Here is a 226136-nt window from a genome sequence, read left to right as displayed (position 1 = left end):
ACGTGCAGGTCGAATACGCGAAGCACACGCCGGACGACATCGTGATGCGCGTGACGATCGAGAATCGCAGCGACGTGCGGGCCGCGCTCGACGTGCTGCCGCAAATCTGGGCGCGCAATACCTGGTCGTGGAAGCCGACGCCGATCAAGCCCTCGCTGAAGGTGGAAACGGTGCAGGGCGAAGGCACCTACGTGCTCGCCGAACAGGGCGCGCACGAACCGATGGTCGTCACCGCGTGGTCGCCGGACGCGAGCGCGATGGAATGGCTCTTCTGCGAGAACGAGACCAACGTCAGGCGTCTCTTCCACATGGAAGGCACGGGACCGTTCAAGGACGGCTTCAACGATTACATCCTGCAAGGCGACGAAGACGCGATTCGCCGCGACAAGGGCACGCGCGCGGCCGCGCACGCGCATCTCGAACTGGAGCCGCTCGGCAAGGCGGTCGTGTATCTGCGCTGGCGGCCCGAGTCCGCGCCGGACGCCGTGCCGCTCGACGTCGATGGTCTCTTCGCGCGACGCATCGCGGAAGCCGACGAGTTTTACGGCGCGCTGCAGCACGATATCGCCGATGCCGATCAGCGGCTCGTGCAACGCCAGGCACTCGCCGGCATGCTGTGGTCGAAGCAGTACTATCAGTTCGATGTGACGCGCTGGCTCGACGGCGATCCGCTTCAGCCGAAGCCGCCGAAGCAGCGGCGCACCGGACGCGATTCGGACTGGCGGCATCTGTGCAACGCGGACATCGTGTCGATGCCGGACAAGTGGGAATATCCGTGGTACGCGTCGTGGGACCTCGCGTTTCATGCGGCGGCGTTCGCGCTCATCGATCCGGAGTTCGCGAAACGTCAGTTGCTATTGCTCGTGAAGGACCGCTATCAGCATCCGAACGGTCAATTGCCCGCGTACGAATGGGCTTTCGGCGATGCCAATCCGCCCGTGCACGCGTGGGCGACGTGGCGCGTCTACGAGATCGACCGCGCGATCACCGGCAAGGGCGATCGCGATTTTCTGGAACTCGTGTTCCACAAGCTGCTGCTCAACTTCTCATGGTGGGTGAATCGCAAGGATGCCGACGGCAAGAACATTTTCCAGGGCGGCTTTCTCGGCCTGGACAACGTGGGCATCTTCGATCGCTCGTCGCCGCTGCCGACGGGCGGCCACATCGATCAGGCCGACGGCACCGCATGGATGGCCGCGTACGCGCTCGATCTGATGCGTATCGCGCTCGAGCTCGCATACGCGAACAAGGTGTTCGTCGATATCGCCGTGAAGTTCTTCGAGCACTTCCTGTATATCGCGGAAGCGGTGAGCTGCGAGGACGATTGCGACACCGGTCTCTGGGACAGCGAGGACGAGTTCTTCTACGACAAGCTGCGCCTGCCCGACGGAACCAATGTGCCGATGCGCGTGCGGTCCATCGTCGGGCTGATTCCGCTTTTCGCCGTGCATGTGCTGGAGCCGAAGGTGTATCGCTCGCTGCCGGAATTGCGCGAACGGCTGCACTGGTTTCTCGAACATCGAACGGATCTTTCGAGGCTCGTGTCGCGCTGGAACGTGGCGGGTCAGGGCAACAGCGTGCTGCTGTCGCTGTTGCGCGGGCATCGCATGAAGGCGCTGCTCAGGCGCATGCTCGACGAAACCGAATTCCTTTCCGATCACGGCGTGCGCGCGCTGTCACGCGTGCATCTCGATAACCCGTTCGTCTTCTATCACAACAGCGAAAGCTTCGGCATCCAGTATCTTCCGGCGGAATCCGACTCGCGCGTGTTCGGCGGCAATTCGAACTGGCGCGGTCCGGTGTGGATGCCGGTCAACTATCTGCTGATCGAATCGATCCACGAGTTTCATCGCTATTACGGCGACGATTTTCGCGTCGAATATCCGACGGGCTCGGGACAGAAGTTTTCGCTCGCGCAAATCGCCGACGAACTCGCGCGCCGCGTGACCACGCTCTTTCTGCTCGACAAGAACGGCGAGCGTCCGGTGATGGCTGCCTATCCGCTGCTACAGGCCGATCCGCGTTCGCGCGATCTCGTGCTCTTTCACGAGTATTTTCATGGCGACAACGGGCGCGGCGTGGGCGCGTCGCATCAGACGGGCTGGAGCGGGCTCGTCGCGCTGTTGCTGCATCCGCATGCGACGGGGCCGTCCGGCGTCGTGCCGCTCGCCGGCGAAGCCGATGCCGATGTTCAGGAGTTCGCAGGAGCGAAATGAGGCGTGAATCGCGGTGGCATCGCGTTTTGCGGGGTTCGGCGAAAGTCAAGCGCCACAGGTCGAAAGCGTTGTTAGGAATTGTCTGGTATTACTGATCGCTCCAACTGCGTAAGTTTGTGGAAACACAAATTGATAACAGTCTGGAGGACAAAATGGCGCAGTCCATTAGCGCATATTCTCTCAGCGGCTACCAAATGGGCTTGGGCGCTGGCGGCCGCGCTCATATCGAACACGAACATTGCCCCCCGTTCGCCATCGTCATGCTGGTGTTCGCGGCCGCAATGCTCGGCGGCGTCTGGTTCAGCGGCGAATTCAACAGCTTCGCCGCCGGGTTGATCGCGTGGGCCGGCATCCTCGCCATGCTGGGCGCATGCGCCGATCGCTGGTTCAGCGGCGCCGCCGCGCTCGAACGCCGTATCCGTCAGCGCGAGAGAGCGCGATGCCGCGTGCTTGGCGGCATCGCGTCGCGCAGCGGTTTCAGGCAGCAATGGCCTGACTGGACGACGTCAGCAGCACGGGAATGGACTTCGACGTCGGCGTACCGGCGCCATCCGCAACCGATGACAGCGGCACGAGCGGGTTGGTCTCCGGATAATACGCACCGAGACAGCCACGCGGAATGTCGTATTCGACGAGCTTGAAACCGTCTACGCGACGCTCGATGCCGTCGTCCCACACGCTCGTGATATCCACCAGTTCGCCCGGCTCGAACCCGAGCATGTCGATGTCCTCGCGGTTCGCGAACAGCACGCGCCGCTGTCCGTACACGCCGCGGTAGCGATCGTCGAGACCGTAGATCGTCGTGTTGTACTGATCGTGCGAACGCGTCGTCATCAGCGTCATGAGACGGTCGCCGTACAGCGCACGGGCGCGGTGGATCGGCGTATCGACCGCGATCCTGTGCACGATGAACTGCGCCTTGCCGCTCGGCGTCTTCCAGACGCGATCGCGCGAGGCCACGCCGAGATGAAAACCGCCCGGCTGCTTCAGGCGTTCGTTGTAGCGCTCGAAACCGTCGAGCACTTTTTCGATGCCATCGCGGATCAGCGCGTAGTCGCCCTCATGTGCGCGCCAGTCGACCTTGGCCGAGCCGAGCGTCGCGTGCGCCATGCGTGCGACGATCGCGACTTCGGAAAGCAGATTCGCCGAGGCCGGCTTGTTCATGCCGTAAGAAATGTGCACCATGCTCATCGAATCCTCGACGGACACGCCTTGCGGCACGCCGTTCTGAACATCGATCTCGGTGCGGCCGAGCGTCGGCAGAATGAGCGCGTCGCGGCCGTGTACGAGATGGCTGCGGTTGAGCTTCGTCGTGATGTGCACCGTGAGATCGCACGAGCGCATCGCTTCCCAGGTGCGCGGCGTGTCGGGCGTCGCGATCGAAAAGTTTCCGCCCAGGCCGATAAACACCTTCACCTTGCCTTCGAGCATCGCGTGAATCGTTTCGACGACGTCGTAGCCATGCTCGCGCGGCGGCTCGAAATCGTAGGCCGCGCCGAGCCGGTCGAGAAACGCCTGCGTCGGTTTTTCCTCGATGCCGACCGTGCGGTCGCCCTGCACGTTCGAATGGCCGCGCACCGGACATAAGCCCGCGCCGCGCCGTCCGATATTCCCGCGCATCATCATCAGGTTCGAAAGCAGTTGAATCGTCGGCACGGAGTTCTTGTGCTGCGTGAGGCCCATGCCCCACGTCGAGATGACGGCGCGGCCTTTCGCGTAGATGTCGGCGAGATTCAGCAGATCGTCCATCTCCACGCCCGATTCCGCGATGATCGCGTCCCAGCTTTCGGCGCGCAGGTCGTCGGCGAAGGCGTCGAAGCCGACCGTGTGCTCCGCGATGAAATCGACGTCGAGCACGCGCTCGCCACCGTTCGCGCGCGCGGCGTCGTCGAGTTCGATCACGCGCTTCGCCACGCCTTTGATCAGCGCGAAGTCGCCGCCGACTTTCGGGCGGATGAACACCGAACTGATCTTCACGCCCTTCGGCGAGAGCATGTCGAGCGTGTGCTGCGGGCTCGCGAAACGTTCGAGGCCGCGCTCCTTCAGCGGATTGATCGACACGATGGTCGCGCCGCGTTTCACGCACTCGCGCAACTCGCCGAGCATGCGCGGATGGTTCGTCGCCGGATTCTGGCCGAAGAGCAGCAGCGTGTCGGCGTGTTCGAAGTCGTCGAGCGTGACGGTGCCCTTGCCGATGCCGACGGTATGCGGCAAGCCGCGGCTCGTCGCTTCGTGGCACATGTTCGAGCAATCGGGGAAATTGTTCGTGCCGTACATCCGCACAAACAATTGATACAGAAAAGCGGCTTCGTTGCTCGCACGGCCGGACGTGTAGAACGCGGCGCGATCGGGATCGTCGAGTTTCTTCAGATGCGAGGCGATGAGTTCGAACGCATCGTCCCAATCGATCGGCACATAGCGGTCGCGCTTTGCGTCGTAGACGAGCGGATCGGTCAGCCGGCCGTGCTGCTCCAGTTCGTAATCGCTCTGCGTCATCAGCGACGAAACCGTGTGCTCCTCGAAGAACGCGGGCGTCACGCGCTTGCTCGTCGCTTCGGCGGCGACGGCCTTGACGCCGTTCTCGCAGAATTCGAAGGTCGAGCCGTGCTCGCGGTCGGGCCACGCGCAGCCGGGGCAATCGAAGCCGTCCGGCTGATTCTGCTTGAAGAGCGTCTTGTAGTTGCCACCCGCCACCTTCTCCTTGACGAGATTGATGGCGACCTGCTTCAGCGCGCCCCAGCCGGCGGCGGGATGCGTATAGGGTTCGATGCGTTCTTCGGGCTTCTTGAACATGGCTTGTCGGATGATGCTTTTTGGCTTGCGATGTCGGAAGCGTACTGTGTTCCGAATCGCGCGCGGCGCACAGAAAATGCGAAATAGAAGGAGTACAGTTGCGTCGATTTGCCCTAGACTTGACGCATTGCCGCTTCAGAACGAAATCCAGTTGAAACTCTACGAAAAGCTCGCCGATGAAATCGAGGAAGCCGTGCGGCGCGGCGTGTTCACGCCCGGCGAGAAGATCGCGTCGGTGCGGCAGGCGAGCCAGCAGCACGGCGTGAGCATCAAGACGGTGCTGCATGCGTACGCGATCCTGGAAAGCCGCGGGATTCTGGAGACGCGTCCGCAGTCCGGCTATTTCGTGCGCGCAAAACCGCAGGCGGGCGCGGCGCACAGTCAGCCGACGCGCGTGATCGCGACGGCATCGGAAGTCGATGTGAGCCGGCTCGTGCTTTCGACGTTGCGCAGCATCCGCGCTCACGACGCCGTGCCGTTCGGCTCGCCGTATCCCGATCCCGAGCCGTTTCCGTGGCGGCGCATCAACCAGTACGCGAACGCGATCGCGCGGCGGCAGGCGAGTTGGAATCTCATCGACGATCTGCCGCCCGGCAATCCCGAGCTGATTCGCCAGATCGCGCGGCGTTATGCCGAAAACGGCGTGCCGGTCGATCCGGAGGAGATCGTCATCATGGTCGGTGCGACTGAGGCGATCAACCTGAGCCTGCAGGCCGTCGCGCAGCCCGGCGACACGGTGGCCGTCGAATCGCCGACTTACTACGCGATGCTGCACGCGATCGAGCGTCTCGGGATGCGCGCGATCGAAGTGCCGACGCATCCGGCGGAAGGCATCGACATCGACGCTCTGGCGCGGATCATCGGACGAAGAAAGATCGCCGCGTGCATGGTGATGCCGAACTTCCAGAATCCGCTCGGCTTCCAGATGCCGGACGAGCGCAAGCGCCGGCTCGTCGAATTGCTGTCCGCGCACGATATTCCGGTCATCGAAAACGATGTCTATCACGAGCTTTATTACGGCGATGCGCGCCCGTCGACGCTCAAGAACTTCGATACAAAAGGGCTCGTGCTGCATTGCGCGTCGTTTTCGAAGAGTCTGACGGCGTCGTACCGGATCGGCTGGGCGATGCCGGGACGGTATCGGGCGCAAGTCGAGAAGCTCAAGTTTCTGAACACGTTGACGACGCCATCGGTGCCGCAGGTCGCGATCGCGGATTATCTGCGGCAGGACGGCTACGACCGGCATCTGCGGCGCGTGCGCAAGCTGTATCGGCAGCAGTCGCGCATCATGAGCGCGATGGTCGAGCGCTTCTTTCCGGCGGGCACGCGCACATCGGCGCCGCAGGGCGGCTATGTGCTATGGGTGGAATTGCCGGAGCGCGTCGATTCGATGCGGCTCTATCGCGCCGCGCTCGACAGCGGCATCACGGTCGGACCGGGCTACATGTTCTCCACGCGCAACGCCTTTAGCCATTTCATCCGGCTGAACTACAGTTATCCGTGGACCGCGCAGAGCGAGGCCGCGTTGCGGCGGCTCGGCGAACTCGCGGGCAGGGAGATCACTATGGGGATTCGCGCATGAACGATGACATCGATCCGGCGCTCGTCGCCGTGCTGACACAGCTTTGGCGCGCACACACGGAAACCCCGGAACGCGCGTGGTCGCTCGCGAAATTGGCGAAGCAGTCCGGTTTGCCGATGAGCGCGTTGCGTCGGCAATTGACCGGGCTCGAGGAAGCGGGATTTGTCGAGGTGCGGATGAACGAGGATGGGACGGGCAGCGCGGGGTTGAGCGAGCAAGGCGTGACTTTGTGTCAGTCGATTTTCAGCGCAGGCGAATAAATGGGCTATGGTGATATACCATATGTATATCGTATAGCGAGGTATCCATGGGAAGGATCTTGATCGATTTGCCCGACGAACAGATAGACGAACTCGCCGCGATCGGCGAAGAGCAGCAGCGCCCGCGAGCCGCGGTCATTCGGGACGCGATCAGCGCGTACGTCGCGAGCAACAAGCGCCGTTCTGCCGTCGATGTGTTCGGCTTATGGCAAGAGCGAAAGATCGATGGATTGCAGTATCAGCGGGAGCTGCGCGAAGAATGGTAAGAGCGCTTTTCGACACGAACATCCTGATCGATTACCTGTTGGGAATCGATGCGGCACGCAAGGAGATCGAGCGTTACGAAGAGCGGTCGATCAGCATCATCACGCTCATGGAAGTTCTAGAGGGCGCCAAACCCGACAGTGAAGCGTCGCTGCGCGCCTGGCTGTCCACCTTCGATCTCGTGCCGCTCGATTCGGCCGTCGCGAACCTCGCAATCGGAATTCGCAGGAAATCGCGCATCAAGTTGCCGGATGCGATCGTGTGGGCGTCGGCGCAATCGGTGAATGCGCTGCTCGTTTCGCGCAACTCGAAGGACTTCCCGCCCGACGATCCGGGCGTGCGGATGCCCTATCAACTGTAGCCGCGTCGGTCGCCAGCACCCTTGGACATCCACATCACCCTGCACGGCCGCCGCGACCTGACCGGCCAGATCTACGGCCAGCTACGCGCGGGCATCATCGAAGGGCGGCTCGCCGCGAACGCGCGCCTGCCGTCCACCCGCGATCTCGCCGCGCAGCTCGGCGTCTCGCGCAAGACCACGCTCGATGTCTTCGAGCGGCTGATCGCGGAAGGCTTCTTGCGCACGCGCGCCGGCGACGGCACGTTTGTCGCTGAAGGGCTCACGCGCCTGCCGACCGCGCGCACCGAACCCGTATCGGCCCGCGCCCGCGCCACCGGCATCTGGCGCAAGATGCCCGAGCGCATGGCGATGCCGATGCCGCCCGCCGACGAAACGCTCGACTGCGATTTCAAGGGCGGCGTAACCGACAAATCGCTCTTTCCCTACGACGCCTGGCGACGCTGCCTGAATCAGGCACTGCGCACGCAGGCGCGCGCGGGCGGCGGCGTCGCGGGTTATCGCGATCCGGGCGGCGAGCAGGCGTTGCGGCTCGGCATCGCGCGTTATCTCGCGTTCAGCCGCGCGGTCGTCTGCAACTGGCAGGACGTGATCGTCACGCAGGGCGCGCAACAGGCGCTCGATCTGCTCGCGCGCGTGACGATCCAGCCGGGCGATGTCGTCGCGGTCGAAGAGCCGGGTTATCCGCCGGCGCGGGCGCTTTTCGCGGCGCTCGGCGCGCGCATCGCGCATGTGCCGGTCGATGGCGAGGGCATCGTCGTGAGAAAGCTGCCGCGCAACACGCGGCTCGTCTACGTCACGCCGTCGCATCAGTTTCCGCTCGGCATGCCGATGAGCCTCGAGCGGCGCGTCGAGTTGCTCGAATGGGCGGGCAAGCGCGGCGCGGTGATCGTCGAGGACGACTACGACGGCGAATTCCGCTTCGAAGGGCGGCCGGTGGAATCGCTGAAGAGTCTCGATCGCGCGGGACTCGTCGCGTATGTCGGCACGTTTTCGAAGACGCTCTTTCCCGATCTGCGGCTCGGCTACGTCGTGCCGCCCGCGACACTCTCCGAACCGCTCTGGAACGCAAAGCAGATTTGCGACTGGCACAGCTGCATGCTGACGCAAACCGCGCTCGGCGCGTTCATGCTCGATGGCGAATACGCGAAGCATCTGCGCCGCATGCACAAGGCGTACGCGGAACGCCGCGCGCTGTTGATCGAACGTCTGCAAGGCGAGCTCGCGCCTTGGTTCGAGCCGCTGCCCGCGACGGCGGGCATCCATCTCGTCGCGCGGCTCGCCGGTTCGGTGCGGGAAGACGAGGTCGTCGCGGCGGCGCGCGCCGTATCGGTCGGGCTGTACGGCATACGCGCGTTCTACGCGGGCGAGCCGGCGCAGCAAGGCGTGCTGCTCGGCTACGGCGGGACGCACGTCACGGCGATCGAGCGCGGCGCGACGCGCCTCGCCGCGCTCATGCCGACGCTCGTCCGCTAGCTTCGCGGCGTCACTGATCGCACAACAACAGCAGCTTTTCCTGCGCGGAACACGCCGCTTTTTTCGGCTTTTGCGCGGCCGCGTCGGCGTCGCGCGTCGCGACCTTGCGCGTCGGATTCTGCGCTTGCTCGGCGGCCGCCGTGCGCTGCGCGATGCACGCGCGCAAGTGCTTTTCCATCGGCGGATAGTATTTCCAGCCCTTCGTGAGCGGCGGCAGTTCGAGATGCACCTGCTTCCACTTCGGATGGCCGTTCGCCTGCAGCGTGTCGAAGTTCGAGCACAGCGAATCGGCGAATTTCGACAGCGCGCCGACCGTGCCGCGCAAACCGTAATCGTAGGTCACGAGAAACGCCTTCACGGTGAGCGTCGGCGTGTCTTCCTGAATCCAGTTCGGATAACTCGTCGTGCGGATCGTCGCCGGGAAATAGGTCTGCTTCGCGCGCGCGGTTTCCTGCGCGTTCGGATCGAGGCGCAGCAGCCTGATCTGCTTGAGCAGCTCCGGATTCATGTCCTGAAAGAGCTTCGCCGGCTGCCCCGCGACGATCACCGCCACGTCGATCTTCCCGACGATCAGCCGCGCGAGCGAATCCTCGTTGTTGAGATGCTGCTCGTTGGCTTCGGCGATCGGTTCGCCGAACATCAGCCGATACAGCGTCTCCGCCGATTGCGCCGTGCCGCTGCCGATCGGCCCGACGCTGATGTTCTTGCCCTTGATCTCGTGGATGTACTTCATCGGCGAGTCCGCGCGCGTGACGAAGTAAATCTCTTCGTCGTAGAGCGGCATGATGAGCCGCAGCGGCTTGATGATCTTGCCCGCGTCCGCATTGCCCGAGGTCGCCATGTCCATGTACGCCTGATACACGTCCGACTGCACCAGCGCGAACTTCACGCCGGGCTCGTAGCGCATGCGCTGCACGTTCTCCGCCGACCCTTTCGACGGCAGCACTTCCAGTTCGATGCCGGCCGGCTCGGCGACGTACTTCGACAAGTCCTGTCCGATCTGGATATACGTGCCGCGTTCCTGGCCCGTCGTGATCTTGTAGGGAATCGGATCGGCGGCGAAGCTCGATCCCGCGCCGATCATCCCGGCGATGGCGAGAAGCGTCAGCGCGCCCCGTGCGGCGTTGCGCATGTATTTCGTGGTGAACATGATTGACCCTTAGTCGGAGTTGGACGGGTGCTTTTTGAAACTCGCACGATGCGGGAATCGTCCGCGTCGCGCGCAATCTGCTCATGCGCGGGCACTCGCATGCGGCCCGGCGCGAAGATGCGCGGCGCGTGCTTGCGGTGCGTCGGTGTTGTCTCTGCGTGTTCTTGTAGTTGCGTCGTTCTTGCGTCGTTCTTGTGCGTTTTTTTGCGTTTTTTTGCCGTTTTCAGCGCGACGGCGGCTTCGAGGCCGAATCGCCGCCGCTCCAGCCGTATTGCTTGATGGCGCGTTCGAGTTCCTCGGACTTGTCGGAGTCGACATGCGAGCCGGCCGGCACCGTGGCGAACTGCGGCGACGCGCCGGTCGTGGCCGCGGCCTGCGTGCTGCGCGTCGCGACGTTCGTCTGCACGACGGGCTGGGCGACGGCTTGTGCGACGGCCGCGGGCGGACGGGGCACGGCTGCTTGCATCGTCGCCGTCGATGGCGGGAGCGCGCTGCTCTGATTCCCCGATTGCGGTGGATGCGGCACGGCGGTGCGCGTCGGGGGCGCGGACGGCTGCGGCGGATCTTCGCCCAGGTAATACGCGCCGCGCGGATTGGCCGGACGAGCGGCTTGCTGCGGCGGCTCGTCGCCGATGTAATAGGGCGCGCGCGGGTTCGCGGCACGCGAATTCGCGGCGGAAGGCTGGGCGCTTTCTTCGCCGAGATAATAGGGCGCGCGCGCCGCTTGCGTGACGGGCGGCGGAGCGGCCTTCGCAGCGGCCGGTTGCGACGGCGCGGGCACGGCGGCTTGTGTCGTGGCCGGTTGTGGCGTCGCCAGGGGCGTCGGCAGGGGCGTCGGTTGGGGCGTCGGTTGCGTGGCCGCTTGCGGCGCGGGCGTGGGCATCGTCATCGTCGTGGCGACGGTCGGCGCGGGCGGCGGATTGATCGTCGTCGCGGTGATCGCGGCGGTCGCCGCCTGGCCACGCGCGATTTTCTCCGCGCGCGATTCGTAGGCAGCGTCGTCGTCGGCCCAGCGCGCGGCGGTGCTGCGTTGCACCGTGCGCCTGTCCGGCGTGGGCTTCTGAGCAAACCCGTTCGTCTTCGCGGCCTGCGCGGCCGCCGCTGCAACGTTTGCCTGCGCGGGAAGTTGAGCGGGCGCGGCAGCCGCCGTGTTCGCGGCATCCGCGGCGGGCGCCGTGCCCGGCACGCGTTTGGCGAGCGCGGCCACTGCCGTCGGCGCGAGCCAGCCCGCGTGCGAAATCACGCGTTCGAGCATGGCTTGCGATTCGATGTTGCTGCCGTCGAGGGCGAGCGCCTCGCCCGCGTTCTGCTGCACGCACGCCCACGCGGACGTGCGCTCGCAGGCGCGCGCGAGTTGCAGCGCGGCGTCGCGCTGCGCTTCGCGCTTGACGAGCTCGTCCTTCAGCGATTCGTAGTCGGCGCGCGCCTGTTGCTGCGGCGGAAGCATTTTGAGCCGCGCGCGGGCCGTGGCGAGATCGTGCTGATCCAGCGCGACGCGCACATCCTGCAGCGCATTGCCGGACGGAGCGGCGGCCAACGGGCGCCGGTCCGCCGCGGCCGGTGCGGCAGGCGTGCCGGGCGCGTCGGTTGCGCCGCGCATCAGCGAACCGACCTTGGAGTCGATCACGCCCGAAACGCTGTGATCCGCGGATGGCGTGCTCGAACCGCCGTCCGAATCGCCAAGCTGGTAATAGAACGTCGCGCCGAGCAGCAACACGAGACCGCATGCACCGGCGATGACTGTCTTCTTCGTGTTCCACCGCTCGGAACCGGGCAGGGCGTCGGGATCGTTGCTGGAATCGGCGAAGGCGTTGCGTGCGGATTCCTCGGCGCGGCGCGCGCGATATTCCGCCGCCTTTTGCGCGATGCGCTCACTCGCGCGCTCCGTCCAGCGCGAGCGCATGCCCGGCTCGACGCGCCCGGCGCCATCCGAGTCGAGGGAAGCGGAAGAACCGGATGCGGACGCACCCGCCGATGCGAGCGGCGCCGATGCCTCTTCGAAAACGTTCTTGCGCGATTTGCCCGAGGCGGCCTCGCGCGTCTGGCCGAATGCGGCGCTTCGGTCTGCGCCGCAATTGGGGCAACTGTCGGCGTTCTTGCGCACCGTGCTGCCGCACCGCTGGCAGACGACGGAGAACATGGATGCGGGAAACGTCAGTCGCGTGGTCATGCTAAAGCCCTCGAAGGACGTGTGCGTGAGGTTGCCAAAATCGCGTGGCCGCCAATGCGCGCCGAGCCGTCGCGCCTGTACGCGGGAACGGCGTCCCGCGGCAGCAATCCTTCGTATTCTTTGTCCGCGCGGCGCGCGCGCCAGCGGGAAACGACTATCCGACTATGGTTCAACCACTATCGGACGTCAATTGCCTTTCGCCCCTACTCCGGGCGGTGCTCTCGCTCACGATATTTCTGACATTTTGGGATCGCGGCGGCGGTTTTGAATCGCCAATCCTTAGCCGAAAAAAGACAACGGGGCGCGATCGCCGGATAACCCACTGATGTGAAAGCGATTCGAGCGCGTGATGAAACGTTGTAGCGAGCCCACGCCGAGTATGTCAATGCGGATCGCCCGAAGCGGCGGACGTTGCCGGGAAATTGGTAAGGCTTCCGAATCATCGTTCGAAAGGTTTGCCTTTCGTGCTCCGGCGTTGCGCAGAAGCGAAAAAGCCGCGGCGCGAATGACGCGCCGCGGCTTTCATCAGACCGACCCGAAGCGTTATTCCGCCAGTTGCAGCTTGCCGTCGATGCGGCGGTTCAGGCCGAGCGGATTCGCCGTCTTCAGCGCGTCGGGCAGAAGCGCGTCAGGCAGATCCTGATAGCTGACCGGGCGCAGGAAACGGTTGATCGCGAGACTGCCGACCGAAGTCGAGCGGCCATCCGCCGTCGACGGGAACGGGCCGCCGTGCACCATCGCGTGGCCGACTTCCACGCCTGTGCCGAAGCCGTTCACCAGCAGGCGGCCGGTGCGGCGCTCGAGCGCGGGCAGGACGCGCTTCGCATCGGCGTAATCGGCCTCGTCGATATGCAGCGCCGAGGTCAACTGGCCTTCCAGCGATTCGATCAGATCGATCATCGCGTCGAGGCTCGGGCAACGCACGACCAGCGACGATGCACCGAAGATTTCCTCTTGCAGATCGTGATTCTTGCGGAACGCTTCGGCGGTGGTGACGAACAGCGCCGACTGGCCCTGATTGTCGCCCTTCGCTTCGAGGCCGCGCGCGGCGGTGGTCACGTCGGCGTTATCGGCGGTCTTCGCGACCGAGTTCGCGTACGTCTTGCAGATGCCCGGCGTGAGCATCGTCTGCGCGGCGGTTTCCTTGAGCGCAGCGGAAGCCGCTTCGATGAACTTGTCGAGATCCGGGCCGTCGACGGCCAGAATCAGGCCCGGATTCGTGCAGAACTGGCCCGCGCCGAGCACGAGCGACGAGACGAACGCCTTGCCGATGGCTTCGCCGCGATTCTTGAGCGCGTTCGGGAACAGCAGTACCGGGTTGATGCTGCTCATTTCCGCGTAGACGGGGATGGGTTCCTTGCGCGCCGCCGCGATCTTCATCAGCGCGACGCCGCCGCCGCGCGAGCCGGTGAAGCCCGCCGCCTTGATGCGGTTGTCGGCGACGAGGCCCTGACCGATGTCGCGGCCGCTGTCGAAGAGGAGCGAGAACGTGCCTTCGGGCATGCCGCAGTCCTTCACGGCCTTCTGCACCGCGCGGCCGACGAGCTCCGCCGTGCCGGGATGCGCCGAGTGCGCCTTGACGATGACCGGGCAACCGGCGGCGAGCGCCGACGCCGTGTCGCCGCCGGCGACGGAGAACGCGAGCGGGAAGTTGCTCGCGCCGAACACGGCGACCGGGCCGACGCCGATATGACGCAGACGCAGATCGACGCGCGGCAGCGGCTTGCGCTCGGGTTGCGCCGGATCGATCCGCACGCCGAGAAAATCGCCATTGCGGACGACATCGGCGAACATGCGCAACTGGCCGACCGTGCGGCCGCGCTCGCCTTCGAGACGCGCGCGCTGCAGGCCGCTTTCGATCATGCAGCGCTCGATCAGGTCGTCGCCGATATCGAGGATGTTCTGCGCGATCGTTTCCAGGAACTTCGCGCGCGCTTCGGGCGCGGTTTCGCGGTAGACGTCGAACGCGGCCCAGGCGAGGGCGCACGCGCGGTCGAGGTCCGCGAGCGTCGCGCCGCCGAAAGCCGGTTCGATGGCCGCGCCGGTCGACGCGTTGACGGCCTTGATCGAGCCGTTCGAGCCGAAGACCGATTCCTGACCGATGAGCAGGTTGCCAGTGAGTTGCATGATGTCTCGTCCTTGCTTGGAGTGATTCGCGGCAGCCGCATGTACCGGTTGTACGATGACTGCACCTTGCCCGACTATACGGCTTCGCGCGTGCGCCTGTATAGTGAAACCTTTCCATCGCTTGATCGCTTTTTGGAATCACCCCGCGCTTTCCCGCACGCCGAAAGATGAAGAACACGCTCGATGTATTGATGTCGCGGCTGCGCATGAAGCAGCTTCAACTGCTGATCGCGCTCGACGACCACAAATCGCTGCACAAGGCGTCGAGCGCCATGGCGATGACGCAATCCGCCGCGAGCAAGGCGCTCGCCGAACTCGAATCCATGCTGGAAGCGCCGCTATTCGAGCGTGCGAAGAGCGGGCTGATCCCGAATCCGTTCGGCCGCTGCGTGGTGCGCTACGCACGCGTGCTGGCCGCCGATCTCAACGCGCTCTGCCAGGAAGTCGCGCAGATTCGCGCGGGCACGGGCGGGCGGCTGACCGTCGGCACGATCATGGGCGCGGTGCCGGGCGTGGTCGCGCCGATCGTCAACGAGATGCACGCGAAGCATCCGGATCTGGCGATCGAAATCGTCGAGGATACGAGCGCGCGCATGCTGCCGATGCTCGACGACGGCCGCGTCGATCTCGTCATCGGGCGCTCGAGCGTGTCGGATCAGCCGTCGAAGTATCAGTATCAGCCGCTGGCGGACGAGCCGCTTTGCATCGTCGTCGGTCAGGGTCACGAGCGCACGGGCGAGCCGGAAGTCGGTTTCGCCGATCTCGCGCGCTATCGCTGGGTCACGTATCCGAGCTATATGCCGATGAGCGCATTGCTGGAACGCGAACTCGATCTCGCCGGCCTGCCGATGCCCGCCAATCCGATTTCCACCGCCTCGCCGCTGATGACCGTGACGCTGCTGCAAGAGAGCGCGGAACTCGTGTCGATTCTGCCGGCGAGCGTCGCGAAAGTGTTCGAGCGCCACGGCATGCTGCGCATTCTGCCCGTTCGCATGAAGTCGAAATCGCAGACCTACGGCATCGTCACGCGCAGGGGCGGCGAGCTTTCGCCGGCGGCGCGGCAGTTCGTGCAGATGTTGCGCGAGCAGCGCCGGCCCAACTGACACTCAGCGCGTCGCGACGATGAACAGGCGCGGGAAGGGCAGGAGCACGCTGCCGTCGTCGAAAACGGTATATGCGGTTTCTAGGCCGGCGCGATAGCGGTCGAGGAACGCGGCCGCTTCCTTTTCGTCGAGCTTCGCGAGGAACGGCCGCAGCGCCGAGCCCTTGAACCATTCGATGATGGCATCGACGCCGCCGTCCAGCGGATGATGGTACGTCGTGCGCCACACGTCGACGCGCGCGCACAGCGGCTTGAGCAACGCGTAATACCAGTCCGCCCGGAAGCGCGCGGTGCGCTCCACGCCCTTCAGCTTGTCGCGCCAAGGGCCATCGGCGGCGGCTTCGCGCATCAGGCGGTGCGCGGGTTCGTCGAGATTGTCGGGCATCTGCACGGCGAGCTGCCCGCCCTTCGCGAGCTTGCCGGCGAGCGACGGAAACAGCGTCTCGTGATCGGGCACCCACTGCAGCGCCGCGTTCGCGAGAATCAGATCGAACGGTCCTTCTGCCTGCCACGCGGAAATGTCGGCGAGCGCGAATTCGACTTGGGGCAGGCGCTTTTTCGCCGCGTCGATCATGTCGCCCGAATTGTCGACGCCGATCACGCGCGCGTTCGGCGCATGCGCGATGAGCGTTTCGGTTGAATTGCCGGGGCCGCAGCCGAGATCGACCGCCGTGCGCGCGGCTCGCGCATGAGTCGCGTTCAGCAGATCGCGGACGGGGCGCGTGCGCTCTTCCTCGAACAGCGAATATTGGCGCGCTTGCCATTCGGGCGATGATGTCGTCATTGAAGGCTCCAGTCGATGTTCGTCGTGATATCACACGCGATTCTAGATGCGCGGGCCGCGCCGATCCAAAGCCGCGCGACGGCCTTTGAATGGAACGCTGAATCCGATGTGCACGCGAGTCATTGAAAAAACTCGGATATGTCCCTTTCGCGCGGGCATCGCGCCTATACTGGCGAAGCATTCGCGGGCGGTTCCAGGCAATATCGGAACTTGCTTTCGCATGCATATCACGAACATCATTCGCGCCGCCCTCCGGCGCCTTAAGCACTCGGGGACTCGCAGATGAGCGACACGTCAGTCGGCGGCTTGAAGGGTCTCGTGGACGCGCTGCGCGCGCAGCAAGACGCGCTCACCGAACGCTGGATGAAGCTCGTGTTCGGCGATCAGGAAGTCGAACATTCGGATCAGCTCACGTATCGGCAGCTTGCGGATCATCTGCCGAGCATCTTCGATGAAATCTGCATCGTGCTGGAATCGCGCAATCTGCGCGACCAGGAAGGCGCGATTGAGCGCGACGCGCGCCAACACGGGCAATGGCGCTGGCAGCAAGGCTACCGTATCGATGAACTCGTGCGCGAACTCGATCTTTTTCGTCAGGTGTTGCTGCTCGCGATCGGCGAATACGCGGGCGCCCATGACGATCTTTCGCGCGCCGACGAAGAGCACGCGCGCCTCATGACCGATGAAGTCGTGAGCTTCGTCACGCTGGCGTCGATTCGCGAGGCGATCGGCGAGCGCGATCGCAAGATCGACGAATACACCGGCATGCTGGAGCGCGCCAACTACGAGCTCACGCTGCGGCAAAAGCTCATCGGCGATTTGTACGAGACGCGCATGCAGGTCACGCGGCGCGTCGCGCACGATCTGCGCAATTTCCTCAACGTGTTCTCGACGGCGCTGCAACTGGCCTCGCGCTCGGCCGCGAAGCGCGAGACGGCGCTCGGACTGGCGAACCGGCAAGTCGCCGACATGGCGTCGCTCGTCGACGAGATGGTCGAATATTCGAAAGTGCTGGGCGACGATTCGGTGCTGACGGTCGAGCCGTTCGATCTCGTCGGTCTCTTCGACGAGCTGATGCAGGCCTGCCGCGTCGCGACCGAATCGAAGGGATTGAAGCTGATCGGCCATCTCGATCCGGCGCTCGGTGAGGTGACGTCGAACCGGCTGAAGGTGAAGCAGGTCGCGCTGAATCTGCTGTCGAATGCGATCAAGTACACGTCGTCGGGCGAGATCGCACTGTCGATCGCCGCCGCGCCCGATCAGCGCTGGAAATTGCGCGTCGCCGATACGGGCGTCGGCATCAGCGTGGCGGATCAGGAGCGCGTGTTCGAGGAATTCGAGCGCGCCGCCGATGACGACATTCCCGGCGCCGGGCTCGGCCTTGCGATCGTCAAGGAGTTGTCGCGCACGCTGGAAGGGGAACTGCGCTTCCAGTCGTCGAAAGGGCGCGGAAGCGTGTTCGAAGTGACGTTCCCGATGGTGCTGGAACCGAAGGCTTCCGACGCTCAATAAACGAAAAAAGGCGGACGGGTCGCCCCGTCCGCCTTCCGGTCACCACGACGCCTGAACGATGCTCAGGCCGCCGCTTCTTCTTCGACCACTGCTTCGTCTTCCACCGACGCGCGGATCAGATGGTCGAACGCCGAGAGCGCCGCCTTCGCGCCTTCGCCGACCGCGATCACGATCTGCTTGTACGGCACCGTCGTCACGTCGCCCGCGGCGAACACGCCCGGCAGCGAGGTCGCGCCCTTCGCATCGACGACGATCTCGCCGTGCTTCGACAACTCGACTACGCCCTTCAGCCATTCGGTGTTCGGCACGAGGCCGATCTGCACGAACACGCCTTCCAGCTCGACGTGATGGCTCGCGCCCGTCGCGCGGTCCGTGTACGTGATGCCGTTGACCTTCTTGCCGTCGCCGGTGACTTCGGTCGTCTGCGCCTCGGTGACGATCGTCACGTTCGGCAGGCTGCGCAGCTTCTTCTGCAGGACCGCGTCGGCGCGCAGCTCATTGCCGAATTCGATCAGCGTCACCGCCGACACGATGCCCGCGAGGTCGATCGCCGCTTCCACGCCCGAATTGCCGCCGCCGATCACGGCGACGCGCTTGCCCTTGAAGAGCGGGCCGTCGCAGTGCGGGCAGTACGCCACGCCGCGTCCGCGATACTCGCGCTCGCCCGGCACGTTGATTTCACGCCAGCGCGCGCCGGTCGACAGAATCACGGTCTTCGCCTTCAGCACCGCGCCGCTCGCGAGATGGATTTCATTGATGCGGCCCGGCACCAGCTTCTCGGCGCGTTGCACGTCCATGATATCGACTTCGTAGCTCTTGACGTGCTGCTCCAGCGCCGTGGCGAACTTCGGCCCTTCGGTTTCCTTGACGGAGACGAAGTTTTCGATGGCCATCGTATCGAGCACCTGACCGCCGAAGCGCTCGGCGACGACGCCCGTAGCGATGCCCTTGCGCGCCGAATAGATCGCCGCCGCCGCGCCGGCAGGACCGCCGCCGACGATCAGCGTGTCGAACACCGGCTTGTTCTCGAGTTCCTTCGCCGCGCGCGCCGATGCGCCCGTGTCCAGCTTCGCGAGGATTTCCTTCACGCCCATGCGGCCCGAGCCGAAGCTCTCGCCGTTGACGAACATCATCGGCACGGACATGACCTGGCGTTCCTCGACTTCCTGCTGGAACAGCGCGCCGTCGATCGCGACATGCTTGATGCGCGGGTTGATGATCGCCATCACGTTCAGCGCCTGCACGACTTCCGGGCAGTTCTGGCACGACAGCGAGAAATACGTCTCGAACGCGAAGTCGCCGTCGAGATTCTTGATCTGCTCGATGATGGCGTCGTCGAGCTTGATCGGATGGCCGCCGGCTTGCAACAGCGCGAGCACGAGCGACGTGAATTCGTGGCCCATCGGGATGCCGGCGAAGTGGATGCCCGCAGCCTTGCCCGCCTCGCCGATGGTGAAGGACGGACGACGCACGCTGGCGTCCTCTTTCTCGACGACGCTGATCCGCGCAGACAGCGTAGCGATCTCGTCGAGCAGGCTTTTCAGCTCACGCGACTTGTCGCTGTCGTCGAGGAAGGCGACGAGTTCGATCGGCCGGGTGACTTTTTCCAGATACGCTTTTAATTGATTCTTGAGATTGGCGTCGAGCATGGCGATGTCCGTTCCTTGACTTGGGATATTGCAGACGTGTTCCGCCGCGGCGCTGCGAAATTCGCAGCGCCGGACGAACACGTTTTTTGGGGTGAACCTGCCGCAGAACCGCGGCAAGTTCGATACAGCGCTCGTGAAGTACGAGACTTAGATCTTGCCGATCAGGTCGAGCGACGGGGTCAGCGTTTCAGCGCCCGGCGTCCACTTGGCGGGGCACACTTGACCCGGATTCTTCGCGATGTACTGAGCAGCCTGAACCTTGCGGAGCAGTTCGCCAGCGTCGCGGCCGATGCCGTTGTCGTGCACTTCGCACAGCTTGATCTCGCCTTCCGGGTTGATCACGAACGTGCCGCGCAGCGCCAGGCCTTCTTCTTCGATCAGAACGTCGAAGTTGCGCGAGATCGCGAGCGTCGGGTCGGCGATCATCGGATAGTTGATCTTCTGGATCGTGTCCGACGTGTCGTGCCATGCCTTGTGCGTGAAGTGCGTGTCGGTCGAAACCGAGTAGATTTCCACGCCGAGCTTCTTGAATTCTTCGTAGCGGTCAGCCAGGTCGCCCAGTTCGGTCGGGCAGACGAACGTGAAATCGGCCGGATAGAACACAAACACCGACCACTTGCCCTTCAGGCTTTCATCGGTGACGGTCACGAACTCGCCATTGTGATAGGCGGTTGCTTTAAACGGCTTGACTTGACTGTTGATGATGGGCATTACCAGTTTCCTTTTGGAGTGGTGTTGAAGAAGTAAGTGAACTATACAGGAAAGCTATCGTACTTGCGAAGTGGATTGATTTTATTGTCGGGATAGCGCCGGGCTATCGACGCGATATTTTGGCGTTTTCCCGCACAAGGCATTCTGATTGCATGCGCCTTCGCAGGTTCCTTAAACAGACTTGGTCGCTTTCACTTTCATTTCAAGGAGGCAGTATGAAAATAAGAATCATCGGAGCGGGCAATATCGGTTCGGTGCTGGCACTGCGCTTCACCGAGAAAGGGCATGACGTGCGTATCGCGAACTCGCGCGGCCCGGCGTCGCTCGCGGATATCGAGCGCGAGACCGGCGCGAAGGCCGTCGAAGCGCGGGACGCGGTGAAGGACGCCGAAGTCGTCGTCGTCACGATTCCCGAAGCCAAGGTGCCGAACCTGCCGAAGGATTTGTTTGCGGGCGTGCCGGCGAGCGTCGTCGTGATCGACACCGGTAACTACTATCCGCAGCAGCGCGACGGGCGGATCGAAGGCATCGAAAAGGGCACGCCCGAGAGCCGCTGGGTCGAGCAGCAGATCGGTCGGCCGGTCGTGAAAGCGTTCAACAATATCTATGCGGATCACCTGAAGAACCGCGGCAAGCCGCCGGGAACGCCGGGCCGCATCGCGCTGCCGGTCGCGGGCGATGACGCGAAGGCAAAGGCCGTCGTGATGAAGCTCGTCGATGAGATCGGCTTCGATCCGGTCGATGCCGGCCAGATCGACGATTCCTGGCGTCAGCAGCCCGCGACGCCCGTCTACACCGCCGACCTCGACGCCGCCGGCCTGCGCGCGGCGCTTCAGAAGGCCGATCCGGTGCGCAAGCCCGAATGGCGCGCGACGGACAAGAGTCCCGGCACCTTCGACCAACCCGCGTAGAAGCGAAAGACCGTACGGTAAAGCGCGGGAACGCGCGCGCGCCGTGAGACAATCTGCAAACTTTCCCGATGGGCTTTAACATGACGAACCGGGCTGGCGCAAAAATGCAGCCGCCGTCCGGCGTCGTGGACTCGCAGATTGACTATGAAAACCGCTTCTCCTACGCAGGACGTGCAGAACCCGCAACACCGCTTCGGCGAGTGCGACGAGTGCGCGGACGTCGAACTCGTGGCGACCGCCACCATTCCGACCCGCTACGGCACTTTCGCTTCGTACGTCTATCGCGTGAAGCACACGGATGTGGAGCACATCGCGTTCGTGATGGGCGACGTGAGCAGCGGCGAACCCGTGCTGACGCGCCTGCACTCCGAATGCGTGACCGGCGATGTCTTCGGCTCGTACCGCTGTGACTGCGGCGAGCAGCTCGATCTGGCATTGCGCTATATCGCCGCGGAGGCTCGCGGGATTCTGCTGTATCTGCGCGGCCATGAAGGGCGCGGCATCGGCCTCGCGAACAAGATCCGTGCATACGCGCTGCAGGAACAGGGGCTCGATACCGTCGATGCGAACCTGCATCTCGGCCTGCCCGACGACGCCCGCGAATACGATTCCGCCGCCGCGATCCTGCGTTCCATGAACGTGAAGTCGGTGCGATTGATGAGCAACAATCCGTCGAAGTTCGACACGCTGCTCAGGCACGATATTCCCGTCTGCGAACGCGTCGCGCTCGCCATCCCGATGCGCGAGGAAAACGAGCGCTACATCAAGACGAAGCAGGCGCGCTTCGGGCATTACTTCGACGAGAACGAGTAAGCCCGACAGTGCGCGCGCTCACTGCGCGTCGTGAAAAATTACCCCGAGCATATGCCTGCGTCCCGAGCGCAGGCGGCTCACGCCGTGCTTCATGTTCACCCGATACGGCCCGCGCGTGCCCTGCACCGGCCGATGATGCACCGCGAAGAACACCGCATCGCCTTGCAAAAGCGGTACGACTTCCGCACGCGACTGCATGCGCGGACGCTGCTCAGTCATCACGAATTCGCCGCCGGTGAAATCGTGGCCGGGCGCGGAAAGCAGGATCGCCATCTGAATCGGAAAGACGTGCTCGCCGTAGAGATCCTGATGCAGACAGTTGAAATCGCCGGGCACGTAACGTAGCAAGAGCGGCGTCGGCCGTGTCTGCCCCGCGCGATGACAGCGCTCGATGAACGCCGCATGCTCGCGCGGATAGCGCGTCTCGATGCCCATCACCTCGTTCCAGCGATTCGCGACCGGCGCGAGATGCGGATACACCGCGCGCCGCACGCGTTCGAGCGCGCCCGGCAACGGATACGCGAAGTATTTGTATTCGCCGCGCCCGAAGCCGTGGCGCTCCATCACGACGCGGCTGCGAAAAATGCCGTCGCGATCGTAAAGCGCCGCGAGCGCCTCGCATTCGTCGCGCGAAAAAAGCGCCGACGCCGTCGCGCAGCCGAAGCTATCGAGTTGCGCTTCGAGATCGGCCCAGTCGAGCGCGTCGATGCGATCGCCGATATCGTCTGCCGTCGCGCGTTCGAGCACCTTCATGTCGTTCCTCCGGATGTGCGTGAATTCGAATGAAGTGTGCGCCCGCGACGCGACGCACGCACTCCGGCTCTTGCTGTGCAATTCAGTGCGCGGCCGCAGTCTCCGCGATGCGTTCGTGCAGCGCGGCCTTGCGCGCGGCCATCTTCGCGCCGATCGCGACGAGATCCATCTGCGTCTTGCGCACGGCCGGGAAGAGTACGGTTTCCTCTTCCTCGATGTGATGCACCGCGTTTTCCTTCAGCACCTTGAACGTCGCGTCAAAACCGTCTTCGCCGGCGCGCAGGTTCGCGAATCGTTCGATCAGCGTCTTCACCAGAAAATGCTCGACGTAGGCTTCGTCCACGTCGATGCGCCGGTCCGCTTCGAGCGCGTTCTGCGCGCCCGGATACAACAATTCTTCCTCGACGATCGTATGGATCGTCAACAGTTCGCACGCGCGCTGTACGAGCGAGTTCTTGCGCTCGAAATCGTCGTGGTCCGCGCGTTCGAAGGCATCGAACAATTGTTCGATGGCGCGGTGATCGGCTTCGAGCATGTCGAGCGCATCGATGGGTCGCGGGGTTTGAGCGGTGGACATGGGGTTCTCCAATAGTGGGCTCTGTCGGCCCGGTAGCGACATCTGCGTGTCCCCAAGGTGCCGTAAAAAAGCAAGACGAATGCCCGCTATGGATCAGTTAACGGCGGCGGTGCGCGCGTCTAGATAGTGGTATTTCTCGATTCGCTCAAGTCGCGTTGGCGCAGCACTTTCACCTGCCACCACGCGGGCAGCAGCCGCCGCACTTCGGCGCGCGCGAAGCGGTCGTCGATCAGATAAAGCACGCCGCGATCGAGCGGTCCGCGAATCACGCGTCCCGCCGCCTGCACCACTTTCTGCAAGCCGGGAAAAAGATACGTGTACGCATAGCCCTCGCCGAACGCCTCGTGCATGCGCGCTTTCATTTGCTGATTGACGGGATTGAGTTGCGGCAGCCCGAGCGTCGCGACGAACGCACCGATGAGACGCGTGCCCGGCAGATCGATCGCCTCGCCGAACGCGCCGCCCAGCACCGCGAATCCGATACCGCGTCCATCGGCGACGAAGCGCGCGAGAAACTCGCGTTGCGCCGCCTCGCTCATCGCGCGGGACTGCTGCCAGCAGGGAATCGACGGATGACGCGCCGCCAGCGCCGCCGCCACTTGCGTCAGATAGTCGAAGCTGCTGAAGAAGCTCAGATAGTTGCCCTCGGCGCGGAAGTATTGCGCGGCGATGAGATCGGCGATGCGATCCACCGAGCGCTCGCGATCCCGATAGCGCGTCGAAAGATCGGCGATCGCGCGCACGTCGAGCTGATCGGCAGAGAAGGGCGATTCGACGTCGATCCGCACGCTCGATGCCGGCAAGCCGAGCGTATCGGCGTAAAAGTGCGCGGGCGTGAGCGTCGCCGAAAAGAGCGCGACGCTGTGCGCGCGCGCCAATCGCGGCGCGAGATGCGGCGCGGGAATCACGTTGCGCAGGCAGAGCGTGGCATTGCGCTTCTTCGCGTTTGCGCTCGCGTTTGCGTTCGCGCCGGAAAGCGTGATGTCGAAGATCGAATGCGACCCGAAACGCTCCGCGATGCGCGTGAAATGCACGGCATCGAAATAGAAGCGCAGCGTGTCGGGCGTGAAGGCGTCGGGCTGTTCGCCGAGCGTTTCTGTCATCAGCGAAACGGCTTGCCCGAGCGCGGTCAAAAAGCGCGCGGGCGGCTCCGTATGCGCCGCGTACTCGATGCCCGACGCTTGCTGCTCGCTCGCCGTCTCGCTCCAGCTTCGCGCGACGCGCCCGAGCGCCTTCTTGAGCACGCCCGGCGCGCCGCGGCGCATCGCGTTGAAGGCGGACTGATCGAGTGTCGCGGAATACATGCCGCGCGCGCGTTCGACGAGGTTGTGCGCTTCGTCGACGAGCACCGCCACGCGCCAGCGATTCGCCTCCGCGAGCGCGAAGAGCATCGCGCTCGTGTCGAAGTAGTAGTTGTAGTCGCCGACGATCACATCGCTCCAGCGCGACAATTCCTGGCTCAGATAGTACGGACAGATGTCATGCCGGCGCGCGACCTCGGCGACCGACGCCCGATCGAGCTGCGTGCATTGGAGCGCGGCGGCGCGCGCATCGGCAAGGCGATCGTAGAAGCCGCGCGCGAGCGGACACGATTCGCCGTGACACGCGCGATCGGGATATTCGCAAGCCTTGTCACGCGCGACGAGTTCGACGACGCGCAACGGCTTCGCGGCGAGCGTCGTGAGCGCGTCGAGCGCGAGTTGCCGTCCCGCGCTTTTCGCGGTGAGAAAGTAGATCTTGTCGAGCTGCTGGCCGGGCCACGCCTTCAGGAGCGGAAAGAGCGTGCCGACCGTTTTGCCGATGCCCGTCGGCGCTTGCGCGGCGAGACAGCGCTTCGACACCGCCGAGCGATACACCGCTTCCGCGAGCGCGCGCTGGCCGGGGCGGAAATCGGCGTGAGGGAACGCGAGCGTCTTCAGCGCTTCGTCGCGTGCCGCCCCGTGCGCCAGTTCCTGCCGCGCCCACGCGATGAAGCGTTCGCACTGCGCCTCGAAATGCACGGCGAGCGCTGCGGCCGTTTGCGTCTCGACGAGCACGCTTTCGGTTTCATCGACGATATCGAAATAGACGAGCGCGATGTCGATGGCTTCCAGCCCGAGCTTTCGGCACATCAGATGTCCGTAGACGCGCGCCTGCGCCCAATGCAGATGCCGATGATTCTCCGGCATCGATTCGAGCTTGCCGCGATGCGTCTTGATTTCCTCGAGCCGGTTGAGCGCGGGATCGTAGCCATCGGCGCGGCCGCGCACGAGTAGCGGGCCGTAGGTTTCCGAAAGCGAAATTTCCTTTTGATATCCGTCCGGCCGACGGTTCGTCACCGAGACATGGCCGGCGACGCCTTCCTGCGCGCTCGGCGTCGGCGTAAAGCGTAGATCGAGATCGCCCTGTTTCGCCGTGAACTCGCACAGCGCGCGCACGGCGACGGTGTAGGCGGGCTCGGATACTGTATGCATGTACAGGAGTCTAGCACGCGCCTTTCACGAAGCCGCGCGCAGCAGTTCTCCGAGCGTTTTCATCGCGTTGTCGATTTGCGGCGACCATGGATGACCGAAATTGACGCGCACATGATTCCCGAAATCGTGACGCGCGGAGAAGATCGGCCCCGGCGTCACGTTGATGCCGTGTTCGAGTCCCCGCCGATGCAACTGCATCGCGTCGACGTGATCGGCCAGTTGCAGCCACAGGAAATAGCCGCCGTCCGGCCGCCGATATGCGACGTCGGACGGCAGCCAGCGCGCGATGGCGTGCTCCATCGCATCGCGTTGCACGAGAAGCGCGCCGCGCAGCTTGCGTAAATGCTTGTCGAAGCCGCCGTGCTGCAAATAATCGGCGATGCCCGCCTGAATCGGGACGCTGGTGGAAATGCTCGTCATCAGCTTGAGACGCCGGATCGCATCGGCGAAACGGCCCGCCGCGACCCAGCCGAGCCGATACCCCGGCGCAAGCGTCTTCGACAGCGATGCGCAATGCATCACGAGCCCGTTCGTATCGAAAGCTTTCGCGGGCGGCGGACGATCCTGCGCGAAATGCAGTTCGCCGTAGACATCGTCTTCGATCAGCGGAACCTCGTGCTTCGCGAGCAATGCGACGAGCGCGCGCTTTTTCTCGACGGAAAGCGTCGCGCCGGTCGGATTCTGAAAGTTCGTCATGAACCAGCACGCGCGCACCGGATGCTTGTCGAGCGCTTCGGCGAGCACGTCGAGATCGAGACCGTCTTGCGGATCGACCGGAATCTCCACCGCGCGCAAGCCGAGATGCTCGATAGCCTGCAACGCGGCATAGAAGCACGGCGATTCGATCGCGACGACATCGCCCGGCTGCGTGACGGCCATGAGGCAAAGCGTGAGCGCTTCCATCGCGCCGTTCGTGACGATGAGTTCGTCCATCGGCTGCGCGATGCCCATGCCGATATAACGCAGCGCGATCTGTCCGCGCAACGCCTCGTTGCCCGGCGGCATGTCGACGACGGTGCTCCACGGATCGAGCATCCGCGCCGCGTGCGCGAGCGACTTCGCAAGACGCTGCAACGGAAAGAGCGCCGGCGATGGAAACGCGGAGCCGAGCGGCACGACGTCCGGGCGCTTCACGGCGTCGAGCACGGAGAACACGAGGCTGCTTACGTCGATTGGCGCGGGTTCTTTCAGCGTCGCGCTCTCTTTCGGCGCGAGTGCGGCGCCCGGCGCGACGTAATAGCCGGAACGTTCGCGCGCGCGAATCAAGCCCCATTCTTCGAGCAGGTAGTACGCGCGAAAGACCGTCGACTGGCCGACGCCGTATTGCGTCGTCAAATGCCGCACCGAAGGCAGCCGTGCACCGACAGGCAGGCGGCCCGCGCGTATCTCGGCGGCCATCGTGTCGGCAAGGGCTTGGTAGCGCTTCATCGCGGGTATCGGTGAAAGGGCGCGAAATTGTCTCACGCTTTATCGACGGAATATCGACGCCCCGCCGCGCGTTTAATGAATAAGCGGCTTAATCGCCGTGCCCGCTTTTCAATCTTTCGGAGGTGGTTCCATGAAGCTCGCCAGAATCGCAACAGTCATGCTCGCGCTGCTCGCCGGCCTGCTCGCAGGATGTCAGACCGATGGCAGCTCGGGCGCGTCGGGCACGACATCGAACAGCGGCAGCAGCGGCGGATATTGATGCCGTATTTGCCCGCGGCGCTCGCGGCGTTCAAGTCGGCGCTCGGCAACGATGCGGTGCTCGCGGACGATATCGCTTCGTATCTCGATCCGTTCGCGCCCGGCGATGCATCCGCACACGCGCCATCTGCTGTCGTGTTGCCGAAGGACGTCGAAGGCGTGCGTGCGGCATTGGCGGTCGCGAATCGATATCGCGTGCCGCTCTGGACCGTATCGACGGGGCGCAACTTCGCTTACGGCGGCGCCGCGCCGCGTATGCCTGGTTGCGTCGTGCTCGATTTGCGGCGGATGAATCGCATCGTCGAGATCGATGAAACGCTGGGTTATGCGCTCGTCGAACCGGGCGTGACGTATTACGACCTGTATCGCGCGCTCGGCACGCCGCGGCGCTTCTGGCTCGATCCGCCCGCGGCCGGATGGGGCAGCGTGATCGGCAACACGCTCGAACGCGGTTACGGCACGACGCCATACGGCGACCATGCGGCGAATCAGTGCGGCATGGAAGTCGTGCTCGCGAACGGCGATGTCGTACGCACCGGCATGGGCGCGATGTCGTCGAGCCGCGACTGGCAGGTATTCAAGAGCGGCTTCGGGCCTTCGTACGACGGCATGTTCATGCAATCGAACTTCGGCGTTGTCACGAAGCTCGGCGTCTGGCTCATGCCCGCGCCCGAGGGCTACATGATCTGCCGCTACGCATTCGCGCGCGAGGACGATCTCGAACGCGTCGTCGATACGCTGCGCCCGCTGAAGATGGACGGCACCATCCAGAGCAACGCGGTCATCGAAAGCGCGGTGCGCTGGGCGGCAGGCGTGTCGACGCGCAAGCAATGGTTCGACGGCGACGGCGCGATGCCCGACGACGCCATCGACGCCATGGCACGCAAGATCGGCATCGGGCGCTGGAACCTGCGCTTCTGCCTGTATGGGCCGAGAGCGCTCGTCGAGGCGCGGCGCGATATCGTGCATGCGCGCTTCAGGCCGATCGCGGGCGCGACGCTCTTCGAGATGCCGTATCGCGATGCATCGGTCGAGCCGGAAGGCGGCGGCGATCGCGCGCAAGTCGGCATTCCGGGACTCGAAGCGTTCAATCTGCTCAACTGGCGCGGCGGCTCGGGCGCGCACATCGATTTCTCGCCGATCTGTCCGCCCATCGGACGCGATGCCGTGAAGCAGGTCCGCATGGTGCGCGAGCGCGCCGCGCAATTCGGCTTCGATTATTACGGCGGATTCACGGCCGGCGAGCGCGCGATGCATCACATCTTCGCGGCGATTTTCGATCGCGACGATCCGAAACAATCGCGCGATGCCGGCGCGCTCGTCGAAACGCTGATCCGCGATGCGGGCGCGGCGGGCTACGGGCAATATCGCACGCATCTGTCGTACATGGACCTCGCCGCCGCGCAATACGATTTCAACGATCACGCGCTGATGCGGTTTTCGAAGACGATCAAGGCGTCGCTCGATCCGAACGGGATTCTGTCGCCCGGCAAGCAGGGGATCTGGCGATGACGACACGGCGCGCGTTTCTTATCGCGATGGGCGTCGTGCCGTGGATGCCGTTCGGCGGCGCGACGCGGCCATCGGCGCGCACGTGGGTCGTCGACGGGGACTTGCCGCAAGGCGGCATCATCGTGCGGCGCGCGCGTCTGACGGGCGCGCAGATCGCATCTCTGTCGGGCGATGCGGGCTGGCTGTGGATCGAACGCCTGTCGTCGTCGCATGCGATCGGCGGCATCACGCGCTACGCCGATGCGTTCGTGTTGTCTCAACTCGGCGCAGGCGTCGGCATGCGCGCGACGCATCATCGAACGTTCGGTGACGGCGCCGTGCTCTGGACGCTCGAACGTTGCTGAACGCGGTTCGCTAAAATGACACGCATCTCAATATTGCCGCGCACGGACGAAACGATGAACGCCACGGACACACGCACGATCGCCGACTGGCACGCGCATGTCTATTTCGATGCCGCGAGCCGCGACGCCGCGTGGCAGCTTCGGCTCGTGATCGAGCAGCGGTTTGCGACCGAATTGCAGGATGGCGCGCTGCGTCTGGGCCGCTTTCACGAGCGCCCGGTCGGACCGCATCCGATGTGGTCGTTCCAGTTGGGATTCGGCGATGCGCTGCTCGCGCCGATGCTCGCGTGGCTCACGCTGAATCACGGCGCGCTCGATGTCTTCATGCATCCGAATACGGGCGACGCGCTCGTCGATCATCGCGACTCGGCGGTGTGGATCGGCCGGTCGCACGAACTCTCGCTGAAGAGTCTGGGCGGTTGAGACGTAAAAAAGGCGGACCGCGTCCGCCTTTTGCTGGATCGCCGGCGAGTTACTTCTTCGCGCTTGCCGTCTTCGACGACACCACGCGCACGGCCGTCTGGCCAGCCACCGAGGCGTCGTTTTGCGCGGCCTCCACCACTTGCTGCGCGGCCTTCTTCGCCGCTTCGTAAGCGGAATTCGCCGATTCCGTCGCGGCATCGATCGCCGTGCGCCACGCCGTCACGACGGCTTCGCTGCCGACCGGCGCATTGCTCGCGAGACTCTCGACGAACGCCTGCACATTGCGCTGAGACTTCGCGATCTGGTCCTGCGCGGCTTCGAGATAGCCGCCGCGCACGCCCGACGCGATCTCATAGACGCCGAGCCAATAGGCCTGAACGCGCTGGGCGCTGTCTTGCAGGTGCTGGTTCTGAAGCGCGAAGAACGCCTGCGGATCGCGCACGGAGAGCGTTCTGGCGATGAGCGCCTGATGCTCGTCGAGCGCCTTCCTGACCGTACGCACGTTCAGATCGATCAGCTTTTCGAAGCCTTCGACGGCTTGTGCGGCGACACCGAACGTGGTGTCGACCCCCGCCTTTTGTGACGCGATTACATTTTCGGGCGCAAGACTGCTCATGCTCGACTCCATATGGAAATTGCCAATTGATTGCCGATGTATTTGTGCAATGCAGCGAACGACTTATTTTAAGGCAAGCGTGTGGTGTGTCAATTACGTTTTCCCGGCTTGACTTTAAACCACTCAGCCGTTTATTCAAAAATAACAGTGAGCGCAAAGTAAATAAGCGGAGCGATTAAGGACTCATCACACATCACACGAATGCAGGTAGAAAAGAAATAATCCCGACCAGTCGGCCTGCGAACGTGCGTTCATTAAACGCTTGCTGCAGGCGTCCAGGCGCGGCCTGTCGTAAACCCCTAAGACAAAAGTTCCCGAATGCGTTGTTTCCCCACTTGACGCATTGATGCGTTAATTGGAAGAATCTCGCACTGCAACATGCGCGACGGGCTTTCGGTAGGACGGACGATTTTCCGGTATTTCTGTCACTGCCGCGTCATCGTGAATCAGTAGGATTCACCTCGCGCTAATGAGCCGGCGCTGAACGGCATAAAGATATAAATCGAGAGACTTGAAGAAAATGGGGCGACATTCCCAAACCCTTGGCCACCTTGAACGCAGTCACGAAGACAACGCCTTGCGGCGCGCCATGGCCGCACGACTCGACCGGGCCTTGCAGAAGGCAAACATCAGTTCCGCAAAAGCCGCTGGCTGGCTCGACGTGAGCGAGCACGACGTGCAATTCTGGCGGCGCGGCATCACGGTTCCGCCGTTCGCGGCATTCAATCGCATCGCGAAGGCGCTGGACATCGATCCGCATTGGCTCTGCACGGGCCAGGCCGAGCGCGCGCACGCCGCCAACTGAGCGTTTCGTTATCGTCAGACATCCGCCGATACGGCCGGCGCCGCCTTGCGTCCATGCAGGAGCACGGTGCCGATGCCGCTCGCCGCGATCACGCACATGCCGATCGCCATCCAGAAGTCGGGCACTTGTCCGAAGAGCAACCAGCTGAAAAGGGCGGCGAACGCGAGCTGGCCGTAGCCGAGCGGCGTCAGCACGGAGAGCGGCGCGCGCTTTAGCGCCTGAAGCATGAGTCCGTGGCCGGTGGTCGCCATCGTCGCCATGAAGACGACGAGCAGCCAGCTTTCGAATCGTACCTGCGCGAGCGCGGGCAGCATTTCGGCTTGATCCATCCACACGAGCACGCACAGCATGAGCGTCGCGACGAGCGCCGTGAGGAAGTTGGTCGTGATCGCGTCGTCGACGCGCGAAAGATGGCTCGACACCACCTGGAAACACGCGAACGTCGTCGCCGCGCCGATCGGATAGATCACCGTCCAGCTAAACGAGCTGCCGCCCGGCCGCACGACCAGGAGCATGCCGACGAAACCGATCGCGACCAGCGCCCACTTGCTGCGCGGCACGTCGTCTTTCAGCACGAGCGCGGCGAGCAGTGTGGAGATGAGTGGCGCGAGCATCGCGAGGGACGTGCTGACGGGCAACGGAAGATGCCGCAGCCCTGCGAACGTGCACGCGGAATTGGTCAGCAGCAGCACCGCGCGCACGATCTGCAACTTGACGCTGCCCGTGCGAAAGAGGCCGTACGCGCGGCGGCGTATCTGCCACGCGCCCATGACGATCATCTGGAAAAGATAGCGAACCCAGAGCAAAGCCAGCAGAGGGACGGCGGTGCCGATCAGCTTGACGGTGGAATCGCTTGCCGCGAAGGTCGCGGTCGTCAGGATCATGATGGCGATACCGGCTGCCGTGTTATCGGTATCAATGCGGTATTGCGCCTTGCCCTCTAAGGTTGCCATCGAACTCTCGTGGTAGTGAAGGAACGGTTTTTAGGCCGTTGCTTCAATTCTCCCGGCATCGCAGGACGCTGGCAAGGCAACAGTAAAGTTCTTTTCCGCCGTGTTGCGCACAGGGCACGACGCGGGAAATGTACTAGACGGTTCGAACAATCGCATGCTGCGCTCATGCCGATTGCTGGCGGTCGTGCTTTTCGCTCCTAGTTTTTTGTGCCTTGAATTAAGACGCGGATTAGCGCTTTCCTATCTTCGACGCTCTACTATTCGTTGCACGCCAAACGAGAGAACGAATAGCAGCCATGCAAAAGAAGCGCATCATCCTTGCGGCCGCCATGATGTCGATGAGCCTTATCGCATTCATGTCGATGAGTAACAGTTACAGCGCCGCCGATACGTTCCCGATCGCTCGTGCGGCCCCGGAGCAGGTACAGGTGTTTCAGCAGTGAAGCAGTAGAAGCAGTAGAAGCAAGGCACTATCCGCAGCAGCAGTAAAACGTGACGTGAAAGTGAGAAAAGAGCCGGACGTGTGCGCAAGCATCCGTCCGGCTTTTTCATGCGCGTCCGAAACGCATGCAACGCGCATGCGCCGGCGCACATTATTTCGATGGAACGCCTTGCGCCTGAGCATTTGCCGCCTACACTTAAAGTAGTTTCTCAACTGCTTCGAAGGAGGCAACAATGAGAACGAGAACACGCGAAGTCGTTCGCCTGCTCGCGACGTTCCGCCACTCGGCGCGCTGTCGGACGTTGCGTGCGGCGGCGGCGGCGCAGGAAGCGCGCGATCTCGCCAACGAGCCTTCGCCCGACGACCCATCGGAAGGCGATGAGCGCGCCGAGTCCGAAGCGCCGTCCGTCTTTCGCAAACCTCGTCCGGGCATGCACTGAAAACGCTGCGCTCAGACGCCCGCCGGATTCCTGAACGGGGAGAAGCGCCAGTGGCCGCTCGCGTCCTTGACCGCGATCGCGCCGTGCTCGTGCAGCATTTCGCCGATCGCGCTCGGCTTGATGTCATCGTTGATGCGGATGACGAGCAGCGTGCGCTGTGGCGTGGCGTCGTCGGCGGCATGAGACGCGGGCGGGCGCGGCGAGACCGGCTCGTGCGGCACGAACCGATTGCGCGCGCAGATCACGCCTTGATGCTCGCCATGAGCGACGTACTCCGCATCGTCCTCGTCGTGCGCGGGCGGCAGCAGAGCATCGATATCGCTCTCGCCACGTCCGGCCCGATAAAGATGCGCGTCGTCGCGTCGCAAACCCGCGAGCTGCAATGCGCGAAGCGCGTCGTGTCCGTCCCGATAGGATCCGAACACACCAACTATGACCTGATTCATCGTCGCCCCCTCTGTCAGTCCGAATGAGTCGCGGACCGGCAATGTCTTCATGCGCGGTCTTTCGCAGTCATGATCCGCGCTCTTTCGATTCGTCAGATGAAGTGCAGCAACACGCGTTCCCGAATGAAGGTTTTGAAAGGAGCGCCGAGGATGACCATTCGTCCGCAGGTTGCGACCCCAACGCCGATCACCTAAAGTAACTGAGCTTCTTTCCCGGATCCGCGCGTCACGCGACGCGCTCTTCGCGAGGTTCGAATGATTGCGAAAGCCTGTGCTTGGGTGCTCGTGCTGATGGCAGGCTCCGCAGCGGCGGCGCCTTGCTATAACGATGGCGATGTCGTCACGCTCGAAGGCACGGCGACGCGCCAGGCCGCACGCGAAGGCGATGCGTCCCCCAAGCCCGCGTGGGTGCTATCGCTGTCGCGTCCGGTGTGCGTGATGAGCGCGAGCACAGGACAAGGCGGTCGCCAGCAGACGAATGTGTCGGCGGTCCAGATCATCGATGCGACGCCCACGGAGAACGCACGCATTCAACTGACGGGCAAGCTCGTCACGGGCAATGTCAGCGCTTACTACGCAGTGCCCACGGCAATCTGGGTGCTGAAGCAGCGGGTGCTGTCGGGACAATAGCGGGGACATAGCGCCGCGCGGCCCGCACGGGCGATGCTTCGAAACCGGCGAGAAGTACGAACGATCAGGCGGCTTTCGCGTGCGCCTGATAGCGCCAGTATTCAGCGACGACGATATGCAACGGCTGATTCTCCAGCTTGCGTTCCTCGCCGAATCGCAGGATGGCGTCGAGTTGTGCGCCAGTGCAACGGAACGCTTCGCGGCGCATCGCCGTCTGGTTTTTCTTGTGCGTGGTCATGGCAATCCTTTTTCTAGGACCTTCCCCGACAGGGCAGGCTCGTTCGAACGGGGCGGCCCGTGCGCGCGAACACTGTCTGCTGCTTCCACATTAGGCCGGAGCCGCGCACGCGCGACCGGTCGTTAGCGCACATAGCCGTCGAGACATTGCAAACAGCGCAAAGCGCGGGCCAGGGTGCGGAATCGCTTCGTTTCCTTGCGCCGCTGGAATAAAGCCTTCGGTTGCGACGTTTAGCATTCATGGAACCGCGCTCCATGACAGACGCGGAACGAGGAGGAGCCTGTGAGCGTCGATCAGCTCGCGCAGGAGGAACTCGCGCACATCGGCCGGATGATCGCGGAGCTTGAGCGCGTGGCGGCGAAAGCACGCGGGGAGCCGATGCGGCATGCCGTCATGCAGCAGGCGTACTGGCAACGGCGTATCGATGCGTTGATCGATGCGTCGGCGAACGCGCCGTTGCGCCGCGACGCCGACGCGCTGCGCGAGCGTCTGGCCGATGTTTTCGCCGATGCGCGCGCACGAAACACGGGGTACGCGGGACAAGCGGCGCGAGAGACCGGCAGCAGGAAGTGAAGCGAAGCGTTGGGAGGCGGCGCGTGTGCATCGAGGCACGCGCCGCCGCCGCGTCAGCCCGTCTGCTCGACGGGCGTCACGTCGATATCGAGCTTCTGCGTGCCGCGCAGCACCGCGATCTTCACCGGCCTGTCGATGCGCGATGCGTCCAGCGTGCGCTGCAAACTGTCGACGCTATCGATGGCGACGTCATCCACCGCGACGATCCGATCGCCTGTGCGCAGGCCGCCGAGCGCGGCCGGACTGCCTTTGACGATCTCCATCACATGCACGCCGCTTGCCGACGGAAGCGCGAAAAAGCGCTGCACGCGCCGCGAGATCGGCGTCGTCGTACCCGCCACGCCGATATACGCGCGCCGCACGCGCCCGTACGCGAAGATCTGCATGATGACCCACTTCGCCGTATCGATCGCGGTCGCGAAAGAGATGGCCTGCGCGCCGGCGATGATCGCGGTGTTCACGCCGATCACCTGGCCTGCCGAATTGATGAGCGGCCCGCCCGAGTTGCCGGGATTGAGCGCGGCATCGGTCTGGATGACGTCATAGATCATGCGGCCCGAAGTCGAGCGCAGCGTTCGGCCGAGCGCGGAGACGACGCCCGTCGTGACGGTCTGCGCGAGCCCGAGCGGATTGCCTACCGCGATCGCGATCTGTCCTACGCGAAGGCGGCCCGAGTCGCCCAGTTCGACATGCGCCAGCGGCTCCGGCGAGCCGATGCGCAGCACCGCGAGATCGCTTGCGGGATCGTCGCCGACGAGATCGGCGTCGAAGCGCGTGCCATCGGCGAGCGTGACGACGATATGCGTCGCGCCGTGCACGACGTGACTATTGGTCAGCAGATAGCCGTCGGGCGTGAAGATGAATCCCGAGCCCGTGCCGCCGACACTGCGTCGCGCGCCGCGCGCGTCGGCCAGTTGACGTTCGACGGAAATGAACACGACTGCTTGCTGCACGCGCTCCAGCGCGCCGATGACGGTGCGCGAATAGGCGTCGAGCAGGGCCCCATCGTCGATAGCGTCGATGGGGTCGAGCGGGGTGGAGGGCGCGGCGTCCTGCGCCCCGCGCGCAAGATCGTCGATGAATTGAGGCCGGCTTCCCATGTTCCTTGAACTCCCGATGTCTGGATGCGGACATGCGGGTCGCCGGAGCCGATTTCAAGAGATAGTTGCGTTTGCAAGTAGTTTCATCGGACCCAGCGTTTCGACGACCTCGCGCTGTGCGTCGTCGCGAACGAAGAGCGAGCCGGCGAATCCGAGCGCATTCACCGCGACGCCCTCGACATGCGATACGCTGCGCGGCACCGCGAGCATCCATCGACGCGTGACGAGCAGGTTGTAAGGCGCGCTTTGATGTTCGACGCCCATAACATCGAGCGGTTGCACGCCGATCGCGTTCAGCAGTTGCAGATAGGTTGCGTGCACGTTGGCGATGCTGTCATCGTCGAGCCATGCGGCTGCGTGCGCGAACGCGAGTTGCGGCACGCGAAAGATGCCGCTCGTGCGCGCCGCTTCGATGGCCGCTTCGATCGGCAATGCCTGACCATCGAGCGGCAGCGGCACCATCTGCAGATGCTTGTGCGGCTGGCTCGATCCGGCGATGCTGCCGCCGTTATAGAAGCCGAGTGCATCGAAACGATCGAGGCAGGCAAAGAGCGCGGCGAAGTCGTCCTCGCTGATGAGCGTCTCTTGCGGCTCGAAGTCCGTCGTCACGATCAGCAGATGATGCGCGAGCACGTTGAACTTGTTGAGCAACAGAAAATGCCGCTCGCCGATATCGCCGACACGCAGCGCTTCCTCGCATGGCGAGAATGGATCGCGCCATGCGCTCGCGGCATCGGCGGCGGACTTTGCCGCGAGTTTCGATGCCTGCTCCTTGCGCGCGATATTAGCGGCCTGTCGTACGAGAAAGCGCACGCCGCCATCTTCGATCACGCTTTGCGCGGTATCGAACGAACGCAGTGCGCCGCATGCGAGTGCGCGTTCGGTTTGCATGATTACGTCCTGCCACGAAGGGGTGTTCATGTGCGTCATGCTGCTCCTTTTCCGAATGCGAATCGTTCGAACGAATCCGGAGATACTCGCATAAGCGTGCGCTGCCTGCATGGTGATACCCAAGCACGGTGACCTGCTTCGTGCGTGTTGAAAAGCGTTCCTGTGCGCGTCGTCTATATTGGATTCATGACGCTCCGATATGGAGGTGCGAGATGAGGCGCATCTATTTTCTGCTGCCGAGTGTGGCGAGCGCGAAGGGGATCATCGACGAATTGCTGCTGAAGCGAATCGAATGGCGGCATATCCATGTGCTTGCGCGGCCTCATGAACCGCTGGAGGATTTGCCTCAAGCGACACTCGTTCAACGCACCGATCTCTTGCCTGCGCTTGCTCGCGGAACGGCTGCAGGAGGCGTGACGGGCGCGCTCGCCGGACTTGTTGCGATGGCATTTCCGCCTGCGGGTTTGACGATTGCCGGCGGCGCGGTCGTTTGCATGACGCTGGCGAGCATGGGCTTCGGCGCATGGGCCGCGACGATGATCGGCGTGGGCATTCCCAATACGCGCTTGCGGCGGTTCGAGCAGGCGATCGACGATGGCGAATTGCTGATGATGGTCGATGTGCCGAAGGATCGTGTCGAGGAGATCGAGGCGCTGGTGAAGAGTCATCATCCGGAGGCCGATGTCGAAGGGGCCGATCCTACGATTCCGGCTTTTCCTTGATTTTTTCGCTTTCGCCGGATCCCGTTTTCTTAGTGGTCTATTAGCACAGGGGCAGTGCTAATAGACCGACACGAATACGGGATCCAGCGACACCTCCCGAACAAACGAACAAAAACCCAAAGCCAAAAACCGCAACCATATTGATGCGATAAGATCACATCCCTGGAACCGCTCAACCCCAGCCAGAACGCACAAAGAAACGAGCGTTCACAAACCCAGGAAGAAAAACCGATGCGCCGTGTGGTCTTCAATCAAAAGGGTGGCGTAGGCAAGTCCACCATCGTCTGCAATCTCGCCGCGATCAGCGCTTCCCGGGGCCTGCGCACACTCGTCATCGACCTCGATCCGCAGGGCAATGCAAGCCAGTACCTGCTAGGCGAACAAGCCCGCGATGCACAGCCGAATCTCGCAAGCTTCTTCGAATCCGCATTGAGCTATAGCTTTCGCGAACCGGCGTTCGAGTCCTTCATTCATGCAACGCCATTCGAGAATCTCGACATCGTGCCGTCGCATCCGAATCTCGAAGCGCTGCAAAGCAAGCTCGAATCGCGCTACAAGATCTATAAGCTGCGTGACGCATTGAAGGGACTGCAACACTACGACGCCGTCTATATCGACACGCCGCCCGCGCTCAACTTCTTCACGCGCTCCGCATTGATCGCCGTGGAGCGCTGTCTGATTCCATTCGATTGCGACGACTTCTCGCGCCGCGCGCTCTATTCGGTGCTCGATAACGTGCAGGAGATCCGCCACGATCACAATCCGGATCTGAGCGTCGAAGGCATCGTCATCAATCAGTTCCAGCCGCGCGCAAGCCTGCCCCAGCAACTCGTCGAGGAACTACGCGGCGAAGATTTGCCTGTGCTCAATTCGCATCTGTCGCTCTCCGTGAAAATCCGCGAGAGCCATCAGCACGCGCGGCCGATGATCTATCTCGAACCGCGTCACAAGCTCGCGCAGGAATACGTCGCGCTGCACGAGGAACTGAACGGCTGACGCGCCGCACTACACGAGAGCGCGGGTAAGTCGGGAATAAATCGGCATCACGCACGTTCTTGCAGAAGACAGGCGCAATCCGTCGCGCCTTCTTTTTCGCCAGAACATGAATATGACCACCGTTCCATCGCAGGCTTCGCACGGGTCTCTCACGGCGACTTCGTCCGGGGCGCCTCCATCGACAGAAAGTCTTTCCGGCATGGTCGCGTTCGTGCGCGCCGCCGAGTCGGGCAGCTTCGTCGCGGCAGGGCGCGCGCTCGGATTGTCGGCTTCGGCAGTAGGCAAGAGCGTGATGCGGCTCGAAGCGAAGCTCGGCGTGCAACTGCTCAATCGCACGACGCGCAGGATCGGCCTCACGCACGAAGGCGCACGTTTCTTCGCGCGCTGCAAACGCATGCTCGCCGATCTCGAAGAAGCAGAGAACGAGCTGTTCCATTCGACGTCGTCGCCGCGCGGACGCCTGCGCATCAGCGCGCCGTCGCTCGGCACGCGGCTATTGATGCCGCTCGTGCCGGACTTCAGGCGGCGCTATCCGGACATCGAACTGGATATCGAATTCAGCGATCGCGTAGTCGATGTCACGCAGGAAGGGTATGACGCGGTGATCCGCACAGGGCGTCTCGCCGATTCGCAATTGCTCGCGCGCCCGCTCACGCAATACGGTCCGGTCGTGATTGGCTCGCCCGCATACTTCGCGGGTCATGGCGAGCCCGCGACGCCCGGCGATCTCGATGGCCATGCGTGCATCCGCTTCCGTTCTCCGGCGAGCGGCCGTCCCGAGCCCTGGCGTTTCGCGCGTGACGATCACACGTTCGCAATCGATCCGCACGCGACGCTCACGTTCAACGACATGGAAGCCGTGCTCGCAGGCTGCATCTCCGGATTGGGGCTCGCGTGCGTGCCGGATTTCGTCGCGAAGAGCGCGATGGACGGCGGCATGCTGCGCGCGGTGCTCGGCGCACACATGCGTCCGGAAGGCGTGTTTCAGATTCTATGGCCGCCGAGCCGTCACGAAGCGCCGCGCTTGCGCGCGTTCATCGATCACGTCGCGCAACGTCTGGGCGGCCTGCCGTCGCACGAAGTGCGGTTTCGCGCGGCTTGAAGTTCAGCTTTTCTTCGTGGTCTTCGCGACGAACGGCGCCGGTGCGTGCGCGACCTTCTCGCTGCCGCACTTCGGGCATTTGAGTTGCACCGTTGCATGCTCGACGATGTGCTCCGCGTGCTCGAAGGTCTCGCCGCAATCCTGACAACGGTATTGATAAGTCGGCATGGCATCCTCCCGCGCGCGACCGGTGATCCGGCGCAAGGCACGCCGGTTCCACTCATTCTAGTTCAGCATTCGCGCGTGAAAATCAGTTGACGACGCGGCGCACGAGCGGCGTTTCCGGCGTCGGATAGCCGGCTTGCCTGAACGTTTCGATGATCGCGCGATTGGTGTCGAAATAGACCTGCCAATAGTCGTTTGTATTGGTGTAAGGCCGCACGCACAGAAGCGGTCCTTCCGGCGTGAACGACAGCACTTCGACATCGGGCGGCGGCGTGGTCGCCACGTTCGGTATCTTCGCGACGGCTTCCTTCAGACGCGCGATGGCATCGAGCGGATCGACGCCATTCGCGATCTTCGCGCTCAGTTCGACGCGCCGATGCGGCAGCAAGCTGAAATTCCAGATCGTGTCGGAGAAGATCTTGTTGTTGCCGATGATGGCCGCGACGTTGTCGGGCGTCGTGATGGTCGTGCCGAAAAGACCAAGCTCAGTGACGGTGCCGGTCACGCCGCCCGCGGTCACGAAATCGCCCACTTTGAAGGGCCGCAACACCTGCATGAACACGCCTGCCGCGAAGTGCGCGAGCAGCCCGCCCCATGCCGTGCCGATAGCGAGACCGAGACCCGCGAGCAACGCCGCGAAAGACGTCGTCTGCACGCCAAAAATCTGCAGAATCGCGAGTACGAGCAGCAGATTGAGAATGACGCCGACGATGGAGCCGAGATAATGCGCGAGCGTCGGATCGACGCGGCCGTTGCGCGAAAGAAGCTTGCGCATCGTGCTCGTGACGAGACCGATCAGCCAGCGCCCGATGATCCACAGCGCGATCGCGCCGATCACCATGATCGCGAAATCGACGCCGCGCGTCATGATGAATACACGTACGGTTTCGATGTTCATGTCTTTCTCGCGTGCGTGGTAATTCGTCAGAGAACACGTCAAGCCGGGAAAACATGCCGCACAGGCCACACGAGTTATAGGCGATGCACCGCGTCATCGCAAGAATTACAGGAATGTTTAGTGCTGTCGGAAGGATCGACCGCTCGTTGCACTATCCATCAGGTCCATTCTGCCTCGTCGGCATTCTGATCGGGCAGGGTCAATCCCGACGCGGGCAACGGCAGCGCGGTTTTATAGCGCACCTGTTTGAGCGCAAAGCTCGAACGAATGTTGGAAACGCCTGGCATCTTCGTGAGCCGTTCCAGGATGAAGCGCTCCAGCGCGGCGACGTCGGGCAATACGACGCGCAACAGGTAATCGGCATCGCCCGTCATCAGATAACACTCCATCACTTCGGGCCGCTCGCTGATCGCTTGCTCGAAACGCGCAAGCGCATCCTTGATCTGCTTTTCCAGACTGACCTGAATGAAGACGTTGATGGAAAGCCCGAGCGCTTCCGGATTCAGCAAGGTGACGTGCTGCTTGAAAAGGCCCGCCTTCTCCAGCGCGCGCACGCGGTTGAAGCAGGGCGTCGGCGAAAGATTGACGGCGCGGGCGAGTTCCGAATTGGTGATGCGCGCGTTTTGCTGTAGCTCATTCAATATGCCGATGTCGATGCGGTCGAGGCGCTGCTTCGAGTGTGCTGTCATAGTCGAAAGATTCCGGTTTTTGGCGTTTCCGAAGAATAAACACACTACAGCAAAGCGAGAAGGCAGCCAAATGAGACGCACATTCTGCGCATCAAAGGATATGCTTGAGCGTATTCTCTAGCCAACGCGGAGTCGCGCCATGACGGACTTGTCGAGCGGTACCACCCAGCTTCTTTCCATTGCCAAGGGACGCGAGGACATCGATCCCGGCGAGACCGCCGAATGGCTGGAGGCGCTCGATGCGGTCGTCGAACACGTAGGCAAGGATCGCGCGCAGTATCTTTTCGACCGGCTCGCGGAGCACGCGCTGTCGGTGGGCGTCGAATCGGCGCGGGCGCGCGCGACGCCTTATGCGAATACGATTCCCGTGGCGCAGCAACAGCCTTATCCCGGCAATCTCGACATCGAGGAAAAGCTCGCCGCGGTGTTGCGCTGGAATGCACTCGCGATGGTCGTGCGCGCGAATCGGGCTTATGGCGAACTCGGCGGCCATATCGCAAGTTATGCATCGGCGGCGGATCTTTTCGAGGTCGGCTTCAATCACTTCTTTGAAGCCGCGAATGAAACGCATGGCGGCGATATCGTCTACTTTCAGCCGCATTCGTCGCCGGGCGTCTATGCGCGCGCGTTTCTCGAAGGCTTTCTCGGCGAAGAACATCTGAAGCATTATCGGCGCGAGATCGCGGGACCGGGCTTGTGCTCTTATCCGCATCCCTGGCTGATGCCGGATTTCTGGCAGTTCCCCACTGGGTCGATGGGCATCGGTCCTATCAATTCCATTTATCAAGCGCGCTTCATGCGCTATTTGCAGAACCGCAATCTCAAGAACACGGAAGGCCGCAAGGTCTGGGGCTTCTTCGGCGATGGCGAAATGGACGAGCCGGAATCGATCGGCGCGCTGTCGCTCGCAGCGCGCGAGCAACTCGATAACCTCGTGTTCGTCATCAACTGCAATCTGCAGCGGCTCGATGGCCCTGTGCGCAGCAACGGGCGCATCGTCGATGAACTCGAAGCGCAATTCACCGGCGCGGGCTGGAACGTCATCAAGGTCTTGTGGGGCTCGGACTGGGACGCGCTGTTCGCGCGCGATCGCTCCAATGCATTGCTGCGCGCATTTGCGCATACCGTCGACGGCCAATTCCAGACTTTCTCGGCGAATGACGGCCGCTATAACCGCGAGCGCTTCTTCGGGCAGAATCCGGAACTCGCGGCGCTCGTCGCGCATATGTCGGATGAAGATATCGACCGTTTGCGCCGTGGCGGTCACGACGTGCGCAAGCTCCACGCCGCTTATGCGAAGGCGCTTTCGCACAAGGGCCAGCCGACGGTGATTCTCGCGAAGACGATGAAGGGCTTCGGCATGGGCGCGGTGGGGCAGGGCCGCATGACGACGCATCAACAGAAAAAGCTCGATCTCGACGATCTCAAGCAGTTCCGCGATCGTTTCCGCCTGCCGCTCTCCGATAACGATGTCGAGCAGCTCAAGTTCTACAAGCCCGCGGATGACGCGCCCGAAATGCGCTATCTGCACGAGCGTCGTGCGGCGTTGGGCGGTTATCTGCCGCGACGTCGCGCGAAGGCTTCGCTTGGCATCACGCCGCCCGCGCTCGCTACGTGGGGCCAGTTCGCGCTCGACGCATCAGCGAAGGAAATGTCCACGACGATGGCTTTCGTCCGCATGCTCGGCAGCTTGCTGAAGGACAAGACGCTCGGACCGCGCGTCGTCCCTGTGGTCGCGGACGAGGCGCGCACGTTCGGCATGGCGAATCTCTTCAGGCAAGTGGGCATCTATTCGCCGCTCGGCCAGTTATACGAGCCGGAAGACATGGGCTCGATGCTCTATTACCGCGAGGACACGCGCGGGCAGATTCTCGAAGAAGGCATTTCGGAGGCGGGCGCGGTGTCGTCGTGGATCGCGGCGGCGACTTCATACAGCGTGCACGATCTGCCGATGCTGCCGTTCTACATCTATTACTCGATGTTCGGTTTTCAGCGCATCGGCGATCTGATTTTCGCGGCCGCGGATCAGCGTTCGCGCGGCTTTCTCATCGGCGCGACGGCGGGCCGCACGACGCTCGGCGGCGAAGGCTTGCAGCATCAGGACGGCACGAGCCATCTCTCTGCATCGACGGTTCCGAACTGCCGCGCTTACGATCCCGCGTTCGCGTACGAAGTCGCGGCTATCGTCGATGAAGGCATGCAGGAGATGATGGAACGCCAGAACGACGTGTTCTATTACATCACGGTGACGAATGAAAACTACGCGCAGCCTTCCGCGCCCGGCAGTGCGCTGAATGCGTCCACGCGCGAAGGCATTTTGCGCGGCATCTATCGCATCGGCGGCGATGCCAATGCGCAAGTGCAATTGCTCGGCTCGGGCGCGATCCTCAACGAAGCGATCGCCGCGCGCATGATGCTCAAAGACGACTGGAACATCGACGCCGCCGTGTGGAGCGTGACGAGCTTCACGGAGCTTCATCGCGATGGCGCGTCATGCGAGCGCGCGGCGCGCCTCTCCGACGACGATGCGAGCGTGCCCTTCGTCACGCGCGCGCTCGAATCATCGCGCGGGCCGGTGATCGCGGCGACGGACTATGTGCGCGCGGTGCCCGAACTGATTCGCGCGTATGTGCCGCGCCGTTACGTCACGCTCGGCACCGATGGCTTCGGCCGCAGCGATACGCGTCAATCGTTGCGTGAGTTCTTCGAAGTGGATCGCGTATCGATCGTCATCGCCGCGCTGAAATCGCTCGTGGACGAAGGCGTCATCGAGAAGCAGTCGTTGAAGGCCGCGCGTGAAAAATACGGCAAGACGCAGGAATCGCACGACGCGCCCTGGCTGCGCTAAACATCCTTGCGGGCCGCATCGAGCAACTCGCGCACTTCGTCGTCGCTCGTCTGATCGAAGTCGATGTAGAACTGCCCGACGCCGAAGTATCGATGCGGCCGCATTACGCAGACGAATTCATCGACGATATCTTCCACGCGCGCTTCCGAATCGAGCGGCGCAACGGGCAGCGCCGCGACGATCTTCGACGGGCGCGCATGACGCAAGGACATCGCCGCGGCCTTCATCGTTGCGCCGGTCGCCATGCCGTCATCGACGACGATCGCCACGCGTCCGTTCATATCGAGCGGCGGCATGTCGCCGCGATACAGCGCCTCGCGCCGCTCGAGCTCGGCGCGCTCCATCGCGATCACGCGATCGAGTTCGTCTTTCCCGACGCCTGCATATTCCACGATGCGCTCGTCGAGAAAGAACGCATCGCCGGATGCGATCGCGCCCATCGCGAGTTCCGGCTGCACCGGCACGCCGAGCTTGCGCACGACGAGCACATCGAGCCGTGCGCGCAATGCACGTGCGACTTCGTATGCCACGGGCACGCCGCCGCGCGGCAATGCGAGCACGGTGACGTCGTCACGGTCCGCATACGCGCCGAGATGCTGCGCGAGCTCGCGGCCCGCTTCCCTACGGTTCTCGAACACTGAGTTCATGTCGCTCGTCCTTTCAGTCCCGATGTCTTGCGATGAAACGCGTCGCGCCTTCGAGACCTTCATCGAACACCGCGCGATATCCGCTCGCGCCTTCGCGCTGCAAGGCGCGGCCCAGGTCGGCATCGAATGCGTTGTCGTGCGCGGAGCATAAGTCGGCGCGCAACGCGGCCTGCGGCAGCGCGGCCAGTTCGCATGCGAGCGCTTCGGCGACATTGCGCGCTTCGCCCGCCGGCGCAATGCGATTCGCAAGGCCGATAGCGAGCGCTTCGTCAGCATCGACGGCGCGGCCAGTGAGGATCAGATCGAGCGCGCGCGACATGCCGATGAGACGCGGCAGCCGTGTCGTGCCGCCATCGATGAGCGGCACGCCGACGCGTCTGCAGAACACGCCTAGCACCGCGTGTTCCTCGACGACGCGCAGGTCGCACCACGCGGCAAGCTCGAGTCCGCCTGCGACCGCATGACCGGCGATGGCGGCGATCACGGGTTTGTGCAGCGTGAGCCGCGTCGGTCCCATCGGGCCGGGGCCGCTGCCGTCGGCATGGATCTTGTTGCGGCGCGCGTCATCGTTGAGTGCGGACAGATCAGCGCCCGCGCAGAACGTGCCGCCCGCGCCCCATAGCACGGCGACGGATAACGCATCGTCGGCATCGAAGCGCTCGAACGCCTCTCGCAATGCGTCGGCCATGGAACGATCGACGGCATTGCGACGCGCGGGCCGATCGAGCACGACCGTGACGACACGCGGATCGCGCTCATGCGATTCCATGCGTACGTGCTCGCCAAATCGTTCGATGCGTGAGGTCATGGCCACTCCGTTTTGCACGCGACCAGTCTTCAGAATACTCGCCGCGCAACGCGAACGTGCATCGCATCGCATGCTTGCGATAAGCCTACGGCGTCCCTTCGCATCGAAATATTTGGCTCTTGCGCGGTGCATTCAATGCCATGCAACGGGGCACTGCACCAAGATCGGGCGCACCGAAAAAGTTAGCGTCACGGCCCGTTGCACCATGCCAATCCGCGCTGCGCAAAGCGTCTGCACCGTTTGGATGCCGTCTGCGCCAACTTGGCCCGGAACTTGCAAAACGTGCGCCTCTTCCAGACCAATCGCTCGAATCATGCAGGCACTCCAATCCGGAACCGACACTCTTTTTCTGCTGTTAGGCGCCGCGATGGTGCTTGCGATGCACGCAGGTTTCGCCTTTCTCGAACTCGGCACCGTGCGCCGCGAGAATCAAGTGAATGCGCTCGTGAAGATCCTCGTGGACTTCGCCGTGTCGACGCTTGCGTACTTCTTCATCGGCTACAACATCGCGTACGGCGTGCAGTTCATGCACAGCGCCGATATCCTCGCGCAGCACAACGGCTATGCGCTCGTGCGCTTCTTCTTTCTGCTGACCTTCGCCGCGGCGATTCCGGCGATCGTGTCGGGCGGCATTGCGGAGCGCTCCAAGTTCAATCCGCAACTGTTCGCGACCTGCGTGATCGTCGGCTTCATTTATCCCTTACTGGAAGGCGTCGCGTGGAACGAGCGTTTCGGCATTCAGGCGTGGCTCACGCACACGTTCGGCGCGCCGTTTCATGATTTCGCCGGCTCGGTCGTCGTGCATGCGTTCGGCGGCTGGGTCGCGTTGCCCGCCGTGCTGCTGCTCGGGCCGCGTCACGGGCGTTATCACAAGGACGGGCGCATCGCCGCGCATCCGCCGTCGAGCATTCCGTTTCTCGCGCTCGGCGCGTGGGTGCTTGCGGTCGGCTGGTTCGGCTTCAATGTGATGAGCGCGCAGACCGTCGACAAGATCAGCGGCCTCGTCGCCGTCAACTCGCTGATGGCGATGGTCGGCGGCACGCTCGCCGCATGGTTCGCGGGCCGCAACGATCCGGGCTTCACGTATAACGGGCCGCTCGCGGGTCTCGTCGCGGTATGCGCGGGCTCGGACCTCATGCATCCGCTCGGCGCGCTGATCGTCGGCGCGGTCGCGGGCGTGCTTTTCGTACAGATGTTCACCTGCGTGCAGAACCGCTGGCGCATCGACGACGTGCTCGGCGTGTGGCCGCTGCACGGCATGTGCGGCGCGTGGGGTGGCATCGCGGCGGGCGTGTTCGGGCAGAAGGCGTTCGGCGGCATCGGCGGCGTGTCGATCGGGTCGCAGCTCATCGGCACGGCGGGCGCCGTCGTGCTCGCGCTCGCGGGCGGTGCGCTCGTGTATGGCGCCATCAAGATGACAGTGGGCCTGCGGCTCGATCGCGAAGAAGAGTTCAATGGCGCCGATCTCGCGATTCATCGCATATCCGCGACGCCCGATCGCGAAATGGCCGGCTGAAGCCGACGCTCGCGCCGGGTCCACAAGCCCTGCGACGAGTGGCCAGGCATGCGCCTGGCTAAATCAGAAGAAAGGCCGCCGGCGACCGATGCACTCGCCGCGTTTAAAGAGAATGCCGGCGTTTTCTTCATTCTTCATACCGCTCCGACTCCTCGCCGGTTACGATATGCCGGTCGACTTCCTCGGAGACGCAACGCTTGGACTCCACAGAGACCGCGACATTCGATCTGCCGCTGCCTGCCCGCCATTTCGCATCGATGCGCAAGGTGCTGCTGCTCGTATTGGGCGCATCCATCGTCATTCCGGTCGCGTGCCTTTGCATCTACGGCTACTACGATCATCAGCGCCGCTTCGCCGATGCGCGGGAACTCACGGAACGCCTCACGCGCGTCGCCGACGAGCACGCGCTGAAAGTGATCGACCTCAATCAGCAACTGGAGACGCGCATCGTCGATCTGCTCGGCGATAGCGACGACGCGCTCATCAAGAGCCGCGAAGCGGAGCTGCATCGCACGCTCGACGACATGAGCGGCACGCTCGCGCAAATCGCGGCGATCTCCGTGTTCGGCGAGAAAGGCGCGCTGCTCGCCAACAGCCGCTGGTATCCCGCGCCCGCGATATCGATCGAGGATCGCGACGATTTCCAGTCCGCGCGTGCGGTGGCGCCCGTCACGTACTTTTCGTTGCCCTTGCGCGGCAAGGTGGCGCGCTCGGATGTCTTCACGACGACGATGGGACGCATCGGCCGAAACGGGAAGTTTCTGGGCGTCGTGTCGATTGCGTTGAAGCGCGACTACCTCACCGATTTTTATCGCGAACTCGCGGCGGGCGACAAGGCGGTCGTCATCGGGCTTTATCGGCGCGACGGCAATATCCTCGCGCGCTTTCCGGCCGCCATGGAGAGCAGGCAACCCGCGACCAATACACCCTTTACCGCCGCGTTTCGCAACAACGAGCTTTACGGCAGCATGCGTCTTCGTTCGACCGTCGATCACGTCGATCGCTTGCTCGCGTTCAGACGCGTGGGCGACTATCCGCTCTATGTGTCGACGGGCTATGCGGCCTCCGCTGTTCTCGCTCGCTGGCGCAATCACCTTGCGCTCGTCGCGACGATGGCGCTCGTGCCGTGCATCGCGGTGTGGCTGCTGATCCTGTTCTCGATCCGCCGGCTCAATGCGGAGCAGGCCGCATGGGAACGCTGGCAGGCCGAAGTCGCGACGCGCCTTTCCGTCGAGGCGTCGAGCCGGCAATTGCGGCGCATGGGCGCGCTCGGCAATCTCGTCGCGAACGTCGCGCACGACTTCAACAATCTGCTGATGGTCGTCGGCTCGAACATGGAGCTTGCCCGACACAAGCGCTTCAACGACGTCGAAAGCGAAGTGCTCGCGGTGGAACGTGCCACGGCCGGGGCCGAATCGCTCGCGCGGCGGCTGATGAGCGTCGCGCGCAAGCAGCCGCTGAAACGCGAGCTCGTCGATCCCGCCGACTGGCTGCGAAGCGTGCTCGATCTCGTGAAGAAATCGGTGCATCCGTCCGTCGCGGTGACGCTGGAGTTATCGCCCGATCTGTGGCGCGTCATGGCCGATCGGGTCGAACTGGAGATCGCGCTCGTGAACGTCGCGGTGAATGCGAGCGATGCGATGCCGCACGGCGGGCGCGTGCTGATCCGTTGCCAGAACGCGCGCGTGCGCGGCGCGGAAACGGATATTCCCGATGGCGAATACGTGCTCGTCTCGATCACCGACAACGGCGAAGGCATGACCGAGCAAGTGCAGCGCCGCGCGTTCGAGCCGCTCTTCACGACGAAGCAGCGCGGCGCGGGCACGGGCCTCGGCCTCACGCAGGTGCTCGCCGCGTGCGAGCAGGCGGGCGGCACGGCGCGCATCACGAGCGTGGCGGGATCGGGCACGACCGTGCGCCTCTATCTGCCGCGCCATCATGGTCCGGCACCGAAGGAATCGAAGGCCTATGTGCCGCCCGATGTCGAGACGCCGCCGATCGTGCCCGTATCCGATGAAGAAGACGAGCCGTTGCGCGGCACGTCGGTGCTGCTCGTGGAAGACAACGCGGATGTCGCGGCGGGCGTGACGGCGGTGCTCGAAGTGCTCGGCTGCGCGGTGCATCACGAAGAAAGCGCCGATGCCGCGTTCGCGCTATTGGGCGAAGGTTATGGATTCGATCTCGTGTTGTCGGATGTGCAGATGCCGGGCCGCATGAACGGCATCGATCTGGCCGAGCAGATCATGTCGCGTTTGCCATCGCAGAAGCTCGTGCTGATGACGGGTTATGCCGATGAACTCGAACGCGCGAAGCATCTCGGCGTGCCCATTCTCGCGAAGCCATTCGACATGGACGATCTGCTCGATCTCATCGCGCCGGGCGTGCCGCATTGATCGCGACAGGCGCGTGCCGTGATGCCGCTACTTGCGCACGGCACGCGCGCCGACGAGCGGATTGAACGCCGCGCGCTTCGGCTCGGCTTCTTCTTCCGTGCTCTTCTTCGCGGCGCGCGCCTTCGCGCGCGGCGGCGATGGGTCGCCGCCCAGTTGAGTCAGGAGATCTTCGTCGTCCTCGGCTTGCGCTTCGTCCTCTTGCGTCTCGCGCGCGCCGCCCGCGAGATGCTCGACCACGGAGATGAAGTCCTTGCGTGCGTTCTTCAACGCACGTCCCGGCATCATCACGAGCACGACGGCTTCGTGCACCGTATGGCCATCGACGGTTTGCAGCGTGCCATCTTCGTTCCAGTCGATGCTGCTATTCGCGTAAGCCGCGACGACGTGATGCAGCACCGCAGGCGACATCACGCCCGCATCGTAAAGCCCGACGATCTGCTTTTCCGCGAGCGCGAAGAGACCCGGCGCGCCGCGTGCCGACTTTCGCGCGGCCATTTATTTCGCGGCGGGCGCGACCCGCCACACCGTATTGCCGATATCGTCGGCGACGAGCAATGCGCCTTTGCCATCGATCGCCACGCCGACAGGACGGCCGAGCGCATGACCATCCGACGACAGAAAGCCCGTCAGAATATCTTCGGGCGGTCCTGAAGGCTTGCCATTGTCGAAGGGCACGAAGATCACCTTGTAGCCACTTCTCGGCTTGCGATTCCACGAACCATGTTGACCGATGAACGCGCCATTTCGATAGCGTTGCGCAAATGCGGTGCCGTCATAAAACGCGAGACCGAGCGAAGCGGTGTGCGCGCCGATCGCATAGTCCGGCGCGATCGCCGATTGCACGAGATCCGCGCGTTGCGGCTTCACGCGATCATCGACATGCTGACCGTAATAGCTGTATGGCCAGCCATAGAAAGCGCCGTCTTTCACGGAGGTCAGATAGTCCGGCACGAGGTCGTTGCCGAGTTCGTCGCGCTCGTTGACCACGGTCCAGAGCGCGCCGCTCTGCGGCTGCCACGCCATGCCGTTCGGATTGCGCAAGCCCGTCGCGAAGAGGCGCGACTGCTTCGATTCGATATCGACTTCCATGATCGCCGCGCGGCCGTTCTCCGCGTCGATGCCGTTCTCCGCCACATTGCTGTTCGAGCCGACCGTCACGTAGAGCTTCCTTCCGTCGCGGCTCGCGATGATGTTCTTCGTCCAGTGATGGTTGATATCGCCGGCAGGCAAGTCGATGAACTTCTCGCCCGGCGTCGTGATTTGCGTCGTGCCGTTTTCGTACTTGAAGCGCAGGATCGCGTCGGTATCCGCGACGTAGAGATCGTCGCCGACGAGCGCCATGCCGAACGGCGAATGCAGCTTGTCGATGAACACGCTGCGCGTTTCAGCGATTCCGTCGCCATCGGCATCGCGCAGCAGCATGATGCGGTCCGGGCTTGGAACGGCCGCGCCCGCGCGCTTCATCACCTTCTTCATGACGAAGCCTTTGATGCCTGCGTTTTCGTCGTGCTTCGCGGGCGCATTGCTTTCGGCGACGAGCACGTCGCCATTGGGCAGCGTCGCAAGCCAGCGCGGATGTTCGAGCCCCGTGCCGAACGCGGTCACATCGAAACCCTCGGGCGCGATGGGTTTTTGTCCCTGCGCCCAAGGTTTGGCAGGCGCGATGTTCACCGTCGGCATCATCGCTCTGCGCGGTGCGGGCAGCGTCGGGTTCGGGCCAAAGTCGTTCGCGTAATCGTCGGCGATGGCCGCGCCGCTCGCGAGCAACAACGCGAGCGCGACCGTGCCTGCCAGATGGCTCGGATGCGTTTTCAAACGTGACTCCTGAAACGTCGATTCAACCGCCGCCGATGCCTTGCGTCACCTTGCCCGTTCCGCCGCACGTCTTGCAGTCGGCGCCTTCGAGCTTGCCCGAGCCGTTGCAGTCCGGACAGATGTCTTCGCCGGTACCGGGCGCGCCGGGCTCGGCTTCATCGCCGGGATTGAGAGGAGGTTCTTGCACCATTGCTGTCTCCTTTGAGCGGGTCGCATCGTTTCTTAGCGGAAGCAAGAGACGTTCCTCGTGACGTTGCGAAGCGCCCGCATCATGCGGACGTCCGTTCTGGTACGCGCGATGCTCGCACTATCGTGCGGCGCAAGCCGAGGCTTTTAACCTACGCGATGACTTAGCCAGGAGGGCTTCATGAGCGGAAATCAAAAGCAAACGGGCAATCAGCCATCGACGCCCAAGCAGCACGGCCAGCAAGACCGGTCGCCGGGGCAACCGCAACAGGATCAGCAGAGCGGTCAGCAGCAGCAGAATCAGCCGTTGCCACAGCATCAGGGCGGTCAGCGGCAACCCTGATCTTCATGGAGAAGCGGTAGCCACGCAACGCGCGCGGCCTCGTTCCGACGAGGCCGCGCGGACGTTTCAGGGCTTGCGTCCGAACGCTTCGCGCAAGCGTTTTTTCGCGCGTTCCAGCGTGCTCTTGCGCGACTTCGGCAGATTGCGGCCCGCGCGATTGATGTAGAAGTTCAGCATCGACATTGCCGATTGAAACGGCGAGCCCTTGCGGCGGGTGCTGCGCGTCGACGAGCGCTTGAGCGAATCGGCGATCTCCTGCGCGTTGCCGGTCTTGAAGATGTCGCGCTGAATATCCATTGCATCGCTCGTTTCCATCACATGATGCGACCAGCGATGCGTCGTGCGCTCCGGCTTCTTGCGGACGCTCGCAAGCGAATGCCGCTGGCGCGTGCTGGGCCGCTTGCCGCTATTCTTCTTTTTCGCTGCTGTCTTTGCGCTCGTTGTCATAGTCATTCCCTCAACGCTATTTCCGATGACGCGCGACGAGCCGATGTGCATCGCGCAACGCTTCGACGATTGCCTTGTATGCACGCTCGCGTGTCTCCGGATCGGGCGCGCGCAACGCGAACGAAGGATGATAGGTCGCGACGATCGCATGTCCCTCGTGTTCGAGCGCGTGCCCCATCGAGGCCTGCAGGGTCGCCTTCGAATCGCGCAACACGGACTTGAGCGCAGTCGAGCCGAGCGCGACGATCACTTGCGGCGCAACATCGCCTGTCTCGCGATCGAGCCAGTAATGGCAGGCATCGATCTCGCGCTGCGCAGGCGTCTTGTGCAGACGCCGCTTGCCGCGCGGTTCCCACTTGAAGTGCTTGACCGCGTTCGTTACATACACCTCCTTGCGCGCGACGCCGGCTTCTTCGAGCGCGCGATCGAGCATCGCGCCGGCAGGCCCGACGAACGGCTTGCCCTGCAAGTCTTCCTGATCGCCCGGCTGCTCGCCGACGATCATGATCGGCGCATGACGCGGACCGTTGCCCGGCACCGCTTGCGTCGCGTGTTCCCAGAGCGCGCAACGCCGGCATTCGTCGAGCGATGCGGGCGTCTGTTGCGGGTCGATATCGGCGCGTTTCGTGGCCATGTTCGCGCGCTCAGGCGTTGGCGATGCGACGTGCGTCTTCGAGCGTGAGCGGCTCGCGCATCGCTTCGGCGAGACGGCACACGGCGGCGTCGTGTTCGCACGCGACCACCGCGCCCACGCGTCCATCCTTCATCAGATACGCGATGAAATGCTGCGCTTCGAGATCGCCGTCTATTTCGACGCTGTCGGGCTCGCTGACATGTCCAAGATAGTCGAAGGTCTTCTCGTAGTGATAGGTCCAGAAGTAAGGAACGCCGACATACGTGCGTGCGCTGCCCGCCATGTTGTACGCGGCGACGCGCGCATGTTGCTGCGCGACACGCCAATGCTCGATGCGCACGCGCTGGTCCGAGCGCGGCAACGGAAAGCGCGCGATATCGCCGGCGGCATAGAGCGCGGGCGCGGCGAGCATGGACGTGTCCACATCGATGCCGCCATCGTCCGCGAGCTCGACGTCCGCAAGAAACGACGTGGCGGGATCGACGCCCGTGCCCGCGAGCACGACATCGGCTGCGATCTTCTCGCCGGAATCGAGGATCACTTCGCTCACCGCGTTGCCGCCCCTCAATGTGCTTACGCGTGCATTCATATGAAACGTCACGCCGTTCTTCTCGTGCAGCTTTCTGAACATCTCGCCGATGCGCTCGCCGAACTGCTTCGCGAACGGCACCTTGCCCGGCGCGACGATGGTCACGTCGACGTTTCGCTTCCTCAGACATGAAGCCGCCTCGAGCCCGATGAAACTCGCCCCGACGATCACCGCGCGCTTGTGCTGTTCGAGCGATGCGAGGATCGCACGCGCATCGTCGCGAGTGCGCAGCAGATGTACATGCGCGAGGTTTGCGCCGGGCGTCGTAAGCGGCTTCGGCACGCCGCCGGTGCAGACGAGCGCGGCGTCGTAATCGATCTTGTGCCCGTTTGCGAGTTCGACGCGCCGGTTCTTCGCGTCGAGATGAACGGCAGGCGATTCGTTGCGTTCGATGTCGTGCTTCGCGAAGAAATCGTCGTCGAGCAGGGGCGGAACGTCGTCGGGTGGCATGTCGCCCGCGAGCGTGAACTTGCTGAGCGAGGTGCGATCGTACGGCTCGCGCGCGTCGCCGCCGACCAACACGATGCGTCCGCCGAAACCGGCTTCGCGCAACGCCGAGCAAGCGGCCGCGCCCGCCGCGCCCGCGCCCACGATGAGCATGGTCCGGCTATCGTTGGTCTGTTTCTGCGATACGTCGCCGCTCTCCATGGGTTGCGCGGACACATACACATCGCCGTCCTTGAGCATCGCTTCATAGCGCGTCAACGCCTTCGAAGGCGGCGGCTCGACGAGACTGCCGTCGCCGACATCGAACGTGCCTTTGTGCCACGGACACACGATGCGTCCGTTGCAAATCGCGCCTTCGTCGAGCGGTCCGCCCGCATGCGGGCATTTGGCGGTGTACGCGCGCACATTCTCTCCGTCGCGCACGAGGAGGATCGGAATGTCCTTCGCGTCCTTGTCTTCGCTCTTGACGCACACGCGCGTGCCGCGCCCGGCGGACAGATCCGCGAAACGCGCGACTTTATGCAGGGTGGGGGGCATCGCACTCTCCGGTGGTCATCGAATGAGCGTGAAGCAATAAACGGTCCTCGACGCTCATGCGACGCCATGGCGCACGGCATTCGACGCCACGCATCAGGCGCGACAAGTTGTCCGGGAAAGAACGTTGACGGCTCTCAACCACGATTCCGGCCGCGTTCGTTAGCATCGCTAGCCAACTAATTCGAAAGCTAGAGCCAGTCGATGTCAAACATGTTGAAGAAGTCGTTGTTAGCGGTCGCGGGGGTCGTCATTGCAGGATATCTGGGCATGTCGGGTTATGCGTATCTGCACGACACGGCGTATGCGAGCAAGGCCGCAGAAGGACCGGTGTCGTCGGCGCAAGCGGGTTCCATTCGCAACGTGCTGAACCGCAACGCATGCTATTACTGCCATTCGACGAAGGCCGAATTGCCGTCGTATTCGACATGGCCTGGCATCGCGCAGTTATCGAAGCATGACGTCGAGAAAGGGCTGCGTCATTTCCGTATCGACGCGCTGTACAACGCTCTCGAAGACGGCACGCCCGCGCCTGAAGCCGATATCGCCAAGCTCGAAACAGTCGTGAAAGACGGCACGATGCCGCCCGCTGCGTTCCGCGCCGTGCACTGGAGCACGGGCCTGACGCAGGATGATCGCGACATGCTGCTCGAATGGATCGCCGATGTCCGCAAAGCGAACTATGCGACGCACGGCGTAAGCGACGAATTCGCGAACGAGCCGGTGCAGCCATTGCCGGCATCGCTGCCCGTCGATGCGCGCAAGGTCGCGCTCGGCATGCGCCTGTTCCACGATCCGCGCCTGTCGTCTGACAATTCGATCTCGTGTGCGAGCTGTCATGGCCTCGGAACCGGTGGCGTCGACAACCGCAAGCTATCGCTCGGCGTGGGCGGTCAACTCGGCGGCGTGAACGCGCCGACCGTATTCAACGCGGCGCTGAATCACGCGCAGTTCTGGGACGGACGTGCCGCGACGCTGCAGGATCAGGCGGGCGGGCCGCCGCTGAATCCGGTCGAGATGGCTTCGGTTTCGTGGGATCAGATCATCGGGAAGCTGAACAAGGATGCGGAGTTCACGCGCGCCTTCACGAGTGTGTATGAACGCGGCTGGTCGGGCGACGACATCACGGACGCCATCGCCGAATTCGAAAAGACCTTGCTGACGCCGAGCCGTTTCGACGCTTATCTTCGCGGCGACAAGACCGCACTCAACGAGCAGGAATTGCGCGGCTATCAGCTATTCAAGGCGAACCGTTGCGCGACCTGTCACGTCGGCGCGAATCTCGGCGGCCAGTCGTATGAACGGATGGGACTTGCCGGCGATTACTTCGCGGCGCGCGGCGTTGCATTGACGGATGCGGACAAAGGCCGAGCGAACGTGACACGCGATCCGGGCGATCTGCATCGCTTCAAGGTGCCGGGACTGCGCAACGTCGCGCTGACCGCGCCGTATTTCCACGACGGCAACGTGAACGACCTGCATCAGGCCGTTCGCGACATGGCGAAGTACGAAGTGGGAACGAAGCTATCGGAAGCGGATGTCGAGTCGATCGTCGCGTTCCTCAAGGCACTCACGGGACCCTATACGCCGCTGGCGGCGAGCACGCAGTAAGCCGCACCCGCGCCGCGCGCAGCAACGAATCAAAGCGCCTCGGTCACCGCACGCAGGAACTGCCGCGTGCGCTCATGCTGCGGTGCGCTGAAGAACTGCTGCGGCGGCGCCTGTTCGATGATCTTGCCTTGCGAGAAGAAACACACGCGATCGGCGAACTCTTTCGCGAAGCCCATCTGGTGCGTGACCATCAGCATCGTCAGGTTGTGTTCTTCGCCGAGACGGCGAATCACGTTGAGCACTTCGCCGCATAGTTCGGGATCGAGCGCGGATGTCACTTCGTCGAACAGCATGATCTTCGGCCGCATGGCGAGCGCTCGCGCAATCGCGACGCGCTGCTGCTGTCCCCCCGACAATTGCGACGGGTAATGCTCGCACTTCTCCGCGAGGCCGACGAGCGACAGCAGTTCGCGCGCGCGCTCGGTCGCTTCCTTCTTCGACAATCCGAGCACGCTCATTGGCGCTTCGATCGTATTCGCGAGCGCGGTCATGTGTGGAAAGAGATTGAAGCTCTGAAACACCATGCCGATCTTGCTGCGAACCTGACGAACATGCCGCGGCGATGCGGGCACGAGCTTGCCGCCGCGCATTTCGTGCGTGAGCGGCTGCCCGTCCACTTCGATGACGCCATCGGTCAGCGGATCGAGCGTCATCAGTACGCGCAATAGCGTGGACTTGCCCGAGCCGCTCGGCCCGATGATCGCCACCTTCTCGTTCGGCGCGACATCGAGATCGAGGCCGTCGAGCACGGTCAGCGCGCCGTAGCGTTTGGTGACGTTGCGAAAGCGCACCATCGGCGTGTTCGCGCTGGCGTCGGCTGCGCCGCCGAGCGCGGGGTCGAAATCCCGTTTCATCTGCTGCTCCTGGTATTGAGTCGCGGTCATGGCAGCCTCACGCGCCGTTCGATATGACGCACGCCCGAAGCGAACGTCACGCTGATGATGAGAAAGAAGATTCCGGTCATCGTGATGGGTTCGAGATAGCGAAAGGTCTCGGAGCCGATGTTCTTCGCCTGCTGCATCAGTTCGACGACGGTGATCGCGGAGAGCACCGGCGTGTCCTTGAACATCGCAACAAGGTAGTTGCCGAGCGCGGGAATCACCGGGCGGATCGCTTGCGGCAGAATCACGCCGGTATAGGTGCGCCACGGCCGGAGCGACAGCGCGCACGATGCTTCCCATTGTCCGCGTGCAACGCCGTTGAGTCCCGCGCGATACACCTCGGACACATAGCATGCGTAATGGACCGCGATGCCGAGCGTGCCCGCCGTCAACGCCGACATCGTGAAGCCGTAAAGCGGCGCGACATAGAAGAGCACGTACACCTGAATCAACAGCGGCGTGCTGCGTATGAACTCGATGAAGAACGCAGTCGTCTTCGCGAGCGGCGCGAAATCGCTGCGCCGCATGATGGCGAGAACGAGGCCGAGCACGAGCGCGATGGCGAACCCGACGAGCGTGATGCCGATCGTATAAGTCGCCGCGCGCGCGAGTTCCGGCAGGATATGCAGCGCGTATTTCACATCGAAGAGTTGACCCAGCGACGTCATGATGCGGCCCCCGGTAAGGTGCGGCTCGCGCGACGGATCGCGACATGACTGCTCACGCGCCGCTCGAACACGCGCATCACGGCGACGATCACCTGCGCGAGCACGAAGTAGATGAGCAGCGTGAGCCCGAAGATTTCCGCTGTCTTGAAGGTCGCTTCGTCGAGCTGGCGCGCGCGGAACGTGAGATCCGACAGCGTGATCAGCGAGACGAGCGATGTGCCCTTCAACAGTTCGATCATCAGATTCGTCGCGGGCGGCAGCGCGTTGATCATCGCCTGCGGAAGCACGATGCGACGCAGCCGCGCCGTGGCCGGCATGTTCAGCGCGAGCGCCGCTTCGTACTGTCCGCCCGGCACCGAACGCAGCGCGCCGCGCAGAATCTCGGAGCCATACGCGCCGTAGTGCAACCCGAGCCCGACGATGGCGACCGTGAAGGGCGTCAGTTGCACGTTGAACGGCGGCAGCGGCAGCACGAAGAAGAGCCAGAACAACTGCACGAGTAGCGAAGTGCCGCGAAACACTTCGACATACACGTTGCCGATCCATCGCACGACACGGTATGGCGCGGCGCGCAACGCCGTCGCGACGCCCGCCATGACGATCGCAAGCAGGATGCTGATGAAGGCGATCTGGATCGTGACGAGTGTGCCCTTCATCATCAAGGGCAGAAGCTCACGGAGGTCACTCATGACGGTTCCTCGCTAGTAGATGAAGCTGCGCGTCGCGATGCATCGATGCTCAACCGGCGCACAGTTCCGGCGCTTTCTTCGCTGTCACGTTGGACTTGTCGAAGCCGAAGGGCGCGACCGTCTTCAGATGATCGTCGGTGCCGAGCCACTGATGCAGCTCCTTGTTGACGGCGTCGCGCAGATCGGTGTCTTCGGGTCGGAACGCGAGCGCGCCATAGCCTGTGTGCTTCGGATCGTCGTTGAACTGCTTGATCGCCTCGACCGACGAGCCGCCTTTTTCGGCGAGGCCCTTCATCGTCAATGCGGTGCCGACAGCCGCGTCGGCGCGACGCGCGCGCACGGCCTGCAATTGCGCGGTCGTGTCCGGAACCTGAAGAATCTGGTCGTCCTTGATGCCCGCCGCGCGCGCATAACCGAGTTCCGCCGTACCTGCCATCACAGCAAGCTTCGTGTCCGGCTGCTTCGCGACATCGGCATAGCTGTGCAGGTTCTTCGGATTGCCCTTCATCGTCAGCAGCGTGTCGGGAATCTGATATTGCGGATCGGCGAACGCCACTTGCTTGCAACGCTCGGGCGTGATGTACATGCCCGCTGCAATCACGTCGAAGCGGCCGGCTTTGAGGCCCGGAATCAATGCGCCCCATTCGGTCAGCACCGCATCGACCTTCTTCACGCCGAGCTTGGCGAACACCTTCTTCGCGATCTCGGGCGATTCGCCGGTTACGGTGCCATCGGGCGTCGTGTAGGCGAAGGGCGTTTCGTTCGCATAGCCGATACGCACCTCGCCGGTGCGCTGGATGCGCTGCAAGGTGGTTTCCGCGTTCGCGCTCGTGGCATAGGCGGCAAGACTCGCTGCCGCGACGCACGCCGCCGCCAGCATTCCAGACAGTCGCTTCGTGTTCATATCGTTCCCGTAGTAATGGTTCTTCAAGCGTGGTCGAGTGGGGCGGCGCTGCATGTGAGAGACCGAGGAAAACCCTTACTCCAAGGGGCTTTGGAGTCACTCGCCGCATAGCCACCGACGCAGAATACAAAGCCATATATTTGTTCCGATTGCTCTAGGACAATTATTTTCGCGCGCGCTTTTGGGCCACTATTGCGCATGGAACCAGGCATGCGAGGAACAGCAAGTGAATGAAAGATGGCGCGACGCCGTGCGTACCGTGCAGGGCGTGCAGTCGAAGTACAAGCGGCTCGTCAAGGCGATGGCCGCCGATATAGAAAGCGGCGCGCTAGCATCGGGCGCACGGTTGCCGCCGCAACGCGAAGTCGCCGCCGATCTCGCGATCAGCGTGCAGACCGTCACCAATGCCTACAAGGAACTCGAACGGCAAGGGCTGATTCGATGCGAGGTCGGACGCGGGAGCTTCGTCAGCGCGCGCGTGACCGAAACGATGTCCAATTACATGCTCGACACCGCCGAGCGCTCGGTCGTCGATTTCTCGATCGCGCGCATCGTGCATACGCCCGAGCATGACTCGATGTGGCGCAAGGTCTGCGCGACGCTTTCGACCATCGACGATCAGCCGTGGATACGTGCGTTCCGGCCGATTGCGGGCTTCGACAGTCATCGACAGGCGGGCGTCGAATGGCTCGCTTCGCTCAACATGCCCGCGAAGGTCGAGACGCTGCTCGTCACCAACGGCGTCGCGCATAGCATCTTCCTTGCGCTGGCGAGCATCGTCGGGCCGGGCGATACGGTGCTGTGCGAAAGCCTCACCGATCACGGCGTAATCGGATCGGCGAACGTGTTGGGGTTTACGCTCAAAGGTCTCGAGATCGACGAGCACGGCATTCGCCCTGAGCACTTCGAGGAAGTCTGCGACAGCGAACGCGTGAGCGCGCTCGTCTGCACGCCGACGCTGAACAATCCCACGGTCGCGATGATGCCCGACTCGCGCCGCCGCGCGATTGCGCGCATCGCGGAACGCTATGGCGTCTATGTGATCGAGGACGATGTCTATGGCGCGTTGCCCGCGAAAACGCAGACGCCTATCGCGAGCCTCATTCCGGAACTCGCTTTCTACTGCACGAGCATGACCAAGTCCGTATTGAGCGGCTTGCGCACGGGCTTCATGACGGTGCCGCGGCGTCTTGCGTTGCGTGCGGAAAGCGTGCTGCGCGTCAGTTGCTGGATGGCGACGTCGCCCATCGCGGAAGTCACCGCGCGCTGGATCACGGATGGCACGGCGCAACGTCTCGTGGAGATTCAGCGCGAGCGGCTCGCGGCACGCCAGGGCGTCGTGCGCGAAGTGCTCGGCGAATACGTGCTCGGCAGTCATCCGAACGCGCTTTCGATATGGCTGCGTGTGCCCGACGAATGGGAAGCGGAGCGCATCACGCGTGAATTGCGCAATCGCAATATCGCCGTGACGTCGCCGGATCCGTTTCTCGTGCGCGGCGCGGACCGGCCCAATGCGGTGCGGCTATGCGTGGGCGCGGAAGTCGGCGAAAGCACGTTTCGCAGCGCGGTCGAAACGATGCGCGAAGTCTTCGGTCAGTACCCGCATGTGCATGACTTCAACTAAATGAACTAGGACAATCGAAAACGATTTTTTAGGACATTAGACTGAGTTGCATGGTTAGCTCAAACGCAATTCAGGCGCACATGTCCGCACTCACGCTCGCCGATGTCTACCGCGCCCGCCAGCGCATCGAAGGCCGCGCGCTCGTCACGCCGCTGGTTCATTCGCTGTCGCTCTCGCGCATCGCGGGCGTGCCCGTTCATCTAAAGCTCGAAACGCTGCAACCTACGGGCAGCTTCAAACTGCGCGGCGCGACCAATGCGCTCGCACAGATCGCGGAGCAAGGCTGCAAGCGTGTCGTCACCGCATCGACGGGCAATCATGGCCGCGCGGTTGCACACGCGGCACGCGCGCTCGGCATCGAAGCTGCAGTGTGCATGTCGTCGCTCGTGCCGAAGAACAAGGTCGATGCGGTGGCCGCGCTCGGCGCGCGTGTCGTCATCGTCGGCAAGAGTCAGGACGATGCACAGGTCGAAGCGCAACGTCTCGTGCGCGAAGAAGGCTATGCATTCGTGCCGCCCTTCGACGACGAACGCGTGATCGCGGGGCAAGCCACCATTGGCCTTGAAATTCTCGAAGCGCTGCCCGATGCGGCGAGCATCGTCGTGCCCTTGTCGGGCGGCGGGCTATTCAGCGGCGTCGCGTTCGCGGCGAAAAGCATTCGTGCCGACGTGAAGATGATCGGCGTGTCGATGGAACGCGGCGCTGCGATGCATGCGAGTCTCGCGGCAGGCAAGCCGGTGTTCGTCGATGAACTCGAAACACTCGCCGATTCGCTCGGCGGCGGCATCGGCCTCGATAACAGACATACGTTCGCGATGACGCGCGATCTCATCGACGATGTCGTGCTGCTCGATGAAGTGTCGATCGCGCGCGGCATCGTGCACGCGTATCGCGAAGAGCGGCTCGTTGTAGAAGGGGCGGCGGCGGTCGGCATCGCGGCTTTGCTCGACGGCGCGATTGGAGCCGCGAACGGACCGATCGTCATCGTCGTGAGCGGCAGCAACATCGATATCGCAACGCATCGTCGACTCATCGGAGCGGCCTGAACCCATGTCCAACATCGATACCTCCACCGTGCTGCTCGGGCAGGCGCAATTGCGCAAGCTCGTGCCGCTTGACCTCGACGCGATCGAGCAAGTCGAAGCCGCGTTCAAGTCGCTCGCGACCGAAGCCGTCGCAATGCCGCCGATCCTGCGTCTCGACATTCCCGAGCACGCCGGCGAAGTCGACGTGAAAACCGCTTATTTGCCGCGCTTTCCGAGCTTCGCGATCAAGGTGAGCCCTGGCTTCTTCAACAATCCGTCGCTCGGACTTCCGAGCCTCAATGGCCTGATGCTCGTGCTGTCCGCGCGCACCGGTCTCACGGAAGCCGTGTTGCTCGACAACGGTTATCTCACCGCCGTGCGTACCGCTGCGGCGGGCGCGGTTGCCTCGCGCTGGCTCGCGCGCAAGGATGCGAAGCGCGTCGCGATTATCGGCGCGGGCGAGCAGGCGCGTCTGCAATTGAAGGCGTTGCGGCTCGTGCGCGACATCGGGCATGTGACCGTATGGGCGCGCGATCCGAAGAGCGCGCAGCAGTTCGCGCGTGACTGCGAAGACTTGCCGTGCGATGTCGCCGACAGCGTGAACCAGGCGTTGAAGCACGCCGATATCGCCATCACGACGACGCCGAGCCGCGAGCCACTGATACACGCACGCGATCTGCATCCGGGCTTGCATATCACCGCGATGGGATCGGATGCGGAGCACAAGAATGAAATCGCTCCGGACGTGTTCGCCAAAGCGCGCTATGTGTGCGACCGCCTTCAGCAAGTGCGCGTGCTCGGCGAGCTGCATCATGCGATCGAAGCGGGCGTGACGGATGCTGATGCATCTTTTGCCGAGCTTGGCGAAGTCATCGCGCAACAGGCTCAAGGCCGTATGAGCGATGACGAGATCACCGTCTGCGATCTGACCGGCACCGGCGCGCAAGACACCGCGATCGCGACGCTCGCCATTCAGCGAGCGCGCGCGGCACAGGCAGGAACCATTTTCCACAACGATGTGACCGCTTGATAGAGGGGACGATGTCCGAAATCACGCAACAGAAGAAGCCGGATGAACGAGGGGCGCCCGTGGTACGCCTGCCGTTCGAACGCAGCGAGTACGACGCGCGAATCGCGAAGACACGGCGCGCGATGGAGAAAGCGGGCATCGATCTGATGATCGTGACCGACCCGACCAACATGGCGTGGCTCACCGGTTACGACGGCTGGTCGTTCTACGTGCATCAATGCGTGCTGCTCGCGATGCACGGCGATCCGGTCTGGTACGGCCGTGGCCAGGACGCGAACGGCGCGAAGCGCACGGTGTTCATGTCGCACGACGATATCGTCGGCTACCCGGATCACTATGTGCAGTCGCAGGTGCGCCATCCGATGGATTATCTGTCATCCGAAGTAATTGCCGTGCGTGGCTGGGACACGTTGCGCATCGGCGTGGAGATGGACAACTATTACTTCAGCGCGAAGGCGTATGCGTCGCTGACGCAGCATCTGCCGAACGCGAAGTTCGTCGATGCGACCGCGCTCGTCAACTGGCAGCGCGCAGTGAAGTCGAAGCGCGAGATCGAGTACATGCGCGTCGCGGCGCGCATCGTCGAGAAGATGCATGCGCGCATTCTCGACACGGTCGAGCCGGGCATGAAGAAGAGCGATCTCGTCGCGCAGATTTACGAAGCGGGCATCACGGGCGTCGAAGGTTATGGCGGCGACTATCCCGCGATCGTGCCGCTATTGCCGACGGGTTCCGACGCTGCTGCGCCGCATCTCACATGGGACGACTCGACGTTCACGGCGAATGCGGGCACGTTCTTCGAAATCGCCGGATGCTTCAAGCGCTATCACTGCCCGCTCTCGCGCACGGTGTATCTCGGCCGCCCGCCGCAGCATTTCATCGAAGGCGAGAAGGCGGTCGTCGAAGGCATCGAGGCGGGTCTCGCGATGGCGAAGCCGGGCAACAAGACCGAGGACATCGCCAATGCTTTCTTCGCGGTGTTGCGCAAGTTCGGCATCGAGAAGGATAGCCGTTGCGGATATCCGATCGGCGCGAGCTATCCGCCGGACTGGGGCGAGCGCACGATGAGCCTGCGTCCTGGGGACCAGACCGTCCTCGAACCCGGCATGACGTTCCACTTCATGCCGGGGCTGTGGCTCGACGACTGGGGCCTCGAAATCACGGAGAGCATCCTGATTACGGACACCGGCGTCGAGACCTTCTGCAACACGCCTCGCAAATTGTTCGTGAAGGAGTAGCACGATGCGCGCGTCACCGATCAGCCCGACCGTCGACTTCGATGCAGAGGGCGAACAGCACGGCTTTCTGAAGCTGCCGTATTCGCGCAACGATTCCGCGTGGGGCGCCGTGATGATTCCCGTCACCGTGATCAAGCGCGGCGACGGACCGACCGCGCTGCTCACGGGCGGCAATCACGGCGACGAATACGAAGGGCCGATCGCGCTGGCGAAGCTCGCATCGACGTTGAAGGCAAGCGACGTGAACGGCCGTGTGGTCATCGTGCCGTTCATGAACTATCCGGCGTTTCGCGCGGGTTCGCGCACTTCGCCGATCGACGCGGGCAATCTGAATCGCAGCTTTCCGGGCAAGCCCGACGGCACGGTGACGGAAAAGATCGCGGATTACTTTCAGCGTCATCTGTTGCCGCTCGCCGATTACGTGCTCGATATCCACGCGGGCGGCCGCACGCTCGATTTTCTGCCGTTTGCGGCCATTCATGTATTGAACGACGGGACGCAGCAGTCGCGTTGCGAAGCCGCGATGCGCGCATTCGGGGCGCCGTATTCGATGCGGATGCTCGAACTCGACAGCATCGGTCTGTATGACAGCGCGGCCGAGGAAGCGGGCAAGGTGTTCGTCTCGACGGAACTGGGCGGTGGCGGTTCGTCGACGGCGAAGAGCGTCGCGGTGGCGGAGCGCGGCGTGTACGGCTTTCTCGCGTATGCGGGCATCATCGAGAAGGAGGTGGTTCGCGGCGAAGCGCGCACGACGACGTTGCTCGACATGCCGGATGGTTCCTGCTACACGACGAGCGAGCATACGGGCCTGCTCGAAATGTGCCGCGATCTCGGCGACATGGTGAGAGCGGGCGATGTGCTTGCGCGCGTGTATGACGTTACGCGCACGGGCGCGACGCCGGTTGAATATCGCGCGAAGCGTGACGGACTGCTTGCGGCGCGGCATTTTCCGGGCCTCGTGCAGATGGGCGACACCGTGGCCGTGGTCGCGGATATCGTCGAACGCAACATTGCCGTGAGCGTGTAAGTTGATCAAGCTCGACCGCTACGATCTGGCCATTCTGCGCATTCTTGCGCGGGATGGCCGCATAACGAAATCGCGCCTTGCGGAAGAGGTCAATTTGTCGATCTCGCCCGCGTGGGAGCGTGTGAAGAAACTCGAAGACAGCGGGCTTATCAAGGGCTATCGCGCGGATATCGACTGGACGGCTGCTTTCAAGGGCAGCCGTATTGTCGTTGAGGTGACGCTTTCGCGTCATACCGCGCAAGATATGCGGCGCTTCGAGGAGCGCATCGCGGCGGCTTCCGAGATCGTGCAGTGTTATGCCACCGGCGGCGGCGTGGATTACGTGCTGCACGTCGTGTCGCGGGATATCGATCACTATCAGCGGTTCATCGATTCTTTGCTCGTCGAAGAGTTGGGTATCGAGCGGTACTTCACTTATATCGTTACGAAAGTCGTGAAGAATAGTACGGAAGGGCCGCCGGATTGGGTTGACGATGTGGTTTAGTTATTTTTTGGTTGCCGGATCCCGTATTTGTGTCGGCTCGGGGAAGCCCAAAAAAAACGCACAAAGAAGCACAGAAAAAACAGAAAAAACACCAACCGCCCGAGGGCAATAACAAAAAACTCCATCGCGGCAACGCCCTTAAAGTGGACCCATCGAACCATGCAAATCAAGCACGCTTTGAGCAAGGAGACGAACATGCTGCTGGGCCATCCCGTTCTATTCAAATCCCTCTGTTATGTCGACGGCCGCTGGATTCACAGCGACAGCGCCGCATCGATTGCAGTAACCAATCCCGCCGATCAGAACGTCATCGGCCATGTCCCGATGCTCGATCAGGCGCAAATCGTCGCGACGATCGATGCCGCCGATCGCGCATTCCAGTCATGGCGCTGGATGCCGCAGCAAAAGCGCAGTGCGCTGCTCCTGCGCTGGCACGAACTCATCGTGCGTCATCAATCGGACCTTGCCGGCATTTTGTCGCTCGAGCAAGGCAAGCCGCTCGCGGAATCCAAAGGCGAAATCGCCTATGCGGCGAGCTTCGTTGAATGGTTCGCGAACGAAGCGAAACGCCTGGCGGGCCGCACCATTCCGACGCATATCGATGGCGCGCATCTCGGCACCGTGATGGAACCGGTCGGCGTCGCGGCATTGATCACGCCGTGGAATTTCCCCGTCGCGATGATCACGCGCAAGGCCGCCGCCGCGATTGCCGCGGGCTGCACCGTCGTCGTGAAGCCCGCGCACGAAACGCCGTTCTCCGCTATCGCACTCGCACAACTCGCCGAAGAAGCAGGCTTTCCGCCGGGCGTGTTCAACGTCGTCATCGGCGAGCCACAAATGGCGATGGAAACGCTCGTCAGCGATACGCGCGTGCGCGCCGTGAGCTTCACGGGGTCGACGCGCGTCGGCGGTCTCGTTGCGAAGACGGCAGCGCAGGCGGGCATCAAGAAGCTCGCATTGGAACTGGGCGGCAACGCGCCTTTCATCGTGACGGAAGACGCGGACCTGGAACAGGCCGTGCGCGTTGCAGTGGGTGCGAAGTTTCAAACCTCGGGGCAGGATTGCTGCGCTGCGAACCGCATTCTCGTCGCGCGTCCGCTTTATGAACGGTTCGTCGAACGCTACACGGAAGCAGTGAAAGCGCTGAAAGTAGGGACGGCCTTCGAAGCAAATGTCGATGTCGGTCCGCTCATGCATCAGGCCGCATTCGATGCGACCGTCGCTCGTGTCGAGGATGCAAAGGCGCAAGGCGCGCGCATCACCGTCGGCGGCAAAGCTCATGCGCTCGGTGGCTGGTTTTATGAACCGACCGTCGTCGCCGATGCCAGACCGGGCATGCGTATCTACGACGAAGAGAACTTCGCGCCGATCTCCGCGATCTCGCCGTTCGATACGCTCGACGAAGCCGTCGCGCGCGCCAACGACACCGAATACGGCCTCGCCGCCTACGTCTGTGCGACGCGCATCGACACGATCTTCCAGCTCGTGCGCCGACTCGATTTCGCGATGGTGTCGGTCAACGGCGTGAAGTTCACCGGCGCGCCGATCCCGTTCGGCGGCATGAAGGCATCGGGCCTCGGACGCGAAGGCGGCGCGGAAGGCTTCGAGCCCTTCGTCGAAACGAAATACTTTTGCCTCGGCAATCTCGGCCTGCCGCTCACGAGCGCGGCCTGAAGACCTATCCTCAGAGACACGCAGTACCGCATATCAAGGAGAAGCACATGACCCAGCAGAATCAATCGCTCGAGCAACTGTTCGCCGAAGACCGCGCGCACTTCATGCATCCGTCCACGCATGCACACGATCACGCGAGCGGCGCGCTGCCCGGCAAGATCGTCACGGGCGCGAAGGGCATCCGCATTCAGGATCATCAAGGTAAAAGTTATATCGACGCATTCGCGGGCCTCTATTGCGTGAACATCGGCTATGGCCGCACCGAAGTAGCCGACGCAATCTATGAGCAGGCGAAGAAGCTCGCGTATTACCACACGTATGTCGGTCACTCGACCGATACGATCATCGAGCTGTCGTCGCGCATCATCGACTGGTCGCCCGAGGGCATGAAAAAGGTGTATTACGGCATGTCGGGATCGGATGCGAACGAAACGCAGATCAAGATCGTCTGGTATTACAACAATGTTCTCGGCCGTCCGAACAAGAAGAAGATCATCTCGCGCGAGCGCGGTTATCACGGTTCGGGCATCGTGACGGGCAGTCTCACGGGCCTGCCGAGCTTTCATCAGAACTTCGATCTGCCGATCGACCGCGTAAAGCACACGGTGTGTCCGCACTGGTATCGCAAGGCGCCCGCCGGCATGAGCGAAGCGCAATTCACCGCGTATTGCGTCGATGAACTCGAAAAGCTGATTGCGAAAGAAGGCGCGGATACGATCGCTGCATTCATCGCCGAACCGGTCATGGGCACGGGCGGTATCATCGCGCCGCCGCAAGGTTATTGGGAAGCTATCCAGGATGTTCTGCGGAAGCACGACATTCTTTTGATCTCCGATGAAGTCGTGTGCGGCTTCGGCCGTCTCGGCTCGAAAATGGGCGCGCAGCACTTCGGCATCAAGCCCGATCTCATCACGGTCGCGAAGGGCCTGACGAGCGCCTATGCGCCGCTGTCGGGCGTGATCGTCGGCGAGAAGGTGTGGGACGTGATCGAGAAGGGCTCGCGGGAACATGGTCCGATGGGACACGGCTGGACGTATTCGGGGCATCCCATTTGCGCGGCTGCTGCTATCGCGAACCTCGATATCCTCGAGCGCGAAAACCTGACGCAGAATGCCGCCGATGTCGGCGCGTATTTCCAGCAGCAATTGCACACGGCTTTCGATTCGCATCCGCTCGTCGGCGAAGTGCGCGGGGCGGGCATGCTCGCGGCGCTCGAATTCATGGCCGACAAGGACGCGCGCACGCCGTTCGACGCCGCGCTGAAGGTCGGCCCGAAGGTATCGGCGGCAGCACTCGAACGCGGCGTGATCGCGCGCGCCATGCCGCATGGCGATATCCTCGGCTTCGCGCCGCCGCTCGTCACGACGCGTGAAGAAGCGGACGAAATCGTCGGCATCGTGAAGCAGGCCGTGGATGCGGTGGCGAACGAAGTTATCGGCTCGGCACTCGCTACGCAAGCGATCTGATTCTCTTGAGTAGCGGTATGGGTAGTTGTGTTGGCAGAGGCTCGCGAAACATTGCGGGCCCTTTTTGCGAGTCTGAAGGAACGTGCGTTGCTGAGTAATCTTCGGTGCCCCATCGAAAGGAGATTCACGATGAGCGAGAGCGAAGAGAAACGCCATCAACAACCGCATTCCGCGCCTCACCCGAATGCAGCGGAGATCGAACCGGAGAACCGTCGGCTCGATCAGCATCCGCATCAGACGGCGGAAGTGCCTTATGGATCGGGCAATGAGCCGGAAATTGCAGGAAAGGGCGGGCTTGACGCACAGAACGCAGATCTTCCCGATCCCGCGAACGAACAATCCAGGACGCCGGGCAAAGATTGACGCATCGATTCGACGCGCCCATAAAACAAAACGGCCACTCAGGTGGCCGTTTTGTCATTTCCGATTAGCGCGTCGCGATATACATCGTGATTTCAAAGCCGAAGCGCATATCCGTGAAACTCGGGGTTTCCCACTTCATAGAGCCTCCTTGTGCAATGATTGGCCAGACGGATGCCGGGCCATTGCGCGGTTCTTCTGCTGCAGGCGCCGTGCAAAGCCGCGCATCCCAAATCGACGCACTTTAGATGCTAGCGCGAGAACAGGTATGACACGATTGGAAATTGCACCGGCGTTCATTTAAATTTTTTATAGCGGTCTCGGGCGATTTCCCGAATCGTCAGGTGTCGTGCCGATCTTGTCAGGATCATGGACCGGGTCGGGTTCCGTTGCCTCTCCCGGCCGAGGGATTACCCGGTCAGCTTCAGCAGGGTCGATATTGCTCAGATTATTGCCTCCGGGCGCACGCGGCTTGTCGTGCGTATCGGGAGCTGCGGGTTTTTCGGCCATTACATTTTCCTCGTCAAACACGTGCCTTGCGGAAAGATCGAAAGCGTGGGGCGGCAGGATTGAATGCCGCATTGCGGAATAAGCGAAAGTTATGTCGCTGTTACTCGACGCGCGTGGCTTCGCGCAGCACCGCATCTTCGCTGTCGAAATTGCGATCGGTCATTTTGTTGAGCACGGCCAAGACCTCGCCGTCCGCGCCATTGCTTTTCGCGAGCGTCAGAAGTTTTTCCTTGCCCATCGGATAGTCGGCGCCCTTCAGCACGCGCGCGATTTCTTCCGGGCGCGGCTCATCCGGATGCCGGTGATTCTGCGAATGCGCGGGATGCTGTGCCATTTCCGCCTCCTTTTCGATTCGACGATAACCCTGACGATTCAGCAACGCGCGTACCCGTCACCGGGATCGGTTGATGCTGAATCGTCGATACGTTCCAACCGAAATCGAGGCGAGACATAACATGGCTATTGCAGCAGACCGCATCTCCGACACCGAAGTCAAGGTCGGCGAGATCATCTATAGCTTCGACACCAAGGTAACTGCCGATGGCTTTCAGCAATGCCTCGGCAGCGACTCGGTCGAGACCTGCGCGAAGAACCACGCGCCGGTGTCGACTCGCGCCGTGGCCGATGAGAGCGGTGCGCCGAAGGGCGAGCCGGGCAGCATCATTTCACCGTCGCTGGGCGGCATGCCTTGATGCACGCGGCTACAGTGCCGCGCTTGCCGTCGTCGCGCGCGGAGCGAGCGCGGTGCGTGTGAGCGCGTCGAGCGGCAGCGGCTTGTCGAAGAAATAGCCCTGCGCCTGCGCCGCGCCCATGTCGCGCAACACGGCGAGCGTCGCCGCATCTTCGACGCCTTCCGCGACGAGCGTCAGATCGAGCGATTCCGCCATGCGCACGATCGCGCGCACGATCGCACGGCTGCGCGGGCTTTCGGTCAGTTCGAGAATGAACGACTTGTCGATCTTGAGGCCGGTGAACTGGTATTGATGCACATAACTGAGCGACGAAAATCCCGCGCCGAAATCGTCGAGCACGACAGACATGCCGTTGTCGGCCAGTCGCTGCATGGTGCGCCGCGCGAGATCGGGCTCGGCCACGAGCGCGCCTTCGGTAAGCTCGAGGCACACGCGCGACGGCGAGACGCGATAGCGACGCAATAGCGCCAGAACGTCATCGGCGAATTCGGGGCGCGTCATGCTATAGCTGGAGCAGTTCACATGCACCGGCGGCCAGTGCGCGAAGCGCGCATTCGAGAGAATCGCGGCAACGCGTTCGAGCATGTATAGATCGAGTCTGCCGATGAGCCTCAAGCCTTCGACCGAAGGAAGAAATTCACCCGGCCCGACGATATGGCCATCGGGTTGATGCCAGCGGATCAACGCTTCGAGCGCGACGATCTCACCGCTCTTTACGTCGACGATAGGCTGGAAATAAGGCAGCAGTTCGTCATCGCGCTTGATCGCATTGCGCAATGCGCCCTCACGTTCCACCTGGTCCGACACCTGACGTCGCAGTTCTTGATTGAACACGACGAAGCTGTCGCGTCCCGCATTTTTCACGCGATACATCGCGGTATCGGCGTCGCGCAACAGGTCGGCGGGCTCGGTATGGAACTGGCTGTCCGCGCTCACGATGCCAATGCTGCACGACGAAAACACGACATGCTCTTCGATGTGAAACGGCAGATCGAACGCGGCCAGAATACGCTTGGCGATCGATACCGCATCGCGAACGTGTGCATCCGGGGAGAGCACGGCGAATTCGTCCCCGCCGAGGCGCGCGAGCAGATCCGTCGAACGCAGGCAATCGCGCAAGCGCGCCGCGGCCTGAACCAGCAGCATGTCGCCAAAGTGATGCCCGAGGCTGTCGTTCACGACCTTGAATCGGTCGAGGTCGATGAACATCACCGAGAGTTGGTCGCCGCGCGTCTGATAGTCCTGCCATGCGCAGCGCAGCTTGTGCATCAGATGGCTTCGATTCGGCAAGCCCGTCAATGAATCGTGCGAGTTCTCATAAAGCAGGCGTGCGTTGACATCGTCGAGTTCGCGCGTGCGCGCCTGGACCCGCGCTTCGAGTTCGAGGTTCGCGGCATGCAGCGCTTCGGCATCGCGCCGACGCGAAAGCGCCGTATCGATATGCCGCGACACGAAGGTGAGCAGTTCCTGATCGCGCAGCGAATAGCGCACGAGCGGCGAATAGCTTTGCACGGCGAGCACGCCGCGCACGACATCGCCATCGAAGAGCGGAATGCCGAGCCACGATCGCAGACGCACTTCGCTATGCTCGATCTCGAACGCGCCTTCTTCGGTGAGACGCAGCGCCTCCGCATGATCGATCAGCCGCGCGCGCCGCTCGCGGATCACATATTCGGTGAGGCCGCGTTGTCCGCGTCGCGGCGCGGGGCGCTCCTGCACGATTTCATCGACGTAATACGGGAACGACACTTCGTCCGTTTCCGGTTCGATGAGTGCGATATAAAAATTGCGCGCGTAAAGCAATTCGCCGACGATCCCATGCAGGCTGCGCAAGAACTCCATCATGTCGCCGGGACGGCTCGACAATTCTGCGATCTGGTAGAGCGCAGCTTGCAGATGCTCGGATCGTTCGCGCTCGGCGATGCCGTGACGCAGCGCCGCGTTGAGCTTCGACAGTTCGGACGTGCGGTGCGCGACCTGCTCTTCGAGATCGGCGCGATGCAGGATGCGGTCGAGCGCCATCGCCACATGTCGTGCGACGACCAGAAAGAGCGCGCGGTCCTCGACGGTATAAATGCGCGATACGTCATAGACCTGCATCGCGAGCATGCCGAATACCTCGTCGCTCGCATTCTTGAGCGGCGCACCCATCCAGAACTCGGGGCGGTCGCCGATGCAATAGAAATGGCCCGCGCGCTCCGCCGCGCAAATATCCGCGGCGGTGATGAAAAGTGGCTGCGCGCTCGTGAGCACGCGACCCGTCATCGAAAGACGTTCCGGATTCAGGATGTCGTAGTTTTCGGCCGCGACGACGTCGGTATCGATGACGTCGACATAATACGGATACGTGATCTTGCCCGTCTTGCGATCGTAGAGTGCGAGATAGAAGTTCTCCGCGTCGATGAGCGTGCCGAGCCGTTCATGCACGCCGCGCAGAAAATCGGCGCGCTCGGGCACGGAACTCGCCAGATAGGCGATTTCATAAAGCACGCGCTGCGTGAGTTGCGCGCGTGCGAGGGCATCGGCCTGCACGCGCTCGCCGAGCGTGCGCGCGAGTTCGGCGAGATGCGCGTCGTCGCGATGCGTGACCGGCGCGAGCAGCCAGCCGAGCACGCTCTCGCCGCGTCCGGTCGGCCAGCAGTGCCAGCCGTTATCGATGCACACCTCCGTCAGGCGTTCCTCGGCGATGCCATGCGGCCATTCCTGCGCATCGGGAAGCGCTGCATCGCCGCGCCGCTCGAGATGCAACTGCTCGCCCGCGCGATACCACGCCCATTGCTGCGGGCAGCCCATCGCGGCGGCCTCGCGCAGCAATGCGTCGATCGATGACGCCACGCTCGCGAAAACCTTTTCATCGGTCGCCGCCACGGTTGCAGGCTCGACCGCGGTTGCGCGGGCAACCTGCGCGTCGTACGCGGGAAACACACTCATCGGCGCTCCAGGCCATATTGCCGCCACGTCGGGCGGGTCTCGTTCAGCGACTGCGCTCGCACGCTGCTCCGGGCGCGCGTCACAAGCAAAGGCTCTATATGGGTAACGGCACGGAGCATACAGCCTTGAGCATGCGGTTCAAAAAAAGCCGCTCGTGCCGCAATGCATACGGGCATTCATGCCGGATGCGCGGTTTCGACGCGATCGTGCCCGGTAAATCTCTCGCGATACGCCTGCGGCGACACGCCCAGCGAACGCAGAAAACCGCGCCGCATCGTTTCCTCGGTGCCGAATCCGCAGCGCGCGGCGATGCGCTTTACGGGAAGCGCCGTATCGCCGAGCAGGCGGCGCGCGGCTTCGAGGCGCATGCGTTCGACCGAGCGCGCGGGCGTCATGCCGGTTTGCGCGCGGTAATGGCGCACGAAGCTGCGCTCGCTCATGCCGACACGCGCGGCAAGCACGCCGACCGAAAGATCCGCCGCGAGATTTTCAGCGATCCACGCATGCAGCTCGCCGAAACGTTCGCCCGACTGCTGCAACGACAGCGCCGCGCTGAACTGCGCCTGCCCGCCGGGGCGCTTGAGGAACACGACGAGATGGCGCGCGACGTCGAGCGCGAGCGCGCGGCCGAGATCGTCTTCGACGAGCGCAAGCGACAGGTCGATGCCCGCCGTGACGCCCGCGGATGTCCATACGTCGCCGTCGCGGATGAAGATCGGATCGGGCTCGACGTGGATCGCCGGGAAGCGCGTGGCGAGTTCCCCGCAGCGCGTCCAGTGCGTCACGGCGCGGCGTTCGTCGAGAAGGCCGGCGGCGGCAAGCAGAAACGCGCCCGTGCAAACGGACGCCGTGCGCCGCGCGTGCGCCGAACGCGCGCGCACCCAATCGACCAGTTCGCGGTCGTGCACCGCTTCGTGCACGCCCCAGCCGCCCGCGACGATCAGCGTGTCGCACGCTTCGCTCGCATCGGGCAATGCCTCGCCGACGAGCCCCAGTCCCGCCGACGCGTTCACCGTGCCGCCCCGCGCAACCACGCGCGGCTGATACGGCCGCTGCAAGCCCGCCGCGACCGCCAGGTCGTTGGCGGACGCGAACACCTGCAACGGGCCCGCGACGTCGAGCAACTGCACGTTGGGGAAGGCGAGCACGTCGATGGTTCGCATGGCGTTTTCCACGAAAGACAAGATGGCGTAAAACGTGGGTTATGTGTCGAATTCGCCATAGCGTAGCGGCGTAGCATCGGTTCGTCCACACGAAAAACACGCTCGATCAAGGAGAAAACGATGACGCTACATATCGGCCTGTTGCTGTTTCCTCGCGTGCAGCAACTCGACATGACCGGCCCCTACGACGTGTTCGCGCACATGGCCGACACGAAGGTGCATCTCGTCCGGAAGACGCGCGAGCCCGTCCGGTCGAGCGCCGGCATGATCCTGACGCCCGACGTGACCTACGCGGATTGCCCCGCGCTCGATGTGCTGTGCGTGCCGGGCGGTTCAGGCGTCGGCGATCTGATGGAAGACGAGGAAACGCTCGCCTTCCTCCGCGAACAGGCGGCGGGCGCGCGCTACGTGACCTCGGTTTGCACCGGCTCGCTCGTGCTCGGCGCGGCGGGGCTTTTGCGCGGCAAGCGTGCGACGACGCACTGGGCGTATCACGATCTGCTCCCGGATTTGGGCGCGATTCCGGTGCACGAGCGCGTCGTGCGCGACGGCAACCTGTTCACGGGCGGCGGCATCACGGCGGGCATCGATTTCGCGCTGACGCTCGCGGCCGAACTCGTCGGCGAGCACGAAGCGCAGGCGATTCAATTGCAGATGGAATACGCGCCGGCGCCGCCGTTCGACTCGGGCGATCCGGCGCGCGCGCCCGCCGCGGTCGCGAACGATGTGCGCGAGCGTTGCGCGCCGTCGCTGGCCGCGCGCAGTGCGATCACGGCGCGTGTCGCGGAACGGCTGAAATCGCATGCTTAATTCAAAATGCGCTTTGGTCTCATGCATGCGAAATGCAAAACGCCAAATGACTAGAAGCGCTTTTGCATGAAGTAGCGCGGCTGACCCGCATGAAAATCCGCGAGTTCGCCGAAAAGCTCGTAACCACAGCGCGCGTAGAGGGCGCGCGCTGCGGGGTTGACCGTATCGAGCCACGCGGCGCGGCATCCTCGTTTTTTCGCTTCGCTTTCGGCGGCTTCGAGCGCGCGTGCGCCGAGTCCGGCGCCGCGCGCGTCCTCGCGTATCCACAGCCATTTCACGAAGAGCCAGTCCCACGCCGTGTAGCCTGCGAGCCCGCCCAGAAAGTCGTCATCGCGATAGAGCGACACCGCCAGATCGCGTTGATGGCTCGGCCCGAGTTGCGCGCGATTGAACGCGGCAAGCCCGCCCGCGACGTCGCGCTCGAACGTCGCGTCGATCCAGTCGGTGATGGCGAGCGTGACGCCGGCGTTCATCGACGCGTGAGCGATTACGCTGCCGGGGCAACCGATGCCCCCTTGATACCGTGCCGTGCAAGCGCAGCGGCGACGAAGCCCGAGCGCTTCACATCCTCCACGAAGTCGCGCAGATAAAGCGCGGCTTCGTCGCCGCGGCGCTTCGGCAAGCCCATCGCCTGCTGGATCACCATGAAGCGTCCGTCGAGCAGGCGCAGTCCGGGCGTGCGTGACGCGTCGGCTTCGAGTTGCTGCTTCACGCCCGCGGCGACTTCGAGGCCGTCACGCAGGAAGGCTTCGACGACGGCCTGCGACGACGCCGTGCGTACGATCTGCGCATGCCTGATCTCGCGCGTGAGAAAGAGGTCATACGCGCTGCCCTTGCCGACCATGATGCGATTGCCTTCGCGATCCACATCTTCATTGCGCGTGAGCGGCGATGCCTCGCGCACGAGATAACAGCCTTCGATCAGCACGTACGGCGCGGTGAACGCGATGCCCGCACCGCGCAGCGGATCGATCGCGAAGAAGCCGACGTCCGCGCTTTCGTTCGTGACGGCTTCGACCGATTCGGCGGCCCGGTCGAACGACGTGAAGGCGACAGGCACGCCGAGCCGCGACGCCAGCTCGCGCGCGATGTCCACCGATACGCCGCCCGGCTCGCCGCTGTCGGTGCGATGCGCGAGGATCGGATTGCCGAGATTGATCGACGCGCGCAGCGTGCCGGTCGGCGCGAAAGCGTTGAGCAAGGAAGAAGAAAGAGTCATGGTGTTGGTCGATGAGTTGAAGAGCATGGCGATACGAGCAATCCGATGCAGAATACGCGAACCGCAACCGCTCTGCCAAAGGAACGACATGCAACGCGAACGCATCGACAGCAGCGAAATCATTCGGCGTCTGAAGCTCGAGCCGCATCCCGAAGGCGGCTTCTTTCGCGAGACGTATCGCGCGAGCGGCAACGTCGTGCGCGAGGACGAACGCGAAACGCGTTCGGCGTCCACCGCGATCTACTTTTTGCTTTGCGATGGCGCGCATTCGGCATGGCATCGCATTCGCTCCGATGAAGTCTGGCACTTCTACGCAGGCGATCCGATCGACGTGCATGTGCTCAAAGCGAACGGAACGCTAGTCACGCATCGGCTCGGCAATGCGCTCGATCGTGCCGATGCCGTGTTTCAGACCGTCGTCGAAGCGGGCGACTGGTTCGCGGCGGAATGTCACGATAGAGAAGGCGTATCGCTCGTCGGCTGCACGGTGGCGCCGGGTTTCGAGTTCAGCGAGTTCGAACTGGCCGTGCCGGGCACGCTGGAGGCGCGCTATCCGCAACATCGCGAATTGATAGAGCGCCTGAACCCCGAAGTATGACGGTACGCACGCGAGTGCGGTTATCATCGCGCGCATCGTGGACAACAACACAAGGTCAGGCATGAGCGCAGTGCGCCGCGGGATTCAATCGATCGAAGTAGGCGGAGCGCTTTTGCGCGCGCTCGTGGACCACGGCGGCCCGTTGCTGCTCGGCGATCTCGCGAAGAAAGCCGGCATGCCGTCGGCGAAGGCGCATCCTTATCTCGTGTCTTACGGCAATCTCGGCCTGATTCAGCAGGATCCCGCGACGGGCCGCTATGAACTCGGGCCGTTCGCGCTGCAAATGGGTCTGATCAGTCTGCAGCGCGTCGATCCGGTGCGCCTCGCGATTGCGGAAGTAGCGAACGTGACGCCCCGCATCGAGCATACGGTCGCGCTCGCGACTGCGGGCAGCTATGGACCGACCATCGTTCACATCCAGCAGGCGAGCGTGCCCATCCACGTCACGATGCGTACGGGCACGGTGATGTCGTTGCTGCAGACGGCGACGGGCCGCGCATTCGCGGCTTATCTGCCGCCGATGACCGTCGAAGCGCTCGTCGCCATCGAGCGTGCGGGCGCGTTGCAGGTCGGCGCGCAACGGCGCGACTACACGCGTGCGCAAACCGACGCGATGCTCGCCGAAGTGCGCGAGCACGGCATCGCGCGGGCGATCGACGAGCCCGTCGCGGGCATCAGCGCGATGAGCGCGCCGGTCTTCGATCACACGCGCAATATCGTGCTCGCGATCACGGCGATCGGTCCGAGCGGATCGTTCGACGGCGCGTGGAACGGCGACATCGCGACGGCGCTGCACGCGTGCGCGCAGCGCGTATCGAAGATGCTCGGCTTCGTCGCGGTCTGATCGAAGTCGCGCGATCAAACGGGGCGCCAGTGCCCCGGCATTCACTTTTCATCCTCTGAAGTCCATATGGGCTTTGCTGCGTTTGCACGCCGCATTCCCGTGAACGGGCGTACCTTGAAGAAACCGTAAGCGGATGCAAGCGCTCGTCCGTGGCATTCGGGTAAACCTAAATTCAACACTGTAAAACGGCTTGTACAATGATGAACAACTAACCGAAAGCGAAGCGATTCGCGCCCGAGCCGACCCAGTCCTGTCAGACGAAAGCGACTCGACGATGGAGACGACCGAATGTCCGTGAACTACGCCTCTCTGCGCTTCGACTATGAACGCGCGCCCGATCACGATGCGCCCGCGTCGTCGCCTTATCCCGTTGCGATAGTCGGCGCAGGTCCGGTCGGACTGGCCACGGCCATCGATCTCGCGCAGCAGGGCGTGCGTACCGTGCTGCTCGATAACGACGACACCGTGTCGAGCGGCTCGCGCGCGATCTGCTTCGCCAAGCGCACGCTGGAAATCTTCGATCGTCTGGGCTGCGGCGACAGGATGATCGAGAAGGGCGTGAGCTGGAATGTCGGCAAGGTGTTTCTGCAGGATGAGCTTGTCTACACGTTCAATCTTCTGCCGGAAACCGGCCATTCGCGACCCGCGTTCATCAACCTGCAGCAGTACTACGTCGAAGGCTTTCTCGCCGAACGCGCGATGCAACTGGAGCCATTGCAACTGCGCTGGAAGAGCAACGTGACCGGCGTGACGCAGCACGAGGATCACGTCGAACTGCAAGTCGAAACGCCGGATGGCGCGTATCCGCTCAAGGCGCGCTACGTGGTGGCCGCCGATGGTTCTCGCAGCGCGATGCGCAAGCTTCTCGGTCTGGACAGCCACGGCCGCACGTTCAAGGACCGCTTCCTGATCGCCGACGTGAAGATGAAGGCGCCGTTCCCGACCGAACGCTGGTTCTGGTTCGATCCGCCGTTCCATCGCAATCAGTCGGTGCTGCTGCATCGTCAGCCGGACAATGTATGGCGCATCGATTTTCAGCTCGGCTGGGACGCGGACCCGGTCGCGGAAAAAGAGCCCGAGCGTGTGATTCCGCGCGTGAAGGCGTTGCTTGGCGAAGACGCCGAATTCGAACTCGAATGGGTGAGCGTCTACACGTTCTCCTGTTTGCGTATGGACGACTTCAGGCACGGACGCATCATCTTCGCGGGCGATTCCGCGCATGGCGTGTCGCCGTTCGGTGCGCGCGGCGCGAACAGCGGCGTGCAGGATGCGGACAATCTCGCTTGGAAACTGAAGCTGGTCGTGAACGGCGATGCGCCGCATACGCTGCTCGACACCTACGCATCCGAGCGCGAATACGCCGCCGACGAAAACATCCTCAACTCGACGCGCGCCACCGACTTCATCACGCCGAAGAGCGCCGTTTCGAGGCTCTTTCGCGATGCGACGCTCAATCTCGCGAGGGACTGCGCGTTCGCAAGACGCATTGCGAACAGTGGACGGCTCTCGGTGCCCGCGGTGCTGCGCGACTCGACACTCAATACGCCCGACAAGGAAGGCGACGCCTTCAATTGCGCGATGATTCCCGGCGCGCCGTGCGTCGATGCGCCCGTGCGCGTCGATGACCGCGACGCATGGCTGTTGCCGCAGACGCACGGCAGCGCATTCACGGGCATCTATTTCTGCGGGCTCGGACACGGCCCGGAAGTCTGCGCGCAAAGCCTGGCTGCTTTGTCGAACGGGCGGCTTCCGGTTCATGCGCTCGTCGTCGTGCCTCGAGGCATGATGTGTACCGTGCCCGGCGTGACGGTCGTGGAAGATGTGGAAGGCATGGTCGCGCATCGCTTCGACGCGCGTCCCGGCACGTTCTATCTGCTGCGTCCCGATCAGCACGTATGCGCGCGCTGGCGTGCCTTCGATGCCGCATCGGTGACGGCTGCGGTCAAGCGTGCAACCTGCAACGGATGATGAATCGTATGAAGCTCAATCTCGAACTGAATATCGCCGATCACGATGCGTTCTACGAGCGCCTCATCGACACGCACAACGGCCTCTCCGACGAAGCCAGCCACATGCTCAACGCAAAGCTCGTGTTGCTGCTCGCGAATCACATCGGCGATAACGAAGTGTTGAAAGAAGCGCTCGCGATGGCGCGTCAGGGCCTCGCCGCGAACTAGTCGTTCAGCGCGATGCCCATGCGCTCGCAAATGAACGCGCCGATGCTCGCGATGTCGTTCAGATCGAGCTTCGGCAAGTTTGAATCGAGGGCGGCGGCATCATCGGTTGCGATTGCAACTATCTCTACATCGCTCTTGTAAAGCGGATCGCGGCCCGCCGAGGGCCGCACGACTTCGAGGCGCGGCATTGTTTCGCGCGCGAATCCTTCGACGATCACGAGGTCCGCGTCACTGAGTCGCGCGGCCAGTTCGCTCAGCGGCGGCTCTGCGTCGCCATTCAACTCGCGCACGATCGCATAGCGGTACGGCGATGCGATCAACACTTCTCCCGCGCCCGCGCGACGAAAGCGCGCGCTGTCCTTGCCGGGCGGTTCGAGCTCGATCGAATGATGACTGTGCTTGATGACGTTGACGGTGACGCCGCGTGCGCGCAGCCACGGCAGAAGCGCTTCGATCAACGTGGTCTTGCCTTGGCCCGAGCGGCCCGAGATGCCGAAGAGCGGCGGATGACGCGAGTTCATGCGCGAGTTCATGCGAATGGTCGGCTGATTGTTCTGGTTTCGATCAAGCGAGTTTAACGGCTCGATGGCGAGCGGGGAGAAATCGCGCTATCGTCGGGCATTGCCTTTGCGGCGGAACGCGTCGGCGCATAGCGGGTTTCCGACCCCGACGCCTGCCGCCTCAGTGATTCAAGGAACCGACATGGCCGAAGACAATCCCAGCACCGCTATCGCACCGCAGCAGTTTTCCATCGACGTGATGCTCGAAAAATACGCCAAGGGCGACGAGACTCGCGTCGACGATATTTATCGCCGCGTGGCGCGCGGTGTCGCGCGGGCCGAGCCTGAAGAAACGCGCGCGAAGATCGAAGCGGAGTTCGTCGATAACTTCAAGCGCGGCGCGCTAGGCGCGGGGCGCATCATGAGCGCGGCGGGCGCGGGCATCGATGCGACCCTCATCAACTGTTTCGTGCAGCCGGTCGGCGATGCGATACAGGGCGTCGATAGCAACGGCTTGCCGGGCATCTACGTCGCGCTGTTGCAAGCGGCCGAGACGATGCGTCGCGGCGGCGGCGTCGGCTATAACTTTTCCGCCATACGTCCGCGAGGCGCGCGTGTGCATTCGACCGGATCGGCGGCGTCAGGCCCATGCAGCTACATGGATGTATTCGATGCATCGTGCCGCACGGTCGAAAGCGCCGGCGCGCGGCGCGGTGCGCAAATGGGCATTCTCGACTGCACGCATCCCGATCTGCTCGAATTCATCGCGGCGAAGCACACGAAAGGACGCTGGAACAATTTCAACGTATCGATCGCGGTGACGGACGAGTTCATGCAGGCCGTCGCCGACGACGCGTCGTGGCAGCTCGTGCACAAGGCCGAGCCATCGCCCGCGCAACGCGCAGCCGCGGACATGCATCAGCGCGATGATGGCTTGTGGGTCTATCGCGAAGTGCGGGCGCGCGAAGTGTGGAACACGATCATGCGCTCGACCTACGATGTCGCGGAGCCGGGCGTCGTGTTCATGTCGCGCATGAACGATGACAACAACCTGCGCGCGATCGAGTCGATCCGCGCGACCAATCCATGCGGCGAGCAGCCGCTGCCCGCATACGGTTGCTGCAATCTCGGCCCGCTCAATCTCACGCGCTTCGTGCACGATCCGTTTGCGCAGATCCGTGGCGGCGCGCCGTCGTTCGACTGGGACGGCCTCGCGCGCACGACGCGCACCCAAGTGCGTTTTCTCGACGACGTGCTCGACGTCACGCTCTGGCCGCTCGAAGAACAGGCGCGCGAAGCGGCGGCGAAGCGGCGCATCGGCGTGGGCTTTACGGGCCTCGGCGATACGCTCGTGATGCTCGGTTTGCGCTATGACGCGCAGGAGGGCCGCGATTTCGCTACGCGCGTCGCACGCACGATGCGCGACGAAGCATATCGCGCATCCGTCGAGCTCGCGAAGGAGCGCGGCAAGTTTCCGCTTTTCGATGCGAAGCATTATCTGCAAGAGGGCACGTTCGCCTCGCGCTTGCCGGACGACATCAAGCGTGCGATTCGCGAGCACGGCATTCGCAACAGCCATCTGCTTTCGATCGCGCCGACAGGCACCGTGAGCCTCGCGTTCGCGGACAACGCATCGAATGGCATCGAGCCCGCGTTCTCGTGGACGTATCAGCGCACGAAGCGCATGGCCGACGGTTCGCGTCAGACCTTCGCTGTCGAAGATCACGCATACCGGCTGTATCGCGAGATGGGCGGCGATGTCAATGCGTTGCCCGACTACTTCGTGAGCGCGCTGGACATGTCCGCGCACGATCACATGGAAATGATGGCGGCGGTGCAGCCTTTCGTCGATACGTCGATCTCGAAGACCGTCAATGTGCCCGCCGATTATCCGTTCGACAAGTTTCAGGATCTCTATTTCGAAGCGTGGCGGCGCGGCTTGAAAGGGCTTGCAACGTATCGGCCCAACGAGACGCTGGGCGCGGTGCTGTCCGTCGCGCCTGCCGAAACGCCGAGCGATTCGCCGGACCCCGAGCTCGATCTCGATCCGTTGCGCATCGCGATCGATCATCGGCCCAAAGGAGAGCTGCCTGCGATCATCGAGAAGGTCGAGTATCTGACGCAGGCGGGCAAGAAGTCGCTCTATCTGGCGGTGTCGTTCATCGAAGTGACGGGGCGCATCGGCGGCGAGGACGTGACGATCGAACGGCCCATCGAGTTCTTCATTCCCACCGGGCAGCGCGACGAATCACAGCAATGGATCACGGCGACGATGCGTTCGATCTCGCTGGCCGCGCGCGGCGGCTTCGCGGCGCGCACGCTTCAGGACATGCGTAAAGTGTCGTGGGATCGCGGACAAGTGCGTCTCGGCGATGTCGAAAGGCTCGACGGACATCGCAGTCCGCGCTGGCACGATTCGGAAGTGGCCGCGCTAGCGTATGCGATCCAGCAGATTCTTCATCGACGCGGTTTTCTCGATGCAGAAGGCAACCAGGTACCGTCGCGCGTGCTTGCGCGCAAGGGCGCCGATCGCGCGCCGCATCCGGTAGCTGTAGCCGATGAACGCGATGACATATCCGAAGGTGCCGCGCAAGGCGAAATCGATCCACATAGCCTGCCCCTGATGCACGGCCGTAAATGTGCGACATGCGGCGCCAATGCAGTGATCCGCAAGGACGGCTGCGACTTCTGCACGGCATGCGGCGAAATCGGCGCGTGCGGTTGAGTTGAAAAAAAGGCGCGGGCATTCGTCCGCGCCTTCCTGTCACGCTCAATGCGAGCGTTCAGTGCTGTCCTGCTTCGTATCTTGTGCAACGCCCGGTTCATGCGCGCTGTGCTGCGTGAACGGATGCCACACCGGCGTGAGCGTTGGCAGTTCGTCGAGAAGCGAGAACTGATCGAGCGACGTGTTTTCGAACATGATGACCTCTTGATTCATTTGCCGATCGCGCAATCAACGCGCGATCACGTTGCCTTGCGTCGCCGAGCCATTGGCGTATTCGACGATCCCGCGATTGCGCGCTTCCGCTTGCGCCGCATCGCGTGCGCGTTGATCGCTTTGCGCGGCGATGGCATCGCCCCACATGCTGCGATCCGGATACGTGTTGCGATTCAATGCCGGCAACGAGCCGTTCGAGTACGCGGCCGCGAGTTCGGCACGCACTTGCGCTCGTGTCTTGGGCGTATCGCTCGCATTGGCCTGAGTTTGCGTCTGAACCTGATACGTGCCTGCGTGGCCGATGCCCTGGCCGCTCTCCGCGAAAGCGGTCGTCGTGACGACGGCGGAGATGGCTGCGAGAGAAAACCCCGTGATGAGTTGTTTCATGCTTGCGACTCCTTTCATTCCGATGCAGCGTGCGGGCAAATGCGGATTGCATTCGGCGTTGAGCGTGCTGCGTTGGGATTGAATGTAGCCGCGCGATACCGGCGGATAAATGCCGTATCAGCGAATAGATTTATCGATTTCGGCGAATAATCGCGCAGAGGCTTGATGCGTGGGCGTTTGCAGGGCGCGCTAGGCAAGCTGCTTATGGAAGAACGTAGTCCCGCAGAGCGTGCCGTCGGGCATCAAGGCGTAGTTCGGCACGACGCCGACACGCTGCCATCCGGCGCGTTGGTAGAGACGTTCTGCATCGCCGCCGGTGACGGTATCGAGCACGAGAACGGACTTGCCGGCTGCACGCGCGGCATCGTCGGCGGCGCTCATCAGATGCTGTGCAATGCCACGGCGTCGCGCGCGGCGCGCGACGAGCATCTTCGCGATATCGGCGCGATGCGGCTGATTTTCCGGCTGATCGATGACGACCTGCACCGTGCCGAGCACATGCCCGTCCGCGCTCTCTGCAACGAGCAGGATGCGTTCGTTGCGCACGACGCCATTGGCGACGCGCGTCCAGAATTCGACGGCGGTCGCGCGCGAAATAGGCAACATGAAACTGACCGACGCGCCGCCTTCGACGCAATCGATGAGCACGTCCGCCAGCGCTTCGATATACCGCGTGACTTCATTCGCGCCGAGGCGGCGCACGGTAATCTCATTGTTCATGATTTGTTTTCCGTGGCCGCCTCTCGGCAGATGCTTAGCTATGCAACTATGTCCTCGGTGCCCGCGACTTCCGGCGTGCCATGCCGCACGATGGTCGGCGACGGCGTGCTCGTCGGCAGGCAGCGTTCCTCTGCATCCTTCTGACCTTGCAGCAACGGGCAGCGCTCGAACAACTCCGCGGCCCAGTCGACGAACACGCGCACCTTCGGCGACAGATGCCGGTTATGCGGATACACCGCGGAAATAGGCATCGGCAGCGGATTCCATTGCGGCAGCACTTCGATGAGCTCGCCCGCGCGCAGATGCGGCAGCGCCATGAAGCGCGGCACCTGGATGATGCCGACGCCCTTCAGGCCGCAGCTCAGATACGCTTCGGCGTCGTTCACCGCGATCATGCCGCGCATCTTCACTTCGATGGTTTCATCGTCGACGACGAAATCCATGTCCATGATGCGGCCCGTGCGGCTCGAAAAATAATTCACCGCCGTGTGATTCTGCAAATCGTCGATGGTTTTCGGCGTGCCGTTGCGTTCCAGATATTGGGGCGCGGCCACCGTCACGCCCTGAAACACGCCGATGCGGCGCGCGACGAGACTCGAATCCTGCAGCGTGCCCACGCGAATCACGCAATCGACGCCTTCCTGAATCAGATCGACCGGCTTGTCGCCGAAGCCCATCATCAGTTCGACTTCCGGATAGCGCGTGTGGAAATCGCATAGCTGCGGCATCACGATGAGCCGCCCGATCGCGCCGGGCATGTCCACGCGCAACTTGCCGTGCGGGCCTTTCCCGTTGTTCGAAAACGAGCCTTCCGCTTCTTCGATGTCCGCGAGGATGCGTACGCAGCGCTCGTAATACGCTGCGCCGTCCGGCGTGAGATTGAGCCTGCGCGTCGTGCGCTGAAGCAGCCGCACGTTCAGATGCGCTTCCAGATTCTGGATGATCGTCGTGACCGAGGCGCGCGGCAGATTGAGCGTGTCCGCTGCGCGGGAAAAGCTGTTGGTGTCGACGACGCGAGTGAAGACCTGCATTGCCTGAAGCCGATCCATGTTCTCTCACCTTCTTTACTTAGCGATGCAACTATTTAAGCGCGCGCTAAAGAATGACGGAAGAACAATCGCGAGGGATAACCACGATTGTTCGGTGCGACCGAATTGTGTTGCCGGATTATAGGCATTTATTAAAAAAGGCGCGGCCTCCAGAATTCGCAGCATCGCAACTTATGCGTGAAGGCCTTGCAGCATGGGCCTCGCACCGAGAATAACCATGGCAACACTGTTGGATCTGGAGTCGAGTCCGCGCTTGTGCATCGAAGATGTGCACATCACGGGACACGCGCAGCCGATCACGCTGCGCAGCTATCGTCCCGCATCGGACGGCACGATCCTGCCCATCGTTCTTTACTTCCACGGCGGCGGATTCATTCGTGGCGGACTCGACGACGCGGATATCGCAGCAGCGACGATCGCGCGCGATACACCCGCGTGGGTCGTGTCCGTCGGCTATTCGCTCGCGCCGAAGTTTCCGTTTCCCGCCGCGCCCGAAGACGGCTATCGCGCCGCGCAATGGGCCGTCGCGCATGCGCGTTCGCAGCGCGCGGACCCGCAGCGCATCGGCGTCGTGGGCCATGACGCGGGCGGCAATCTCGCGACCTGCGTCGCGGCCATCGCGCGCGATCGCGGCGATATTCGCATGTCCGCGCAAGCGCTGCTCGCGCCGTTGCTCGACCCGAGCATGACGCGCCTCGCCGACGAACGCAAAGTGCTGTGCCCCGATTTCGAAGCATGCGAATGCGCGCAGTGGTATCGCGCGTATCTGCCGAATCCGTCGCAACGTCTGCATCCGTACGCCGCGCCGCTCGAATCGCGACGTCTCGGCGGATTGCCGCCCGCGATGATCGCGAGCGCCGAGCACGATCTGCTGCATATCGAGGCCGAGAAATACGCGGGCGAATTGATCGCAGCGGGTGTGCCGACCGAAGTCACGCGTCATTGCAAGACCTCGCACCAGGCGCTCGCCGCGCATCCCGAAGCGCTCGCGGATGTCGTCGCGTTCTTCAGGAAGCGCCTCGCACGCGCGAAGTAAGCGCGAAGTAAGCGCGAAAGATAACCGCAAGATTCGGCACGCCAGCCACGCATCACACAACAACAATCTCAACGCTAACCGGAGCCTTCACCATGTCATTCACTCGCAAACGCATCTACGCCGCGCTAGGCGCGGTGCTGATCGTCGCCGGCGCGGGCGGTTATACCGCCTTGCGCGGCCACGGCGATTCGGCGATCAACGAAGCCAAAGCCGCCGCGCACAGCCCGACTGCAACGGAAGTGGACGTCGCAGCGGTCGTGTCGAAGACCATCACCGACTGGCAAAGCTATTCGGGCAGGCTCGAAGCGGTCGATCACGTCGACATTCGTCCGCTCGTTCCCGGCACGATCGTCGCGGTGCATTTCAAGGACGGCCAGCTCGTGAAGAAGGGCGATGCGCTCTTTACGATCGATCCGCGTCCTTACGAAGCCGAAGTGGACCGCGCTCAGGCGCAGCTCGCGGCGGCGCAGGCGCGCAATGGTTATACGTCGACGGATGCGGCGCGCGCCGAACGCCTGCTCGCCGACAACGCGATCGCCAAGCGCGACTACGACGAGAAACAGAACGCTGCGCGCGAGGCCGTCGCCAACCTGAAGGCCGCGCAGGCTGCGCTCGAAGCCGCGAAGATCAATCTCGCGTACACGCATATCGTCGCGCCGGTGTCGGGCCGCGTGTCGCGCGCGGAACTTACTGTGGGCAACATCGTGTCGACGGGGGCGAATGCGCCTTTGCTCACGACGCTTGTTTCCGTATCGCCGATCTACGCATCCTTCGATGTCGATGAACAGACGTATCTGCGCTATCTCGGCCGCGATGCGGGCAGCACGGTGCCGGTGTCGCTCGGTCTCGCGAACGAAGATGGCTATTCGCGCGAAGGCGTCGTCGATTCCGTCGATAACCGGCTCGATACGACGTCCGGCACCATCCGCGTGCGTGCGCGCTTCAACAATCCCGACGGCACGCTCGTGCCCGGGCTCTATGCACGCGTGAAGGTCGGCGGCGGCTCGCCGCATCCGGCCGTGCTCGTGGAAGACGAAGCGATCGGCACCGATCAGGACAAGAAGTACGTGATGGTCGTCGACAAGGACAACCGCGTGCAGTATCGCGAAGTCACGCTGGGTCAGACGCATGAAGGCCTGCGCGTGATCTCGAAGGGTTTGCAGCCGGGCGAGCGCATCGTCGTCAACGGCCTGCAGCGCGTGCGTCCCAACGATGTGATCAAGGCCAACAACGTCGCGATGAATGACGACGACAAAGCGCCCGCCGTGAAGACGGCATCCGCACAGTGATGCGCGTCATCCGCAACAGACAGAACTCGTCATGAACATATCCAAATTTTTCATCGATCGCCCGATCTTTGCGGGCGTGCTATCGGTGGTCGTGCTGCTGGCGGGCGTCATCGCGATGTTCAAGCTGCCGATCTCCGAATATCCGGAAGTCGTGCCGCCTTCGGTCGTCGTGCATGCGCAGTATCCCGGCGCAAACCCGAAGGTGATCGCGGAGACCGTGGCCTCGCCGCTCGAAGAGCAGATCAACGGCGTCGAGGACATGCTCTACATGCAGTCGCAAGCGAACAGCGACGGCAATCTCACGACGACCGTAACGTTCAAGCTCGGCACCGATCCGGACAAGAACACGCAGCTCGTGCAGAACCGCGTGAACCAGGCATTGCCGCGTCTGCCGCAGGACGTGCAGCGTCTCGGCGTGACGACGATCAAATCGTCGCCGACGCTGACGATGGTCGTTCACCTCAATTCGCCCAACGGCCGTTACGACATGACGTATCTGCGCAATTACGCGCTGATCAACGTGAAGGACCGGCTCGAACGCATCGCGGGCGTGGGCGAAGTGCAGCTGTGGGGCTCGGGCGATTACTCGATGCGCGTGTGGCTCGATCCGCAAAAGGTCGCGCAGCGCGGCATGACCGCGACCGATGTCGTCAACGCGATCCGCGAGCAGAACGTGCAGGTCGCGGCGGGCGTGATCGGCGGATCGCCGACGCTGCCGAACGTGCCGCTGCAACTGAACGTGAATGCGCGCGGCCGCTTGCAGAACGAGTCGGAGTTTCGCGACATCGTGCTGAAGACGTCGCCCGATGGCGCGGTCACGCATCTCTCCGATGTCGCGCGCGTCGAGCTGGCTGCATCGGAATATGGTCTGCGTTCGTTGCTCGACAACAAGTCGGCAGTTGCAATCGCAATCAATCAGCAACCGGGCGCGAACTCGCTGCAGATTTCCGACGAAGTCCGCAAGACGATGAAGGAACTGAAGGCGGACATGCCCGCGGGTCTCGAATACGAGATCGTCTATGACCCGACACAGTTCGTGCGCTCCAGTATCGAAGCCGTGATTCACACGCTCGCTGAGGCGATCGCGCTGGTGGTGCTCGTCGTGATCGTGTTCCTGCAAACGTGGCGCGCGTCGATCATCCCGCTGCTCGCGGTGCCGGTGTCGATCGTCGGCACATTCTCGCTGCTGCTTGCATTCGGATTCTCGATCAACGCGTTGTCATTGTTCGGGATGGTGCTTGCGATCGGTATCGTCGTCGACGATGCGATCGTGGTCGTCGAGAACGTCGAGCGCAACATCGAAGCGGGGTTATCGGCGAGAGAAGCGACGTATCAGGCGATGCGCGAAGTGAGCGGGCCGATCATCGCGATTGCATTGACGCTCGTTGCCGTGTTCGTGCCGCTCGCGTTCATGTCGGGTCTCACGGGCCAGTTCTACAAGCAGTTCGCGATGACCATCGCCATCTCGACGGTGATCTCGGCCTTCAACTCGCTGACGCTGTCGCCGGCGCTCGCCGCGCTGCTGCTGAAAGGCCACGACGAGCCGAAGGACTGGCTCACGCGAGGCATGGACCGCGTGTTCGGCGGCTTCTTCCGCGGCTTCAACAAGGTCTTTCATCGCGGTTCGGATGCGTACGGCAAGGGCGTGAAGAGCGTCATCAACCGCAAGGCATTGATGATGGTCGTGTATGCCGTGCTGCTCGGCGGCGCGGTGCTGATGGGCAAGATCGTGCCGGGCGGCTTCGTGCCCGCGCAGGACAAGGAGTACCTCATCAGCTTCGCGCAGTTGCCGAACGGCGCATCGCTCGATCGCACCGAAGGCGTGATCCGTCAGATGTCGGATATCGCGCTGAAGCAGCCGGGCGTGGAAAGCGCGGTGGAGTTTCCGGGCTTGTCGGTGAATGGCTTCACGAACTCGTCGAGCGCGGGCATCGTGTTCGTCACGCTGAAGCCCTTCAAGGAGCGCGTGCATGACAAGGCGCTGTCCGCAGGCGCGATTGCCGGCGCGCTGAATCAGAAGTACGCGGGCATCAAGGGCTCGTTCATCGCCGTGTTCCCGCCGCCGCCGGTGCTCGGTCTCGGCACGCTCGGCGGCTTCAAGATGCAGCTCGAAGATCGCGGCGCGCTCGGCTATGCGGCACTCGCCGATGCGACCCAGGCGTTCATCAAGCGCGCATCGCAAACGCCCGAGCTTGGACCGACGTTCTCGAGCTATCAGATCAACGTGCCGCAGTTGAACGTCGATCTGGATCGCGTGAAGGCGAAGCAGCTGGGCGTCTCGGTGACGGACGTCTTCGACACGATGCAGGTGTATCTCGGCTCGCTCTACGTGAACGACTTCAATCGCTTCGGACGCGTGTATCAGGTGCGCGTGCAGGCGGATGCGCCGTTCCGCGCGAATCCGGAAGACATCGGCTTGCTGAAGACGCGTAACGCGAATGGCGACATGGTGCCCTTGTCGTCGCTCGTGAAGGTGACGCCGACGTATGGTCCGGAGATGGTCGTGCGCTACAACGGCTATACCGCCGCCGATATCAACGGCGGTCCTGCGCCCGGCTATTCATCGGGCCAGGCGCAGGCGGCGGCGGAACGCATCGCGGCCGAAGTGCTGCCGCGCGGGATCAAGTTCGAATGGACCGATCTCACGTATCAGCAGATCCTCGCGGGCAACGCTGCGCTGTGGGTCTTCCCGATCAGCGTGCTGCTCGTGTTCCTCGTGCTCGCCGCGTTGTATGAAAGCCTGACGCTGCCGCTCGCGGTCATTCTGATCGTGCCGATGAGTATTTTGTCCGCGCTGGTCGGCGTATGGCTCACCGATGGCGACAACAACATCTTCACGCAGATCGGTTTGATGGTGCTCGTGGGCTTGTCGGCGAAGAACGCGATTCTGATCGTCGAGTTCGCACGCGAACTGGAGATGCAAGGACGCACGATCGTGCAGGCCGCGATAGAAGCGAGCCGCCTGCGTTTGCGCCCGATTCTGATGACGTCCATCGCGTTCATCATGGGTGTGGTGCCGCTCGTGCTGTCGACGGGCGCGGGTTCGGAAATGCGTCATGCAATGGGCGTGGCGGTGTTCTTCGGCATGTTGGGCGTGACGCTCTTCGGCCTGATGCTGACGCCGGTGTTCTACGTGATCCTGCGCAAGCTCTCGCGCACCGAGCACGTAACGGACAAGCACGGCACGCATCCGCAGATGCGCGGTATTGGTGCTTCGGTCGAAGCGCAGTGAGGTGAATGATGAATAAGCTGCATGTTTTATCGAGTCTGATGGCGTCGTTGTTGCTGGTCGCGGGCTGCTCGCTCGCGCCGACCTACGAGAAGCCCGACGTCAATGCGCCGTCCGCCTACAAGGAAACGCCGCAAAAGACGCTCGATGCATCGGAAGCGGGTACGTGGAAGACCGCGCAGCCGTCCGAAGAGATGATGCGCGGCGAATGGTGGACGATCTTCGACGACGCCACGCTCAACGATCTGGAAAAGCAGGCGCAGGACGCGAACCAGAACCTGAAGGCGGCGGCCGCGCGCGTGAAGGAAGCGCGCGCGATCAACCAGACGGCGCGGGCGGGCTTGTTCCCGACGCTCGATGCGGGCTTCGGCCCGACGCGCGAGAAGTTCTCGCCGGCATCGCAGTTCCTGCCCGCCGATGGCAACGTGCCTGCGCAAACGCTGTGGCGCGCGCAGGCGAGCGTGTCGTATGAAGTCGATCTGTTCGGCCGCGTGTCGAACTCGGTGCAAGCCGCGAACGCGGACACGCAGCAAAGCGAGGCGTTGTTCCGTTCGGTGCAGTTGGCATTGCAGGCTGACGTCGCGCAGAACTACTTCAATCTGCGCGAGCTCGATGCGGAAAGCGATGTCTTCACGCGCACCGTGCAGCTACGCGAGGAAGCGTTGAAGCTCGTGCAACGCCGCTACACCGAAGGCGATATCAGCGAACTCGACGTGGCCCGCGCGAAGTCCGAGCTCGCGACAGCGCGTTCGGATGCGATGACGGTGCAACGTCTGCGCGCGGCATCGGAACATAGTCTCGCGGTATTGCTCGGCAAGTCGCCCGCCGAATTCACGATGGCCGCGAATCCGCTCAAGCCGGTAACGGTGCGCGTGCCGCCCGGTTTGCCTTCGGCGCTGCTCGAACGTCGTCCCGATGTCGCGGCGGCGGAACGCGCGATGGCTGCGGCCAATGCGCGTATCGGCGTGGCGAAGGCGGCGTTCTTCCCGTCGCTCACGTTGACGGGCTCGGGCGGCTTCGAATCCGCGACGCTCGGCGATCTCTTCAAGTGGTCGAGCCGCACATTCCTGCTCGGGCCGTTCGCGGGTACGGCGCTGAATATCCCGATCTTCGATGGCGGCCGTCGCAAGGGCAATCTCGCGAATGCGCGCGCGATATATGAAGAGGATTCGGCGAACTATCGTCAGCAGGTGCTCGTTGCGTTCCGCGAGGTCGAGGACAATCTGTCGGATCTGCGCATCCTCGAAGATCAGACCGCGACGCAGGACGATGCAGTGAAGGCGTCGGTGCGTGCCGCGCAGTTGTCGCGCACGCAGTACACCGAAGGCGCGGTGAATTACCTCGACGTGATCGATGCGGAGCGCACCGTATTGCAGACGCAGCGCGCCTCGGTGCAGTTGCGGGGCACGCAGGCGGTATCGACGGTGAATTTGATCCGCGCACTGGGCGGCGGCTGGGGCGATGCGAAGCCCACGCCGGTGCCCGAGCCGAGTCTCGCGCAGAAGTAGCATGAAGATGGCCCTGCATCGCGCAGGGCCATTTTTTCTCGGGGCGCGCATCGATGACAGCTCGATTGTTCGCCTCCCGGAACATATGTCTTCACCTGCGGGGCGTTTATCCGCACGGCTCGAATCCATAGAATTTCAATCATGGGATAGGGAGCCGATGATGAAAGACTTGATCGCAAAACAACTGTATCAGCCGGCGGTGGTGTTGCCACTGCTACTGTTGACGCGCCTGATGGTCACGCTCGACTTCAATCTCGCGCAAGTAATGTTCGTGATGGTATTGAGAGGTTCGCAGCACGCATATCAGTTCGCGCTGCGTCATGCGGTTTCGCGTCAGCGCAATGGCGCGAGCGTGAAGCATCTGCCCTGCAACAACTGCTGCTGACGCGCGCCGCGCTATCGACCTCAATACACTTCGGGAACGTACATCTCATCCGGCACGGGCTGGCGCAAATAATCGGGGTTGAACACGCGGTCGGGCAGTTCGATCGGCGGATGCTCGACATCGTGATACGGCACCTGACTCAGCAAGTGATGAATGCAGTTCAGGCGCGCACGTTTCTTGTCGACGGCATGCACGACCCACCACGGCGCTTCGGGAATGTGCGTGCGCTGAAGCATCACTTCCTTGGCCGCCGTGTAGGCCTCCCATCGGCGGCGGCTCTCCAGGTCCATCGGGCTCAGTTTCCACTGCTTCAAAGGATCTTCGATACGCGCCTGGAAGCGCACTTCCTGTTCGTCGTCGGTGATCGAGAACCAGTACTTCACGATCTGAATGCCGCTTCGCACGAGCATCTTCTCGAACTCGGGAACCGAGCGGAAGAATTCCTCATACTCTTCGTCCGTGCAGAAGTTCATCACGCGCTCGACGCCCGCGCGGTTATACCAGCTTCGATCGAACAGCACGATCTCGCCCGCCGCCGGCAAATGCGACACGTAGCGCTGGAAATACCATTGCGTGCGCTCGCGATTGTTCGGCGCGGGCAGGGCGGCCACGCGGCACACGCGCGGATTCAGCCGTTGCGTGATGCGCTTGATCGCGCCGCCTTTGCCCGCCGCATCGCGTCCCTCGAACAGCACCACGAGCCGATGCCCCTCGTGCACGACCCAGTCCTGCAGCTTCACGAGTTCGCCTTGCAAGCGAAACAGCTCGCGAAAATAGGTCTTGCGTAACTGACGCTCTTCATCGGAGAAAGTCGATTCGCCGTCCAGGAAGCGATCGTCGATCTCCATCTCGAACTCTTCGTCGTAGCTGTCGATGATGTCGGCGTGGAAACGGCGCTGCTTTTCCGTCGTGTTCATGAGGGGCTCCGTGGCGTTCTTGGGCTGCCGCCGTCGCGATGACGGTCGCGGCGCGGGACGGCCGATTGTGACGACATTCGATGGCAGTCACATGACAGCGGCTGATTCGTTCATTCTAGCGAGCGATTCGCTGCTTTATGACGCGGCGTCGCGCGCCGTTAGAATGTTCCGGCACTTCGATGGCATTTTGAAGTTCGATTTCATCTTCCCCATATCAAGCGAGCGAACGCGATGACCGCAACGATCCATAGTTTCGACGAAGCTCAAACCGCGCGCCTCGTGCCGTATGACCGGCTTGTCGACACCCTCGCCGCGACGATGCTCGATTACGCGGCGGGACGCATCGTGAGTCCAGAGCGCATGGTGGTGCCGATCGAAGGCGGCGTGATGTTGTCGATGCCCGCGAGCGCCGCCGATCTCGCGATGCACAAGCTCGTGAACGTTTGCGCGGGCAACGGCGCGCTCGGCCTGCCGACGATCCACGGTCAGGTGACCGCCTACGATGCCATGACAGGCGTGCCGCAATTCATGCTCGATGGCCCGACGGTGACGGGCCGGCGCACGGCGGCGGTATCGATGCTCGCGATCCGCGCGCTTCACGATGCCGCGCCGCGCGAGGTGCTCGTCATCGGTACGGGCAAGCAGGCTGCGTATCACGTCGAGGCGCTCGCCGCTATTTATCCCGATGCGCGCATCCTCGTGCAAGGCTCCCGTCCCGGGCGGGCGCGCGAGTTCTGTGCGGCGCATGCATCGCTTTCGAAGCAGCTTGCCGCGCTCGACGAGTCCACGATTCCCGATTCGATCGATGTCGTCATCGCCGCGACCACGAGCAAGACGCCGGTCTATACGTTGCCCGCGCGCGCGGGCCGCCTCGTGATCGGCGTGGGCGCATTCACCGCCGATGCCGCCGAGATCGCCGCCGCGACCGTGCATGCAAGCGCGCTTTACGTCGACGACCCTGCGGGCGCGCGTCACGAAGCAGGCGATTTCATTCTCGCGAGCGTCGAATGGAACGATGTGCACGCATTGGCGGTCGCGCTCGCGGCGCCGTCCAAAGCCGTTGATGCATTGCAACCGGTGATGTTCAAATCGGTCGGCTGCGCGGCTTGGGATCTTGCGGCATGTCGCGTCGCGCGTGCGGTTTTGTCGGAGGAAAGCATCGCGGCGCGCTAGGCCGTGCAAGGGAACGCCAGCTTGGAACGGTACTTGCTGTAGGTCTCTTTAATGACAGAGACGCCATAAGCGTCACATGACAAACGGCGCCAAGGTGCGCCACAGCAATCGAGCCAGCGAACTAACCCATGAAAAGTCGATACGACAGCAAGTGGCACCCGTGGATTCCGGCGCGCGACGACGGACGTGAGGGCGCGGGTGGCGCGGCGGACGGGGAACGCCAGACGACTCCGCATGCGAGCGCGGCGCCGCCTGCGGCTTATTTCATCTCGGTTCTTGAGCTTGCGACGGGCGAGAAACTCGGCAATGACGAGCGTCTGCGCGCCGTCGCGATGCTGGAATCGCAATTCGGTGCGGGGCGTCCGCGCACGCTGAAGGAAGCGGTGCGAATCTGCGCGGCGGCGATCGATTCATCGACGCTGCAGCGCATGGCGCGCGGCGCAAAGGCCTAGAAAACACGTCTGAAAAGACAGCTTCGGCGAAGCGCGTTTTTTCACACGTGTGTAAAACGCGCGTGCTCGCTGAAAAGTGCGCGAACGTTCGGTTGCGCCTTGACCGCTCTATTTGACGGTCTGAATGACTTCGAAGCCCTCGAATTCCGGATGACCGAGATAAAGCTGGCGCGTCTCGCCGCCGGCATTGCGATGCGCGGCGCGAAACGCGTCCGAACGCGTCCAGTCTTCGAAGGCTGCCTGATTCGCCCATATCGTATGGCTCGAATACAGAACGTGATCGTCTTTCACCGGCCCTTTGAGCAGATGAAACTCGACGAACCCGGGCACATCCTTCAGATGCGTATCGCGGCTCGTCCACAGACGTTCGAAGTCGGCTTCGGCGCCGGGCACGATCTTGAAGCGGTTCATGGCGATATACATGTCGATGCGGTTCCTTCGAAGTAGTGACTCGATTGAGCGGATAAGAACGATCAGTCGCGCCCGAGTTCGACGATGGTCGTGAAGCCGCCGAAGAACATGCGTTGAGGATCGAACGGCGTCTCGCCGGATTCCATCATCGTTTTGAGGCGCGGGTCTTCCATCACTTTGGCGTTGACGCTATCGCGCTGCTCGCGCGATTCGTAGACGATATACGAGAACGCGACGGTCTCGCCTTCCTTCATCTGCACGCTCTGTGGAAACGATGTGAGCTTGCCGGGCTTCACGTCGTCGGCGATGGTTTCCACGAACTCCAGTGCGCCGTGTTCCAGCCAGATCTTGCCGGCGGCTTCGGCCATGCGGCGATAAGCGTCGACCTTGTCGATCGGTACAGGTACGACGAATCCATCCACGTAGTGCGCCATCTGAGTCTCCTGGTTGAGTCGAACGCGCACCGCGCACGCGATGCGCTGTCTGCTTTGAGCTATTCGTATGCAGCGAAGTTCAGGGCGGTCCACGTATCGGCGGGCGAGGCGCGTTCCAGCACCGTGGACGAGAGCGGCGCGAAGTTCATCCCATAGATCGATGTGAGCGGCATGCGAAGCGCATGCGCGAGCGCCACTTTCACGACGATCGCATGCGTGACGACGATGCAGCGCCCCGCGTCGAGCCGGTCGATCGAAGCGAAGCCCTCGGCGACGCGCGCGGCGAGCATGGCGACGCTTTCGCCGCCGTGCGAACGCGCATCGGGATCCGCGAGCCATGCAGCGACATGTTCCGGTTCGCGCTCGCCCGTTTCGCGTATCGAATGCCCGCGCCAGCGGCCATAGTCGATGTCGTCGAACGCGGGAACGATCTCGAATGCATCCGCGATCCACGCCGCCGTTTCACGCGCGACGCGCGCGGGACTCGCAATCACGCGCGTGTCGGGCAAGGCGTGCAATGACGCGAGCTGCGCGCGCGCATCGCGCTCGGGAGGTTCGTCGCCGGTGGGAAAGTGCCCGGTTTTCATCGCGCGCGTGGCGGCGTGACAGAGAAGAATGAGTTCCAAGGCAGGTGGCGGTCGAATCGGAATCGTTTTACTTTGCAGCGGATCATCATAGAATGGCAAGCTTGCAGTGCGAGGAAGCCGGTGCAAACCCGGCACGGTCGCGCCACTGTGTGCGGTACGTCAACGCGAAAGCGCGGCGCCGCGAGTCAGACCCCGCTGCATGCTCTTCGTCAATCGGGACGCGCTTTTCCCTGGAGAACCACCATGAATGCTTCCAACGCGCCGGTCTTTTCCGCTCCGGTTTCCCCGTCACTCGATGCACCCGTGCCCATTCCGGTGCGTGAAGTGTTGCCGTGGGCCGTCTTCATCGGCCTCATTCTGCTGATCGCAATCTATTTCGTCGGCGCCGAACAGGGCGCGACGTCGATTTTCTCGGGCACGTACGTCCACGAATTCGTGCATGACGGCCGGCATTTGCTCGGCTTTCCGTGCCACTGAGGAAGCATCATGATTCGCACTTTGCTGATACGCGGCATGATCGCGGGACTGGTCGCGGGCCTGATCGGCTTCGGCTTCGCGCGTGGGTTCGGTGAACCGTCGGTGGCACGCGCCATCGCGTTCGAGGAACAGCACGAGCATGAACACGAACATGAGCACGGTCATGCCGATGCGGCTGCCACGCCAGCGCATTCGCACGATCACGGCGACGAAGCGCTCGTGTCTCGCGATACGCAAGCTGGCCTCGGCCTTCTGACCGGCGTCGCCGTGTTCGGCACCGCGCTCGGCGGTCTCTTCTCGCTCGTGTTCGCGTTTGCTTATGGACGGCTCGGCGCGTTGCGCGCGCGCGGCACGTCGGCATTGCTCGCGCTGTTCGGCTTCGTGAGCGTCGCCATCGTGCCGTTCCTCAAGTACCCGCCCAATCCGCCCGCTGTCGGCAATGCCGAGACCATCGGGCCGCGCACGGCGCTTTTCTTCGGCATGGTGGCGATTTCCATCGCGGCTGCCGTCTTCGCCGTGCGCTTGCAGCGGCGCATGGTGGCGCGGCATGGCGGGTGGAACGCGACGCTCATCGCGGCGGCTGCGTATATCGTCGTGATCGTGGCGGCGCAGGTCGCGCTGCCGTCCGTCGATGAAGTGCCCGCGGATTTCTCCGCTTCGCTGCTGTGGAATTTCCGCGTGGCCGCTATCGGCATGCAGGCGCTGTTATGGACGACGCTCGGTCTCGTGTTCGGTGCGCTCGCAGCGCGTGAACTCGAGCGGCCGGCGGTGAGAAGAATGGCTGCGGCGTAAGCGGTTCGGCGTCGCTCATGAAGCCCGCGCTTCGTCAGGAACGCGGGCTTTTCGTTTGCTCTTTCGCCGCACGACGCTTGAGCAATTCATCGAACAGATCGAGCTTCGCGGCATCGTCCATCGATCTGAAGGTCTTGATTTCCTCGCGGCTTCGGAAGCAGCCGAGGCACAGGCCCGTTTCCTGATCGAGCTTGCAGACATCGGTGCATGGCGAGCCGATGGGTTCCTGCGCTTTCGCGCGTTCGATGGTGAAAGCGAGATCGTCTTGCGTCGTTGTCATAGTGATTCGCCGCGAAAGAGCGCAGCGGCCGCGGCCGGATTCGACGGCCAGTAAGCGTGCATGTAAGTGGCCGACACCGAACCATGCCGATAGAGCGCTTCGCCTTCGCTGCCGGTCGTGGCATGAGCGGCCTTGAGCGCCGGCTGCATCGGCGTGTCGAGCGTCGAGTAGTGGAATGTGTGACCGGTCATCGCGCCATGCGTCGTGTCGATGCGCTGCATCGCGAGGCGCGACAGCTTGCGTTGCATCGCCGCGTCGCCGGGAAGGATGCCGAGCATCCCATGCCGCGTGCCTTCGATGTCGGTCAGCGTGTCGAGCAGATACAGCATGCCGCCGCATTCCGCGACCACGGGCTTCGCTCGCTCGACGTGCGCAACGATCGATGCACGCGCGCGTTCGTTCGAAGCGAGCGCCGCGGCATGCAGCTCGGGATAGCCGCCGGGAAGATAGAGCGCGTCGGCATCGTGCGGCGCGGGTTCGTCGGCGAGCGGAGAAAACGTGCTGATGCGCGCGCCCATGGCGATGAGCACATCGACATTCGCCGGATACACGAACGAGAACGCCGCATCGCGAGCGATGGCGATATGCGCACCGTCGAGCAGACGCGGCGGCGCGGGCAGCGTCGCATCGTCGAAATGAACGGGCGGCGGAAGATCGGCGAGCGTCGTTTGCGCGATTGCATCGGCGGCGCGGTCGAGCCGTGCGTCGAGGCCCGCGATTTCATCGGGCTGCGTGAGACCGAGATGACGCTCGGGCAAGGCGATATCGTCCGCATTCGACAGATGGCCGCAATAACGCAAGTCGACGGGGATAGTCTCCGACAACATCTGCGCATGGCGCGCCGATGCAACGCGATTCGCGAGCACGCCATGAAAGGGCACATCTTCGCGATAACGCGCGAGCCCGAACGCAATGGCGCCGAACGTCTGCGCCATGCCGTGCGCGCCGATCACCGCGAGCACCGGTACGTTGAACGTGGCGGCCAGATCGGCGCTGCTCGGCGTGCCGTCGAAGAGACCCATCACGCCTTCGATGAGAATGAGATCGGCCTCGCGCGCGGCCTTGGCGAGCAACGCGCGGCACGCATCGAGCCCGACCATCGACAGATGCAGCGAATAAACGGGCGCGCCGCATGCGTGTTCGAGAATCATCGGATCGAGAAAATCCGGGCCGGTCTTGAACACGCGTACCTTCAGTCCTCGGCGCGTGTGATGACGCGCAAGCGCCGCCGTCACCGTGGTCTTGCCTTGATGCGACGCACTCGCGCCGATGAAGAGAGCGGGGCAGTCGGGCATCGCTCAGAACTCGACGCCGCGTTGCGCTTTCACGCCTTGCTCGCGATACGGATGCTTCACGAGCCGCATTTCCGTGACGAGATCGGCAAGTTCGATCAACGCATCGGGCGCGTGGCGACCGGTCACGACGACATGCAGCATCGCGGGCCGCGCCTTCAGCACGTCGAGCACTTCATCGAGCGGCAGATACTCGTACTTGAGCACGGTGTTGAGTTCGTCGAGCACGACCATCTGATATTCGCCGCTCTCGATCATGCGGCGCGCTTCGTTCCAGCCCTTGCGCGCGGTGGCCATGTCGGCTTCGCGATTCTGCGTGTTCCAGGTGTAGCCATCTCCCATGGTGACGAAATCGCAATGCGCGATTGCGCCGAGGAAATCGCGCTCCGATGTATGCAGCGCGCCCTTGATGAACTGCACGACGCCGAGCTTCATGCCGTGTCCGAGCACGCGCACCGCCATGCCGAACGCGGCCGTTGTCTTGCCCTTGCCGTTGCCGGTATTCACGATCAAAAGGCCTTTCTCGTGATCGGCGGCGGCCTGCTTTTTCTCGTGGCCTTCCTTGCGGCGCTGGGTCATGCGCAGATGCGATTCGGTATCGGTTTTCACGGGAGCTCCAGAGAAAGACGGCCGTATCGTACAACAGGCGGCGGCTTAATTCTGCGCTAACAGACGGCAGGCATCATGCAATCAACGTAATCACCGACTCGAGGAGCAAGCAAATGGACGCGCTCTATCTCTATCTGGAACTCGTCGCGCTTGGCGTTCTCGTCTGGCTTTGCCGCGACAAGTTCAAACCGGTCGTGGCGAAGCCGCTCGCCGAAACGCCGCGTCCGCGCACGACCGCAAGACCGGTATTCATGTTCCGTTCGCGCGGGGCGCATGCATCGCTGCGATCGCGACGGTTACGCCACAATCGATCGTCTTTGGCACGATGAGCGTTCGCGCGTTGCCCGCGAGCAGCGCGCAAGGCTCGCATACGCCATCGACGTTCATATGCGCCATTGCATGATGCGATATCGCCGTGCGCGGCGCTTGCGCGATTTCATCGGCGCCGTAGAAGCGCAATGTCAGACGATGACGCTCGCAGAACGCGAGCAGTCCCGCCTCGTGCCGTTTCGCGTCGATGCTCGCGATGATGGCGATGTCGCCGAACGCAAGCGTGCCCAAAGCGCCGCGCACGGCGTGCTCGATTGCGTCGGCGCTCGCGCCCCGCCTGCAGCCGATCCCCACGGAAAGACGCGTGACAGCGGGCTGATTCATGTGAGCGATGACGGATTCCATGTGCGCCGACCTTACCACCTTTCTTGACGCTCGCGCCCGCCGGGCCTAGACTTTCACGCAGTTTTGGTGCTCGCGCGCGGATTCTCTCGTGCGCAGTTAAACGGGAAGCAGGGCGCGTTCCTTTCGATTCGTCGAACGCACGTCAACCTGCGCTGCCCCCGCAACGGTAAGCGATTCACCGCGCACGGCATTTTCATCGCGTGTACGGGAAGCCGGCTTCGAAGCCACTGCGCGTGAGAAACGCGCGGGAAGGCGAAGCGGCGTCGTCGTCAGCCCGGATACCGGCCAGACTTTGAGCGGGGCTTGCTGTCGCGGGGATGCGGCGCGGCCCATGATCCATAAAAGCGTGCGTTTCCCTTTCATCCAGCCGCGTTGCCAGGCATCGCGCGACATGAAGCGCATGCAACCGAAGCCACGGAGCGACGATGCAAACCCGCAAGATTCCCGTCACGGTCGTGACCGGCTTTCTCGGCAGCGGCAAGACCACACTGATGCGGCATATCCTCTCCAATGCGCAAGGCAAGCGCATCGCGGTGATCGTCAACGAGTTCGGCGAGCTCGGCATCGACGGGGAGATCTTGAAAGGTTGCGGCATCGGTTGCGACGATGAAGCCGGCTCCAAAGACCGCAATCTGTACGAGCTCGCGAACGGTTGTCTCTGCTGCACCGTGCAGGAAGAGTTCTATCCGGTCATGGAACAACTCGTCGAGCGGCGCGAGAGCATCGATCACGTGCTGATCGAAACGTCCGGTCTCGCTTTGCCGAAGCCGCTCGTGCAGGCGTTCAACTGGCCGTCGATCAAGAACGCATTCACCGTCGATGCCGTCGTGACCGTGGTCGATGGACCCGCTGCCGCGAGCGGTCAGTTCGCGGCGAATCCCGTCGCCGTCGATGCGCAACGCAAGGCCGATCCCAATCTCGATCACGAATCGCCGCTGCATGAACTGTTCGAGGACCAGCTTTCGTCTGCCGATCTCGTCATCGTCAACAAGACCGATCTCATGGATGATGAAGCGCTGCGAAAGGTCGAAGCGCTCGTGCGGCCCGAGATTCCGCCCGAAGTGAAGATCGTGCCCGCGCAGATGGGCAGGCTCGATGTGCATACATTGCTCGGTCTCGAATCGGCATCGGAAGAGACGATTCATTTGCGGCACGATCATCACGGTTCGCCCGATGAAGCAGGCCACGCCGATCATCATCATGACGAGTTCGATTCGGTCGTCGTGCATGGCAACGTCGAATCGCGCGAGCAGGCGCTGGCCGCGCTGCATGCGCTCGTCGAGCAGCACACGATCTATCGCGTGAAGGGTTTCGCTGCGTTGCCGGGCGCGGCGATGCGGCTCGTCGTGCAAGGCGTCGGACGACGCTTCGACAGTTACTTCGACCGCCGCTGGGAAGCGGGCGAAGCGAAGACCCAAAGCCGCTTCGTGCTGATCGGCGAAGACCTCGAACGCGCGACGCTGCAACGCGCGTTCGACGCCGCGCTCGCGAGCGCGCCCGTGCAGGCGTAACCGCGATGCATCTGCTCCGCACGACGCCGGGAGGCTTCGTCGACGACGCGCAGGGCGTCATGCGTATCGATCAGACGAGCGCGCCGATCGTCGTGCTCAGCTCCGCCGATACGACGCTCGCGTTGCTCGCGAGCGCGTTTCCGCGTCTCGAGCCGGGCTTTCCCGACGTGCGGCTCGCGAATCAATCGTTTCTGCGTCAGCCCGCATCGGTCGATTTCTATGTCGACGATGTATTGCGTCACGCGAAGGTCGTGATCGTCGATCATCTCGGCGGCGAATCGTACTGGCCGTACGGCATCGAGCGGCTCGTCGCGCTCGCGAAAGAGCGCAAGCAGATGCTCGCGATGTTTTCGGGCGATCTCACCGAGGACCCGAATCTTATCGGCAAGAGCACGGCCGATGCAGCGTTTTGCCGCGAGCTGTCGCGCTATCTGCGCGAAGGCGGCGCGCGCAATGCCGAGGAGTTTCTACGCGCGATCGCGCATCGCGCGTTCGGCTTCGGGCGCGAGCCGCAGCCGCCGAGTCCGCTGCCCGCCGTCGCGATCTATCATCCCGAGCGCGATATCGCGGTCATCGACGACTGGCAGGCGCGCTGGACCGAAGGCGCGGGCGTCGCCGCGATCCTGTTTTACCGCGCGCATTTGCAATCGGGCAATACGGCCGTGTTCGATGCGCTCATCGAAGCGCTCGAAAAGGAAGGCATGAATCCGTTGCCGATCGCGATTTCGTCGCTCAAGGAAAGCGTGAACCGCGAAGTGGTCGAGCGTTTGTGCGCGCAGCATCGCGCATCGCTCGTATTGAACACGACGGCTTTTGCGGCGAGCGTGATCGGCGAGGACGAAGCATTCGAAGTCGCGGGCGATGCGCCCGTGCTGCAAGTCATCCTGAGCGGCGGCAATCGCGATGACTGGCAGAAGGACAATCACGGCCTGAATTCGCGCGACGTCGCCATGCATGTCGCGCTTCCCGAAGTCGATGGCCGCATCATCACGCGCGCCGTGAGTTTCAAGGGGCTCGCATATCACTGCAAGCATACGCAGGTGGATGTCGTGCGCTATCAGGCCGACGCGGAGCGCGTGCGCTTCGTCGCCGAACTGAGCCGGCGGTGGTCCAAGCTGCGTCATACGCCGAACGCGCAGAAGCGCATCGCGCTCGTGCTGGCGAACTACCCGGCGAGCGAAGGGCGCATCGGCAATGGCGTGGGACTCGATACGCCCGCATCCGCGATCAACATTCTGTCGATGCTCGCGCGAGAAGGCTATCGCGTCGGCACCATGCCGGCGAACGGCGATGCGCTCATCGCCGCGTTGACGGAAGGCGTGACCAACGATCCCGTCGTCCGCGATATGCGCCCTGCGTTGCAGAGTCTTTCGCTCGATGACTATCTCGACGCGTATCGCACACTGCCCGCCGATGCGCGCGCCGCGCTCGAAAAAACCTGGGGCGCACCCGAAGACGACCCGACGATCAGACGCGGCCGTTTCATGATCGCGGGCTATCGCTGCGGGGAAGTGTTCATCGGCATTCAGCCTTCGCGTTCGCGGCAGCGCAACGATTACGCGAGCTATCACGATGCCGAACTCGTGCCGCCGCATTCCTATCTCGCGTTCTATTTCTGGCTGCGTCTGCGCTTTCAGGCGGATGCGCTCGTGCATGTCGGCAAGCACGGCAATCTCGAATGGCTGCCGGGAAAGAGCGTCGCGTTGTCGTCATCGTGCTGGCCGGATGCGATTCTCGGACCGATGCCGCATCTCTATCCGTTCATCGTCAACGATCCGGGCGAAGGCAGTCAGGCGAAGCGCCGCGCGCAGGCCGTGATCATCGATCATCTGATGCCGCCGCTCACGCGCGCCGAGAACTATGGGCCATTGCAGGATCTCGAGCGTCAGGTCGACGAATACTACGAAGCGTTGATGGTCGATGTGCGCCGCGCGAAGCTGCTGCGCAAGACGATTCTCGCGAACATCGTCGAGAACCGGCTGCACGAGGAACTCGGGCTGGATGCGCCACGCGATACCGTGGGTGAAGACGCGTTGCTCACGCGCGCCGATGCCTATCTCTGCGAACTGAAGGAAGCGCAGATTCGCGACGGCCTGCATGTATTCGGTGTCTCGCCGCAAGGCGTGCAACGACGCGACACGCTGCTCGCGCTCGGCCGCTTTCCGATCGGCGACGGCCAGGGCGCGAACGCGAGCCTGATCGTCGCGATCGCACGGGATCTGCAATTGCCCGATATCTTCGATCCGCTCGATGCGGATTGGGCCGCGCCGTGGACCGGCCCGCGTCCGCAAGCACTTGCCGATGTGAGTGAAGCGCCGTGGCGTCATCAAGGCGATACGCGCGAGCGCCTCGAATCGTTAGCGATGCAACTATTGTCCGATGCTGACGCAGCCGCGCCCGGACCGCGTGCATCGCTCGTGCTCGAACGTCTGCGTGGCGATGTGCTCGCGCGGCTCGATGCGTGCGGCCCGCAAGAGCTGACGCAACTGAAGCGAGGTCTCGAAGGCCGTTTCGTGCCGCCGGGTCCGAGCGGCTCGCCTTCGCGCGGCAGACCGGACGTGCTGCCCACCGGCCGCAACTTCTATTCCGTCGATACGCGCGCATTGCCGACGCAAGCCGCATGGTCGCTCGGCGTAAAGTCGGCGAACGCATTGGTCGAACGCCATGTGCAGGATCACGGCGATTTTCCGCGGGCAATCGGCTTGTCGGTGTGGGGCACGGCGACGATGCGGACCGGCGGCGACGATATCGCGCAGGCGTTCGCGTTGATCGGCGTGCGGCCCAAGTGGGCGGCGGGCAGTCATCGCGTGACCGACTTCGAGATTCTGCCGATCTCGATCTTCAACCGGCCGCGCATCGACGTGACATTGCGCGTATCGGGCTTCTTCCGCGATGCGTTCGCGAATCTCATTCATCTCTTCGATGCGGCGGTGCAGGCCGTCGCCGAATTGGACGACGAGCCCGCCGATGTCAACCCGATCCGCGCGCGCATCCTTCGTGAGCGCGACGAGCTGATCGCGCGCGGCATCGAGACGAAGGACGCGCGGCGTCGAGCGGGCTGGCGCGTGTTCAGCACGAAGCCGGGCGCATACGGCGCGGGTCTGCAGGAACTGATCGACGCAAAGCAATGGCAGACCGATGCGGATCTTTCCGCCGCGTATCAAAGCGCGGGCGGCTACGCGTATTCGCAATCGGGCGATGGCGTCGAAGCACGCGCGAGCTTCGGCGCGCGGCTATCGACGCTCGATGTCGTCGTGCAGAACCAGGACAATCGCGAACACGATCTGCTCGATTCGAACGACTATCACCAGTTCCAGGGCGGCATGGTCGCGGCCGTGCGCTATCTGTCGGGCGTGCAGCCGCAGACGTATAACGCCGATCACAGCAATCCCGCTGCGCCGCGCGTTCGCACGCTGAACGAAGAGATTGCGCGCGTGGTGCGTTCACGCGTGGTCAATCCGAAGTGGATCGATGGCGTGAAGCGGCACGGTTACAAGGGCGCGTCCGAACTCGCGGCGACCGTCGATTACCTGTTCGGCTACGACGCCACCGCGCGCGTCGTGTCGGATCATCAGTACGCGCTGGTCACCGATGCCTATGTGAACGATGCCGACACGCGCGAGTTCATTGCGCAGCACAATCCGCACGCGTTGCAATCGATCTGCGAGCGTCTGCTCGAAGCGATGCAACGCGGTCTGTGGCAGCAACCCGCTGGCTATCGCGAGCAGGTCGAACGGCATCTGCTCGATGTCGAACAGCACATCGAAGGCCGACATTCTTGAACGAATCCATCACATCTGCCGTGTTTCCTTTTTCGGCGCTCGTCGCACAGGCGCCCTTGCAGCAGGCGCTTTTGCTCGCGGCCGTCGATCCTTCGATCGGCGGCGTGCTCGTGAGCGGGCCGCGCGGCACCGCGAAATCCACCGCGACGCGCGCACTCGCGGAGTTGCTGCCCGAAGGGAAGCTCGTGACCTTGCCGCTCGGCGCGAGCGAGGAACAGTTGATCGGCACGCTCGACATCCAAAGCGCATTGCGCGACGGCGGTGTGAAGTTTTCTCCGGGCCTGCTTGCGAAGGCGCATCGGGGCGTGCTGTATGTCGATGAAGTGAATCTCCTGCCGAATCCGCTCGTCGATCAGTTGCTCGATGTTGCGGCGAGCGGCGTGAACATCGTCGAGCGCGATGGCATTTCGCATCGGCACGACGCGCGCTTCGTGCTGATCGGCACGATGAATCCGGAAGAGGGCGAGTTGCGGCCGCAATTGCTCGATCGTTTCGGTCTTGCCGTGGAGATGAACAATTGCTTCGATGCGCTCGTGCGGCAACGTATCGTCAAGGCGCGTCTTGCATTCGATGCCGATCCTGATGCGTTTCGCGCGCGGCATCGCGACGAGCAGGCTTCGCTGGAATCGCGCATTCACGCGGCGCGCGCGGCATTGTCGTCATTCGATTTCGATGATCCGGTTCATGCGCGCGTGAGCGAGCTTTGCATCGAGGCGCATGTCGACGGCTTGCGTGCGGACATCGTCATGCTGCGCGCGGCGCGTGCGCTGGCTGCGTTGGAGGAAGCAGCGGGCGTGAACGTCACGCACGTCGAACGCGTCGCCGATGCGGTGCTCAAGCATCGGCGAAGAGAAGGGGAAGCGCCTTCACGCGAACCGGCAGGCCGCGAGTCGACGTCGCCCGATGCAGGCTCGAACCAAGCGGATTGGGGCTACATGCCGCCGGAGCCGACGGGAACCGCGAAGGTCAAGCAAGTGAGGCCGCTCGCCGCAAAAAAAGCCTGAACCATCGAAGGCGCGACGCGAATGCCTTCGACACAAGGCATCGTCTTCGATGGAACGAAGCGTTCGCGAAAGGCCGCAGCGCGACGCGCGAGGGCGAAGTCAGCGCGTCGATCGACTGGATGGCGACATTGCGCGCAAAGCGTTCCGCGCGCTTTGCTACGGAGCATTTGCGATACCGGCGCACGCAGGGCGACGGTGCGGTGCTGCATTGTTTTCTGCTCGATTGCTCCGGCTCGATGCTCGCCGGCGAGCGCCTTGCGCGCGCGAAGGGCATGCTCGTCGCGCTGTTCGATCGCGCTTATCGTGAGCGGGCGGAGATTGCGCTGATATGTTTCGGCGGTGCACGCGCGGAAGTGCGTCGTCAGCCGGGCGCGGCGCATTGGTTCAATGAGCGGTGGGTCGCGCCGATCGGCGGCGGTGGCGGCACGCCCCTCGCGCTTGGGCTGGCGAGCGCGGGAACGGTGCTCGAAAGAGCGGCTCGGCGCAGACCAGTGCAACGGCGCTGCTTGTGGGTGCTCACCGACGGGCGAACGAACGAGCAACCGCAAGCACCTCACGCAGCGGATGAGATCGTCGTCGTCGATTTCGAGGAAGGTGCGATTCGGGTCGGGCGCGGCGAGGCGCTCGCGCGCGAGTGGAGCGCGAGATATGTGCTTGCGGATGCGCTGATAAGAATCTCGGATTGTTGAGCAATCGATTCGAATATTGCCGACTGCCACGGTGATTGTCCGAATTTTGCGCGATCAGGCTTGCAGCCGATTCAGCGAGCCATATCGACTTTATAATCGCCTGCATATTTCGGAGTTGTTTGGCTATGAATAATTAGGATAACAAATGTACAGACCAAGCTTTGCGGCCGCGTGGTCGGCATCCATGGAAATCTTCGATCCATCGAATCCGAGGGGAAGGTCGCGACGGTGATTGGTGGGAAGGTAGCCGCCAACATCAACGAGGTGGGTGCGGAAGCGAGGTGGAAGAACACATGCGCGGTTCGCATGAGCCATATCTTGAATCACTCGGGCGCGACCATTCCAGCCATCGATGGGAAGACGGTTTCAGGCGCTGATCGTCGACGCTACTTCTTTCGCGTGGTGGACCTCATCGAATTTCTCAAACAGCGTTGGGGCAAGCCGGAAACGATTGAATATCCGCCCTCGGGAGGCGGCAGGCTCGCAGGCAAAAAAGGTGTGATTCTTTTTGAAACGTCGGGATGGCGAGACGCACAAGGCCATGCCACCTTGTACAACGGTATCGTTTGCTACGACAGTTGTTACTTCAACGAACCTGGGGTTCGAAACAGGACCGACCAGGCGCATTTTTGGAGCCTGTCATGAAGCGATGGACCAGCCTGGTGATTCTCGCGCTGGCGTGCGCTACGGCAAGCGGACAGACCATTCCCCCCAACGAAAACTCGCCGGAAGCGCCATCGCGCACCTACGCCCAGAATTACAAGGACATGGTCTTGGCCATATGCGTCGCCACAGCGTACAAAGGCAGTAACGACGCAGCCGTCGATGCCGGAAGTAGCGCGAGCGCACTGAGAGACTGGACTTATTACGACCTCGATAAAAGTCCCGCGGAAGTGGAGGCGCTAGTGCGCAAGCATCTACGGCGCGATTACTATAATCCGCTTGTCGAGGCCGAAGCGAAGGGAGCGGACATTCGCTTCGATTTTCTCAAGTGCCTCGACCTGTACCACAGCAAGGAATTGGAGCGGCTGGTCAAACGACGGGTAGCGCACCCTGACTGGACGGTACGTTCGCGTTCAAAAGCGGGCAAGCATTGACTCTCGACGCATCCTCAGTCATACCACCGCGGCGTATAAACCCAATCCCCGACGACACGCGTCATCGATGATCCGACGATGACCATCGTCCTCATGTCGACGAGCTCGCTCTTCAGTTCACCGAGCTCAATGACGCGCAAAGCCTCCGCCGGACGTCCGATATCTCTTCCCAGCACGACCGGCGTGTCCGAGTCCCGATATCGCTTCACGACGTCGATCGCACGATCGAACTGCCACGGCCGCGCCTTCGACAGCGGGTTATAGAAGGCCATCACAAGATCCGCTTCGCCTGCATGCGCGATGCGCTTCTCGATCACGCTCCACGGCTTCAAGTTATCCGACAACGACAACACGCAGAAGTCATGGCCGAGCGGCGCACCCGCGCGCGCGGCCGTCGCGAGCGAGGCCGACACGCCCGGCACGATCTGAAGCTTCACCGCATTCCATTCGGGATGCGTGGCGCGTCCTTCGTCGAGTGCTTCGAGCACCGCTGCGGCCATCGCGAACACGCCGGGATCGCCCGATGACACCACGATCACGCGTCGGCCTTCACTCGCGAGTTCGAACGCGTGTCGCGCGCGCTGCAGTTCCTCGCGATTGTCGGTGATGTGCACGCGCTGGTCGTCGCGAAACGGTCCCGCCATACGCACATACGTCTCGTAACCGAGCACGTCTTGTGCGTCGTGAAGCGCGCTTCTTGCGGCGGGCGTCATCAGTTCCGCCTTGCCGGGACCAAGGCCGATCACCGTCAGCGTGCCGCGCGCATGGCCGATCGATCCCGCATCGATCGGCGTATCGCTGACGTGCAGCGCAACGCCTCGCGCATCGTTGCGAGCGAATGGCGGGGCATCGCAGAAGCGCAACGACACATCGAGCGCACGCGCCGCATCTTCGAGCGGACGCGAAGCCATGTAGCGAGCGGGCGCAGTCAACGCCGCGAGCGCAAGCGGTGCGAGACCACGTTCGTTCAAGGCAGCTCGCACGCGTTCGGCGACGTCATCGTCGTGTGAAATATCTTCGATCCACGCAAGCACGCAACGCGGATGAATCACGAGGCTGTTTTCATCGCGCGTGGCAAGCGGCGTGATGCGAACGGCAAGACGCGCATCGTCGTTGCGAGGCAGCGCGGCATCGTCGAGCCAGGGCGCGTGGCCTTCGATGCGCGTCGTCGCGCCCGCCAGCAGGTCGGACACGAAACGCTTGCCTTGCTCGATATCCGCAAGTGCATAACCTTCGGGCGGCGCCAGCAGACATTTCCCGAAGCGCAATTCGCCGCTCGTCGTGATCGCGGGTGCGACTTGCAAGGCGTCGCCGATCTCGCGCGCAAGCACATTCACGCCGCTCATGCCGCCGAGCAGCGGCACGATGGCGCTGCCATCCTGCGCGATGGCGAGCACGGGCGGTTCGTTGCCTTTGTCGGCGAGACAGGATGCAAGCGCGCGAATCACGATGCCCGCGGAACACAGCGCGACGATCGCCGCGCCCGACGCATACAGACCACGCACGTGCGCGCCGAAGTCGTCATACGCGATGTCCGCGCTCACGCGGCTCGCCAGTCCATGCACGCGCGATTGCGGAAAGCGCGCCTGAATGCGACGCGCGGTATCGAGCGCGCCCGCGCCGAGCACGACGATCGCCATCGGCATGGAAGCCTTCATGCACGCCATTTTTTCCCCGGCACGACGAGCAGCGAGAAATACGGCGATGCCATCGGATCGACTTCATCGAGCGGCACGATGCGCTGGTTGGTCATCGTCGCGCGCTCGACATACAACGCGCGATCGTCGAGGCCGAGTTCGCCCAGCACGCGCCGCACTTTCTCGAAGTTGCGGCCGAGCTTCATGATGACGGCCGCATCGGCTGCTTCGAGACGGCGCTTCAGATCGTCTTCAGGCAGCACGCCCGACAGCACCGACAGGCTCTGATTGCGATACACGAGCGGCACGCCGAGCACGGCCACGCCGCCGAGCATCGAGCACACGCCCGGCACGACCTCTGCATCGAAGCGTGCTGCGAGACGATCGTGCAGATACATGTATGAGCCGTAGAAAAACGGATCGCCCTCGCAGATCACGGCGACATCGCGTCCGGATTCGAGATGACCGGATATCGTGAGCGCGGCTTCGTCGTAGAACGCGCTGATGATCGTCTCGTAGCAGAGCGGCGGTTCGAGCGCTTCGGTCGTCACCGGATAGACGAGCGGCAGGCGCATCTGCGTATCGTCGAGATGCGATTCGATGATGCCGAACGCATTACCCTTCTTGCCCTTTGCGACGAAATACGCGACCACCGGCGCGGTCTTCAAAAGCCGCAGCGCCTTCACGGTGATCAGCTCCGGATCGCCCGGGCCGACGCCTAATCCAAAGAGACGTCCGCGCATCATTCGGCCTCCGAAGCAAGTGCGTTCACTGCGGCCGCTGCCATCGCGCTGCCCCCGCGCCGGCCGAGCAGCGCGACGAAGGGCACGCCGCGGCTATCGGCGGCGAGCATCGCTTTCGATTCCGCCGCGCCGATGAAACCGACCGGAAAGCCGAGAATGAGCGCGGGCTTCGGCGCGCCGGCATCGATCATGTCGAGCAGATGGAAGAGCGCGGTCGGCGCGTTGCCTATCGCGACGATCGCGCCTTCGAGTTGCGCACGCCATAGTTCGAGCGCGGCGGCCGAGCGCGTGTTGCGCATCGCGCGGGCGCGCTCGGGAATCGAGGGATCGCTCAAGGTGCAGATCACGCGGTTGTCGGCGGGCAAGCGCGCGCGCGTGATGCCCTCGGCGACCATGCGCGCATCGCACAGGATCGGCGCGCCTGCTGCAAGCGCCTTTCTTCCGATGCTGCCCGCGCCGGGCGAGAAGCGCAGATCGCTCACGATATCCACCATGCCGCACGCATGGATCAGCCGCACGGCGAGCTTCTCCAGATCGGCGGGAATGGCGGCGAGGTCGGCTTCGGCGCGGATCGTCGCAAAGGACTGACGATAAATCTCCGCGCCGTCGCGGATGTAGTCAAGCATCGGCATGGCTCCGGGCGAGCCGTTCGGCCGCCTCTTCGATGGTCAGATTGCGCGCGACGGCTCGTGCGTCGCGATGTAAGTCGTATCGTCCGGGCGCGACTGCGTAGAGCGTGACCGGAACCGGATGCGCCGCCGCGCACGAACGCTCGCAGCCGCTCAGATGCACCTGCGTCCCGTCATCCGAAGGCAGGAGCGCGGCGAGCCGGTGAGCATCGGCTTTGGTATCGGCACGGCTCTTTGCGCAGCGTTCCGAACCCGCGCACGCGATGAGGCGCGCGAGCGGTTTGTGCGCGCCGGTTGCAAGGCCGAGCGCGTGCAGCCCTTGCAGCATGTCATGCGCTGAATGCGCCGCGAGGCCGGGAATCAGCACGCTTTGCCACGGCGTCATCGTCAGGCGGCTTGCGCCGTGTGCGTCGGCGAGATTGGCGAGCGCTTCGAGCGTCGTCGCATCGAGACGGCCCAGCGGCGTTTGCGCACCCGCGTACCACGTCGCGCGATGCGGCTCCTCGTGCGCGCCGAGACGCAGCGATGCATCGGCGGGTGCGCGTGTCCATGTCGCGATATCGGCGTCGAAACGCAAGGCGTCGAGAAAGCGCGCAACGCCGATACGCGCAAGCAGATCGCGCATGCGATGTTCTTCAGGCGTCGCCAGCGCGAGAAAGCTGCGCAACACGTTCAGGACGAACATCACGAGATCGTCGCGCGAGATCGCGCCGAGCGCCGGATCGCGCATCGTTCCGGCGAGGCCGAATGCGAAGCGCGCGCCATCGTCGATGGCGGAAAGCCAAAGATCGTGCGGATGATCGAGCATCGCGAGGCGCTCGCCGGCGTCGAGCTGGAGCGCGAATTTCGGCGACAGCGCATGCAGCGACGCATCGGCCTGCATCGCATCGACGATCCGCGCGGCGAGCGCGCGCGTGCCGTCGTCCGCGAGCGGGCTCAGCATTACGTTGCGGATGTCGTCTGCGCCCGCCGTCGACGGGCCGAGGCCCGCGTCGAGGGCGATGTCGACGAGCGCGGCGTGGGCATCGTCGCGAATGCCGCGCAGTTGCAGATTCGCGCGATTGGTCACTTCGATCACGCCCGAGCCGTACTCGCGAGCCGCGCGCGCGACGGCCCGCGCCGCCCGCGTGCTCAACACGCCGCCCGCGAGACGCAGACGCGCAAGGCCGCCATCGCGCGCGGGCACGATGCGCATCAGGCCCGGGCATGCGGAAGCACGCGGCGTTGCGTTGAGCGATGAGCGGTCGAAAGAATTCAAAAGCGTGACCCGTTGGGCTTCGCGCGTGATGAGCGAACCGGTACACCCCGCCCGGTCGGCGTCGCGCGAATGCGTTGGGTCGGCAGGTCTCTTGGCTGGCAGGTCGACATTCGCGCCGGCCTTCCCGGTAAAAACCAGTGGCAGTGGAGCGCGGACTCGCTGCGTACAATTGCGGGGGCAGCCACAGTTTCGCTGTGTTCCCTTTTAAGCCCTCGGTCTCACGACCCCGGGCGCCGACGGACCTGTATTATGCCCGCTTTTATCGACCCTCCGAGCGCTTCCGGCATGTATCCGGGAACGCGATCGGAATCGCAGCAAGGAGACCGCGCATGTCGAACTGGCTGACCGTGGTGGGCATCGGCGAAGACGGCTGGCACGGACTTTCCCGCGCCGCGCGTCGCGCGCTTCTCGACGCCCAGTCGATCCACGGCGGCGAACGTCATCTCGCGTTGCTGCCGGATCGCATCGCCGCGCGCCGCATGCCGTGGCCGAAACCCTTTTCGCTCGATGCCGTGCTCGCCGACCGCGGCGACGGCAAAACGCGCATCTGCGTGCTCGCGAGCGGCGATCCGATGTGCTTCGGCGTCGGCGCGACGCTCGCGCGCGAAGTCGCCAACGGCGAAATGCGCGTCATTCCCGCGCCGTCGTCGCTGTCGCTCGCGGCGGCGCGCCTGTGCTGGGCGCTCCAAGACGCCGTCTGCGTATCGCTCGTCGGGCGGCCGGCGGCGTCGCTGCTCGCGAATCTGCATCGCGGCGTGCGCCTCATCGTGCTGAGCGCGGACGGCACGACGCCCGCCGCCGTCGCCACGCTTCTGACCGCGCATGGTTTCGGCGCGAGCCGCATGACCGTCTTCGAGCATCTCGGCGGCAGCGACGAACGCCGCATCGACGAGCGTGCCGACGACTGGCGCGAGCCCGTCGTTGCCGCGCTCAATCTCATCGCGATCGAGTGCCGGACGCACGCCGGCCACGCCGGGCCGCCGCTCACGCCCGGTCTCGCCGACGACGCCTACCGCCACGACGGCCAGTTGACGAAGCGCGACGTGCGCGCCGTGACGCTCGCGCGCCTCGCGCCGCAGCCCGGCGAACTGCTGTGGGACGTCGGCGCGGGCTGCGGCTCGATCGGCATCGAATGGATGCGCGCGCATGGCGCGTGTCGGGCGATCGCGATCGAAGCGAACGAGAGCCGTCAGCGTCTCATCGAATACAACCGCGATGCGCTCGGCGTGCCCGCGCTGCAACTCGTCAGAGGCGAAGCGCCCGCCGCGCTCGACGGCCTTCCCGCGCCGGACGCGGTGTTCATCGGCGGTGGATTGACGGTGCCGGGCCTGCTCGATGCGTGCTGGGCGCGTCTGCGTCAGGGGGGGCGGCTCGTCGCCAATGCGGTGACGCTGCAAAGCGAGGCGGCGCTCGTCGAATGGCGCGCGCGCCACGGCGGCGAGCTGACGCGCATCGGCGTCGCGCAGGCGGAACCGCTCGGCAGCTTCGACACGTGGCGTCAGGCGCTGCCGATCACCGTCCTGCACGCGAGCAAACCGTGATGCGTCATGCGTGAAGAGACGCCGGAGAAAGCCGCGCCGCTGCGCAGCGGCTACACGACAGGAAGCTGCGCGACCGCGACGAGTCTCGCGGCCGCGCGCCTCTTGCTGCTCGGTGAGACGAGCGAGCGCGCGGAGATCGTCCTGCCGAAGGGCCAGCGCGTGACGATGATGCTTTCGTTCTGCCGCCGTTTACCCGATGAAAGCGCCGCCGCCGAAGCCGGCGTCATCAAGGATGCGGGCGACGATCCCGACGTCACGCACGGTGCGCTCGTGTTCGCGCGCGTGCGACTGTCGGAGGAACCGGGCGTGCGCTTTCATGCGGGCGCGGGCGTCGGCACGGTGACGCGCGCGGGCCTCGCGCTCGCCGTCGGCGAACCGGCGATCAATCCGATGCCGCGCAAGATGATGACCGAGCATCTCGACGCGCTCGCAAAAAGCGTCGGCTATCGCGGCGGTTTCGACGTGACCATCGGCGTGGAGAACGGCGAAGCGCTCGCGCAGAAGACGATGAATCCGCGCCTCGGCATCGTCGGCGGATTGTCGATACTCGGCACGACCGGCATCGTCAGACCGTTTTCGTGCTCGGCGTACATCGCGTCGATTCATCAGGGCATCGATGTGGCGCGGGCGAACGGGTATCGGCATATCGCCGCGTGCACCGGCAACCAGAGCGAGGACGCGATGCGCGCGCGCTACGGCCTGCCCGACATCGCATTGATCGAAATGGGCGATTTCGTGGGCGCGGTGCTCAAGCATTTGCGCCGCGCGAGCGTCGACAAGCTGAGCCTGTGCGGCGGCTTCGGCAAGCTGTCCAAGCTCGCGGCGGGGCATATGGATCTGCACAGCCGCAGTTCGAGCATCGACTTGCCGCTGCTCGCCGTCTGGGCCGCCGATGCGGGCGCGAACGCCGAACTGCTGGCGTCGATGCGCGCGGCCAACACGAGTCAGGAAGCGCTCAAGCTCGCACGCGCGGAAGGCATCGCGCTCGGCGATATCGTCTGCCGACGCGCGCGCGATGTCGCGCTCGACGTGCTGCCGCCAGGCATCGAAGTCGAGACCTTCGCGATCGACCGGCGGGGCAATATCGTCGGGAGCGCGGCATGACGCGCGTGCTGCTGCTCGGCGGCACCGGCGATGCGCTCGCGATCGCGCGTGCGCTTCCTGCGACGCACGTCTACAGTCTCGCGGGCCTCGGGCGCGTGCCGGGCGATCTGGCGTGCACGGTGCGCGTCGGCGGTTTCGGCGGCATCGACGGGCTCGTGCGATATCTGCGCGACGAGCACATCACGCTCGTCGTCGATGCGACGCATCCCTATGCCGCGCAGATGAGCCGCCACGCGTTCGATGCCTGCGCGCTCGCCGACGTGCCGCTCTGGGCGGTGCGCCGTCCCGTATGGCAGCCGCAGGCGGGCGACGACTGGCGCGAGGCGTCGGACTGGCGCGAGATCGTCGAATGCATCGCGCCGTTTCATCGGCCGCTTTTCACGCTCGGGCGCGAGGCGCTCGCGCATCTGCACGACATTCCCGCGTCGCAGCACTGGACGATTCGCTGTCTCGACGCGCATCCGGGCAACGCGCGCGCGAGCATTGTCGATGCGCGCGGTCCGTTCGATCTCGCCGGCGAGCGCGCCTTGTTCGACGCGGCGCGTATCGATGTCGTCGTCAGCAAGAACAGCGGCGGGCGGGCGACCGAGGCGAAGCTCGCGGTCGCGCGGGAACGCGGTATCGCCGTCGTCATGCTCACGCGGCCCGCGCTTCCCGACGCCGACCGCATTTTCGACGACGCCGCCAGCGCCCGCGACGCGCTTCAACACTGGCTCACCAGACCATGACCGTTTATTTCATCGGCGCCGGACCGGGCGATCCCGAACTCATCACAGTAAAGGGGCAGCGGCTGATCCGCGCATGTCCCGTGATTCTCTACGCCGGCTCGCTCGTGCCGACGCAAGTCCTCGACGGACATCGCGCGCTGAAATGCATCGACACGGCCGAGCTCGATCTCGACGCGATCGTCGCGCTCCTGCAGGAAGCGCACGCGAACGGGCACGACGTGGCGCGCGTGCATTCGGGCGATCCGTCGCTGTACGGCGCGATCGGCGAGCAGATTCGCCGGCTCGACGCGCTCGCGATTCCCTACGAAGTGGTGCCGGGTGTCACGGCGACGGCGGCATCGGCGGCGGCGCTGAAGCGCGAACTGACGCTGCCCGGCATCTCGCAGACCGTGATCTTCACGCGCTACGCGACGAAGACGTCGATGCCCGAAGGCGAGAGCCTCGCCGATCTCGCGCGTCATCGCGCGACGCTCGCGATTCATTTGGGCGTGCGGCATATCGAGCGCATCGTCGCGGAGCTCGTGCCGCATTACGGCGCGGAGTGTCCCGTCGCGGTCGTGTTTCGCGCGAGCTGGCCGGACGAGACGCGCGTCGAAGGGACGCTCGCGAACATCGCGCCGAAAGTGCGCGAGGCGGGCATGGAACGCACGGCGATGATTCTCGTCGGACGCGTGCTGGCCGCCGACGGCTTCGCGGAGTCCACGCTCTACGCGAAGGATCGATGACGCGATGCGCGACCTCGACGCCGTCTTCGATGCGCTCGCGAAATCGGCATTCCGGCGCCGTTTCGCGCTCGGCGTGCGTGAGGGGAAAGTTTTAAGGGAGAAGGGCGTCGACACGGTCGTGGCGCAGGCGCATGAGCTGATCGGCAAGCGGCTTGCGCCGCAAGCGCCGCTGAACGACGGCAAGCAGACACCGTTTCGCGGGCATCCTGTGTTCATCGCGCAGCACGCGACGGCGACGTGCTGCCGCTCGTGTCTCGCGAAATGGCACGGCATCGCGGCGGGAAAAGCGCTCGACGACGCCGAGCGCCAACATGTCGTCGATGCCATCGAACGCTGGCTGCGCGCGCAACCGCTGCCGGCGGCGTCGAACCAGCCCGCGCCCGACAATCCGCAGCGCGAACTGCCTTTCTGACGCGCTCTAACGCGACGGATCGGCGCCCGCGGCTTCGAGACGCGCGCGCCGCACCGCCACGAAAATCAGCAACGCGAAAACCAGCGGTCCTACACCTACGCCGCAGTCCTTGGCCAACTGATTTCCCAACTGCGGATAGATCCACGCGAAAAACAGGATCGCGGGCTCGCCGCGCAGCCATCCGTCGCGCAGCGCGCGCGCGGCGATGAGTGCCAGCGGGATGCCGAGCCACACGCCGTCGTAGTTATAGATGTAGGGGCTGATCATGAACGTCGCGGCGACGAGCGCCGTCGCGCGAACTTCCAGTCCTTTCGCATTGCGCCATACCCACGCGACGGCGCAGATCGCCACGATCGCCTGACACGCCTGCGCGACATAGGCGGGACCGGTCGCGACGTGCGCCATGCGCAGGCTCGCGAAGAGGCTCGCCATCTGAAACCAAGGAAGACTGCCGCTCGCGGTGAAACCGTTGGCATCGTGCAGTCCGTGGAGAAAGACCGGCAGGATGTCGAGGCCGAAGACGGCGACCGAAACCGTGGTGAACAGGATCGTCGTCAGCGCGGCGGCGATGAAGGTCGTCCACATGCCCGCGCACGCCAGCGCGAGCGGAAACAGGATGGCCAGATGCGGCTTGATCGAAAGCAGGCCGATGAAGACGCCCGCGAGCATCGGCCGTTTTGGCATCGAGAGAAATGCGGCGAGCGCGAGACTCGCGGTGAGCGCGGCATTCTGTCCCTGGGCCGCGTTGAGCCAGATGCCGGGAAACGCGACGATCCACATGATCATGTCGGGGATCGGCAGCGCGCGGCGGGCCAGCAGCACGAAGACGACCGACGAAATCGAAGCGAACAGCGCGTAGGCAAGCGGCGCCGACAGCAAGCCGAACGGCTGCACCAGCAGCAGAAAGTTCGGCGGATAGAACCACGGCCCCGGCAGGATGATGTGCGGCCCCAGTTGCTGCGCGACGTGCTTGATCGCGTCCGCCGAATAGGCGTCGAGCGGATGCCCCGCGAGCGCGAGGCGCGCAGCCGACCAGAACGTCAGAAAGTCCCAGCCGGCCGGATGACCTTTCTCCGCGACGGCACTGCGCACGGCGAGAACGAGCCCGTAACACTGGAGCACGACGAGGATCGTCGCGCAATAAGCGCTCACGCGCGAGCCGTTGAGCCAGCGCCGACCGGGCGCGCGTTCGATGGAAGCGGGTTGGGTGCTCATCCGTCCGATATCGGCCGGATGGCGCCGAAACTTTAGCGAACGTCCGCCCGCGCGCGCTACTCGCGAACGCGTCCCTTGGCGCGCCGCGCGAGCATGTTCAGGCCCTCGACCAGCGCCGAGAACGCCATCGCCGCATAGATGTAGCCCTTCGGCACGTGTGTTCCGAAGCCTTCGGCGATCAGCGTCATCCCGATCACGAGCAGGAAGCCGAGCGCGAGCATGACGATCGTCGGATTGCGCTCGATGAAGCGCGACAGCGGACCGGCCGCGAACAGCATCACGGTGACGGCGGCGATCACCGCGACGAACATGATCGGAATGTGCTCGGTCATGCCGACCGCCGTCACGATGCTGTCGATGGAAAACACGAGATCGAGCAGCAGGATCTGGCCGATCGCCGACAGCGGCGTCAGGCTCTTGCCCGACGCGGGGCCGGCGTGTTCGTCGGCGTCGTGCGTGACGTGATGGCGGATTTCCGTCGTCGCCTTCCAGACGAGAAACACGCCGCCCGCGATGAGAATCAGGTCGCGCCAGGAAAAGCCGTGCCCGAACGCTTCGAAGATCGGCGTGGTGAGGCGGACGATCAGCGCGACCGTGCCGAGCAGGCCGAGCCGCATCACGAGCGCGAGCGCGATGCCGATGCGCTGCGTGCGTTCGCGGTGCGCCGCGGGCAGCTTGTTGGTCAGGATCGAAATGAAGATCAGGTTGTCGATGCCGAGCACGACTTCCATGACGACGAGCGTCGCGAGTGCGGCCCAGGCGGCGGGATCGGCGAGAAGGGCAACGAGATAGTCCATGGTTCGGGAGCGTTCGAGATGAGGGCGAGATATTAGCCTGTTCGGCGGGAAAAATGAAATGAACTTGAAAGCTTGCGCCTGATCGAAACCAGCCGGTGACAATCCCCGACGCGAGATGTTGTTCAAACCGACAAATATCGGATTTGAAACGCTTATTTGCATCTGTTCGCGTGATGCACTGCCGCAAATACGGGTAAACTCCAATGCTTTCGCGCCGCGTGTTCGCGGCCGTGTTTAACTGTCGCCGCAAGGACACTGAGCAAGCCGCATGCAGCAAAAATCAAAACGTCTCGTCGAGCTGGACTTCTTCCGGGGACTGGTACTGCTGATCATCGTCGTCGATCATATCGGCGGCAGCATGGTGTCGCGTTTCACGCTGCATGCCTTCGCGCTCAATGACGCCGCCGAAGTCTTCGTGTTCCTCGGCGGCTTCGCCACGGCGACGGCCTACGCGTCGCTCGCGGAGCGCCGCTCGGAAAGCGCGGCGCGCAGGCGCTTCGTGAAACGCGCGTTCGAGCTTTATCGGGCGTTTCTCGTCACGGCGGCGCTGATGCTCGTCGCATCGTTCCTGCTGCGGCCCTTTTTTGGCCACGCGCCGAATCTCGCGCTGCATGATCTGGACACGCTGATGTCGCAGCCGGTTTCCTCGATCGCGGAAATTCTCACATTCGAGCGCCAGCCTTATCTCTCGGCCGTCCTGCCGATGTACGCGCTCTTCGCACTCGCCGTGCCGCTCATGCTGCCGCTCGCGCGCAGCAAGCCTTGGCTGCTGCTCGGTCTAAGCCTCGCGGTGTGGGCGTTCGCGGCGCAGATCGGCGAATTCATGCCGTCCGTCGACGACAATCTGTGGGACTTCAATCCCGCCGCCTGGCAGTTGATGTTCGTGCTCGGCGTGCTGGCGCGCTGCCAGCCGATCTATCAACGCGTGAGCGCGAACCGCTTCGGCTGGATCGTGAGCGCGGGCGCCGTGGCGCTGATCGCCGGCATGGCGTACTACAAGCTGCTCGTGCTGCCGCCGGTGCTGGACAGCGCCTTCAAGCGCGACCTTGCTGGTCCGCGCGTCGTGAATTTCCTCGCCATCGCGTGGATCGCGGCGAATCTGGCGCGCTACGGCGTCGTCAAGGCGGTGGCGACGCGCCTGCCGTGGGTCGGCGCATTGGGACGCGCGGGCATGGTGTCATTCGTGGCGGGAACGGTGATTTCGCTCGTCGTCGATTCGATCCTGTTCACGTTGACCGATGGCCTCATCAACGTGCCTGCCGGACTCGCCGCCGACGCCATCGCGATCGGCGCGCTACTTGCCGTGCCGCATGTGCATCAGCGGATCTCGAACTGGCTCGGCACCCGTCAGCCTGTCCCGGCGACGGCCGCCGCCGCACCCGCGACGGTCGCCGCAGCCGACAATCGGGCGCGCGGCATACGGTGATCTCTTCGAAGCGGGCAGTCGAACTGCCCGCTTTTTTATCGCGCTTTCATTGCAACTAACGGTCTGATTTTGCCGCCGACTCCGATAAGCACCGCCCGCGAAGAACCGAGGCACAGGTCTTGCAAACAGTCACCGAACACAACACAAAAATCGGATCTGCCATGCTCAAGCTCGCCATTCTTTTCGCGATCATTTCTGTCGTCGCCGGATTCTTCGGCTTTACGCGCGTATCGTCGGGTGCGGCGGGCATCGCGAAGATCTGCTTCTTCATCTTCCTGATTCTGTTCGTCATATTCCTCGTCGTCGCGATTTCGGCGGGCTCGCTCGTGCTGTAGCGCGGGAAAGCGCCGGGCGCCGTACCGCGTGGTTCCTCGCATCGACCCGCGTGCGGCGACGGTGTTACATTGCCCCGAGAAGACGTTCACGCGACCGTGAATCGAAAAGGAGGAGGCGATGCAGCATGCCATCGGCGCGGCCTTGCAGTCGGCGCAACGCGACGTCATTCGTCATTCGCACGAGCGCTCGGCCACGTTCGGGCTGTGCGAGACGATGCGCCCGGATTACGCCGTGCTGTCGGGCACGGAGCTCGCCGTCAAGCTCGATGAAAGCCGTGCGCTCTTCGCTCACGCGCTGCCGGTGATGGAAACGCTGTACGCGCAGATCGCCAATACGCACAGCATGATCGCGCTCACCGACGCGAGCGGATTGATCCTGCATTCACTCGGCGACGACGACTTCCTCGCGCGCGCCGAAAAAGTCGCGCTGCGCGCGGGCGCGCTCTGGAGCGAGGAGCATCAGGGCACGAACGCGATCGGCACGACGATCGCCGAGCGCACGGCCGTCACCGTGCACGGCGACCAGCACTACCTGCGCGCCAATCACTTTCTGACGTGTTCCAGCGTGCCGATCCTCGATCCGCACGGCAATCTCTCCGGCGTGCTCGATGTCACCGGCGACCGACGCGGCTATCACCAGCACACGATGGCGCTCGTGAAAATGTCCGCGCAGATGATCGAGAACCGACTGATCGCGAGCGGCTTCAGCGACGGCCTGCGCATCCGTTTCCATAGCCGGCCCGAGTTCATCGGCACGTTGATGGAAGGCATCGCCGTATTCGATCTCGACGGGCGCCTGCTCTGCGCGAACCGCAGCGCGCAGTTTCAGCTCGGTCTCGAACTCGGCGCTTTGCGTTCGCAGACGCTCGATGCGCTGTTCGGCGAGCGCGTCGATGAACTCATCGCGCGCGCGGGCGATGCGCCTTGCCGGCTCGAACTGCCTAGCGGCGTCGCGGTGTTCGCGAGCGTCGATTTTCACGCGCGGAACATGTCGAGCGTCCCGAGCACGACGAGCACGATCCCCACACGCGAGCGCGCCGGTTCGAGCCTCGCCGATCTCTGTACCGGCGATGCGCAGATGAACGACATCGTCGCGCGCGTGCGCAAGGTCATTGGCAAGAACATACCGATTCTGATCGGCGGTGAAACGGGCGCGGGCAAGGAAATGCTCGCGCGCGCGATCCACGACGATTCGCCGCGCCGCGCGGGGCCGTTCGTTGCGGTGAACTGCGCATCGCTGCCGGAGACGCTGATCGAATCGGAGCTTTTCGGCTATGCGCAGGGCGCGTTCACGGGCGCGGCGAAGCGCGGCGCGATCGGCAAGATCGTGCAGGCGAACGGCGGCACGCTCTTTCTCGATGAAATCGGCGACATGCCGCTCGCGATGCAAAGCCGTCTGCTGCGCGTGCTGCAGGAACGCGTCGTCGAGCCGCTCGGCGCCGCGCGCGCGGTGCCGGTCGATTTCATGCTCGTCTGCGCGAGCAATCGCAAGCTGCGCGAGCGCGTCGCGCAGGGCGAATTCCGCGAAGATTTGTATTACCGGATCAACGGTCTTTCGGTGACGCTGCCGCCGCTTGCCGCGCGCTCCGACCTGCGCGCGGTCGTCGACAAGATTCTGCGGCACGAGCGTTTCGCCGGGCGCGTCGTGTACGTCGACGACGACGTGCTCGCGCTCTTCGCGCGTCATCCGTGGCCGGGCAACATACGGCAGTTGAGCAATGTCCTGCGCACGGCGTCCGCGATGCTCGACGATCACGACACGCATATCCGCATCGAACATCTTCCGCACGATTTCGTCGATGAACTCGGCGAACAGCCCAAATTCGATAACGCAACGCCGCCCGCGAACGTCGCGCGTCTTGTCGACATCGAAGCGAGCGCGGTGAGCGCCGCGCTCAAGGCGCACGGCGGCAATGTATCCGCGACGGCGCGCGCGCTCGGCATATCGCGCACGACGCTGTATCGGAAGTTGCGCGTTTAATCGGCTGGCAATTTCGCGTCGGACGCGGGCAACGCGCCGCTGTGATCCTTCAGCCCGACGCCGGTGAGCTTCAGGCGGCGCGCTTCGTTCAGCAGCCACATCAGCTTGAATGCGGCGATTTCGTAGTCGAGTCCTTCGGGCCGCACATTCGATATGCAGTTGCGCTCGGCGTCGTTGCGTCCGGCGCGCGGCGCGTAGGTCACGTAAAGACTGAGGCTGTCGGGCGAACTGAGCCCCGGCCGTTCGCCGATCATTACGACGACGATCTGCGCCCGCAAAAGCTCACCGATGCGATCGCCGAGGGCGACGCGCGCCTGCGTCGCGATCACGACGGGACCGACGTTCCAGCCGTCGAGCCGCGCACGCAATGTCGCGAGCAAGGGCGCGACGTGACGTTGCGCGGCGAAGGCCGACAAGCCATCGGCGGCGACGAAAACGATATCGCTTTCGGATGCGTGCGCTGCAAGCCGTTGCGCGCTTTCATCGTTCAGCACGCGGCCCAGATCCGGCCGACGCAGATAGCGATCGCGATCCGGCGCGGCGCTTTGCGCATCGAGCGTATCGAAGCCGGCGGCGCGAACGGCTTCGCGCAACGCGACGGTATCGAGCGGCTGATGCACCGCGTCGCGCGCCTGCGCATGCGCGAGTTCGAATGCGAGCAAGGGCGCGGTCGGCAGGCTGCTGCCCGCGCGGCCGAGCGCGATGCGCGCGTTGGTGAAGCGCCGCAGCGCGTCCCAGGCATCGGCGTTCGTCATGAGTCGATCCAGTCGAGCAAAGGTTGCGTGGGCGCGGCGAGCAGATTGCCGCGGCCATCGGTGACGCGCATCTTCGCGAGCCACGCTTCGAATTCCGGCGCGCGTTTCAGGTTCAGCGCGCGGCGGATATAGAGCGCGTCATGGAACGACGTGCTTTGATAGTTGAGCATCACGTCGTCCGCGCCCGGCACGCCCATGATGAAGTTGACGTTCGCCACGCCGAGCAGCGTGAGGAGCGTGTCCATGTCGTCCTGATCGGCTTCGGCGTGATTCGTGTAGCAGATGTCGCAGCCCATCGGTACGCCGAGCAGCTTGCCGCAGAAGTGGTCTTCGAGTCCCGCGCGGATGATCTGCCGTCCGTCATAGAGATATTCCGGGCCGATGAAGCCGACCACCGTGTTCGTCAGAAGCGGTTGGAAGCGGCGCGCGACCGCGTACGCGCGCGCTTCGCAGGTCTGCTGATCGACGCCGTGATGCGCGTTCGCCGACAGCGCGCTGCCTTGCCCCGTCTCGAAGTACATGACGTTATCGCCGACGGTCCCGCGTTTGAGCGAGAGCGCCGCGTCGCGCGCTTCCTCCAGCAACGCGAGCGACACGCCGAAGCTCGCGTTCGCGCGCTCCGTGCCCGCGACGGACTGGAACACGAGATCGACGGGCGCGCCTTGCTCGATGGCGGCGAGCGTGTTGGTGACGTGCGTGAGGATGCACGACTGCATCGGCACGTCGTAGCGCTGACGGAAATCGTCCATCATCGCGAGCAGCTTGCCGATGGCGGCGGGCGAATCCGATGCGGGATTCACGCCGATGACGGCATCGCCGCAGCCGTACAACAGGCCGTCGAGCATCGATGCGGCGATGCCCTTCGGATCGTCGGTCGGATGATTCGGCTGCAGGCGCACCGAGAGATGCCCCGGCAGGCCGATCGTCGTGCGAAAGCGCGTGACGACCGGGCGTTTTCTGGCAGCGAGGATCAGATCCTGATTGCGCATCAGCTTGGAAACGGCGGCGGCCATCTCCGGCGTCACGCCCATCGTGATGCGTTCGAGCGCGGCGGTGTCGGTGGTATCGGCGAGCAGCCACTCGCGGAATTCGCCGACCGTCAGGTGCGCGATCGGCGCGAACGCTTCGCGCGAATGCGTATCGACGATGAGGCGCGTGACTTCGTCGTCCTCGTAGGGAATGAGCGGCTCGTCGAGAAACGCGGCGAGCGGCAACTGCGCGAGCGCGATTTTCGCGGCCACGCGTTCTTCCTCGGTGGCGGCCGCGATGCCCGCGAGTTCGTCGCCGGAGCGCCGCGGGCTGGCGCGCGCGAGCAGCGTCTTCAGATCGTCGAAGCGGTAGCGGCGCGCGCCAATCGTCTCGTGAAAGCTCATCGCTTTCCTCTCGGAAGCATCGATTCATGCACTTTAGCCGCTTTCGCGGGCATCGCGCGTCGGTCAAAAAAAGCGCGTCCGGGCCGAAATCCGCCCGCATGCGATAATTTTTCGCTCGATTCAGCCAAAACCCGCCCGCAAGCCCGTGAAAAACCTGCTCGTTCCCATCGATCGCCTGAGCGAGTTCGATGAAATCGTCGACGTCCGCACACCGCTCGAATTCGCCGAGGATCACATTCCCGGCGCGATCAACGCGCCCGTGCTCAGCAACGAAGAGCGCGTGATCGTCGGGACGATGTACAAGCAGGTCTCGCCGTTCGAGGCGACGCGCGTCGGCGCGGCGATGGTCGCGCGCAATATCGCGATGCATCTCGACACGATCTTCGCCGACAAGCCGCGCAACTGGCGTCCGCTCGTCTATTGCTGGCGCGGCGGCAAGCGCTCCGGCTCGATGACGACGTGGCTCAACATGATCGGCTGGCAGGCCCGGCAACTCGACGGCGGCTACAAGAGCTATCGGCGCGACGTGATCGAGCGGCTCGGCACGCTGCCCGGACGTTTTCGCTATGTCGCGCTGATCGGCCATACGGGCAGCGGCAAGACGCGGCTGCTGAAGGCGCTCGACGCGGCGGGCGCGCAGACGCTCGATCTCGAAGGACTCGCCGCGCATCGCGGTTCCTTGCTCGGCGCGCTGCCGGGACGCCCGCAGCCGACGCAAAAAGCGTTCGATTCGGCGCTCCTGAAGACGCTTTCGGGCTTCGATCCGGCGAAACCGGTTTTTGTCGAAGCGGAAGGGCGGCGCATCGGATCGATCACGATGCCCGACGCCATCCTCGACAATCTGCACGCGGCATCGTGCGTGGAAGTCGAGGCGCGGCGCGAGGACCGCATCGCGTTCTTGCTGCAGGATTACGCGCATCTTTTCGACGATCCCGCGTTTTTCAAGGCGCAATTGTCGAAGCTCGTCGCGCTGCATAGCCGGGAGCGCGTCGCGCACTGGCATCGGCTGATCGATGACAACGCACGCGCGGAGCTTTTCGCCGAACTGATCGACCGTCATTACGATCCGGCGTATGGACGCAGCAGCCAGGCGCTCTATACGAAGCTGCCGCATGCGGCGCACGTGCTGTTCCGTCCGAACGACGCGGACAGCGTCGATCAGGCGAAAGCCTTGCTCGCCCGGCTCGCCGAGACGACGCCCGCGCTCTGATTCAACCTCATCACTCGAAAGAAAAAGATATGACCACGTTTTCACAACCTCGCGTCGCACGCGGCTGGCTGGTATTCCTGCTGATCGCCGTCGTGGGCCTGTTCTACGTGAAATGGTTTCCGTACTACAACCGCGCGTTCGTCGCGGCGAGCCAGCATTCGATCGGCAAATCCATTCTGATGGGCACGTCGGCGAGCGCGCCGGAGCCGTCGTGGCAAGCCGCGCTCGACTACGCGATCGCCTACGGCAAAGCCATCTGGCAGGCGATGGTGCTCGGCCTTCTGCTCGGCTCCGCGGTGCAGGCGCTGATTCCGCCGCGCTGGGTCGCGCGGGCGCTGGGCGAGCACAACTTCGGCAGCGTCGTGAACGGCGGGTTGATGTCCTTGCCCGGCATGATGTGCACGTGTTGCGCCGCGCCCGTCGTCGCGGGGCTGCGTGCGCGCGAAGCGGCGCCGGGCGCGGCCGTCGCGTTCTGGCTCGGCAATACCGTGCTCAATCCGGCGGCGCTGGTTTTCATGGGCTTCGTGCTCGGCTGGCAGTGGACCGGTTTGCGGCTCGTGCTCGGCGTATTGATGGTGTTCGGCCTCGGCTACGCGATCAACCGGATGGTGACGCCGGCGCAGGCGGCGTCGTCGCGTCAGGCGCTTGCCAAGCTGATCGAAGAGGACGAGCCGGGCACGGCGTTTTCGCGCTGGATCAAAATTCTCGGACGCATGACGTTGCGGCTCGTGCCCGAATACATCGTGCTCGTGCTGCTGCTTGGCGCGGCGCGCGCCTGGCTCTTTCCGCACATCGGTCCGGATATCGGCAACGGCATGTGGTGGATCGCGGCGTTTGCCGTCGCGGGCACGCTCTTCGTGATTCCGACCGCCGGCGAAGTGCCCATCATTCAGGCGATGCTTTCGCTCGGCATGGCGACGGGACCGGCCGGCGCGCTCTTGATGACCTTGCCGCCCGTCAGCGTGCCGTCGCTCGCGATGCTCGCGCGGTCGTTTCCGCCGCGCGTGCTCGCGTTCGTGGCCGCGTCGGTCGTGGTGTTCGGGATCGTTGGCGGGGTGATTGCGGCGGCGGTGTTCTGAACGCGCGCGGCGCCTCAATGAATCGCCGCGCCCGCCTTGATCAGCAACTTGAACGGCAGCGCGAGCAGCATCGCGCCGCCGACGCCCGCCATCCACAACGCGACGAACCAGAACACCTTGCGCGCGCGCTCAATGGTAGTGATGTTCGCCATGACGCACCTTTCCTCTGAAGATCCAATAGCCTAGCGTCGTGTAAGCGACGATCACAGGCAGAATCACCGCCGCGCCGACGATCGTGAAGAGCTGGCTCGAACGGGGCGCGGCCGCATCCCAGATCGAAACGCCGGGGAAAATCTCGTGCGGCGACACGCTCAGCACCAGACCCGAGTAGCCGAGAAACACGAAGCCGAGCGCGACGGCAAACGGCCGCTTCTCGTGACGCGATGCGATCGAGCGGCGCATCGCCCACGCGCAAACCGCGACCAGCACGGGCACCGGCAACATGCGATAGAACCACGGCGAATCGAACCAGCGCGACGCGATGCCCGCGTCTTGCAACGGCGTCCAGATGCTGACGACCGCGATCGTCGCGAGTTGCAGAACGGTCAGCGGCCACACGACGCGATACATCCGCCGCTGCAGATCGCCTTCCGTTTTCGCGATCAGCCAGCACGCGCCGAGCAGCGCATAAGTGACGACCAGCGCGCCGCCCGTGAAGATCGAGAAGGGCGTGAACCAGCCGAAGGCATCGCCGGAAAAACGGCCGTCGGCGACCGGAATGCCGTCGAGAAACGCGCCGAGCGCCACGCCCTGAAAGAACGTCGCGCCCGCCGATCCACCGATGAACGCCAGATCCCACATATGCTTCGTGCGCTGCGCCTTCGCGCGGATTTCGAACGACACGCCGCGGAAAATCAGGCACACGAGCATCAGCACGAGCGGCAGATACAGCGCGGACAGCACGGTCGAATAAACCATCGGGAACGCGGCGAACAATCCCGCGCCGCCGAGCACGAGCCACGTTTCGTTGCCGTCCCAGACGGGCGCGACGGTGTTCATCATCACGTCGCGATCGTGCTGATCCGGAAAGAACGGGAAGAGAATGCCGATGCCGAGGTCGAAGCCGTCGAGCACGACGTAAAGGAACAGGCCGAACGCGATGATCGCGGCCCAGGCGAGTGTGAGGTCCATGTTCTTAAGCTCCTTCGATGGACTGATTCGGAAGGCTGAGCGGACGCCGCGCGCTGCCGTCCGACGGCTGCGTCGACGCGCCCGGCAACGCGGGGCCGTGACGCAGCAGCTTCAGCAAGTAGTAGATGCCCGTGCCGAAGACGATCGTGTAGACGATCACGAACGCGAGCAGCGACACGCCGACTTGCTGCGCCGTGACCGGCGAGACGGCATCGGCAGTACGCATCACGCCGTACACGACCCAAGGCTGGCGTCCGGCTTCGGTCGTGACCCAGCCCGCGAGCAGCGTGATGAATCCGCTTGGACCCATCGCAAGTGCAAAGCGATGGAACCAGCGCGCCTCGAACAGCTTGCGCCTGCGATGCAGCCACCACGCCGCGAACGACATCACGATCATCAGCACGCCGAGTCCGGCCATCACGCGGAAGCTCCAGAACACGAGCGTCGAGTTCGGACGATCTTCCTTCGGGAATTCCTTCAGGCCGCGAATCTCGCCGTCCCAGCTATGCGTGAGGATCAGGCTGCCGAGATGCGGAATCTGCACGGCGTATTTCGTCGTTTCGGCTTCCATGTCGGGAATGCCGAAGAGATTGAGCGCGGTGCCGCCTTTCTCCGTTTCCCAGATGCCTTCGATCGCCGCGATCTTCGCCGGCTGATGTTCGCGCGTGTTGAGGCCGTGCGCGTCGCCGACGAGCGCCTGAATCGGCGTCAGGGCGAGCAGCAGCCAGAGCGACATCGAAAACATCTTCTTGATGGCCGGATCGCGCCGGCCTTTCAGCAGATGCCACGCGCCGGTCGCGGCCACGACGAGCGCCGCCACGATGAACGCCGCAATCGCCATATGCGCGAGCCGGTACGGAAACGACGGATTGAAGATGATCGCCCACCAGTCGACCGGCACGACATGATCGCCTTCGATGCGAAAGCCCTGCGGCGTCTGCATCCAGCTATTCGAGGCGAGAATCCAGAAGGTGGAGATGAGCGTGCCGATGGCGACCATCAGCGTTGCGCCGAAGTGCGCCTTCGGGCCGACCTTGTTCCAGCCGAACAGCATGATGCCGAGGAAGCCCGCTTCGAGGAAGAACGCGGTCATCACTTCATAGGTGAGCAGCGGCCCGGTGATCGGACCGGCGAAGCTCGAAAAGCCGCCCCAGTTGGTGCCGAATTCGTACGCCATGACGACGCCCGACACGACGCCCATGCCGAACGCGACGGCAAAGACTTTCGACCAGAAGAGACACAGCTCCTTGTAGACCGGCTTGCCGGTTTTGAGCCACGCGCCTTCGAGCACGGCGATGAAACTCGCGAGCCCGATGGAAAGCGCCGGAAAGATGATGTGGAACGAGACGGTGAACGCGAACTGGATTCGGGCCAGATCGAGTGCTTCGGGAGTCGAATGCATGATGACTTGTGCCTTGAAATTCACGCGCGCCCGCAGTCGGGAGCGGTTGTGTCCTGTGCTGATCGAGACGTGCGACGGGCCGGAGCTTAGCTCTGTTTCGAGACGGGTGTTGCGCTGCGTCAGTGAATTGTCATTGCGCGCAAATGCCGCAGTTTCAAGGGTTTAGCACCGCTATCGGATTGATTTCTCGATGATTTCGAGATGGAGATATAGTGCACCGCGGCAAGATCGCGCACGCGTTTTCGCGACAATCGACCGCACTGGAATCGCCGCGCGCAAGAGGCGCCGGTTTTGATCGGTTCAGAAAGAACTTTTACGTTGTCGCGGCACGGGACGTGCGACAGGCGCGGTTACCATAATCGCTTTTGACACGCGCGACGTGCGCGTAGGAAGGAGAAGCATCATGCGCCTCGATGACCAGCAGGAAAGTCAGAATGTAGAGGACCGGCGCGGCGGGGGCGGTTTTCGAATGGGCGGCGGATCGATCGGCATCGGGACGATCGTCGTGGCGCTCGCGGCGTCGTATTTCTTCGGCATCAATCCGATGACGATCATCAACGGCGCGCAAGTTCTGCATGGCAACGCGCCGCAACAGCAGGCCGCACCGTCCAATGCGCAACCGGCCAACGATCCCGGCGCCGTGTTCGTGCGCCGCGTGCTCGGCAACACGGAACAGACGTGGCAGCACATCTTTCGCGCGCAGTTCAATCAGGACTATCCGGCGCCGCGGCTCGTGATGTTTTCCGGCGCCACGCAAACCGCGTGCGGCACCGGGCAGGCAGCCATGGGCCCGTTCTATTGCCCGAACGACCGCAAGGTGTACATCGATCTTTCGTTCTATCGCGAGTTGCGCGACCGCTTCGGCGCGAGTGGCGATTTCGCGCAGGCGTATGTGATCGCGCATGAAGTCGGGCATCACGTTCAGAACGTGCTCGGCATCATGAACAAGGTCGATCAGGCGCGCTCGCAAATGTCGCGCGAGCAGGCGAACGCGCTGTCGGTGCGCGTCGAGTTGCAGGCGGATTGCTTCGCGGGCGTCTGGGCCGCGGTCGCGCAGCGCGAGAACGCGAAGCTGATCGAGCCGGGCGATTTCGAGCAAGGCTTGAACGCGGCGGCCGCGATCGGCGATGACCGTCTGCAACAGCAATCGCAAGGTCGCGTCGTGCCCGAGGCGTTCACGCACGGGACGAGCGCGCAACGCCAGCGTTGGCTGCGGCGCGGCATGTCATCGGGCGATGTCGCCCAGTGCGACACGTTCTCGACGCGTTCGCTCTGATCGACGGGCGCGCGTCGCGGCAACCGGACGCTGTGAATTGGTCTATTCTGAAGCCGTCGCAGCGTCCGTTTCCGGATAGTCCTTACAAACGCTGACATCGCGTTCGTCTCAAATTCATTAGAATCGCTGGTTTTCCGGGTTCGGCCCAGCATTGCCGCTGGCCGCGACTCGCACCGGAACATTCTCGTCCCGTTCATGAAGCGAATTCTGATCGTCAAAGTCACGTCTCTCGGCGATATCGTCGAGACGCTACCCGTCGTTGCCGATCTGCGGCGCGCGTTTCCTTCCGCCAAAATCGACTGGGCCGCGGACGCCGCCTTCGCCGATATCATCCGCTGGAATCCCGGCGTCGATCGCGTGCTGAGCGCGCCCTTGCGCAAGTTCAAGAAGGCGCGCAGCTGGAACGATCTGAAGGAGATCGGCGCGTCGATCGGTGAGTTGCGCGCCGAAAAATACGACGTGATCGTCGATATTCACGGTGTCTACAAGAGCGCGATCATCGCGTTCATCGCGCGCGGACGGCGGCGTTACGGGTATCTGAATCAGGATCTCGGCGAGCGCGGCGCGGCTTTCGCGTACAACGCGCGCTTCGGTCCGCGTCCGCTCACCGATGCCTGGCGCGGCATGCGCGTGAGCGTCGCGGATGCGCTCGGCTATCGTCTGGAAGACCCGCCCGACTTCAACATCCGCCTGCCCGCGCCCACCCGCGAGCTGAACATTCCGCGCGACGCGCGCATCGCGATGCTGTTTCATGCGACGTCGGCGGACGTGAAGAAGTGGCCGCAGTCGCATTGGGGCGAAGTCGGCCGCTGGCTGACCGCGCGCGGTTATTCGATCGCGCTGCCGTGGGGAACGGAGCGCGAGCAGGACGAGGCGCGAGCCATCGCCGCGCTCGTGCCGGGTGCGACCGTGCTGCCGAAGCTGTCGGTCGTGGAATGCGCGCACTGGATTCAGGCGTCTGAACTCGTTGTCGGCGCGGATACCGGGCTCGTGCATCTCGCGCACGCCTTGCAGCGCCGCACCGTGATGTTGTTTGCCGCGACCTCGCGAGAGCATTTCGGCGTGAATGATCCCGGACGGTCGGTGTCGATCGGCGAAGAGGGCGCACCTCCCGACGTGCCGCAAGTGCTGGCTGCCATCGAAAGCGTGACGAATTCGCCGCAAAAACCCGTTCCTCATTCGGCCGAATCGGGCGCTACGGTTCGCTGAACATGAGTCGGAGCGAAACTTTGTGCGCATAAACTCATGCCGACGCCTGGCCCGGTAGAAAATCCATCGCGCGGTAAAAATATCAGTACGCTAACGTAAAACTTGCCATACAGCACTTGACGGCAACCCCGGCAAGCACGACGATTGCGGAAAACACCTAAGAATCGTCCGATAAGATGACCGAAGAAACCGTCGCAGATGCGCGCCAGTCGCTGGCGCGTCTCGAACCGTCCGAGATTCCGCTTGGCACGCCGCTCGAATGGCCGATCGTCGCCGCAGATGGCGCGATGTTGTTCGACGCCGGCGCCGTCGTGCCGGACGGCGCGGCGCTCGAATTCATGTTCCGGCACTTCGAGCCGAATCGTGCGATTCAGGCGGCAGCGCCGAGCGCGCCCGAGGAAGAGTTCGCGAAGGACGGGCCGCTGACGCTGGAGGACATCGGTCTCACGATCGGCGCGCGGGTCGGCTTGCGCGGCACGGGCGGCACGGGTTCTGCCATGTACGCGAGCCGCGTGATCGGCTTTTCGACGCCGCGCCGCAATGGCGAGCGTTCGCTCTTCGTGACGCAGCCTTTGATGGCGGGATTCGATCCGCTCGTTCTGACGCTGGGCGAGCAGGTCGATCTGGTCGCGCTGACGGGGCGGGGCGTGTTCCGCTTCGCCTGCACCGTCGATGCCACCTGCCGCGAGCCGTTCAATTACGCGGTGCTATCGGCGCCGGGCGCGATCCGCCGATTGCGCACGCGCAAGTTCGCGCGGATGCCGACTCGTCTCGCGGCGCATTTCGCGGCCGTCGGGGCGCCGCAGAGCGCCCTGCAACTGGGCCGCGTGAGCGACATCAGTCCGTACGGCATGTCGCTGACCGTCGCGAATCCGGTCGCGCACATGGGCGAGCGTCTGCAACTTTCATTTCAGTTCAGGACCGATGGCGTCGAGGTGAAGATCGAGACCATCGCGATCGTGCGCCATGTCGGCGCGACCGAACCTGCCGATGGCAGCGCGGCGTACGGGCTCGAGTTCGAAACGCTCGAACCGTCGCAGCGGATCGCGCTGAAATCGTTCATGGCCGAGCACAGCTAAGCGGCCTCGACGCGCTTCAGGCGCCCGGAAAGCCGTCGGGAAAGAGCCGCTCGACCGCAGCCTCGAAATGCTGAATCGGCGCGGCGCCGCGCAGCGCGATCGGCGGCGGCGGTTCCTGGCCGGGCGCGGGCTCGCGCGACAGCACAGCGAACGGCACGCCCGTCACGCCGAGCTTCTTCGCGAACTCTTCGTCTTCGATCACGAGATCGGTGTAGGTGCCGTCATCGAGCGCTTCCTCGAGCAGTTCGGGATCGACGCCGCAGGTCGCCGCGATGTCGAGCAGCGCGTCGGTATCGCCGATATCGATGCCTTCCTCGAAATACGCCTTGAAAATCGCCCGATGCACGAGATCGTAACGGCCGGATTCGCGCGCGAACATCGCCGTCTCGAATGCCTTGCGGCTGCGCGGCGCGACCGGCGGCATACGCATCGTCACGCCGCGTTCTTCCGCGAGCGGACGCACCGATTTCTCCCACGATTCGACGATCTGCTCGCTGTTCGGATCGACGAGCGGCGTCGGCTCCGGACGCAATTCGAACGCGTGCCAGCGAATCTCGACCGCATCGCCGTATGCGTTGCGGAACTGGTCGAGCACGGGCGTCTCGAGATAGCAGAACGGACACACGAAGTCCGACCAGACGTCGATATAAAGAACTGACGTGGATGCCATGTGAGCCTCAAAAACGAACGGCGCGTGTTTGCGCCGTTTGACTGAACCGGGCGAACGCCGCGTTTCCGGCGACGTCCGCAAAACCGGTATGTTAGCGCGTGCGCGCCGCCGACGCGCGGTCGCGCGACGCATCAGAATCCGCCGTCGAGCTCGATCTTGCTGCCGTCGAAGAAGCGCGACAGGCGAAACGCGCGGGGATCGACGATCGGTGCGTCGTTCGCGACGATATCCGCCATCAGTCGGCCCGCGCCCGGACCGATGCCGAAACCGTGCCCCGAGAAACCCGTCGCGATGAAAAGCCCCGGTTTGCCATCCACGCGGGAGATGACCGGCACGGCATCTGGCGTCACGTCGATATAGCCCGCCCACGCTTGTTGGATGCGCAATCGATTCAGCGCCGGAAAGAGCTTGCGGAACTCCGTGACCGCCGCTTCGTTGAACGATTCGACCGGCACCGGATCGAGCGTGCGCGCGGTTTCGAAGACGGTCGGCCGGTCGAGCGGCCAGCGGCGCGGGCGTCGAAGTTCCTCGAAGAAGCGCGCGTTGAGTCCGAGCTTGATCGAACCGATCTGGCTCCTGAGCGCGGGCAGGAATTTGACGAGGAGCCGAAAGCTGTCGGGCGTGATGTCGTGATAGCTGTGAAACGCATTCGCGATGGTGTAGCCGCCGTCCAGACGCTTGCGATAGCCCATTTCCTGATTGCACGCGCTGACGTCGGGTCCGCCGTCGAGCGGCGCGGTGCGCATGACCGACGAACGCACCATGAGTTGCGGCACATCTACGCCGAGACTGCCCGCGAAATAGCGCGTCCACGCGCCGCCCGCGATGACCACGCTCGAACAGCGGATGCGTCCGTGTTCCGTGACCACGCCGTGTATCGCGCCGCCGCTCGTTTCGATGCCGCGCACCGCACAGGGCGTGAGCACTTTCACGCCGCGTTCGCGCAGCGCTGCGGCCATGGCGGGCACGGCGCGTTGCGGTTCCGCGCGGCCATCGCTCGGTGTGTAGATGCCGCCCGCGAAGCGTCGCGACGTGCCGGACATCAACGCGCCGGTTTCGTCGGGCGACGTGATACGCGAATCGAGCGCGTCGCGGCCGACGAGCGCGACGGCGCGCGCGAGCCATGCTTCGTGATCGGCGAGGGCTTTGGCATCGTCGGCGGCGTAGAGAATGCCGCATTCGCGAAAGCCGGTGTCGATGCCCAGTTCCGCATCGATGCGCCGCCAGAGCTTGAGGCTTTCGAGGCTCAGTTCGAGTTCGCGCAGGTCGCGATGCGTCGCGCGGCACCATCCCCAGTTGCGGCTCGATTGCTCGCCGGCGATATAGCCCTTTTCGCACACGGCGACCGACAAGCCTTTTTCGGCGAGCGCGCGCGCCGTGCTGATGCCGATGACGCCGCCGCCCACGACGACGACATCGACGTGATCGGGCGGCGTGCGGTCTTCGGTGATGCGTTCGGTAGGTGGACCCATGTGATGTGGTGTTGTGTTAAACGCGAACGGGCGATGATAGTCCAATGCGCAGGCTCCCTGCACCCGCTCGAGCGATCGGCTACGATGCAAGCGCTCGGGCTATCGAAGGGCGCCGTTCGGGCACGGCGCGTGCGAATCGTCGGTTCCAATTCATCTTCTGGAGAACTCTCGTGCAAAAGACAGCATCGGCAAAATGGAGCGGCGGCATCAAGGACGGCAAGGGTTTCATCTCGACGCAGACCGGCGTGCTCAACGAGGCGCCGTACGGCTTCAAGTCGCGCTTCGAGGAAGGTCCGGGCACCAATCCGGAAGAGCTGATCGGCGCGGCGCACGCGGGCTGCTTCACGATGGCGCTCTCGCTGCAACTCGAGCTGGCCGGCATGAAGGCCGAGAGCCTCGAAACCAAGTCGACCGTGACGCTCGATAAAGACGGCGACGGCTTCACGATCACCGCCTGCCAGCTCGATCTCAAGGCGAAGATTCCCGGCGCCGACAAAGCCGCTTTCGACAAGGCTGCGCAGGCCGCGAAAGAGGGCTGTCCGGTGTCGAAGCTGTTTGCGGGCAACGCGAAGATCACGTTGAACGCCGAGCTGGTGTCGTAAGCGGCGTGGCAGTCGAAGCCGAAAACGCGGACGGGCACATCACCCGTCCGCGTTTTTTTCGCGCGTCAGTTCCTCGATGATGAGCCGCGCGGGCGCCGGCAATGCCGCGCCTTTTCTGGTCACGACGCCATACGGCTCCGTGCGCGAACGCACCGCGATGGCAAGCCGCTTCGCGAGTCCGTGTCCGGCGAGAAACGTCGCCATGTCGAGCGGCATCATCGCGACGAGCGTCGGATCGCGCTGCAGCAGCAGGACGGTCGTGATGGTCGATGCCGTTTCGATCGGATGCAAGGGCAGCGGCAGCCCCGCTTCCTTGAACTCGCGCTCGTAGAGGCTGCGGATCGGCATGATGGCCGGATAGACGATCCATCGGCTCGAAGCGAGTTCGCTCAACTCGACGCGCGGTGCATCGACGAGCGCATGGGAGACGCCCGCGACGATCGCGAGCGGTTCGTCGCGCAACTCGACGTAGTGGTAATGATCCGGCTGACGCGCGACGCTCGCACGGCAGATCGCGACGTCGAGCCTGCCTTGATCCAGCAGCGCGAGCAGGCGCGCGCTCGTGTCTTCGACGACTTCGATGGTCAGCGCCGGCTGCCGCTCGCGCAGTCGGGCGAGTGCATCGACGAGCACGCCCGACACCGCGCCGGTGATCGCGCCGATGGCGAGCCGTCCGCCCGTGCCTTGCAGAATGCCCGCCATTTCCTCGCGTAAATGCGCGACGTCCATGTGAATCAGCCGCGCATAGCGGATCACGCAGCGCCCGAGTTCGTTCGGCTGAATGCCTTGCGCCGAACGCGTGAAGAGCGTGGCGCCGAGCGTCGCTTCGATCTCGCGCAGCGCCTTGGTCGCGCCGGGCTGCGTAAGCGCCATTTCGTCGGCGGCGCGATGCAGCGAGCCATGATCGTCGAGCGCGATCAGCAGGCGCAGTTGCTTGAGCCGCAAGCGCGCGGCGATGGAATCGGCATTCGGCAGCATGGTTTCGGCAGGCATAGGGACAACGAGAAGATAACGGAAAGTTATTGCCCCGGCAGCAGCTTTCATTATTCAAGCGATGCAGCGTTCTCTACATTGTGGGTTCCGTTCACCTCGTCAAGGAAATACCGACTCATGAAGCTGCTGCGATACGGCGCTCCCGGCCGCGAAAAACCCGGCCTTCTCGATTCCAGCGGCGCGATCCGCGACTTGTCCGGCGTCGTCGGCGATATCGCGGGCGATGCGCTCCTGCCCGAATCGCTCGCACGTCTCGCGAAGCTCGATCCATCGACGCTGCCCGTCGTGCCTTCGAACGAACGCATCGGGCCGTGTGTCGGACGCATCGGCAAGTTCATCTGCATCGGGCTCAATTACGCCGATCACGCGGCGGAATCGAATCTGCCGGTGCCGTCGGAGCCGGTCGTGTTCAACAAGTGGCTCTCGGCGGTCGTCGGCCCGAACGACGATGTGCGCATTCCACGCGGCTCGAAGAAGACCGATTGGGAAGTGGAACTGGGCGTCGTGATCGGCAAGGGCGGCGCGTATATCGACGAAGCCGATGCGATGAGTCACGTCGCCGGTTACTGCGTCATCAACGATGTCTCCGAGCGCGAATATCAGATCGAGCGCGGCGGCACCTGGGACAAGGGCAAGGGCTGCGATACGTTCGGCCCGATCGGTCCGTGGCTCGTCACCGCCGACGAAGTGCCCGATCCGCACAAGCTCCCGCTCTGGCTCGAAGTCGACGGCAAGCGTTATCAGAACGGCAACACGAGCACGATGATCTTCAAGGTCGGCGAGATCGTCGCGTATCTCTCGCGCTTCATGAGCCTGCAACCGGGCGATGTCATTTCGACGGGCACGCCGCCGGGCGTCGGCATGGGGCAGAAGCCGGACGCCATCTATTTGCGCGCGGGACAGACGATGCGCCTCGGCATCGAAGGTCTGGGCGTTCAGCAACAACGCACGGTGGACGCATGAACCGATACGACTTCACGAATCGCGCGGCTGTCGTGACGGGCGGCGCGCAGGGCATCGGCTACGCGGTGGCGCAGCGTCTATTCGAAGGCGGCGCGCGCGTCTCGTTGTGGGATCGCGATGAAGCCGCGCTGGCCAATGCCCGCGCGCGTCTGAGCGACGTTCAGACCGTGCTCGTCGATCTGACGGATCGCGATGCAGTTGCCAACGCGACGTCGCGCACGCTGGAGCGCTTCGGGCAAATCGACGTGCTCGTGCACAGCGCGGGCATCGCGGGCGCGAACGCGACGGTCGCCGATTACGCGCCGGAAGAATGGTCCCGCGTGATCGACGTCGACCTCAACGCGGCGTTCCATGTGAATCAGGCGATCGTCAGGGCGATGATCGCGCGCGGCTATGGACGCATCGTCAACATCGCGTCGATCGCGGGCAAGGAAGGCAATCCGAACGCGTCGGCGTACAGTGCGGCGAAGGCGGGCGTGATCGCGCTGACGAAGAGTCTCGGCAAGGAAACGGCCGGCCTCGATATCGCGGTGAACGCCGTGACGCCCGCCGCCGCGCGCACGAAAATCTTCGAGCAGATGAAGCAGGAGCACATCGACTACATGCTGTCGAAGATTCCGCGCGGACGCTTCGTCGAAGTGAACGAGATCGCATCGATGGTCGCGTTCCTCGCTTCGTCGGAGAACTCGTTCACGACGGGCGCGGTCTTCGATCTCTCCGGAGGACGCGCGACTTACTGAACACACGCGTCAAGACAAGAAAATCAAGGAGACAAGCCACATGAATACCTTCGCCGCCCCGCGCGAGGCGACGCTCGACGACAGCCGCATCTACAAGAAAGTGTTCTGGCGCTTCGTGCCGCTGTTCGTCGCGTGCTTCGTGTTTTCGTATCTCGATCGCATCAACATCAGCTTTGCGAAGCTGCAGATGCAAAGCGAGCTCGGCTTCTCCGACGCCATGTACGGCTTCGGGGCGAGCGTATTCTTCGTCGGATACTTTTTATTCGAAGTGCCAAGCAATATCGTTTTGCATCGCGTCGGGGCGAAGCGCTGGATCGCGCGCATCATGATTACGTGGGGCATCGCGTCGGCGTGCATGATGTTCGTGCGCAGCGAAACGTGGTTCTACGTGCTGCGCTTTCTGATCGGCGCGCTCGAAGCGGGCTTCGTGCCGGGCGCGCTGTACTTCTTCACGAAGTGGTTTCCGTCGTCGCGGCGCGGGCGCATCAACTCGTTTTTCATGGCGTCGATCGCGCTGTGCGGGATCATCGGCAGCCCGCTGTCGGGCGCGATCATGAAGTTCTGCGATGGCCTGAACGGCATGCCCGGATGGCAATGGCTCTTTCTGCTCGAAGGCATTCCGTCGGTGCTGCTCGGCTTTGTCGTGCTCGCGTTCGTCGATGACGACGTCGATCACGCAAAGTGGCTCGACGCCGGCGAAAAGCGCGCGCTGAAAGCGCAACTCGCGCGCGATCCGAAAGTCGGCGAAGTGCATTCGCTGAAGGCCGCGTTCAGCCAGCCCGTCACGCTCGTGATGGCGCTCATCTATCTGTTCCTCGCGATGGGCATCTACGGGCTCGTCTTTTGGATGCCGCAGCTCGTGAAAACCGCGGGCACGAGCGATCCGTTCATGATCGGCCTGATCTCGATGCTGCCTTACGCGGTCGCGGGCATCGGCATGATCCTGATCGGCAAGCATTCGGACCGGACCGGCGAACGGCGCTGGCACCTCGGCGCATGCGCGCTCGCGGGCACGATCGGTTACGTGCTGTGCGGCTTCTTCCCGACGAACACGGTGATGCTCGTGATCGGCCTCACGATCGCCGCGACGGGCATCATTACGTCGCTCGGGCTGTTCTGGATTCTGCCGACGCGCTTTCTCACCGGTATCGCAGCGGCGAGCGGCATCGCGCTCATCAATTCGGTCGGGCAGTTCGGCGGGATCATCAGTCCGTACATGGTCGGCAAAGTGAAGACGATGACCGGCAGCGCGACGCCCGGCCTCTATGCGATCGCATGCGCGTGCCTGCTGGGCGCGATGCTGATCGTGTGGGGCCTGCCGCGCCGCCTGTATTTCCGCGAGAGCGGCAGCGAGTGAAGCGAACTCGACCGCCGGTCAGTGAGGCGCGTTGACCACCACGTACTGAACGGACGTGCCCGAGTATTGCGGCTGATACCACGTCGAGCCGCATTGCTGATACGTCACGCCGTTGACGCTGATCGCGGAGCAACTGGGCGGCAGTGTATGAACGATGGAGCCGACTATGGCTGCCGTCGCGACCACGGTTGTCGTGACGGCGGCAGCGGTTGCCACCGGATGGTCGTTGTACCAGCCGCCGTTGTTGTAGCAGCAGCCGTGGTTGTCACTGATGTTCTGCGCCGCATTCATCCGGTTATTGCTGATGTTTGTCGCCGCGTTCGTTCGGTTCGAACTGACCTGCTGAACGGTGTCCTGCCGGTTGCCCTCACGCGTCGTGCGGTTGGCTTGCCGTGTCGCGACATTGGTTTCATGCGCGCTCTGCCAGGCGCCGCTATTCACGGACGTTTGAGCGCCGCCGCGGACTTGAAAGGCGCTTGCCGTCGACGCGATTGTTGCCAGTAAGAGCGCCGCGCATGCCGTGCTTGAGAAGTTCTTCAAATTCATGATGATGATCTCTACATTAATCGATTATTGCTTGTCTTTGACCTGCACGATTTTGATTTCGCGCGCGTTCTCAGGGGCCGAGAATGCGAATGCGCCATTTCCGATTTCAGGATTGAGGTTCCAGCGATAAATCGCCGTGTATTGCGGCCGCTCCTTGTCCGACAATGTCACGATATTCAACTTGCACGGCAGCGGTTTATCGCCTTTCTGAACCCAGAGCTGCCAATCGACCGATTTTTCGTGGTATGCATAATGTGAGCACGTCGCGCCGTTTATTGTCTCGTCACCGAGATAGGCGGCGGAAAGCACTCTTTTCATGTCGTCCGGATTCGCTCCCAGCGTGAAAATATCGCTTAACGGCAATTCGATTTCGTACTTGTCGCCGAGATCGCTGATCAGTTCCTTGATGGTGGCCGGCGCCGGCACCGTCGCATAGTATTTGCCCGGCTCAGTGTAAAGCGTGAAGTGCTTTCCGTCGAAATAAGCGTGACGACTGCTGCCAGGCGCACCGCCGGAAATATCCGCCTTGAGATGATCGGGGCGATTTACGGTCAGCTTCGTCGTGTGCGACAACTGGACCAATTGTGCCGTTTTACCGTCCACCATGATTTGATCTGTCGTCGAATCGACATCCAGAACGAACTGCTTCACGGTTTGCATATAAGCGCTCATTTTGGCCAGCGCTTCCATTGCGGCGGGATCTGGTTTATGCGCGGTCGCCGTTTCGTTCGCCGATGCGCTTACCATGCTGCATAACGCGCCTGCAACCGCGGCGCACAGCGCGAGTTTCGCGAAGATAGTCGTCATTGTCTTCTCCTGAATTGATGATTGAAATTCGACGAGATAATCATCAGAGAATACCTTTTTGTTATAGGAACATGATTTAGTCCGCGTAAATTTTCTTTGCCGATTGAAATAAATTATATGATGGAAGTGCGTCAGTTCAACTGAAACACTTATTTTCGGTTTTTGCTTCGTGCCCGGCTGACGCGATTATTACGTTTTTTGACGTCGAACTTATTCCCGCCGTATTTTCGGCGCGTTGAATGAGTATTTCGTTTGGCGGCGCGCTGGACAATCGCTGCCTGCGACGCCGTTTATTTGAATAAACGCAATCTGTTTCGGATCAAAGCACAGATCGCAACGCTCGTTGGCGCTAGCGCGCCGGAGCGCTTTTGCGGGCGGCTTTCTGCGCGTACATCTTGCTGTCGCTTGCCGCGAGCAGATCGATCACCGACGAATGCCGAGCGGCGTCGAACTGTGTCTGCCCGACGCTGAAGCGAATCCGATAACCCGGCGCCGATGCCGCATTGCTCGCCGCGAGCAATTCGCGCAGGCGATCGAGCGCGCGGCGCGTTTCGTTTTCGCGGGCGTCGGTCAGAAGGGCGACGAATTCGTCGCCGCCCAGACGGCCGATGACATCGCTCTCCCGCAGCGATTCGCGCAGCGCGGCGGCGAAGGTCACGAGCGCGCGATCCCCTTCCGCATGACCGAAGGTGTCGTTGATCTGCTTGAAATCGTCGAGATCGAAGAAGAGCAGCGACGCGTCGCGCTCAAGGCGCTTGCAGACGTTCAGCGCATGCTGCGCGAGCGCTTCGAAGCCGCGCCGGTTCGCGATGAGCGTCAGCTCGTCGACGGTCGCGAGCTCGATCGCCGCGATCTCCTGTTCCGCGATATGCGCGAGATCGCGCAACAGGCCGCGTTCGTCGCCGTCCAGCTCGCGCGGGCGCGTGTCGATGAGACAGAGCGTGCCGAGCTTGCTGCCGTTGGGCACCATGAGCGGCTGACCGGCGTAGAAACGGATGCCCGGATGGCCCGAGACGAGCGGGTTGTCGTGAAAGCGGACGTCTGCGCGGGCGTCGGGAATCATGAAGACGTCGTCTTGCAGGATCGCGTGTCCGCAGAAAGAAATGTCGCGCGAGGTTTCCTGCACGCCGAGACCCGCGCACGACTTGAACCACTGACGGTTTTCGTCGATGAGCGAGACGAGCGCGATGGGTACGTCGAAGACGCGGCGCGCGAGACGCGTCAACCGGTCGAAGCGTTCTTCGGCGGGCGTATCGAGGATGCCGAGCGTGCGCAGGGTGGCAAGGCGGGCGGATTCGTTCTCGGGTATCGGTGCGACGAGCATGTGTCTCCGTGCTTAACGTAACCACTGGAGCCGTTATTCTCTGACAATTGCGCAATAAATACATCCGTTCGTGCCGAAGGCGCGCGGTTGCGTTTTCGCTATGATGCCGATGGTCTGCGGCCCTTTGTCACGGCAATCCCTTCGCACGCGCGGCGCTCGCGCAGGTCCGATGCATTCGGCGCGTTTTTGCTGCAACCTCGTGGCTACATCGCAAGAGCCGACGATCCCATTCAACCGATCCGCCCGGAGCGCCGATGAAATTCAAGCTGGACTGGACCCTCGTTTCCCCGATTCTCGCGCTCGTCGTGCTGGCCGCGGCCGCTTTCATACACAGCGGCGCGCTGATCGTGCTCGCGGCCATCGCGCTGGCGTTCGCCGTGTTCGCGGCGGTGCATCACGCGGAAGTGGTCGCGCATCGCGTCGGCGAGCCGTTCGGCACGCTGGTGCTCGCGGTCGCCGTCACGGTGATCGAAGTCGCGCTGATCGTCTCCGTGATGCTTTCCGGGGGTCCGGAAAAAGCCGGTCTGCCGCGCGACACGGTGTTCGCCGCGATCATGATCTGCAGTTGCGGGATCGTCGGGCTGTGTCTGCTGATCGGCGGCTTGCGGCATCACGTGCAGGATTTTCAGCTGCAAGGCGCGAGCGCCGCGCTCGCGATCCTGTGCGCGCTTTCCGTGCTTACACTGGTCTTGCCGAATTTCACGAGCACGGTCGCCGGTCCCGCGCTTTCGACGTCGCAACTGATCTTCGTCGGCGTGATTTCGCTCGTGCTGTACGTGACGTTCGTGTTCGTGCAGACGATCCGCCATCGCGATTATTTCCTGCCGTTCACGCCGCCGGCCGCCGCGGGCGTGCAGGACGAGGACGAGGCGCCGCACGCGCCGCCGCCGAGCAACCGGGAGGCGTGGGTCGCGCTCATCTTTCTGATGCTTTCGCTGGTTTCGGTGGTCGGGCTGGCGAAGCTGCTGTCGCCGGCGGTGGAAGCGGGCGTCGCGGCGGCGGGCGCGCCCGAGGCTGTGGTCGGCGTGGTGATCGCCGCGCTCGTGCTGCTGCCGGAAGGACTCGCCGCCTTGCGCGCGGCGCGCCTGAACCGCCTCCAGACGAGCTTGAATCTCGCGCTCGGTTCGGCGCTCGCGAGCATCGGATTGACTATTCCCACAGTGGCCGTCGTCTCGATCTTCATGGGCCAGCCGATTTCGCTCGGGCTCGCGCCCAAGGAAATCGTCATGCTCGCGCTCACGCTGCTCGTGTCCGTCATTACGCTCGGCACGGGCCGCTCGACCGTGCTCCAAGGCGTCGTGCATCTCGTGATCTTTGCGGCTTTCCTGTTTCTTTCGGTCGTGCCTTGACGCGCGTCGTCCGATCAATCGTGCGATTTTGTTACCATTCACGGTTTTTCGCGCGCGTCCGCGCGCGACGTTTCGCGGTCTCATCGAAAGTCCTGAAGGAAAAGCATGTCATTGAAGAAGTCCGCATCGTTCGCGATGCTTGCAGCACTCGCCGCCGTGTCGTTCTCGGCGCAAGCGAAGGAAATCACGCAAATCCGTTTCGCCGTCGATCCGTCCTATCCGCCGTTCGAATCCAAGCAGGCCGACGGCAAGCTCGCCGGCTTCGATATCGATCTCGGCAATGCGCTCTGCGCGCAGATGAAGGTCAAGTGCGTGTGGGTCGAAAACAATTTCGACGGCATGATTCCCGGCCTCAAGGCCCGCAAATTCGACGCCGTGTTGTCCGACATGGGCATCACCGAAGAGCGCCTGAAGCAGATCGATTTCACCGATCCGCTCTATGACACGCACGCGCAACTCGTCGCGCGCGCCGGCTCGGGCATCCTGCCGACGCCGCAGGCATTGAAGGGCAAGCGCGTCGGCGTCGAGCAAGGCACGGTGCAGGAGCGTTACGCGAAAGTGAAATGGGAGCCGCAAGGCGTGACCGTCGTGGCTTACGGCGATCAGGAACAGGTCGAGGCCGATCTCGTCGCGGGCCGCATCGACGCGATCTTCACCGACGCCGCGCAAGCCGCCATCGGCTTTCTGAAGAAGCCGCAGGGCAAGCCGTTCGCGCTCGTCGGCCCGATCGTCGAGGACAAGGCGATCATCGGTCCGGGCACGGCCATCGGTCTGCGCAAGGGCGACGCCGATCTGAAGAACGGCCTGAACAACGCGTTCGCCGAGATCAAGAAGAACGGCACGTTCAAGCGCATCATGGCGAAGTATTTCGAGACGGATATCTCGATCCGGTAAGCGCCGTCCGCCGCATTCGTTTTCGACCGGAAAGGCATCGTTCGCGATGCCTTTTCTTTTCGCTTTCGACGAGAGATACATCGAAGATGCAGGTTCATCATCATCCGCTCGTCGGCGCGTCGCTCGGCACAGGGCGCGCGATCACGAGCTATCGATTCGGTCCGCAAGACGGCGACGCGGCGCCGAAGGTCTATATCCAGGCTTCGCTGCATGCCGACGAATTGCCGGGCATGGTCGTCGCGTGGTATCTGAAGCGGCGCTTCGCCGAACTGGAAGCAGCGGGGAAGCTGAACGCGCGTGTCGTAGTCGTGCCGGTCGCGAATCCGGCGGGATTGAACCAGCATTGGTTCGGCACGCAAATGGGCCGCTTCGAGATGCGCTCGGGGCAGGACTTCAACCGGCGCTTTCCCGAGTTCGGCGCGGAATTGGCGCTCGAACTCAAGAACCGTCTGACGGGCGACGCGACGCGGAACGCTCGGCTCATCCGCGCGGCGCTGCGCGAGCATCTGGCGGCGCTCGAAGCGGCGACCGAGCTCGAATCGCAACGCATCGAGCTGATGAAACTCGCGTGCGACGCGGATCTCGTCATCGACCTGCATTGCGACTGGGAAGCCGTCGCGCATCTCTACACGACGCCCGGCGCGTGGCCCGCGATCGAACCGCTCGCGCGCTATCTCGGCAGCGAGGCGCAATTGCTTGCGGACGTGTCGGGCGGCGAGCCGTTCGACGAGGCGTGCACGGCGGCGTGGCGCTATCTGCGCGGTGCGCTCGGCGAGCGCTTTCCGATTCCGATGGGCGCGCAATCCGTCACGCTCGAACTGCGCGGCGTGCGGGACGTGTCGCACGAGATGGCGGCGCGCGATGCACAGGCGATCGTCGATTATCTGACGCACATCGGCATGATCGCAGGCGATGCGCCGAAGCCGCCGCCGCTGCGCAATCCCGCGACGCCGCTTGCGGGATGCGAGTACATCCACGCGCCGATGTCGGGCGTGATTCTGCATCGGCGGGAAATCGGCGAGCGGATTCGCGCGGGCGACGTCATCGCCGACGTGCTCGATCCGCTCGACGATCGCCTCGTGCCGCTCGTGGCGCAGACGGAAGGGCTGCTCTACGCGCGGCACTGGACGCGCTTCGCGACGGCGGGAATGCTGGTCGCGCGCATCGCGGGCGCGGACGCGGCGCGGCAGGGCGACCTGCTCGTGCCTTAGCTGCGCCTCGGTTGCGCGGCGGCGGGTACCATATATTCGGCTGGCCTTACGTCATGGAGAACAAGAAACATGCTCAAGAACATCGATCCGCTGCTCAACGCGGACATCCTGCACGCGCTCTGCGCGATGGGTCACGGCGACGAAGTCGTGATCTGCGACGCCAACTTTCCCGCCGATTCCGTCGCACGACAGACGGTGCTCGGGCGCGTGCTGCGGCTCGACGGCGTGAGTTCGCCGCGCGCGGTGCGGGCGGTGCTGTCGGTGCTGCCGCTCGATACGTTCGTCGATCATCCTGCTCAGCGCATGGAGGTCGTCGGCGACGCGGCCGCGCTGCCCGCCGTGCAACGCGAAGCGCAGCGTGAAGTCGATGACGCCGAGGGGCGCGCCGTGCCGCTGGCGTCGATCGAGCGTTTTGCCTTCTACGAGCGCGCGAAGAACGCGTATTGCGTGATCGCCACCGGCGAATCTCGGGGTTACGGCTGCTTCATTTTCAAAAAGGGCGTGCAGTTGGCGCCCGACGCGCCGGAGAAAAATTGACCGATCGACCTAGGGAATACCCTGTTGCTTTTTTGAAAACGTGTTGCGGTGCAGCGAGAAAGGCGTATAGTTAGGGTTATTCCCTAGCTACTTACCCTGAGAGACCCACATGAAAACCACCGCACAACAATCCCTGGTCGTTTCGTTCGGTTCCTGGCTGCGCGCGGCAAAGGCTGCGGTGCGTCGTGAGTGGAACCGTGCGCTGCAACTGCATCTCCAGAACTGCGAGATTCTCGTCGAATCGTATCGCCGCAAGTAAGCCGCGCGCGACAGCATCCCGGTCAAGAGCATCATCCGCAACGCCCCGGAAGTGAAGAGCTTCCGGGGCGTTGTCGTTTTCGCGCTTGACATGCAACCAAATGGTTGCATAATCCGTTCATGGATGACGATTCGGTTTTTCGCGCGCTCGCCGACGCGAGCCGCAGGCAACTGCTCGACCGGCTTCGCGAGGCGAATGGCCAGACGCTCGGCGATTTATGCGACGGCCTCGGCATGACGCGGCAGGCCGTGTCGAAGCATCTCGCGATACTCGAAGACGCGAATCTCGTGTCGACGCAGCGTCATGGCCGCGAGAAGCGTCATTTCCTTAACCCGGTGCCGATCCACGAGATCGCGCAACGCTGGATCAGCAAGTTCGAGCGTCCGCGGCTGGACGCTTTGTCCGACCTGAAACGCACGCTTGAAGGAGACGATCATGAGTAGCGACACGTTTGTGTATGTGACCTACATCCGCACGACGCCGGGAAAGCTGTGGGAAGCGCTGACGACGCCTGAGTTCGTTCGGCAGTACTGGTTCGGGATGCATCAGGAATCCGACTGGTCAGCAGGCTCCGCGTGGAAGATGCTGTTTTCCGATGGACGCGTCGCGGATGCCGGAGAAGTGCTCGAAGCCGAGCCGGGCAAGCGCCTCGTGCTGAAATGGCGCAACGAATTTCGCGACGATCTGAAGGACGCGGGCTGGTCGCGCTGCACCTACGACATCGAGGCGCTCGGCGATGCGGTCAAGCTCACGGTCACGCACGTCAGCGAGAGCAAACCGTTCATCGAGGCCGTGTCGGGCGGATGGCCGAAGATTCTGTCGAATTTGAAGTCGTTGTTGGAGACGGGTTCCGTCGCGCTCGTCACGAAGTAACACGGCCATGAAAAACGGCGCGCTGTCCTCTCGGGCAGCGCGCCGTTTCGCTTCACGCGATCGAGCCGTCGATCAGATCGCCCAGCCGCCGAGATAGAAAACCGCGAGCACGACCGCGATCGCCACCGTGCCGACATTCAGCTTGCGCCATTCGCCCGCGACGATGCGGCCGATCACGAGCGTGCAAAAGCCGAGCATGATGCCCGTCACGATATTCGCCGACAGCACGATATACACCGCGCAAACGAGGCCCGACATCGTGTCGACCGTGTCCTCGAAATGCAGCTTGCTCACGTTGCCGAGCATCAGCAGGCCGACGTACATCAGCGCAGGCGCCGTCGCGTAGGAAGGCACGAGCGCGGCGAGCGGCGACAGGAACATCACCACCAGGAACAGCACGCCGACGACGCTTGCCGCGAGACCCGTCTTCGCGCCCGCCGCCACGCCCACCGACGATTCGATATACGCCGCAGCCGGCGCGCCGCCGAAGCAGGCGGAGAAGATCGAGCTGAGCGAATCGGCGGTCAGCGCGCGGCCGCCGTTGACGATGCGTCCGTTCTTGTCGATCTGGCCCGCTTGGCCCGCGACCGCGCGGATCGTGCCGGTCGCGTCGAACACGGCGGTCATCACGAGCGCGAGCACGCTCGGCAGTACGGCCATCGAGAGTGCTCCCTTGATGTCCATCGCACCGATCAGCGATGCATGGCCCGGCGCCGACAACGCCGGCAGCGCGAACACGCCATGAAAGCGCACGGACGGATCGAAGATCAGGCCGATCGCCGACAGGCCGATCACCACCAGCAGGATGCCGCCCGGCACGCGCCGGCGCTCCAGACCGAAGATCGCGGCGAGGCCCGCCACCGACATCAGCACCGGAAACGCCGTGATATGCCCGAGCGACACCGGCATGCCGGGCGCGGGATTCTTGATGATGAGCCCGACATCGTTCGATGCGATCAGCAGCAGGAACAAGCCGATGCCGATGCCCGTGCCGTGCGCGACGCCCGTCGGCAGATTGCGCAGGATCCACGAACGCACGCCGGTGACGGAGATCGCGGTGAACACGACGCCCATCAGGAACACGGCGCCGAGCGCGATGTTCGGCGTCAATCCCTTGCCGAGCACGAGACCGAAGGCCGTGAACGCAGTCAGCGAGATTGCGCAGCCGATCGCGATCGGCAGACGCGCCCACACGCCCATCAGCAGCGAGCCGAACGCGGTCGTGAGGCACACCGCGACGAACACCGCGCTCGTGTCGAAGCCGGCCTTGCCGAGCATGCCCGGCACGACGAACACGGAGTAGACCATCGCGAGGAACGTCGTAACGCCCGCGACGATCTCGCGTTTTTCCGTGCTGCCGGTTTTGGAAATGCCGAAATAGCGATCGAGAAATCCGCCGCTGGCGGTCTGAACGCTTTCCTCTCGTTCTGTGGGGGTGATGTCGATGTCGCCAAGCTGCTGGGCGGAGGATTCCAACATGAGCTGCTCCTTTATCAGCACGCTGAAACGGAACGCCGTGCGCCGCGCTTGTCAGCTCGCCGGCACCGCGGGTCCATCGTCAGGGTCGTCTCGTATGTAGTTCTGGATGAATGCCGGGTGACGCGCTCTGATGGCTGCACTCGGTCAGGACAGAGACTAGGGGAACAGAACGCGGGGTCCAATCCCATGAAAAACATGCCGCTCATGCCGAGCGGCTTATATGCCGCGAATCCCGCGCGGGGCGGGGCTCTCGCATGAGCGAAAAAAGGCCGGACTAGGGGAAACGCCTAGTCCGGACCGGGACGCTATTTTACTCGTTCGACGTTGTAAGGCGCGTTACTGGATGACGCGCGACACGCCGCGTCCGCGCGGATCGGACATCGGTTCGGGCTTGTCGCCGTCGATGCGGATCGCCTGAATGTCGCCATTGAAGTTCTGCATCGTGAACTTGTAGCCCTTGTCTTCGAGCTGCTTGACGACGCTCGCGTCGAGCTGATGGAACGGCTCCTGATAGATCGTGTCCGGCGGCAGCAACTGATGATGGAATCGCGTCGCGCCGACGGCTTCCGCCAGCGGCATGTCGAAGTCGTACACGTTCGTGATGACCTGGAAAATCGACGTGAAAATGCGCGAGCCGCCCGGCGTGCCGATCACCATCGCGACCTTGTCGTCCTTCGTGAGGATGGTCGGCGTCATCGACGAAAGCGGACGCTTTTTCGGCGCGATGGCGTTCGCATCGCTGCCGACGACGCCGAACATGTTCGGCACGCCCGGCTTCGACGCGAAGTCGTCCATTTCGTCGTTGAGCACGACGCCCGTGCCTTCCGCGATCACGCCCGCGCCGAAATAGCCGTTGATCGTGTACGTGTTCGACACCGCGTTGCCCCATTTGTCGACGACCGAAAAGTGCGTCGTTTCCGCCTTCTCGGGCATCGACGTGCCGAGTCCCGGCTGCACGCTCTTCGTGTCCGAAGGCTTGTCGGGATTGACTTCCTGCGCACGCTTCAGGATGTAGTCGTCGTTGGTGAGCTGCGCGACCGGCACCTTGTAGAAGTCCGGATCGCCGAGATATTGCGCGCGGTCCGCGAACACGCGCTTCTCGATTTCGGCCACGAGATGGATGTACTGCGCGGAATCGAGCGGCACGTCCTGGAACTTGTCCTTGAGGTCGGCCTTCATCTTGAGCAACTGCACGAGGCCGACGCCGCCGGAGCTCGGCGGCGGCGCGGTGATCACGCGATAGCCGTTCCAGCTCGCCGTGATCGGCTGACGCCACACCGCCTTGTAGTCCTTCAGGTCGCGCGTCGTGATGAGGCCGTGGCCTTCCATCGACTTGGCGATCAGCTCGGCGGTTTCGCCTTCGTAGAAGCCTTTCGCGCCTTTATCGGAGATGCGCTGCAAGGTCTTGGCGAGATCCGGCTGCTTGAACACCTGACCGGCCTTCATGCCGCCGAAGTACAGATCGAAGTTGGTCTTGCCGGCGAACTCCTTCGATGCGTTGTCGCGTCGCGAGACGAGCTGATCGTCGACTTCGAAGCCGTCCTGCGCGTACTTGATGGCCGGCGCGAGCACCTGTTTCCACTTCAACTTGCCGAAGCGCTTCTGCGCTTCCCACATGCCCTGGACCGTGCCCGGCACGCCCACCGCGCGATGCCCGATGAGGCTCATGCCCTTGATGACCTCGCCCTTGTCGTCGAGATACATGTTGCGCGTGGCCGAAAGCGGCGCGCGCTCGCGATAGTCGAGGAAGTACGGACGATGATCGACGTAGAGCGTCATGAAGCCACCGCCGCCGATATTGCCCGCTTCCGGATACGTCACGGCGAGCGTGAAGGCGATCGCGACGGCCGCATCGACCGCATTGCCGCCGAGCTTGAAGATTTGTTCCGCGGTGTCGGCGGCGTATTTGTCGGCGACCGCGACAGCCGACGCGGTCAGCACCGCCGGCTGATTGTCGGTGGTTTTTGCGTAAGCCGGCGCCGTCTCGACGAATCCCGCCATCATGAGCGCCGACGCGACGATGGCGCCGAGTGCGACCGAGCGGATGCGAAGTTCCTTTTTCAAAAGCATCTCCTGCGTTCTCCTTTATTGCATGCGACGAAAGACCAGCGCTTTATATACCACGAGCCGCCCGACGCTCAGGGCATCAACTGGCCGCCGTTCACGTCGATGATCTGGCCCGTCACATAGCGCGACATCGCTTCCGACGCAAGATAGAGGAACGCGCCGCTGCAATCGTCCGGCTCGCCGATGAAGCCCATCGGAATTGCCTTGCGGAAGGATTCAAGTTGTTCCGGCGATGTGAAGCGCTCCTGAAACGGCGTCTGGATCACGCCGGGCGCGACCGCATTCACGCGGATGCGATCCGGCATCAGTTCCTTCGCCATGCCCTTGGTGATGGTGCTGACGAAGCCCTTCGACGCCGCGTAGAGGAGCGCGCCCGGCCCGCCGCCGTTGCGCGCCGCCACCGATGTCACGTTGATGATCGAGCCGCCGCCGCCCGAGCGCAGCGACGGCAGCGCCGCGCGCGTGAACGCGACGACCGAGCGCGCGTTGATGTGCATGATCTCGTCGAAGAGCTCGTCGCTCGCGGACGCGATCGGCTCGCGTTTCACGAGACTGCCCGCGTTATTGATGAGCACGTCGATCTTGCCGAACGTATCGGCGACTTGCGCGACGGCGGCATCGATGGCTTTTGAATCGCGCACATCCGCGCCGACGGTGATCGCCGTGACGCCGAGCGCGCGCACGTCCTTCGCGACTTCCTCGGCCTTGTCTTTCGAGCTGTTGTAGTGCACCGCGACATTCGCGCCGTATTGCGCGAACGCTCGCGCCGCCGCCGCGCCTATGCCGGTGCTCGCGCCGGTGATGAGAATCGACTTGCCTTTCAGATCGTGCATGTGTGCTCCGTATGGATGAGGGTTTGAAGCGGGCGCAACAGACGAGAGTATGAAACGGAAAACCGATCGGCGGCCGAGTGGCGCGCGGTGCGTCAGTCCTCCGCGAGAGGCGCTTCTTCGGCGGCCTCGAACGAATAGTGCTCGACCACGCGCTTCACCGAACTTCGGAACGATGCGACGAGATCGGAGCGGATGCCGCTGCTCGGATACGACAGCACGTATTCATATTCGATGTCGGTCTCGAACGGCCGCACGACCACGCCGTGCGCGCGCCAGACCTTGGCCGCGAACGGCTCGACGATCGAAATGCCGAGCCCGCCCGCCACCATCGCGTAACGCGTGTGCGCCGTGTCGGTGAAAACGGTGTAACGCGGCCGGTCTTCCGTCGATGAAATCAGCGATTGCTCCGCCTCGTACGGCTGGCGCGCGTTCGGCAGCCAGCCGATGAGCTTTTCGCCGCGCAAGTCGGAAGGGCGCACGATCTTCTTCTTCGCGAGCTTGTGCGTCGTGGGCATCGCGCACGACGCGCGCGCCTTGAGCAGCGTCTCCACCTCGATGCCCGCGACCGCCGGAAACGCCAGGCTCAACGCGACATCGGCCTTGTGGTTCTGCAGGTTCACCAGCACTTCCGGCACTTTCACCGAATCGACCTTGATCGGCACGCCGGGATGACGTTCGGTGAAATCGGCGAGTACGGGCGGCAAAAGCGTGGTCGCGAGCACGGGCATGCATGCGACCGTGAGGCTGTCTGAAGCTTCCTCGCGAATCATTGCGGCGACCTGCTTCAAGCGCTCCAGGCCGAGGAAGTTCTCCTCGACGGACTTGTAGAAGCGCAGGCCGGCGGTCGTCGGATTGAGACGGCCGCCGATGCGCGAGAACAGGCTGAAGCCGAGATCGGCTTCGAGATCGGCGATCAGGCGGCTGATTGCGGGCTGCGTCACATGGAGTTTTTTTGCTGCGCCGACACTGGTGCCGGTCATGATGAGGCTGCGAAATGCCTCGATCTGGCGGAAACGGATCATCTTTCGGACGGCTCTGAAGCGGCGGTTATACGGCGACGCAATCTTATAGGAAACAAACACTTGCTGCCTTAACCCTGTTCAGCTAACAAAAGCCCGAAAGTGCGTTAAACCAACAAATTAAACGACTATTCGAAAAATTTAGTGACTATAAGCACATGTGAGTGGCATCCGTCTTATTGATACGAAATACTCGCCGCCAGCCTGAAGCACGAATGAAAGCGTCTACGTAAGAAATATCCGCCAGACGCGCGGTTTTCAACGAGTTATCGGCATTGGCGCGCCGACAGATGATAGAAAGCAATACGTTAGATTCTCCGGGCTTGAAGCTGCTTTGTTTAGCCCAACGGCGATAAACGATCCGCTACACGAAGGACTGCCAAATTTCGAAAGCCCGGCGAAAGGCAACAATCGATAAACGAGACAGGAAAGAGGATTCCCCATGACGTTTTTTGCCGTTCCCCACGCATCGATCCAACGCACGAAACTCGCCGCCGCCGCGGCGCTGCTCGCGTTCTCCGCGCTGAACGCGTCGGCCGCCATCGTGCCGCCGGGTGTTGCGCTCGCCGCGAAGCAGGAACTCGTGCGCAACAACGGCTCGGAGGTCGAGACGCTCGATCCGGCGCTGGTCGAAACCGTGGTGGCGGCCAACGTCTCGCGCGACCTGTTCGAGAGCCTGACCGCGACGAATTCGGACGGCACGGTCGTGCCCGGTGTCGCGGAAAAATGGGAACAGAAGGACGCGACGACCTGGATTTTCCATCTGCGCAAGAACGCCCGCTGGTCCAATGGCGACGCCGTCACCGCAAACGATTTCGTGTACGGCTGCCAGCGCTTCCTCGACCCGAAAACGGCGTCGTCGTATGCGAGCGTGTACGGCCCGTTCCTGCTGAACGGCGCGGATATCGCCGCGGGCAAGAAGCCGGCGAGCGCGCTCGGGGTGCGCGCCATCGACGCGAGCACCGTCGAAATCAAGACCGCCGGACCCGTGCCGTTCCTGCCGGAACTGATGTCGAATCCGAACCTCGGGCCGGTGCATCGCGCGACGATCGAGAAATTCGGCAAGGAATGGACGAAGCCGGGCAACATCGTCAGCAACGGCGCGTTCCAGTTGAAGGACTGGCAGGTCAACAGCAAGCTCGTGCTGACGAAGAACGCGAACTACTGGGACAAGGCGAACGTTCAACTGACGCAAGTCACGTATCTGCCGGTCGAAGACGAGAACACCGACGTCAAGCTGTTCCAGTCCGGCGAGAACGACATGACGTATCAGCTTCCGACCGGCACCTACGCGAAGTACAGCCAGCAGTTCCCGAAGGACATCCGCAACTCGCTGATTCTCGGTACGCGCTACTACAGCTTCAACAATCGCGATCCGCTGCTGAAGGACGTGCGCGTGCGCAAGGCGCTCTCGATGGTCATCGACCGCGACCTGCTCGCGCAACGCGTGACCGCCGATGGTCAGACGCCGCTTTACGGCCTGCTGCCGAAGGGCGTGAGCGGCGCCGACGTGTCGAACTACGAATGGGCGACGTGGCCGATGGCCAAGCGGGTCGAGGAAGCCAAGAAGCTGCTCGAACAGGCGGGCGTGAAGCCCGGAACGAAGCTGCGATTCGCGATGAACACGAGCGATTACAACAAGAAGATGGCGATCTTCGTCGCATCGGAATGGAAGTCGAAGCTCGGCCTCGCGATGGACATCGAATCGATGGAGTTCAAGGTGCTGTTGAAGAAGCGCCATGAAGGCGACTATCAGATCGCACGCAACGGCTGGGTCGCCGATTACAACGACGCGACGACCTTCCTTACGCTCGTGCAATGCAAGTCGGAGCAGAACGACAATTTCAGCTGCAACCCGAAGGCCGACGCGCTCATCAAGGAAGCCGGCGAAACCACGGATCAAGCCAAGCGCACGCAGTTGCAGACGCAGGCCGCGAAGATCGTAATGGACGACTATCCGATGCTGCCGCTCCTGCAATACGGCCTGCCGCGCCTCGTGAAGAGCTACGTCGGCGGATACTCGCTGAAGAATCCGATGGATCATTACGGCAGCAAGGATCTCTACATCGTCAAGCACTGACGGCAAGGAGCCTTTCATGTGGTCCTATACCTTGCGGCGCGTGTTGCTCACGCTGCCGACGCTGCTGATCGTCGTGACGATCTGCTATCTGCTCCTGCACGCAACGCCGGGCGGTCCGTTCGATGGCGAGCGCAAGATTCCGGCGGAAGTGCTCGCGAATCTGCAGGCGAAGTATCACCTCGACGAGCCGCTGTGGAAGCAGTATGTGTTCTATCTTCGAGACCTTCTGCACGGCGATCTCGGTGCGTCGTTCCGTTATGCCGACTGGAGCGTGAACGATCTCGTGCTTCGTGCGCTGCCGGTGTCGCTGACGATCGGCGGCGTGTCGATGCTGCTTGCCATCGTGATCGGCGTCGCGCTCGGCATCGCCGCGGCACTGCGCCGCAATAGCATCGCGGACTATGTGCTGATGCTCGCCAGCAACGCGGGCAATGCGTTCCCGTCGTTCGTGCTCGGGCCGGTGTTGATCCTCGTCTTCGCGATCCTGCTCAAGTGGCTGCCCGCGGGCGGCTGGAACGACTTCCAGTTGCGCTATATGGCGCTGCCCGTCGCGCTGCTCGTGATGATCAACGTCGCCACGGTCGGCCGCGTGACGCGCGCGAGTCTGATCGAAGTGCTGAACACGAACTACATCCGCACCGCGCGCGCGAAAGGCTTGCCGATGCGCACCATCGTGCTGCGCCATGCGCTGAAGCCGACGCTCATTCCTGTCGTCTCGGTGATCGGCCCGCTCGCGATCTCGTCGATCACGGCGGCGGTCGTCACGGAATCGGTGTTCTCGCTGCCGGGCATCGGCAAGCTGATCGTGAACGGCGCGGCCAATCGCGATTACACGCTCGTGCTCGGACTCGTCGTGCTCGTCACGGTGGTGGCCGTGCTGCTCAACCTGCTGGTCGATCTCGCGTATGCGTGGCTCGATCCGAAGATTCGTTACTGAAAGGGCGCGCGATGAAATCTGCTTCTCTTGCACCGATGCTCGAAAAGGCGGTCGCCGGCCGCAGCCCGTGGCAGGACGCGCGCGCGCGTTTCCTGCGCAACAAGGCGGCGGTCGTGAGTCTCGCGCTGCTCGTGCTGATCACGCTCGCGTGCATCGTCGGACCGTGGTTGTTGCCGAACGAATTCGACTCGACCGACTGGAACGCGACGAGCGTCGCGCCGACGCTCGCCAACTGGCATCTGTTCGGCACCGACGACACTGGCCGCGATCTGCTCGTGCGCTGCCTGATCGGCGGGCGCGTGTCCCTGATGATCGGCGCGCTCGCCACGCTCACGTCGGTGACGCTCGGCATCCTGTGGGGCGCGGTCGCGGGCTTCGTCGGCGGACGCGTCGATAACGCGATGATGCGTATCGTCGACATGATGTACGCGATTCCGTATCTGCTCATCGCGATTCTGATGGTGACGCTGCTCGGCCGCGAGTTCTATCTCGTCGTCATCACCATCACGATCTTTTCGTGGATGGACATGGCGCGCGTCGTGCGCGGCCAGACGCTGTCGATCCGCTCCAAGGAATATGTCGAAGCGGCGCGCGCGATCGGCGTGCCGACGCGGCGCATCATCGCGCGGCATGTGGTGCCGAATCTGCTCGGCATCGTCGCGATCTATACGACTGTCACCGTGCCTGCCGTCATCCTCACGGAATCCGTGCTGTCGTTCCTCGGCCTCGGCGTGCAGGAACCGATGACGAGCTGGGGCGTGCTGATTCAAGACGGCGTCGGCGTGATGGAGTCGTCGCCGTGGATTCTGCTGTTTCCGGCGGCGCTGCTCTCGATCACGCTTTACTGCATCAACTTTGTCGGCGACGGGCTGCGCGACGCGCTCGATCCGAAGGACAGGTGAGCCATGCCGCTACTCGAAGTCAACGATCTGCAAGTCGAATTCAGGACGCACGACGCCGCCGTGTGCGCCGTCAACGGCGTGAATTTCACGCTGGAAGAGGGCGAGACGCTCGGCATTGTCGGCGAGTCGGGCTCGGGCAAGAGCCAGAGCGTGCTCGCGATGCTCGGCCTGCTCGCATCGAATGGGCGCGCGAGCGGACGCGCGATGTATCGCGGCGAGAATCTCATCGGCATGACGAATCGCGCGATGAACCGCATCCGCGGCAATCGCCTGTCGATGATCTTCCAGGATCCGATGAGCTCGCTCAATCCGTATCTCACGATCGAGCGGCAGATGACCGAAGTGCTCGAACTGCACAAGAACGTCACGCGCCGCGAAGCGAAGAAGCGCGCAATCTCGATGCTCGAAGCCGTGCGCATTCCCGAGGCCGCACATCGCATCGGGCAGTATCCGCACGAGTTGTCGGGCGGCATGCGTCAGCGGGTGATGATCGCAATGGCGTTGCTGTGCGAGCCCGAAGTGCTGTTCGCCGACGAGCCGACCACCGCGCTCGACGTCACCGTGCAAGCGCAGATTCTGCAATTGTTGCGCAATCTCCAGCATGACTTCGGCACGTCGATCGTATTGATCACGCACGATCTCGGCGTCGTCGCCGGCTTGTGCGAAAAAGTCATGGTGATGTACGGCGGGCGTGTGATGGAACAGTGCGATGCGAACACGTTGTTCGCGCAGCCTTCGCATCCGTACACGGTCGGCCTGTTGCGCGCGTTGCCGCGTCTCGATCACGACGGCGGCGAGCTGACCGGCATCCCCGGCAATCCGCCGAACATGGCCCATCCGCCGGCGGGCTGTCCGTTCCACGAACGATGCGCCGATGCAAGCGATGAATGCGCCGTCGATGCGCCCGCGCTGAAGGCGATCGGACCGGGCTGGCTGCGGGCCTGTCATCGTCCGGTTCATCTGATCAAGAAGGAAGCGAGCCATGTCTGACGCGACGATTCTCTCCGTGCGCGACATGCGCGTGCATTTTCAGGTGAAGCCGAAGAACCGTCTGCCGTGGGCGGCGCGCCGCACGCTAAAGGCCGTCGACGGCGTGAGCTTCGATCTCAAGGCGGGTGAGACGCTCGGCGTCGTCGGCGAATCGGGTTGCGGCAAGTCCACGTTGTCGCGCGCGATCCTCAATCTCATTCCCGCGACGAGCGGCGACATCGTGTGGATGGGCGCGCGCTTGTCGGGCGCTTCGACGCGTGAATGGCATCGCGTGCGCGGCGACGTGCAGATGATCTTTCAGGACCCGCTCGCATCGCTCGATCCGCGCATGACGATCGGGCAGATCATCGCGGAGCCGCTCGTCGAGCATCGGCCGGGCATGAACACGCGCGAAGTCGAAGAACGCGTGCGCGCGATGATGGCCAAGGTCGGTCTGCGCGAGCAGATGATCAACCGCTATCCGCACGAGTTTTCGGGCGGGCAGTGTCAGCGCATTGGCATTGCGCGGGCGCTGATCGTCGAGCCGAAGCTCGTCATCTGCGATGAACCGGTGTCCGCGCTCGATGTGTCGATTCAGGCGCAGATCGTCAATCTGCTGAAGTCGCTGCAAAAAGAGATGAAGCTCGCGCTCATCTTCATCGCGCACGATCTGGCCGTGGTGCGGCACATCTCCGATCGCGTGATGGTGATGTATCTCGGCCGCGTGATGGAGCTCGCGGAGAAGCACGCGCTCTATGACACGCCGCGTCATCCGTATACGCGGGCGTTGCTGTCGGCGGTACCGGTACCCGATCCGGCCGTCGAGCGCGCAAAGACCGTGCAGATTCTGTCGGGCGACATTCCGAGCCCGATCGATCCGCCTTCGGGCTGCGTGTTTCATACGCGCTGTCCGATGGCCGACGCGCGTTGCGCACGCGAAGTACCGGTGTTGCGCGCGCTTGGTGAGAGTTCGTCGGCCGCCTGTCTGTATGCGTGATGGCCCCGGCGTAAAGGGACACTTTCTCTTTTACTAGCGCGTCCCTGAACGGACCGTTCGTGCCGATCCTTCGCGATCGACGGGTACGGTTCACTTTGTCGAGTAATTCGGAATCCTTTCTAGTTGTTCATTTCATGTTGTTTGCGGGTCGAGTCAGTGGAGATACTTTTCATGAAAAAACAAAAAACGTCAGCGGCATTGTCCATTTTGCTTTTCGGCGCTTATATCGCCGCAGCCGTTCCGGCACATGCGCAACAGGCGCCGACGCAGACCGCGCAGGCGCAGCAGCCATCCGCCGACGATGATCTGCTCACGCGTCAAAAGGCGCTGGCACCGGATTCGCCGCCCAACACGGAAGCCGATGCGCCCGTCAGCAATCAGGCGAAATCGAAGGGATTCATCGAGGATTCGCACTTGAATCTGTTGATGCGGTCCTTCACAGAGCATGACGAATTCAAGGGCGCAGGCAAGAAGGACGCGTGGGTCCTCGGTGCGCAGGCCGTGTTCGAGTCGGGCTATACGAAAGGGCTGATCGGCGTGGGTGCGGACGTGTCGCTCTTCGGTGCGTTCAAGCTGAACGGCGGGCAGGGCGCGGGCAATCGCGTGCACGTTTCCTCGAGCGGCGACCCGAGCGGCGCGAACCAGCTCGCGTGGGCGTATCCGGGCGTGTGGGACGTGAAGGCGCGCGTGTCGAACACGGTGCTTAAATACGGTCAGCAACTCTTCGATAACCCGTTCCTCGTGCCGCACGACAACCGCGCGTTGCCGCCGACGTATCGCGGCTTCTCGCTTGCCAGCGACGAGATCAAGAACCTGACGCTCAAGGCCGGCACGGTCGATGGCGTGATCGCGCGCGGCATGACGACCGTCACCGGCCTCACGACGGAATACGGCGGCACGCACGTCTCGCAGTTCACGTACTTCGGCGGCGACTGGACACACGGTGACGATACGGCCGTCTCGCTCTACGGCAGCGTCGCGAACAACGTATGGCAGCAGTACTACCTGACGGCGACGCAGAGCATCGGCGATCCGAAGAGCATCCGCTGGACGGGTTCATTGAACTACTACTACACCGGCGCGATCGGCGACAAGCGTCAAGGGTCGATCAACAATAACGCGTATTCGCTCGCGCTCGCCGGCACGCACGGCGCGCATACGGTGCAGTTCGCGTTCCAGCAGATCGTGAGCGATCAGACGTTCGACTACATGGGGCAATCTGCGGGCGATTATCTGTCGAATTCGCTCGATGTCGACTACAACCAGCCGCATGAAAAATCGGTGAGCCTGTCCTATTCGCTCAACCTCAAGGAATACGGCCTGCCCGGCGCGAAGTTCGCGTTGTGGGGTGCTTACGGCTGGGGCGCGGATGGCAGCGCGATGGCTAACGGCGACAGCGCTCAGGCGGCTAACTATCTGGTGAACGGCAAGCCGATCAGCGGTACGCACTACGAAATCGGCGTGATCCCGAGCTACACGATTCCCGACGGCAAGTTCAAGAACACGTCGATCAAGTTCTACTACATGCATCATCACAGCAATAGCGCGTACTATCCGGACGGCACGAGCGACGTCTACCGGCTGATGGTCAATGTCCCTGTGAACGTGTTCTGAAAACGCCTAAAAACACCGCAGCGTAAACCCTACAAAAATACCCGTTTACATTACGTTTAACTTTCATTTATAAAGAGAGGGCGTGCTGCGGATTGCCATGTCTCGCCCACGCTCATCGCCCGGCAGGTCTCCCTCTGCCGGGCTTTTTTTCGTCTGTACGATCCGCGCTCACTGCAGCTTTCATGCGCTTACACCGTTTCATCCTCTAAGTGAAAACCCCGCCATTTCTTTCGCTTGACTTACTTGATATATCACATACTGTGTATATGCGCGCAGCATGAATGGGCGTCGCGGGAGGCGTCGTTCGACGTCCGCATACACAAGGCATATTTGCCAAGGAGACAGGCATGGGAATGAACCAGATGGGCCGCGATGACAAGGCGTCGCGCCTCGCGTCGCCGTGGGTGCAGTTGGTTTTCGGCGTGATTTGCATGGCGATGATCGCGAACATGCAGTACGGCTGGACGCTCTTCGTCAATCCGATCGACGAGAAGTACCACTGGGGCCGCGCGGCCATTCAGGTGGCGTTTACGATCTTCGTCGTGACGGAGACATGGCTCGTGCCTATCGAGGGTTATCTCGTCGACAAGTACGGTCCAAGGCCGGTGGTGGTCGGTGGCGGGCTGCTATGCGCGATCGCGTGGGCGATCAACTCGGTGGCGTCGTCGCTGCCGCTTCTGTACTTCGCCGCGGCGGTCGGTGGCGTGGGTGCGGGCGCGGTGTACGGCACGTGCGTCGGCAACGCGCTCAAGTGGTTCCCGACGCGGCGCGGACTTGCTGCGGGCATCACGGCGGCAGGCTTCGGGATGGGTTCCGCCGCGACCGTCGTGCCGATCGCGCACATGATCAAATCGAGCGGCTATGAAGCGACGTTCCTGTGGTTCGGTCTCGGCCAGGGCCTCGTGGTCTTCCTGCTCGGCATGGCGCTCTATGCGCCGCCCGCGCAGTTGCTCGCGACGGTGAAGAGCACGGTCAAGGCCGCGGTCTACAACGCGAGTCCGAAGCAGGTGCTGCAGTCGCCGATCTTCTGGGTCATGTATCTGATGTTCGTGATGATGGCCGCCGGCGGCCTGATGGCGACCGCGCAGCTCGGTCCGATCGCGAAGGACTTCGGCTTGCACGATTCGCCCGTGTCGATACTCGGCTTGACCTTGCCCGCGCTGACCTTCGCGCTCACGATCGACCGCGTGCTCAACGGTCTGACGCGGCCGTTCTTCGGTTGGGTCTCGGATCGCATCGGACGTGAAAACACGATGTTCGTCGCGTTCGCGATCGAGGCGGTGGGCATCGTCGCGTTGTCGAAGTACGGGCATAGCCCGATCGCGTTTGTCGTGCTGACGGGCATCGTGTTCTTCGCGTGGGGCGAAATCTACAGTCTCTTCCCGGCGACGTGCGGCGATACCTTCGGTCCGAAGTTCGCGGCGACGAACGCGGGCCTGCTGTACACGGCGAAGGGCACGGCGGCGTTGCTGGTGCCGTTCTCGAGCGTCATCACGACGATGACCGGCAGCTGGCACGCCGTGTTCATGCTTGCGGCGGGGATGGCGGCGATATCGGCGCTGCTCGCGCTTTTCGTGCTGAAGCCAATGCGCAATGCGCATTCGCAGAACCAGCAAAGTCTCATGCAACAAGGGCTAACCAAAACGAACCAGATATCTTCCTGAAATTAGCCTGGTTTTCACTGTCGTCCGCGAACGTCCTTGTGCCGGTTCGTGGCCGAGCAGTGCTCGTGTGAAGGTCCTCTCCGCGCGTCTTCGGCTGAAGCCGCGCGGAGAAGGGAGCGGGTCAAACGGGCCGCCGCTTCGGCAACTTATTAATTTGTGTCACACCGCGTTACAATTCCGCCTTCCAAATAGGCGGCATTCATGAGAACGCTGGGACAAGCTTTTAATAAGAACGGCCGAGAGGACAGTAATAATTTCCTGCTGTTGCGTCTTATCGCCGCTTCGCTCGTTGTCTATGGGCATTCGTTCGCGCTTGCCGCCACGACCAACGGTCTCAGAGATTTCACGACGTCGATCCTGCATTACCGATATTCGGGCGATCTCGGTCTGCATATCTTTTTCCTCATCAGCGGATTTCTCATCACGTTCAGCTTCGATCGTCGGCACAGCGTGAAAGACTTCGTCATCTCGCGCGCCCTGCGTCTGTTCCCGGCGCTGGTCGTTTGCATGGCGCTGCTCGCCTTCGTGCTCGGACCGTCGTTGACGACGCTTTCGCGCGGAATCTACTTCGAGTCACCCGAGACGTACGGCTTTGTCTGGCGCAACGCCTCTCTGTATGAGTATGCCGAGCGCTTGCCCGGCGTCTTCGCGGACAATCACGCGCGGAACGCCGTGAACGGAACGCTGTGGAGCATCTGGGTCGAGGTCCGGCTTTACGTCCTGGTACTGGTGTTCGGCGCGCTCGGCGCGCTTCGCAGTCGATGGGTCGCGAACGTCTGCATTGCCGCGTTGGTCGCGATCGGACTCTTCGCGCCGACCTACATGCCGTTCATCACGGGCGATCCGTCCAACCTTCGCGTTGCCGTGTTTTTCGCCGCTGGTGTCTTTCTCTACGTCAACCGGGATTTCATCCCGCTGAACCGCCAGGGTCTCTTCGCGCTGCTGCTTGCGGCGGTGCTTTCCTACCGTCAGCCGGCGTTCGAGATTGCCTGCGGCGCGGTGATTGCCTATGGCGTGTTCATGATCGCCTTCGCGCCAAAGCTCAATCTCGGACCCATCGAAGACTATTCGTACGGGATCTATCTCTATGGCTGGCCGATTCAGCAGGTCGTGAATCACTTCCATCCGGACGGCTCCGCGCTACAAATGATGCTGATCGCGCTGCCCGGTTCCTGGCTCGCGGGCGCGCTCTCTTGGTATTTGATCGAGAAGCAGGCGCTCGCATTGAAGGCGAGGTATTCGGGCGCCAAAAAGGCGAAGGCCGCGGGCGGCGTTGCGCTGTGATGACGATGATCCTTGCGACCCGGCTTGTCGCCCGCCTCGCGCCATCGAATCAGAACCGCGTGCCGACGCTGCAGCCGCCGAAGCCGCCGCCGTTGGTGGCAAAGCCGCTGCATCCGAAGAGGCCGCAGCCGGAAAGGGCGAGCAAAGCGGCGATGAGCATCGCCGCGGCGCAAAGAGAACGAAGGTGCTTCATGGCGGGATCGGAATCGGAATCGGGAAAGCCGGACGCGATTCTCGCGGAACCCTCGCTTCCCGATGTCAAAATCCGTCGCCGTCTCAACCTGGCTTGCCATCCGCGCGCGGCTTGAAGAGCGGCGCGGCATAAGCGGCGACGTAGAGCCCGAACGCAAGAACCCAGCACGACCCAGCCGAAGACCCACGTCGAATGCCACGAAGGCGCGACGAGCGGCCCGAGCACGCGCAGTGCGCCCGCTGACATCACGAGCGCGTAGCACGCGACATCGCGCGTGTCCGCGACGAGCGGCCGTCCGGTATGCCCGCGCGCGGTGCGCGTGATCATCGCGATGATCGCGCCGCCGATCGCGCCAGCCGCGAACGCATGCATCGCGAGACTGTGCGGCACGCGTGTCCATCCGAGCGCCGACAGCGCGAGCAGTGCGAAGCCGAGCGGCAGCCACGCATAAGCGAGATGCAGGATCGCGAGAATCGGCCGGCCGCGCACCGCGTACGAGCGCCAGCCGATCATCCGCGCGAGATGCACGCCGCAGGCCAGCAAGGCGATCGGCGCGACGATCGCGCCATCGAGCGCGAAGGCGTCCGCGACAAACGCCGCGATCGTGAGCGGCGCGGCCATCAACTCGACGAAGCGCCAGCGCCGTGCGATGAAACCGGGCATTGCATTGGCGGTGAACATCGGGATCACGCGTCCGCCGATCACGCCGACGAGCAACACGACGATGCCCGCCGACGCACACACCGCGCGCATCGCGAGATCGGGGCGCGCGTCGATCGCGAACGCGTGGAACGCGGCGTTCAGCGCGCCGAACGCGAACACAACGACCGCGATGAAGTAGTTGCGCCGGTTGCCCGCCTCGACGAGCACCCGCAGCAGCAGAATCGCGGCGACCGGCAGGAACGCGCTATCGACGATCGCCGCCGGCAGCGCCGGGCCGCTCCACACGAGCACGCGCCCGGCGAGCCACAGCAGCACGAGCGATGCGAGTGTCGCGCCCTTGGCCGTGTCGCGTCCGGTCCACGCGCGCACGGCCGTCAGCAGAAAGCCGGCGACGATCGCCGCCGCGAACCCGAACACCATCTCGTGCGCGTGCCAAGCGACCGGATCCGCGCGCAGCAGATAGCCGCCGAAGAGCGGCACGCCCGACAGCACCAGTAGCCACACCGTCACCGAGAGCGCGCCGAACGCCGCGCCGCACAGGTAGAACGGCCGGAAGCCGAGATCGAACAGCGCGAAACGCGGCCGATGCTCCGGCGAACGCTTCTGCGGCGTCGCGATGAAAACGGTGTCGGGTTCTGCGATCTTCATGTTGTCCTCAATGCGGGATCGGCTGCTTGACCGGATCGCCATCGCCGACGATCGCGAACACGAGCAGCTTTGCCGGCTTCGTCGCGCTCGCATTCTTCGACACGATGTGATGCGCGCCCGGCGGTTCGTACCACGATTCGCCGGGGCCATACGTCTTCGCGCTTCCGCCTTCGAGCTGCGAAGTCACGCGGCCCTCCAGCACGTAAGCGAAGATCGACCCCGGCTGCCTGTGCGCTTCCGACGACTGTCCCGGCTTGTACGAGACGGTCGCCATCAGCACGTTCTTGCCGGCCACTTCCGGCACGGGCTGCTTGATCATCGGCGTGACGAGTTCCGCGCCCGCCGCGTCGTGCGCGCCGGCGCTCGCTGCACCGATCATCAGCGCGGCCGCCAGCACGAGAATTTCGCGCTTTCTCATGTCGATGCCCTCACGCCGGCAGCTTGCGGAAAGCGATCGCGAAACGGTTCCAGCTATTGATCGCGGAAACGAGCAGCGTCAGGTCGACAATTTCATCGTCGCTGAAATGGGGCTTCACGGCTTCCCACACGGCATCGGGTACGTGGTCTTGCGACACCAGCGTCAACGCCTCGGTCCATTGGAGCGCGGCGCGTTCGCGATCGGTGAAGAACGGCGTCTCGCGCCAGACAACGACCGTCGCCAGCCGCCGATCAGTCTCGCCGCCCTTGCGCGCATCGGTCGTATGCATGTCGACGCAAAACGCGCAGCCGTTGATCTGCGATGCGCGCAGCCGTACCAGTTCGGTCAGCGATTTCTCGAGCGCGGACTTCGCGATGCGCTCCTCGACGCCGACCAGCGCCTTGATTGCTGCGGGATTGGCTTTGTAGAAGTCGAGACGGGGTTCCATTTGCGTATCCTCTTTGCCTGGGTTCTGAAAGTGCGCCAGATCGGCGCGGCAAGAGCAGATTAGGCGTCTGGCTGGCCTTTTGAAATGGCCGGTTTATACAAAATCGAGGTAACCACTTGCAAAGGCTGGAACGCGCAAAAAAACCGCGGCCAAATGCGCCGCGGGTCGAGAGGGCCGCACCACGCACGGAATCAGTCGAGCGCGGCGGCCGGGCCGAAGAACTCGTAGCGGCTCTGCGCTTCGGGCACGCCGAGCGCCTTCAGATGCTTCTTCACCGCCTTCATGAACGCCTTCGGCCCGAGGAAGTAGGCATCGACATCGCGGTTCTTCGGCAGCCACGTATCGAGCAGCGTTTCGTCGACAAAGCCGATGCCGTGCGCTTCGAGATCGCCATCGCGCTTGTGCTCGTAGCAGTAGAAGCGCTTCAGTTGCGGATGGCGCGCCGCCAGTTCCTCGATCGCCGCACGGAACGCGTGCACGCCGCCGTGCCGCGCCGAGTGGATGAAGTGCACCGGGCGTTGCGTTTTGAGCGCGGCTTGCAGCATGGCGAGCGTCGGCGTGATGCCGACCCCGCCGCTGATGAGCACGAGCGGCTTGTCGTTGTGTTCGAGCTTGAAGTCGCCTGCGGGCGGATAGAGATCGAGCACGCTGTTTTCGCCGACGTGTTCATGCAGGAAATTCGACACCTTGCCATTCGCCTCACGCTTCACGCTGATGCGATATTCGCGGCCGTTCGGTGCGGCCGAGAGCGAGTAGTTGCGGCGCAGTTCCTCGCCGTCGATGAACAGGCGCAAGCCGATGTACTGACCCGGATGGAAGTCGAGCAGCGCGCCGCCGTCTTCCGGCACGAGATAGAAGGACGTGATCTCGTCGCTTTCCTTCTCCTTGCGCGCGACGACGAAACGCCGCGTGCCGCGCCAGCCGCCCGGCGCGTTTTCGCGCTCGCTGTAGATGCCTTCCTCGAGTCCGATCAGCAGATCCGCAAGTTGCCCATAGGCCGCGGCCCACGCCTCGATGACGGCGTCGGTGGCGATTTCCGCGCCGAGCACCTCACGGATCGACGCGAGCAGGCAGCGTCCGACGATCGGATAATGTTCCGGCTGGATGTCCAGCGCGACGTGCTTGTTGATGATCTGGCCGACGAGCCCTCCGAGCTTCTCCAGTTCGTCGATGTGCCGTGCGTACATCAGCACGCCGTTGGCGAGCGCGCGTGGTTGCGCGCCGCTTGCCTGGTGCGCCTGGTTGAACATCGGGCGGACCTCGGGATACTCGCTGAGCATCTTGTTATAGAAGTGCGTGGTGAGGGCTTCGCCGCCGCTTTCCAGAAGGGGAACGGTCGCTTTGACGATGGCACGGTGTTCTGCTGACAGCATTGTTCGTTTCCTCGTGTGATAAAGGCGAAAGCAGGGCGCTTTCGCGTCTGAATTCTTCGGCAGAATCTATACACGATCCGTGCCAGAGTAGAATCGTCGATAAATCAATCGTTTATTATCAAACATGGTCGATTCGACTCTAGTCAAAAGGACTGCTGACGTAGTCGCAATGACTTCACGCGTGCTGCTCGATGCGCTCGTTCCGCTTATCGAGGACCTGTCGAGCGAGATGCCCGACACCGAGCGCTACCGCCGTTTGCTGCACACATCGCGCGCGCTGTTTCCGAGCGATGCGTCCGCGCTCTTGCGGCTCGACGGCGACACGCTCGTGCCGCTCGCCATCGACGGTCTTTCGGGCGATACGCTCGGCCGGCGCTTTCGCGTGAGCGACCACCCGCGGTTCGCACGCATTCTCGCGCGCGCTGAACCGACGCGCTTCGCCGCCGGCTCGGACTTGCCCGATCCCTACGACGGACTGGTCAAGGGCGTGAGCGGCGATCTGGAGGTGCACGATTGTCTCGGCTGCCCGCTCGTCATCAACGGGCGCGCGTGGGGTTTGCTGACGCTCGACGCGCTCGATCCCGCGCGCTTCGACGGCATCGACATGGCTTCGCTGCAGGCGTTCTTGAGTCTCGCGGCGGCGACCGTGAGCGTCGCCGAGCGCATCGATGCGCTCGCGAAATCGAGCGAGGCCGAGCGTCAGCGTGCGGAGGTGTATCGGCAGGCGAGCGGGCCGCGAAGGCGCGAAATGATCGGCAGCAGCGAGCCGCATAACCGCTTGCAGGAAGAGATTGCGATCGTCGCGTCGAGCGATCTGACCGTGCTCATCACCGGCGAGACGGGCGTCGGCAAGGAGCTCGTCGCGAGCGAGATTCACGCGCTTTCGCCGCGCGCCGACAAACCGCTCGTCAGCCTGAATTGCGCGGCGCTGCCCGATACGCTCGTCGAAAGCGAGCTCTTCGGGCATGTGCGCGGTGCGTTTTCGGGCGCGTCGTCGGACCGGCGCGGGAAGTTCGAACTCGCCGATGGCGGCACGCTCTTTCTCGATGAAGTCGGCGAGCTGCCGCTGCCCGTGCAGGCCAAGCTGCTGCGCGTGCTTCAGAACGGCCAGTTGCAGCGGATCGGCTCGGACAGCGAGCACAAGGTCGACGTGCGGCTCATTGCCGCCACCAATCGCGATCTCGCCGAGGAAGTGCGTGAAGGGCGCTTTCGCGCGGACTTCTATCATCGGCTGTCGGTGTATCCGCTCGTCGTGCCGCCGTTGCGCGAACGCGGACGCGACGTCTTGCTGCTCGCCGGCTACTTTCTCGAAGAGAACCGCTCGCGCCTCGGCCTCCTGAGCCTGCGTCTTTCCGCCGATGCGCAAGCCGCGCTGCTCGCGTATCGCTGGCCCGGCAACGTGCGCGAACTGGAGCATCTGATCGGACGCAGCGCATTGAAGGCGCTCGCGGCGCATCGCGAACGTCCGCGCATCCTCACGCTCACCGCCGCCGACCTCACGCTCGCCGGCGACACCGCACTGGCCGCCGATGCCGCGACGCGCGTCGAAGCCGCGCCGCTGCCCGCGCCGGGCGCCGACTTCCGCGACGCCGTGACGGCCTACGAACGCACGCTCATCCTCGACGCGTTGAAGCGTCACAACCAGAACTGGGCGTCGGCGGCGCGCGAGCTCGGTCTGGATCGCGCGAATCTCAATCGCCTCGCCAAGCGCCTCGGGCTCAAATGAGCAACACCTCGTTCATCTCGAAATGATGGACATGGCCGCGCAAAGCGACTATCTACAGTCCTTAGCAGATCGGGTCGACGTCGTTGCTCGTCTCAAAAAGATGCGGTTCATTGTTCGAACGCAAAAAACACTCGGATTTGTCACGCGCATCGATGTGACAGATTGAGACAATCTCTGAGTTGGGAAAAACGGGCGATCTCTTCTAAGATCAGAAAAGCCTAGCGCAACCCATCTGCAGCAAGAACATTGCAGCGCCTTGAAGAACCGAGCCGGACGAGCAGCACGCGCCCGGCACATCGAACACGGCAAATCGACAACGGGGGTTACGTGCGAAACGTGGCAAAGCTCGGCACATTCTTTTGGTCCGCGCTCTTCGCGTTTTTCAGCATCGGAGCGTTCGCGGCCGACAACGCGCCGCTGGAGCGCGCGCCCGACACGATGCAGGCCCGCGTGATGGGATGCGCCACATGCCACGGCTCGCAGGGCCAGGGCACCGACAACGACTACTTCCCGCGTCTGTCCGGCAAGCCCGCCGGCTATCTGTACAACCAACTGCTCGCTTTTCGCGACGGCCGGCGCAAGTATCCGCCGATGAATTACCTGCTCGCGTATCTTCCCGACGCGTATTTGAAGCAGATCGCCGAATACTTCGCGAGCGAACATCCGCCGTTTCCGCCGCCGTCGCCCGTCACCGTCGATTCGAAGACGCTCGAGCTCGGCAAGACGCTCGTCACGAAGGGCAACGCTACGCGCAACGTGCCCGCCTGCGTGAGCTGCCACGGCGCGTCGATGACCGGCATGGAGCCGGCGATTCCCGGTCTGCTCGGCCTGCATGCCGACTACATCAGCGCGCAACTCGGCGCATGGCGATACGGCACGCGCTCGACGGTCGCGCCGGATTGCATGGGGCAGGTCGCGAAACTGCTCTCTGACCGCGACATCACCGCGATCGCGGCCTACCTCGCGACGCTGCCCGCGCCGGCCGATCCGGTGCCGGTCGCCGCCGGTTCGCTCAAGATGCCGCTCGCGTGCGGCAGCGTCCACAACTAAGCGAGGACCCGACGTGCTCCGTTTTCGCCCATTCCGAGCGCTGACCGTCGCGGTCTTCATGGCGGCGTGCGCCGCGCCGATCGAACATGCCATCGCGCAGAGCGCCGACGCCGCGACCGTCAAGCGCGGCGAATATCTCGCGCGCGCGGGCGATTGCATCGCGTGCCATACGCTGCCGGCGGGCAAGACGTTCGGCGGCGGCCGTCCGATGGACACGCCCTTCGGCACGCTCTTCACGCCCAACATCTCGTCGGACAAGGAGACGGGCATCGGCAGCTGGAGCGCCGGCGAGTTCTACACGATGATGCACTCGGGCAAGTCACGCGACGGCTCGCTGCTTTATCCCGCGATGCCCTATACGTCCTATACAAAAGTCACGCGCGCCGACTCCGACGCAATCTACGCATTCCTGATGTCCACGCCGCCGGTGCATCAGCCCAACCGGCCGCACGAATTGCGTTTTCCGTTCAACCGACGCGAGCTGCTGTACGGCTGGCGTTCGCTCTTCTTTCGCGAGGGCGAGTATCAGCCGGACGCGACGCAATCCGCGGAATGGAACCGCGGCGCGTATCTCGTCGAAGGGCTCGGTCATTGCTCGATGTGCCACACCGCGATCAACGCGCTCGGCGGCAATGTGAAGTCGAAGGCGTTCGAAGGCGGGCTGATCCCGATCCAGAACTGGTACGCGCCGTCGCTCACGTCGAACAAGGAAGCGGGTCTCGGCGACTGGAGCATGGAGGACATCGTCGGCCTGCTGCATGCGGGCGTGTCGAATCGCGGCGCGGTGTATGGACCGATGGCCGAAGTTGTCTACGACAGTCTGCAATATCTGAGCGAGGAAGACGTGCGCGCGATGGCCGTCTATCTGAAGGCGCTGCCCGCGCGTTCCGGCGACAAGCCCGCGCCGCCGAGCCAGGCGGCCGTCGAGGCGCGCTCGGATCTCGCGCCGCTCGGCAAGAAGGTCTACGACCAGCACTGCGCCGAATGTCACGCGACGCAAGGCCAGGGCAAGCCGCCCGATTTCCCGCCGCTCGCGAACAATCAATCGATCGTGATGAACTCGTCGGTGAATCCGATCCGCATGGTGCTGAACGGCGGCTATCCGCCGGGCACGTTCAAGAACCCGAAGCCTTACGGCATGCCGCCGTTCGCGCAGTCGCTCTCGGATGTCGAGGTCGCGGCGGTCGTCACGTATATCCGCACCGCGTGGGGCAACCACGGCACGCCGGTTTCCGTGAAGGAAGTGAACGAGCTGCGTTCGGCGCCACTTTATTGAGCATCGACGACACCATGACCGAAGACCCGAATGAACTCGCGAAGGAAGACGCGCAACTCGACGAGATCGTGAAGCGCGGCCCGTCGGGCGCGATCGCGCTCGCGGGCATCTCGACCGCGATCGTGATCGGCATCTGGTTCATCTTTTACTTCGCCGTGTTCCTGCCGCGCGGCGTGATCCAGTGATTCATTAAGGCGTCGCATATGGCCATCCATCCAAGCTCGCACGATGTCGCCGAACGGGTCGAACGGCGCTGGGCGATTCTCGTGCTCGCGATCGTCGTCGTGCTGGTCGGCATGGTCGTCTACACCGGCGTGCACTGGGCGATGATGCCGCCCTCGCGCGTCGAGACGGTCCGCCCGGAAACGCTGCACGTATCGGGCGAATTCATCGAAAGCAATCTCGGCAGCGCGCCCGAGGCGGACGGCTCCGTGACGGTGCGTATCGTCGCGCAGCAGTATTCGTTCACGCCGCAATGTCTTGTCGTGCCGGCGGGCGTGCCGGTCACGTTCCGCGCGACGAGTTCGGATGTCGTGCACGGCTTTCTGATCACCGACACGAACATCAATTCGATGCTGGAGCCGGGCTATGTCTCGACCTTCAAGACGACCTTCGACAAGCCGGGCGACCATCTGATGCCTTGTCACGAGTATTGCGGCACCGGGCATCAGAACATGTGGGCGCATGTGAAGGTGGTGGATCGCGCCGAATTCATGCAGATGGCCGACAAGATGCCGGCCAATTCGCGGAGAGTGTCCTGTGTTCAATAGCAAGCGCCTCGTCCTCGCGCATTTCTGGCTGGCGTTCATCGCCTTCGGTGTCGCGCTGCTGCTCGGCGCATGGCAGATGCTCGTGCGCAGTCCGCTGCATCCGTGGCTGCAGAATCCGGAGCTTTACTATCGCTCGGTGACGGAGCACGGCACGGTGATGGGCTACGCGTTCCCGACGCTCATCGCGATGGGCTTCGGCTATGCGGTCAGCGAGCTTGCGTTGAAGCGCCCGCTCGTGGGTTTGCGCTTCGCGTGGCTCGGCTTCTGGCTCGTCGCGATCGGCGCGGTGACGGCTACTGTGCCCGTCGCGATGGGTCTCGCATCCGTGCTCTATACCTTTTATCCGCCGATGATCGGCAACGTGTTCTATTACGTCGGCGTCGTGTTCGTCGTGGTCGGATCGTGGGTCTGGGTGGCGCTGATGTCGGTGAATCTCGCGTCGTGGAAGCGCGAGAATCGCGGCAAGCCGATCCCGCTCGCGATGTTCGCGACCGTCGCGGGCGCGTATCTGTGGGGTTGGACGGCGGTGGGCGCGGCCATCGAAGTGCTGTTCATGATTCTGCCTGTCGCGATCGGCTGGAAGACGACCATCGACGCGGGACTCGCGCGCGTGTTCTTCTCGTGGACGCTGCACGCGATCGTCTACTTCTGGCTGATGCCGGCGTATATCGCGTATTACACGATCATTCCGCGCGCGATCGGCGGCCGTCTCTACAGCGATGCGATGGCACGCATCTCGTTCATCCTGTTCCTCGTCGTGTCGATGCCCATCGGCATTCATCACTTGTTCGCCGATCCGCAAGTCGGCTCGGGCTTCAAGTTCATGCATTCGGTCTTTACGACGCTCGTCGCCGTGCCGACGTTGCTGACCGTGTTCACGATCTGCGCGTCGGTGGAGATTGCGGCGCGGCTGCGCGGCGGACGCGGTCCGCTCGGATGGATCAAGGCGTTGCCGTGGGACAACCCGATGATGCTTGCGCTCGCGTTCTCGTTCGTGATGCTCGGTTTCGGCGGCGCGGGCGGGCTCATCAACATGAGCTATCAGCTCGATTCGACCGTGCACAACACGCAATGGGTGACGGGGCATTTCCATCTGATCTTCGGCGGCGCGATCGTCATCATGTACTTCGTGATCGCCTACGATCTGTGGCCGCATCTGACGGGCCGCGCATTGCAGAGCGTGAAGCTGATGCGCTGGCAATTGTGGCTGTGGTTCATCGGCATGATCGTGCTGACTTTTCCGTGGCATTTCGTCGGCATTCTTGGCATGCCGCGACGCATGGCGTTCTACGACTACAACGATCCGGCGCTTGCGGCGCAGGCGCTGTCCGTCGTGATATCGGTTGTCGGCGGGCTGATTCTGGTTGTGTCGGCGGTGCTGTTTTTCATCGTGCTCATAAGGGGACATCGCGCGCCGCTGGTGCAGCCCGAGGCGTTCCGCTTCAGCCGCGCGGTGCATGAGCCGCGCACGCTTCCGGTGGCGTTGAACAGCTTTGCGCTGTGGCTCGTGCTGATGATCGGGCTTACGCTCGTCAACTACGGCTATCCGATTGCGCAGTTGCTGGCGCGTTCGGACACGGCGGTGCCTGCGGTGCCGATCGGAGCGCAGCGATGAGCGACGAACGCCTCTTCACATTTCGCAATCGCTGGTTCACGGTCAGCGTATTGGGGACGATCGCGGTCGCGGTGGTATCGGCGCTGATAGGGTTCGTGTGGCTGCCTTCGGTGCAGCGCGATGCGCAGTTCGCCGGCATCTGGAATGCGATCTGCAGCGCGGCGGGCGTGCCGCGCGAGTGGTATGCGGGCGGCGCGGCGGTCGAGCCGAAAGAGAAGCTGACGAGCGTCGAGATGACGCCTCAGCTGCTCGACAAGGTGAGCGCGAATTCGATCGGACGTGGCGCGACGCTGGCTCTACGCTGCACGATGTGTCACGGCGAGCGTGGCATGAGCGAGGCCAACTCGCCGAATCTGGCGGGGCAATATGCGTCGGTGATTTACAAGCAGTTGATCGATTTTCAGAAGGGCGCGCGGAACAACGCGGTGATGTCGCCGATGGCGATGAATCTTTCGGATCAGGACATGCGCGATCTCGCTGCGTATTACGCGAACTTGCCGCGGCCGCCGGCGCAGCGCAAGGTGAGCAGTGCGCTTGCGCCGCCGATCGTCGCGCACGGTGCGCCGATGAGAAATATCGCTCCTTGCGCGGTGTGTCATGGGGGCATCGATACGAAGGCGGGGAGTCCGTGGCTCGATGGCCTGCCGGCGGCTTACACCAAATCGCAGTTGCTGGCGTTTGCCAATGGGACGCGGACCAACGATATCGATGGGGTCATGCGCAATGTCGCGCGCAATATGACGCCCGAGGAGATCGATGCTGCTGCCATGTATTACGCGCGGGAGTTGAATTCGGGGGCGAATGCGAAGTGATGTTTGGTTTGCCTTCGGCTTCTATCAAATCCGATTACGCGTCGGTCTATTGGCACTTCCCCTGTGCGGGGCTGCAGTAACTAAAACTAAAGAAAGCAGCTACTGATAGGCCCGCGGTCATGCGCGATTTGGCAATCGGGGATGCGTGTGCTTCGCTAGTGACATCGCTATCGCACTGCGTGCGCAAACCGATGGTTTCCCTTGAATGCCCGGCGGCAGCGCGTAGCGCTGTGCCGATGCTTTTTCGTGCTGAACCGGCGCGCTCAACGCATTCGGGCGGCAGACCGTGCGCGATCCAAGCTGGGTTAGGCCTATGAGGGCACTCTTTAGGCGAGTGCCATCTGCGATGAGAGAACTACCCAAATTGCGTGTGACCGGGGGCCTGAAAAGCTGCTTTCTTTGCTTACTTTCTTTGCAGCGGCAAAGAAAGTGAGTGCCGCCCCGCACAGGGGCAACGCCAACAGACCGACACGAAAACGGGATCCGGCGACATAGCCCAGAGCTAGAATGCACGCCTCACCACCGCAAGACAGAGCACCCTATGAAGGCATCCACATCAATCCGCCACGAGCAACTCAGCGACATCGACGCGATCGAAATACTGACCACTGCCGCATTTCTCGATATGCCCTATTCGAGCCACACCGAGCAGTTCATCGTCAACGCATTGCGAAAAACGGGCCGCCTCACGCTATCCCTCGTTGCGGTGGAAAACGGCGACATCATTGGGCATATCGCGATCTCGCCCATCAGCATCAGCGCAACCGCGAGCGGCTGGTTCGGCCTCGGTCCGCTTTCCGTGACGCCCGCGCGTCAACGCGAAGGCATCGGCCGCGAACTCGTGAAGGAAGCGCTCGCGCACCTGAAGCGCGATGGCGCCGCGGGCTGCGTCGTGCTCGGCGATCCAGGTTATTACGGACGCTTCGGCTTCCGACCCGAATCCGCGCTCACGCTCCCCGGCGTGCCCGCCGAATACTTCCAGGCGTTAGCTTTCAGCGAAAAAGTCCCCGCCGGAACCGTTTCTTTCGACGAAGCCTTCGATGCCCGCGCCTGACGCCTGAAAGCAATCGCCGCTAAGCCGCAAGGGGTTTCGTTGCCGCGAGAGAACGCTTTCTGTATCGTGGCCCGAAGAATGCTGAAAAAGTCAGCAGGCCAAGGAAAGAACCCCGAAATGGAACCTCAAAGCGAAGCGATAAAAACCGACGTGTTGATCATAGGCGCGGGCCCGGTCGGGCTATTCGCGGCCTTCGAGGCGGGCGTCATCGGCCTCTCGTGCCAGATCGTCGATACGCTCGGCCGCATCGGCGGACAGTGCATCGAGCTCTACCCCGACAAGCCGATCTACGATATTCCCGCGATTCCCTCATGCACCGCGCGCGAGCTCGTCGATCGCCTGCTGGAACAGATTCGTCCCTTCGACGTGCCGATCCACCTCGATCAACGCGTGCAATCCGTCACGCAGCGCGATGACGATCATCGCTGGACCGTGACTACCGAAAACGGCATGACTTTCGATTGCGCCGCGATCCTCATTGCCGCGGGCAACGGCGCGTTCGTTCCGCAGCGTCTGCAGTTGCCCGAAGCCGCCGCGCTCGAAGGCCGCGACGTGCATTACAGCGTCTCGCGCGCGGCCGATTTCGCGGACAAGGAGATCATCGTCGCGGGCGGCGGCGACTCGGCGCTCGACTGGGCGCTCGCATTGAAGGACATCGCCAGGAAGCTCACGCTCGTGCATCGGCGCAACGGGTTTTCAGCAGCCGCGAATTCCGTCGCGACGATCAAGCGCGCGGTCGAAGCCGGTGAGATGTCGTTCGTCGTCGGCATGATCGAATCGCTCGATGCGCCCGATGGCGTGCTGCGCGGCGCACGCATCAAGCAGGTGGAAGGCTCGACCGATCTGGCCGTCGACAAGATCGTCGCGCTCTACGGTCTCGTGTCGGAGCTCGGGCCGATCGCGACATGGAATCTCGACGTGCGCGGCGGCCGCATCGAAGTGGATACGTCCAACTATGAATCGTCGCGGCCGGGCATTTTCGCAGTCGGCGATATCGCCAACTATCCGAACAAGCAGAAGCTCATTCTGTCGGGCTTTCACGAAGCGTCGCTCGCGTTGCGCAAGGCGTATTCGTACGCGTATCCCGAGAAAAAGCGCGTGCATGTACATTCGAGCTACGACGCCAAGCTCGCCGAGCGCGTGAGCGCGGCCCACACGGCCGATCACGCGTGATCGCACGCATCGTCGGATGGCTGTTGCTCGCGTTGCTCGCCGGCGCGGCGATGTTCGGCTACGCGGTCTATTCGAAACGCATCGTGCTGCCCGAGCGTTACGATCCTTTCGCACCGCTCGACGTGCGCGCGCCGCAGGGTCCGCTCACGCGCTTCAAACTATGGCGCACGATGCACGACGCGCAACGCTGCGATGCCGCGCTCGCGCGCTCGGGTCTCGTCTATCGCGAGATGGCCGATGCGACCGGACCGGGCGGATGCGCGCTCCAAAGCGTCGTACGCGTCACGCAATCGCAAGACGTGCGCTTCAGCGCGCCGTTTCTCGCGACGTGTCCGCTCGCGCTCGGCATCGCCTACTTCGAGCATCAATATCTTCAGGCGGCCGCGCTCGATACGTATGGCGAGCGCATCGCGCGCATCGAGCATGTCGGCAGTTATGCTTGCCGCAATGTGAATCATCAGCAGGACGCGGCGCTGAGCCAGCACGCGAGCGCGAACGCCATCGATCTGACCGGCTTCGTGCTCGATGACGGACGCCGCATCACGCTCGCTCGTTGGGACGATGCCGCGTCGCCCGACGGCCAGTTCCTGCGCCGCGTTCACGAAGGCGCGTGTCATGCCTTCGATACCACATTAGGCCCCGACTACAACGCCTTGCACAAGACGCACTTTCACGTCGACATGGGTCCGTATCGCGTTTGTCGCTGAACTACGCGTGTCGATGCGAAGGATTGCGGCACGTCGCATGATCGTGCGGCTGATCGTTCCACGCCGATCCGAGGATGATGCTGCAGAAGTTCAGGCGCCTGTAGTTCGGGTCTTTCAGCGCGAGGACATCGGCCTTGACGTTGCCGAAAGTGGATTCCGGCTTGGCGATCGTCCCTTTGGCGAAGGCGTCGATGATGCCTTCCTTGAAGTTCGCCTCGCGCGGATGCGCCGCGACGACGAGCCGGCGTTGATCGGCGCTGAACTCGTCGTAGGCGAGACCGAGCACATCCATCTCGACGCCCGCCGTGACGAGCGCGACCACCGGTTTCTTGTGCTGCGGAATGCCGGGCGTCGTGTGCAGCGCGATCGCATCCCACACCTGCTCGATCTCGCTTTCGCCGATGCCATGCCCGCGCAGGAAATCGCGCGCCGCGTTCGCGCCATCGACTTCGAAGCGGTCGTGCGGGCTGCTGTATGCATCGGTGAGGCCCATGTCGTGGAACATCGCGCCGATATAAAGCAGTTCGGGATCGTATTTCAGCCGCTTGCGTTCGCCCGCGAGCGCGCCGAACAGGAACACGCGGCGCGAGTGATGATAGAGCAGGTCGGGTTCCGTATCGCGTACGAGTTGCGTGGCTTCGCGCGCCATCTGGCTGTCGGGAATGCTGATGCCTGCGATGATTTCGCTCATGTTTGAAGCTCCGGAATGTGAGTCGATGAAAGACGCGAAGCGTCGTGCGTTGCTAAAATCGCGCAGCGCGTCCGATGCCTTCAGTCTCTTCAAAAGGCGCTCGCGTCTCAATCGAAACGACGCGTCGAACTCTGCCAGGCGCACGCCGTCTTCCGCCACGCGCGCTCATCACCGACTTTCTCTCCGATGCCGACAGTTGCAATCGCAATCTTTCAGGGCGTGCAGGCGCTCGATGTGGCCGGTCCCGTCGATGTCTTCGCGGAAGCGAACGGCTTCATCGCTGCCTCGGACGCGTATGAGATCACGCTTGTCGGACCGGAGGAGCGCATCGTGCGCGCGTCGAACGGCACGCGGCTCGTCGCGGATCTGCCGTTCGACAAAGCCGATCGCCATTACGGCACGGCGCTCGTCGCGGGCGGTCCGAGCCTTCCCGTCGATGAACCCGATCCGCGCCTTGACGCCTGGCTCGTCGATACGGCGTCGCGCTGCGAGCGTTACGGCTCGATCTGCACCGGCGCATTCGCGCTCGGTCACGCGGGCCTGCTCGACGGCCGCAATGTCACCACGCACTGGCAGAATGCGCCGCGGCTCGCGGAGCGTTTTCCGCGCGCACGCGTCGAACTCGATCGCATTTATATGCGCGACGGCAATCTCGTCACGTCGGCGGGCGTGACGGCGGGCATCGATGTCGCGCTCGCGCTCGTCGCCGAAGATCACGGCGCGCAAGTCGCGCTCGCGGTCGCGAAACGGCTCGTCGTATTCGCGCAGCGGCGCGGCGGACAATCGCAGTTCAGCCCTTATCTGAGCGCCCCCGCCGACGACACGTCGCCGGTCGCGAAAGTGCAGGCGTACGTCATGGAGCACATCGGCGAGCGGCTGTCCGTCGCGCGCATGGCGAGCGTCGCGGGCATGAGCGAGCGCAACTTCGCGCGCGCCTTCGTGCAACTCGCGCAGTTGACGCCGCACGAGTTCGTCGAACGGGCGCGCGTCGACGCGGCGCGCAATATGCTCGAAAGCAGCGACACGCCGCTGAAAACCGTCGCCTACGACTGCGGCTTCGGCACGGCGGACCGCATGCGGCTCGTGTTCACGCGGAGGCTCGGTGTATCGCCGAATGATTATCGACTGAGCTTTCGCACGCGCTTTGTGAAGTGATCGGGGCGCTGGCGCGCCGACGCGTGACGCCGGGTTCGCTAAAATTCGAGATGAACGCGGCCCGTGCGACAGTGCGCGCGCCGCAGAATCCACCCTCGACATATCGGAACAGCGAATGACGAAACAAGAGACCGCCACGCAAGATCCCTACGAACGACGCGCACTGCTGCTGCATCTCGGCGACGTGCTGGAGTCCGTGTTTTGCCTGAGCCAATGCGCCGACGAATACGCGAGCATCGGCGAAGCGGTGAAGGGCAACGACGCGCTCGCGGGCTTCACGCTGCTCGGCTTCGTCGACGCGACCATGCCGCCGCGCGATTTCATCCGCCGTGCATCGGGTGCGTTTTTCGTTTGGCCGAAAGCGCTGCTCGATGAAACGCTGAATCGCCCGATGCTGGCGAACACCGTGAAGCACGATCTTTTCGCGGACAACGCGAAGGGCTGGAACGCCTACATGGAAGAGCGGCGCAAGGAAGTGCCGTGGTTCGGCGAGGATCTCCCCGAAGTCGCAACGAGCGCGGCGCCTGCGCACGAAGCCACGCCGGCAGCGGAAGCGGAAAAGCCGTCGCGCTATTCGACGTGGCCGTGGCCGGACAAGCCGGCCGACGCGTGATCTACTGCTTCTTGCTCATGCCGCTCGCGCCCGAGTCGAAGCCGAGTCCGTTCGGCCGGTCGGGCGCTGCGCCCTTGCCCGATGACGTCTTGCCCGGCCGCGTCTTCAGCGCATCGCTGGCATTCGCGGCGGCCGCAGCGGGCGGCGTCACGTTTTTCTCCTGATACGCGGGCGTACTGTCGTAATCGAGCTTGTTCGGTTTTTGCGGCGCCTGCTGCGCGCTCGCCACGACGGCCAATGTGCCGCCGAGCAGAATCCCCGTCATGCGCCCGAGTGTGCCGATTGTGGGTCTCATCTGCTTCCTCCCTTTGTTCTGCACGTCCTCTTCGTTCAGCAAGGCGCGGACCCGCCCGCAAGTGGCGCGCGGTCGCAGACCCGCCGATGCGTAAAGCATGCTTGTCCGCGCGCAAGGCTTGCCGCGATAGGCGGCGCGCGTCTGGCGCGCGTTGATTGTGGTCAAAGGCGCGACCGACCCTCGCTCGGACAATTCTCACTTTTAACGTGAGTGAGCTAAAAATGAGAAAGGGTCTCGGGGCAATCGTCATGGCATGCGCGGCGTTGTTCGCGGGCGCGGCGCAGGCGGCAGGCGATGCATCGTCGAGCGATGCCATGGGCGGCATCCACGCCGGCGATGTGCTGGTTCGCCTGCGCGCGATCAGCATTCAGCCCGATGTGACAGCGGGGGGCACGCTCGGCACGCTCGGTGTCAACGTCAACAACGCGATCGTGCCGGAGCTCGATTTCACGTACATGATCCGCGATGACATCGGTGTGGAATTGATTCTCGGCACGTCGCGGCATCAGGTGACGTCGAACATCGGCGGGCTTGGCGGCGTGGGCGTGCTGCCGCCGACGCTGCTCCTGCAATATCACTTCAATCACGCGGGGCGCGTGCGTCCGTATGTCGGCGCGGGCGTGAACTATACGTACTTCTACAACGACAAGCTCAAGGCGGGCGACACGCCGGTGTCGATCAAGCACAGCAGCTTCGGCCCGGCGTTGCAGGCGGGCGTCGACGTACAGGTGGCGAAGAATTTGTTCGTCAACGCCGACGTGAAGAAGATCTGGATGCGAACGAGCGCATCGGCGGGCGGCGCCGATCTCGGCTCGCTCAAGATCGATCCGTGGGTGATCGGCCTTGGCGTCGGCATGAAGTTCTGATGCGCGGTTCATCGCGGCAAATGTGCGCCGCGCCGCGCATCGTCTGAAAGTTGGCGGAAGATGCCAGTGCTTCTGGCGTGGACGGTTCGGCGGGCGCGGTATCCTTGACAGCAGGCCCGGCGCAGACTCGCGTCGCTCGAAGTGTGTCCGAGCGGCGCAAGAAACTGCAACGACTAATAAAACCGCATCGGGGAACTGCAAGCCAATGAGACCTTCCACTTACGCGGGATTCGTTTTGCTCGCGGCGTGTGGCGCCGCCTTCGCGCAACAGCCGCTCACCGTGCCAGGCCGCAGCCAGAGCGCGTGGCAGCAGTCGATCGATAACGCCGCCTGCTACGGCTACGCCAATCAGACGACCAAAGTGAACATGGCGCGCGAGTCGCAAGCGCCATCGCGCGACGCTCAGGCGCAGCGCGACACGCGCACGCTCACGCCGCCGCGTCCGGTCGAGCCGCCGTTGCCGGCGAGTGCGGCGGGCGCATCGGGTGCGCTCGCGGCGTCTGCGGCGGCGCCTGCATCGGGCGCATCGGCGGCGATCGCCGCGTCGGGTGCGTCCGGCGCGACGGGCGTGACCGCCTTGCCGCATCCCGCATCCGGCGCGATGCCCGGCATGCCGGCGATGCCCGCATCGATGGCGGCGGGCGCATCCGGCGCATCCGACGCGATCTACGGCGGCGACATGAAGATGCCGCCGCTGCCGCCGCCCGAGCCGCCGATGACGCGCTACTGGCGCGCCTACAGCGAATGCATGCAGAACCGCGGCTACTTCACCCGATGAATCAGCCGCTTCACGAAGGCGGATGTGCGTGCGGCGCGGTGCGGGTGCGCGTCGCGGGCGCGCCGAAGGAAGTGAATCTGTGTCACTGCATGACGTGCCGGCGCATCCACGGTGCGCCGTTCGGCGTTTACGCGATCTTTCCGCGCGATGCGTTTGCCGTGAGCGGCGACACGGTCGCGTGGGCGAGCTCCGCGACGGGCAGGCGGCATCATTGCCCGCTGTGCGGATCGCCGGTCTATCTGGCGTTCGACGGCGTCGACGAAATCGAGGTGCCGACCGGCATCTTCGATGAAACCGGCCTTTATCCGCCGCAGTACGAAATCTGGTGCAAAAGCGCCGAGCCGTGGCACGACGCGCAAGGACGGCCGCGCTTTGTACGCGGCGCGCCCTGATTCAACCCGTCAGCATTCGACGATCGCTTTCACGACGCCCGCTTTCGGATCGAGCAGCGACGAGAACTGCGTCGGCACATCGCTCAGCCTCAGACGATGCGTGTTGAGCGCATCCGTCGGCACTTCGCCCTTGCGCATCGCGGCGAGCACGGTCTCGAAGTCCTCGGGCGTCGCGTTGCGGCTCGCGAGCAGCGTCGCTTCGCGCTTGTGGAACTCCGGATCGGCGAAGGAGATGCGATCCGGCACGATCGACACCAGCACGTACTTCCCGCCGTGCGCGATGAATTCGAAGCCGCGTTCCATCGCGCGCGAATTGCCGGTCGCGTCGAACACCACATCGAAGAATTCGCCATTCGTGAGCGTCGACAGTTGTTCCTTGTCCTGCTCGCCGATCTGCACGGTCGCGTCCACTTTCAGTTCGCGCTTGCAGAACGCGAGCCGGTCTTCGCGCGTATCGAGCGCGGTGACGTTCGCGCCGCGCAGCCGCGAGAAGGTGATGGCCGCCATGCCGATCGGACCCGTGCCGACAACCAGCACGCGCTGCCCCGGCTGCACGTCCGCGCGACGCACGGCGTGCGCGCCGATCGCGAGGAATTCGACCATCGCGGCCTGATCGAGCGTGACGCCCTCGGCCTTATGGACGAATTGCGCGGGCAGATTCAGATATTCGGTGAACGCGCCATCGCGATGCACGCCGAGCACCTGAATGTTCACGCAGCAATTCGTCTTGCCCTGACGGCACGCGATGCACTTGCCGCACGACAGATACGGCATCACGTAGACGGTGTCGCCCGCCTTCAGCCCGCTCGATGCGTCCGCTTCCTCGATGACGCCCGACAACTCGTGGCCCATCACGCGCGGATACGACAGATAAGGCTGATTGCCGGTGAAGATGTGCAGGTCCGTGCCGCACACGCCGACGCGCTTCACGCGCAGCAGCACTTCGTTGTCGGCGCGCTGCGGTTTCTCGCGCTGTTCGGCTTTCAGGGTTCCGGGCGTTTCGCAGATGACGGTCAGCATGCTGGATGTCTCGATATGTCGTTGGAGTGGGGCGTCCGTCAATCTAACGATGCGCGCCGATTTGGTCAAGCCAATTTCAATATCGAAAAAGTGGTAAGGCCGGATGCGCAGCCAGCGGCGCGGGCGGTTTCGCCTTATATTTCCACCAGAGCAAATCGCTCGGACAAGCGAAAAAAGGACGGCAAGTGCAGCAGCTTCATGAATTCGTCGAGCGGCATCCGCGGCTTTTCGTGCTGTCGGGCGCGGGCATCAGCACGGAATCGGGCATTCCCTGTTATCGCGATCGCGAAGGCCAGCGCACGGGCCGCGCGCCCATTCTGCTGAAGGACTTTCTCGGTTCGGACTACGCGCGCCGGCGTTATTGGGCGCGCAGCCTCATCGGCTGGCCGGTCGTGCAGAACGCGCAGCCGAACGCCGCGCATCACGCGCTGCGCGCGCTCGCCGCGCGTTCCCGGGTACATCGGCTCGTCACGCAGAATGTCGACGGATTGCACACGCGCGCCGGCAATCCCGATGTGATCGAGCTGCACGGCAATATCGGGCGAGTGCGCTGCATCGAATGCGGCGAGCGGCATACGCGCGCGGCCGTGCAGCGGATGCTGGAAGCGGCGAATCCGGATTTCGTCGGCTATACGGCGCCCGCGGTGCCCGACGGCGACGCGCATATCGAAGATCTCGATTTCGCCGCCTTCGACGTGCCCGGCTGCACGCGCTGCGGCGGCGTGCTCAAGCCCGACGTCGTGTTCTTCGGCGAGAGCGTGCCGCGCGCGCTCGTCGACGACGCGGCACGCTCGCTCGAAGCCGCCGATGCGATGCTCGTCGTCGGCTCATCGCTGATGGTGTATTCGGGCTATCGCTTTTGCGAGTGGGCCGCGAAAAGCGGCAAGCCGATCGCGGCCATCAACATCGGCAAGACACGCGCCGACGCGCTCCTCGCGCTGAAAGTCGAAGCGCCGTGCTCGGACGCGCTCGAACGCCTGATCGAGCATCTCGACGCACGGCCGGTGACGCGCTGACGCTTACTTCGCTTCGCGCGCAAGCGCCGCGATGCCTTCGACGAGACGCTCGGCATCCGACATGCGCGAGAAGAGCGCGGGCGTCACGCGGACGACTTCGCCCGCGTCGGGGCCGGGCCGCGTCACCGTGAAGACGCCGAAGCGATCGCGCAGCGCGGCGACGATCGCATCGCAACCTGCTTTCGTCGCGCGCCCGTTCAGGCGGAACGCAGTGATGCCGGCGGTCATCGACGGATCGTGCGGCGTCAGAATCTGCACGCCGGGAAGCTCGCTCGCGGGCTTCGCCCAGGCATCGCGCAACGCACGCAGACGCGCTTCCTTCGCCTTCGCACCGATGCGCCGATGCACGTCCAGCGCCGACGGCAGCGTGAACCACGCGGCGAAGTTCGGCGAGCCGGTGTGCACGCGCGCGCGGATATCGTCGGCGGGCCAGGAGCGGTCGCCGAGATACGGATCGATCGACGCGACGTGTCCCTTCCGGATGTAGATCGCGCCGCAGCCGAGCGGCGCGCCGATCCACTTGTGCAGGTTCAGCGCGGCGAACGGCGCGTTCAAGTCGGGCACGTCGAAAGCGAGTTGCCCCCAAGAATGCGCGGCATCGACGATCACTTCCGCGCCGGCTTCCTTCGCCATCGCCGAAATCTCCGCGACCGGGATCACGAGGCCCGTCGCGAAGCAGACGTGCGACAACAGCACGAGCCGCGTGCGCGGATGCGCGCGCAGCGCCTTCGCGTAGGTGTCGAGCACCGCTTCGCGCGTCGCGGGCTCCGGCATCGTAATACGCACGGGCGTGACGCCGCGCCGCTCGCGCAGCCATTCCATCGCGTCCTTGCCGCACGGGTAATCGAGATCGCTGTAGAGCACCGTCTCGCCCGGCGCGAGGCGGTTGTAGCCGCTGATGAGCGCGAGCAGCGCTTCGGTCGCGTTGCGCGTCAGCTCGATCTCCTCGACCGCGCAGCCCATTTCGATCGCGACGCGCTCCCGCAAACCCTGATACAGCGACATCAGATGCGGGCGGATCAGAAGCGTCGTCTCGCGGTTCACGCGCTCGGTCCAGTAATGGAACATCGCCTTGACCGGCTCGGTCATCGCACCCCAGAAGCCGTTCTCAAGGTTGATGAGCTCGTCGGAGTGACGCCACAGCGCGCGCACCGCATCCCAGTAGCGTTCGTTCGTGGCGAGACCGGCGGTTGGCGTCGGCGGAAGCGTCGCGAGCGCATCGGCGAATCCGGGCGTGCGGTGATCGAGGATCTCGGGCATCGGAATGTAGAAGTTCGTGGAAAGAAAATGAAATGCTTACCTAACTTCGCGCATCTGTATGGTAACGGTATTACCGAACGTCGTGGACAAAGTGCAGACTAATTGCATCTTTTCCCTTCAGTCCAAAAATCGTGAGCCGTAATCAGCTTTAGAGCGTCGCGCATCTTTTGCGCTCGATCGTTCGCTCGCGTAGCAGTATGCCGCGCGAAGCGATCACACGGACGCCGTATGTCCCCCGAACGGACCCTGAGAGAACCCTGAAAATGAACCTCAAGAACATCACGATCAAGAACAGGCTGATCGCTGGCTTCGGCATTCTGGCGGTGCTGGTCGTGCTGGTGGCAGGCATGTCGCTGCGCGCGCTGTCCGTCGCGACGGACGGCTTCGCGCACTATGTCAACGGCATCAACGCGCGCGCCGATGTCGCCGGTCAGATTCGCACGGCCGTCGACCGCCGCGCGATCGCCGCGCGCAATCTCGTGCTCGTCACGAAACCGTCCGATATCGAACTCGAGCAAGCCGAAGCCACGCGCGCCCACGAGGACGTGCAGGCGCGCCTGAAGCAACTCAACGACATGCTCGCCAGCGCGAGCGATACGAGCGACAAGGCGAAGAGTCTCGCCGCCGAAATGATGCGCGTGGAGGCGCTGTACGGTCCCGTCGCGACGAAGATCGCCGGGCTGGCGCTCGCGGGCAAGCACGAGGAAGCGGTGACGGCGCTCGACGACGAGTGCCGTCCGCTGCTCGCGCAACTCGTCAAGGCCACCGACGACTACGCGGCCTACACCGCGACGCGCCGCGAGGAAATCGTGCGCGCGGATCAGGCGAGCTATCGGACGCAGCGCAACGTGCTGATCGCGCTATGCGTGGTGGCGGCGCTCTTCGCGGTGATCGGCGGCGTGCTGGTCACGCGCTCGATCACGGCGCCGATCGGCGAGGCGGTCGGCATCGCGCAGACGGTGGCGCGCGGCGATCTGACGAGCCGCATCGTCGCGAATACGAAGGACGAAACGGGCGATTTGCTGCGCGCGCTCGCCACGATGAACGCGCGCCTCACCGACATCGTGAGCCGCGTGCGCGAAAGCAGCGGCGCGGTCGGCGGCGCGGCAAAGGAGCTCGCGACCGGCAATACCGATCTGAGCCAGCGCACCGAAGAACAGGCCGCTTCCCTGCAGGAGACGGCGGCGAGCATGGAAGAGCTCACGTCGACGGTGCGTCAGAACGCCGAGAACGCGCAGCAGGCGAGTTCGCTTGCATCGAACGCGTCGGATATCGCGAAGAAGGGCAGCGATGTCGTCGGCCGAGTCGTGAACACGATGAACGGCATCAGCGACAGCTCGGACAGGATCGCGGATATCACGGGCATCATCGAGGGCATCGCGTTCCAGACCAACATTCTCGCGCTCAACGCGGCCGTGGAAGCGGCGCGCGCGGGCGAGCAGGGCCGCGGTTTCGCGGTCGTCGCGAGCGAAGTGCGCAGCCTCGCGCAGCGTTCGTCGACGGCGGCGAAGGAAATCAAGGAACTGATCGCCGATTCGGTGGGCAAGGTGCGCGACGGCTCGCTGCTGGCAAGCGAAGCGGGCACGACGATGGCCGAAGTGACGCAGGCCGTCGCGCGCGTGACGGACATCATGCAGGAGATCGCGGCGGCGTCCGCGGAGCAGGGGCGCGGCATCGAGCAGGTGAATCTCGCGATCACGCAGATGGACGAGGTCACGCAGCAGAACGCCGCGCTCGTCGAAGAAGCCGCCGCCGCCGCGACGTCGCTCGAAGAGCAGGGGCGCAGGCTCAACGAGGCGGTCGCGTTCTTCACGGTGGAAGGCGCGGCGGCTGCGATCACGCAGGCCGCGCCGCGCGTGGCGCACGCGCCGCGCACGCCGGTTGCGAAAGCCGCGCCGCGCGTCGCTCAAGCGGCCGTGGCGCAGCCCGCCACCGCCGACGGCTGGAGCACGTTCTGACGCCGCTTCAGGCGTTCACGTCGACGATCACGCGCCCCTTCACCTCGCCGCGCAGCAGACGCGCGGCGACGTCGGGCGCATCGGCGAGCGGGATCGTCGTCGCGACGCTTTCGATGGTCGCGACCGGCACTTCATCGGCGATTGCCCGCCACGCCGCGATGCGCCGCTCGCGCGGCACGTAGACGCTGTCCACGCCGAGCAGCGCGACGCCGCGCAGGATGAACGGCGCGACCGACGCCGGCAGATCCATGCCTTGCGCGAGGCCGCACGCGGCGACCGCGCCGCCATAGCGCAGGCTCGCGCAGATGTTCGCGAGCGTGTGACTGCCGACGCAATCGACGGCCGCCGCCCAGCGCTCTTTCTGCAGCGGCTTGCCCGGCTCGGAAAGCGTCGCGCGCTCGACGATATCCGCCGCGCCCAGTTCGCGCAGCCGCGCGGCTTCCTCGGGACGGCCCGTCGACGCGATCACGCGATAGCCGCGCTTTGCCAGAATCGCGACCGCGAAGCTGCCGACGCCGCCGTTCGCGCCCGTCACGAGCACGTCGCCGTCCTGTGCGCCGATGCCGTGCTTTTCCAGCGCCTGCACGCAAAGCATCGCGGTATAGCCCGCGGTGCCGACGGCCATCGCCTGGCGCGTCGTGATGTTCGCGGGCAGCGCGATCAGATGAGCGGCGCTCACGCGCGCCTTCTGCGCGAGCCCGCCCCAATGCGTTTCGCCGGCGCCCCAGCCGTTCATCACGACTTTGTCGCCGGGCTTGTAATCCGGATGCGAACTCGTCTCGACGACACCCGCGAAGTCGATGCCCGGCACCATCGGCCAGGTGCGTACGACGGGCGCCTTGCCGGTGATCGCGAGTCCGTCCTTGTAGTTGAGCGTGGAGAAGTCGACGCGCACGAGCACGTCGCCGCCATCGCCGGATGAAGCGAGTCGGGCTTCGTCGATCGACTGAATGGACGCGACCGTGCGGTCGTCCTGTTTGTCGAGGATGAGGGCTTTGAACATCGGCTGGCTCCGGTTGAATTCGGGCGAGGCGGCGCGCGGCCGCCCCGTCAGGCACTACGGCGAATCAATGATGCTCGAATTGCGCGCGCGGGATCGGCGTCGCCTTCACCTTGTTGTACTGGAACTCGGGCAGCGCCTTGATCGCCTCCTTGGTCGCGCCCGCGAGCACGAACTGGCCGTTTTTCACGTCCAGTTGCTCGATCGGAATCGCGACGTCGTGACGCGCCACGCCGAGGAACTTGTTAGCGGCGATGATCGCGAACGAAACGGACTTGTCGGGCGCGACGATGATGTCGTTGATGACGCCGACGCGTTGTCCCTGTTCGTTGACGACCGGCTTGTTCAACACGGATTTCTTGATGCTCCAGCCATCGATGATGGCGGTCGATACTTCGACGGATACGCCGAGCGGCTGCGTGCCTGCGACTTGGGCGAACGATGCCGTGGAAGTCAGGCCAAGTGCCGACGATGCAACGAGCAGTGCCACGAGTTTCGATTTCATTGGTTCGATTCCTCAAAGGATTGGGGCAATCCGGTTCAATTGAAATGCGCGATTCAAGCTTCCAGCGCGGTAGAAGTTTGAACGTTTATCGTGGTTTCTGCAGGAACGGTGTCAGGTGGCGTCGCGCGCACTGCAATAGTGCGAACGTGCGGTGCGCGCGGTCAATGCGAGATCCGCTTGAGCGCGTCGCCTTTGTGAACGGCGCGCTTGCCGCTCTTGTCGCTTTCGACTTCGAAATGCGGATCGTCGTGCGATGCGTTGACCGTGTGGCCGTCGAGCGTCGTGCGCTCGGTGACGATGCGCACGATGCGGCCCGTCGTTTCGCCTTGCGGCGTATTCCAGCGGACGTGATCGTGCAGCTTGAAGGATTGGCCCATGGCTTGCGCTCCCGGAAAAAGTGGACGTTTCCCGAAGCGCAACGGCCATGCCCGTCATGTCAGGCGGGAAAGCGTCGCCTCGTCGGACTGGCCGTCGAAATATCGGCGCAGCGCTTCTTCGAAGACGGCGGGATCGTCGGCGGTGTGCGCGAAAAGGGTCATCGACGAATGGAATTTCATGTCGTCCGGATAGCCGAAAATCTGCCCGGCAGTGCGTCCCTGCAGCCCGTTGACGATACGCGTCAGCTCGACGAGCCGCGCGCCCAGCACGGGATGCGCGAGATAGGCGCGGGCTTCGTCGCGCGACGAAATCGCGTAGTGCTGCGCCATTGCGCTGTGCCCGAGGCCGACGATCTGCGGGAACACGAACCACATCCAGTGCGTGCGCTTGTGGCCGGCGGAAAGCTCGGCGCGCACGTCGTCGATGACGCTTTCCTGTGCGTCGACGAAACGCTGCAGGTCGTACGGATCGCTCATGCTCATCTCCTTACGCGACCGCATCGGCGATGCGCTTTCGCATCGCTTCATCGGGATAGTTGCCGATGCCCGCGCGCGCGTTATCGATCATATATTCGCGGCGTCCGGTGCCGGGGATCACGCAGGTCACGGCCGGGTTGCCCAGCACGAACTTCAGCAGGAGCTGTGCCCACGACGTGCAGCCGATTTCCTGCGCGAAATCCGGCAGCGGCCGGTTGCGCAGGCCCGCGAGCAGCGATCCGCCGCCGAACGGCTGATTCACGATGACCGCGACGCCGCGCTCGGCGGCGAGCGGCAGAAGGCGCGCTTCGGCATCGCGGTCGTTGGCGGCGTAGTTGATCTGCACGAAATCGATGCGCTCCGAGCGCAGCACCGCCTCGACCTGCGCAAACGCGCTCGACGTGTAATGCGTGACGCCGATGTAGCGGACCTTGCCGGCGGCTTTCCAGTCGCGCAGCGTGGCGAGATGCGTGCGCCAGTCGAGCAGATTGTGAATCTGCATGAGATCGACGCGATCGGTCTGCCACAAGCGCAGCGATTGCTCCATCTGCGCGATGCCGGCCTCGCGTCCGTCGGTCCAGACTTTCGTCGCGATGAACGCTTTGTCGCGCGTATGCGATTGCGCGAGCAGCGCGCCCGCGACGGCTTCGGAGGAGCCGTACATCGGCGATGAATCGATTACCGAGCCGCCCGCGGCGAAAAGCGCGCGCAGGACCTCGGCGAGCTCGCGGCGGCGGGCGGGGTCGTCGCCGGCGTCGAAGGTGCGCCAGGTGCCGCAGCCGATGACGGGCAAAGGCTCTTTCGTCGACGGGATCGGGCGGGTGTGCATGGGTTGGGCTGCCTGTGCCGTGTCGAATGCCTGCGTGGCGAGCGCGGCGGCGGTCAGGCGGAGGAAAGCGCGGCGGTTGGGCATGGGCGGGGCGATGTCAGCGGGGGAGTTTGCATAGTAGAGAACATCGGGCGATCCGTTTCGAACGTTCGTCAGCGAACGCGCAATCCGACGCCGATGCTTTCATCGGCACAGCCCAGTGCCACCCACGATTCTTTCTCTCCCCGAAACGCCTTTTGACGCAAAGTGCCTTCCCGCATTGGGCCGATACATCTACCTTGGATTGACGCTTTTTTGCGCTCGCGATGCATCGGGGAACTAACATACCGCCTCCCGCCCGCAGCCTTCCTACAAAAAATCAGCATGGCCGATATCGACAACATACGAGACATGGCGCCGCTCGACCTCATCCGCACTTTGCGAGCAGCAGGACGCGCCGCCGAAGCCTGTGCGCTCGCCGCGCAACTCGCCGCGTCGGCGAACCCGGATTGCTGGCTTGCCCAACTCGGCGTCGACCTGAGCTTTCTCGGGATGCACGCGCAAGCCGAGAAATTCCTGAAGCTCGGACTCGAAGAGCCGCTTTCGCAGGCCAATCGATACGCGCTGACCGAAGAGCTATGCATGGTGCAGTTCGCCCTCGGCAAGTTTCACGAGGCGAACGAACGCTATCGCACGATCCGCGGCAGATCGTATGCCGAAGTCTTTCATCAACTCGTTCTCGAATCCGATCCCGATTGGGCCGGCGCGCTCCCGGACAAGCTGCTCGGCATGGACGAGTCCGTCGCGGGCAAGCGAATTTTCATTTCCGCGGAGGGCGGCTTCGGCGATTTCGTGCAGTTCTCGCGCTACATCGACGCGCTGCTGCGCGAAGGGGCGAGCATGATCGTCTCCGAGCAATTTTCGGGTTGGGAGGAAGTCTTCCGACAGAGCGAGCAGGTCAAGCTGTCGATGGCGACGCAAGAGCAGCGCGCGGCCGAACTCGCGTGCTGCGATCGCGTGACCTTCGGTTTCAGTCTCTACGCGCGCTATCAACGCTCGCCATACTTTCCGATGGAAAATCCCGCCGCGCGCATCGCCATCGATCCGGCCAAGCGTTTGTCCGATGACGCCAATGCGCTGCTGAACGTCGAAACGACGCGCCCGAAAATCGGCCTGATCTGGAGAAGCGCGAGCGGCGTGCGGCACGAACCGTATCGTTCGATGCCGCTTCAGCGGCTCGAATCCTTGCTGACGAATCAGGCTTGTCAGTTCTATTCGCTGCAAGTCGGCGAACTCGGCGACGACGAACGCGCGATCATGAACCGCCACGGCGTGACCGATATCGCGCCGCATCTCTCGACCTTCGGCGACACGGCCCGCGTGCTGGAGAAGCTCGATCTGCTCGTCACCATCGATACGGGCACGGGGCATCTCGCCGGCGCGCTGAATCGGCCGGTGCGGGTGTTGCTGTCGCGGGCCTGCGACAGCCGCTGGCTCGACTGTCAGCGCTTCACGCCGTGGTATCCGTCGATGCGGCTCTATCGTCAGACCGAACTGGGCGACTGGACGCAGCCGCTCGCCGATCTCTGCGCCGACCTCGCATCCTTCAGTGCTTCTTCAGCGCCGGCGCCGTCCGCCGAAAGCCCCTGAAGCGCTCGCGCCGATGTTCCTCGTCGAAGTGCGCGCGCGCGGGCTTCACGAGATCGCTGCGCGACACGATGCCGACGAGCCGCCGCGACGCCTCGTCCGCGACCACCGGCAGGCGCTCCAGTTCATGCACGGCGAGACGCGTCGCGGCAAGGCGGCACGGCTCGCCCGGCAGCGCGAACGCCGGCGCGCCGTGCTCCATGCGCTGCAAGGCATCGCCGATGCTGACGCCCGACTGCGCCAGCGGCGACGCCCCGATCAACGTCCCGAGCGACGCCCGGTCCAGCATGCCGACGAGCACGCCTTCGCGCACCACCGGATACGCCCGATGCACCTGTTGCGGCCCGAAATGCTTCGCGAGCACGTCGGAAAGCGGCGTGGCGGCGTCGATCGTCAGCACGTCGCGCGTCATGACTTCATCGACGTGATGGCGCTCCAGCGGATCCACGCCGTATTCGCGATAGATGTGATAACCGCGCCGCGCGATCTTCTCGGTCATGATCGAGCGCTTCATGACGACGGTCGCGAAGCCGTGCGCGACGAGCGTCGCGGCGAGCAGCGGCAGGAGCGCGTTCGCATCGTGCGTGAGGCCGAAGGCGAAGACGATCGCGGTGAGCGGCGCGCCCAGCGTCGCGCCGAGCGTCGCGGCCATGCACACGAGCGGCCAGAGCGCGGTGTCGTGGCCGGGCAGGATCGCGCCGAGCGCGGTGCCGAGGCCCGCGCCGAGCATCAATAGCGGCGCGAGCACGCCGCCCGAGGTGCCCGAAGCCAGCGCGACGACCCAGATGATCGCCTTCACGGCGAGAATCGACAGCGCCACCTGAATCGCGATGTGCTGATGCAGCAGATCGCCGATCACGTCGTAGCCCACGCCGAGCGCGCGCGGCTCGAGATATCCGCCGATACCGACGATCACCGCGCCGAGCGCCGGCCACCACATCCAGTGAATCGGCAGCTTGTGGAACAGGTCTTCGAGCTTGTAGAGCGCAGCCGACAGCCCCGACGCCAGCGCGCCCGACAACAGCCCGGCCACGAGGCACGAAAGCAGCGAAATCATGTGCGGCGGCGGCGTTTCGAGCGGAAAGAGCGCGCCCGTACCGAATACCGCCGCGCGCGCGAAGCCCGCGACCGCGCAAGCGAGCGCGACCGGCAGAAAGCTGCGCGGCCGCCATTCGAATAGCAGCAGTTCGACCGCGAGCAGCACCGCCGCGACCGGCGTGCCGAACACGGCCGTCATGCCCGCCGCCGCGCCCGCGACCAGGAGCGTCTTGCGCTCCGCGGCGGTCACGTCGATGCATTGCGCGATCAGCGAGCCGAGCGCGCCGCCCGTCATGATGATCGGGCCTTCCGCGCCGAACGGCCCGCCGCTGCCGATCACGATCCCCGACGACAGCGGCTTCAGGATCGCCACCTTCGGCGACATGCGGCTCTTGCCGAACAGGATCGCCTCGATCGCCTCCGGAATGCCGTGTCCGCGAATCTTGTCCGAGCCGAAGCGCGCCATCATGCCGACGATCAGTCCGCCGATCACCGGAATGCCGATCACCCACGGCCCGAGCGTATTGAGCGCGGGCGAGTTGTCCTCGAGCGAAAGCGCGCCGAAGAAAAACAGGTTCGTGAACAGATGGATGAGCGCAAGGAGCACGACGGCCGCGAGCGTGGCGATGCCGCCGATGACGGCGGCGAGTCCGCATATTTTCAGCAGCCGGTCGTTGACCGAAAAGTCACGTTTGTGATGGTCCATGAAGGCGCTCCAGGAATTCAGAAATCGATCTGCGGCACGCGGAACGCGCCATCGAGAGACTTGATTTCCGCGCGATGCAGCGCGGCGAGGCGCGTGAGCACTTCTTCGCCGCGCGCTTCGAGATGCACTCGCACCTGACGGCGATCCTCTTCGCTCTGCGCGCGTCGCACGAGCCCGGCCGCCTCGCAGCGCGTGACCAGCGCCACCACGCCGTGATGATGCGATTGCAGCCGCTCCGCGAGTTCGCCGACCGTTGCCCATTCGCGGCCCGGATAGCCCTTGATGTGCAGGAGCAGCAGATATTGCAGCGGCGTGATGCCTTCGTTCTGCGCGGCCTGCTCGGAGAAGCGCTCGAAGCGCCGCATCTGATAGCGGAATTCGGACAGTTGCTCGAAGTCCGGCTTGTCGAGTTTGCGCGGAGTGTTCATCGGATTTCAGTGGACGCGCTCAGGCGGTCTTGCGCTCGCCCGCGAACGATTGTCGATAGAGGCCGGAGATCAGATCGGCTTCGGTGATCATGCCCGCGAGCTGATCGTGTGCGCCGACCACCGGAATGTGGTGATGCCCCAAGTGCGCGAACATCGGCACCAGATCGGCGATGGCGGTGCTCGTCTTCACGGTGCAGACGTCGGTTGTCATCAGCGAGGCGACGAGCGGCGGCGTCGTCGACGGGCCGCGCATCAGCCGCTCGATCGCCTGCTGCGCGCGTTGCCCGATGCCGTCGCGGCGCACCGGCGCCAGGTCCGCGCGCGTGACGATGCCGCACACGCGGCGCGTCGCGTCGATTACCGGCAGCGCCTTCACCTGATGCCTGTCGATGAGCGCGAGCGCCGCCTGCGCGCTCGTCTCGGGCGTGACGGAGACGATCGCGCGCGACATGATGTCGGCGCACGTGAACTCCGTGAACCGGCGCGCGTAGGCCTGCAACTGCGCTTCGCGAAGCAGCGCTTCGAGATCGTCCGGATCGACGTCGAGCAATTCGCTGCGGCGCGACAGCACGGCCTGCAGGTCGGCGCGCGTGAACGAGTCGGCGCCGGGCGGCGCGACCGCGGGTTTCGGCGCGGCGTGGCCGTGCGGATAGCGATGCCCGGTGAGCGCGTGAAATGCGATCGCCGACACGAGCAGCGCCGCCGACTGGATCGCCACCGGCGCGAACACGAAGCCATAGCCGAGCGCGTGAATCGACGGCCCGCCGAGCACGGCGGTCAGCGCGACCGCGCCCGAAGGCGGATGCACGCAGCGCAGCGCGAACATCGCGCAGATCGCGAGACAGATGGCGAGCGCGGCAGCGTCGACGGGATCGTGAACGAACATCGCGCAGCTGACGCCGACCGTCGCCGACACGATGTTCCCGCCGATGATCGACCACGGCTGCGCGAGCGGACTCGCGGGCACGGCGAAGAGCAGCACGGCGGACGCGCCCATCGGCGCGATGAGATACGGAATCGCGGATGCATCGCCGATCAGCAGATGCGCCAGCCCGCCCGTCAGCGCAATGCCGATCAGCGCGCCGAGCCCCGCGCGCAATCGCTCGGTCCAGCGCAGCGTGACCGGAGCGGGAAGAAAGCCTTGGAGCCAGCGAAGCAATGCGATACGCGTCACTTTTCAGCGTTCCGGGAAGAGTCAGTGGAAGGTCACACTGGCTGGCCGGATCGAGGGCGCGAAAAGCAAGCGTGCGACAATCGTGAAATTGTATCGCAATATGATACAAATTGTCGCGCGCTTCGATTCGTCCCAGGATTCGTCGCACTTTTGATCCGGTTGAACGGGCGTGCGCGGCCGCCATGTCCTCCTGTACGATGAGTTTTCCCTTGCGCGGCGCGGACACTTCGACATGGCACGTCGCAACATTTCCCGGATGGCGTGCTACATCGCGTTCGCGTGCGCGTGGCCGTGCGCGGCGGTCGCGGCGGACGAAGACCCGTCGACGATCGTCAGCGACGCTCATGAGTTCGTCGTCGCGAGCGACGGCTCGCTCACCGAAGACGACATCACCGTGCTGCGCGCGAACACGTCGGCGGGCGTCGACGAAATCGCGCAGCGCTACGTCTGGTATGACAAGAGCGTGTCGAAGGTGGAGATCGTCGAGGCCTATTCGATCGATGCGAGCGGCGCGCGCCACGACGTCTCGCCGGATCAGATCCGCGACGTTCAGGAGCCGCGCTCGGCGGGCGCGCCGACGTTTCAGGACGCGAAACTGCGCGCGGTGATCTTTCCGGCGATGGGCATCGGCTCGACCGTGCATCTGCGTTTTCGCAAGAGCCAGGCGGCGGCGGTCATTCCCGGGCAATTCAACTATTACGTCGATCCGGGGCAGCGGCCCGTCGTGCAGCAGACGCTCGTCTTCGATCTGCCCGCCGACAAGCCGCTTTATGCCGATGCGCGCGGCTATGTCGCCGAGCCGCCCGTCACGGCGAACGGGCGCACGCGTTACGCGTTCACGTACCGGCACGATCGTTTCGCGCGCATCGAAAGCGGCTCCGTGGGCTATGCGCAATACGGCGATCGGCTGATGGTCACGACCTTTCCCGATTACGCGAGCTTCGCGAAGGCCTACCGCGACGCCGCCGCCGATCCGGGCGCGACCGATCCCGCAATCCGCGCGCTCGCGCAATCGCTCACGCAAAACGCCGCCGACGACCGCGCCAAAGCCAAAACGCTCTACGACTGGGTGCGTCACCATATCCGCTACGTCGCGATGTTCATCGGGCAGAGTCCGGCCGTGCCGCATCGCGTGACGGACGTGCTCGCGAATCGCTACGGCGATTGCAAGGATCACGTCGCGCTCTACGGCGCGCTGCTCGATGCCGTCGGCATTCGCAACGAGCCCGCGCTCATCGGGCTCGGTTCGGTCTATACGCTGCCGTCGGTGCCGAGTTACGGATCGGGCGCGATCAACCACATCGTCACCTGGCTGCCGGATCTGAACGTGTTCGCCGACAGCACGGCGGCGAGCGTCGAATTCGGCTTTCTGCCGCTCGCCGACATGGACCGGCCCGCGCTGCTCGTGAATACCGGCGCGCTGGCCCGCACGCCCGCGACGCAGCCGCTCGCGCGCACGGCACGCCTGCAGATCGAGGTCGCGGACAAGGGCGAGGCGAACTTCGCCTACTGGGTCGAGGACGCGGGATGGAGCGCGGAAATCGAGCGGATCAACCTGCGTCTCGCGAATGCGCAACGGCGCGACCAGATCGCGGCGGACCGGCTCCGTTACACGAATCTGCGCGGCGCGGGGGCGTTGACGACGAGCGACGTCGATGCAACCGGCGGCCCGTTCGCGACGACGCTGCGCGGCACGCTCGACGACATCGTCTGGCCGACGGGCACGACGGCATTGCCCGCGCTGTCGAGCCTGTCGGGCGGCATCGCGACGGCGGTGCGCAACTGGCTCGCCGAGCGCGCGCGCACGCAGCCGTATCTGTGCATCGGCGGCACGTTCGACGAAACCGCGCAGATCACGCTGCCGAAGACGACGCACGTCGCCGAAGTGCCCGACGATCTCGATCTGACAAGCGATGTTTTTCGTTATCGCGCGCGCTATGTGTTCGATCCGTCGACCAACGTGATCCAGATATCGCGCACGCTCGACGCCCGCTTCGGCAGGCAAGTCTGCACGCCCGACGATTTTCGGGCGGCGCTGCCGCTGCTCAAGAAAATCGAGCGGGACACGCAGGCGCAGATCATCCTGAAAGCGCTGGGCGGATGAACCTCACTCCATGTCCCGCGCGACGCGAAAGCCGTTCTGCGATTGCCGCACGCTCGAGCTGTACTTGAAGCGCGTCGCCGACTGCATGTAGGCCGCGCCTTCGCGCCACGAGCCGCCGCGAATCACGCGCACGCTGCACGACGGATCGTCCCAGGCGCGGCCATCGGCGGGCGCGTTCTTGTAGGAACTGTGCCAGCAGTCGGCGACCCATTCCCAGACGCTGCCGTTCATGTCGTAGAGGCCGTACGGGTTCGCGGCGAACGATCCGACCGGCGTCGGCGCTTCGGGCTTGTACGGATCGCCGCAATCCTTGCAGTCGGCGGTGCCTTTTTTCATCTGATCGCCCCACCAGTACGTCGATTGCGTGCCGCCGCGCGCGGCGTATTCCCATTCCGCTTCCGTCGGCAAGCGATACGGCTTGCCGCCCACCTTGCTCAGCCATTTGACGTAGACCTGCGCGTCGTCCCAGCTCACGTTGCGCATCGGCGCGTTGCCGGGCGGCGTCGATTCGCCTTCGGGCGCGACGCGCGTGCACGCGCCCGCATCGGCGCAGGCGTTCCATTGCTCGACGGTGACTTCGTATTTGCCGATGGCGAACGCACGCCCGACCGACACGCGATGCGGCGGCTTCTCGGCGGGATCGTCGTTGTTGCTGCCCATCGTGAAGCTGCCCGCGGCGATCGGGATCAGCACAGGGCACGCCGGGCAATCCTTGATCTCGCCGCCGCTCGCCGTCTTGGCGGCCGGTTTCGTGGTCACGGCGGCGGGCGGCGCGGCAGGCGCTGCCGTCGTGCTCGGGCGCGGTTTTTCAGGCGCGGCAGCGGTAGCCGGCGCGGACGGCGCGGGCGTCGGCTTCGGCGCGGGTGCGGGTGCGGGTGCGGCCGGTGCGGCGGTCGCGGCAGGTGGCGCGGAAGCGGCGGGCTTTGCATTTCCGGCTGCGCGCAAACGCTCGATGCGCGCCTTCGCGAGCGCCGCGAATCGGCCGTTCGGATAAGCCTTCAAATAGGCTTCGTAATCGCTCGGATAGGTGCTGTCCTTGATCGAATCCCAGAACGTCAGTTCGTACTGCTCGTTGCTGTCTTTCGGCAGAATGCCGCGCGTGCGGACGATGCTGGCGGATTCGGCAGGCACGATGGCGGTCGCGTCCGCTATACGCATGTTCGACGTCGTATCGGCGATGGCGAAGCCGTCATCGAGCGTGGACGCGATCCACGGCCGCTGCGCGCCATGCGATGCCCGCGCGACATCCGATGCCGCCGCAGCGAACGCCGCCGGCGTCACCGATGACCGCGCGCCCAACGCGTGCAGCAACGCCGCGGTATAGCGACCGTTGCGCGCGTCTTCGGATGCGGCATCGCCCGGCGCAGCCGCATACGCGACGAGCGTGCGCGGCGGCAGCGTCCACGCCCGCGCGCGCGTTGTCTCGAAGGGATCGGTGAGACACATGTCGAGCACGACGATGTTCGCCGCGTCCGGCCGCGCCCGCGTAATGCGCTCGACGATGTCCCGCGCGGAAATCGCATCGCGCACGAGCGTCGCGGGGCGTTGCTCGCGCGCGTCGAGCGGCACGAGCAACGCATCGCCGCCCGCCTGCAATCCGTGGCCGGCGAAATAGACGAGCGCCGTATCGTCGGGGCCGAGGCGCGCGGCGAACGCATCGAGTGCCTGGCGCATCGCGGCTTCGTCGAGATTCGTGCGGCGCGTGACGTCGAAACCGAGCGCGTTCAGGGCGATGCTCATGTCGTCGGCATCGCGCGATGCGCTCGCGAGCGGCTGATCGAGATAGTCGGCATTGCCGATCACGAGCGCGAGATGACGGGGCGCGTGTGCGATCGTCGAGATCGGGGAAGAGGGCGGCGCTGTGACCGATGCCGCGTTCGCTGATACGAGCGTCTGGCCGATCGTCAGGACAACGCTCGCGATAAGAAGAGTTCGCCACATGTTCACACCCTGTCCGTCCGGCTTTGAGTTGAGGGCATCGCACTGCATTCGCGTGCGATGCCAACGCTTCGGGTACGGCATCAACAACGATAGCACGCGCTCAGACGCCGCTTAATCCCCTGAAAGGAGGTATCCGTCATGAGGTTAATCAGGCCCCCCGCGTGACCGTATCTTTTTTAAACGTTACGTCCTAATCTAAAAACCAGCGACGCAGCATCAGGTAATCCGCATCGCGCTCGAGCACGAGCGTTCGTCCGTGCCCGGAGCGATTTCCCTGGCCCATCCGCGAGGCCTTTCAACGAGAGAGGCGTGCAAAACATGCTGAGAAGAACCGTGCTTGGCGCGCTGGCTTCCCTGGCCGCATTGGCCGCCGATTCGTCGTTTTCCGCCGCGCGTGCCCGCACGCCCGCGCCGCCGAACGCCGAGGCGTACATCATCTGGCCGCCGGACGGGGCCGTGATCACGGGCGGCAAGCTATGGGTGCGCATGGGCTTGCGCAACATGGGCGTATGTCCGAAGGGCGTCGATCTGCCGAACGTGGGGCATCACCATCTGCTCGTCGATACCGATCTGCCGCCGCTCGATCAGGAGATCCCGTCCGATCGCAATCACCTGCATTACGGCGCGGGCGAAACCGATGCTCGCCTCGAATTGCCGCCGGGCAAGCACACCTTGCAGTTGCTGATGGGCGACTACAACCACGTTCCGCACGACCCGCCGGTGTATTCGAAGAAGATCACGATCATCGTGAAATGAGCTGTGCACTTGCCGAGGGCACATGACATGAACAAACGATCCGCTGATGCGCTCGCGCTGCCGCGTTCGCTCCTCGTCGCCGCCACGCTCGCGACGGCGTTCGCCGCGTCTCATGCGCTCGCCGGGACGACGCCCGCGCCGGCCAACGCGTATGCGTACATCGGCTTTCCGAACGATGGCCAGACCGTGCCCGCGGGCAAGCCGTTCCGCGTCTGGTTCGGGCTGCGTTTCATGGGCGTCGCGCCGCGCGGCGTGAAGTTTCCGAACACGGGGCATCATCATTTGCTGATCGATGTGGACCTGCCGCCGATGGATCAGGAGATTCCATCGGATCGCAATCTTCTGCACTACGGCGCCGGCGAAACCGAAACGATGATCGAACTGCCGCCGGGCAAGCACACGCTTCAGCTTTTGATGGGCGATGACAAGCACATACCGCATAACCCGCCCGTCTATTCCCGAAAGATCACGATCTACGTCAAGTAAGTCCGGGCGCCGCGTGATGCATCGAGCGGCGCCTTTCCCGATTGCTTTCATCCAACTCGTATCCGCGTGCGTATCGCGGAGGGGATCGTTCGTCCGCTGCAAATCGCACGGGTGTCGCCGGGTAACAGACAGTGAAGATCAGAAGTGTCGGGCGGGCAGCATCATCGGCTTAGAAGGACAGATGCAGCGTAAATCGGCGCAGCCCATATGCAGCGCGGCGCGCAGAGAAAAACGCATGACGCATGACGCGATTGGCACAGCCTGTGCATTGAATGGCGGCGAGCAGACAAGTTGCTCCGAGCCACCACCGAATGCGCGATGCGCACCCAAGGAGAGCGGAAATGAAGACGCTGACCATCAAGGACCTTCCCGTCACCGAAGATCTCGACACGCGTGCGATGTCGGCGGTGCGCGGCGGCTCCGCGGTCCTGTTTCCCGGCTTCATCTCGATGAACGGCACGACGCTCTCGATGCCGTTCAATCCGCAGCAGATCATCAATCAGACGCAGACGACGTTCAATCAGAACGGCAGCAACATCGCCTTCGCCGAAGCGCTGAAGTCGCAGTCGACGGTCACGCCGACGCAGAGCGCGAAGAACATCGCCAACGTGAACTTCGGCATCGCGGGCGATCTCGCATAAGCGAAACGTCGCGAGGAATGAACCGCATATCGGTGCGGTAAGCATCGAGGTAGTCGCAGCAAAGGCGGGGCGCGGGGAGCTTCGCCGTAACACCGCCCTCAGCATCGGGCGTAGTGGTTCGCGCGCGGGTCGCATCCGTCGCCGGACCGCGTCACGACGACGCGCGACGTGCCTCAAGAGCACGCGCGCGCAACGTGACTTAACCCGTATGGAGTCGCGGCGCGCCGTGTGATTTACTTGAATGACCGGACGGCCGGCGCCGTGCTTCTCACCCATGAAACTGACCGTCGGTGCGCGTTCACCGGGAGCGAGATCGTGCGAGCCTTGTTGCCATCGTTAGGGCTGGTTGCAGCCGCGCTGCTTTCGGGCTGCATCGACGTGACGCCGCCGACGTATCAGCGGCCCGACACGCCCGAGAAAACCGCCTTCACGAAGACCGACGCAGCGAAAGTCGCCGCATCCGACACGATCCGGCCCGACTGGTGGAAGCAGTTCAACGACCCGTATCTCGACTCGCTGGTTGAAAAGGCCATCAGCGGCAACTTCGACATCAAGGTGCTGGCCGCGCGCATCCAGGTGGCGGGCGCGCAGATCGGCGAGGCGCGCGCGGGCGCGTTGCCGTCGATGGATCTCGGCGCGGGCGCGAGCTTCGAGAAGACGACCGGCCAGCAGTTCTCGAAGCAGTACAACCTGGCGACGCAGGTGAGCTGGGACATCGATATCTGGGGCTCGGTGGAGAAGGGCGTGCAGGCGCAGAAAGCCGAATTCCGCGCGACCGAGGCCGACTGGCGCGCCGGTTATCTCGAACTCGTCGCACTCGTCTCGACGACGTACTTCCAGATTCTCCAGTTCGACGATCAGATCGATCAGCAGAAGCAGACCATCGCGACCAACCAGCAGATCCTGACGATCTTCGAAGGCATGCAGAAGAACGGCCTCGTGCCGAAGACGCAGGTGCTCACGCAGCGCGCCGAACTCAACCGGCTGACGCGCGAGTTGCTGGAGTTGCGCCGCTCGCGCGATCTCGCGAACAACGCGCTCTCGACGCTGATGGGCGTGCCGGCAGGCGAGTTCCGGATGCCCGACGGCAAGCTGCAAAAGCGCGTGCAGATTCCGCCGGTGCCGGAGGGATTGCCATCGCAGTTGCTCGCGCGCCGCCCCGATCTGATCGCGGCCGAATATCGCGTGCTCGAAGCGTATGACCTCGTCGGCCAGGCAAAGCTCGCGCAACTGCCGACCATCAACCTGACCGGACGCGCGGGCACTGCAAGCTTTCAACTGACCGATCTCCTGAAGATCTTCACGCTGAGTTTCGTGCCGAGCATCAATATCCCGATTCTCGATCCGTCCGTGCGCACTCACGTCAAGACGACCGAGGCGCAGACGACGGTGGCCGAACAGCAATATCGCAGCACGGTGATGAACGCGTTCGAAGAAGTGGAGAACGCGCTGGTCAATCTCGATTCGCATACGAAGCAGCGCGTCGAGCTGCAACAGGAAGTGGATCAGTTGACGATCGTCGCCGCGCAGATCGACGCGCAACTGAAAGAGGGCGTGATCTCGCAGCTTCAGGTGTTCGAGACGGAGCGCACGCTGCTCGCGGCGCAACTCGCGCTGCTCGCGAACCATCAGCAAATTCTGTCGGACACGGTGACGCTTTATAAGGCGCTCGGCGGCGGCTGGCCGACCGTCGATGTGCAAAGCGCAAGCAAGGACGGATTGAAGTGAAGCACTCCATGAATAATGTGCACCAAATTAATAATATGAATTGCTAACGATCGTGCCGAATCGCTCATGGATGGCGTGATGCAGCGGTGCAGCACGATTGACTACGACGATGCGTGACTTAAACTCTCAACAGCCGCCGGCTGCAAATGACTTCGATTACGGCGCGGTCCAACTTGTCCATGCGCCCGACGTTGCCGGGCAATCCTCTGGCGCGTCGGCGGCAGCGGCTGGACGTTCCTCGTGACATGGACATGGCTCAAGGCTTTTCCGTGGCGGATCCGCAGCCGAGCGTGGGCGAGGCGTTCGACGTCGTCCTGAAGCCCGCGCCGCATGGCGAGCTTGCGCGCGAGCTGGCGGAGAGACTCACGGAGATCCGTATCGACGAAAATCTCTTCGCTATCGGCCGCGCCGAAGCGCCGTTCGATACGAGTCCGCCCGAAGCCGTGGCGCAGCTCTCGCGCCGTCATGCGCGCATCTTCATCGAGCACGGGTTCGTCTATATCGCCGATCTCGCCAGCAAGAACGGCACGGCCGTAAATGGCACGCCCGTGCGCGAGACGCCCGCGCGCGTGCGAAGCGGCGATGTCATTTCGTTCGGCAGCAAGCTGTCGTATCGCGTGCAGTTCGCGCCGCGCGCGCGGCGTCTGAGTGTGCCGAAACCAATCGGCCTCACGCTTACGCCGCAGCGCGACGATCTCGGTCTTCAGCCGATCGAACTCGCGCAGTTTCCGTTTCTCGTTAGCAAGAGCGACGACACGTTTTCGCGTTATCGCGATGAGTATCCGCATCAGGTCAATTACGTGTCACGGCGCCACGCGCATGTGTTCATCAAGAGCGGCGCGCCGTTCGTCGAAGACCTCGGCAGCACCAATGGCACGTTCGTGAACGGCGAGCGGCTCGGCGCGTCGGCGGTCGAACTGAAGAACGGCGATAGCGTCGCGTTCGGCGGAACGCACTTCGCGTACGTGGTGCATCTGCACGGCGACGAAAGCGAATCGACGCTCACGGAAATCGTCGCGCAGGTCGCCGCGCCATCGCACGACGACGAATCCGACAGCGACAAGACGACCTTCGTCGGCTCGGCGCATTCGTTTCTCGACATCTTCTGCGTCGATCAGGCCGCGGCGCGCGAGGATGAAGTCAACGAAGAGGCGCAGCCGACACCCGCCGAGGAAAAGCGCCCGGACGCGCGCGCCGCGAAGCGCAGCAAGTTCGGGCTCTTCGTGTCGGAGTTGCGCCGTGTGCTCGCGAACGACGATGCGCGCGCCGCGCGCCGCACGCGCATCATCGTGGCGTGCGTGCTGACGGCGCTCGTTGCAGTCGGCGCCGCGCTTTTCTATAGCGGTTCGAACGAGCGTGAGGCCAAATCGCTGATGGAGCACGGCGAGTACGCCGAGGCCGCGGCCGTCACGAACGAATATCTGAAGACGCATCCGAAGGACGCGCCGTTCACGTCGATGAACACCGAGGCCGTGCTCAAGTCCAACGTGCCGCGCTGGCTTGCTGCACTGAAAAAGGGCGATTTCGCGAACGCGGACGCGATCATCGCGCAGATGCGTTCGCTCAGCGAGCACAACGCAGACGTGCATTCGCTTATCGACGAACTCGAATGGATCGGCAAGCTGGAAAGTTTTGTGATGAGCCGTGGCGGCGCCGAAGCGCCGATCCGCATGTACGGCGACGAGCCGCGCATCGGCGCAATCCTGAAGCATTGGGAAGCGGACGCGGCGGGACACCAGCGCGATCTGGACCGCATCGCGGGCTATGTGCCCGAGTTCCGCGATCCGTATGCGCTCGCGCTGAGTCATCTGCGCAAGCTGCAAAGCGACGATTCGGTGTATCTCGCGGCCATCGAGAGGCTCGATGCGAGCATCGCGAAGAATCTCGGCCAGGACGATCCCGATGCGATCGGCGCGGCGTTGAAGGAATATGCGGACAAGTATCCGCGGCTCGCGGGTCTCGATCGCGTGCGCGCCGATCTCGATGCCTACGCGGGCTTGCGACGCAGCATCAACGGTGCGAGCCTCGCGCCGCTCGCGGGTTCGGTCAGCGAGGCCCATTTCTCGACGCCGCCGTTCCAGGAAAAATTTCGGCAGATGACCGCGAGCCAGTTGCCGCCGCCCGACGTGCTCGCGCAATACACGAGCGTCGCGGATGCATGGAATCGCGGACAGAGCGCGCAGGCGATCGACGCGCTGCAAAAGCTGCCTCAAGGCTCGTGGACGCAGACCGTGCAGAAGGAACTCGCGCACAAGAAAGCCGTGGCCGCGCAGTTCGCCGAGCTGCAAAAGGCGCGCGGCTCGAAGGGCTACGAAGACGCGCTGCTGTCGTTCTACGAGACGCTCGATCTCGAGAGCGACGCGTTCTACGCGAAAGCCGTCGCGCCCGAATTCACCGCGTTGAAGGACAGGGCGACGGCCCGCGCGCAAGCGTTGATGACGCAGGCGCAAACGTCGTGGCAGCAGTATCGGACGAACGGCGGCATCGGCGGATCGCAGCGGCTCGAATCGGGCGTGTCGGATGTGTTCCGGACGCAGGCACGGCTGCTGTCCGACGCGGAAGACGCGGCCACGCGCGGCATGCGTATTTTCCGGCAGGTGAAGGCGGACAGCGCGACGGCGAAGTGGACCGCGCTCGCCAATGAGATCGACACCGAAGCGGATCTGCAACGGCGTTCGCTGCAGGATCTGCGGATGGTGCTCGAACCGGGGCTTCTCAATACCAAGCTGAGTCTGATCGGCGGAGGCACGAGCAGTGAAGAGAGACGCACACCTTAAGCCGCTGTCGGAGGCGCTAGGCGAACACGGCGCCGAAGGCATCGCGATTCTCACGGCGGAGCCCGCGCGGCTCACGCAGGGCCTTGTCTTCGCGATGGTGGCGCTCGTCGCGTCGGCGCTCGTGTGGTCGTTCGTCGGCCATGCGGACGTGATGGTGACGGCGCAAGGCACGCTCGCGCCGGAATCGGAAGTGCGGCGTTTCTATGCGCCGATCGACGGCGAGCTCGCCGATCTCTATATCGCCGAAGGGCAGCCCGTGCGCAAGGACGATGTCGTCGCGCGCCTGAATGCGCGCGGTGCGATCGAAGCGGCGACCAATGCGCTCGAAGCGCAGCTCAAGCTCGACGATGCCGAGCGCGAATGGAAGCAGTTCCCCGAAAAGAAGCTGCTGATGGAGCGCAAGATCGCCGCGCTCAAGGATCAGATGGATGTGGAAGAGCATCAACATCAGCAGCGCGTGGCCGAAGGCACGAGCAAGCTCGCGGAAGGTCAGAAGGCGCAGTTGCAGGAAGCGCGCAGCACGCTCGAAAACGCGCGCCGCGCCCGCGATGCCGCGAAGGTCGAACTCGACCGCTTTCAGCGTCTGCTCGCGTTGCCGGGCGGCGGCGGCATTGCGGAAGCGCAGGTCGATCAGAAACGCAATGCCTATCTCGAAGCGGACGGCGCGTATCGCGTCGAGCAATCGCGGCTCGCGGAACTCGACTTCCGTCTGAGTCACGATTTCACGCAGGCCAAGCGTCAACTGGAAACGAGCGGTCAGGAAGCGACGAGCCTGCGTCTGCAATACGAAGCCGCGATGCGCGAAGTCGCGAGCACCGAAGACAAGTTGCGTTTGCAACTACAGACCGCGCGCCTCGTCGCGGATGCGGCCGCGCGCATCAAGTTCGAGAACATCGACAAGGACAATTTCCTGTTGATTCTCGCGCCGGTGTCCGGCGTGGTGACGGACGTGACATCGACGCAGCCCGGCGACAAGATACAGGCGAACACGCCGCTCGGCGGCATCGCGCCGGCCAATGCGAAGCCGGTGCTCAAGATCGAGATCGCCGAGCACGACCGCGCGTTTCTGCGCGAAGGGCAGCGCGTGAAGCTCAAGTTCAATGCGTTTCCTTATCAGCGCTATGGCGTGATCGAGGGCACGCTCGCGTTCATTTCGCCCGCGACCAAGCCGAGCCCGACGAGCAAGCAACCCGTCTACGAAGGACGCGTGACGCTCGATCGCGATTCCTATCAGATCGCGGACACGAAGTATCCGCTGCGTTACGGCATGACCGCGACCGCTGAGATCGTCGTGCGCGAGCGGCGCCTCATCGATCTCGGGCTGGATCCGTTCCGCAATGTAGCGGGATAAATATGGGGGGTTACACGGGCGCCGCAACGCGAACATGATGCGCAATTCAACATGGAACCGAACGGAGAACGATATGACGGCGATTGTGCGTATCGACGACGAAGTGGTCGACGTCGGCGAATTCATCAGGTTATTGAAGTTGAATGGTCAGTTCGACAGTCTCATCGAGCAGCTCGTGCGCGACAAGCTCACGGTGCGCGCGGCGAAGAAGTCGGGTATCGCCGTGAGCGACGATGAAATCCAGAATCGCGCCGATCAGTTCCGGCGCATTCGCGGTCTGCATCGCGCGGCGGACATGAACAATTATCTCGATGCGCTGCATGTGAGCCTCGACGAGTTCGAGGTCTTCATCACCGACACGCTGTATCAGGAAAAGATGCTCGACAAGGTAGGCACGGCGCGCGAGATCGAAGAGTACTTCCAGCTCAACTCGCCGAAGTTCGACAGCATCGAAGTCAGTCATATCCTGCTCGACACCGAAGGCAGCGCGAAGGAAATGATCTCGTATCTCAACGACGATCCCGACAGCTTCGCCGACATGGCGCGCGAGCACTCGCTCGCCGACACGCGCGACGCGGGCGGCGTGATCGGCCGCGTGATGCGCGGACAGATGAAACCGGACGTCGAAGCGAAAGTCTTCAACGCGGAGGTCGGCGATCTGCTCGGGCCGTTCGTATCGGCGGACGGCGCATCGTATGAGATTTTCGCGGTGACGGCGAAGTATCCGGCGAAGCTCGACGAGGACGTGTCCGCGGAAATTCGCCGCCTGCTGCGCGAAGACTGGATGATGGCGCGTGCGCAGGAACACGTCATCGAAGCACGCTGATCGACCGGAACGCGACACGACATGGACGCTCCATCCAGCCTTGATTCGCCCGCTGACTTTCTTTCGTCGGTGGAGATTCTTTCGCCCTTCACGCGCGAGGAAATCGAGCAATTCGCGGCGCAAGCGGAGTCGCGGCGCTTCGGTTTCGGCGAGACCGTGTGCAACGCGGGCGATGCGGCCGATGGACTCTATATCGTGAAAGCGGGGTCCGTGCGTATCTTCACCGAAGAGCACGGCAAGGAAATCAGCATGGGGGTGAAGAAGGAGCGCGAGACCTTCGCGGATATCGCGATGCTGCGCGACTATCGCCATGAGTCGTCGGTGCGCTCCTCCGGCAAGACCGAGCTGCTGTTCATCCCGCGCACGGCGATCGACCCCGTCATCGCGAAGAATCCCGCCGCGCTCGCCTTCGTCACGAGCTATGTCGCCATTAACTCGGCGGGCGGTTTCGTCGCAAAGCTCTTCGATCTGCGCGGCAAGCTCGACAAGGCCGAACTCGAAGAATGCGTGCGCAGCGTCGGCGTGAAGCGTGTCGCGGAAGGCAAGGAGATTCTCAAGCAGGAGTCGCGCGACGACCGGCGTCTCTATGTCGTGCGGCAAGGCGAAGTGCGGATCGTGCGCGAAGAGGGCGGCGAGCGGCATGTGCTCGCGACGCTCGGTCCCGGCGAGATCTTCGGCGAGAAGGCCTGCGTGATGCGCCAGGAGCAGATGGCCTCCGCCATCGCGAGCACCGATACGCGCCTGCTCGTGATTCCCGAGAAGACCGTGCACTTCATCATCGAGCGAAACGTGAAGCTGCGCGAAGTGCTCGAAGAGCGCATCCGCTTCACCGAGCGCGAATTGCAGCGGCAGAAGAAGATCACCGAGCGCCGCAAGCTGCCCGCAATGCTCGATCTGCACACGAAGCCCGAACTGGGCGAGCGCGTCATCAAGCGCTTCGCGTGGATCGAGCAGGCGGAGGAGATGGATTGCGGCGCGGCCTGTCTCGCGATGATCTGCCGTCACTACGGCATCAACATGACGCTGGGCAAGCTGCGCGAACTGGCCAACGTCACGACATCCGGCGCGACGCTGGATTCACTCGCACGCGCCGGCGAATCGCTCGGCTTCACGACGCGCGGCGTGCAGTGCACGTTCGAATCGTTGCGCGGCTTCGAGATGCCGTTCATCGCGCATTGGGAGGGATACCACTACATCATCGTCTATGGCGTGTCGAGCGAGAACGTATGGGTCGCGGACCCGGCGATCGGCTTCAGGAAGATGACCGTCGGCGAGTTCGAGCGCGGCTGGAGCGGCACGTGTCTGCTTTTCACGCCGGGGCAGGATCTCACGCAAAAGGCCGTGTCGCGTTCGCCGTGGCTGCGTTTCGTCGGCTATCTGAAGCCGTACAAGAAGATCCTGCTGCATCTCTTTCTCGCGACCTTCGTCATTCAAGTGCTGGGCGTGATACCGCCGCTCATCATCCAGAACATTCTCGATGGCGTGATCGTGCATCAGAACGTGAACCTGCTTCATGTGCCGATCGCAGGGCTCATCATCGCGAGCCTGTTCACGCAGCTCATGACGACGATACGTGCGTATCTCGCGAACTTCATGGTCCGCAACATGGACTTCGCGATGATGTCGCAGTTCTTCAGGCACACGTTCTCGCTGCCGTTCGGCTTCTTCGCGAAGCGCAAGACCGGCGATGTGTTCGCGCGCTTTCAGGAGAATCACACGATTCGCGCGTTTCTCACCGAATCGACGGTATCGACCGTGCTGAACCTGCTGATGATCTTCATCTACTTCACGATCATGTTCCTCTACAACGTGAAGCTCACGTTGCTGCTGATCGCGTTCGTCATCCCGATGATGGTGCTCACGGTCGTCGCGACGCCGCGCATCAAGCAGAACGCGCGCGAAACGTTCTCAGCGGGAACGGATGCGCGTTCGTATCTGATGGAAGCACTCGGCGGCGTCGAGACGGTGAAGGGCATGGGTATCGAGCGCGCGGTGCGTCTCAAGTGGGAAAAGAAGTATGCGAAGTCGCTCGAAGTGCAATACAAGTCGCAGCGCTTCAATATCGTGGTGGGCTTGTGCAGCCAGTTGCTCAATGCGGCGACGACCATCGGCGTGTTATGGGTCGGCGCGAATCTCGTCCTTGCGCGCGAACTGACCATCGGGCAACTGATCGCGTTCAATGCCTACATGGGCAGCGTGCTCGCGCCGCTGATGGGTCTCATCAACTTGTGGAGCCTGCTGAACGATGCGGGCGTCGCGATGGAGCGGCTCGGCGACGTGCTCGATATCGAGCCGGAGCAGAAGCCCGAAGACATGCAGCAGCGCGTCATGCTGCCCGACCTGCAGGGCGATATCAGTTTCAACGGCGTGTACTTCCGTTATGGCGAAGGCGATGCGCCTTACGTGCTGGAGAACATCAGCTTCGATATCAAGCCGGGCGAGCTGATTGCGATCGTCGGGCGCAGCGGCTCCGGTAAAACGACGCTCGCGAAACTGCTCGTCGGCTTCTATGCGCCGAGCGAAGGCAAGATGACCGTCGATGGCTACGATATCAACGTCGTCGATAAAGGGTTCTTTCGCGCGCAGATCGGCTATGTGATGCAGAGCAACCTGCTGTTTTCGGGGACGATCGCGGAGAACATCGCGAGCGGCGATGAAGCGCCGGACAGAAGGCGTATCGAAGAAGTCGCGAAGATGGCCGACGCGCACGCGTTCATCGCGAAGATGCCGCTCGGTTATGAGCAGGTGGTCGGCGAGCGCGGCGTAGGATTGTCGGGCGGACAGATTCAGCGCTTATGCATCGCGCGGGCGCTGTATCACGATCCGCGTCTGCTCGTATTCGACGAAGCGACGTCCGCGCTCGATACGCAATCGGAAAGCAATATTCTCGGCAACATGCAGGAGATTTTGAAAGGGCGCACGGCGGTCATCATCGCGCACCGCCTTTCGACGATCATGCGCGCCGACAAGATTCTCGTGCTGTACGAAGGCGGCATCGTCGAACAGGGCAAGCATGACGAACTCGTCGCGAGAAAGGGCATGTACTACCAACTCGTGCAAAAGCAACTGAGCGCAGCATGAAAATACTCGACCAACCGGAAAGCGATAGCAGCGCGCCCGCGTCATCGGCGATTTCGTATGCGGGGCTCATCGAGAAGATCGAGATCTTGCGCTCGACGCTTCGATGGACCTCGCGGCTCGAGCGTCCCGAGATCGAAAAGCTGTTGCGGCAGGCGAGCACCCTGCGCGACGAAGTCATGCAACTGTCGCACAAGGAGCGCTTCGTGCAGGCGGCGGCCGCCGAACCGAAGCGCGATCTTCCGCCAGGCGCGCGGCGGCAGGCGCTGATCGAACGCAGCTTCGTATTCGAAGGCACGTTCGGCGATAACCCGAAGTTGCTGGAAGCGCTGGAAATCGCGGAAAAAGCCGCGCCGACGGACTTGCCGGTATTGATCGATGGCGAAAGCGGCACCGGCAAGGAATTGATGGCGAAGGTCATTCACGCGAACGGATCGCGTGCCGACAAGCCTTATATCTCGGTGAACTGCGGCGCGATTCCGGACAATCTACTGGAGTCCGAACTATTCGGGCATCGCAAGGGCGCGTTCACCGGAGCGAGCAATGATCGCAAGGGAAAATTCGAAAGCGCGCACACGGGCACGATCTTTCTCGATGAGATCGGCGAACTGCCTTTGCAGGGGCAGGTGAAGCTGTTGCGCGTGCTGGAAGCGCATGAAATTCAGCGCGTGGGTTCGGACGAGCCCATTGCGGTGGATACGCGCATCGTCGCGGCAACCAATCGCAACTTGCGCAAGTTCTGCGACGAGGGGCGTTTTCGCGAGGATCTGTTTTATCGGCTGAGCGTCATTCATCTGACGCTGCCTGCTTTGCGTGAACGGCGCGATGAAATTCCGCTGCTGCTCGCGTATTTCGGCGACGAAGCGGCCGCGACATTGAAGCGCCGGCCGGTGAAGTTGTCGCCGCGGCTACGGGATTTTCTGCGCAACTATGACTATCCGGGGAACATCCGCGAGTTGCGGAACGTGGTGTACCGCCTCGCGTGTCTTGCGGGCGATATGGCCGACATCGATCATCTGCCGGTCGACATACGGCCGAAGTCATCGCTCTCGCTCGCAATGGGCGGGCCGGCGGCGAGCGGAAACGGCATCGCGACGGCGAGCTCGCTCGCGGAAGCGAAGCGCGTCGCCAGCGACGAAGCGGAGCGCGCGTTTCTCGAACGAGGCTTGCAGGAAACCGGCGGAACGGTGGCCGAGCTTGCGAGACGGTACGAGATGAACCGCTCGCATCTGCAGATGCTTTTGAAAAAGCACGGGCTGCATTCGAAGGAGTTTCGAGCCGCGGCGCAGAAGAACAAGGAGGCGGGCGGTTGAGCCGCCTTTATATCGACGGATTCACCTGCGTCTTATCCGTCGCCATCAAATCGACCGCATGCGCGACGACCACTGAAATATTGTCGCGCCCGCCCCGCGCGAGCGCGATTTCCAGCAGCCTTTGCGCGGCGACATCGCAATTGCCCGGCGCGAGCTCGCTCATCATTTCGGCTTCGCTGACTTCGTTCGATAAACCGTCGCTGCATAGCAGGAACGTATCGCCGTCGTTCAGGGCGAGCGTGTTCTCGTCGAGTTCGAGCACATCGAGCGCGCCGACCGCGCGCGTGATCAGATGCTGCGCCGGATGATGCAGCGCTTCTTCCGCCGTGAGTTGCCCGCGCGCCTTCAGTTCCTCGACGTGGCTGTGATCGCGCGTGAGCTGCACGAGCCGTCCCTGGCGCAGCAGATAGATGCGGCTGTCGCCGGCCCATACATAACCGCACGCGCCATCGCGCGCAGCGAGCACGACGACCGTGCTGCCGATGCGCGACACCTGGCGCCGCGCCGCTTCCGCACGCAGCTTGTCGTTCACGTCGAGAAGACGCGCGCGGGCATCGGCGATGGTGCCCGCAAGATCGTTCGCCGGCGATACCTTCGCGAGGCTCTCGATCACCATCCGGCTCGCCAGATCGCCGACCGCGTGGCCGCCCATGCCATCGGCGACGGCCCACAGTCCGCGCTCGGGCGCATCGAGCAGCGCGTCTTCGTTGATCTGCCGGACGCAGCCGGTGTCGGTGCGGGCGGCGGATGTCCATCGAAACTCGGTGGTGAAGGTCACGGCAACCTCCGGAATGCTGGGTGACGCGGCGTCGGGCGGGCCTTGCGGACGATCCCGCTCATTGTGTACCAACGCGCGTCCGAAGCGAATCTTGATCTGCACCGCTTTAGCCCGCGCGATTCCCCGCGACCGAATTCGGGCTGACGGTAAGGCTCGCGCCGTTGCCCGTATTGCTGACCGCGACGTTCTGAAACTGATTGACCATCTGGCCGACCGTGATGTTCGTCACGTTATTGGTGATGTTGTTCGTGACCGCGTAGATGTTGTTGGTCACATCGACCAGCGTAATCGCGCCGGCTGCGGCCCCGCCGCCCGATGAACGCTCCACGAAAGGCGTGATCCAGCCGAACACCCACGGCGCACCGCCTCCGCCGCTGATGGCCGACATCGCCGCGTGATCCAGCACGCGGTCGTATTCGAGATCGCTGACGGTCAAGGCGCACATGTCGTTTCTCCGGGATGGCCTGTGAGCAGGACGAACGGATCAATGCAAGGCCCATGCCGACGCACGCCAAATGGCGGAGATTGCGTCCGAATCGCCGATGGGACGGCGTTCTGGCGGCATCGGCGCAAACGAAATGGCAGGGTGCCGAATCGCATCCGTTGGATCGTCGCCAACAAGCGATGTTGGCGTCGCGCCGCATAACCAACACACGCGGCGCGCGTCCGATCGGCCCGCACGACGCGAATTCTGGTGCAGCAGGTCCAACAAACGCGCAAGAAAACTGTTGGCCCATGAAAAACACAACGCCGTCGAAACACGCTCCCGATTCCGCAATAACCACGCGTAATCAATGGCTTATCAGAACTGGCAAGGAAGATGCAAAAGGCTAGGCAACCCGGCGCCGAACAAACACCTGGCGCCAGGCAAAGAAAAATCGGAGCCAGCCATGTCAACCAACCAGCAAATCGGACTGATCGAACAGCAAGCCGCCGCGAACGGCTTCTCGCTCGACGACGAACCCGCGCTCGGCACCGAACTCGTCACGCGCCGTTCCGGCTATGAACATCACGGCATCTACGCCGGCAACGGCATGGTCATCCACTATGCCGGTTTCGCGAAGTCGCTGCATCGCGGCCCGGTCGAGGAAGTCCCGGTCGAGCAGTTCGCCGCCGGTCATGAAGTCACGATCCGCCAGAACCCGGCCGCGAAGTTCGTCGGCATGGAAGCGGTGCGCCGCGCCCGCAGCCGCCTCGGCGAAGACAACTATCACCTGCTCACCAACAACTGCGAGCACTTCGTTACGTGGTGCCTCGACGGCCGCGCCCGCAGCCGTCAGGTGCAAGCGTGCTTCATCGATCCCCACGCGGCCGTCAGAGCCGTGGCGGGACTCTTCCGCGCCTATGTCGCCGCCGAACGCCGCCGCCGCATGAATGTGGCGCTCGCAGCCTGAACCTCACGTTTTGCCGATCGATTCCGAGGAGACCATCATGCAAACCACCGAAAACTCGCTGCACTGGGCCGTCGACAAATGGCTCGCCCCGACTGCCGCGCATCCGGCACGCGTCGTGCGTCTGTGCCGTTCGCATGTCACCGGCGCGCGCTACGTCTGCATCGAGGCGCAGCATCCGGGCGGCCCGCTCGCGATCATCTTCTTCCGCCATGACGACGGCACCTGGAACGTGTTTCCGCCGCAAGCGAAGCGTCCGTCGATGAGCGCGGCGCGCCTCGCCGCCTGAAGGCGCGTACGATCGGCCGGGACGCGTCGGGCGGCCCCGGCTTTGACACGGCAATCCCGCTGCCGCTACTCTAGGCGCATCGTCGCGGCCATTTGGATGAAGCCGCCGGTCGCACGGAAGCAGCAGGTCGTGGTAGTTTTGCGTCCGTGAACCAGATCGTACATTTTCGAGGTATTGCCGATGACCCAGCCCGACTCCTCTTCCTCCGCCCGCGCGACGCCCGATTCGAACCTCGGCGACAATCCGCTCGGCATCGCGGGGCTGGAGTTCGTCGAGTTTTCCAGCCCCGATCCTGCAGGGCTCGCCCGACTGTTCGAGACGCTCGGCTTCGTGCCCGTCGCGCAGCACATCAGCAAGGCGGTGACGCTCTTTCGCCAGCGCAGCATGAATTTTCTGTTGAACGCGGAGCCGGATTCGTTCGCGTCGCGCTTTGCCGAGTCGCATGGCGTCGGCATCGCGGCGATCGGCATTCGCGTGCTCGATGCGCAGGTCGCCCACGAGCGCGCGCTCGAATACGGCGCGTGGGATTTCGAGGGCGAAAAAATCGGCCCGAACGAGCTTGCGATTCCGGCGATTCAAGGCATCGGCGATTCCCATATCTATTTCGTCGATCACTGGCCGGGCAAGAACAGCGGCGAGACGTCGATCTACGACATCGACTTTCGTCCGATTCCCGGAGCACGCGCGGATCTCAACGGCACCGGCCTGCTCGAAGTCGACCACTTCACGCAGACGGTCGGCGCAGGCCGCATTCAGGAATGGCTCGATTTCTATCGGGAAGTGCTGCACTTCTCGGAGATTCATCAGGTGCATCCGGACTGGCACGTCTCGCAGGATTCCGCCGTCACGCTTTCGCCGTGCGGCTCGATCCGCATTCCGGTGTACGAGGAAGGCACCTATCGCACGGATCTGATGCAGCAATATCTGCCCGATCACGAAGGCGAGGGCGTGCAGCATATCGCGCTGGCATCGGCGGATATTTTCGCTTCCGTCGATGCATTGATGGCGCGCGGCGTGCGCTTCCTGCAGCCGCCTCCGCGCTATTACGACGAGATCGACGAGCGTCTGCCGGGCCACGGTCTCGACATCGGAAAGCTGCGCACGCGCGGCATTCTCGTCGACGGCGAGATTCTCGGAGACGGCACGCCGCAGCTTTTTCTGCAGACGTTCGTCGAGCGCAAGCCCGGCGACATGTTCTTCGAGATCGTCGAGCGGCGCGGGCATCACGGATTCGGCGTGGGCAATCTCGCCGCGATCGCGAAGGCGCGCGGCTGACGCGACTCATTGCACGACGACCGTCCCCGTCATGTGCGGATGCAGCGAACAGAAGTACTTGTACGTGCCCGGTTTGTCGAACACATGCGAGAAGCTGTCGCCGCTGTCGAGCGGATCGGACTTGAAGCTCTTTCCCTCGTCGGCGACGGTATGCAGCATGTCGTCGTGATTCACCCACGTCACCTTCGTACCGACGGGCACGGTAATCGTCGCCTGATTGAACGCGAAGTTGTCGATGGAAACGGTCGGCGCGTTCGCCAGCGCGACCTGTTGCGCGGGTTCTGCCGCGCACGCCGACGGAATCGCCACGCCGATGACGCCTTTCACGACCAGCGCAAGCGCGGCCTGGCGCAGCAGCTTGCCGGCGAGCGGGCGGAGATTGTCGGGCGAAACGTAGTGCGCAATCGTCGATGCGATCATGACTGCACCCCCGCGAGCGACGTATCGGTGACGGCAAGTTGCCCGCGTCCCGCGATATGCGTGACTTCGCGCAGGCCGAGCATCGTGCGCAATTGTTCGGATGGCACTTTCATCGGCCCCGGACCGGACGGTGCGCCCGGCGCGGGCTGCGGAAACGCCGTCGACATCGCCGAATAAAAGCGCATCTCTCCCTCCACTTTCTGCGCCACCTGATGGACGTGGCCGTTCAGCACCGTTACCGAGCCGAAGCGTTTCAAGAGCGCGAGCGCCTGCGCGCTGTCGTCGGTGCCCCATCCCCATTGCGGATACAACGCCCACAGCGGAATGTGCGCGAACACGACGATCGGCGTGCTGCTCGATTTGCCCTGCAGATCCGCCTTGAGCCACGCGAGCTGCGCATCGCCGAGAAAGCCGAGGCCGCCGCCCTTCAGGTCGATCACGTTGGTCAGGCCGATGAAATGCACGCCGCCCTGATCGAAGCTGTACCAGTGACGCGTGCTGCCTTTGCCGTATTGCCCGGAAAAGCGGTCGAAAAACGCGTTGCCTTCTTCGACCAGCACGTCGTGCTCGCCGGGAACGTAATGCACGTCCATGCCCGACTTGCCGATGATCTGCGTCGCCGTGTCGAATTGCGCGGGCTTCGACAGATGCGTGATGTCGCCCGTGTGGATCATGAACGCGGGGCGTTTTTCCATCGCGCTCACGCGGTTGATGGCTTCTTCGAGCGTGCTCGTCGGCTCCGTGTTCGGATCCTTGTTGAAGCCGATGTGACTGTCGCTGATCTGCACGAAGCTAAACGAGCCGGTCTGCTCGGCCGCTTCCGCCGACGAGATCAGGCGCGAAACGGGCACGCCGCCGCTCACCGTCCAGATGACGCCGGCGCCCGCCCAGGCCATGCACGAAAGTGCGGTGCGGCGGCGCTTGCCGTGCTCGTCGAGTTCGTCGCGTTGCTGCGCGGGCGGCAGTGCGTTCGGGTCGGGTTTCATGATGGTTCCTTTGATGATGACGGCCGCGGTTCTTGTCGTTCGAATCGGTGAAGTCGGGCCCACGGCGGCTCGGTGCATGGGCGCGAAGCCGGCGATGCCCGTTGCGGCGGGCAGGATCGCGTTGGCATCCGTCCATCGAACCAGCGAATGCGGCGGGATATTCCCGCTATATTTTTTTGAGTCGCCGTTGCAAACGGGAATAAAGCGCCCGCGTGAGGAGTATCGGATGGGAAGGCGCGGAAAAGCGATGCCGCCGCGCCCGAACGAAGTTTTCCGAACGTGATTGTGGAAAGGAGACCCGCGCGATGTGGCCAGGCAGGTCGAAAGAAGACAGGTCCGGGCGCCGCGGCCAGGCGGACGCCGAGGCGGTCCACGCGCGCTTCGAAGCGACGGTGATGCCGCATCTGGACGCCGCGTACAACCTCGCGCGCTGGCTGTCGGGAAGCGCGAACGATGCCGACGATGTCGTGCAGGAAGCCTATCTGCGCGCGTTCCGTTTCTTCGGCGGATTCGAAGGCGGCGAGGAGGCGAACGCGCGTGCGTGGCTGCTCGCGATCGTGCGCAATACGTGGTTCACGGAGTGGCGGCGGCGCGTGCAACTCGCCGACGCGACGCCCTACGACGAGGAACTGGGCGGCGACGAAGCCTTGCCGGGATGGTCGGAGGAAGGCGCGGCCGATCCCGAAACGCTCGCCGTGCGCCGCGACGAAATTCATCTGGTGCATCGCGCGCTGGAGGCGCTGCCGATCGCCTTTCGCGAGGTGCTGGTGTTACGCGAACTCGAAGACATGAGCTACAAGGAAGTTGCATCCGTGACCGGCGTGCCGATCGGCACGGTGATGTCACGGCTCGCGCGCGGCCGCAAGATGCTGGCGGGGGCGGTGCGCGCGGCCCAGGGCGGGCAGGACAAGCCGAGCGTGCGCCTCGTGCGCCGCGCGGGACCGGGTCACGCAGAGGAGTCGGGAAATGGAAAATAACGACATTGCCTCGCTCGATGCGAGGCTTACCGATGGTTCGCTGTATCAGCGCGCGCCGGTGCATCTGCGCACGCAAGTGCTGGCGCGCGTGCGGGCTCAGGCCGAGGAAGAGGCGCGCAGGCGCGAGCCGGCGCGTCCGGCGAAACGCGGCTCGCGCAATCCGTTTGCCGCGCCGTGGCCGTTCTTCGGCGGCGCATTCGCGGGCGCGACGCTCTCGGCGCTCGTGCTCGGCACGATGCTGTGGTTCCAGGCGCTGCCGCTCGTCTCGTCCGTATCGACGGGCTCGCCCATCGCGCAGGAGATCGTGTCGAGCCATGTGCGCGCGCTGATGTCGGATCGTCCGATCGACGTGTTGTCCAGCGACAAGCACACGGTTAAGCCGTGGTTCAACGGCCGGATCGACTATGCGCCGCCGGTGATCGATCCGGCGGGTCCGGGCTTCGCGCTCGTCGGCGGACGGCTGGATTACATCGATCATCGGCCGGTGGCGGTCGTCGTGTATCGCTACCTGAAGCATCCGATCGACGTGTACGTATTTCCCGAGCGCAAGGGCGAAGCGAAGACGGAGCCGGTCGTCACGCAATCCGACGATGGTTACGCGCTCGCGCGCTGGAATCACGATGGCATGACGTTCTGGGCCGTCACCGATGCATCGGGCGCGGTGCTGCGTCAGTTCGCGCACGCGATCGAAACCGGTGCGCCGCGATAACAAGTGCATCGCGCAAACGCTGTCATCGCTGCGATAGCCTGAAGAGTGCGCAAGGTTACGCGCGGTCATCCTCCGGGATGCCGCGCGTTTTTTTCTTTGGCGTTACGCGTATACCCGCTGTTTTCTCCGTTTCGAAAGCCATGAAAACGCTTTGGGATGCTGTGTAAATTCGCATCTTTTCCGGGTTATGCAGGGCTTTGCACAGTTGCGATGCATTGGGTGTGGCCTAACGCTCGTGCTCTTCGGGTATGTCCGAATATGGTCATATCCTTACATTTTTCTAAACTCGCTCACAGTCTATGTAATCGATAACGCGGAATGCGTTTAAAACGCATTGCGAAGTTCGCCGCGTTGCATGGGACTTTCAAATAACGAATCAGGCGACGGAGACACACATGAAGATGAAGCTCATTGCGAGCACGCTCGCGTTCGGCGTTTTCTCGTTGGCGCACGCGGCCGACCCGATCAAGATCGGCGTCGATGGTCCGTTCACGGGCGGTTCGTCTTCCATGGGTGTCAGCATGCGCGATGGCGTGCGTCTTGCCACCGCCGAGATCAACAAAACTGGCGGCGTGCTTGGGCGTCAGATCGTGCTGGTCGAGCGCGATGACGAAGCGAAGAACGAGCGCGGCGTGCAGATCGCGCAGGAGCTCATCAACAAGGAGAAGGTTGTCGCGGTTGTCGGCTATATCAACACGGGCGTAGCGCTCGCATCGCAGCGCTTCTTTCAGGAAGCGAAGATTCCGGTGTTCAACAATGTCGCGACCGGCACGGTGGTGACGAAGCAATTCGACGATCAGCCCGATAACTACGTGTTCCGCAACGCTGCCGCCGATCGCATTCAGGCACCGATGATCGTCGAGGAAGCGGTGACGAAGCGTGGCTTCAAGAAGGTCGCGATTCTCGCCGATTCGACCAACTACGGCCAGCTCGGCCGCGAGGATCTGGAAAAGGCGCTTGCCGCGAAAGGCGTGAAGCCCGTCGCCGTGGAGAAGTTCAACATCAAGGACGTCGACATGACGGCCCAGTTGCTGAAGGCGAAGGAGGCCGGTGCGGAAGCGGTGCTGACTTACGGCATCGGGCCCGAGCTTGCGCAGATCGCGAACGGCATGGCCAAGCTTGGATGGAAGGTGCCTTTGATCGGTAGCTGGACGCTTTCGATGGCCAATTACATCGACAATGCCGGCACTAACGGCGAAGGTGCGCGCATGCCGCAGACTTTCATTCAGGAAGCGAACACGCCGAAGCGCAAGGCCTTCATCGAGGCTTATCTGAAGGAATTCAAGCCGAAGAACGAGCGGATCGATTCGCCGGTTTCTGCTGCGCAAGGTTATGACTCGGTGTATTTGCTTGCTGCGGCGATCAAGCAGGCGGGGACGACGGATGGGCCGAAGGTCAAGGAAGCGCTCGAGAATTTGAACACTAAGGTGGAAGGTGTCGTGATGGTGTACGACAAGCCCTTTACGAAGGGCGATCACGAGGCTATTACGCCGAATGTGCCGGTTATCGGGGAGGTGAAGGGCGGGCGGGTGATCTATGCGTATGACGCCGATAAGAAAGGCGGCGGGACTCTGCGGTCCAAGCAGACCACTACTGCTTCGAATTGATTTTTTTATATCGCCGGATCCCGTAGTCGTGTCGGTCTATTAGCGTTGCCCCTGTGCGGGGCGGCACCTACTTTCTTTGCTGCTGCAAAGAAAGTAGGCAAAGAAAGCAGCTTTTCAAGCCCGCGGTCACACGCAATTTGGGTAGTTCTCTCGTCCTCGATGGCACTCGCCTAAGTGTCGCCCTCAAAGGACCAATCGGGCTTGGATCGCGCACGGTCTGACGAGCTAGTTTCAGATGGCCGCTGGTTCAGCACGAAAGAGCTTCGGCACAGCGCTACGCGCTGCCGTTGGGTATGCAAGGGAAACCAAAGGGCGGCGATTGCAGTGAGATGGAGACGTTAGTAGAGAAGCACGCGCGGACCCGATTGACCGGTCGGCCGCGAAGCGGGCCGGAGCTATTTGGTGCTGAACCCGTTTGTTGTGTGGTGCGATGACACAGACCGTGCGCGAGCCGAGCCCGATTAGGTGTTTGAGGGCACTCTTTAGGCAGCCCACGATGGACGAGAGGACTACCCAAATTGCGTGTGACCGCGGGCGTATCAGTAGCTGCTTTCTTTGCTTACTTTCTTTGCCGCTGCAAAGAAAGTGAGTGCCGCCCCGCACAGGGGCAGTGCTAATAGACCGACGCGAGAGCGGGATCCGGCGACGACACCGAGCCGACACGAAAACGCGATCCAGCAAAACAGCATCACGCAAAAGCTATAGACCGAAGCGAAATCAGGAATCTCAAGAAGCGCAGACCTGCACAAGAAAAACCCCGACCATGATCCTCCTTCAACTCGTCTATAGCGGCATAGCACTCGGCATGATCTACGCCGTGATCGCGTTCGGCTATCAACTCACCTTCGCCACATCCGGCACGCTGAACTTCGGCCAGGGCGATGCCCTGATGCTCGGCGCGCTCGTCGGCCTCACGCTCGTATCCGCTGGCGTCAACTACTGGCTGATGATTCCGCTCGTGTGTCTCTTCGGCCTCACGCAGGGCGCGTTCGTCGAACGCATCGGCGTGCGGCCCGCCATCAAGATCAAGTCCGAGTTCGGCTGGATCATGTCGACGATCGCGCTCGGCATCATCTTCAAGAACGTCGCGGAAAACGTCTGGGGCCGCGACGATCTGCGCTTTCCTTCGCCCCTGCCCGAAGCGCCACTGAAGGTCTTCGGCGCAAACGTGCTGCCGATGGAACTGCTCGTCGTCGGCGGCGCGCTCGTGATGATGCTCGCGGTCGAGTTCTTCAACCGCAAGACGATCTTCGGCAAGGCCGTGGTCGCGACCGCGAACGATCGCGATGCAGCGTCGCTCATGGGCATCAACACCGGCCTCGTCATCACGTTTTCATATGCGCTTTCGTCGTTGACCGCTGCATTTGCAGGGGTTTTGATCGCGCCGCTGACATTGACCGGCGCGACGATGGGCGCGGTGCTCGGCCTCAAGGCGTTTGCCGTGGCGATCATCGGTGGCTTGTCGAGCGGCATGGGCATCATCGTCGGCGGGATGATCCTGGGCATCGCGGAGACGACGACCGGCTTCTATATCTCCACCGGCTACAAGGACGTGCCGGGACTCGTGCTGCTCTTGATCGTGCTCGCGGTCAAGCCCGCAGGTCTCTTCGGCAAGACGGCGATCAAGAAAGTCTGAGGCGGCGACGATGAAAGCAAAGAACTGGATCGCGGCGCTCGTCGGACTCGCCGCACTCGCAATTTTCCCGGTGGCGTCGGGCAATCCGTACTACATCCACCTCGTCGAAACCATCATGATCTACGCGATCCTGCTGTTCGGGCTCGATATCGTCGTGGGTTACACGGGGCAAGTGTCGCTCGGTCACGCGGGATTGTTCGGCGTGGGCGCATACACGGCGGGCGTGCTGTTCATCAAGCTCGGCATGCCGTTCTATCTGACCGCGCCGCTTTCGATTCTGATCACAGCCGGCTTCGGCGCGATCCTTGCATTGCCCGCGCTGCGCGTGTCCGGTCCGTATCTCGCGATGGTGACGCTCGCGTTCGGCACGATCATCCAGATTCTCATCAACGAGATGGATTTCCTCACCAACGGACCGATGGGTCTCAAGATCCCGAAGCCGATGTTCGCGGGACACAGGCTCGACGAGGTGCAGTACTACTGGCTCGTCGCGGCGCTGCTCGTCGTGTCGCTGATCGTCGTGCATCGCGTGCTGAAGTCGCATCTCGGGCGCGCATTCGAAGCGCTGCGCGACAGCCCCATCGCATCGGACTGCATGGGCGTGTCGGTGTATCGCTACAAGGTAATTGCATTCGTAATCAGTGCGGGATTCGCGGGCCTCGCGGGCTGCCTGTACTCGTATTCCGAGCAATACATTTCGCCTAACACCTATAACTTCGAACTGACCATCCTCTTCCTGCTCGCCATCATCATGGGCGGACGCAAGACGCGCACGGGCGCGATCATCGGTTCGACGGTGATCGTCATGTTACCCAAGCTGCTCGACGATATCTCCAACTTCCGCGTCGTCGCGACGGCGCTGGCGGTCGTCGTCGTCGCGGGCGCCGCGCTTGCGCTCGCGAAGAAGACCACGACGCCGCAGCGCGTTGCGGTGCCGATCGTCGGCACGGCGGGACTCGCGGTGTTTTCGTTCTGGATCGAGGCGCTCACCGACTGGCGTCTGACCATCTTCGGTCTGATGATCCTGCTCGTCGTTTATTACCTGCAGGATGGCATCGTCGGCTTCGTGCGCAAGACGCTGAACCTTGGCCGCGTGCGCGTGACGAAGGTCGATACCGATGAGCTCGCGAGCCATACGCGCCAGGACGATGCCGTCGCGGCGGTCGATACGGAAGGCGCGGATACGATCCTCGACGTGCGCGGCGTGCTGATGCAGTTCAGCGGCCTGAAGGCGTTGAACGATGTGAATCTCACTGTGAAGCGCGGCACGATCCACGGCCTCATCGGTCCCAACGGTTCCGGCAAGAGCACGATGATGAACGTGCTGACGGGCATCTATGTCCCGACTGCTGGCGCGATCGAATACGAGGGGCAATCGCTCGCGGGGCGTACGTCGTCGAAGATTGCGCTGTCGGGCATCGCTCGGACGTTTCAGAACGTGCAGCTCTTCGGCGAGATGACGGCTTTGGAGAATGTGCTCGTCGGCTTGCATCACACGTTCAGATCGAACATCGCGGATGTCGGCGTGATGAGTCCGCGATATCGGCGCGAAGAGCGCGCGGCGCGCGAGCGTGCGTTCAACATGCTTCGTTTTGTGGGCCTGGAGCATGTCGCCGGAGAGGAAGCGCGCAATCTGCCCTACGGCAAGCAGCGTCTGCTTGAAATCGCGCGTGCGTTGGCGCTCGATCCGCAATTGCTTCTGCTCGATGAACCCGCGGCCGGATTGACCGCGCCGGATATTCGCGAACTCGTCGCGATCATTCGCAAGGTGCGCAATCATGGCATCACGCTTGTGTTGATCGAGCATCATATGGATGTGGTGATGAGCGTTTGCGATACGGTTTCCGTGCTGGACTTCGGGCAGAAAATCGCCGAAGGGAAGCCTTCCGAGATTCAGGCTAATGAGAAGGTTATCGAGGCTTATTTGGGGGGGCAGGCGGCGCAGGTGGCTTAGGTTTTGTTTTCGCCGGATCCCGTTTTATTAGTGGTCTATTAGCGTTGCCCCTGTGCGGGGCGGCACCTACTTTCTTTGCTGCTGCAAAGAAAGTAGGCAAAGAAAGCAG

219 protein-coding genes, 2 pseudogenes and 3 riboswitches (1 of these 224 running past the window's edge) are annotated in these 226136 nt (G+C 63.5%); of the genes and pseudogenes, 126 read left to right on the top strand and 95 right to left on the bottom strand.

The window, feature by feature from the left end:
* Window positions 1–2216: the 3' portion of an MGH1-like glycoside hydrolase domain-containing protein gene (locus tag NCT05_RS20830; RefSeq protein WP_008352950.1), read on the top strand. The gene continues 523 nt to the left of window position 1, outside the view; only the last 2216 of its 2739 coding nucleotides appear in the window; the start codon falls outside the window, past its left edge; the stop codon is at window positions 2214–2216.
* Window positions 2217–2287: 71 nt separating this feature from the next.
* On the opposite strand, the gene NCT05_RS20825 is transcribed toward NCT05_RS20830, so the two are convergent.
* Both NCT05_RS20825 and NCT05_RS20820 read right to left on the bottom strand, forming a co-directional pair.
* Complete coding sequence (locus NCT05_RS20825; protein ID WP_250440703.1) at window positions 2288–2704, bottom strand: hypothetical protein; 417 nt, start codon at window positions 2702–2704, stop codon at window positions 2288–2290.
* Window positions 2694–5009, bottom strand: coding sequence for an FdhF/YdeP family oxidoreductase (locus NCT05_RS20820; protein ID WP_250503081.1), 2316 nt, complete (start codon window positions 5007–5009; stop codon window positions 2694–2696). The genes NCT05_RS20825 and NCT05_RS20820 overlap by 11 nt, the downstream gene beginning before the upstream one ends.
* Window positions 5010–5160: 151 nt before the next feature.
* Here NCT05_RS20820 and NCT05_RS20815 point away from each other — a divergent pair, with 151 nt between their 5' ends.
* The 5 genes from NCT05_RS20815 to pdxR are packed head-to-tail and all read left to right on the top strand — an operon-like array spanning window position 5161 to window position 8949.
* Entirely contained in the window at window positions 5161–6591 is a 1431-nt protein-coding gene (locus tag NCT05_RS20815) for an aminotransferase-like domain-containing protein (RefSeq protein ID WP_250503080.1), read from the top strand.
* On the top strand, window positions 6588–6851 hold the full coding sequence (locus tag NCT05_RS20810; protein ID WP_250503079.1) for a helix-turn-helix domain-containing protein: 264 nt from the start codon (window positions 6588–6590) through the stop codon (window positions 6849–6851). Before NCT05_RS20815 ends, NCT05_RS20810 begins: the two co-directional genes overlap by 4 nt.
* A 47-nt stretch (window positions 6852–6898) precedes the next feature.
* Complete coding sequence (locus NCT05_RS20805; protein ID WP_008352954.1) at window positions 6899–7117, top strand: ribbon-helix-helix domain-containing protein; 219 nt, start codon at window positions 6899–6901, stop codon at window positions 7115–7117.
* Entirely contained in the window at window positions 7111–7476 is a 366-nt protein-coding gene (locus NCT05_RS20800; protein WP_008352955.1) for a type II toxin-antitoxin system VapC family toxin, read from the top strand. The genes NCT05_RS20805 and NCT05_RS20800 overlap by 7 nt, the downstream gene beginning before the upstream one ends.
* A 21-nt stretch (window positions 7477–7497) precedes the next feature.
* On the top strand, window positions 7498–8949 hold the full coding sequence (gene pdxR, locus NCT05_RS20795) for a MocR-like pyridoxine biosynthesis transcription factor PdxR (protein ID WP_250503078.1): 1452 nt from the start codon (window positions 7498–7500) through the stop codon (window positions 8947–8949).
* 10 nt (window positions 8950–8959) lie between these two features.
* Here pdxR and NCT05_RS20790 read toward each other — a convergent pair whose 3' ends face one another.
* The 3 genes from NCT05_RS20790 to NCT05_RS20780 form a co-directional block, all read right to left on the bottom strand.
* Window positions 8960–10099 carry a TAXI family TRAP transporter solute-binding subunit gene (locus tag NCT05_RS20790; protein WP_008352958.1) on the bottom strand — a complete coding sequence of 380 codons (1140 nt, stop codon included), beginning with the start codon at window positions 10097–10099 and terminating at the stop codon, window positions 8960–8962.
* A gap of 223 nt (window positions 10100–10322) precedes the next feature.
* Window positions 10323–12269, bottom strand: a complete 1947-nt coding sequence (locus NCT05_RS20785) for a zinc ribbon domain-containing protein (RefSeq protein ID WP_250503077.1) — start codon at window positions 12267–12269, stop codon at window positions 10323–10325.
* Window positions 12270–12812: 543 nt separating this feature from the next.
* Complete coding sequence (locus NCT05_RS20780) at window positions 12813–14396, bottom strand: aldehyde dehydrogenase (NADP(+)) (RefSeq protein WP_250503076.1); 1584 nt, start codon at window positions 14394–14396, stop codon at window positions 12813–12815.
* A 167-nt stretch (window positions 14397–14563) separates the two neighbouring features.
* Between NCT05_RS20780 and NCT05_RS20775 the strand changes: the two genes are divergently transcribed.
* A complete protein-coding gene (locus NCT05_RS20775; RefSeq protein ID WP_008352964.1) occupies window positions 14564–15499 on the top strand; it encodes a LysR family transcriptional regulator in 936 nt (311 codons plus the stop codon).
* Between the two features lie 3 nt (window positions 15500–15502).
* Here the strand turns inward: NCT05_RS20775 and tam are convergent, their stop codons facing one another.
* Window positions 15503–16282 carry a trans-aconitate 2-methyltransferase gene (gene tam / locus NCT05_RS20770; protein ID WP_250503075.1) on the bottom strand — a complete coding sequence of 260 codons (780 nt, stop codon included), beginning with the start codon at window positions 16280–16282 and terminating at the stop codon, window positions 15503–15505.
* A gap of 282 nt (window positions 16283–16564) precedes the next feature.
* On the opposite strand from tam, the gene NCT05_RS20765 reads away from it, so the two are divergent.
* Complete coding sequence (locus NCT05_RS20765; RefSeq protein WP_250503074.1) at window positions 16565–17794, top strand: sensor histidine kinase; 1230 nt, start codon at window positions 16565–16567, stop codon at window positions 17792–17794.
* Window positions 17795–17856: 62 nt separating this feature from the next.
* Here the strand turns inward: NCT05_RS20765 and ahpF are convergent, their stop codons facing one another.
* Entirely contained in the window at window positions 17857–19443 is a 1587-nt protein-coding gene (ahpF, locus tag NCT05_RS20760; protein WP_008352970.1) for an alkyl hydroperoxide reductase subunit F, read from the bottom strand.
* A 147-nt stretch (window positions 19444–19590) separates the two neighbouring features.
* Window positions 19591–20154 (bottom strand): alkyl hydroperoxide reductase subunit C, encoded by a 564-nt coding sequence (ahpC, locus tag NCT05_RS20755; RefSeq protein ID WP_008352971.1) that lies wholly within the window; start codon window positions 20152–20154, stop codon window positions 19591–19593.
* A gap of 152 nt (window positions 20155–20306) precedes the next feature.
* Between ahpC and NCT05_RS20750 the strand changes: the two genes are divergently transcribed.
* Window positions 20307–21065 carry an NADPH-dependent F420 reductase gene (locus tag NCT05_RS20750; protein ID WP_284507560.1) on the top strand — a complete coding sequence of 253 codons (759 nt, stop codon included), beginning with the start codon at window positions 20307–20309 and terminating at the stop codon, window positions 21063–21065.
* 144 nt (window positions 21066–21209) lie between these two features.
* Window positions 21210–21878 (top strand): GTP cyclohydrolase II, encoded by a 669-nt coding sequence (ribA, locus tag NCT05_RS20745; protein ID WP_008352974.1) that lies wholly within the window; start codon window positions 21210–21212, stop codon window positions 21876–21878.
* 18 nt (window positions 21879–21896) lie between these two features.
* On the opposite strand, the gene NCT05_RS20740 is transcribed toward ribA, so the two are convergent.
* The 4 genes from NCT05_RS20740 to NCT05_RS20725 all read right to left on the bottom strand — a co-directional run bounded on the left by NCT05_RS20740 (window position 21897) and on the right by NCT05_RS20725 (window position 27089).
* Window positions 21897–22631, bottom strand: a complete 735-nt coding sequence (locus NCT05_RS20740) for a 2OG-Fe(II) oxygenase (RefSeq protein WP_033537062.1) — start codon at window positions 22629–22631, stop codon at window positions 21897–21899.
* An 82-nt stretch (window positions 22632–22713) separates the two neighbouring features.
* Window positions 22714–23208: a hemerythrin domain-containing protein gene (locus tag NCT05_RS20735; RefSeq protein ID WP_250436001.1), complete on the bottom strand. Its 495-nt coding sequence runs from the start codon at window positions 23206–23208 to the stop codon at window positions 22714–22716.
* Window positions 23209–23327: 119 nt separating this feature from the next.
* A complete protein-coding gene (locus tag NCT05_RS20730) occupies window positions 23328–25661 on the bottom strand; it encodes an ATP-dependent DNA helicase (RefSeq protein WP_250503072.1) in 2334 nt (777 codons plus the stop codon).
* A gap of 24 nt (window positions 25662–25685) precedes the next feature.
* Window positions 25686–27089, bottom strand: a complete 1404-nt coding sequence (locus NCT05_RS20725; RefSeq protein WP_008352982.1) for an aminotransferase-like domain-containing protein — start codon at window positions 27087–27089, stop codon at window positions 25686–25688.
* Window positions 27090–27219: 130 nt separating this feature from the next.
* On the opposite strand from NCT05_RS20725, the gene NCT05_RS36815 reads away from it, so the two are divergent.
* From NCT05_RS36815 to NCT05_RS20710, 4 genes are read left to right on the top strand one after another with little or no spacing between them, the layout of a single operon-like run.
* Window positions 27220–27348, top strand: a complete 129-nt coding sequence (locus NCT05_RS36815; protein ID WP_268811676.1) for a hypothetical protein — start codon at window positions 27220–27222, stop codon at window positions 27346–27348.
* Window positions 27348–28859 carry an FAD-binding oxidoreductase gene (locus NCT05_RS20720; RefSeq protein ID WP_250503071.1) on the top strand — a complete coding sequence of 504 codons (1512 nt, stop codon included), beginning with the start codon at window positions 27348–27350 and terminating at the stop codon, window positions 28857–28859. Before NCT05_RS36815 ends, NCT05_RS20720 begins: the two co-directional genes overlap by 1 nt.
* Window positions 28856–29203 carry a hypothetical protein gene (locus tag NCT05_RS20715; RefSeq protein ID WP_175979484.1) on the top strand — a complete coding sequence of 116 codons (348 nt, stop codon included), beginning with the start codon at window positions 28856–28858 and terminating at the stop codon, window positions 29201–29203. The genes NCT05_RS20720 and NCT05_RS20715 overlap by 4 nt, the downstream gene beginning before the upstream one ends.
* Before the next feature lie 54 nt (window positions 29204–29257).
* Window positions 29258–29626, top strand: coding sequence for a DOPA 4,5-dioxygenase family protein (locus NCT05_RS20710; RefSeq protein WP_033537083.1), 369 nt, complete (start codon window positions 29258–29260; stop codon window positions 29624–29626).
* Between the two features lie 49 nt (window positions 29627–29675).
* Here the strand turns inward: NCT05_RS20710 and phaP are convergent, their stop codons facing one another.
* Window positions 29676–30242, bottom strand: a complete 567-nt coding sequence (phaP, locus tag NCT05_RS20705) for a TIGR01841 family phasin (RefSeq protein ID WP_250503070.1) — start codon at window positions 30240–30242, stop codon at window positions 29676–29678.
* A 589-nt stretch (window positions 30243–30831) separates the two neighbouring features.
* Between phaP and NCT05_RS20700 the strand changes: the two genes are divergently transcribed.
* Complete coding sequence (locus NCT05_RS20700) at window positions 30832–31047, top strand: helix-turn-helix domain-containing protein (RefSeq protein ID WP_008352988.1); 216 nt, start codon at window positions 30832–30834, stop codon at window positions 31045–31047.
* A gap of 14 nt (window positions 31048–31061) precedes the next feature.
* On the opposite strand, the gene NCT05_RS20695 is transcribed toward NCT05_RS20700, so the two are convergent.
* Window positions 31062–32000: a DMT family transporter gene (locus tag NCT05_RS20695; protein ID WP_250503069.1), complete on the bottom strand. Its 939-nt coding sequence runs from the start codon at window positions 31998–32000 to the stop codon at window positions 31062–31064.
* A gap of 296 nt (window positions 32001–32296) precedes the next feature.
* On the opposite strand from NCT05_RS20695, the gene NCT05_RS20690 reads away from it, so the two are divergent.
* Together NCT05_RS20690 and NCT05_RS20685 are read left to right on the top strand one after the other, a co-directional pair.
* Entirely contained in the window at window positions 32297–32443 is a 147-nt protein-coding gene (locus NCT05_RS20690) for a hypothetical protein (protein ID WP_160172893.1), read from the top strand.
* Window positions 32444–32675: 232 nt separating this feature from the next.
* Window positions 32676–32882 carry a hypothetical protein gene (locus NCT05_RS20685; protein WP_250503068.1) on the top strand — a complete coding sequence of 69 codons (207 nt, stop codon included), beginning with the start codon at window positions 32676–32678 and terminating at the stop codon, window positions 32880–32882.
* An 11-nt stretch (window positions 32883–32893) separates the two neighbouring features.
* Here NCT05_RS20685 and NCT05_RS20680 read toward each other — a convergent pair whose 3' ends face one another.
* On the bottom strand, window positions 32894–33328 hold the full coding sequence (locus NCT05_RS20680; RefSeq protein WP_250503067.1) for a hypothetical protein: 435 nt from the start codon (window positions 33326–33328) through the stop codon (window positions 32894–32896).
* 255 nt (window positions 33329–33583) lie between these two features.
* Here NCT05_RS20680 and NCT05_RS20675 point away from each other — a divergent pair, with 255 nt between their 5' ends.
* Window positions 33584–33958, top strand: coding sequence for a hypothetical protein (locus tag NCT05_RS20675; RefSeq protein ID WP_175979482.1), 375 nt, complete (start codon window positions 33584–33586; stop codon window positions 33956–33958).
* Window positions 33959–34022: 64 nt separating this feature from the next.
* Here the strand turns inward: NCT05_RS20675 and NCT05_RS20670 are convergent, their stop codons facing one another.
* Entirely contained in the window at window positions 34023–34196 is a 174-nt protein-coding gene (locus NCT05_RS20670) for a hypothetical protein (protein ID WP_160172894.1), read from the bottom strand.
* Window positions 34197–34478: 282 nt separating this feature from the next.
* Between NCT05_RS20670 and NCT05_RS20665 the strand changes: the two genes are divergently transcribed.
* Entirely contained in the window at window positions 34479–34769 is a 291-nt protein-coding gene (locus NCT05_RS20665; protein ID WP_008352995.1) for a hypothetical protein, read from the top strand.
* A gap of 53 nt (window positions 34770–34822) precedes the next feature.
* Here NCT05_RS20665 and NCT05_RS20660 read toward each other — a convergent pair whose 3' ends face one another.
* Window positions 34823–35869: a S1C family serine protease gene (locus NCT05_RS20660; RefSeq protein WP_250440693.1), complete on the bottom strand. Its 1047-nt coding sequence runs from the start codon at window positions 35867–35869 to the stop codon at window positions 34823–34825.
* Window positions 35870–35923: 54 nt separating this feature from the next.
* A complete protein-coding gene (locus NCT05_RS20655) occupies window positions 35924–36799 on the bottom strand; it encodes an ATP adenylyltransferase family protein (protein ID WP_250503066.1) in 876 nt (291 codons plus the stop codon).
* Between the two features lie 173 nt (window positions 36800–36972).
* On the opposite strand from NCT05_RS20655, the gene NCT05_RS20650 reads away from it, so the two are divergent.
* The 3 genes from NCT05_RS20650 to NCT05_RS20640 all read left to right on the top strand — a co-directional run bounded on the left by NCT05_RS20650 (window position 36973) and on the right by NCT05_RS20640 (window position 39580).
* Window positions 36973–37482 carry a DUF1269 domain-containing protein gene (locus NCT05_RS20650; protein ID WP_175979480.1) on the top strand — a complete coding sequence of 170 codons (510 nt, stop codon included), beginning with the start codon at window positions 36973–36975 and terminating at the stop codon, window positions 37480–37482.
* 231 nt (window positions 37483–37713) lie between these two features.
* Window positions 37714–38478 (top strand): ParA family protein, encoded by a 765-nt coding sequence (locus tag NCT05_RS20645; RefSeq protein ID WP_175979479.1) that lies wholly within the window; start codon window positions 37714–37716, stop codon window positions 38476–38478.
* A gap of 199 nt (window positions 38479–38677) precedes the next feature.
* Window positions 38678–39580 carry a LysR family transcriptional regulator gene (locus tag NCT05_RS20640; protein WP_350029895.1) on the top strand — a complete coding sequence of 301 codons (903 nt, stop codon included), beginning with the start codon at window positions 38678–38680 and terminating at the stop codon, window positions 39578–39580.
* A 3-nt stretch (window positions 39581–39583) separates the two neighbouring features.
* Here NCT05_RS20640 and NCT05_RS20635 read toward each other — a convergent pair whose 3' ends face one another.
* From NCT05_RS20635 to NCT05_RS20625, 3 genes are all read right to left on the bottom strand, one after another.
* Window positions 39584–39748: an FmdB family zinc ribbon protein gene (locus tag NCT05_RS20635; RefSeq protein ID WP_008353004.1), complete on the bottom strand. Its 165-nt coding sequence runs from the start codon at window positions 39746–39748 to the stop codon at window positions 39584–39586.
* A gap of 82 nt (window positions 39749–39830) precedes the next feature.
* Window positions 39831–40643 carry a mechanosensitive ion channel family protein gene (locus tag NCT05_RS20630; RefSeq protein WP_250435972.1) on the bottom strand — a complete coding sequence of 271 codons (813 nt, stop codon included), beginning with the start codon at window positions 40641–40643 and terminating at the stop codon, window positions 39831–39833.
* 158 nt (window positions 40644–40801) lie between these two features.
* The gene (locus NCT05_RS20625; RefSeq protein WP_008353006.1) at window positions 40802–41332 is read right to left on the bottom strand and encodes an Lrp/AsnC family transcriptional regulator; all 531 of its coding nucleotides are present in this window, start codon (window positions 41330–41332) and stop codon (window positions 40802–40804) included.
* 139 nt (window positions 41333–41471) lie between these two features.
* Between NCT05_RS20625 and mdeB the strand changes: the two genes are divergently transcribed.
* Window positions 41472–44180, top strand: coding sequence for an alpha-ketoglutarate dehydrogenase (gene mdeB / locus NCT05_RS20620; RefSeq protein ID WP_250456860.1), 2709 nt, complete (start codon window positions 41472–41474; stop codon window positions 44178–44180).
* Here mdeB and NCT05_RS20615 read toward each other — a convergent pair.
* On the bottom strand, window positions 44177–44827 hold the full coding sequence (locus NCT05_RS20615) for a phosphoribosyltransferase (protein WP_034471932.1): 651 nt from the start codon (window positions 44825–44827) through the stop codon (window positions 44177–44179). The two genes, mdeB and NCT05_RS20615, sit on opposite strands and share 4 nt — an antisense overlap.
* A 13-nt stretch (window positions 44828–44840) precedes the next feature.
* Window positions 44841–45635 (bottom strand): crotonase/enoyl-CoA hydratase family protein, encoded by a 795-nt coding sequence (locus tag NCT05_RS20610; RefSeq protein ID WP_250503064.1) that lies wholly within the window; start codon window positions 45633–45635, stop codon window positions 44841–44843.
* A gap of 313 nt (window positions 45636–45948) precedes the next feature.
* Here NCT05_RS20610 and NCT05_RS20605 point away from each other — a divergent pair, with 313 nt between their 5' ends.
* A complete protein-coding gene (locus NCT05_RS20605) occupies window positions 45949–47151 on the top strand; it encodes an ammonium transporter (RefSeq protein ID WP_250503063.1) in 1203 nt (400 codons plus the stop codon).
* 197 nt (window positions 47152–47348) lie between these two features.
* Window positions 47349–49544 carry a hybrid sensor histidine kinase/response regulator family protein gene (locus NCT05_RS20600; protein WP_250503062.1) on the top strand — a complete coding sequence of 732 codons (2196 nt, stop codon included), beginning with the start codon at window positions 47349–47351 and terminating at the stop codon, window positions 49542–49544.
* Window positions 49545–49571: 27 nt separating this feature from the next.
* Here the strand turns inward: NCT05_RS20600 and NCT05_RS20595 are convergent, their stop codons facing one another.
* The 3 genes from NCT05_RS20595 to NCT05_RS20585 are packed head-to-tail and all read right to left on the bottom strand — an operon-like array spanning window position 49572 to window position 51549.
* A complete protein-coding gene (locus NCT05_RS20595; protein ID WP_250503061.1) occupies window positions 49572–50039 on the bottom strand; it encodes a hypothetical protein in 468 nt (155 codons plus the stop codon).
* A complete protein-coding gene (locus NCT05_RS20590) occupies window positions 50040–51359 on the bottom strand; it encodes a PQQ-dependent sugar dehydrogenase (protein WP_008353020.1) in 1320 nt (439 codons plus the stop codon).
* 22 nt (window positions 51360–51381) lie between these two features.
* The gene (locus tag NCT05_RS20585; RefSeq protein ID WP_250435961.1) at window positions 51382–51549 is read right to left on the bottom strand and encodes a hypothetical protein; all 168 of its coding nucleotides are present in this window, start codon (window positions 51547–51549) and stop codon (window positions 51382–51384) included.
* Window positions 51550–51726: 177 nt separating this feature from the next.
* On the opposite strand from NCT05_RS20585, the gene NCT05_RS20580 reads away from it, so the two are divergent.
* Window positions 51727–51888, top strand: coding sequence for a hypothetical protein (locus NCT05_RS20580; RefSeq protein WP_167561849.1), 162 nt, complete (start codon window positions 51727–51729; stop codon window positions 51886–51888).
* Between the two features lie 66 nt (window positions 51889–51954).
* Here the strand turns inward: NCT05_RS20580 and NCT05_RS20575 are convergent, their stop codons facing one another.
* Genes NCT05_RS20575 through NCT05_RS20565 form a run of 3 tightly spaced genes read right to left on the bottom strand, consistent with a single transcriptional unit; the run spans window position 51955 to window position 54542 of the window.
* Window positions 51955–52335, bottom strand: a complete 381-nt coding sequence (locus NCT05_RS20575; protein WP_008353024.1) for a DUF3175 domain-containing protein — start codon at window positions 52333–52335, stop codon at window positions 51955–51957.
* Between the two features lie 16 nt (window positions 52336–52351).
* The gene (locus tag NCT05_RS20570) at window positions 52352–52969 is read right to left on the bottom strand and encodes a UdgX family uracil-DNA binding protein (protein WP_250456855.1); all 618 of its coding nucleotides are present in this window, start codon (window positions 52967–52969) and stop codon (window positions 52352–52354) included.
* Window positions 52970–52979: 10 nt separating this feature from the next.
* Window positions 52980–54542 carry an FAD-dependent oxidoreductase gene (locus NCT05_RS20565; RefSeq protein ID WP_250503060.1) on the bottom strand — a complete coding sequence of 521 codons (1563 nt, stop codon included), beginning with the start codon at window positions 54540–54542 and terminating at the stop codon, window positions 52980–52982.
* 201 nt (window positions 54543–54743) lie between these two features.
* On the opposite strand from NCT05_RS20565, the gene NCT05_RS20560 reads away from it, so the two are divergent.
* Window positions 54744–56150 (top strand): cytochrome c peroxidase, encoded by a 1407-nt coding sequence (locus tag NCT05_RS20560; RefSeq protein ID WP_250503059.1) that lies wholly within the window; start codon window positions 54744–54746, stop codon window positions 56148–56150.
* Window positions 56151–56179: 29 nt separating this feature from the next.
* Here NCT05_RS20560 and ehuA read toward each other — a convergent pair whose 3' ends face one another.
* The 4 genes from ehuA to ehuB are packed head-to-tail and all read right to left on the bottom strand — an operon-like array spanning window position 56180 to window position 59292.
* A complete protein-coding gene (gene ehuA / locus NCT05_RS20555) occupies window positions 56180–57004 on the bottom strand; it encodes an ectoine/hydroxyectoine ABC transporter ATP-binding protein EhuA (RefSeq protein WP_284504347.1) in 825 nt (274 codons plus the stop codon).
* Between the two features lie 26 nt (window positions 57005–57030).
* A complete protein-coding gene (gene ehuD / locus NCT05_RS20550; RefSeq protein ID WP_208456975.1) occupies window positions 57031–57690 on the bottom strand; it encodes an ectoine/hydroxyectoine ABC transporter permease subunit EhuD in 660 nt (219 codons plus the stop codon).
* Between the two features lie 5 nt (window positions 57691–57695).
* Complete coding sequence (gene ehuC / locus NCT05_RS20545) at window positions 57696–58388, bottom strand: ectoine/hydroxyectoine ABC transporter permease subunit EhuC (RefSeq protein WP_008353030.1); 693 nt, start codon at window positions 58386–58388, stop codon at window positions 57696–57698.
* A gap of 49 nt (window positions 58389–58437) precedes the next feature.
* Window positions 58438–59292, bottom strand: coding sequence for an ectoine/hydroxyectoine ABC transporter substrate-binding protein EhuB (ehuB, locus tag NCT05_RS20540; protein WP_175979466.1), 855 nt, complete (start codon window positions 59290–59292; stop codon window positions 58438–58440).
* Window positions 59293–59518: 226 nt separating this feature from the next.
* Here ehuB and ehuR point away from each other — a divergent pair, with 226 nt between their 5' ends.
* The 9 genes from ehuR (at window position 59519) to NCT05_RS20495 (ending at window position 69223) form a co-directional block, all read left to right on the top strand.
* Complete coding sequence (ehuR, locus tag NCT05_RS20535) at window positions 59519–60916, top strand: MocR-like ectoine utilization transcription factor EhuR (protein ID WP_250503058.1); 1398 nt, start codon at window positions 59519–59521, stop codon at window positions 60914–60916.
* An 80-nt stretch (window positions 60917–60996) separates the two neighbouring features.
* Entirely contained in the window at window positions 60997–61962 is a 966-nt protein-coding gene (gene eutB, locus NCT05_RS20530) for a hydroxyectoine utilization dehydratase EutB (RefSeq protein ID WP_250456852.1), read from the top strand.
* 4 nt (window positions 61963–61966) lie between these two features.
* Window positions 61967–62971, top strand: coding sequence for a cyclodeaminase (locus NCT05_RS20525; protein WP_175979463.1), 1005 nt, complete (start codon window positions 61967–61969; stop codon window positions 62969–62971).
* A gap of 11 nt (window positions 62972–62982) precedes the next feature.
* Window positions 62983–64209 carry an ectoine hydrolase DoeA gene (doeA, locus tag NCT05_RS20520; protein WP_250503057.1) on the top strand — a complete coding sequence of 409 codons (1227 nt, stop codon included), beginning with the start codon at window positions 62983–62985 and terminating at the stop codon, window positions 64207–64209.
* Window positions 64210–64213: 4 nt separating this feature from the next.
* Window positions 64214–65236: a N(2)-acetyl-L-2,4-diaminobutanoate deacetylase DoeB gene (doeB, locus tag NCT05_RS20515; RefSeq protein ID WP_250435951.1), complete on the top strand. Its 1023-nt coding sequence runs from the start codon at window positions 64214–64216 to the stop codon at window positions 65234–65236.
* Between the two features lie 4 nt (window positions 65237–65240).
* Window positions 65241–65720, top strand: a complete 480-nt coding sequence (locus tag NCT05_RS20510) for an Lrp/AsnC family transcriptional regulator (RefSeq protein WP_175979575.1) — start codon at window positions 65241–65243, stop codon at window positions 65718–65720.
* A 195-nt stretch (window positions 65721–65915) separates the two neighbouring features.
* Window positions 65916–67394, top strand: coding sequence for an NAD-dependent succinate-semialdehyde dehydrogenase (locus NCT05_RS20505; RefSeq protein ID WP_250503056.1), 1479 nt, complete (start codon window positions 65916–65918; stop codon window positions 67392–67394).
* A gap of 47 nt (window positions 67395–67441) precedes the next feature.
* The gene (locus NCT05_RS20500; protein ID WP_008353047.1) at window positions 67442–68860 is read left to right on the top strand and encodes an aspartate aminotransferase family protein; all 1419 of its coding nucleotides are present in this window, start codon (window positions 67442–67444) and stop codon (window positions 68858–68860) included.
* A 129-nt stretch (window positions 68861–68989) separates the two neighbouring features.
* A complete protein-coding gene (locus NCT05_RS20495; RefSeq protein WP_008353048.1) occupies window positions 68990–69223 on the top strand; it encodes a hypothetical protein in 234 nt (77 codons plus the stop codon).
* A gap of 64 nt (window positions 69224–69287) precedes the next feature.
* Here the strand turns inward: NCT05_RS20495 and pqqA are convergent, their stop codons facing one another.
* Complete coding sequence (gene pqqA / locus NCT05_RS20490; RefSeq protein ID WP_008353049.1) at window positions 69288–69362, bottom strand: pyrroloquinoline quinone precursor peptide PqqA; 75 nt, start codon at window positions 69360–69362, stop codon at window positions 69288–69290.
* A gap of 468 nt (window positions 69363–69830) precedes the next feature.
* Window positions 69831–70064, bottom strand: a complete 234-nt coding sequence (locus NCT05_RS20485) for a DUF2795 domain-containing protein (protein ID WP_008353051.1) — start codon at window positions 70062–70064, stop codon at window positions 69831–69833.
* 121 nt (window positions 70065–70185) lie between these two features.
* Between NCT05_RS20485 and NCT05_RS20480 the strand changes: the two genes are divergently transcribed.
* A complete protein-coding gene (locus tag NCT05_RS20480) occupies window positions 70186–70422 on the top strand; it encodes a hypothetical protein (RefSeq protein WP_250435947.1) in 237 nt (78 codons plus the stop codon).
* Window positions 70423–70431: 9 nt separating this feature from the next.
* On the opposite strand, the gene NCT05_RS20475 is transcribed toward NCT05_RS20480, so the two are convergent.
* The gene (locus tag NCT05_RS20475) at window positions 70432–73353 is read right to left on the bottom strand and encodes a bifunctional diguanylate cyclase/phosphodiesterase (protein WP_250503055.1); all 2922 of its coding nucleotides are present in this window, start codon (window positions 73351–73353) and stop codon (window positions 70432–70434) included.
* Between the two features lie 176 nt (window positions 73354–73529).
* Window positions 73530–74516: a GlxA family transcriptional regulator gene (locus tag NCT05_RS20470; protein ID WP_250503054.1), complete on the bottom strand. Its 987-nt coding sequence runs from the start codon at window positions 74514–74516 to the stop codon at window positions 73530–73532.
* A gap of 120 nt (window positions 74517–74636) precedes the next feature.
* Between NCT05_RS20470 and NCT05_RS20465 the strand changes: the two genes are divergently transcribed.
* A complete protein-coding gene (locus tag NCT05_RS20465) occupies window positions 74637–75326 on the top strand; it encodes a DJ-1/PfpI family protein (RefSeq protein WP_250503053.1) in 690 nt (229 codons plus the stop codon).
* A gap of 50 nt (window positions 75327–75376) precedes the next feature.
* Here NCT05_RS20465 and NCT05_RS20460 read toward each other — a convergent pair whose 3' ends face one another.
* Window positions 75377–75799: a GNAT family N-acetyltransferase gene (locus NCT05_RS20460; RefSeq protein ID WP_008353060.1), complete on the bottom strand. Its 423-nt coding sequence runs from the start codon at window positions 75797–75799 to the stop codon at window positions 75377–75379.
* Window positions 75800–75813: 14 nt separating this feature from the next.
* Entirely contained in the window at window positions 75814–76545 is a 732-nt protein-coding gene (locus tag NCT05_RS20455; RefSeq protein WP_250503052.1) for an ABC transporter substrate-binding protein, read from the bottom strand.
* A gap of 88 nt (window positions 76546–76633) precedes the next feature.
* On the opposite strand from NCT05_RS20455, the gene NCT05_RS20450 reads away from it, so the two are divergent.
* The 4 genes from NCT05_RS20450 to NCT05_RS20435 all read left to right on the top strand — a co-directional run bounded on the left by NCT05_RS20450 (window position 76634) and on the right by NCT05_RS20435 (window position 80164).
* Window positions 76634–77143: a cupin domain-containing protein gene (locus NCT05_RS20450; RefSeq protein WP_250503051.1), complete on the top strand. Its 510-nt coding sequence runs from the start codon at window positions 76634–76636 to the stop codon at window positions 77141–77143.
* A 61-nt stretch (window positions 77144–77204) separates the two neighbouring features.
* A complete protein-coding gene (locus NCT05_RS20445) occupies window positions 77205–77987 on the top strand; it encodes an IclR family transcriptional regulator (RefSeq protein WP_250503050.1) in 783 nt (260 codons plus the stop codon).
* 288 nt (window positions 77988–78275) lie between these two features.
* Window positions 78276–79955, top strand: coding sequence for an FAD-dependent oxidoreductase (locus tag NCT05_RS20440; RefSeq protein WP_250503049.1), 1680 nt, complete (start codon window positions 78276–78278; stop codon window positions 79953–79955).
* 8 nt (window positions 79956–79963) lie between these two features.
* Window positions 79964–80164, top strand: a complete 201-nt coding sequence (locus tag NCT05_RS20435) for a DUF2783 domain-containing protein (protein ID WP_033537076.1) — start codon at window positions 79964–79966, stop codon at window positions 80162–80164.
* On the opposite strand, the gene mobB is transcribed toward NCT05_RS20435, so the two are convergent.
* A complete protein-coding gene (gene mobB / locus NCT05_RS20430; RefSeq protein WP_008353068.1) occupies window positions 80161–80685 on the bottom strand; it encodes a molybdopterin-guanine dinucleotide biosynthesis protein B in 525 nt (174 codons plus the stop codon). The two genes, NCT05_RS20435 and mobB, sit on opposite strands and share 4 nt — an antisense overlap.
* A 181-nt stretch (window positions 80686–80866) precedes the next feature.
* On the opposite strand from mobB, the gene NCT05_RS20425 reads away from it, so the two are divergent.
* A complete protein-coding gene (locus NCT05_RS20425; protein ID WP_250503048.1) occupies window positions 80867–83389 on the top strand; it encodes an adenosylcobalamin-dependent ribonucleoside-diphosphate reductase in 2523 nt (840 codons plus the stop codon).
* Window positions 83390–83434: 45 nt separating this feature from the next.
* On the opposite strand, the gene NCT05_RS20420 is transcribed toward NCT05_RS20425, so the two are convergent.
* From NCT05_RS20420 to NCT05_RS20405, 4 genes are all read right to left on the bottom strand, one after another.
* Window positions 83435–83602: a hypothetical protein gene (locus tag NCT05_RS20420; protein WP_250503047.1), complete on the bottom strand. Its 168-nt coding sequence runs from the start codon at window positions 83600–83602 to the stop codon at window positions 83435–83437.
* Window positions 83603–83617: 15 nt separating this feature from the next.
* Window positions 83618–83989, bottom strand: coding sequence for a DUF4148 domain-containing protein (locus NCT05_RS20415; RefSeq protein WP_008353071.1), 372 nt, complete (start codon window positions 83987–83989; stop codon window positions 83618–83620).
* A gap of 189 nt (window positions 83990–84178) precedes the next feature.
* Entirely contained in the window at window positions 84179–84709 is a 531-nt protein-coding gene (locus NCT05_RS20410; protein ID WP_008353072.1) for a GNAT family N-acetyltransferase, read from the bottom strand.
* A gap of 38 nt (window positions 84710–84747) precedes the next feature.
* A complete protein-coding gene (locus NCT05_RS20405) occupies window positions 84748–85758 on the bottom strand; it encodes a LysR family transcriptional regulator (RefSeq protein WP_008353073.1) in 1011 nt (336 codons plus the stop codon).
* A gap of 217 nt (window positions 85759–85975) precedes the next feature.
* Here NCT05_RS20405 and NCT05_RS20400 point away from each other — a divergent pair, with 217 nt between their 5' ends.
* The 5 genes from NCT05_RS20400 (at window position 85976) to NCT05_RS37025 (ending at window position 93205) form a co-directional block, all read left to right on the top strand.
* On the top strand, window positions 85976–86794 hold the full coding sequence (locus NCT05_RS20400) for an alpha/beta hydrolase (RefSeq protein WP_008353075.1): 819 nt from the start codon (window positions 85976–85978) through the stop codon (window positions 86792–86794).
* 92 nt (window positions 86795–86886) lie between these two features.
* Window positions 86887–88083 carry an efflux RND transporter periplasmic adaptor subunit gene (locus NCT05_RS20395; RefSeq protein WP_175979449.1) on the top strand — a complete coding sequence of 399 codons (1197 nt, stop codon included), beginning with the start codon at window positions 86887–86889 and terminating at the stop codon, window positions 88081–88083.
* Between the two features lie 31 nt (window positions 88084–88114).
* Entirely contained in the window at window positions 88115–91315 is a 3201-nt protein-coding gene (locus NCT05_RS20390; protein WP_008353078.1) for an efflux RND transporter permease subunit, read from the top strand.
* 5 nt (window positions 91316–91320) lie between these two features.
* Complete coding sequence (locus NCT05_RS20385) at window positions 91321–92820, top strand: efflux transporter outer membrane subunit (RefSeq protein WP_033537058.1); 1500 nt, start codon at window positions 91321–91323, stop codon at window positions 92818–92820.
* 1 nt (window position 92821) lies between these two features.
* A complete protein-coding gene (locus tag NCT05_RS37025) occupies window positions 92822–93205 on the top strand; it encodes a hypothetical protein (protein ID WP_308196618.1) in 384 nt (127 codons plus the stop codon).
* Between the two features lie 20 nt (window positions 93206–93225).
* On the opposite strand, the gene ppk2 is transcribed toward NCT05_RS37025, so the two are convergent.
* Window positions 93226–94122 carry a polyphosphate kinase 2 gene (ppk2, locus tag NCT05_RS20375; protein WP_008353084.1) on the bottom strand — a complete coding sequence of 299 codons (897 nt, stop codon included), beginning with the start codon at window positions 94120–94122 and terminating at the stop codon, window positions 93226–93228.
* A gap of 231 nt (window positions 94123–94353) precedes the next feature.
* Here ppk2 and lhpI point away from each other — a divergent pair, with 231 nt between their 5' ends.
* Window positions 94354–95295 (top strand): bifunctional Delta(1)-pyrroline-2-carboxylate/Delta(1)-piperideine-2-carboxylate reductase, encoded by a 942-nt coding sequence (lhpI, locus tag NCT05_RS20370; protein ID WP_250503046.1) that lies wholly within the window; start codon window positions 94354–94356, stop codon window positions 95293–95295.
* A 128-nt stretch (window positions 95296–95423) separates the two neighbouring features.
* Window positions 95424–95747, top strand: coding sequence for a hypothetical protein (locus tag NCT05_RS20365; protein WP_008353089.1), 324 nt, complete (start codon window positions 95424–95426; stop codon window positions 95745–95747).
* A 108-nt stretch (window positions 95748–95855) separates the two neighbouring features.
* On the opposite strand, the gene hmuQ is transcribed toward NCT05_RS20365, so the two are convergent.
* Genes hmuQ through NCT05_RS20350 form a run of 3 tightly spaced genes read right to left on the bottom strand, consistent with a single transcriptional unit; the run spans window position 95856 to window position 97218 of the window.
* Window positions 95856–96170: a heme-degrading protein HmuQ gene (hmuQ, locus tag NCT05_RS20360; protein WP_008353090.1), complete on the bottom strand. Its 315-nt coding sequence runs from the start codon at window positions 96168–96170 to the stop codon at window positions 95856–95858.
* 50 nt (window positions 96171–96220) lie between these two features.
* Entirely contained in the window at window positions 96221–96592 is a 372-nt protein-coding gene (locus NCT05_RS20355) for a DUF1428 domain-containing protein (protein ID WP_034471935.1), read from the bottom strand.
* Window positions 96593–96651: 59 nt separating this feature from the next.
* On the bottom strand, window positions 96652–97218 hold the full coding sequence (locus tag NCT05_RS20350) for a histidine phosphatase family protein (protein WP_250503045.1): 567 nt from the start codon (window positions 97216–97218) through the stop codon (window positions 96652–96654).
* A gap of 48 nt (window positions 97219–97266) precedes the next feature.
* Window positions 97267–97393: riboswitch (cobalamin riboswitch) on the top strand.
* Between the two features lie 29 nt (window positions 97394–97422).
* Here NCT05_RS20350 and NCT05_RS20345 point away from each other — a divergent pair.
* The gene (locus NCT05_RS20345) at window positions 97423–97656 is read left to right on the top strand and encodes a CbtB domain-containing protein (RefSeq protein ID WP_034471940.1); all 234 of its coding nucleotides are present in this window, start codon (window positions 97423–97425) and stop codon (window positions 97654–97656) included.
* Window positions 97657–97665: 9 nt separating this feature from the next.
* Window positions 97666–98448, top strand: a complete 783-nt coding sequence (locus tag NCT05_RS20340; RefSeq protein WP_250503044.1) for a CbtA family protein — start codon at window positions 97666–97668, stop codon at window positions 98446–98448.
* 34 nt (window positions 98449–98482) lie between these two features.
* On the opposite strand, the gene NCT05_RS20335 is transcribed toward NCT05_RS20340, so the two are convergent.
* The 4 genes from NCT05_RS20335 to NCT05_RS20320 all read right to left on the bottom strand — a co-directional run bounded on the left by NCT05_RS20335 (window position 98483) and on the right by NCT05_RS20320 (window position 101304).
* On the bottom strand, window positions 98483–98728 hold the full coding sequence (locus tag NCT05_RS20335) for a DUF1289 domain-containing protein (RefSeq protein WP_008353096.1): 246 nt from the start codon (window positions 98726–98728) through the stop codon (window positions 98483–98485).
* Window positions 98725–100023 (bottom strand): cobyrinic acid a,c-diamide synthase CobB, encoded by a 1299-nt coding sequence (locus NCT05_RS20330; protein WP_250503043.1) that lies wholly within the window; start codon window positions 100021–100023, stop codon window positions 98725–98727. Before NCT05_RS20330 ends, NCT05_RS20335 begins: the two co-directional genes overlap by 4 nt.
* Before the next feature lie 3 nt (window positions 100024–100026).
* Complete coding sequence (gene cobO / locus NCT05_RS20325; protein ID WP_175979443.1) at window positions 100027–100629, bottom strand: cob(I)yrinic acid a,c-diamide adenosyltransferase; 603 nt, start codon at window positions 100627–100629, stop codon at window positions 100027–100029.
* Between the two features lie 249 nt (window positions 100630–100878).
* Entirely contained in the window at window positions 100879–101304 is a 426-nt protein-coding gene (locus tag NCT05_RS20320; protein WP_250503042.1) for a cobalamin biosynthesis protein, read from the bottom strand.
* 46 nt (window positions 101305–101350) lie between these two features.
* Window positions 101351–101608, top strand: a riboswitch (cobalamin riboswitch).
* Between the two features lie 121 nt (window positions 101609–101729).
* On the opposite strand from NCT05_RS20320, the gene cobW reads away from it, so the two are divergent.
* The 6 genes from cobW to NCT05_RS20290 all read left to right on the top strand — a co-directional run bounded on the left by cobW (window position 101730) and on the right by NCT05_RS20290 (window position 109387).
* Complete coding sequence (gene cobW / locus NCT05_RS20315) at window positions 101730–102815, top strand: cobalamin biosynthesis protein CobW (protein WP_250435930.1); 1086 nt, start codon at window positions 101730–101732, stop codon at window positions 102813–102815.
* Between the two features lie 5 nt (window positions 102816–102820).
* Window positions 102821–106597 (top strand): cobaltochelatase subunit CobN, encoded by a 3777-nt coding sequence (cobN, locus tag NCT05_RS20310; RefSeq protein ID WP_250503041.1) that lies wholly within the window; start codon window positions 102821–102823, stop codon window positions 106595–106597.
* Entirely contained in the window at window positions 106594–107601 is a 1008-nt protein-coding gene (locus NCT05_RS20305; protein WP_250503040.1) for a magnesium chelatase ATPase subunit I, read from the top strand. The genes cobN and NCT05_RS20305 overlap by 4 nt, the downstream gene beginning before the upstream one ends.
* A 119-nt stretch (window positions 107602–107720) precedes the next feature.
* The gene (locus NCT05_RS20300; RefSeq protein ID WP_250435925.1) at window positions 107721–108290 is read left to right on the top strand and encodes a vWA domain-containing protein; all 570 of its coding nucleotides are present in this window, start codon (window positions 107721–107723) and stop codon (window positions 108288–108290) included.
* Window positions 108291–108461: 171 nt separating this feature from the next.
* Entirely contained in the window at window positions 108462–108935 is a 474-nt protein-coding gene (locus NCT05_RS20295) for a type VI secretion system amidase effector protein Tae4 (protein WP_250503039.1), read from the top strand.
* Window positions 108932–109387 (top strand): type VI secretion system amidase immunity protein Tai4, encoded by a 456-nt coding sequence (locus tag NCT05_RS20290; RefSeq protein ID WP_250456831.1) that lies wholly within the window; start codon window positions 108932–108934, stop codon window positions 109385–109387. The genes NCT05_RS20295 and NCT05_RS20290 overlap by 4 nt, the downstream gene beginning before the upstream one ends.
* Before the next feature lie 14 nt (window positions 109388–109401).
* Here the strand turns inward: NCT05_RS20290 and cobJ are convergent, their stop codons facing one another.
* Genes cobJ through cobG form a run of 4 tightly spaced genes read right to left on the bottom strand, consistent with a single transcriptional unit; the run spans window position 109402 to window position 113654 of the window.
* On the bottom strand, window positions 109402–111054 hold the full coding sequence (gene cobJ / locus NCT05_RS20285; protein ID WP_250503038.1) for a precorrin-3B C(17)-methyltransferase: 1653 nt from the start codon (window positions 111052–111054) through the stop codon (window positions 109402–109404).
* Complete coding sequence (locus tag NCT05_RS20280; protein ID WP_250503037.1) at window positions 111042–111770, bottom strand: precorrin-2 C(20)-methyltransferase; 729 nt, start codon at window positions 111768–111770, stop codon at window positions 111042–111044. The genes cobJ and NCT05_RS20280 overlap by 13 nt, the downstream gene beginning before the upstream one ends.
* A complete protein-coding gene (locus NCT05_RS20275; RefSeq protein ID WP_008353117.1) occupies window positions 111767–112393 on the bottom strand; it encodes a precorrin-8X methylmutase in 627 nt (208 codons plus the stop codon). Before NCT05_RS20275 ends, NCT05_RS20280 begins: the two co-directional genes overlap by 4 nt.
* The gene (cobG, locus tag NCT05_RS20270) at window positions 112386–113654 is read right to left on the bottom strand and encodes a precorrin-3B synthase (RefSeq protein ID WP_250503036.1); all 1269 of its coding nucleotides are present in this window, start codon (window positions 113652–113654) and stop codon (window positions 112386–112388) included. The genes NCT05_RS20275 and cobG overlap by 8 nt, the downstream gene beginning before the upstream one ends.
* 64 nt (window positions 113655–113718) lie before the next feature.
* Window positions 113719–113907, bottom strand: a riboswitch (cobalamin riboswitch).
* 76 nt (window positions 113908–113983) lie between these two features.
* Here cobG and cbiE point away from each other — a divergent pair.
* From cbiE to NCT05_RS20245, 5 genes are read left to right on the top strand one after another with little or no spacing between them, the layout of a single operon-like run.
* Window positions 113984–115195 (top strand): precorrin-6y C5,15-methyltransferase (decarboxylating) subunit CbiE, encoded by a 1212-nt coding sequence (gene cbiE / locus NCT05_RS20265; RefSeq protein ID WP_175979434.1) that lies wholly within the window; start codon window positions 113984–113986, stop codon window positions 115193–115195.
* 6 nt (window positions 115196–115201) lie between these two features.
* Window positions 115202–116299, top strand: coding sequence for a cobalt-precorrin-5B (C(1))-methyltransferase (locus NCT05_RS20260; protein ID WP_250503035.1), 1098 nt, complete (start codon window positions 115202–115204; stop codon window positions 116297–116299).
* The gene (locus tag NCT05_RS20255) at window positions 116296–117027 is read left to right on the top strand and encodes a cobalt-precorrin-6A reductase (protein ID WP_250503034.1); all 732 of its coding nucleotides are present in this window, start codon (window positions 116296–116298) and stop codon (window positions 117025–117027) included. Before NCT05_RS20260 ends, NCT05_RS20255 begins: the two co-directional genes overlap by 4 nt.
* A complete protein-coding gene (cobM, locus tag NCT05_RS20250; protein ID WP_250503033.1) occupies window positions 117024–117752 on the top strand; it encodes a precorrin-4 C(11)-methyltransferase in 729 nt (242 codons plus the stop codon). The genes NCT05_RS20255 and cobM overlap by 4 nt, the downstream gene beginning before the upstream one ends.
* Window positions 117753–117756: 4 nt before the next feature.
* On the top strand, window positions 117757–118164 hold the full coding sequence (locus NCT05_RS20245; protein WP_008353123.1) for a DUF4186 domain-containing protein: 408 nt from the start codon (window positions 117757–117759) through the stop codon (window positions 118162–118164).
* A gap of 6 nt (window positions 118165–118170) precedes the next feature.
* On the opposite strand, the gene NCT05_RS20240 is transcribed toward NCT05_RS20245, so the two are convergent.
* Window positions 118171–119379 carry a glycosyltransferase family 87 protein gene (locus tag NCT05_RS20240; RefSeq protein ID WP_250503032.1) on the bottom strand — a complete coding sequence of 403 codons (1209 nt, stop codon included), beginning with the start codon at window positions 119377–119379 and terminating at the stop codon, window positions 118171–118173.
* Window positions 119380–119435: 56 nt separating this feature from the next.
* Complete coding sequence (locus tag NCT05_RS20235) at window positions 119436–120176, bottom strand: TerC family protein (RefSeq protein WP_008353127.1); 741 nt, start codon at window positions 120174–120176, stop codon at window positions 119436–119438.
* Window positions 120177–120444: 268 nt separating this feature from the next.
* Here NCT05_RS20235 and NCT05_RS20230 point away from each other — a divergent pair, with 268 nt between their 5' ends.
* From NCT05_RS20230 to NCT05_RS20220, 3 genes are all read left to right on the top strand, one after another.
* A complete protein-coding gene (locus tag NCT05_RS20230) occupies window positions 120445–121602 on the top strand; it encodes an OpgC domain-containing protein (protein ID WP_250503031.1) in 1158 nt (385 codons plus the stop codon).
* A gap of 161 nt (window positions 121603–121763) precedes the next feature.
* Window positions 121764–121937: a DUF1328 domain-containing protein gene (locus NCT05_RS20225; protein ID WP_008353131.1), complete on the top strand. Its 174-nt coding sequence runs from the start codon at window positions 121764–121766 to the stop codon at window positions 121935–121937.
* 118 nt (window positions 121938–122055) lie between these two features.
* Window positions 122056–123918, top strand: a complete 1863-nt coding sequence (locus tag NCT05_RS20220; protein WP_250503030.1) for a sigma-54-dependent Fis family transcriptional regulator — start codon at window positions 122056–122058, stop codon at window positions 123916–123918.
* On the opposite strand, the gene eutC is transcribed toward NCT05_RS20220, so the two are convergent.
* Together eutC and NCT05_RS20210 are read right to left on the bottom strand one after the other, a co-directional pair.
* Window positions 123915–124673: an ethanolamine ammonia-lyase subunit EutC gene (eutC, locus tag NCT05_RS20215; RefSeq protein ID WP_250503029.1), complete on the bottom strand. Its 759-nt coding sequence runs from the start codon at window positions 124671–124673 to the stop codon at window positions 123915–123917. The two genes, NCT05_RS20220 and eutC, sit on opposite strands and share 4 nt — an antisense overlap.
* Window positions 124670–126046: an ethanolamine ammonia-lyase subunit EutB gene (locus NCT05_RS20210; RefSeq protein WP_250440660.1), complete on the bottom strand. Its 1377-nt coding sequence runs from the start codon at window positions 126044–126046 to the stop codon at window positions 124670–124672. Before NCT05_RS20210 ends, eutC begins: the two co-directional genes overlap by 4 nt.
* Before the next feature lie 145 nt (window positions 126047–126191).
* On the opposite strand from NCT05_RS20210, the gene mnmH reads away from it, so the two are divergent.
* A complete protein-coding gene (mnmH, locus tag NCT05_RS20205; RefSeq protein ID WP_008353138.1) occupies window positions 126192–127256 on the top strand; it encodes a tRNA 2-selenouridine(34) synthase MnmH in 1065 nt (354 codons plus the stop codon).
* Between the two features lie 29 nt (window positions 127257–127285).
* Window positions 127286–128335, top strand: a complete 1050-nt coding sequence (locus tag NCT05_RS20200) for a permease (RefSeq protein ID WP_008353139.1) — start codon at window positions 127286–127288, stop codon at window positions 128333–128335.
* 14 nt (window positions 128336–128349) lie between these two features.
* On the opposite strand, the gene NCT05_RS20195 is transcribed toward NCT05_RS20200, so the two are convergent.
* From NCT05_RS20195 to NCT05_RS20185, 3 genes are read right to left on the bottom strand one after another with little or no spacing between them, the layout of a single operon-like run.
* Complete coding sequence (locus tag NCT05_RS20195) at window positions 128350–128487, bottom strand: hypothetical protein (protein WP_167357759.1); 138 nt, start codon at window positions 128485–128487, stop codon at window positions 128350–128352.
* Window positions 128465–129466 carry a cytochrome d ubiquinol oxidase subunit II gene (gene cydB, locus NCT05_RS20190; protein WP_250503028.1) on the bottom strand — a complete coding sequence of 334 codons (1002 nt, stop codon included), beginning with the start codon at window positions 129464–129466 and terminating at the stop codon, window positions 128465–128467. Before cydB ends, NCT05_RS20195 begins: the two co-directional genes overlap by 23 nt.
* Window positions 129467–129470: 4 nt before the next feature.
* Window positions 129471–130868, bottom strand: a complete 1398-nt coding sequence (locus NCT05_RS20185; protein ID WP_175979424.1) for a cytochrome ubiquinol oxidase subunit I — start codon at window positions 130866–130868, stop codon at window positions 129471–129473.
* A 403-nt stretch (window positions 130869–131271) separates the two neighbouring features.
* On the opposite strand from NCT05_RS20185, the gene ypfJ reads away from it, so the two are divergent.
* The 3 genes from ypfJ (at window position 131272) to NCT05_RS20170 (ending at window position 134432) form a co-directional block, all read left to right on the top strand.
* Window positions 131272–132144 (top strand): KPN_02809 family neutral zinc metallopeptidase, encoded by an 873-nt coding sequence (gene ypfJ / locus NCT05_RS20180; RefSeq protein WP_175979423.1) that lies wholly within the window; start codon window positions 131272–131274, stop codon window positions 132142–132144.
* 195 nt (window positions 132145–132339) lie between these two features.
* Window positions 132340–133353 (top strand): lipopolysaccharide heptosyltransferase I, encoded by a 1014-nt coding sequence (gene waaC / locus NCT05_RS20175; RefSeq protein WP_008353143.1) that lies wholly within the window; start codon window positions 132340–132342, stop codon window positions 133351–133353.
* Window positions 133354–133529: 176 nt separating this feature from the next.
* Window positions 133530–134432 carry a flagellar brake protein gene (locus tag NCT05_RS20170; protein ID WP_250503027.1) on the top strand — a complete coding sequence of 301 codons (903 nt, stop codon included), beginning with the start codon at window positions 133530–133532 and terminating at the stop codon, window positions 134430–134432.
* A gap of 16 nt (window positions 134433–134448) precedes the next feature.
* On the opposite strand, the gene NCT05_RS20165 is transcribed toward NCT05_RS20170, so the two are convergent.
* Together NCT05_RS20165 and NCT05_RS20160 are read right to left on the bottom strand one after the other, a co-directional pair.
* Window positions 134449–135102: a DsbA family oxidoreductase gene (locus tag NCT05_RS20165; RefSeq protein WP_033537055.1), complete on the bottom strand. Its 654-nt coding sequence runs from the start codon at window positions 135100–135102 to the stop codon at window positions 134449–134451.
* Between the two features lie 131 nt (window positions 135103–135233).
* Complete coding sequence (locus NCT05_RS20160) at window positions 135234–136574, bottom strand: NAD(P)/FAD-dependent oxidoreductase (RefSeq protein ID WP_250503026.1); 1341 nt, start codon at window positions 136572–136574, stop codon at window positions 135234–135236.
* A gap of 170 nt (window positions 136575–136744) precedes the next feature.
* Here NCT05_RS20160 and NCT05_RS20155 point away from each other — a divergent pair, with 170 nt between their 5' ends.
* Window positions 136745–137176 (top strand): OsmC family protein, encoded by a 432-nt coding sequence (locus NCT05_RS20155; protein ID WP_008353150.1) that lies wholly within the window; start codon window positions 136745–136747, stop codon window positions 137174–137176.
* 39 nt (window positions 137177–137215) lie between these two features.
* Here the strand turns inward: NCT05_RS20155 and NCT05_RS20150 are convergent, their stop codons facing one another.
* The gene (locus NCT05_RS20150; protein ID WP_008353151.1) at window positions 137216–138154 is read right to left on the bottom strand and encodes a LysR family transcriptional regulator; all 939 of its coding nucleotides are present in this window, start codon (window positions 138152–138154) and stop codon (window positions 137216–137218) included.
* A gap of 132 nt (window positions 138155–138286) precedes the next feature.
* Between NCT05_RS20150 and NCT05_RS20145 the strand changes: the two genes are divergently transcribed.
* From NCT05_RS20145 to NCT05_RS20135, 3 genes are read left to right on the top strand one after another with little or no spacing between them, the layout of a single operon-like run.
* Window positions 138287–139132, top strand: a complete 846-nt coding sequence (locus tag NCT05_RS20145; protein WP_008353152.1) for a fumarylacetoacetate hydrolase family protein — start codon at window positions 138287–138289, stop codon at window positions 139130–139132.
* Window positions 139129–139872, top strand: coding sequence for an SDR family oxidoreductase (locus tag NCT05_RS20140; protein ID WP_250503025.1), 744 nt, complete (start codon window positions 139129–139131; stop codon window positions 139870–139872). The genes NCT05_RS20145 and NCT05_RS20140 overlap by 4 nt, the downstream gene beginning before the upstream one ends.
* A 40-nt stretch (window positions 139873–139912) precedes the next feature.
* A complete protein-coding gene (locus NCT05_RS20135) occupies window positions 139913–141229 on the top strand; it encodes an MFS transporter (RefSeq protein WP_008353154.1) in 1317 nt (438 codons plus the stop codon).
* An 18-nt stretch (window positions 141230–141247) separates the two neighbouring features.
* Here the strand turns inward: NCT05_RS20135 and NCT05_RS20130 are convergent, their stop codons facing one another.
* The 3 genes from NCT05_RS20130 to NCT05_RS20120 form a co-directional block, all read right to left on the bottom strand.
* Window positions 141248–141775 carry a hypothetical protein gene (locus NCT05_RS20130; RefSeq protein ID WP_008353155.1) on the bottom strand — a complete coding sequence of 176 codons (528 nt, stop codon included), beginning with the start codon at window positions 141773–141775 and terminating at the stop codon, window positions 141248–141250.
* Window positions 141776–141799: 24 nt separating this feature from the next.
* Window positions 141800–142582, bottom strand: coding sequence for a DUF2092 domain-containing protein (locus NCT05_RS20125; RefSeq protein WP_250503024.1), 783 nt, complete (start codon window positions 142580–142582; stop codon window positions 141800–141802).
* 349 nt (window positions 142583–142931) lie between these two features.
* Complete coding sequence (locus NCT05_RS20120) at window positions 142932–143906, bottom strand: GGDEF domain-containing protein (protein ID WP_250503023.1); 975 nt, start codon at window positions 143904–143906, stop codon at window positions 142932–142934.
* Window positions 143907–144160: 254 nt separating this feature from the next.
* Here NCT05_RS20120 and NCT05_RS20115 point away from each other — a divergent pair, with 254 nt between their 5' ends.
* The 7 genes from NCT05_RS20115 (at window position 144161) to NCT05_RS20085 (ending at window position 149029) form a co-directional block, all read left to right on the top strand.
* Complete coding sequence (locus tag NCT05_RS20115; protein ID WP_175979416.1) at window positions 144161–145255, top strand: calcium:cation antiporter; 1095 nt, start codon at window positions 144161–144163, stop codon at window positions 145253–145255.
* Window positions 145256–145360: 105 nt separating this feature from the next.
* Entirely contained in the window at window positions 145361–146149 is a 789-nt protein-coding gene (locus NCT05_RS20110; RefSeq protein ID WP_175979415.1) for an ABC transporter substrate-binding protein, read from the top strand.
* Window positions 146150–146235: 86 nt separating this feature from the next.
* Window positions 146236–147360, top strand: a complete 1125-nt coding sequence (locus tag NCT05_RS20105) for a succinylglutamate desuccinylase/aspartoacylase family protein (protein WP_008353162.1) — start codon at window positions 146236–146238, stop codon at window positions 147358–147360.
* A gap of 69 nt (window positions 147361–147429) precedes the next feature.
* The gene (locus NCT05_RS20100; protein ID WP_008353164.1) at window positions 147430–147897 is read left to right on the top strand and encodes an RbsD/FucU family protein; all 468 of its coding nucleotides are present in this window, start codon (window positions 147430–147432) and stop codon (window positions 147895–147897) included.
* A gap of 109 nt (window positions 147898–148006) precedes the next feature.
* Entirely contained in the window at window positions 148007–148156 is a 150-nt protein-coding gene (locus tag NCT05_RS20095; RefSeq protein ID WP_157695790.1) for a hypothetical protein, read from the top strand.
* A gap of 119 nt (window positions 148157–148275) precedes the next feature.
* On the top strand, window positions 148276–148599 hold the full coding sequence (locus tag NCT05_RS20090) for an ArsR/SmtB family transcription factor (RefSeq protein ID WP_008353166.1): 324 nt from the start codon (window positions 148276–148278) through the stop codon (window positions 148597–148599).
* Window positions 148592–149029, top strand: coding sequence for an SRPBCC family protein (locus NCT05_RS20085; RefSeq protein ID WP_008353168.1), 438 nt, complete (start codon window positions 148592–148594; stop codon window positions 149027–149029). Before NCT05_RS20090 ends, NCT05_RS20085 begins: the two co-directional genes overlap by 8 nt.
* A gap of 72 nt (window positions 149030–149101) precedes the next feature.
* Here the strand turns inward: NCT05_RS20085 and NCT05_RS20080 are convergent, their stop codons facing one another.
* From NCT05_RS20080 to NCT05_RS20065, 4 genes are all read right to left on the bottom strand, one after another.
* Complete coding sequence (locus NCT05_RS20080) at window positions 149102–150508, bottom strand: NCS2 family permease (RefSeq protein WP_008353171.1); 1407 nt, start codon at window positions 150506–150508, stop codon at window positions 149102–149104.
* Between the two features lie 336 nt (window positions 150509–150844).
* Entirely contained in the window at window positions 150845–152512 is a 1668-nt protein-coding gene (gene ggt / locus NCT05_RS20075) for a gamma-glutamyltransferase (RefSeq protein WP_502800890.1), read from the bottom strand.
* A gap of 134 nt (window positions 152513–152646) precedes the next feature.
* On the bottom strand, window positions 152647–153408 hold the full coding sequence (locus tag NCT05_RS20070) for an SDR family NAD(P)-dependent oxidoreductase (RefSeq protein ID WP_008353174.1): 762 nt from the start codon (window positions 153406–153408) through the stop codon (window positions 152647–152649).
* A gap of 92 nt (window positions 153409–153500) precedes the next feature.
* Window positions 153501–154430: a LysR substrate-binding domain-containing protein gene (locus tag NCT05_RS20065; protein WP_008353175.1), complete on the bottom strand. Its 930-nt coding sequence runs from the start codon at window positions 154428–154430 to the stop codon at window positions 153501–153503.
* A 439-nt stretch (window positions 154431–154869) separates the two neighbouring features.
* Between NCT05_RS20065 and NCT05_RS20060 the strand changes: the two genes are divergently transcribed.
* The 8 genes from NCT05_RS20060 to NCT05_RS20025 all read left to right on the top strand — a co-directional run bounded on the left by NCT05_RS20060 (window position 154870) and on the right by NCT05_RS20025 (window position 164874).
* On the top strand, window positions 154870–156507 hold the full coding sequence (locus tag NCT05_RS20060; RefSeq protein ID WP_250503021.1) for a peptide ABC transporter substrate-binding protein: 1638 nt from the start codon (window positions 154870–154872) through the stop codon (window positions 156505–156507).
* A gap of 16 nt (window positions 156508–156523) precedes the next feature.
* Entirely contained in the window at window positions 156524–157444 is a 921-nt protein-coding gene (gene oppB / locus NCT05_RS20055) for an oligopeptide ABC transporter permease OppB (protein ID WP_008353177.1), read from the top strand.
* 11 nt (window positions 157445–157455) lie between these two features.
* Complete coding sequence (locus tag NCT05_RS20050) at window positions 157456–158346, top strand: ABC transporter permease subunit (protein WP_409014175.1); 891 nt, start codon at window positions 157456–157458, stop codon at window positions 158344–158346.
* A 3-nt stretch (window positions 158347–158349) separates the two neighbouring features.
* Complete coding sequence (locus tag NCT05_RS20045) at window positions 158350–159336, top strand: ABC transporter ATP-binding protein (protein ID WP_250503020.1); 987 nt, start codon at window positions 158350–158352, stop codon at window positions 159334–159336.
* Window positions 159329–160312, top strand: coding sequence for a murein tripeptide/oligopeptide ABC transporter ATP binding protein OppF (gene oppF, locus NCT05_RS20040; RefSeq protein ID WP_175979410.1), 984 nt, complete (start codon window positions 159329–159331; stop codon window positions 160310–160312). Before NCT05_RS20045 ends, oppF begins: the two co-directional genes overlap by 8 nt.
* Before the next feature lie 171 nt (window positions 160313–160483).
* The gene (locus tag NCT05_RS20035; RefSeq protein ID WP_175979409.1) at window positions 160484–161926 is read left to right on the top strand and encodes an OprD family outer membrane porin; all 1443 of its coding nucleotides are present in this window, start codon (window positions 160484–160486) and stop codon (window positions 161924–161926) included.
* Window positions 161927–162273: 347 nt separating this feature from the next.
* Entirely contained in the window at window positions 162274–163590 is a 1317-nt protein-coding gene (gene oxlT / locus NCT05_RS20030; RefSeq protein ID WP_250503019.1) for an oxalate/formate MFS antiporter, read from the top strand.
* Window positions 163591–163791: 201 nt separating this feature from the next.
* Entirely contained in the window at window positions 163792–164874 is a 1083-nt protein-coding gene (locus NCT05_RS20025; protein ID WP_250503018.1) for an acyltransferase family protein, read from the top strand.
* A 49-nt stretch (window positions 164875–164923) separates the two neighbouring features.
* Here the strand turns inward: NCT05_RS20025 and NCT05_RS37250 are convergent, their stop codons facing one another.
* The 5 genes and pseudogenes from NCT05_RS37250 to hmpA form a co-directional block, all read right to left on the bottom strand.
* Window positions 164924–165067: a hypothetical protein gene (locus NCT05_RS37250; protein ID WP_250435901.1), complete on the bottom strand. Its 144-nt coding sequence runs from the start codon at window positions 165065–165067 to the stop codon at window positions 164924–164926.
* 83 nt (window positions 165068–165150) lie between these two features.
* Window positions 165151–166378, bottom strand: a pseudogene (locus NCT05_RS20015) (NnrS family protein).
* 7 nt (window positions 166379–166385) lie between these two features.
* Window positions 166386–166796: a cupin domain-containing protein gene (locus NCT05_RS20010; protein ID WP_250503017.1), complete on the bottom strand. Its 411-nt coding sequence runs from the start codon at window positions 166794–166796 to the stop codon at window positions 166386–166388.
* 10 nt (window positions 166797–166806) lie between these two features.
* Window positions 166807–167244, bottom strand: a complete 438-nt coding sequence (locus tag NCT05_RS20005; RefSeq protein ID WP_250503016.1) for a carboxymuconolactone decarboxylase family protein — start codon at window positions 167242–167244, stop codon at window positions 166807–166809.
* A 191-nt stretch (window positions 167245–167435) separates the two neighbouring features.
* Window positions 167436–168617 (bottom strand): NO-inducible flavohemoprotein, encoded by a 1182-nt coding sequence (gene hmpA, locus NCT05_RS20000; RefSeq protein WP_008353194.1) that lies wholly within the window; start codon window positions 168615–168617, stop codon window positions 167436–167438.
* Between the two features lie 124 nt (window positions 168618–168741).
* Between hmpA and norR the strand changes: the two genes are divergently transcribed.
* From norR to NCT05_RS19950, 10 genes are all read left to right on the top strand, one after another.
* A complete protein-coding gene (gene norR / locus NCT05_RS19995; RefSeq protein ID WP_250503015.1) occupies window positions 168742–170343 on the top strand; it encodes a nitric oxide reductase transcriptional regulator NorR in 1602 nt (533 codons plus the stop codon).
* A 387-nt stretch (window positions 170344–170730) separates the two neighbouring features.
* The gene (locus NCT05_RS19990) at window positions 170731–171393 is read left to right on the top strand and encodes a c-type cytochrome (protein WP_033537071.1); all 663 of its coding nucleotides are present in this window, start codon (window positions 170731–170733) and stop codon (window positions 171391–171393) included.
* A gap of 58 nt (window positions 171394–171451) precedes the next feature.
* Window positions 171452–172669, top strand: a complete 1218-nt coding sequence (locus NCT05_RS19985; protein WP_008353197.1) for a c-type cytochrome — start codon at window positions 171452–171454, stop codon at window positions 172667–172669.
* A 14-nt stretch (window positions 172670–172683) separates the two neighbouring features.
* The gene (locus tag NCT05_RS19980) at window positions 172684–172854 is read left to right on the top strand and encodes a hypothetical protein (RefSeq protein ID WP_033537070.1); all 171 of its coding nucleotides are present in this window, start codon (window positions 172684–172686) and stop codon (window positions 172852–172854) included.
* 18 nt (window positions 172855–172872) lie between these two features.
* The gene (locus NCT05_RS19975) at window positions 172873–173439 is read left to right on the top strand and encodes a cupredoxin domain-containing protein (RefSeq protein WP_175979402.1); all 567 of its coding nucleotides are present in this window, start codon (window positions 172873–172875) and stop codon (window positions 173437–173439) included.
* The gene (locus NCT05_RS19970; protein ID WP_008353201.1) at window positions 173429–175054 is read left to right on the top strand and encodes a b(o/a)3-type cytochrome-c oxidase subunit 1; all 1626 of its coding nucleotides are present in this window, start codon (window positions 173429–173431) and stop codon (window positions 175052–175054) included. The genes NCT05_RS19975 and NCT05_RS19970 overlap by 11 nt, the downstream gene beginning before the upstream one ends.
* Complete coding sequence (locus NCT05_RS19965) at window positions 175051–175866, top strand: c-type cytochrome (protein WP_250435891.1); 816 nt, start codon at window positions 175051–175053, stop codon at window positions 175864–175866. The genes NCT05_RS19970 and NCT05_RS19965 overlap by 4 nt, the downstream gene beginning before the upstream one ends.
* 541 nt (window positions 175867–176407) lie before the next feature.
* Window positions 176408–176920, top strand: a complete 513-nt coding sequence (locus NCT05_RS19960) for a GNAT family N-acetyltransferase (RefSeq protein ID WP_250503014.1) — start codon at window positions 176408–176410, stop codon at window positions 176918–176920.
* Window positions 176921–177037: 117 nt separating this feature from the next.
* Window positions 177038–178093: an NAD(P)/FAD-dependent oxidoreductase gene (locus NCT05_RS19955; protein WP_250503013.1), complete on the top strand. Its 1056-nt coding sequence runs from the start codon at window positions 177038–177040 to the stop codon at window positions 178091–178093.
* Window positions 178090–178800: an extensin-like domain-containing protein gene (locus NCT05_RS19950; protein ID WP_250503012.1), complete on the top strand. Its 711-nt coding sequence runs from the start codon at window positions 178090–178092 to the stop codon at window positions 178798–178800. The genes NCT05_RS19955 and NCT05_RS19950 overlap by 4 nt, the downstream gene beginning before the upstream one ends.
* A 1-nt stretch (window position 178801) precedes the next feature.
* Here NCT05_RS19950 and NCT05_RS19945 read toward each other — a convergent pair whose 3' ends face one another.
* Window positions 178802–179491 carry an HD domain-containing protein gene (locus tag NCT05_RS19945; protein ID WP_175979397.1) on the bottom strand — a complete coding sequence of 230 codons (690 nt, stop codon included), beginning with the start codon at window positions 179489–179491 and terminating at the stop codon, window positions 178802–178804.
* A gap of 186 nt (window positions 179492–179677) precedes the next feature.
* Here NCT05_RS19945 and NCT05_RS19940 point away from each other — a divergent pair, with 186 nt between their 5' ends.
* Together NCT05_RS19940 and NCT05_RS19935 are read left to right on the top strand one after the other, a co-directional pair.
* The gene (locus NCT05_RS19940; RefSeq protein ID WP_250503011.1) at window positions 179678–180646 is read left to right on the top strand and encodes a GlxA family transcriptional regulator; all 969 of its coding nucleotides are present in this window, start codon (window positions 179678–179680) and stop codon (window positions 180644–180646) included.
* A gap of 115 nt (window positions 180647–180761) precedes the next feature.
* Window positions 180762–181259, top strand: a complete 498-nt coding sequence (locus NCT05_RS19935; protein ID WP_008353214.1) for a hypothetical protein — start codon at window positions 180762–180764, stop codon at window positions 181257–181259.
* A 1-nt stretch (window position 181260) separates the two neighbouring features.
* Here the strand turns inward: NCT05_RS19935 and NCT05_RS19930 are convergent, their stop codons facing one another.
* Window positions 181261–181554 (bottom strand): hypothetical protein, encoded by a 294-nt coding sequence (locus tag NCT05_RS19930; protein ID WP_144403815.1) that lies wholly within the window; start codon window positions 181552–181554, stop codon window positions 181261–181263.
* A gap of 248 nt (window positions 181555–181802) precedes the next feature.
* On the opposite strand from NCT05_RS19930, the gene NCT05_RS19925 reads away from it, so the two are divergent.
* From NCT05_RS19925 to NCT05_RS19915, 3 genes are all read left to right on the top strand, one after another.
* Complete coding sequence (locus tag NCT05_RS19925) at window positions 181803–182420, top strand: OmpW/AlkL family protein (protein ID WP_250435981.1); 618 nt, start codon at window positions 181803–181805, stop codon at window positions 182418–182420.
* Window positions 182421–182625: 205 nt separating this feature from the next.
* Entirely contained in the window at window positions 182626–183198 is a 573-nt protein-coding gene (locus NCT05_RS19920) for a hypothetical protein (protein ID WP_033537049.1), read from the top strand.
* Complete coding sequence (locus NCT05_RS19915; protein WP_250503010.1) at window positions 183195–183590, top strand: GFA family protein; 396 nt, start codon at window positions 183195–183197, stop codon at window positions 183588–183590. The genes NCT05_RS19920 and NCT05_RS19915 overlap by 4 nt, the downstream gene beginning before the upstream one ends.
* Window positions 183591–183599: 9 nt before the next feature.
* Here NCT05_RS19915 and NCT05_RS19910 read toward each other — a convergent pair whose 3' ends face one another.
* A complete protein-coding gene (locus NCT05_RS19910; protein ID WP_250503009.1) occupies window positions 183600–184610 on the bottom strand; it encodes a zinc-binding alcohol dehydrogenase family protein in 1011 nt (336 codons plus the stop codon).
* Between the two features lie 179 nt (window positions 184611–184789).
* Here NCT05_RS19910 and NCT05_RS19905 point away from each other — a divergent pair.
* Window positions 184790–185626, top strand: a pseudogene (locus NCT05_RS19905) (NAD-dependent protein deacetylase); the annotation flags it as partial.
* 3 nt (window positions 185627–185629) lie between these two features.
* Here NCT05_RS19905 and NCT05_RS19900 read toward each other — a convergent pair.
* Complete coding sequence (locus NCT05_RS19900; protein WP_250440643.1) at window positions 185630–186886, bottom strand: aminotransferase class V-fold PLP-dependent enzyme; 1257 nt, start codon at window positions 186884–186886, stop codon at window positions 185630–185632.
* A gap of 263 nt (window positions 186887–187149) precedes the next feature.
* Between NCT05_RS19900 and NCT05_RS19895 the strand changes: the two genes are divergently transcribed.
* Complete coding sequence (locus NCT05_RS19895; RefSeq protein WP_250456805.1) at window positions 187150–188844, top strand: methyl-accepting chemotaxis protein; 1695 nt, start codon at window positions 187150–187152, stop codon at window positions 188842–188844.
* A 7-nt stretch (window positions 188845–188851) separates the two neighbouring features.
* Here NCT05_RS19895 and acuI read toward each other — a convergent pair whose 3' ends face one another.
* The 5 genes from acuI to NCT05_RS19870 all read right to left on the bottom strand — a co-directional run bounded on the left by acuI (window position 188852) and on the right by NCT05_RS19870 (window position 192116).
* Window positions 188852–189847, bottom strand: a complete 996-nt coding sequence (gene acuI / locus NCT05_RS19890) for an acrylyl-CoA reductase (NADPH) (protein ID WP_008353225.1) — start codon at window positions 189845–189847, stop codon at window positions 188852–188854.
* A gap of 64 nt (window positions 189848–189911) precedes the next feature.
* Complete coding sequence (locus tag NCT05_RS19885) at window positions 189912–190349, bottom strand: PRC-barrel domain containing protein (protein ID WP_008353227.1); 438 nt, start codon at window positions 190347–190349, stop codon at window positions 189912–189914.
* 161 nt (window positions 190350–190510) lie between these two features.
* Window positions 190511–190726: a hypervirulence associated TUDOR domain-containing protein gene (locus tag NCT05_RS19880; RefSeq protein WP_034471954.1), complete on the bottom strand. Its 216-nt coding sequence runs from the start codon at window positions 190724–190726 to the stop codon at window positions 190511–190513.
* Window positions 190727–190780: 54 nt separating this feature from the next.
* The gene (locus tag NCT05_RS19875; protein WP_008353230.1) at window positions 190781–191203 is read right to left on the bottom strand and encodes a DUF1810 domain-containing protein; all 423 of its coding nucleotides are present in this window, start codon (window positions 191201–191203) and stop codon (window positions 190781–190783) included.
* A gap of 10 nt (window positions 191204–191213) precedes the next feature.
* Window positions 191214–192116, bottom strand: coding sequence for an aldo/keto reductase (locus NCT05_RS19870; protein ID WP_008353233.1), 903 nt, complete (start codon window positions 192114–192116; stop codon window positions 191214–191216).
* A 279-nt stretch (window positions 192117–192395) separates the two neighbouring features.
* Here NCT05_RS19870 and NCT05_RS19865 point away from each other — a divergent pair, with 279 nt between their 5' ends.
* Window positions 192396–193661, top strand: a complete 1266-nt coding sequence (locus NCT05_RS19865) for a glycosyltransferase family 9 protein (protein ID WP_250435879.1) — start codon at window positions 192396–192398, stop codon at window positions 193659–193661.
* Here the strand turns inward: NCT05_RS19865 and NCT05_RS19860 are convergent.
* The 3 genes from NCT05_RS19860 to NCT05_RS19850 are packed head-to-tail and all read right to left on the bottom strand — an operon-like array spanning window position 193618 to window position 197004.
* Window positions 193618–195402: a chloride channel protein gene (locus tag NCT05_RS19860; protein WP_250503008.1), complete on the bottom strand. Its 1785-nt coding sequence runs from the start codon at window positions 195400–195402 to the stop codon at window positions 193618–193620. The two genes, NCT05_RS19865 and NCT05_RS19860, sit on opposite strands and share 44 nt — an antisense overlap.
* Window positions 195403–195419: 17 nt before the next feature.
* On the bottom strand, window positions 195420–195830 hold the full coding sequence (locus NCT05_RS19855) for a MarR family winged helix-turn-helix transcriptional regulator (protein WP_008353238.1): 411 nt from the start codon (window positions 195828–195830) through the stop codon (window positions 195420–195422).
* A 19-nt stretch (window positions 195831–195849) separates the two neighbouring features.
* Entirely contained in the window at window positions 195850–197004 is a 1155-nt protein-coding gene (locus tag NCT05_RS19850) for an HPP family protein (protein WP_008353239.1), read from the bottom strand.
* Window positions 197005–197260: 256 nt separating this feature from the next.
* Between NCT05_RS19850 and NCT05_RS19845 the strand changes: the two genes are divergently transcribed.
* Window positions 197261–199108: a DUF3857 domain-containing transglutaminase family protein gene (locus NCT05_RS19845; RefSeq protein ID WP_502800889.1), complete on the top strand. Its 1848-nt coding sequence runs from the start codon at window positions 197261–197263 to the stop codon at window positions 199106–199108.
* A 3-nt stretch (window positions 199109–199111) separates the two neighbouring features.
* Here the strand turns inward: NCT05_RS19845 and NCT05_RS19840 are convergent, their stop codons facing one another.
* Window positions 199112–201049, bottom strand: a complete 1938-nt coding sequence (locus NCT05_RS19840) for an SUMF1/EgtB/PvdO family nonheme iron enzyme (RefSeq protein WP_250503006.1) — start codon at window positions 201047–201049, stop codon at window positions 199112–199114.
* Window positions 201050–201367: 318 nt separating this feature from the next.
* On the opposite strand from NCT05_RS19840, the gene NCT05_RS19835 reads away from it, so the two are divergent.
* The 9 genes from NCT05_RS19835 to NCT05_RS19795 all read left to right on the top strand — a co-directional run bounded on the left by NCT05_RS19835 (window position 201368) and on the right by NCT05_RS19795 (window position 214005).
* A complete protein-coding gene (locus tag NCT05_RS19835; RefSeq protein WP_033537047.1) occupies window positions 201368–201805 on the top strand; it encodes a DUF4399 domain-containing protein in 438 nt (145 codons plus the stop codon).
* Window positions 201806–201832: 27 nt separating this feature from the next.
* Entirely contained in the window at window positions 201833–202291 is a 459-nt protein-coding gene (locus NCT05_RS19830; RefSeq protein ID WP_250503005.1) for a DUF4399 domain-containing protein, read from the top strand.
* Between the two features lie 341 nt (window positions 202292–202632).
* On the top strand, window positions 202633–202932 hold the full coding sequence (locus NCT05_RS19825; protein WP_008353246.1) for a hypothetical protein: 300 nt from the start codon (window positions 202633–202635) through the stop codon (window positions 202930–202932).
* A 315-nt stretch (window positions 202933–203247) separates the two neighbouring features.
* On the top strand, window positions 203248–204660 hold the full coding sequence (locus NCT05_RS19820) for an efflux transporter outer membrane subunit (RefSeq protein ID WP_250503004.1): 1413 nt from the start codon (window positions 203248–203250) through the stop codon (window positions 204658–204660).
* Window positions 204661–204911: 251 nt separating this feature from the next.
* The gene (locus NCT05_RS19815) at window positions 204912–207437 is read left to right on the top strand and encodes an FHA domain-containing protein (protein ID WP_250503121.1); all 2526 of its coding nucleotides are present in this window, start codon (window positions 204912–204914) and stop codon (window positions 207435–207437) included.
* Window positions 207415–208788, top strand: a complete 1374-nt coding sequence (locus NCT05_RS19810) for a beta-barrel domain-containing protein (RefSeq protein ID WP_008353252.1) — start codon at window positions 207415–207417, stop codon at window positions 208786–208788. The genes NCT05_RS19815 and NCT05_RS19810 overlap by 23 nt, the downstream gene beginning before the upstream one ends.
* Before the next feature lie 73 nt (window positions 208789–208861).
* The gene (locus NCT05_RS19805) at window positions 208862–209614 is read left to right on the top strand and encodes a peptidylprolyl isomerase (protein ID WP_008353254.1); all 753 of its coding nucleotides are present in this window, start codon (window positions 208862–208864) and stop codon (window positions 209612–209614) included.
* Window positions 209615–209635: 21 nt separating this feature from the next.
* Window positions 209636–212695 carry a peptidase domain-containing ABC transporter gene (locus NCT05_RS19800; protein WP_250503003.1) on the top strand — a complete coding sequence of 1020 codons (3060 nt, stop codon included), beginning with the start codon at window positions 209636–209638 and terminating at the stop codon, window positions 212693–212695.
* Window positions 212692–214005 carry a sigma-54 interaction domain-containing protein gene (locus tag NCT05_RS19795; RefSeq protein WP_175979384.1) on the top strand — a complete coding sequence of 438 codons (1314 nt, stop codon included), beginning with the start codon at window positions 212692–212694 and terminating at the stop codon, window positions 214003–214005. The genes NCT05_RS19800 and NCT05_RS19795 overlap by 4 nt, the downstream gene beginning before the upstream one ends.
* A gap of 7 nt (window positions 214006–214012) precedes the next feature.
* Here NCT05_RS19795 and NCT05_RS19790 read toward each other — a convergent pair whose 3' ends face one another.
* Window positions 214013–214783, bottom strand: coding sequence for a PP2C family protein-serine/threonine phosphatase (locus tag NCT05_RS19790; protein WP_250435870.1), 771 nt, complete (start codon window positions 214781–214783; stop codon window positions 214013–214015).
* Between the two features lie 106 nt (window positions 214784–214889).
* Window positions 214890–215228: a hypothetical protein gene (locus tag NCT05_RS19785; RefSeq protein ID WP_250440633.1), complete on the bottom strand. Its 339-nt coding sequence runs from the start codon at window positions 215226–215228 to the stop codon at window positions 214890–214892.
* 445 nt (window positions 215229–215673) lie between these two features.
* Between NCT05_RS19785 and NCT05_RS19780 the strand changes: the two genes are divergently transcribed.
* The 3 genes from NCT05_RS19780 (at window position 215674) to NCT05_RS19770 (ending at window position 217738) form a co-directional block, all read left to right on the top strand.
* Window positions 215674–216177, top strand: a complete 504-nt coding sequence (locus tag NCT05_RS19780; protein WP_008353261.1) for a lecithin retinol acyltransferase family protein — start codon at window positions 215674–215676, stop codon at window positions 216175–216177.
* Window positions 216178–216214: 37 nt separating this feature from the next.
* Window positions 216215–216463, top strand: a complete 249-nt coding sequence (locus tag NCT05_RS19775) for a hypothetical protein (protein ID WP_033537064.1) — start codon at window positions 216215–216217, stop codon at window positions 216461–216463.
* A gap of 180 nt (window positions 216464–216643) precedes the next feature.
* A complete protein-coding gene (locus NCT05_RS19770; protein ID WP_250503002.1) occupies window positions 216644–217738 on the top strand; it encodes a 4-hydroxyphenylpyruvate dioxygenase family protein in 1095 nt (364 codons plus the stop codon).
* Window positions 217739–217744: 6 nt separating this feature from the next.
* Here NCT05_RS19770 and NCT05_RS19765 read toward each other — a convergent pair whose 3' ends face one another.
* Together NCT05_RS19765 and NCT05_RS19760 are read right to left on the bottom strand one after the other, a co-directional pair.
* Complete coding sequence (locus NCT05_RS19765) at window positions 217745–218158, bottom strand: cupredoxin domain-containing protein (protein WP_008353264.1); 414 nt, start codon at window positions 218156–218158, stop codon at window positions 217745–217747.
* Window positions 218155–219144 carry a metallophosphoesterase family protein gene (locus NCT05_RS19760; protein ID WP_175979380.1) on the bottom strand — a complete coding sequence of 330 codons (990 nt, stop codon included), beginning with the start codon at window positions 219142–219144 and terminating at the stop codon, window positions 218155–218157. Before NCT05_RS19760 ends, NCT05_RS19765 begins: the two co-directional genes overlap by 4 nt.
* 305 nt (window positions 219145–219449) lie before the next feature.
* Between NCT05_RS19760 and NCT05_RS19755 the strand changes: the two genes are divergently transcribed.
* The 5 genes from NCT05_RS19755 (at window position 219450) to NCT05_RS19735 (ending at window position 226027) form a co-directional block, all read left to right on the top strand.
* On the top strand, window positions 219450–220121 hold the full coding sequence (locus NCT05_RS19755; protein WP_008353267.1) for an RNA polymerase sigma factor: 672 nt from the start codon (window positions 219450–219452) through the stop codon (window positions 220119–220121).
* A complete protein-coding gene (locus NCT05_RS19750; RefSeq protein ID WP_250435865.1) occupies window positions 220111–220830 on the top strand; it encodes an anti-sigma factor family protein in 720 nt (239 codons plus the stop codon). The genes NCT05_RS19755 and NCT05_RS19750 overlap by 11 nt, the downstream gene beginning before the upstream one ends.
* 395 nt (window positions 220831–221225) lie before the next feature.
* Window positions 221226–222437, top strand: coding sequence for an ABC transporter substrate-binding protein (locus NCT05_RS19745; RefSeq protein WP_250503001.1), 1212 nt, complete (start codon window positions 221226–221228; stop codon window positions 222435–222437).
* Window positions 222438–223200: 763 nt separating this feature from the next.
* Window positions 223201–224073 carry a branched-chain amino acid ABC transporter permease gene (locus tag NCT05_RS19740; protein WP_008353273.1) on the top strand — a complete coding sequence of 291 codons (873 nt, stop codon included), beginning with the start codon at window positions 223201–223203 and terminating at the stop codon, window positions 224071–224073.
* A gap of 10 nt (window positions 224074–224083) precedes the next feature.
* On the top strand, window positions 224084–226027 hold the full coding sequence (locus tag NCT05_RS19735) for a branched-chain amino acid ABC transporter ATP-binding protein/permease (protein ID WP_008353274.1): 1944 nt from the start codon (window positions 224084–224086) through the stop codon (window positions 226025–226027).
* Window positions 226028–226136 lie beyond the last annotated feature (109 nt).

The sequence above is a fragment of the Caballeronia sp. AZ7_KS35 genome (assembly GCF_023631045.1).
In the GTDB taxonomy this organism is placed as follows: domain Bacteria; phylum Pseudomonadota; class Gammaproteobacteria; order Burkholderiales; family Burkholderiaceae; genus Caballeronia; species Caballeronia zhejiangensis.
The sequence above is the reverse complement of the archived record's forward strand: the minus strand, read 5'-3'. Positions and strand labels throughout refer to the sequence as shown.

Excerpts from the sequence above, each read along its gene's own strand:
- ahpC (WP_008352971.1), bottom strand. The coding sequence starts at position 20,154 with ATGCCCATCATCAACAGTCAAGTCAAGCCGTTTAAAGCAACCGCCTAT.
- NCT05_RS19815 (WP_250503121.1), top strand. The coding sequence starts at position 204,912 with ATGGCTCAAGGCTTTTCCGTGGCGGATCCGCAGCCGAGCGTGGGCGAG.
- NCT05_RS19765 (WP_008353264.1), bottom strand. The coding sequence starts at position 218,158 with ATGATCGCATCGACGATTGCGCACTACGTTTCGCCCGACAATCTCCGC.
- NCT05_RS20625 (WP_008353006.1), bottom strand. The coding sequence starts at position 41,332 with ATGACAGCACACTCGAAGCAGCGCCTCGACCGCATCGACATCGGCATA.
- NCT05_RS19835 (WP_033537047.1), top strand. The coding sequence starts at position 201,368 with ATGCTGAGAAGAACCGTGCTTGGCGCGCTGGCTTCCCTGGCCGCATTG.
- NCT05_RS20435 (WP_033537076.1), top strand. The coding sequence starts at position 79,964 with ATGAAGCTCAATCTCGAACTGAATATCGCCGATCACGATGCGTTCTAC.
- NCT05_RS20500 (WP_008353047.1), top strand. The coding sequence starts at position 67,442 with ATGACCCAGCAGAATCAATCGCTCGAGCAACTGTTCGCCGAAGACCGC.
- NCT05_RS20780 (WP_250503076.1), bottom strand. The coding sequence starts at position 14,396 with ATGCAACTCACTGGCAACCTGCTCATCGGTCAGGAATCGGTCTTCGGC.
- NCT05_RS20395 (WP_175979449.1), top strand. The coding sequence starts at position 86,887 with ATGTCATTCACTCGCAAACGCATCTACGCCGCGCTAGGCGCGGTGCTG.
- NCT05_RS20470 (WP_250503054.1), bottom strand. The coding sequence starts at position 74,516 with ATGCGAACCATCGACGTGCTCGCCTTCCCCAACGTGCAGTTGCTCGAC.
- NCT05_RS37250 (WP_250435901.1), bottom strand. The coding sequence starts at position 165,067 with ATGAAGCACCTTCGTTCTCTTTGCGCCGCGGCGATGCTCATCGCCGCT.
- NCT05_RS20605 (WP_250503063.1), top strand. The coding sequence starts at position 45,949 with ATGCAGGCACTCCAATCCGGAACCGACACTCTTTTTCTGCTGTTAGGC.
- NCT05_RS20680 (WP_250503067.1), bottom strand. The coding sequence starts at position 33,328 with ATGAATCAGGTCATAGTTGGTGTGTTCGGATCCTATCGGGACGGACAC.
- ribA (WP_008352974.1), top strand. The coding sequence starts at position 21,210 with ATGAAAACCGCTTCTCCTACGCAGGACGTGCAGAACCCGCAACACCGC.
- NCT05_RS20645 (WP_175979479.1), top strand. The coding sequence starts at position 37,714 with ATGCGCCGTGTGGTCTTCAATCAAAAGGGTGGCGTAGGCAAGTCCACC.
- NCT05_RS20595 (WP_250503061.1), bottom strand. The coding sequence starts at position 50,039 with ATGGCCGCGCGAAAGTCGGCACGCGGCGCGCCGGGTCTCTTCGCGCTC.
- NCT05_RS19910 (WP_250503009.1), bottom strand. The coding sequence starts at position 184,610 with ATGCTGACCGTCATCTGCGAAACGCCCGGAACCCTGAAAGCCGAACAG.
- NCT05_RS20365 (WP_008353089.1), top strand. The coding sequence starts at position 95,424 with ATGAAAAGTCGATACGACAGCAAGTGGCACCCGTGGATTCCGGCGCGC.
- cobN (WP_250503041.1), top strand. The coding sequence starts at position 102,821 with ATGCATCTGCTCCGCACGACGCCGGGAGGCTTCGTCGACGACGCGCAG.
- NCT05_RS20100 (WP_008353164.1), top strand. The coding sequence starts at position 147,430 with ATGCTCAAGAACATCGATCCGCTGCTCAACGCGGACATCCTGCACGCG.
- NCT05_RS20425 (WP_250503048.1), top strand. The coding sequence starts at position 80,867 with ATGGCCGAAGACAATCCCAGCACCGCTATCGCACCGCAGCAGTTTTCC.
- NCT05_RS20085 (WP_008353168.1), top strand. The coding sequence starts at position 148,592 with ATGAGTAGCGACACGTTTGTGTATGTGACCTACATCCGCACGACGCCG.
- NCT05_RS20765 (WP_250503074.1), top strand. The coding sequence starts at position 16,565 with ATGAGCGACACGTCAGTCGGCGGCTTGAAGGGTCTCGTGGACGCGCTG.
- NCT05_RS20220 (WP_250503030.1), top strand. The coding sequence starts at position 122,056 with ATGCAGCATGCCATCGGCGCGGCCTTGCAGTCGGCGCAACGCGACGTC.
- NCT05_RS20640 (WP_350029895.1), top strand. The coding sequence starts at position 38,678 with ATGGTCGCGTTCGTGCGCGCCGCCGAGTCGGGCAGCTTCGTCGCGGCA.
- NCT05_RS20260 (WP_250503035.1), top strand. The coding sequence starts at position 115,202 with ATGCGTGAAGAGACGCCGGAGAAAGCCGCGCCGCTGCGCAGCGGCTAC.
- doeA (WP_250503057.1), top strand. The coding sequence starts at position 62,983 with ATGTCCGAAATCACGCAACAGAAGAAGCCGGATGAACGAGGGGCGCCC.
- NCT05_RS20280 (WP_250503037.1), bottom strand. The coding sequence starts at position 111,770 with ATGATGCGCGGACGTCTCTTTGGATTAGGCGTCGGCCCGGGCGATCCG.
- NCT05_RS19980 (WP_033537070.1), top strand. The coding sequence starts at position 172,684 with ATGACCGAAGACCCGAATGAACTCGCGAAGGAAGACGCGCAACTCGAC.
- NCT05_RS20820 (WP_250503081.1), bottom strand. The coding sequence starts at position 5,009 with ATGTTCAAGAAGCCCGAAGAACGCATCGAACCCTATACGCATCCCGCC.
- NCT05_RS20685 (WP_250503068.1), top strand. The coding sequence starts at position 32,676 with ATGAGAACGAGAACACGCGAAGTCGTTCGCCTGCTCGCGACGTTCCGC.
- NCT05_RS19785 (WP_250440633.1), bottom strand. The coding sequence starts at position 215,228 with ATGTGCGCCTTGACCGTCAGCGATCTCGAATACGACCGCGTGCTGGAT.
- NCT05_RS20420 (WP_250503047.1), bottom strand. The coding sequence starts at position 83,602 with ATGAATCAAGAGGTCATCATGTTCGAAAACACGTCGCTCGATCAGTTC.
- NCT05_RS19770 (WP_250503002.1), top strand. The coding sequence starts at position 216,644 with ATGACCCAGCCCGACTCCTCTTCCTCCGCCCGCGCGACGCCCGATTCG.
- NCT05_RS19985 (WP_008353197.1), top strand. The coding sequence starts at position 171,452 with ATGGCGGCGTGCGCCGCGCCGATCGAACATGCCATCGCGCAGAGCGCC.
- NCT05_RS20010 (WP_250503017.1), bottom strand. The coding sequence starts at position 166,796 with ATGAGAAAGCGCGAAATTCTCGTGCTGGCGGCCGCGCTGATGATCGGT.
- NCT05_RS20735 (WP_250436001.1), bottom strand. The coding sequence starts at position 23,208 with ATGTCCACCGCTCAAACCCCGCGACCCATCGATGCGCTCGACATGCTC.
- NCT05_RS20355 (WP_034471935.1), bottom strand. The coding sequence starts at position 96,592 with ATGGCGCACTACGTGGATGGATTCGTCGTACCTGTACCGATCGACAAG.
- NCT05_RS20580 (WP_167561849.1), top strand. The coding sequence starts at position 51,727 with ATGAGCGGAAATCAAAAGCAAACGGGCAATCAGCCATCGACGCCCAAG.
- NCT05_RS20025 (WP_250503018.1), top strand. The coding sequence starts at position 163,792 with ATGAGAACGCTGGGACAAGCTTTTAATAAGAACGGCCGAGAGGACAGT.
- NCT05_RS20455 (WP_250503052.1), bottom strand. The coding sequence starts at position 76,545 with ATGACTCTTTCTTCTTCCTTGCTCAACGCTTTCGCGCCGACCGGCACG.
- NCT05_RS20390 (WP_008353078.1), top strand. The coding sequence starts at position 88,115 with ATGAACATATCCAAATTTTTCATCGATCGCCCGATCTTTGCGGGCGTG.
- NCT05_RS20045 (WP_250503020.1), top strand. The coding sequence starts at position 158,350 with ATGCCGCTACTCGAAGTCAACGATCTGCAAGTCGAATTCAGGACGCAC.
- doeB (WP_250435951.1), top strand. The coding sequence starts at position 64,214 with ATGCGCGCGTCACCGATCAGCCCGACCGTCGACTTCGATGCAGAGGGC.
- NCT05_RS20130 (WP_008353155.1), bottom strand. The coding sequence starts at position 141,775 with ATGAATTTGAAGAACTTCTCAAGCACGGCATGCGCGGCGCTCTTACTG.
- cobW (WP_250435930.1), top strand. The coding sequence starts at position 101,730 with ATGCAAACCCGCAAGATTCCCGTCACGGTCGTGACCGGCTTTCTCGGC.
- NCT05_RS20115 (WP_175979416.1), top strand. The coding sequence starts at position 144,161 with ATGAAATTCAAGCTGGACTGGACCCTCGTTTCCCCGATTCTCGCGCTC.
- NCT05_RS20715 (WP_175979484.1), top strand. The coding sequence starts at position 28,856 with ATGACGACACGGCGCGCGTTTCTTATCGCGATGGGCGTCGTGCCGTGG.
- NCT05_RS20560 (WP_250503059.1), top strand. The coding sequence starts at position 54,744 with ATGTCAAACATGTTGAAGAAGTCGTTGTTAGCGGTCGCGGGGGTCGTC.
- NCT05_RS19775 (WP_033537064.1), top strand. The coding sequence starts at position 216,215 with ATGCAAACCACCGAAAACTCGCTGCACTGGGCCGTCGACAAATGGCTC.
- NCT05_RS20460 (WP_008353060.1), bottom strand. The coding sequence starts at position 75,799 with ATGAACGCCGGCGTCACGCTCGCCATCACCGACTGGATCGACGCGACG.
- NCT05_RS19885 (WP_008353227.1), bottom strand. The coding sequence starts at position 190,349 with ATGAAATCGAAACTCGTGGCACTGCTCGTTGCATCGTCGGCACTTGGC.
- cobJ (WP_250503038.1), bottom strand. The coding sequence starts at position 111,054 with ATGGCGTGCATGAAGGCTTCCATGCCGATGGCGATCGTCGTGCTCGGC.
- NCT05_RS20785 (WP_250503077.1), bottom strand. The coding sequence starts at position 12,269 with ATGACCACGCGACTGACGTTTCCCGCATCCATGTTCTCCGTCGTCTGC.
- mdeB (WP_250456860.1), top strand. The coding sequence starts at position 41,472 with ATGACGGACTTGTCGAGCGGTACCACCCAGCTTCTTTCCATTGCCAAG.
- NCT05_RS20120 (WP_250503023.1), bottom strand. The coding sequence starts at position 143,906 with ATGCTCGTCGCACCGATACCCGAGAACGAATCCGCCCGCCTTGCCACC.
- NCT05_RS19840 (WP_250503006.1), bottom strand. The coding sequence starts at position 201,049 with ATGTGGCGAACTCTTCTTATCGCGAGCGTTGTCCTGACGATCGGCCAG.
- NCT05_RS20080 (WP_008353171.1), bottom strand. The coding sequence starts at position 150,508 with ATGTTGGAATCCTCCGCCCAGCAGCTTGGCGACATCGACATCACCCCC.
- NCT05_RS20225 (WP_008353131.1), top strand. The coding sequence starts at position 121,764 with ATGCTCAAGCTCGCCATTCTTTTCGCGATCATTTCTGTCGTCGCCGGA.
- NCT05_RS20810 (WP_250503079.1), top strand. The coding sequence starts at position 6,588 with ATGAACGATGACATCGATCCGGCGCTCGTCGCCGTGCTGACACAGCTT.
- NCT05_RS20750 (WP_284507560.1), top strand. The coding sequence starts at position 20,307 with ATGCGCCTTCGCAGGTTCCTTAAACAGACTTGGTCGCTTTCACTTTCA.
- NCT05_RS20610 (WP_250503064.1), bottom strand. The coding sequence starts at position 45,635 with ATGACCTCACGCATCGAACGATTTGGCGAGCACGTACGCATGGAATCG.
- NCT05_RS20450 (WP_250503051.1), top strand. The coding sequence starts at position 76,634 with ATGCAACGCGAACGCATCGACAGCAGCGAAATCATTCGGCGTCTGAAG.
- NCT05_RS19925 (WP_250435981.1), top strand. The coding sequence starts at position 181,803 with ATGGCATGCGCGGCGTTGTTCGCGGGCGCGGCGCAGGCGGCAGGCGAT.
- oppF (WP_175979410.1), top strand. The coding sequence starts at position 159,329 with ATGTCTGACGCGACGATTCTCTCCGTGCGCGACATGCGCGTGCATTTT.
- NCT05_RS20670 (WP_160172894.1), bottom strand. The coding sequence starts at position 34,196 with ATGACCACGCACAAGAAAAACCAGACGGCGATGCGCCGCGAAGCGTTC.
- NCT05_RS20135 (WP_008353154.1), top strand. The coding sequence starts at position 139,913 with ATGAATACCTTCGCCGCCCCGCGCGAGGCGACGCTCGACGACAGCCGC.
- NCT05_RS20290 (WP_250456831.1), top strand. The coding sequence starts at position 108,932 with ATGAAGCGATGGACCAGCCTGGTGATTCTCGCGCTGGCGTGCGCTACG.
- NCT05_RS20570 (WP_250456855.1), bottom strand. The coding sequence starts at position 52,969 with ATGGCCACGAAACGCGCCGATATCGACCCGCAACAGACGCCCGCATCG.
- NCT05_RS19855 (WP_008353238.1), bottom strand. The coding sequence starts at position 195,830 with ATGAACACTCCGCGCAAACTCGACAAGCCGGACTTCGAGCAACTGTCC.
- NCT05_RS20235 (WP_008353127.1), bottom strand. The coding sequence starts at position 120,176 with ATGGACTATCTCGTTGCCCTTCTCGCCGATCCCGCCGCCTGGGCCGCA.
- NCT05_RS20065 (WP_008353175.1), bottom strand. The coding sequence starts at position 154,430 with ATGATCCGTTTCCGCCAGATCGAGGCATTTCGCAGCCTCATCATGACC.
- NCT05_RS19825 (WP_008353246.1), top strand. The coding sequence starts at position 202,633 with ATGAAGACGCTGACCATCAAGGACCTTCCCGTCACCGAAGATCTCGAC.
- NCT05_RS19740 (WP_008353273.1), top strand. The coding sequence starts at position 223,201 with ATGATCCTCCTTCAACTCGTCTATAGCGGCATAGCACTCGGCATGATC.
- NCT05_RS20805 (WP_008352954.1), top strand. The coding sequence starts at position 6,899 with ATGGGAAGGATCTTGATCGATTTGCCCGACGAACAGATAGACGAACTC.
- NCT05_RS20585 (WP_250435961.1), bottom strand. The coding sequence starts at position 51,549 with ATGGTGCAAGAACCTCCTCTCAATCCCGGCGATGAAGCCGAGCCCGGC.
- phaP (WP_250503070.1), bottom strand. The coding sequence starts at position 30,242 with ATGAGCAGTCTTGCGCCCGAAAATGTAATCGCGTCACAAAAGGCGGGG.
- NCT05_RS20070 (WP_008353174.1), bottom strand. The coding sequence starts at position 153,408 with ATGCACGATCTGAAAGGCAAGTCGATTCTCATCACCGGCGCGAGCACC.
- NCT05_RS20710 (WP_033537083.1), top strand. The coding sequence starts at position 29,258 with ATGAACGCCACGGACACACGCACGATCGCCGACTGGCACGCGCATGTC.
- ypfJ (WP_175979423.1), top strand. The coding sequence starts at position 131,272 with ATGCGCCTCGATGACCAGCAGGAAAGTCAGAATGTAGAGGACCGGCGC.
- NCT05_RS20615 (WP_034471932.1), bottom strand. The coding sequence starts at position 44,827 with ATGAACTCAGTGTTCGAGAACCGTAGGGAAGCGGGCCGCGAGCTCGCG.
- NCT05_RS19845 (WP_502800889.1), top strand. The coding sequence starts at position 197,261 with ATGGCGTGCTACATCGCGTTCGCGTGCGCGTGGCCGTGCGCGGCGGTC.
- NCT05_RS20730 (WP_250503072.1), bottom strand. The coding sequence starts at position 25,661 with ATGCATACAGTATCCGAGCCCGCCTACACCGTCGCCGTGCGCGCGCTG.
- NCT05_RS20185 (WP_175979424.1), bottom strand. The coding sequence starts at position 130,868 with ATGCATTCGACTCCCGAAGCACTCGATCTGGCCCGAATCCAGTTCGCG.
- NCT05_RS20230 (WP_250503031.1), top strand. The coding sequence starts at position 120,445 with ATGCAGCAAAAATCAAAACGTCTCGTCGAGCTGGACTTCTTCCGGGGA.
- mobB (WP_008353068.1), bottom strand. The coding sequence starts at position 80,685 with ATGAACTCGCGTCATCCGCCGCTCTTCGGCATCTCGGGCCGCTCGGGC.
- NCT05_RS19795 (WP_175979384.1), top strand. The coding sequence starts at position 212,692 with ATGAAAATACTCGACCAACCGGAAAGCGATAGCAGCGCGCCCGCGTCA.
- NCT05_RS20330 (WP_250503043.1), bottom strand. The coding sequence starts at position 100,023 with ATGCCCGACTGCCCCGCTCTCTTCATCGGCGCGAGTGCGTCGCATCAA.
- NCT05_RS20095 (WP_157695790.1), top strand. The coding sequence starts at position 148,007 with ATGAAAACCACCGCACAACAATCCCTGGTCGTTTCGTTCGGTTCCTGG.
- NCT05_RS20275 (WP_008353117.1), bottom strand. The coding sequence starts at position 112,393 with ATGCTTGACTACATCCGCGACGGCGCGGAGATTTATCGTCAGTCCTTT.
- NCT05_RS19800 (WP_250503003.1), top strand. The coding sequence starts at position 209,636 with ATGGACGCTCCATCCAGCCTTGATTCGCCCGCTGACTTTCTTTCGTCG.
- NCT05_RS19895 (WP_250456805.1), top strand. The coding sequence starts at position 187,150 with ATGAACCTCAAGAACATCACGATCAAGAACAGGCTGATCGCTGGCTTC.
- NCT05_RS20105 (WP_008353162.1), top strand. The coding sequence starts at position 146,236 with ATGCAGGTTCATCATCATCCGCTCGTCGGCGCGTCGCTCGGCACAGGG.
- NCT05_RS20635 (WP_008353004.1), bottom strand. The coding sequence starts at position 39,748 with ATGCCGACTTATCAATACCGTTGTCAGGATTGCGGCGAGACCTTCGAG.
- NCT05_RS20675 (WP_175979482.1), top strand. The coding sequence starts at position 33,584 with ATGATTGCGAAAGCCTGTGCTTGGGTGCTCGTGCTGATGGCAGGCTCC.
- ppk2 (WP_008353084.1), bottom strand. The coding sequence starts at position 94,122 with ATGAACACGACGGAAAAGCAGCGCCGTTTCCACGCCGACATCATCGAC.
- oxlT (WP_250503019.1), top strand. The coding sequence starts at position 162,274 with ATGGGAATGAACCAGATGGGCCGCGATGACAAGGCGTCGCGCCTCGCG.
- NCT05_RS19745 (WP_250503001.1), top strand. The coding sequence starts at position 221,226 with ATGAAGATGAAGCTCATTGCGAGCACGCTCGCGTTCGGCGTTTTCTCG.
- NCT05_RS19750 (WP_250435865.1), top strand. The coding sequence starts at position 220,111 with ATGGAAAATAACGACATTGCCTCGCTCGATGCGAGGCTTACCGATGGT.
- NCT05_RS19945 (WP_175979397.1), bottom strand. The coding sequence starts at position 179,491 with ATGAGCGAAATCATCGCAGGCATCAGCATTCCCGACAGCCAGATGGCG.
- ahpF (WP_008352970.1), bottom strand. The coding sequence starts at position 19,443 with ATGCTCGACGCCAATCTCAAGAATCAATTAAAAGCGTATCTGGAAAAA.
- cydB (WP_250503028.1), bottom strand. The coding sequence starts at position 129,466 with ATGGACCTCACACTCGCCTGGGCCGCGATCATCGCGTTCGGCCTGTTC.
- NCT05_RS19760 (WP_175979380.1), bottom strand. The coding sequence starts at position 219,144 with ATGAAACCCGACCCGAACGCACTGCCGCCCGCGCAGCAACGCGACGAA.
- NCT05_RS20240 (WP_250503032.1), bottom strand. The coding sequence starts at position 119,379 with ATGAGCACCCAACCCGCTTCCATCGAACGCGCGCCCGGTCGGCGCTGG.
- NCT05_RS19875 (WP_008353230.1), bottom strand. The coding sequence starts at position 191,203 with ATGAGCGATCCGTACGACCTGCAGCGTTTCGTCGACGCACAGGAAAGC.
- NCT05_RS20480 (WP_250435947.1), top strand. The coding sequence starts at position 70,186 with ATGGCTATTGCAGCAGACCGCATCTCCGACACCGAAGTCAAGGTCGGC.
- hmuQ (WP_008353090.1), bottom strand. The coding sequence starts at position 96,170 with ATGTATATCGCCATGAACCGCTTCAAGATCGTGCCCGGCGCCGAAGCC.
- ehuC (WP_008353030.1), bottom strand. The coding sequence starts at position 58,388 with ATGAGTGACCTCCGTGAGCTTCTGCCCTTGATGATGAAGGGCACACTC.
- NCT05_RS20160 (WP_250503026.1), bottom strand. The coding sequence starts at position 136,574 with ATGGGTCCACCTACCGAACGCATCACCGAAGACCGCACGCCGCCCGAT.
- NCT05_RS20440 (WP_250503049.1), top strand. The coding sequence starts at position 78,276 with ATGTCCGTGAACTACGCCTCTCTGCGCTTCGACTATGAACGCGCGCCC.
- NCT05_RS19920 (WP_033537049.1), top strand. The coding sequence starts at position 182,626 with ATGAGACCTTCCACTTACGCGGGATTCGTTTTGCTCGCGGCGTGTGGC.
- NCT05_RS20410 (WP_008353072.1), bottom strand. The coding sequence starts at position 84,709 with ATGAACAATGAGATTACCGTGCGCCGCCTCGGCGCGAATGAAGTCACG.
- NCT05_RS20170 (WP_250503027.1), top strand. The coding sequence starts at position 133,530 with ATGACCGAAGAAACCGTCGCAGATGCGCGCCAGTCGCTGGCGCGTCTC.
- NCT05_RS20385 (WP_033537058.1), top strand. The coding sequence starts at position 91,321 with ATGATGAATAAGCTGCATGTTTTATCGAGTCTGATGGCGTCGTTGTTG.
- NCT05_RS20300 (WP_250435925.1), top strand. The coding sequence starts at position 107,721 with ATGGCGACATTGCGCGCAAAGCGTTCCGCGCGCTTTGCTACGGAGCAT.
- NCT05_RS19830 (WP_250503005.1), top strand. The coding sequence starts at position 201,833 with ATGAACAAACGATCCGCTGATGCGCTCGCGCTGCCGCGTTCGCTCCTC.
- NCT05_RS20650 (WP_175979480.1), top strand. The coding sequence starts at position 36,973 with ATGAGGCGCATCTATTTTCTGCTGCCGAGTGTGGCGAGCGCGAAGGGG.
- NCT05_RS19930 (WP_144403815.1), bottom strand. The coding sequence starts at position 181,554 with ATGAGACCCACAATCGGCACACTCGGGCGCATGACGGGGATTCTGCTC.
- NCT05_RS20345 (WP_034471940.1), top strand. The coding sequence starts at position 97,423 with ATGAATGCTTCCAACGCGCCGGTCTTTTCCGCTCCGGTTTCCCCGTCA.
- acuI (WP_008353225.1), bottom strand. The coding sequence starts at position 189,847 with ATGTTCAAAGCCCTCATCCTCGACAAACAGGACGACCGCACGGTCGCG.
- eutB (WP_250456852.1), top strand. The coding sequence starts at position 60,997 with ATGTCCGCACTCACGCTCGCCGATGTCTACCGCGCCCGCCAGCGCATC.
- NCT05_RS20690 (WP_160172893.1), top strand. The coding sequence starts at position 32,297 with ATGCAAAAGAAGCGCATCATCCTTGCGGCCGCCATGATGTCGATGAGC.
- NCT05_RS20660 (WP_250440693.1), bottom strand. The coding sequence starts at position 35,869 with ATGGGAAGCCGGCCTCAATTCATCGACGATCTTGCGCGCGGGGCGCAG.
- NCT05_RS20140 (WP_250503025.1), top strand. The coding sequence starts at position 139,129 with ATGAACCGATACGACTTCACGAATCGCGCGGCTGTCGTGACGGGCGGC.
- NCT05_RS20210 (WP_250440660.1), bottom strand. The coding sequence starts at position 126,046 with ATGAGCTTTCACGAGACGATTGGCGCGCGCCGCTACCGCTTCGACGAT.
- NCT05_RS19975 (WP_175979402.1), top strand. The coding sequence starts at position 172,873 with ATGGCCATCCATCCAAGCTCGCACGATGTCGCCGAACGGGTCGAACGG.
- NCT05_RS20090 (WP_008353166.1), top strand. The coding sequence starts at position 148,276 with ATGGATGACGATTCGGTTTTTCGCGCGCTCGCCGACGCGAGCCGCAGG.
- NCT05_RS20655 (WP_250503066.1), bottom strand. The coding sequence starts at position 36,799 with ATGACGCACATGAACACCCCTTCGTGGCAGGACGTAATCATGCAAACC.
- NCT05_RS20340 (WP_250503044.1), top strand. The coding sequence starts at position 97,666 with ATGATTCGCACTTTGCTGATACGCGGCATGATCGCGGGACTGGTCGCG.
- lhpI (WP_250503046.1), top strand. The coding sequence starts at position 94,354 with ATGACCGCAACGATCCATAGTTTCGACGAAGCTCAAACCGCGCGCCTC.
- ggt (WP_502800890.1), bottom strand. The coding sequence starts at position 152,512 with ATGATGGCGGGATTCGTCGAGACGGCGCCGGCTTACGCAAAAACCACC.
- NCT05_RS20125 (WP_250503024.1), bottom strand. The coding sequence starts at position 142,582 with ATGACGACTATCTTCGCGAAACTCGCGCTGTGCGCCGCGGTTGCAGGC.
- cobM (WP_250503033.1), top strand. The coding sequence starts at position 117,024 with ATGACCGTTTATTTCATCGGCGCCGGACCGGGCGATCCCGAACTCATC.
- oppB (WP_008353177.1), top strand. The coding sequence starts at position 156,524 with ATGTGGTCCTATACCTTGCGGCGCGTGTTGCTCACGCTGCCGACGCTG.
- NCT05_RS20475 (WP_250503055.1), bottom strand. The coding sequence starts at position 73,353 with ATGAGTGTGTTTCCCGCGTACGACGCGCAGGTTGCCCGCGCAACCGCG.
- ehuB (WP_175979466.1), bottom strand. The coding sequence starts at position 59,292 with ATGAACACGAAGCGACTGTCTGGAATGCTGGCGGCGGCGTGCGTCGCG.
- NCT05_RS19870 (WP_008353233.1), bottom strand. The coding sequence starts at position 192,116 with ATGCCCAACCGCCGCGCTTTCCTCCGCCTGACCGCCGCCGCGCTCGCC.
- NCT05_RS20195 (WP_167357759.1), bottom strand. The coding sequence starts at position 128,487 with ATGGCGAACATCACTACCATTGAGCGCGCGCGCAAGGTGTTCTGGTTC.
- NCT05_RS20060 (WP_250503021.1), top strand. The coding sequence starts at position 154,870 with ATGACGTTTTTTGCCGTTCCCCACGCATCGATCCAACGCACGAAACTC.
- NCT05_RS20725 (WP_008352982.1), bottom strand. The coding sequence starts at position 27,089 with ATGAAGCGCTACCAAGCCCTTGCCGACACGATGGCCGCCGAGATACGC.
- NCT05_RS20720 (WP_250503071.1), top strand. The coding sequence starts at position 27,348 with ATGCCGTATTTGCCCGCGGCGCTCGCGGCGTTCAAGTCGGCGCTCGGC.
- NCT05_RS19915 (WP_250503010.1), top strand. The coding sequence starts at position 183,195 with ATGAATCAGCCGCTTCACGAAGGCGGATGTGCGTGCGGCGCGGTGCGG.
- NCT05_RS19940 (WP_250503011.1), top strand. The coding sequence starts at position 179,678 with ATGCCGACAGTTGCAATCGCAATCTTTCAGGGCGTGCAGGCGCTCGAT.
- NCT05_RS20700 (WP_008352988.1), top strand. The coding sequence starts at position 30,832 with ATGGCCGCACGACTCGACCGGGCCTTGCAGAAGGCAAACATCAGTTCC.
- NCT05_RS19735 (WP_008353274.1), top strand. The coding sequence starts at position 224,084 with ATGAAAGCAAAGAACTGGATCGCGGCGCTCGTCGGACTCGCCGCACTC.
- NCT05_RS20405 (WP_008353073.1), bottom strand. The coding sequence starts at position 85,758 with ATGGATCGGCTTCAGGCAATGCAGGTCTTCACTCGCGTCGTCGACACC.
- NCT05_RS20255 (WP_250503034.1), top strand. The coding sequence starts at position 116,296 with ATGACGCGCGTGCTGCTGCTCGGCGGCACCGGCGATGCGCTCGCGATC.
- NCT05_RS20400 (WP_008353075.1), top strand. The coding sequence starts at position 85,976 with ATGGCAACACTGTTGGATCTGGAGTCGAGTCCGCGCTTGTGCATCGAA.
- NCT05_RS20150 (WP_008353151.1), bottom strand. The coding sequence starts at position 138,154 with ATGCTGCCGAATGCCGATTCCATCGCCGCGCGCTTGCGGCTCAAGCAA.
- NCT05_RS20165 (WP_033537055.1), bottom strand. The coding sequence starts at position 135,102 with ATGGCATCCACGTCAGTTCTTTATATCGACGTCTGGTCGGACTTCGTG.
- NCT05_RS20695 (WP_250503069.1), bottom strand. The coding sequence starts at position 32,000 with ATGGCAACCTTAGAGGGCAAGGCGCAATACCGCATTGATACCGATAAC.
- hmpA (WP_008353194.1), bottom strand. The coding sequence starts at position 168,617 with ATGCTGTCAGCAGAACACCGTGCCATCGTCAAAGCGACCGTTCCCCTT.
- NCT05_RS20775 (WP_008352964.1), top strand. The coding sequence starts at position 14,564 with ATGAAGAACACGCTCGATGTATTGATGTCGCGGCTGCGCATGAAGCAG.
- NCT05_RS20495 (WP_008353048.1), top strand. The coding sequence starts at position 68,990 with ATGAGCGAGAGCGAAGAGAAACGCCATCAACAACCGCATTCCGCGCCT.
- NCT05_RS19965 (WP_250435891.1), top strand. The coding sequence starts at position 175,051 with ATGAGCGACGAACGCCTCTTCACATTTCGCAATCGCTGGTTCACGGTC.
- NCT05_RS20320 (WP_250503042.1), bottom strand. The coding sequence starts at position 101,304 with ATGGAATCCGTCATCGCTCACATGAATCAGCCCGCTGTCACGCGTCTT.
- NCT05_RS20415 (WP_008353071.1), bottom strand. The coding sequence starts at position 83,989 with ATGAAACAACTCATCACGGGGTTTTCTCTCGCAGCCATCTCCGCCGTC.
- NCT05_RS20050 (WP_409014175.1), top strand. The coding sequence starts at position 157,456 with ATGAAATCTGCTTCTCTTGCACCGATGCTCGAAAAGGCGGTCGCCGGC.
- NCT05_RS20575 (WP_008353024.1), bottom strand. The coding sequence starts at position 52,335 with ATGACAACGAGCGCAAAGACAGCAGCGAAAAAGAAGAATAGCGGCAAG.
- NCT05_RS20630 (WP_250435972.1), bottom strand. The coding sequence starts at position 40,643 with ATGAACATCGAAACCGTACGTGTATTCATCATGACGCGCGGCGTCGAT.
- NCT05_RS20465 (WP_250503053.1), top strand. The coding sequence starts at position 74,637 with ATGACGCTACATATCGGCCTGTTGCTGTTTCCTCGCGTGCAGCAACTC.
- NCT05_RS20800 (WP_008352955.1), top strand. The coding sequence starts at position 7,111 with ATGGTAAGAGCGCTTTTCGACACGAACATCCTGATCGATTACCTGTTG.
- NCT05_RS20005 (WP_250503016.1), bottom strand. The coding sequence starts at position 167,244 with ATGGAACCCCGTCTCGACTTCTACAAAGCCAATCCCGCAGCAATCAAG.
- NCT05_RS20200 (WP_008353139.1), top strand. The coding sequence starts at position 127,286 with ATGACCACGTTTTCACAACCTCGCGTCGCACGCGGCTGGCTGGTATTC.
- cbiE (WP_175979434.1), top strand. The coding sequence starts at position 113,984 with ATGTCGAACTGGCTGACCGTGGTGGGCATCGGCGAAGACGGCTGGCAC.
- ehuA (WP_284504347.1), bottom strand. The coding sequence starts at position 57,004 with ATGAAACGGGATTTCGACCCCGCGCTCGGCGGCGCAGCCGACGCCAGC.
- NCT05_RS19935 (WP_008353214.1), top strand. The coding sequence starts at position 180,762 with ATGACGAAACAAGAGACCGCCACGCAAGATCCCTACGAACGACGCGCA.
- NCT05_RS19955 (WP_250503013.1), top strand. The coding sequence starts at position 177,038 with ATGGAACCTCAAAGCGAAGCGATAAAAACCGACGTGTTGATCATAGGC.
- NCT05_RS19900 (WP_250440643.1), bottom strand. The coding sequence starts at position 186,886 with ATGCCCGAGATCCTCGATCACCGCACGCCCGGATTCGCCGATGCGCTC.
- NCT05_RS20245 (WP_008353123.1), top strand. The coding sequence starts at position 117,757 with ATGCGCGACCTCGACGCCGTCTTCGATGCGCTCGCGAAATCGGCATTC.
- NCT05_RS36815 (WP_268811676.1), top strand. The coding sequence starts at position 27,220 with ATGAAGCTCGCCAGAATCGCAACAGTCATGCTCGCGCTGCTCGCCGGC.
- norR (WP_250503015.1), top strand. The coding sequence starts at position 168,742 with ATGGTCGATTCGACTCTAGTCAAAAGGACTGCTGACGTAGTCGCAATG.
- NCT05_RS37025 (WP_308196618.1), top strand. The coding sequence starts at position 92,822 with ATGAAGATGGCCCTGCATCGCGCAGGGCCATTTTTTCTCGGGGCGCGC.
- NCT05_RS20335 (WP_008353096.1), bottom strand. The coding sequence starts at position 98,728 with ATGACAACGACGCAAGACGATCTCGCTTTCACCATCGAACGCGCGAAA.
- NCT05_RS20525 (WP_175979463.1), top strand. The coding sequence starts at position 61,967 with ATGTCCAACATCGATACCTCCACCGTGCTGCTCGGGCAGGCGCAATTG.
- NCT05_RS20505 (WP_250503056.1), top strand. The coding sequence starts at position 65,916 with ATGCTGCTGGGCCATCCCGTTCTATTCAAATCCCTCTGTTATGTCGAC.
- NCT05_RS19780 (WP_008353261.1), top strand. The coding sequence starts at position 215,674 with ATGTCAACCAACCAGCAAATCGGACTGATCGAACAGCAAGCCGCCGCG.
- NCT05_RS20565 (WP_250503060.1), bottom strand. The coding sequence starts at position 54,542 with ATGCCCCCCACCCTGCATAAAGTCGCGCGTTTCGCGGATCTGTCCGCC.
- NCT05_RS19860 (WP_250503008.1), bottom strand. The coding sequence starts at position 195,402 with ATGGACCATCACAAACGTGACTTTTCGGTCAACGACCGGCTGCTGAAA.
- tam (WP_250503075.1), bottom strand. The coding sequence starts at position 16,282 with ATGACGACATCATCGCCCGAATGGCAAGCGCGCCAATATTCGCTGTTC.
- NCT05_RS20485 (WP_008353051.1), bottom strand. The coding sequence starts at position 70,064 with ATGGCACAGCATCCCGCGCATTCGCAGAATCACCGGCATCCGGATGAG.
- NCT05_RS20740 (WP_033537062.1), bottom strand. The coding sequence starts at position 22,631 with ATGAAGGTGCTCGAACGCGCGACGGCAGACGATATCGGCGATCGCATC.
- NCT05_RS20445 (WP_250503050.1), top strand. The coding sequence starts at position 77,205 with ATGAGCGCAGTGCGCCGCGGGATTCAATCGATCGAAGTAGGCGGAGCG.
- NCT05_RS19755 (WP_008353267.1), top strand. The coding sequence starts at position 219,450 with ATGTGGCCAGGCAGGTCGAAAGAAGACAGGTCCGGGCGCCGCGGCCAG.
- NCT05_RS20145 (WP_008353152.1), top strand. The coding sequence starts at position 138,287 with ATGAAGCTGCTGCGATACGGCGCTCCCGGCCGCGAAAAACCCGGCCTT.
- NCT05_RS20035 (WP_175979409.1), top strand. The coding sequence starts at position 160,484 with ATGAAAAAACAAAAAACGTCAGCGGCATTGTCCATTTTGCTTTTCGGC.
- NCT05_RS20110 (WP_175979415.1), top strand. The coding sequence starts at position 145,361 with ATGTCATTGAAGAAGTCCGCATCGTTCGCGATGCTTGCAGCACTCGCC.
- eutC (WP_250503029.1), bottom strand. The coding sequence starts at position 124,673 with ATGACGAACGCCGATGCCTGGGACGCGCTGCGGCGCTTCACCAACGCG.
- waaC (WP_008353143.1), top strand. The coding sequence starts at position 132,340 with ATGAAGCGAATTCTGATCGTCAAAGTCACGTCTCTCGGCGATATCGTC.
- NCT05_RS19805 (WP_008353254.1), top strand. The coding sequence starts at position 208,862 with ATGACGGCGATTGTGCGTATCGACGACGAAGTGGTCGACGTCGGCGAA.
- NCT05_RS19880 (WP_034471954.1), bottom strand. The coding sequence starts at position 190,726 with ATGGGCCAATCCTTCAAGCTGCACGATCACGTCCGCTGGAATACGCCG.
- NCT05_RS20790 (WP_008352958.1), bottom strand. The coding sequence starts at position 10,099 with ATGTTCACCACGAAATACATGCGCAACGCCGCACGGGGCGCGCTGACG.
- NCT05_RS19865 (WP_250435879.1), top strand. The coding sequence starts at position 192,396 with ATGGCCGATATCGACAACATACGAGACATGGCGCCGCTCGACCTCATC.
- NCT05_RS19960 (WP_250503014.1), top strand. The coding sequence starts at position 176,408 with ATGAAGGCATCCACATCAATCCGCCACGAGCAACTCAGCGACATCGAC.